General features: G+C 64.6%; 206 protein-coding genes and 11 pseudogenes (1 of these 217 cut by a window edge). 118 read left to right on the plus strand and 99 right to left on the minus strand.

Annotated features, from left to right (window positions below):
* Positions 1 to 719: 3-hydroxybutyrate dehydrogenase (locus CFB41_RS17085; RefSeq protein WP_089457229.1), on the minus strand; the 719-nt coding region annotated here is incomplete at its 3' end.
* Positions 720 to 771: 52 nt separating this feature from the next.
* Positions 772 to 1512, minus strand: coding sequence for an acetoacetate decarboxylase (locus CFB41_RS17090; protein ID WP_089457230.1), 741 nt, complete (start codon positions 1510 to 1512; stop codon positions 772 to 774).
* Positions 1513 to 1955: 443 nt separating this feature from the next.
* Between CFB41_RS17090 and CFB41_RS17095 the strand changes: the two genes are divergently transcribed.
* A complete protein-coding gene (locus CFB41_RS17095) occupies positions 1956 to 2537 on the plus strand; it encodes an undecaprenyl-diphosphatase (RefSeq protein WP_089457231.1) in 582 nt (193 codons plus the stop codon).
* 33 nt (positions 2538 to 2570) lie between these two features.
* Here the strand turns inward: CFB41_RS17095 and CFB41_RS17100 are convergent, their stop codons facing one another.
* The 3 genes from CFB41_RS17100 to CFB41_RS17110 all read right to left on the minus strand — a co-directional run bounded on the left by CFB41_RS17100 (position 2571) and on the right by CFB41_RS17110 (position 4548).
* Positions 2571 to 2795: a hypothetical protein gene (locus CFB41_RS17100; protein ID WP_089428705.1), complete on the minus strand. Its 225-nt coding sequence runs from the start codon at positions 2793 to 2795 to the stop codon at positions 2571 to 2573.
* Between the two features lie 173 nt (positions 2796 to 2968).
* On the minus strand, positions 2969 to 3790 hold the full coding sequence (locus CFB41_RS17105; protein WP_089457232.1) for a siderophore-interacting protein: 822 nt from the start codon (positions 3788 to 3790) through the stop codon (positions 2969 to 2971).
* Positions 3791 to 3828: 38 nt separating this feature from the next.
* On the minus strand, positions 3829 to 4548 hold the full coding sequence (locus CFB41_RS17110) for a PadR family transcriptional regulator (protein WP_089457233.1): 720 nt from the start codon (positions 4546 to 4548) through the stop codon (positions 3829 to 3831).
* 787 nt (positions 4549 to 5335) lie between these two features.
* On the opposite strand from CFB41_RS17110, the gene CFB41_RS17120 reads away from it, so the two are divergent.
* The 3 genes from CFB41_RS17120 to CFB41_RS17125 all read left to right on the plus strand — a co-directional run bounded on the left by CFB41_RS17120 (position 5336) and on the right by CFB41_RS17125 (position 7144).
* Positions 5336 to 6049 (plus strand): hypothetical protein, encoded by a 714-nt coding sequence (locus tag CFB41_RS17120; protein ID WP_089457234.1) that lies wholly within the window; start codon positions 5336 to 5338, stop codon positions 6047 to 6049.
* 43 nt (positions 6050 to 6092) lie between these two features.
* On the plus strand, positions 6093 to 6365 hold the full coding sequence (locus CFB41_RS37540) for a hypothetical protein (RefSeq protein ID WP_144029942.1): 273 nt from the start codon (positions 6093 to 6095) through the stop codon (positions 6363 to 6365).
* Between the two features lie 299 nt (positions 6366 to 6664).
* Complete coding sequence (locus CFB41_RS17125) at positions 6665 to 7144, plus strand: hypothetical protein (protein ID WP_089457235.1); 480 nt, start codon at positions 6665 to 6667, stop codon at positions 7142 to 7144.
* 16 nt (positions 7145 to 7160) lie between these two features.
* On the opposite strand, the gene CFB41_RS38635 is transcribed toward CFB41_RS17125, so the two are convergent.
* The 3 genes from CFB41_RS38635 to CFB41_RS37545 form a co-directional block, all read right to left on the minus strand.
* Positions 7161 to 7907 (minus strand): HNH endonuclease signature motif containing protein, encoded by a 747-nt coding sequence (locus CFB41_RS38635; protein WP_089457236.1) that lies wholly within the window; start codon positions 7905 to 7907, stop codon positions 7161 to 7163.
* A 184-nt stretch (positions 7908 to 8091) separates the two neighbouring features.
* Positions 8092 to 9141, minus strand: a complete 1050-nt coding sequence (locus CFB41_RS17135; protein WP_089457237.1) for an XRE family transcriptional regulator — start codon at positions 9139 to 9141, stop codon at positions 8092 to 8094.
* A gap of 13 nt (positions 9142 to 9154) precedes the next feature.
* The gene (locus CFB41_RS37545; RefSeq protein ID WP_144029943.1) at positions 9155 to 9874 is read right to left on the minus strand and encodes a hypothetical protein; all 720 of its coding nucleotides are present in this window, start codon (positions 9872 to 9874) and stop codon (positions 9155 to 9157) included.
* Positions 9875 to 11120: 1246 nt separating this feature from the next.
* Between CFB41_RS37545 and CFB41_RS17145 the strand changes: the two genes are divergently transcribed.
* The 4 genes and pseudogenes from CFB41_RS17145 to CFB41_RS17160 all read left to right on the plus strand — a co-directional run bounded on the left by CFB41_RS17145 (position 11121) and on the right by CFB41_RS17160 (position 18260).
* On the plus strand, positions 11121 to 12122 hold the full coding sequence (locus CFB41_RS17145; RefSeq protein ID WP_089457239.1) for an FHA domain-containing protein: 1002 nt from the start codon (positions 11121 to 11123) through the stop codon (positions 12120 to 12122).
* 20 nt (positions 12123 to 12142) lie between these two features.
* A pseudogene (locus tag CFB41_RS17150) lies at positions 12143 to 14980 on the plus strand (TOMM system kinase/cyclase fusion protein); the annotation flags it as partial.
* 131 nt (positions 14981 to 15111) lie between these two features.
* Entirely contained in the window at positions 15112 to 16566 is a 1455-nt protein-coding gene (locus CFB41_RS17155) for an aldehyde dehydrogenase (protein ID WP_089457240.1), read from the plus strand.
* A gap of 80 nt (positions 16567 to 16646) precedes the next feature.
* Positions 16647 to 18260: a GMC family oxidoreductase gene (locus tag CFB41_RS17160; RefSeq protein WP_089457241.1), complete on the plus strand. Its 1614-nt coding sequence runs from the start codon at positions 16647 to 16649 to the stop codon at positions 18258 to 18260.
* Between the two features lie 67 nt (positions 18261 to 18327).
* On the opposite strand, the gene CFB41_RS17165 is transcribed toward CFB41_RS17160, so the two are convergent.
* On the minus strand, positions 18328 to 19215 hold the full coding sequence (locus tag CFB41_RS17165) for a transporter (protein ID WP_089457242.1): 888 nt from the start codon (positions 19213 to 19215) through the stop codon (positions 18328 to 18330).
* Positions 19216 to 19575: 360 nt separating this feature from the next.
* On the opposite strand from CFB41_RS17165, the gene CFB41_RS17170 reads away from it, so the two are divergent.
* On the plus strand, positions 19576 to 20550 hold the full coding sequence (locus CFB41_RS17170; protein WP_089457243.1) for a helix-turn-helix domain-containing protein: 975 nt from the start codon (positions 19576 to 19578) through the stop codon (positions 20548 to 20550).
* 153 nt (positions 20551 to 20703) lie between these two features.
* On the opposite strand, the gene CFB41_RS17175 is transcribed toward CFB41_RS17170, so the two are convergent.
* The 5 genes from CFB41_RS17175 to CFB41_RS17195 all read right to left on the minus strand — a co-directional run bounded on the left by CFB41_RS17175 (position 20704) and on the right by CFB41_RS17195 (position 25650).
* Positions 20704 to 21795, minus strand: coding sequence for a porin (locus CFB41_RS17175; protein ID WP_089457244.1), 1092 nt, complete (start codon positions 21793 to 21795; stop codon positions 20704 to 20706).
* A 175-nt stretch (positions 21796 to 21970) separates the two neighbouring features.
* A complete protein-coding gene (locus CFB41_RS17180) occupies positions 21971 to 22693 on the minus strand; it encodes an SDR family NAD(P)-dependent oxidoreductase (protein WP_089457245.1) in 723 nt (240 codons plus the stop codon).
* Positions 22671 to 23792, minus strand: a complete 1122-nt coding sequence (locus CFB41_RS17185) for a 2,3-butanediol dehydrogenase (RefSeq protein WP_089457246.1) — start codon at positions 23790 to 23792, stop codon at positions 22671 to 22673. The genes CFB41_RS17180 and CFB41_RS17185 overlap by 23 nt, the downstream gene beginning before the upstream one ends.
* A gap of 1 nt (position 23793) precedes the next feature.
* The gene (locus CFB41_RS17190) at positions 23794 to 25098 is read right to left on the minus strand and encodes an MFS transporter (RefSeq protein ID WP_089457247.1); all 1305 of its coding nucleotides are present in this window, start codon (positions 25096 to 25098) and stop codon (positions 23794 to 23796) included.
* Positions 25099 to 25116: 18 nt separating this feature from the next.
* Positions 25117 to 25650, minus strand: coding sequence for a 2,4'-dihydroxyacetophenone dioxygenase family protein (locus CFB41_RS17195; RefSeq protein WP_089443698.1), 534 nt, complete (start codon positions 25648 to 25650; stop codon positions 25117 to 25119).
* Between the two features lie 178 nt (positions 25651 to 25828).
* On the opposite strand from CFB41_RS17195, the gene CFB41_RS17200 reads away from it, so the two are divergent.
* On the plus strand, positions 25829 to 26809 hold the full coding sequence (locus tag CFB41_RS17200; protein ID WP_089457248.1) for a helix-turn-helix domain-containing protein: 981 nt from the start codon (positions 25829 to 25831) through the stop codon (positions 26807 to 26809).
* 91 nt (positions 26810 to 26900) lie between these two features.
* On the opposite strand, the pseudogene CFB41_RS17205 reads toward CFB41_RS17200, so the two are convergent.
* From CFB41_RS17205 to CFB41_RS17215, 3 genes and pseudogenes are all read right to left on the minus strand, one after another.
* Positions 26901 to 27041, minus strand: a pseudogene (locus CFB41_RS17205) (GMC oxidoreductase); the annotation flags it as partial.
* A 120-nt stretch (positions 27042 to 27161) separates the two neighbouring features.
* A complete protein-coding gene (locus tag CFB41_RS17210; RefSeq protein WP_089457249.1) occupies positions 27162 to 28109 on the minus strand; it encodes an aldo/keto reductase in 948 nt (315 codons plus the stop codon).
* Positions 28110 to 28494: 385 nt separating this feature from the next.
* Positions 28495 to 29115, minus strand: a complete 621-nt coding sequence (locus CFB41_RS17215; protein ID WP_089443687.1) for a LysE/ArgO family amino acid transporter — start codon at positions 29113 to 29115, stop codon at positions 28495 to 28497.
* A gap of 110 nt (positions 29116 to 29225) precedes the next feature.
* Here CFB41_RS17215 and CFB41_RS17220 point away from each other — a divergent pair, with 110 nt between their 5' ends.
* Positions 29226 to 30119, plus strand: coding sequence for a LysR family transcriptional regulator ArgP (locus CFB41_RS17220; RefSeq protein WP_089443686.1), 894 nt, complete (start codon positions 29226 to 29228; stop codon positions 30117 to 30119).
* Between the two features lie 51 nt (positions 30120 to 30170).
* Here the strand turns inward: CFB41_RS17220 and fnr are convergent, their stop codons facing one another.
* The 3 genes from fnr to CFB41_RS17235 all read right to left on the minus strand — a co-directional run bounded on the left by fnr (position 30171) and on the right by CFB41_RS17235 (position 32476).
* Complete coding sequence (fnr, locus tag CFB41_RS17225; RefSeq protein ID WP_059523493.1) at positions 30171 to 30917, minus strand: fumarate/nitrate reduction transcriptional regulator Fnr; 747 nt, start codon at positions 30915 to 30917, stop codon at positions 30171 to 30173.
* Between the two features lie 103 nt (positions 30918 to 31020).
* Positions 31021 to 31488, minus strand: coding sequence for a universal stress protein (locus CFB41_RS17230; protein WP_089457250.1), 468 nt, complete (start codon positions 31486 to 31488; stop codon positions 31021 to 31023).
* A 577-nt stretch (positions 31489 to 32065) separates the two neighbouring features.
* A complete protein-coding gene (locus tag CFB41_RS17235) occupies positions 32066 to 32476 on the minus strand; it encodes a DUF3005 domain-containing protein (RefSeq protein ID WP_089457251.1) in 411 nt (136 codons plus the stop codon).
* 277 nt (positions 32477 to 32753) lie between these two features.
* On the opposite strand from CFB41_RS17235, the gene CFB41_RS17240 reads away from it, so the two are divergent.
* Together CFB41_RS17240 and epsC are read left to right on the plus strand one after the other, a co-directional pair.
* A complete protein-coding gene (locus CFB41_RS17240) occupies positions 32754 to 32987 on the plus strand; it encodes a hypothetical protein (protein ID WP_011356723.1) in 234 nt (77 codons plus the stop codon).
* A gap of 137 nt (positions 32988 to 33124) precedes the next feature.
* Entirely contained in the window at positions 33125 to 34045 is a 921-nt protein-coding gene (epsC, locus tag CFB41_RS17245; protein WP_089457252.1) for a serine O-acetyltransferase EpsC, read from the plus strand.
* Positions 34046 to 34090: 45 nt separating this feature from the next.
* Here epsC and CFB41_RS17250 read toward each other — a convergent pair whose 3' ends face one another.
* From CFB41_RS17250 to CFB41_RS17260, 3 genes are all read right to left on the minus strand, one after another.
* Positions 34091 to 34894: an SDR family oxidoreductase gene (locus tag CFB41_RS17250; protein WP_089457253.1), complete on the minus strand. Its 804-nt coding sequence runs from the start codon at positions 34892 to 34894 to the stop codon at positions 34091 to 34093.
* Positions 34894 to 35526, minus strand: coding sequence for a GTP cyclohydrolase I FolE (folE, locus tag CFB41_RS17255; protein WP_021157584.1), 633 nt, complete (start codon positions 35524 to 35526; stop codon positions 34894 to 34896). The genes CFB41_RS17250 and folE overlap by 1 nt, the downstream gene beginning before the upstream one ends.
* Before the next feature lie 96 nt (positions 35527 to 35622).
* The gene (locus tag CFB41_RS17260) at positions 35623 to 36549 is read right to left on the minus strand and encodes a LysR family transcriptional regulator (protein WP_069250399.1); all 927 of its coding nucleotides are present in this window, start codon (positions 36547 to 36549) and stop codon (positions 35623 to 35625) included.
* 116 nt (positions 36550 to 36665) lie between these two features.
* Here CFB41_RS17260 and pobA point away from each other — a divergent pair, with 116 nt between their 5' ends.
* The 7 genes from pobA to CFB41_RS17295 all read left to right on the plus strand — a co-directional run bounded on the left by pobA (position 36666) and on the right by CFB41_RS17295 (position 43612).
* Complete coding sequence (gene pobA / locus CFB41_RS17265) at positions 36666 to 37898, plus strand: 4-hydroxybenzoate 3-monooxygenase (protein WP_089457254.1); 1233 nt, start codon at positions 36666 to 36668, stop codon at positions 37896 to 37898.
* A 142-nt stretch (positions 37899 to 38040) separates the two neighbouring features.
* Positions 38041 to 38757: a 3-oxoacid CoA-transferase subunit A gene (locus CFB41_RS17270; RefSeq protein WP_039344485.1), complete on the plus strand. Its 717-nt coding sequence runs from the start codon at positions 38041 to 38043 to the stop codon at positions 38755 to 38757.
* 11 nt (positions 38758 to 38768) lie between these two features.
* Positions 38769 to 39425: a CoA transferase subunit B gene (locus tag CFB41_RS17275; protein WP_089457255.1), complete on the plus strand. Its 657-nt coding sequence runs from the start codon at positions 38769 to 38771 to the stop codon at positions 39423 to 39425.
* Positions 39426 to 39513: 88 nt separating this feature from the next.
* Positions 39514 to 40887, plus strand: coding sequence for a 3-carboxy-cis,cis-muconate cycloisomerase (locus tag CFB41_RS17280; protein ID WP_089457256.1), 1374 nt, complete (start codon positions 39514 to 39516; stop codon positions 40885 to 40887).
* A complete protein-coding gene (pcaD, locus tag CFB41_RS17285) occupies positions 40887 to 41672 on the plus strand; it encodes a 3-oxoadipate enol-lactonase (protein ID WP_039344475.1) in 786 nt (261 codons plus the stop codon). The genes CFB41_RS17280 and pcaD overlap by 1 nt, the downstream gene beginning before the upstream one ends.
* A gap of 10 nt (positions 41673 to 41682) precedes the next feature.
* The gene (gene pcaC, locus CFB41_RS17290; RefSeq protein ID WP_046548861.1) at positions 41683 to 42069 is read left to right on the plus strand and encodes a 4-carboxymuconolactone decarboxylase; all 387 of its coding nucleotides are present in this window, start codon (positions 41683 to 41685) and stop codon (positions 42067 to 42069) included.
* Positions 42070 to 42253: 184 nt separating this feature from the next.
* The gene (locus tag CFB41_RS17295; RefSeq protein WP_089443675.1) at positions 42254 to 43612 is read left to right on the plus strand and encodes an MFS transporter; all 1359 of its coding nucleotides are present in this window, start codon (positions 42254 to 42256) and stop codon (positions 43610 to 43612) included.
* Between the two features lie 60 nt (positions 43613 to 43672).
* Here CFB41_RS17295 and CFB41_RS17300 read toward each other — a convergent pair whose 3' ends face one another.
* The 3 genes from CFB41_RS17300 to CFB41_RS38640 all read right to left on the minus strand — a co-directional run bounded on the left by CFB41_RS17300 (position 43673) and on the right by CFB41_RS38640 (position 46031).
* Positions 43673 to 43921, minus strand: coding sequence for a hypothetical protein (locus CFB41_RS17300; RefSeq protein WP_089457257.1), 249 nt, complete (start codon positions 43919 to 43921; stop codon positions 43673 to 43675).
* Between the two features lie 110 nt (positions 43922 to 44031).
* Positions 44032 to 44646, minus strand: a complete 615-nt coding sequence (locus tag CFB41_RS17305) for a LysE family translocator (protein ID WP_089457258.1) — start codon at positions 44644 to 44646, stop codon at positions 44032 to 44034.
* 827 nt (positions 44647 to 45473) lie between these two features.
* Positions 45474 to 46031: a hypothetical protein gene (locus tag CFB41_RS38640; RefSeq protein WP_256941072.1), complete on the minus strand. Its 558-nt coding sequence runs from the start codon at positions 46029 to 46031 to the stop codon at positions 45474 to 45476.
* 172 nt (positions 46032 to 46203) lie between these two features.
* On the opposite strand from CFB41_RS38640, the gene CFB41_RS38645 reads away from it, so the two are divergent.
* The 22 genes and pseudogenes from CFB41_RS38645 to CFB41_RS17420 all read left to right on the plus strand — a co-directional run bounded on the left by CFB41_RS38645 (position 46204) and on the right by CFB41_RS17420 (position 71131).
* The gene (locus tag CFB41_RS38645; RefSeq protein WP_256941073.1) at positions 46204 to 46779 is read left to right on the plus strand and encodes a hypothetical protein; all 576 of its coding nucleotides are present in this window, start codon (positions 46204 to 46206) and stop codon (positions 46777 to 46779) included.
* Between the two features lie 95 nt (positions 46780 to 46874).
* Positions 46875 to 47315: a hypothetical protein gene (locus CFB41_RS17320; protein ID WP_179250078.1), complete on the plus strand. Its 441-nt coding sequence runs from the start codon at positions 46875 to 46877 to the stop codon at positions 47313 to 47315.
* Between the two features lie 26 nt (positions 47316 to 47341).
* Positions 47342 to 47791 (plus strand): hypothetical protein, encoded by a 450-nt coding sequence (locus CFB41_RS17325; RefSeq protein WP_256941074.1) that lies wholly within the window; start codon positions 47342 to 47344, stop codon positions 47789 to 47791.
* A 91-nt stretch (positions 47792 to 47882) separates the two neighbouring features.
* A pseudogene (gene istA / locus CFB41_RS17330) lies at positions 47883 to 48494 on the plus strand (IS21 family transposase); the annotation flags it as partial.
* Between the two features lie 461 nt (positions 48495 to 48955).
* Positions 48956 to 50431, plus strand: a complete 1476-nt coding sequence (locus CFB41_RS17335) for an FAD-dependent oxidoreductase (protein ID WP_069250408.1) — start codon at positions 48956 to 48958, stop codon at positions 50429 to 50431.
* A gap of 10 nt (positions 50432 to 50441) precedes the next feature.
* Entirely contained in the window at positions 50442 to 51101 is a 660-nt protein-coding gene (locus CFB41_RS17340; RefSeq protein ID WP_089457259.1) for a cytochrome c, read from the plus strand.
* A 35-nt stretch (positions 51102 to 51136) separates the two neighbouring features.
* A complete protein-coding gene (locus CFB41_RS17345; protein ID WP_069250410.1) occupies positions 51137 to 51811 on the plus strand; it encodes a hypothetical protein in 675 nt (224 codons plus the stop codon).
* Between the two features lie 73 nt (positions 51812 to 51884).
* Complete coding sequence (locus tag CFB41_RS17350; protein ID WP_069250411.1) at positions 51885 to 52508, plus strand: TetR/AcrR family transcriptional regulator; 624 nt, start codon at positions 51885 to 51887, stop codon at positions 52506 to 52508.
* Positions 52509 to 52752: 244 nt separating this feature from the next.
* Positions 52753 to 53586, plus strand: coding sequence for a phytanoyl-CoA dioxygenase family protein (locus CFB41_RS17355; RefSeq protein WP_069250412.1), 834 nt, complete (start codon positions 52753 to 52755; stop codon positions 53584 to 53586).
* Between the two features lie 17 nt (positions 53587 to 53603).
* Complete coding sequence (locus tag CFB41_RS17360) at positions 53604 to 54017, plus strand: RidA family protein (protein ID WP_069250413.1); 414 nt, start codon at positions 53604 to 53606, stop codon at positions 54015 to 54017.
* 215 nt (positions 54018 to 54232) lie between these two features.
* Positions 54233 to 55600, plus strand: a complete 1368-nt coding sequence (locus tag CFB41_RS17365) for a DUF1329 domain-containing protein (protein ID WP_089457260.1) — start codon at positions 54233 to 54235, stop codon at positions 55598 to 55600.
* A gap of 78 nt (positions 55601 to 55678) precedes the next feature.
* Complete coding sequence (locus tag CFB41_RS17370; RefSeq protein ID WP_089457261.1) at positions 55679 to 57523, plus strand: DUF1302 domain-containing protein; 1845 nt, start codon at positions 55679 to 55681, stop codon at positions 57521 to 57523.
* A gap of 62 nt (positions 57524 to 57585) precedes the next feature.
* Positions 57586 to 59946 carry an RND family transporter gene (locus tag CFB41_RS17375; protein WP_089457262.1) on the plus strand — a complete coding sequence of 787 codons (2361 nt, stop codon included), beginning with the start codon at positions 57586 to 57588 and terminating at the stop codon, positions 59944 to 59946.
* A 32-nt stretch (positions 59947 to 59978) separates the two neighbouring features.
* A complete protein-coding gene (locus CFB41_RS17380; protein WP_089457263.1) occupies positions 59979 to 60947 on the plus strand; it encodes a YCF48-related protein in 969 nt (322 codons plus the stop codon).
* 42 nt (positions 60948 to 60989) lie between these two features.
* Positions 60990 to 62468, plus strand: a complete 1479-nt coding sequence (locus CFB41_RS17385; protein ID WP_089457264.1) for an FAD-dependent oxidoreductase — start codon at positions 60990 to 60992, stop codon at positions 62466 to 62468.
* Positions 62469 to 63158 (plus strand): c-type cytochrome, encoded by a 690-nt coding sequence (locus CFB41_RS17390; RefSeq protein ID WP_089457265.1) that lies wholly within the window; start codon positions 62469 to 62471, stop codon positions 63156 to 63158.
* 172 nt (positions 63159 to 63330) lie between these two features.
* Positions 63331 to 64461 carry a trans-acting enoyl reductase family protein gene (locus tag CFB41_RS17395; protein WP_069250420.1) on the plus strand — a complete coding sequence of 377 codons (1131 nt, stop codon included), beginning with the start codon at positions 63331 to 63333 and terminating at the stop codon, positions 64459 to 64461.
* A gap of 42 nt (positions 64462 to 64503) precedes the next feature.
* Positions 64504 to 66057 carry an AMP-binding protein gene (locus CFB41_RS17400; RefSeq protein ID WP_069250421.1) on the plus strand — a complete coding sequence of 518 codons (1554 nt, stop codon included), beginning with the start codon at positions 64504 to 64506 and terminating at the stop codon, positions 66055 to 66057.
* A 25-nt stretch (positions 66058 to 66082) separates the two neighbouring features.
* Positions 66083 to 67324 carry a thiolase family protein gene (locus CFB41_RS17405; protein ID WP_089457266.1) on the plus strand — a complete coding sequence of 414 codons (1242 nt, stop codon included), beginning with the start codon at positions 66083 to 66085 and terminating at the stop codon, positions 67322 to 67324.
* An 11-nt stretch (positions 67325 to 67335) separates the two neighbouring features.
* Complete coding sequence (locus tag CFB41_RS17410) at positions 67336 to 68832, plus strand: FAD-binding oxidoreductase (protein WP_089448358.1); 1497 nt, start codon at positions 67336 to 67338, stop codon at positions 68830 to 68832.
* A 154-nt stretch (positions 68833 to 68986) separates the two neighbouring features.
* Positions 68987 to 69661 carry a TetR/AcrR family transcriptional regulator gene (locus CFB41_RS17415; RefSeq protein ID WP_179250080.1) on the plus strand — a complete coding sequence of 225 codons (675 nt, stop codon included), beginning with the start codon at positions 68987 to 68989 and terminating at the stop codon, positions 69659 to 69661.
* A 180-nt stretch (positions 69662 to 69841) separates the two neighbouring features.
* The gene (locus CFB41_RS17420) at positions 69842 to 71131 is read left to right on the plus strand and encodes an acyl-CoA dehydrogenase family protein (RefSeq protein ID WP_089457268.1); all 1290 of its coding nucleotides are present in this window, start codon (positions 69842 to 69844) and stop codon (positions 71129 to 71131) included.
* A 72-nt stretch (positions 71132 to 71203) separates the two neighbouring features.
* On the opposite strand, the gene hchA is transcribed toward CFB41_RS17420, so the two are convergent.
* Positions 71204 to 72085: a glyoxalase III HchA gene (gene hchA / locus CFB41_RS17425; protein WP_069250425.1), complete on the minus strand. Its 882-nt coding sequence runs from the start codon at positions 72083 to 72085 to the stop codon at positions 71204 to 71206.
* A 357-nt stretch (positions 72086 to 72442) separates the two neighbouring features.
* On the opposite strand from hchA, the pseudogene CFB41_RS17430 reads away from it, so the two are divergent.
* The 3 genes and pseudogenes from CFB41_RS17430 to CFB41_RS17440 form a co-directional block, all read left to right on the plus strand.
* Positions 72443 to 73462: pseudogene (locus CFB41_RS17430) on the plus strand (AMP-binding protein); the annotation flags it as partial.
* Positions 73463 to 73638: 176 nt separating this feature from the next.
* Entirely contained in the window at positions 73639 to 73956 is a 318-nt protein-coding gene (locus CFB41_RS17435) for a hypothetical protein (RefSeq protein ID WP_089457269.1), read from the plus strand.
* A 162-nt stretch (positions 73957 to 74118) separates the two neighbouring features.
* The gene (locus CFB41_RS17440) at positions 74119 to 74379 is read left to right on the plus strand and encodes a transcriptional regulator (protein ID WP_089446798.1); all 261 of its coding nucleotides are present in this window, start codon (positions 74119 to 74121) and stop codon (positions 74377 to 74379) included.
* Positions 74380 to 74650: 271 nt separating this feature from the next.
* On the opposite strand, the gene CFB41_RS17450 is transcribed toward CFB41_RS17440, so the two are convergent.
* Both CFB41_RS17450 and CFB41_RS17455 read right to left on the minus strand, forming a co-directional pair.
* Positions 74651 to 74890 (minus strand): hypothetical protein, encoded by a 240-nt coding sequence (locus tag CFB41_RS17450; RefSeq protein ID WP_089446799.1) that lies wholly within the window; start codon positions 74888 to 74890, stop codon positions 74651 to 74653.
* 68 nt (positions 74891 to 74958) lie between these two features.
* Positions 74959 to 75198 (minus strand): hypothetical protein, encoded by a 240-nt coding sequence (locus CFB41_RS17455; protein ID WP_089457270.1) that lies wholly within the window; start codon positions 75196 to 75198, stop codon positions 74959 to 74961.
* 422 nt (positions 75199 to 75620) lie between these two features.
* Here CFB41_RS17455 and CFB41_RS38650 point away from each other — a divergent pair.
* Positions 75621 to 75860 (plus strand): annotated as a pseudogene (locus tag CFB41_RS38650) (hypothetical protein); the annotation flags it as partial.
* A gap of 258 nt (positions 75861 to 76118) precedes the next feature.
* Here the strand turns inward: CFB41_RS38650 and CFB41_RS17465 are convergent.
* From CFB41_RS17465 to CFB41_RS17475, 3 genes are all read right to left on the minus strand, one after another.
* Positions 76119 to 76367 (minus strand): hypothetical protein, encoded by a 249-nt coding sequence (locus CFB41_RS17465; RefSeq protein WP_231937873.1) that lies wholly within the window; start codon positions 76365 to 76367, stop codon positions 76119 to 76121.
* 128 nt (positions 76368 to 76495) lie between these two features.
* The gene (locus CFB41_RS17470) at positions 76496 to 76678 is read right to left on the minus strand and encodes a hypothetical protein (protein ID WP_069250428.1); all 183 of its coding nucleotides are present in this window, start codon (positions 76676 to 76678) and stop codon (positions 76496 to 76498) included.
* Positions 76679 to 77525: 847 nt separating this feature from the next.
* Positions 77526 to 77876, minus strand: a complete 351-nt coding sequence (locus CFB41_RS17475; protein WP_069250429.1) for a DUF2384 domain-containing protein — start codon at positions 77874 to 77876, stop codon at positions 77526 to 77528.
* A gap of 641 nt (positions 77877 to 78517) precedes the next feature.
* On the opposite strand from CFB41_RS17475, the gene CFB41_RS38180 reads away from it, so the two are divergent.
* The 10 genes from CFB41_RS38180 (at position 78518) to CFB41_RS37555 (ending at position 90049) form a co-directional block, all read left to right on the plus strand.
* Entirely contained in the window at positions 78518 to 78694 is a 177-nt protein-coding gene (locus tag CFB41_RS38180; protein WP_179250082.1) for a hypothetical protein, read from the plus strand.
* A gap of 1160 nt (positions 78695 to 79854) precedes the next feature.
* Positions 79855 to 81393 carry a phenylacetate--CoA ligase family protein gene (locus tag CFB41_RS17480; RefSeq protein WP_144029944.1) on the plus strand — a complete coding sequence of 513 codons (1539 nt, stop codon included), beginning with the start codon at positions 79855 to 79857 and terminating at the stop codon, positions 81391 to 81393.
* Positions 81390 to 82376, plus strand: a complete 987-nt coding sequence (locus CFB41_RS17485; RefSeq protein WP_179250084.1) for an NAD(P)-dependent oxidoreductase — start codon at positions 81390 to 81392, stop codon at positions 82374 to 82376. Before CFB41_RS17480 ends, CFB41_RS17485 begins: the two co-directional genes overlap by 4 nt.
* A 110-nt stretch (positions 82377 to 82486) precedes the next feature.
* On the plus strand, positions 82487 to 83764 hold the full coding sequence (gene speD / locus CFB41_RS17490) for an adenosylmethionine decarboxylase (RefSeq protein WP_089457273.1): 1278 nt from the start codon (positions 82487 to 82489) through the stop codon (positions 83762 to 83764).
* Positions 83765 to 83773: 9 nt separating this feature from the next.
* The gene (locus CFB41_RS17495) at positions 83774 to 84880 is read left to right on the plus strand and encodes an amidinotransferase (protein WP_218828693.1); all 1107 of its coding nucleotides are present in this window, start codon (positions 83774 to 83776) and stop codon (positions 84878 to 84880) included.
* A gap of 39 nt (positions 84881 to 84919) precedes the next feature.
* Complete coding sequence (locus CFB41_RS17500) at positions 84920 to 85828, plus strand: ATP-binding cassette domain-containing protein (protein WP_089457275.1); 909 nt, start codon at positions 84920 to 84922, stop codon at positions 85826 to 85828.
* A complete protein-coding gene (locus CFB41_RS17505; protein ID WP_089458903.1) occupies positions 85821 to 86627 on the plus strand; it encodes an ABC-2 family transporter protein in 807 nt (268 codons plus the stop codon). The genes CFB41_RS17500 and CFB41_RS17505 overlap by 8 nt, the downstream gene beginning before the upstream one ends.
* Position 86628: 1 nt before the next feature.
* Positions 86629 to 87387, plus strand: coding sequence for an ABC-2 family transporter protein (locus tag CFB41_RS17510; protein ID WP_089457276.1), 759 nt, complete (start codon positions 86629 to 86631; stop codon positions 87385 to 87387).
* Between the two features lie 31 nt (positions 87388 to 87418).
* Positions 87419 to 88765 carry a hypothetical protein gene (locus CFB41_RS17515; protein WP_089457277.1) on the plus strand — a complete coding sequence of 449 codons (1347 nt, stop codon included), beginning with the start codon at positions 87419 to 87421 and terminating at the stop codon, positions 88763 to 88765.
* Positions 88766 to 88822: 57 nt separating this feature from the next.
* A complete protein-coding gene (locus tag CFB41_RS37555) occupies positions 88823 to 90049 on the plus strand; it encodes an aminotransferase class I/II-fold pyridoxal phosphate-dependent enzyme (protein WP_144029945.1) in 1227 nt (408 codons plus the stop codon).
* A 102-nt stretch (positions 90050 to 90151) separates the two neighbouring features.
* Here the strand turns inward: CFB41_RS37555 and CFB41_RS17525 are convergent.
* Positions 90152 to 90411 (minus strand): annotated as a pseudogene (locus CFB41_RS17525) (transposase); the annotation flags it as partial.
* Between CFB41_RS17525 and CFB41_RS17530 the strand changes: the two are divergent.
* Positions 90401 to 90814 (plus strand): annotated as a pseudogene (locus CFB41_RS17530) (transposase); the annotation flags it as partial. The pseudogenes CFB41_RS17525 and CFB41_RS17530 sit on opposite strands and share 11 nt — an antisense overlap.
* A gap of 184 nt (positions 90815 to 90998) precedes the next feature.
* Here CFB41_RS17530 and CFB41_RS37560 read toward each other — a convergent pair.
* A complete protein-coding gene (locus CFB41_RS37560; RefSeq protein WP_144029946.1) occupies positions 90999 to 91226 on the minus strand; it encodes a hypothetical protein in 228 nt (75 codons plus the stop codon).
* A gap of 11 nt (positions 91227 to 91237) precedes the next feature.
* Between CFB41_RS37560 and CFB41_RS17535 the strand changes: the two are divergent.
* A pseudogene (locus CFB41_RS17535) lies at positions 91238 to 91684 on the plus strand (IS481 family transposase); the annotation flags it as partial.
* A 38-nt stretch (positions 91685 to 91722) separates the two neighbouring features.
* Here the strand turns inward: CFB41_RS17535 and CFB41_RS17540 are convergent.
* The 7 genes and pseudogenes from CFB41_RS17540 to CFB41_RS38655 all read right to left on the minus strand — a co-directional run.
* A complete protein-coding gene (locus tag CFB41_RS17540; RefSeq protein WP_089458904.1) occupies positions 91723 to 92229 on the minus strand; it encodes a GNAT family N-acetyltransferase in 507 nt (168 codons plus the stop codon).
* 36 nt (positions 92230 to 92265) lie between these two features.
* Positions 92266 to 93741 carry an MFS transporter gene (locus CFB41_RS17545; protein ID WP_089457279.1) on the minus strand — a complete coding sequence of 492 codons (1476 nt, stop codon included), beginning with the start codon at positions 93739 to 93741 and terminating at the stop codon, positions 92266 to 92268.
* 68 nt (positions 93742 to 93809) lie between these two features.
* Positions 93810 to 95081 carry an acetyl-CoA carboxylase biotin carboxylase subunit family protein gene (locus tag CFB41_RS17550; protein ID WP_089457280.1) on the minus strand — a complete coding sequence of 424 codons (1272 nt, stop codon included), beginning with the start codon at positions 95079 to 95081 and terminating at the stop codon, positions 93810 to 93812.
* A gap of 9 nt (positions 95082 to 95090) precedes the next feature.
* Positions 95091 to 96098, minus strand: a complete 1008-nt coding sequence (locus CFB41_RS17555) for an isopenicillin N synthase family oxygenase (RefSeq protein WP_089457281.1) — start codon at positions 96096 to 96098, stop codon at positions 95091 to 95093.
* The gene (locus tag CFB41_RS17560; protein WP_089457282.1) at positions 96095 to 96712 is read right to left on the minus strand and encodes a TIGR00730 family Rossman fold protein; all 618 of its coding nucleotides are present in this window, start codon (positions 96710 to 96712) and stop codon (positions 96095 to 96097) included. Before CFB41_RS17560 ends, CFB41_RS17555 begins: the two co-directional genes overlap by 4 nt.
* Complete coding sequence (gene thyX / locus CFB41_RS17565; protein WP_089457283.1) at positions 96709 to 97455, minus strand: FAD-dependent thymidylate synthase; 747 nt, start codon at positions 97453 to 97455, stop codon at positions 96709 to 96711. The genes CFB41_RS17560 and thyX overlap by 4 nt, the downstream gene beginning before the upstream one ends.
* A 489-nt stretch (positions 97456 to 97944) precedes the next feature.
* A pseudogene (locus tag CFB41_RS38655) lies at positions 97945 to 98169 on the minus strand (hypothetical protein); the annotation flags it as partial.
* Between the two features lie 18 nt (positions 98170 to 98187).
* Between CFB41_RS38655 and CFB41_RS17575 the strand changes: the two are divergent.
* A pseudogene (locus tag CFB41_RS17575) lies at positions 98188 to 98524 on the plus strand (transposase); the annotation flags it as partial.
* A 155-nt stretch (positions 98525 to 98679) separates the two neighbouring features.
* The gene (locus CFB41_RS17580) at positions 98680 to 100128 is read left to right on the plus strand and encodes a hypothetical protein (RefSeq protein WP_089457285.1); all 1449 of its coding nucleotides are present in this window, start codon (positions 98680 to 98682) and stop codon (positions 100126 to 100128) included.
* 617 nt (positions 100129 to 100745) lie between these two features.
* Here CFB41_RS17580 and CFB41_RS17585 read toward each other — a convergent pair.
* Positions 100746 to 101150 (minus strand): DUF2384 domain-containing protein, encoded by a 405-nt coding sequence (locus CFB41_RS17585; RefSeq protein WP_089457286.1) that lies wholly within the window; start codon positions 101148 to 101150, stop codon positions 100746 to 100748.
* 821 nt (positions 101151 to 101971) lie between these two features.
* Between CFB41_RS17585 and thrS the strand changes: the two genes are divergently transcribed.
* The 12 genes from thrS to CFB41_RS17650 all read left to right on the plus strand — a co-directional run bounded on the left by thrS (position 101972) and on the right by CFB41_RS17650 (position 118035).
* Positions 101972 to 103180 (plus strand): threonine--tRNA ligase, encoded by a 1209-nt coding sequence (gene thrS, locus CFB41_RS17590; protein ID WP_089458905.1) that lies wholly within the window; start codon positions 101972 to 101974, stop codon positions 103178 to 103180.
* 191 nt (positions 103181 to 103371) lie between these two features.
* On the plus strand, positions 103372 to 103962 hold the full coding sequence (locus tag CFB41_RS17595; protein WP_179250086.1) for an autoinducer binding domain-containing protein: 591 nt from the start codon (positions 103372 to 103374) through the stop codon (positions 103960 to 103962).
* Positions 103963 to 105240: 1278 nt separating this feature from the next.
* On the plus strand, positions 105241 to 106563 hold the full coding sequence (locus CFB41_RS17605) for a 3-dehydroquinate synthase II (protein ID WP_089458906.1): 1323 nt from the start codon (positions 105241 to 105243) through the stop codon (positions 106561 to 106563).
* A 9-nt stretch (positions 106564 to 106572) separates the two neighbouring features.
* The gene (locus tag CFB41_RS17610) at positions 106573 to 107373 is read left to right on the plus strand and encodes a class I fructose-bisphosphate aldolase (protein ID WP_089457289.1); all 801 of its coding nucleotides are present in this window, start codon (positions 106573 to 106575) and stop codon (positions 107371 to 107373) included.
* 46 nt (positions 107374 to 107419) lie between these two features.
* Positions 107420 to 109825, plus strand: coding sequence for an AMP-binding protein (locus CFB41_RS17615; RefSeq protein WP_179250088.1), 2406 nt, complete (start codon positions 107420 to 107422; stop codon positions 109823 to 109825).
* Positions 109826 to 109841: 16 nt separating this feature from the next.
* Positions 109842 to 110561, plus strand: coding sequence for a methyltransferase (locus CFB41_RS17620; RefSeq protein WP_089443667.1), 720 nt, complete (start codon positions 109842 to 109844; stop codon positions 110559 to 110561).
* A 13-nt stretch (positions 110562 to 110574) separates the two neighbouring features.
* The gene (locus CFB41_RS17625; protein ID WP_218828694.1) at positions 110575 to 112368 is read left to right on the plus strand and encodes an FAD-dependent monooxygenase; all 1794 of its coding nucleotides are present in this window, start codon (positions 110575 to 110577) and stop codon (positions 112366 to 112368) included.
* Between the two features lie 31 nt (positions 112369 to 112399).
* Positions 112400 to 113158, plus strand: a complete 759-nt coding sequence (locus CFB41_RS17630; protein ID WP_144029947.1) for a cupin domain-containing protein — start codon at positions 112400 to 112402, stop codon at positions 113156 to 113158.
* Between the two features lie 66 nt (positions 113159 to 113224).
* Complete coding sequence (locus CFB41_RS17635; RefSeq protein ID WP_089443665.1) at positions 113225 to 113989, plus strand: SDR family oxidoreductase; 765 nt, start codon at positions 113225 to 113227, stop codon at positions 113987 to 113989.
* A gap of 81 nt (positions 113990 to 114070) precedes the next feature.
* Complete coding sequence (locus tag CFB41_RS17640; protein ID WP_089443664.1) at positions 114071 to 115789, plus strand: GMC family oxidoreductase; 1719 nt, start codon at positions 114071 to 114073, stop codon at positions 115787 to 115789.
* A gap of 195 nt (positions 115790 to 115984) precedes the next feature.
* A complete protein-coding gene (locus CFB41_RS17645; protein WP_089443663.1) occupies positions 115985 to 116734 on the plus strand; it encodes an SDR family NAD(P)-dependent oxidoreductase in 750 nt (249 codons plus the stop codon).
* A gap of 65 nt (positions 116735 to 116799) precedes the next feature.
* The gene (locus CFB41_RS17650) at positions 116800 to 118035 is read left to right on the plus strand and encodes an acyltransferase (protein ID WP_089457293.1); all 1236 of its coding nucleotides are present in this window, start codon (positions 116800 to 116802) and stop codon (positions 118033 to 118035) included.
* Between the two features lie 246 nt (positions 118036 to 118281).
* Here the strand turns inward: CFB41_RS17650 and CFB41_RS17655 are convergent, their stop codons facing one another.
* The 3 genes from CFB41_RS17655 to CFB41_RS17665 are packed head-to-tail and all read right to left on the minus strand — an operon-like array spanning position 118282 to position 120760.
* The gene (locus CFB41_RS17655; protein ID WP_089457294.1) at positions 118282 to 119025 is read right to left on the minus strand and encodes a polysaccharide deacetylase family protein; all 744 of its coding nucleotides are present in this window, start codon (positions 119023 to 119025) and stop codon (positions 118282 to 118284) included.
* A 23-nt stretch (positions 119026 to 119048) separates the two neighbouring features.
* Positions 119049 to 119615, minus strand: a complete 567-nt coding sequence (locus CFB41_RS17660) for a hypothetical protein (RefSeq protein WP_256941075.1) — start codon at positions 119613 to 119615, stop codon at positions 119049 to 119051.
* On the minus strand, positions 119615 to 120760 hold the full coding sequence (locus CFB41_RS17665; RefSeq protein ID WP_089457295.1) for a glycosyltransferase: 1146 nt from the start codon (positions 120758 to 120760) through the stop codon (positions 119615 to 119617). Before CFB41_RS17665 ends, CFB41_RS17660 begins: the two co-directional genes overlap by 1 nt.
* 602 nt (positions 120761 to 121362) lie before the next feature.
* Between CFB41_RS17665 and CFB41_RS17670 the strand changes: the two genes are divergently transcribed.
* The 3 genes from CFB41_RS17670 to CFB41_RS17680 all read left to right on the plus strand — a co-directional run bounded on the left by CFB41_RS17670 (position 121363) and on the right by CFB41_RS17680 (position 126346).
* Positions 121363 to 122667, plus strand: coding sequence for a dicarboxylate/amino acid:cation symporter (locus CFB41_RS17670; protein ID WP_089443659.1), 1305 nt, complete (start codon positions 121363 to 121365; stop codon positions 122665 to 122667).
* Positions 122668 to 123218: 551 nt separating this feature from the next.
* Positions 123219 to 125153 carry an SMP-30/gluconolactonase/LRE family protein gene (locus tag CFB41_RS17675; protein WP_089457296.1) on the plus strand — a complete coding sequence of 645 codons (1935 nt, stop codon included), beginning with the start codon at positions 123219 to 123221 and terminating at the stop codon, positions 125151 to 125153.
* Positions 125154 to 125506: 353 nt separating this feature from the next.
* A complete protein-coding gene (locus CFB41_RS17680; RefSeq protein WP_089457297.1) occupies positions 125507 to 126346 on the plus strand; it encodes a peptidyl-prolyl cis-trans isomerase in 840 nt (279 codons plus the stop codon).
* 33 nt (positions 126347 to 126379) lie between these two features.
* Here the strand turns inward: CFB41_RS17680 and CFB41_RS17685 are convergent, their stop codons facing one another.
* Both CFB41_RS17685 and CFB41_RS17690 read right to left on the minus strand, forming a co-directional pair.
* Positions 126380 to 126817: an N-acetyltransferase gene (locus CFB41_RS17685; protein ID WP_089457298.1), complete on the minus strand. Its 438-nt coding sequence runs from the start codon at positions 126815 to 126817 to the stop codon at positions 126380 to 126382.
* A gap of 109 nt (positions 126818 to 126926) precedes the next feature.
* The gene (locus CFB41_RS17690; protein ID WP_089457299.1) at positions 126927 to 127832 is read right to left on the minus strand and encodes a LysR substrate-binding domain-containing protein; all 906 of its coding nucleotides are present in this window, start codon (positions 127830 to 127832) and stop codon (positions 126927 to 126929) included.
* Positions 127833 to 127994: 162 nt separating this feature from the next.
* Between CFB41_RS17690 and CFB41_RS17695 the strand changes: the two genes are divergently transcribed.
* From CFB41_RS17695 to CFB41_RS17705, 3 genes are all read left to right on the plus strand, one after another.
* Positions 127995 to 128495 (plus strand): lipocalin-like domain-containing protein, encoded by a 501-nt coding sequence (locus CFB41_RS17695; RefSeq protein ID WP_089457300.1) that lies wholly within the window; start codon positions 127995 to 127997, stop codon positions 128493 to 128495.
* A gap of 349 nt (positions 128496 to 128844) precedes the next feature.
* Positions 128845 to 130140: an MASE1 domain-containing protein gene (locus CFB41_RS17700; RefSeq protein WP_089457301.1), complete on the plus strand. Its 1296-nt coding sequence runs from the start codon at positions 128845 to 128847 to the stop codon at positions 130138 to 130140.
* A gap of 13 nt (positions 130141 to 130153) precedes the next feature.
* A complete protein-coding gene (locus CFB41_RS17705) occupies positions 130154 to 130969 on the plus strand; it encodes a carboxylesterase (RefSeq protein ID WP_089457302.1) in 816 nt (271 codons plus the stop codon).
* A gap of 85 nt (positions 130970 to 131054) precedes the next feature.
* On the opposite strand, the gene CFB41_RS17710 is transcribed toward CFB41_RS17705, so the two are convergent.
* A complete protein-coding gene (locus CFB41_RS17710; RefSeq protein WP_089457303.1) occupies positions 131055 to 131669 on the minus strand; it encodes an FMN-dependent NADH-azoreductase in 615 nt (204 codons plus the stop codon).
* A complete protein-coding gene (locus tag CFB41_RS17715; protein ID WP_089457304.1) occupies positions 131669 to 132118 on the minus strand; it encodes a GNAT family N-acetyltransferase in 450 nt (149 codons plus the stop codon). Before CFB41_RS17715 ends, CFB41_RS17710 begins: the two co-directional genes overlap by 1 nt.
* An 84-nt stretch (positions 132119 to 132202) precedes the next feature.
* Here CFB41_RS17715 and CFB41_RS17720 point away from each other — a divergent pair, with 84 nt between their 5' ends.
* The gene (locus CFB41_RS17720; RefSeq protein ID WP_089457305.1) at positions 132203 to 133615 is read left to right on the plus strand and encodes a PLP-dependent aminotransferase family protein; all 1413 of its coding nucleotides are present in this window, start codon (positions 132203 to 132205) and stop codon (positions 133613 to 133615) included.
* Positions 133616 to 133939: 324 nt separating this feature from the next.
* Here CFB41_RS17720 and CFB41_RS37565 read toward each other — a convergent pair whose 3' ends face one another.
* The 10 genes from CFB41_RS37565 to CFB41_RS17770 all read right to left on the minus strand — a co-directional run bounded on the left by CFB41_RS37565 (position 133940) and on the right by CFB41_RS17770 (position 144190).
* On the minus strand, positions 133940 to 134476 hold the full coding sequence (locus tag CFB41_RS37565) for a hypothetical protein (RefSeq protein ID WP_143329544.1): 537 nt from the start codon (positions 134474 to 134476) through the stop codon (positions 133940 to 133942).
* A 116-nt stretch (positions 134477 to 134592) separates the two neighbouring features.
* Positions 134593 to 134982 (minus strand): hypothetical protein, encoded by a 390-nt coding sequence (locus CFB41_RS17725; RefSeq protein ID WP_089443648.1) that lies wholly within the window; start codon positions 134980 to 134982, stop codon positions 134593 to 134595.
* A 59-nt stretch (positions 134983 to 135041) separates the two neighbouring features.
* Complete coding sequence (locus tag CFB41_RS17730) at positions 135042 to 136067, minus strand: MerR family transcriptional regulator (protein ID WP_089457306.1); 1026 nt, start codon at positions 136065 to 136067, stop codon at positions 135042 to 135044.
* A gap of 119 nt (positions 136068 to 136186) precedes the next feature.
* Entirely contained in the window at positions 136187 to 137653 is a 1467-nt protein-coding gene (xylB, locus tag CFB41_RS17735) for a xylulokinase (protein WP_089457307.1), read from the minus strand.
* Positions 137650 to 138585, minus strand: a complete 936-nt coding sequence (locus CFB41_RS17740; protein ID WP_089457308.1) for an AraC family transcriptional regulator — start codon at positions 138583 to 138585, stop codon at positions 137650 to 137652. The genes xylB and CFB41_RS17740 overlap by 4 nt, the downstream gene beginning before the upstream one ends.
* Positions 138586 to 138615: 30 nt before the next feature.
* The gene (locus tag CFB41_RS17745; RefSeq protein WP_089457309.1) at positions 138616 to 139809 is read right to left on the minus strand and encodes an ABC transporter ATP-binding protein; all 1194 of its coding nucleotides are present in this window, start codon (positions 139807 to 139809) and stop codon (positions 138616 to 138618) included.
* A gap of 291 nt (positions 139810 to 140100) precedes the next feature.
* Complete coding sequence (locus CFB41_RS17755; RefSeq protein ID WP_089457311.1) at positions 140101 to 141135, minus strand: NAD(P)-dependent alcohol dehydrogenase; 1035 nt, start codon at positions 141133 to 141135, stop codon at positions 140101 to 140103.
* 10 nt (positions 141136 to 141145) lie between these two features.
* On the minus strand, positions 141146 to 141985 hold the full coding sequence (locus tag CFB41_RS17760) for a carbohydrate ABC transporter permease (protein ID WP_089457312.1): 840 nt from the start codon (positions 141983 to 141985) through the stop codon (positions 141146 to 141148).
* A complete protein-coding gene (locus tag CFB41_RS17765) occupies positions 141973 to 142941 on the minus strand; it encodes a carbohydrate ABC transporter permease (protein WP_256941077.1) in 969 nt (322 codons plus the stop codon). Before CFB41_RS17765 ends, CFB41_RS17760 begins: the two co-directional genes overlap by 13 nt.
* A complete protein-coding gene (locus tag CFB41_RS17770; protein ID WP_373558631.1) occupies positions 142925 to 144190 on the minus strand; it encodes a sugar ABC transporter substrate-binding protein in 1266 nt (421 codons plus the stop codon). Before CFB41_RS17770 ends, CFB41_RS17765 begins: the two co-directional genes overlap by 17 nt.
* Positions 144191 to 144350: 160 nt before the next feature.
* Here CFB41_RS17770 and CFB41_RS38960 point away from each other — a divergent pair.
* Together CFB41_RS38960 and CFB41_RS17775 are read left to right on the plus strand one after the other, a co-directional pair.
* Positions 144351 to 144440, plus strand: a pseudogene (locus CFB41_RS38960) (STM2901 family protein); the annotation flags it as partial.
* A 3-nt stretch (positions 144441 to 144443) separates the two neighbouring features.
* The gene (locus CFB41_RS17775) at positions 144444 to 144809 is read left to right on the plus strand and encodes a DUF1493 family protein (protein WP_089457314.1); all 366 of its coding nucleotides are present in this window, start codon (positions 144444 to 144446) and stop codon (positions 144807 to 144809) included.
* A gap of 129 nt (positions 144810 to 144938) precedes the next feature.
* On the opposite strand, the gene CFB41_RS17780 is transcribed toward CFB41_RS17775, so the two are convergent.
* From CFB41_RS17780 to CFB41_RS17805, 6 genes are all read right to left on the minus strand, one after another.
* The gene (locus tag CFB41_RS17780; protein ID WP_089457315.1) at positions 144939 to 145898 is read right to left on the minus strand and encodes an amidohydrolase; all 960 of its coding nucleotides are present in this window, start codon (positions 145896 to 145898) and stop codon (positions 144939 to 144941) included.
* 1 nt (position 145899) lies between these two features.
* Entirely contained in the window at positions 145900 to 146847 is a 948-nt protein-coding gene (locus CFB41_RS17785; RefSeq protein ID WP_089457316.1) for a YncE family protein, read from the minus strand.
* Between the two features lie 51 nt (positions 146848 to 146898).
* Positions 146899 to 148191, minus strand: a complete 1293-nt coding sequence (locus CFB41_RS17790) for an MFS transporter (RefSeq protein ID WP_039344369.1) — start codon at positions 148189 to 148191, stop codon at positions 146899 to 146901.
* A gap of 122 nt (positions 148192 to 148313) precedes the next feature.
* Positions 148314 to 149231 (minus strand): dihydrodipicolinate synthase family protein, encoded by a 918-nt coding sequence (locus tag CFB41_RS17795; RefSeq protein WP_089457317.1) that lies wholly within the window; start codon positions 149229 to 149231, stop codon positions 148314 to 148316.
* A gap of 8 nt (positions 149232 to 149239) precedes the next feature.
* The gene (locus CFB41_RS17800; RefSeq protein WP_089443636.1) at positions 149240 to 150412 is read right to left on the minus strand and encodes an L-rhamnonate dehydratase; all 1173 of its coding nucleotides are present in this window, start codon (positions 150410 to 150412) and stop codon (positions 149240 to 149242) included.
* 67 nt (positions 150413 to 150479) lie between these two features.
* Complete coding sequence (locus CFB41_RS17805; protein ID WP_089457318.1) at positions 150480 to 151535, minus strand: 4-hydroxythreonine-4-phosphate dehydrogenase PdxA; 1056 nt, start codon at positions 151533 to 151535, stop codon at positions 150480 to 150482.
* A 115-nt stretch (positions 151536 to 151650) separates the two neighbouring features.
* Between CFB41_RS17805 and CFB41_RS17810 the strand changes: the two genes are divergently transcribed.
* Positions 151651 to 152598: a LysR family transcriptional regulator gene (locus CFB41_RS17810; RefSeq protein WP_089457319.1), complete on the plus strand. Its 948-nt coding sequence runs from the start codon at positions 151651 to 151653 to the stop codon at positions 152596 to 152598.
* 381 nt (positions 152599 to 152979) lie between these two features.
* On the opposite strand, the gene CFB41_RS17815 is transcribed toward CFB41_RS17810, so the two are convergent.
* On the minus strand, positions 152980 to 154257 hold the full coding sequence (locus CFB41_RS17815; RefSeq protein ID WP_089457320.1) for an MFS transporter: 1278 nt from the start codon (positions 154255 to 154257) through the stop codon (positions 152980 to 152982).
* A 211-nt stretch (positions 154258 to 154468) separates the two neighbouring features.
* On the opposite strand from CFB41_RS17815, the gene CFB41_RS17820 reads away from it, so the two are divergent.
* Positions 154469 to 155155, plus strand: a complete 687-nt coding sequence (locus CFB41_RS17820) for a hypothetical protein (protein WP_089457321.1) — start codon at positions 154469 to 154471, stop codon at positions 155153 to 155155.
* Positions 155156 to 155194: 39 nt separating this feature from the next.
* On the opposite strand, the gene CFB41_RS17825 is transcribed toward CFB41_RS17820, so the two are convergent.
* From CFB41_RS17825 to CFB41_RS17835, 3 genes are all read right to left on the minus strand, one after another.
* Positions 155195 to 156280, minus strand: a complete 1086-nt coding sequence (locus CFB41_RS17825; RefSeq protein ID WP_089457322.1) for an ATP-binding protein — start codon at positions 156278 to 156280, stop codon at positions 155195 to 155197.
* A gap of 1 nt (position 156281) precedes the next feature.
* On the minus strand, positions 156282 to 157019 hold the full coding sequence (locus tag CFB41_RS17830) for a response regulator (protein WP_089443628.1): 738 nt from the start codon (positions 157017 to 157019) through the stop codon (positions 156282 to 156284).
* A 95-nt stretch (positions 157020 to 157114) separates the two neighbouring features.
* Entirely contained in the window at positions 157115 to 158008 is an 894-nt protein-coding gene (locus CFB41_RS17835) for a LysR family transcriptional regulator (protein ID WP_226207436.1), read from the minus strand.
* Between the two features lie 173 nt (positions 158009 to 158181).
* Between CFB41_RS17835 and CFB41_RS17840 the strand changes: the two genes are divergently transcribed.
* Positions 158182 to 159195, plus strand: coding sequence for an NAD(P)H-quinone oxidoreductase (locus tag CFB41_RS17840; RefSeq protein ID WP_089458909.1), 1014 nt, complete (start codon positions 158182 to 158184; stop codon positions 159193 to 159195).
* A 174-nt stretch (positions 159196 to 159369) separates the two neighbouring features.
* Here CFB41_RS17840 and CFB41_RS17845 read toward each other — a convergent pair whose 3' ends face one another.
* Positions 159370 to 159525: a DUF3309 family protein gene (locus CFB41_RS17845; RefSeq protein ID WP_089443626.1), complete on the minus strand. Its 156-nt coding sequence runs from the start codon at positions 159523 to 159525 to the stop codon at positions 159370 to 159372.
* Positions 159526 to 159731: 206 nt separating this feature from the next.
* Between CFB41_RS17845 and CFB41_RS17850 the strand changes: the two genes are divergently transcribed.
* From CFB41_RS17850 to CFB41_RS17875, 6 genes are all read left to right on the plus strand, one after another.
* The gene (locus CFB41_RS17850) at positions 159732 to 160406 is read left to right on the plus strand and encodes a histidine phosphatase family protein (RefSeq protein ID WP_089457323.1); all 675 of its coding nucleotides are present in this window, start codon (positions 159732 to 159734) and stop codon (positions 160404 to 160406) included.
* Positions 160407 to 160425: 19 nt separating this feature from the next.
* Entirely contained in the window at positions 160426 to 161457 is a 1032-nt protein-coding gene (locus CFB41_RS17855) for a phosphotransferase (protein ID WP_089457324.1), read from the plus strand.
* Positions 161458 to 161515: 58 nt separating this feature from the next.
* Positions 161516 to 162280: an SDR family oxidoreductase gene (locus CFB41_RS17860; RefSeq protein ID WP_043179052.1), complete on the plus strand. Its 765-nt coding sequence runs from the start codon at positions 161516 to 161518 to the stop codon at positions 162278 to 162280.
* A 7-nt stretch (positions 162281 to 162287) separates the two neighbouring features.
* Positions 162288 to 163046, plus strand: coding sequence for an SDR family NAD(P)-dependent oxidoreductase (locus CFB41_RS17865; RefSeq protein WP_089443622.1), 759 nt, complete (start codon positions 162288 to 162290; stop codon positions 163044 to 163046).
* Positions 163047 to 163079: 33 nt separating this feature from the next.
* The gene (locus CFB41_RS17870; RefSeq protein ID WP_089457325.1) at positions 163080 to 164324 is read left to right on the plus strand and encodes an acyl-CoA dehydrogenase family protein; all 1245 of its coding nucleotides are present in this window, start codon (positions 163080 to 163082) and stop codon (positions 164322 to 164324) included.
* A gap of 76 nt (positions 164325 to 164400) precedes the next feature.
* Entirely contained in the window at positions 164401 to 165306 is a 906-nt protein-coding gene (locus tag CFB41_RS17875; protein ID WP_089457326.1) for a LysR family transcriptional regulator, read from the plus strand.
* A gap of 78 nt (positions 165307 to 165384) precedes the next feature.
* Here CFB41_RS17875 and CFB41_RS17880 read toward each other — a convergent pair whose 3' ends face one another.
* The 5 genes from CFB41_RS17880 to CFB41_RS17900 form a co-directional block, all read right to left on the minus strand.
* On the minus strand, positions 165385 to 166407 hold the full coding sequence (locus tag CFB41_RS17880) for an AraC family transcriptional regulator (protein WP_089443619.1): 1023 nt from the start codon (positions 166405 to 166407) through the stop codon (positions 165385 to 165387).
* 100 nt (positions 166408 to 166507) lie between these two features.
* Positions 166508 to 167704: a porin gene (locus CFB41_RS17885; RefSeq protein WP_089457327.1), complete on the minus strand. Its 1197-nt coding sequence runs from the start codon at positions 167702 to 167704 to the stop codon at positions 166508 to 166510.
* Positions 167705 to 167841: 137 nt separating this feature from the next.
* Entirely contained in the window at positions 167842 to 169032 is a 1191-nt protein-coding gene (locus CFB41_RS17890) for an MFS transporter (protein ID WP_089457328.1), read from the minus strand.
* A complete protein-coding gene (locus tag CFB41_RS17895; RefSeq protein ID WP_089457329.1) occupies positions 169029 to 170447 on the minus strand; it encodes a D-arabinono-1,4-lactone oxidase in 1419 nt (472 codons plus the stop codon). Before CFB41_RS17895 ends, CFB41_RS17890 begins: the two co-directional genes overlap by 4 nt.
* A 74-nt stretch (positions 170448 to 170521) precedes the next feature.
* Entirely contained in the window at positions 170522 to 171748 is a 1227-nt protein-coding gene (locus tag CFB41_RS17900) for an amino acid deaminase/aldolase (RefSeq protein ID WP_089457330.1), read from the minus strand.
* A gap of 430 nt (positions 171749 to 172178) precedes the next feature.
* Here CFB41_RS17900 and plcR point away from each other — a divergent pair, with 430 nt between their 5' ends.
* Complete coding sequence (gene plcR, locus CFB41_RS17905) at positions 172179 to 172898, plus strand: phospholipase C accessory protein PlcR (protein ID WP_089457331.1); 720 nt, start codon at positions 172179 to 172181, stop codon at positions 172896 to 172898.
* Positions 172899 to 172964: 66 nt separating this feature from the next.
* Entirely contained in the window at positions 172965 to 174341 is a 1377-nt protein-coding gene (locus CFB41_RS17910) for a pectin acetylesterase-family hydrolase (RefSeq protein WP_089457332.1), read from the plus strand.
* A 106-nt stretch (positions 174342 to 174447) separates the two neighbouring features.
* Here the strand turns inward: CFB41_RS17910 and CFB41_RS17915 are convergent, their stop codons facing one another.
* The 4 genes from CFB41_RS17915 to CFB41_RS17930 form a co-directional block, all read right to left on the minus strand.
* A complete protein-coding gene (locus CFB41_RS17915; RefSeq protein WP_089443612.1) occupies positions 174448 to 174771 on the minus strand; it encodes a DUF4148 domain-containing protein in 324 nt (107 codons plus the stop codon).
* 275 nt (positions 174772 to 175046) lie between these two features.
* Positions 175047 to 176168: a J domain-containing protein gene (locus CFB41_RS17920; protein ID WP_089457333.1), complete on the minus strand. Its 1122-nt coding sequence runs from the start codon at positions 176166 to 176168 to the stop codon at positions 175047 to 175049.
* Positions 176169 to 176254: 86 nt separating this feature from the next.
* Complete coding sequence (locus CFB41_RS17925; protein ID WP_089457334.1) at positions 176255 to 178639, minus strand: DNA polymerase II; 2385 nt, start codon at positions 178637 to 178639, stop codon at positions 176255 to 176257.
* A gap of 96 nt (positions 178640 to 178735) precedes the next feature.
* On the minus strand, positions 178736 to 179494 hold the full coding sequence (locus CFB41_RS17930) for a hypothetical protein (RefSeq protein WP_089457335.1): 759 nt from the start codon (positions 179492 to 179494) through the stop codon (positions 178736 to 178738).
* 482 nt (positions 179495 to 179976) lie between these two features.
* Between CFB41_RS17930 and CFB41_RS17935 the strand changes: the two genes are divergently transcribed.
* The 12 genes from CFB41_RS17935 (at position 179977) to CFB41_RS17995 (ending at position 191139) form a co-directional block, all read left to right on the plus strand.
* Positions 179977 to 182823 (plus strand): type VI secretion system Vgr family protein, encoded by a 2847-nt coding sequence (locus CFB41_RS17935; protein ID WP_089457336.1) that lies wholly within the window; start codon positions 179977 to 179979, stop codon positions 182821 to 182823.
* A gap of 3 nt (positions 182824 to 182826) precedes the next feature.
* Positions 182827 to 184842 (plus strand): phosphatidylserine/phosphatidylglycerophosphate/cardiolipin synthase family protein, encoded by a 2016-nt coding sequence (locus CFB41_RS17940; RefSeq protein ID WP_089457337.1) that lies wholly within the window; start codon positions 182827 to 182829, stop codon positions 184840 to 184842.
* Between the two features lie 3 nt (positions 184843 to 184845).
* Complete coding sequence (locus tag CFB41_RS17945; RefSeq protein WP_179250091.1) at positions 184846 to 186156, plus strand: sel1 repeat family protein; 1311 nt, start codon at positions 184846 to 184848, stop codon at positions 186154 to 186156.
* A 75-nt stretch (positions 186157 to 186231) separates the two neighbouring features.
* Positions 186232 to 187269 (plus strand): sel1 repeat family protein, encoded by a 1038-nt coding sequence (locus CFB41_RS17950; RefSeq protein ID WP_089457339.1) that lies wholly within the window; start codon positions 186232 to 186234, stop codon positions 187267 to 187269.
* 25 nt (positions 187270 to 187294) lie between these two features.
* Positions 187295 to 188218 carry a hypothetical protein gene (locus CFB41_RS17955; RefSeq protein ID WP_089457340.1) on the plus strand — a complete coding sequence of 308 codons (924 nt, stop codon included), beginning with the start codon at positions 187295 to 187297 and terminating at the stop codon, positions 188216 to 188218.
* A 572-nt stretch (positions 188219 to 188790) separates the two neighbouring features.
* On the plus strand, positions 188791 to 188994 hold the full coding sequence (locus CFB41_RS17965; protein WP_089457341.1) for a cold-shock protein: 204 nt from the start codon (positions 188791 to 188793) through the stop codon (positions 188992 to 188994).
* A gap of 231 nt (positions 188995 to 189225) precedes the next feature.
* A complete protein-coding gene (locus CFB41_RS38185; protein WP_179250093.1) occupies positions 189226 to 189378 on the plus strand; it encodes a hypothetical protein in 153 nt (50 codons plus the stop codon).
* A gap of 405 nt (positions 189379 to 189783) precedes the next feature.
* A complete protein-coding gene (locus CFB41_RS17975; protein WP_089428589.1) occupies positions 189784 to 190062 on the plus strand; it encodes a hypothetical protein in 279 nt (92 codons plus the stop codon).
* Between the two features lie 47 nt (positions 190063 to 190109).
* Positions 190110 to 190319: a hypothetical protein gene (locus tag CFB41_RS17980; protein ID WP_089443608.1), complete on the plus strand. Its 210-nt coding sequence runs from the start codon at positions 190110 to 190112 to the stop codon at positions 190317 to 190319.
* 33 nt (positions 190320 to 190352) lie between these two features.
* Entirely contained in the window at positions 190353 to 190565 is a 213-nt protein-coding gene (gene rpsU / locus CFB41_RS17985; protein WP_006754722.1) for a 30S ribosomal protein S21, read from the plus strand.
* Between the two features lie 9 nt (positions 190566 to 190574).
* Positions 190575 to 190781, plus strand: coding sequence for a hypothetical protein (locus CFB41_RS17990; RefSeq protein WP_089457343.1), 207 nt, complete (start codon positions 190575 to 190577; stop codon positions 190779 to 190781).
* Positions 190782 to 190827: 46 nt separating this feature from the next.
* Positions 190828 to 191139: a hypothetical protein gene (locus CFB41_RS17995; protein WP_089457344.1), complete on the plus strand. Its 312-nt coding sequence runs from the start codon at positions 190828 to 190830 to the stop codon at positions 191137 to 191139.
* A gap of 89 nt (positions 191140 to 191228) precedes the next feature.
* Here CFB41_RS17995 and CFB41_RS18000 read toward each other — a convergent pair whose 3' ends face one another.
* The gene (locus tag CFB41_RS18000) at positions 191229 to 192803 is read right to left on the minus strand and encodes an EAL domain-containing protein (RefSeq protein WP_089457345.1); all 1575 of its coding nucleotides are present in this window, start codon (positions 192801 to 192803) and stop codon (positions 191229 to 191231) included.
* 488 nt (positions 192804 to 193291) lie between these two features.
* Here CFB41_RS18000 and CFB41_RS38665 point away from each other — a divergent pair, with 488 nt between their 5' ends.
* On the plus strand, positions 193292 to 193483 hold the full coding sequence (locus CFB41_RS38665) for a hypothetical protein (RefSeq protein ID WP_256941078.1): 192 nt from the start codon (positions 193292 to 193294) through the stop codon (positions 193481 to 193483).
* Between the two features lie 139 nt (positions 193484 to 193622).
* Here the strand turns inward: CFB41_RS38665 and CFB41_RS18010 are convergent, their stop codons facing one another.
* Together CFB41_RS18010 and CFB41_RS18015 are read right to left on the minus strand one after the other, a co-directional pair.
* Entirely contained in the window at positions 193623 to 193928 is a 306-nt protein-coding gene (locus CFB41_RS18010; RefSeq protein ID WP_089443776.1) for a hypothetical protein, read from the minus strand.
* Positions 193929 to 194002: 74 nt separating this feature from the next.
* The gene (locus CFB41_RS18015) at positions 194003 to 195049 is read right to left on the minus strand and encodes an AraC family transcriptional regulator (protein WP_089457346.1); all 1047 of its coding nucleotides are present in this window, start codon (positions 195047 to 195049) and stop codon (positions 194003 to 194005) included.
* 94 nt (positions 195050 to 195143) lie between these two features.
* Here CFB41_RS18015 and CFB41_RS18020 point away from each other — a divergent pair, with 94 nt between their 5' ends.
* Positions 195144 to 196163: a sterol desaturase family protein gene (locus CFB41_RS18020; RefSeq protein WP_089458910.1), complete on the plus strand. Its 1020-nt coding sequence runs from the start codon at positions 195144 to 195146 to the stop codon at positions 196161 to 196163.
* A gap of 91 nt (positions 196164 to 196254) precedes the next feature.
* On the opposite strand, the gene CFB41_RS18025 is transcribed toward CFB41_RS18020, so the two are convergent.
* The 3 genes from CFB41_RS18025 to CFB41_RS18035 form a co-directional block, all read right to left on the minus strand.
* A complete protein-coding gene (locus CFB41_RS18025) occupies positions 196255 to 197874 on the minus strand; it encodes a histidine-type phosphatase (RefSeq protein WP_089457347.1) in 1620 nt (539 codons plus the stop codon).
* Between the two features lie 179 nt (positions 197875 to 198053).
* Entirely contained in the window at positions 198054 to 198488 is a 435-nt protein-coding gene (locus CFB41_RS18030) for a phosphatase (RefSeq protein ID WP_089457348.1), read from the minus strand.
* Positions 198489 to 198813: 325 nt separating this feature from the next.
* Entirely contained in the window at positions 198814 to 200172 is a 1359-nt protein-coding gene (locus tag CFB41_RS18035) for an NAD(P)/FAD-dependent oxidoreductase (protein ID WP_089457349.1), read from the minus strand.
* Between the two features lie 101 nt (positions 200173 to 200273).
* Here CFB41_RS18035 and CFB41_RS18040 point away from each other — a divergent pair, with 101 nt between their 5' ends.
* On the plus strand, positions 200274 to 201227 hold the full coding sequence (locus CFB41_RS18040; RefSeq protein WP_089457350.1) for a LysR family transcriptional regulator: 954 nt from the start codon (positions 200274 to 200276) through the stop codon (positions 201225 to 201227).
* A gap of 21 nt (positions 201228 to 201248) precedes the next feature.
* On the opposite strand, the gene CFB41_RS18045 is transcribed toward CFB41_RS18040, so the two are convergent.
* Positions 201249 to 201452 (minus strand): hypothetical protein, encoded by a 204-nt coding sequence (locus CFB41_RS18045; RefSeq protein WP_089457351.1) that lies wholly within the window; start codon positions 201450 to 201452, stop codon positions 201249 to 201251.
* Positions 201453 to 201646: 194 nt separating this feature from the next.
* Between CFB41_RS18045 and CFB41_RS18050 the strand changes: the two genes are divergently transcribed.
* A complete protein-coding gene (locus tag CFB41_RS18050; protein WP_089457352.1) occupies positions 201647 to 202564 on the plus strand; it encodes an AraC family transcriptional regulator in 918 nt (305 codons plus the stop codon).
* Positions 202565 to 202827: 263 nt separating this feature from the next.
* Positions 202828 to 203715 carry an NAD(P)H-binding protein gene (locus tag CFB41_RS18055; protein WP_089457353.1) on the plus strand — a complete coding sequence of 296 codons (888 nt, stop codon included), beginning with the start codon at positions 202828 to 202830 and terminating at the stop codon, positions 203713 to 203715.
* 25 nt (positions 203716 to 203740) lie between these two features.
* On the opposite strand, the gene CFB41_RS18060 is transcribed toward CFB41_RS18055, so the two are convergent.
* Positions 203741 to 204943, minus strand: a complete 1203-nt coding sequence (locus CFB41_RS18060; RefSeq protein ID WP_089457354.1) for a benzoate/H(+) symporter BenE family transporter — start codon at positions 204941 to 204943, stop codon at positions 203741 to 203743.
* A 184-nt stretch (positions 204944 to 205127) separates the two neighbouring features.
* Positions 205128 to 206153, minus strand: a complete 1026-nt coding sequence (locus CFB41_RS18065; RefSeq protein WP_089457355.1) for a fatty acid desaturase — start codon at positions 206151 to 206153, stop codon at positions 205128 to 205130.
* Positions 206154 to 206453: 300 nt separating this feature from the next.
* Here CFB41_RS18065 and CFB41_RS18075 point away from each other — a divergent pair, with 300 nt between their 5' ends.
* Entirely contained in the window at positions 206454 to 207278 is an 825-nt protein-coding gene (locus CFB41_RS18075; RefSeq protein ID WP_089457356.1) for a phosphate/phosphite/phosphonate ABC transporter substrate-binding protein, read from the plus strand.
* Between the two features lie 160 nt (positions 207279 to 207438).
* Here CFB41_RS18075 and dbpA read toward each other — a convergent pair whose 3' ends face one another.
* The 5 genes from dbpA to CFB41_RS18100 form a co-directional block, all read right to left on the minus strand.
* Entirely contained in the window at positions 207439 to 208836 is a 1398-nt protein-coding gene (gene dbpA, locus CFB41_RS18080) for an ATP-dependent RNA helicase DbpA (RefSeq protein WP_089443594.1), read from the minus strand.
* Positions 208833 to 209030, minus strand: coding sequence for a hypothetical protein (locus tag CFB41_RS18085; protein ID WP_011356541.1), 198 nt, complete (start codon positions 209028 to 209030; stop codon positions 208833 to 208835). Before CFB41_RS18085 ends, dbpA begins: the two co-directional genes overlap by 4 nt.
* 277 nt (positions 209031 to 209307) lie before the next feature.
* On the minus strand, positions 209308 to 210951 hold the full coding sequence (mqo, locus tag CFB41_RS18090) for a malate dehydrogenase (quinone) (RefSeq protein ID WP_089457357.1): 1644 nt from the start codon (positions 210949 to 210951) through the stop codon (positions 209308 to 209310).
* Positions 210952 to 211461: 510 nt separating this feature from the next.
* Positions 211462 to 211767 (minus strand): hypothetical protein, encoded by a 306-nt coding sequence (locus CFB41_RS18095; RefSeq protein WP_089458911.1) that lies wholly within the window; start codon positions 211765 to 211767, stop codon positions 211462 to 211464.
* A 69-nt stretch (positions 211768 to 211836) separates the two neighbouring features.
* A complete protein-coding gene (locus CFB41_RS18100) occupies positions 211837 to 212325 on the minus strand; it encodes an Lrp/AsnC family transcriptional regulator (protein WP_039344260.1) in 489 nt (162 codons plus the stop codon).
* A gap of 115 nt (positions 212326 to 212440) precedes the next feature.
* Between CFB41_RS18100 and CFB41_RS18105 the strand changes: the two genes are divergently transcribed.
* Entirely contained in the window at positions 212441 to 213478 is a 1038-nt protein-coding gene (locus CFB41_RS18105) for a histone deacetylase family protein (RefSeq protein ID WP_089457358.1), read from the plus strand.
* A gap of 144 nt (positions 213479 to 213622) precedes the next feature.
* The gene (locus CFB41_RS18110) at positions 213623 to 214756 is read left to right on the plus strand and encodes a branched-chain amino acid ABC transporter substrate-binding protein (protein ID WP_089457359.1); all 1134 of its coding nucleotides are present in this window, start codon (positions 213623 to 213625) and stop codon (positions 214754 to 214756) included.
* Positions 214757 to 214824: 68 nt separating this feature from the next.
* On the opposite strand, the gene CFB41_RS18115 is transcribed toward CFB41_RS18110, so the two are convergent.
* Complete coding sequence (locus CFB41_RS18115) at positions 214825 to 215694, minus strand: mechanosensitive ion channel family protein (RefSeq protein ID WP_089457360.1); 870 nt, start codon at positions 215692 to 215694, stop codon at positions 214825 to 214827.
* 350 nt (positions 215695 to 216044) lie between these two features.
* On the opposite strand from CFB41_RS18115, the gene CFB41_RS18120 reads away from it, so the two are divergent.
* Entirely contained in the window at positions 216045 to 217409 is a 1365-nt protein-coding gene (locus CFB41_RS18120) for a M23 family metallopeptidase (RefSeq protein ID WP_089457361.1), read from the plus strand.
* A gap of 60 nt (positions 217410 to 217469) precedes the next feature.
* Here the strand turns inward: CFB41_RS18120 and CFB41_RS18125 are convergent, their stop codons facing one another.
* The 3 genes from CFB41_RS18125 to CFB41_RS18135 all read right to left on the minus strand — a co-directional run bounded on the left by CFB41_RS18125 (position 217470) and on the right by CFB41_RS18135 (position 219826).
* The gene (locus CFB41_RS18125) at positions 217470 to 218309 is read right to left on the minus strand and encodes an AraC family transcriptional regulator (protein WP_089457362.1); all 840 of its coding nucleotides are present in this window, start codon (positions 218307 to 218309) and stop codon (positions 217470 to 217472) included.
* 147 nt (positions 218310 to 218456) lie between these two features.
* Positions 218457 to 219302, minus strand: a complete 846-nt coding sequence (locus CFB41_RS18130; protein ID WP_089457363.1) for a fucose-binding lectin II — start codon at positions 219300 to 219302, stop codon at positions 218457 to 218459.
* Between the two features lie 134 nt (positions 219303 to 219436).
* Positions 219437 to 219826: a fucose-binding lectin II gene (locus CFB41_RS18135; protein ID WP_043178912.1), complete on the minus strand. Its 390-nt coding sequence runs from the start codon at positions 219824 to 219826 to the stop codon at positions 219437 to 219439.
* Between the two features lie 974 nt (positions 219827 to 220800).
* Between CFB41_RS18135 and leuA the strand changes: the two genes are divergently transcribed.
* Positions 220801 to 222510, plus strand: a complete 1710-nt coding sequence (leuA, locus tag CFB41_RS18140) for a 2-isopropylmalate synthase (protein ID WP_179250200.1) — start codon at positions 220801 to 220803, stop codon at positions 222508 to 222510.
* Here leuA and CFB41_RS18145 read toward each other — a convergent pair.
* Both CFB41_RS18145 and CFB41_RS18150 read right to left on the minus strand, forming a co-directional pair.
* On the minus strand, positions 222428 to 223483 hold the full coding sequence (locus CFB41_RS18145) for a LysR family transcriptional regulator (protein ID WP_089457365.1): 1056 nt from the start codon (positions 223481 to 223483) through the stop codon (positions 222428 to 222430). The two genes, leuA and CFB41_RS18145, sit on opposite strands and share 83 nt — an antisense overlap.
* A gap of 113 nt (positions 223484 to 223596) precedes the next feature.
* Complete coding sequence (locus CFB41_RS18150) at positions 223597 to 224370, minus strand: helix-turn-helix domain-containing protein (RefSeq protein WP_089457366.1); 774 nt, start codon at positions 224368 to 224370, stop codon at positions 223597 to 223599.
* Between the two features lie 134 nt (positions 224371 to 224504).
* Here CFB41_RS18150 and CFB41_RS18155 point away from each other — a divergent pair, with 134 nt between their 5' ends.
* The 4 genes from CFB41_RS18155 to CFB41_RS18170 all read left to right on the plus strand — a co-directional run.
* Positions 224505 to 225923, plus strand: coding sequence for an efflux transporter outer membrane subunit (locus tag CFB41_RS18155; RefSeq protein ID WP_256941079.1), 1419 nt, complete (start codon positions 224505 to 224507; stop codon positions 225921 to 225923).
* 58 nt (positions 225924 to 225981) lie between these two features.
* Positions 225982 to 227100 (plus strand): HlyD family secretion protein, encoded by a 1119-nt coding sequence (locus CFB41_RS18160; RefSeq protein ID WP_089457368.1) that lies wholly within the window; start codon positions 225982 to 225984, stop codon positions 227098 to 227100.
* The gene (locus CFB41_RS18165) at positions 227097 to 228689 is read left to right on the plus strand and encodes a DHA2 family efflux MFS transporter permease subunit (RefSeq protein WP_089457369.1); all 1593 of its coding nucleotides are present in this window, start codon (positions 227097 to 227099) and stop codon (positions 228687 to 228689) included. The genes CFB41_RS18160 and CFB41_RS18165 overlap by 4 nt, the downstream gene beginning before the upstream one ends.
* 275 nt (positions 228690 to 228964) lie before the next feature.
* Positions 228965 to 229219: the 5' portion of a peptide ABC transporter ATPase gene (locus CFB41_RS18170; protein WP_089457370.1), read on the plus strand. Its footprint extends 150 nt past the window's final position; 255 of the gene's 405 nt are visible here — the first part of the coding sequence; it begins with the start codon at positions 228965 to 228967; its stop codon lies beyond the right edge, outside the window.

Consider the following 229219-nt stretch of genomic DNA (forward strand, 5'->3'; position numbering starts at 1 on the left):
GACAGGAACAGCACCGTCTGCGCGACGTCCTGAACGGTCGTGAACACGCCGTCGACCGTATTGCCGAGCATCACCTTCTTCACCACTTCCTCTTCGCTGATCCCGAGCTCCTTCGCCTGCTCCGGAATCTGCTTGTCGACCAGCGGCGTGCGCACGAAGCCCGGACACACGACGTGCGAACGCACGTTGTGCTTCGCGCCTTCCTTCGCCAGCACGCGGGCCAGGCCGAGCAGGCCGTGCTTGGCCGTCACGTACGCCGACTTCAGCGGCGACGCTTCGTGCGAGTGCACCGAACCCATGTAGATCACGACACCGCCGCGATCGTCCTTGTACATGTGCTTCAGCGCGGCTTTGGTCGTCAGGAACGCGCCGTCGACGTGGATCGCCTGCATCTTCTTCCAGTCGGCGAACGAATAGTTCTCGATCGGGTTGACGATCTGGATGCCCGCGTTCGACACGAGGATGTCGACCGAGCCGAACGTTTCGGCCACCTTGTCGATCCCGCTGTTCACGGCTTCCTCGTTCGTCACGTCCATCGCGACGCCGATTGCCTTGCCGCCTGCCTTGACGATCTCGTCGGCGACCGCGTTCGCGCCGTCCTGGTTCAGGTCGGCGATCGCGACCGCCGCGCCCGCCTTCGCGAGCTCCAGCGCGATTTCCTTGCCGATGCCGCTTGCGGCGCCCGTGACGACTGCGGTCTTGCCATTCAGGTTGCTCATGTTCGAATTCCCGTGGTGAAAGGATTGACAGGGAGAAAGGACTGCGGACGTGTTACTGAGCCAGGTAATCGTAGACGACTTCGCCGAGGCCCAGTGTCAAATCCGCGACGATGTGGCGGGCTTCGACGATTTCGAGCACGGGCAGGTCGGCCACGGGCGCGAGCGCATGCGGCGCCAGCTCGAGCGATGCGGGGCCCGTCCATGCGCCTTTCATCTTGATGTCCTGCATGTAGTAGCGCACCAGTTCGCAGACGCGCGCGGTGCCGTCGACGTGCGGGATGATCTTCAGCAGGAAATTGGGGCCGGCGAGACGCCTGGTCTGCTCGTCGATGTCGAGTTCCTTGTGCTTGTAGCCCATCGTGCCGGTGGCGACGCGCACCTTGCCGTAGTCGAGCGAGCCGAGGAGGTGGTCGGTGTTCACGTGCAGCGTGGGCGACGCGAGCTTCTTCGGGAAGCCCCACAGTTCGCGGCCGCCGGCGATCGGCGGGTGATCGTCGAGATACATCGCGAGCGTATAGCCGCCCGGCTGGCCGTCGTATTCGACGGGAATCACCTGGCCGCTTTCGGTGTAGTCGCCGAAGCCGGTCGAATCGGCCATGCGGATGAATTCGTAATGCACGAGCGGCTCGGTGACCTGCAGCGGCTCGGGGACGATTTCGCGGAGACGGTCCGGATCGGTTCGATACGTGATGATCAGGAACTCACGATCGACGAAACGGTAAGGGCCCATCGGGAAGGCGGGGCTGGTCAACGGCATCGCAAACGCTTTCGATCGGACATCGCTGGGTTTCATGCGGACTCCTTGTTGTTGATCGCTTCGTGGATGAGTGCTCGTAAGCTCGTAATCCTATGCCTGTGCGTTCCCGTTGTGCGATGCCGCATTAGGAATTAATTGTTGCCGATTTCGCAGCATTCGCCGCGTAAATATTGAGATGAATGAGGTAAACGGCCTGGGTGGCATCCGGCGCCCCGATGGTTGCACACGTCGATGACGCCACGATGTGAAAAAGGTGAGTCTTTACGGGGTGCGGGGTGAGCCTTTCCGGGAGACGGTCCCGCAGGAATGTGACAAATGTGTGAACTTGTGTTGCAGTGCGGGCTCTAAGCGCGTTCGCGGCGGCGGGCTTCGTCGCGCGCGGCCGTCTTGTTAAGCATCGCTTAAGCGGGTGCGCCTTAGCATCGTTCGTATCAGGCCGGGCAACCGGCCAATTTTTTACGCCCCACGCAACCGGATTCATGCAGACCCTCAATCTCACCCTCTTTTCCGCCATCAACGCCGGGGTTGCGCCGCAGCCGGGCGTTGCCCGCCTCGCCATCTTCGCCGCCGACTGGCTCGTCTATGCGTTGCCCGCGATGCTGCTGCTGACCTGGATCTTCGGCACGCGCCCGACGCGGCGCCAGGCGATCGAAGCCGGCGTCGGCGTGTGCGTGGCGCTCGTGCTCGCGCAGGTCATCGGACATTTCTGGTTCTCGCCGCGCCCGTTCATGGCGGGCGTCGGCACGCAGCTGATCCCGCACGCGCCGGACAGCTCGTTTCCGAGCGATCACATGACGTTCGCGTGGAGCATGGCGGTCGGGTTGATGCTCGGCGGCACGACCCGGTTCACCGGGTTCGTGATGGCCGCGATGGCCGCGGCGATTGCATGGGGGCGTATCTATGCGGGCGTGCACTGGCCGTTCGACATGGCGGGCGGCGTGCTGGTCGGCACGGCCGGCGCGCTGGCCGCGCACCTGTACGGGCAACGCGTGATCGCGCTGCTCGAGCGGCTCGGCGATTCGGTGCATGCCGCCGTGATGGGCCGCCGGCACGCGCCGTAAGTCGTAAGTAGCAGGAGATCGGGCAGGACGCCGTCAGCCGGGTGTCTTGGCCGATTCGGCCGAGGCGGACGGGCCAGCGCCCGCATCGTGCAGTTCAGCGGTATCGGCCGGGTGTTGCGCGGCGTCGCGGTCGAGTGCGCTTTCCTTCAGGATCGCGCACATCGCGACGAACAGCGCGAGCACTACCGCGGCAAGGCCGCAATAGCCGACGATCTTCAGGTTGCGAAGGAACGGCGAAGCGTGGCTTTCTTTGGTCATGACCGGGCGCTCCTGGGCGGGCTGCGGCGGCTGTCGCCCGACAGCGGCGTCGCACCCACAGATATATACCAGTCGCGATCGCGGTGCCAAGCCCGCTGGTGCGCCGACGCCACGATTGTGTCGTCGGCCGGTCAATCTCAATCGGGTACCCGTTTGCCGGGCACCCGCATCCATCAGTCTTCCAGCGTTTCGTGCACGGCCGCCGCGCCGCGCTTCCAGTAGGCCGCCGCGCGGATGCGCGACTTGTCGACGCCGCGCTCGCCGGTCAGGTGCTGGCGGACCGCGCGCATCGACAGCGCTTCGCCCGCCGCCCACACATAGCCGTCGCCGGACGACGGCAGCGGCAGGTCGCGCACGGCATTCAGCAGCACGTCGCCGTCCGCCGCGTCGGCTTCGGCGCGGAAGCGCCAGATTTCATGCACGTCGGCGCGCGTGTCGAACGCGATCTGCGCGGTGCGATCCGCGACTTCCATCACGACGGCTACGCGCGCGCCGGCCGGCAATTCCTCGAGACGCCGCGCGACCGCCGGCAGCGCCGTATCGTCGCCGATCAGCAGGTGCCAGTCGAAACCGGTCGGGACGACGAACGAACCGCGCGGGCCGCCGATGCCGAGCCATTGGCCGACACGTGCCTGGGCGGCCCACTGCGACGCGGGGCCCGGGTGGTTCAGCACGAATTCCAGATCGAGTTCGCCGGCGGCGCGGTCGAAGCGGCGCGGCGTGAAGTCGCGCGCGACCGGCTTCGGTTCGCCTTCCGGAAATTCGGGACCGTTCGCGCCGAGCGTCGGCAGCACGGGCCGTTCGGCACCGGGCGGCGGGAAAAACACTTTCACGTGATCGTCGAACGACGCGGATTCGAAATCCGCGAGATCGGGGCCGCCGAGCGTGACGCGCAGCAGGTGCGGCGTGACGGTGTGCACGCGCAGGACCTGCAGCAAGCGGAACTTGAGGGTATGGCGCACGCGGGTCACGGTGCGGTCGGATGTGTTCTGCATCAGTCCGTTCTCCTTAGGGGTTGACGGGGTGGCGCGGATTACGCACCGGTGCCCCCTTCGATTTCAGCCGTCGCGCGGCGCATGATGGCGGCGATGCGGCGCTGTTCGTCGGCGTCGGCGGCGCTCTTGTGCAGCAGCGCGCGCTTGAGTGCGAGACGCGCCTCGACGAACTCCGGCAGCCAGCCGGCTTGCGCGTCGTCCGGCGTTTCGTTGCCCGCCGATTCCCCGGCGAACGCGCGGCGCATGAATTCCATCTTGCGTGCGAGGTGCGTGAGGCGCGCGAACAGCGTGTCGACGCGCTCGCGTTGCGCGTCGAGATGCGCGCGGCCGGCGTCGGTCAGCGCATAGCGCTTGCGGTTGCCTTCCGCCTGCGACGCGACGAAGCCGACTTCTTCGAGATACGTGAGCGCCGGATACACCATGCCGGGGCTCGGGCTGTAGAAACCGTTCGAACGCGTGTCGAGCGCCTTGATCAGTTCGTAGCCGTGGCTCGGTTGCTCGGCGACCAGCGCGAGCAACAGCAGCTGCAGATCGTCGGAGCTGAACTGGCGGCCGCGCGGCATGCCGTCGTCGCCGAAATCGCCAAAGCCGCCGCGCCCGCCACGGCCACCACGGCCGCCGAACGGGCCGCCGCCGAACGGATCGTGGCCGCGGCGATGGCGGCCGATTGCGTACCAGAGACCGGCGAACCCGTCAGGGCGGGCATGCGCACCATGACCGTCGCATCGGGCATGGCCGCGGGAGGGGTTGTGTCGCATGATCGTGTCCTATATGTCGTAAAACATATCTAAAGATATATATCGAAAGATAGGTCGTCAAGGGGATTTATTGGGGCTGGATGGCGGGGCGAGGGCGAGGCTGGCGGCTTGTGTAGGGTCTCAATGATTGTGAGCTTTTTCTCATATATTGATTGCCTGAATCGGTAGTTGTTTTCTATCGACCCTTCTTCAAGCGTTCAAGCACAAGGCACCTCGGAAGTCGTTAATGCAGCCGAGACTTTTTCAGTTGTCGCTCAGACACCGCACGGGTGGCCAAGCACGGCGTCCGGTGCGATTGGGGTAAGTGTTAGGAGTGGTTCACCTCGGGGGCCAACTTCCGAACCGAGGCCTGTACTGGCCAGATATCCGCGATTCTCAGCGCCGGACTCCGCCGATCACGGAGAAGCAGAAAGAGGTCCTCGAAGTCGAAGACAATCTCCTGGTGACCGGTGGCCCGCGGGCAGTCAAGACGACCATCTCAATCTTCAAGACGGCGACGGTCGCGGCTTCCTTGCGGCCCGGCGGTCTTGTTCCTCAGCTTCGCGCGTGCCACGATTAGCCGCGTCGTCGAGGCCATCGAATATGAACACGACCTCCCGAGAGCCATCAAGTCGCGTTATAACTCCTTCTTCTGCCGCGTCCTCCAGACCCATGGGTATCTGTTTGGCCTGCCGAGGCCACTGACGATTCCGACTCCTGCCAACGAGGCGATCGCGCTATCGATTAACGATTGAGCATTTCTAGCCGTTATTGATGTAGCGACCAACAACTATTTGTAGACCAAGTCATGTCGGAAAATTTGATCCGCTACAGTGCATATAGCTACCTCCAGCAGTGGTATCGCACCGATCGTGTGTTGATGAAAGCGCTCACATCTATGCTCGATGGGCGCGTTGCTACCCAGGATCTGAAGGAGCTTGCAGTTAAGTACATGGTAGCCAGAAACTTCAATAGCGCAACGCTATCGGAGTCCGAAATTGCCCATCGCTGGAACGTTGTCGCGAGGCATGTTGCAGCCGCAAAGCGTAATGCAAACTCTGCAATAGACGATCGCATTCATGACCTGGCCGACAAACTCGGGCAGGTGTTTCCTGCATCGGATGGCAAGGCACCACCGACGCTGCTGTCTGCCGCGTCCAAATTCTTGTGGTTCAGTGGTCTGTATGACGTTCGTATCTACGATAAACGTGCGGTGAATGCCTTGCAGCTGTTGCAGAAGGAGCGTGCGATGAAAGAGGGGCGGCGAAAGTGGCGAGTGGCTGGAAATTACACCGACTTTGCGCGGGCATGGAAAGAGGAGTACGACGCACGCGCAGAAGACATCCGCGCAGCCCTCGGAGCAATCGACGAAGTTCTCGATTGGTCGATTATCCCGAGAGGGACCGCTCGCGTAACAGCAAAGGGTGTTGTGAAGAAGCAATGGTTTAGGGATAGAGTGTTCGATAAGTATCTCTGGACGATTGGGGAGGATGAGAGCGGTGGTTTAGGTTCATTTAGTTGAAAACCCGTGATACTTCCGTCGGGGGCATTGTAGTAAAGCCTCGATGATTGTCGAAGCCACCGATGTACAGCTGGCAAGGGCGCTTTGCGATATCGAGTATGGGGACGTGTTTGATTCATTCGCGGTTCGTCTTATCGACCGCTACGTTTTCATGGTAAAGCGCCCTCAACTCATTCTGGATGCGTTGTTGATCAGCATCCTCCTCGGATTGGAATGGCATGATAGCGTAGCCGAAGATAATCAAAACCGTACTGGGAGTGTCACATCGAACTGCTGCGGTGAGATTATTCGTTCCTCCAAACACTGTGCATGGTGAACTAGTTATTTTTTTGTATTCAGCGTTCAATTGGGCCTGGCGGACTGCGTTTATGCGGCCATCTTTATTCGCTTTAGTCGAAAGCTATGAGTCACCGAGCGGTATCGGTATGTGATTTATGGACGGACGTCGGCTATCTGTGCCAGCAAAAGCCGCCCTTACCAAGCGTCGGCAGACAGAGCCTACGACAGCACGGCCGCGCGCCGATTGCGTACGGTGATGAATTTGCCGACGCTCTCGCGTGGTAGTAACGTGTGGCAGGAATGCGCACTCCTCTATCTGGAAACGACGAACTGACGATGGCAACAAAGAAACCGTACCAGGATCTCGATGATCTTGAAAAGCTGGAAAAGCAGTGGCGGAAACTGTCGGGATTGCATCATCGCAAGGAATGGTCCGCGGTCGTCATGCGGGCGGCCACCGCGGCCGAAATCGCCGCCAATCTGGCTATCCGTAACGAATTCGAAGCGCGCAGCAAATTCGATGTGGAGTTTGTAGGTTCCATGCTCGTGTGGGCCAATGGCCTTCAGGGGAAGGTGAGTCGTCTGTTGAAACCTCTATACAAGGGCAGTCCCAAGGCAAAGAGACTGGCTCCACTGGTTGCCGTGATGGAGCGGATCAACGTCAAGCGCAACGCCGTGGCGCATGCAGGCGAATTCTGCAACGTCGACGAGGCTGACGCCGTGATTGCGGATTGCAGAACCTTTGTTGAAGGACTCGTTGTGCTTTATCACCCCGAGTTCCAACTGAAGGAGCACAAATTCGAGCTTGAAAACTAGCCTGCGGGCCGGACGGCTATTCCTGCGTCGGGGCACCGTAGTGTGCTCGACGATGGCAGTTCGGGCAGACGGCGACGGCATTCTCAGTCGTGTCTTCGCCCCCATCTGCGAGCTGGACAACGTGGTGGACTTCCAGATAGGGTCTGCCATCTCGACGCATGAAGGGAGCATCACCATGACAGATCTCGCATTTGCCGTCTGCCCGATCCAGAACTTCCGCGACGACATCGGGGTTACGCACGAACACCTCAGTCGTTACGATAACTGTTGCTGGCTTCCTCGGCGCGAGGGCGAGCCGCCGGCGCCGCGCCTCCCCCGTGTCCGACAGGGCTGAAACGATCTCGCGCTCGAATCGCGCGCGAGTTTGAGTCAGTGTCATGCTCTCCCCGTGTCGTCGTAGCTGCTCTTCATGACGTGCTACCACTTCACGCAGGGCGCGAACCGTGGTCTCACGTGTTCGCTCGTAATAGGCGATGTGCGCCCAGACCGCCGTGACAGCAAGCGCGAGGGCATCGACGCCATCTTCTGTGAAAATCCGGTGGAGGAACACGTCGGCCGCGGGTGTGCTGAGCGTTCGCCGGTAGCATTCCCCTTTGCGCAGGTGCCTGTAGTCACGGATGAGCGCCGTTGCGCTGTTGATGTTGATGCCGTGCTCGCGGGCCAGCTGGGTTGCCCCGACCGACGCCGTCAGTCCGCCCTGATAGACCTGCCTCGCGACGTCGAACGCTGCGTTGATCTGTTCATTCGTGATTTTGGATGGCATGGCGTGGCTCAATTACCGGCGATGATCGGCACAGGGGATGGGGATCCATACGAGGACGCCGTGAAAGTTCGCGTACCTGTATGCCCAATAGGATCCCCTTTTTCTCCAACCCCATCAATATAAGAACGCTCACGTAGTCGATCTGCCGTGTGGACAATGCCTGCAGAGGTTGAAACGTTTGCGCTTACACAGAAGACACGCGGGATAGTGCGAGGCCGAAGGTCAGATTATCTATGTCTTCTCGCGAAACACTAAGGTCGCGCGCAAGCGCGGAGCGGCTGATGCCGTCCGTACGTAATGCATCGAATACTTTACGCAATACTTGCGAGACCTCACGGCGTATGGGGTTCGGCTCAGATGTCCTGTAGCCGTTCTTTGCCATCTCGATACAGAGATTGCGGTAAGTCCATTCGGATAACAGCCCCAACTGATTCATGCGGAAAGCTAAAGCCGCCAGCGATACCCCCCAGTTCTGCTTCAGCTGGATGAGTTTGTCTATCGTGACTATGCCCGATCTACGTGCATAGACGCTAGCCCTTGGCATGAGAAACGCAGAAGCAAACGCATTTGCCTCACGCTCCATATCCGGACTATGAGCCTCGCCGTGCAACATACTGTGGCGGTCACGAACAAGATGGCCGAGTTCGTGTGCCGCATCGAAGCGACTATGCTCGGCAGACTTGATAGTATTTAGGAAAACGAAGGGACGATCACGATGCCAAACGCTGAACGCGTCGACTTCACGCGCTTCTATCGCAAGTGAGTAAACACGGACCCCCTTGGACTCGAGCAAGTGAATCAGGTTACCGATTGGTGCTTCACCAAGGCCCCACATTCGACGAAGCGATGCAGCCGCGTCTTCCGGCGAAAGGTCACTCAAGTCGGGAACATCAGCTTCGGGAAGTCTGAAACGATCTTCAATCCAATCGTTCAGAAGGAATGCCGTCACCCCGGCGCCGAGTGCGACGTTTCTCAGCGTTGCCGACATCTTTGACATCGAACGAAAGCTCGCGGAATGGGGGGTTATAGTGGGTAGGTCGTCGCCCGCGAAGAATTCTTCCGGGAACCGGAGCACGTCACATATCAGTGTGAGTTTGTCCGGTTCCGGAGCATATTCGCCAGACTCGTAGCCTTGAATCGATCGCACCTGCAAACCAAGCTCTTTTGCCAGGCGTGCCTTCGTCCAACCACGACGCGTGCGGGCGAATTCTAGTCTCGACGGATTAAAAAACATCTTCTCTATTCAGTTACTGAGTGCCTGTACGGCGTTCGACAGGGACGTCGATCGGACCAGTGGGTTCAATCGGGCCAGTCGGCGAATCGTGATCCATGAACGGCTCGCTTTCCGGGCGCAGCGCTTCCAGAATGAGTCGCTCCGACCATTCCACAATCTGCTTGCGGTCGAAACGTCGCGGAGCAGATAGCTCTGCACGCAATTCAGGCTTCCCGTCTGCTCCGACTGCGACGTGATACAACAGAATCCACAGCTGCGTGGCGTCCTCGGAGTTTGCGAGGTCGGTGATGATAGCTGGATCGAATATCTCGAGCTGCCGATTCCGGTCAACCGCCTGACGAAGCACGGCGCCTTTCGAAGCCTGATTCGTCGGGTTTCCCATCTCCAGCCCCGTGTCCATGTCTCCCGTCATGACCGCAATAGCAACTTTGCGGTCTGGTGAAACGATGAACGGGCAATTTCGCTGATCCTGTTTAGTCCAGCCGAGAGCTGCCAACGCGAGACGAATTTGAAAGAGCGAAGCATGCCAGTGGAACGTACCGGCCGCCGTCGGCGCGTGCAACTCCGTTGCCTCGATTCGCGCTCGATAGCCATGCTCATTCGCTTCCCGGAGCAATTCTTCGCTGAGGGTCTCGTGAAGTTGCGCAAGGCGCATTGCAACTACATCGCGGTCTGTTACGACCGATGCGCTGGAGCGTTCAGGCTGCGCGTTGAGTTCAAACGGTTCCGACAAAGGCGCCTCCAATGGGCAGGTTAACTTCCGGAAATCCTACCACATGTTGAGGTTGGAAAATCGGAAGTTGCGCTGCCAAGCGATGTACCACCTTTCTACCGCCCAACAAGGTTCGTCACAGCTTGCCGCCGTTGCTCAATACAGAACGATACCTGTATAAATATACAGATTGATAATTTATTTGGATCGCTTTCGGCGTACGATAGTTGACTCGCTTGATGGAGAATCGCTGGATGCCGGGTCGGCATATGCGCCTGCTGGAAGGGAGAGCGTGCAGGCAAACAGAAAGTGAGGGGGCACTTCGGCGACATGCGAAGATGAGTTGGTGTCCGGGCGATGTAGCCCTATTAGCAGTGACAAGGCAACCGTACCCAGCACGGAGCTCTCCTAACCAGGGTACGTTCACATTCACGAGAAATTTGCAGGTAGCGATACCGAATCATGAGAGTTTTCGACAGAGAAAATTCTCATGAACGTGCCTAACTTGATGATTTGTATAAGGGCAGAAAGGCGGAATCGCTGAGACCCTACAAGCTTGCGGCGGAGAGACTGCCGTTGATGCGCTTCATGTGATTCGTAGGACGAGTCAGCCACGACGATCAGACAGTCGATGCATTGCCGGCTTCTGCAGCCTTCGCCAGCCGTTGATCGTGAGGCAGCCGCGTGCCGGCATGTATCCGCATGCCGATGACATCGCGAGAAAATGACCGTGACACGCTTGAACCTTGCGGCAATTCATGTAATGCAATCTAATAAAACACCGGAAATCATTATTTAATTAGTTTGAACTGTTTGATTTATTTTCTGTTGATCAAACAAAATTTCCGCGCCAGCAAAGGTATTTAAATGCACCCCGTCATTCAATGTGGTGTTTCTGCTCGATGTAAGCCTGTCATGGGTTGCGGGGCGATGAAGATTTTCGACCCTTTATATTTGAAGTGAAGATTCGTCGAAAATGTAAAGCATTGCAATATCAAAACGGGATTTGAGTATTTCGATTGCGATGCGGGATTTTGTTTGGCAGGATTTTAATCAAGTTGCTCGAATTTAAAACAACAAAACCACCGACCATTCAATTAGCCGAAATGACACGCGCCGGATGAGCAACGATCCGAAAGGAAGTTGGCGAAGAAACTGGTAACGAGGCGGCGAACGGTCCACATCGTTCGCGATCACTGAATCAATCGCTTTCCCGGGCGTCGACGCGTCACTCGAGCGATCCGGGCGAATTCGATACGGGGCGGCCATGGCGATACTCAAGAACGATTCTTCCGGGCAAGCGTGCCTGCTCCGCGCGTATCACGTGTTCGGCCGCGATGCCGCTCGCTGCGATACGGTCATCCGCGACGCGTCGGTGTCCCGGGTCCATGCCCATATCCGCTGGGTCGGCGGCCGATGGGAGCTCCATGATCACAGCAGCAACGGCACGTCGGTATCGGGCGTGCCATTGCGCGACGGCGAGCACGCGGTGCTGCAGCGAGGTGACGTGATCCGGTTCGGCAGGGCGGGTGTCGCGCCCTGGCGCGTCGCGTCGCTCGACGATCCGGCCGATACGCTGTGGCCGGTACGGGGCGCCGTGCACCCGATCGTGCTCACGCCGCGCCTGATCCTGGCCGCCCACGCCGCGCAGCCGGTCACGATCGTCCGGTCGCCGGCCGGCGATTGGCTGTGCGACGACACGTTGCCGCCGCGCGCGCTCCATGACGGCGATGAAGTGTCGACGGGCGACGTCACGTGGCGCGTGGCGCTCGTGCGCCACGGCTCGACGATGACGCTGCGCGCGCCGGCCGATCCGGCCGTGCCGGCCCGATTGCTCGAATTCTTCGTCAGCCGGGACGAAGAGCATGCGCGTGCGCTGCTGCATGTTCGCGGCGGAGTGGTCGATCTCGGCGAGCGCGCGCATCACTACAGCCTCGTCACGCTCGCCCGCGCACGTTCGGCCGACATGCAGGCCGGCTACGATGCTGCCACGCAAGGCTGGATCGAACTCGACCGGCTGGCGCGCATGCTCGGTATCGATACATCCCATCTCAACGTGCAGATTCATCGCGCCCGGAGCCAGTTCGCGGCGCTGCCGGGGCTGGACGCGAGTCAGCTGATCGAGCGGCGGCGCGGCAGCGTCCGCTTCGGCGATTTCCCGTTCCGCGTCATGCGCGGCGAGCGCCTTGAATGCCAGTCGGTGCCGGGCGTCGAGCCGCGTATCGGCATGCTTCGTCCGGCGCCGGATCCGGTCGTCCATTGCTCGTGAACGCGGAACGACAGCCCGGGTTGTCGACCGCGACACACGCACGCGTCGCGCTCCCCGCGCATGAATCGCAGCAACCTGCCGCGCCGTTCGCGGTGCTGGCCGGCAAGCGGCATTACCGGCTCGGTGCGCTGCTCGGCGAAGGCGGCAGCGGCGTGGTGTTTCGCGCGACGTGCGGCGAGACGGGGCAAGACGTCGCGATCAAGCTGATGCGGGACGAGGTCGCGTGGACCGAAGCCGAGCGCGCCCGCCAGCGCATGCGGTTCCGGCGCGAGACGAGCCTGTGCGACGCGCTGCGGCACCCGAACATCGTGGCGCTGCTGGACCAGGGGGAAGCACCCAATGGGCGGCCGTTCGCCGTATTCGAATACGTGCACGGCCAGACTCTGCGCGACCGGCTTGCGATGGCGGGGCCGCTGTCGGCCGTCGACACGGGAAGGCTGATGACGGAGGTGCTCGATGCGCTTGCAGCCGCGCATCGCCGCGGCATCGTCCACCGGGATCTGAAGCCGCAAAACATCGTGCTCGCAATGGCCGACGACGGACCGCACGCGAAGCTCCTCGATTTCGGGATCGGCGCGCTGTTGCCCGGCGCGACAGATAGCGCGCCCCAGGACGCGACTCTCGGGGCCGAGGTGCTCGGCTCGCCGTCATACTGCGCGCCCGAGCAACTGCGCAACGAACCGCCGACGCCCGGAAGCGACCTGTACGCGTGGGGCCTGGTCGTGATCGAATGCCTGACGGGCGAAGTCGTGATGCAGGGCGCCAGCGTGGCCGACATTCTTTATCAGCAGCTTAGTCCGGTTGATGTCGCGCTTCCTCCTGCGATCGCGTCGCATCCGCTCGGCTCGGTGCTGCGGCGTGCGTTGAGCAAGCATCCGGCGCAGCGTGCCGCCTCGGCCGACGAACTCGCCGAGCAGTTTCGCGTGCTCAATTTCGCCGCGCTGGTCGGTCCGTTCGATGCCGGCCGTGCAAGCCGGCCTATGCACCCGCCGCCGTTCATGCCGCGCAGTGAGGCGGTCACAACGGCTGGTGAATATCGGCAGGTCACCACGCTGTGCTGTTGCGTGACGATCGCCGGAGACGGCCGGCAACGTCATGCGGGCACCGATCACGGCGCCCTGCTCGATCGCTACGAGGCGCAATGGCTGACGAAGTGCGCGGATATCGCCGTCGGCTATGGCGCGCAGGTCGACGAGCGGCTCGGCGACACGCTGCTGTTCCATTTTGGCCTGCAAGGCGATATCGACCGGCCTGCCCGCCGCGCGGCGCGTGCGGCGCTGGACATGGTGCGGGTGGCCGGGCGCGCGCGGCTGCCGGCGCCGGCCGAAGCCGGCTGTACGGACAGCGGCGAAGGCTGGCGCGTCGAAGTGGCCGCCGCGATTCACGTCGGGCAGGTGCTCGCGTCTGCGTCGCAGAGGCCGGGCGGATCGACGCCGGCCGCCGCGTCGCGGTTGTTGCGGCTGGCCGGGCCCGGGCAGATCCTGATCAGCGACGATGCGCGGCTCGCGCTCGAACGGCATACGGATTTTCGGCCGACAGCGTTGCAGCTGGCCCGGGCGGGCCTCGCGCCACAGCCAGTGTATGAACTGCTCGGCGAGCGTCGGGCCGATACGCCGTTCGATTCGCTCGACGGCGGTATGCGGGCACCGATGATCGGCCGCACGCGCGAACTCGATGCACTGCTGCGTGCGTGGCAGGAGACGCTTGCACGTCATCGTCGCGCAATGCACGGTGTGCCGCCGCGGCTCGTCGTCGGCGACGCGGGAATCGGCAAGTCGCGCCTCGTGCACGCGCTGTGCGAGGCCGTGCGGACGCAGGGCCACACGTTCGCGCATTGCGGATGCCAGCCGGAGCGGGAGAATCATGCGCTGTTTCCGATCTTGCGTTTCATCGGCGCGCATTGGCAGCTCGACGCCGACAGTCCGGCCGACATCACGCGCGCGGCGATCGACGCGATGCTGGCGGCGCTCGAATGCGATCGGGCGGTGGCCCGTGTCGCGCTTGCGACCTGGCTGGGGCTGCCCTGCGATGCGAAAGCGGCGAGGCGGACGAGCGAGTGCGAACAGGACGCGCTGTTTGATGCGCTCGAGCAATTGATCGTGTCGCTCGGCAATGGCGCGCCGGTGTTGCTCGTCGTCGAGGATGTCCAGTGGATCGATCGCTCGACCGAGGATTTTCTGGCGTACCTGCAGCGCTCGCCGCGTGCGGCGGCGCTCTGCATCGTGCTCACGTCGCGTCCCGCCAGGCTCGCGCGCTGGCGCGGCACAGCCGAGCGCCTGGTATTGCGCCGCCTGCCGCGCGATGATGCGCGGCGCCTGATGTCGGCGTATCTGGGCCAGGGCGCGCTCGATCCGACCTGGATCGATCCGCTCGTCCGTCGTACGGCGGGCATTCCGCTGTTCATCGAGGCGATCGCGCGCGAGCTGACGATGAGCGGCGCGGACGGCTCGCTCGCGGCGCTGCGGACGATGGACCCGTGCCCGCTTCCGCTCAGTCTCGGCGGAATGCTCGGTCGCGCGTTCGACCGGATCGACGACGCGCGCGGCACCGCGCAGCTCGCCGCGACGATCGGGCTCGAGGTGGATGCACACCTGCTCGCCGCGGCCTCGCCGCACGATCGCGCGACGCTCGATGCGCACCTGCAGCTGCTGCTCGAAGAACGGATCATGTACGCGCGGCATCGGCGCGATCGCGTGTTCTATTCGTTCCGCCACGCGTTGCTTCGTGACGCGGCGTACGCGTCGATGCCGCCGGCCGTGCGGTGCGCCAACCATGCGCGAGTCAGCCGCGCGCTGGCCGCGCATGCCGATCGCGGTGCGGATGCGCCCGCGTTCGGCGCCGACGAACACGCCACGCGCATGTGCATCTGAATCCTGCATTCGATGCACGGATGTCCCAGCGGCGCCGCCACCCGCGTCCTACAGTGGGCCAGATAGGCCGATCGGGTTTTCAGCGCCGGATCGGCCTTCAACAATCTGGAGACACCCCCATGACAGCCGAGTACACCCTTCAACACCGGATCGCGGGCGACGCGTGCGACGCCGCGCGGGGCGAGTGGTTCGAGAAATTCGAACCGTGCACCGGACACCTGCTTGCGCGCGTGGCGGCCGGCACCGGCGCCGACGTCGACCGGGCCGTGCGCGCGGCCCGCGCGGAATTCGACGGCGGACCCTGGAGCCGGTTGCCCGGCGCGGCGCGGGCGAAGCTGCTGAACCGGCTGGCCGACCTGCTCGAGCAGGATGCGGAACGCTTCGTCGAACTGCTGGCGCGCGAACAGGGGCGCCCCGCCATGGAGGTGCGCATGATGGACCTGCCGATGTCGATCGACACACTGCGCTACTTCGCCGGATGGGCGGACAAGCTTGAAGGCCGCCAGATTCCGACCGGCGGCTTCATGGGGCGCCCGACTGTCAACTACACGGTGCGCGAAGCAGTCGGTGTCGCCGGCCTGATCGTGCCGTGGAATGCGCCGCTGATGATCGCGTGCTGGAAGCTGGCGCCCGCGCTCGCGGCTGGCTGCACGGTCGTGATCAAGCCGTCGGAGGACGCGCCGCTCGCGGTCGGGGCGCTGGCGGACCTGGCCGTGCAGGCGGGCTTTCCGTCGGGCGTCGTGAATCTCGTGCATGGCATCGGTGCGTCGGTCGGCGCCGCGCTGGTCAATCACCCGGGCGTCGACAAGATCAGTTTCACCGGCAGCACCGAGGTCGGCCGCACGATCGCGCGCCAAGCCGGCGCGCAGTTCAAGCGTCTGACGCTGGAACTCGGCGGCAAGGCGCCGCAAATCATCTTCGACGACGCGAATCTCGAGCAGACGATCGCCGGCGTCGCGATGGGGCTGTTCGTCAACCAGGGACAAACGTGCGCAGCCGGCACGCGCGTGCTGGTGCAGCGCCGCCACTACGACGACGTCGTCGGCGCGCTCGCGCATGCGGCGCGGTCGGTCAGGGTCGGCACGCCGTTCGACCCGGCGACGCAGATGGGCGCGCTGATCAGCGCCCGCCATGCCGACCGCGTGAAGACGCATATCGCCGTGGCGCTTCACGACGGCGCGACGATGGTCGCGGGCGACGAACCGGTGCCGTCGCAAGGCTTCTTCGTGCGGCCGACGGTGTTCGCGAATGTCGATCCGGCGATGCGCATCGCGCGCGACGAAGTGTTCGGGCCGGTCGGCACGATCATTCCATTCGATACGGAAGACGAGGCCGTCGCGCTGGCGAACGACACCGTCTACGCGCTGTCCGCGTCGCTGTGGACCCGCGATCTTGCGACCGCGCACCGCACCGCGGCCCGGCTGCGGGTCGGCGCGGTCGCGGTGAACGCGTGGAGCCCGCTCGACGCGCGGCTGCCGTGGGGCGGCTTCAAGGAGAGCGGCGTCGGGCGCGACCTGTCGCAAAGCGGGCTCGATGCGTACCTGGAGGAGAAGGTCGTCACGATCGCGATGTAGCCGCGCACGTTCCGGCACGGAGACACCACAACAACAAGATCGCGGGCATTGCTCGCCCGCCTATCCCATTCGACAGACACATGACTACTCAAGACCTGACCTTCGATTACGTCGTCATCGGCGCGGGTTCCGCCGGTTGCGTCGTGGCCGCGCGGTTGATCCAGCAGAACGCCGGTTCGGTGCTGCTGCTGGAAGCCGGCACGCGCGACGACAATCCGTTTCACCGGATTCCGGGCGGCGTGATGCAGGTGTTCCAGAAGAAATCGTGGCCGTACATGACCGAACCGCAGCCGAACGCGAACGGTCGCAGCATGATCATCGCGCAGGGCAAGGTGCTGGGCGGCGGCAGTTCGGTCAACGGGATGATCTACATCCGCGGGCAGCGCGACGACTACGACGACTGGGCGACGCAGTGGGGATGCACGGACTGGCGCTACGACGACGTGCTGCCGTATTTCATGAAGGCGGAAGCGAACGAAAGCCTGGGGCCTGCGTATCACGGCCAGACGGGTCCGCTGCCCGTCAGCGAGAACCGTTATCGCCATCCGTTGACGGCTGCGTTCATCCGGGCCGGGCAGGAGATGGGGCTGCGCTACGTCAACGATTTCAACGGCGAAGCGCAGCAGGGCATCGGCTATTACCAGACGACGACGCGCAACGGCGAACGCGCAAGCACCGCGCAGACCTATCTGGCGTCGGTGCGCAATGACGCGAAGCTGAAGGTGGTGACCGGCGCGCTCGTGCACCGGATCCGGACCGATGCGGGGCGTGCGGTCGCGGTCGAATTCAGCGAGGGCGGTCATGCGCCCGTGTCGGTGCGCGTGCGCAACGAGGTCGTCGTGAGCGCGGGGGCGATCGGGAGTCCGAAGGTGCTGATGCTGTCCGGCATCGGGCCGGCGGAGCATCTTGCCGCGCTCGGGATCGATACGGTTGCCGCATTGCCGGTCGGCCGGAATTTCCACGATCATCTGCACATGTCGGTGCAGGCGTCGATTCGCACACCGGCGAGCCTCTACGGCGAGAACACCGGGCTCCGGGCGATGCGCCATTTCCTGCAATGGAAGTGCTTCAGGAGCGGGCTGCTGACCAGCAACATCCTCGAAGGCGGCGCATTCATCGACACGCTGGGCACGGGGCGGCCGGACGTGCAGTTCCATTTCCTGCCGTTGCTCGACAATTTCGACAACACGCCGGGAGAGAAGCCGCCGGCGAGCGAGCACGGCATGTCGGTCAAGGTCGGCCATCTGCAACCGAAATCGCGCGGGCGGGTGGCGTTGCGCAGCAAGGATCCGGCGGACCTGCCGACGATCGACGCGAATTTCCTGAGCGACCCGGCCGACCTCGACGGCCAGATCCGGGCCGTTCAGGCCGGGCTCAGGATCCTGTCGGCGAAGGCGCTGCAGGCGCACGTGAAGGAAATCGTCGCGCCTGCCCGGATCGATCCGGACGACCTACCGGCAATCGAGCGATTCGTGCGGCAGGACATCAAGACCGTCTATCACCCGGCCGGCACCTGCAGGATGGGTACGGACCCGCGGACGTCGGTGGTCGACCAGAAGACGCTGCGCGTGCACGGCTTCTCCAATCTGCGCGTGATCGATTGCTCGATCTGCCCGCAGGTGCCGAGCGGCAACACCAACGCGCCGGCAATCATGATCGGCGAACGCGGCGCTGACCTGCTGCTCGGTCGGTGAAAGAGGCGGCGCAGGGCTGACCTGCGCTGACTTCGCGTCGGGCGATGCCGACGCGGTTTCGTTCGAATCAGAGCGGAAACACGGCCTTGAGCCAGAACGCCGCGCCTTCCGGGCGGTTTCGCACATCGGTTTCCATCTGGTATTTGGCGGTCACGAACCAGCCCTTCCCGCTGTCGTACTTGATCGACGGGCCCATCGCGAACGCACGGCCGCGATTGCCGGCGATGGTTTGCCCGGCCTGTGAGTCGTCCGTCATCTGCCGGTAGATATAGCCGCCCGCGCCGACCGTCAGCCCGTTGCCGAAACCCCAGCCCGCCAAATAGTCGACGATGAATTCCTGGCCGGACCGGTAGTCCGTCGCGTGGTTGCGCTGGTTGAAGGTCCACATCAGCTTTGCATCGAACACCGGCCCGGTACGGCCGCCATACGAGATCCCCGCGATCGGCTGGATCGCCCAGACGTGTCGGCCGATGTTGGCCAGGTCGCTTTTGTCGTAACGGCCAGTCGGCGCGAAGAAATCGACGGCGAGCAGCGTGTGGAGCGTCGGCGTGACGTGCCAGCCGAGCGCCGGCCCGAACGTCATGTCGCCGACACCGGTCCGCCGCTGCGATTGCCCGCCCGCGTGCACGTCGAGCGTGACGAGCGGAAGCAGCGCATGCATGGCCAGCGACGCGCCGGCAAACGTGTAGGGCGTGACCCACACGATCCGTGGCGTCACCGAATAGGCAGTGATGCTGAAGTCCGGCGGCGCGACGTTGCGGCCGTCGTTGTCGCGCAGTTCGCCGGCGTGGTAGCGCTCCGCGTAGATCAGTGCATAGAGCCCCGGCGGCGGCAGTGCGCAGCACAGGTAGCCTTCCGCCCCGGTCGGATAGACGGAGCCGCCGCCTTCGGTTGCGTGAGCGCCGTGCGCGACGACGAGCGCGGACAGCATCACGGAAAGGGATCGTCGTTTCATCGGTTGTCTCCTCCTGCGGCGCACGGCCGGAAGCCGTCTTTCCGCCCGTCAGCAGGGCGCCGCGCCAGTTTTTCGCTTGCATGTGTTTGCGTGCAGAGCCGTCAGGAGTGCGGTGCATCTAGGGGAAATCTTTACAGCGTCAGGTAGCGTTCCGGCCACCCATGGGAGTTGTGCGAATGGTCTTTCGCATCGATGCGCCGTACGCTACGAGCCGATCCCCTCTCATCGGTGCTAGCCGGGCGCGTGTCGTCGCACATGACCGGAAGTCGGGCGAGTTAATAGTCGCGCCCGCTGCATGCGCAGGCAGGCGGCCACGCAACGGATGTACTTGAAAGCCGGATTTTTCTGGAGGCGAACGTCATGATCGATTCGGAAGCGCATCCGCCGCTGCAGGCGGCCGGCGTGTCGTGCTGGTCGGAGCAGATCCGGCATCGGTTCTTTCCGCTGGAGCTGAACGCCGGCGCGTCCGGCGAATTCGATGCGAGCGTCGACGTGTTCGATCACGCGCGCTGCCGCGTGGCGCGCGTTGCGGCCAGTGCGCACAGCGTCTCCATCGGGCGCGACGCCTGCAAGACGCTGAAGCACCGCTATATCAAGGTGATCTGGCAACTGAGCGGCGTGGCGAGGCTCGAGCAGGGGGCGTGCGAAGTGATCGTGCCGCCCGGGCATTTCACGCTGTACGAGGCGAGCAGCCCATACTGGATTCAAAACGACGCACACGGCGAATTCGTCACGATGCTGTGCGAAGTGGCCGACCATGACGTGCTGCTGGCGTTGGCCCGGCAAGCGATCGGCCGCGCGATGCCGACGACGGGCGGCGCGGCCGTGGCGCTCGCGAGCCTGCAGGCGATGATCGCCGAGGGCCGGCGCATGAATCCGCGCAGCCGCTTCGGCGTGCTGGACCTGGTGGCGACGTTGCTCGCCGAGACCATCGATTTCGCGGACGGCACGGCGCCCGCTTCGCGGCGCAAGATCCGCGAGACGTTGCTGCGCGACGCGCAGCAATACATCCATCGGCATCTGGACGACGGCGAACTGTCGCCCGATCGTATTGCCGCCGCATTGAAGGTGTGCCGCCGCACGCTTTACCAGGCATTCGAATCGATCGGCGAGCGGCCGCAGGCGATGATCCAGCGCCTGCGGCTCGAGAAGTGCCACGAAGTGCTGTCGCAAACCGGCGCCGACGGTGCGAGCATTACGCGCCTCGCGCTGCAGTCGGGGTTTTCCGATCCGGCGTATTTCGCGCGCCTGTTTCGCCGGCGCTTCGGCGTCACGCCGTCGCAGTGTCGGGATGCGGCGATGCAGGACGGGGGCGGTGCGGGATCGTCGGGTTAGTCGCGGTGTGCATTCGTTGCGATTCGAACCGACTCGATCGGAGGATGGCCGGCAGCGTGTGACGACGAACGCGGCAGCGCGGGCCGACTCCGCGCCTGCGTCGTCAGGCGATCCAGACACAGGGTCGCTGCCAGAATCCGCCGAGAAGGCGGCCTAGAACCGCGTGCTGAACCCGACCCGCGCGATCGACTGCAGCGCGCCGCTCGACGCGCCGTTCGCATCCATCACGCCATTGATCTGCGCGTTGCTGCCGTGGTTCGCGCGCTGATGCACGCCCGCGACGTACACCATCGTGCGTTTCGACAGCCAGTACTGGACGGCGGCGAGCACCTGGTGCGCGTGCGCGTTGTCGAGCGTGTCGTTGCCCTTCATGTACGTGTAGCTCGTGCCGATCACCCACGCCGGCGATGGCCGCCACGCGGCGCCGGCTTCCGCCGACCACGCACCCGCGCCGTTCTGCGCGTTGCGTACGGTCGTGAAGAGCGCTTTCCCCGTGACCGCGCCGAGCGTGTAGTGCACACCCGCGCCCCAGTTGCGCACGCTGGTCGGCGGCCGCCCGTCCGTCGCGCCGTACTTCTGGTTCGTATAGGCCGCGCCCGCGCCGAACGGGCCGTTGTCGTAGCTCGCGCCGACGCTGACCGTGTTGTTCGCGCCGACCGACCCCGCGACGTTCCCGAAGCCGTACAGCGCGCCGACGGTGAGGCCCGACAACGACGGGCTCGTGTACTTGACCGAATTCGCGACACGATTGCTGCCCGCGACGCGATCCCAGTCGAAGGCGCCGGTCGGGTTGCTCGGCAACGCGAGCTTGTCGAACGGGCCGTTGCGAAAGCCGTACAGGCCGACGAGATCCTGCGCGATCTCGTTGCCGCTCGCGGCCAGCGAATCGACCATGAACTCGTACTGGTTGCCGAGCGTCAGCGTGCCGTACCGGTCGTTCTGCAGCCCGACATAGGCGGTGCGCGCGAACAGCCCGCCGCCGATGATCGAGCCTTTGCCGAGCGAATACTGGTTGACGAGCCGGAAGATCGCGCGCGTGCCCGCACCGAGATCCTCCTTGCCTTCGAAACCGAGCAGGTTCGGGAAGAAGATGTTGTCGTCGAACTTCGCGGCGCCGTGGCCGCCTTGATTGCTGACGTAGCTGATGCCGGCATCCATCAGCCCGAACATCGTCACGCTGCTCTGCGCGAACGACACGACGGGAATGGTGCATGCAGCAAGCGCCAGAAGGGTCTTTTTCGTCATCTCCAATGTGCTCCTCACATGTTTCCGATCGAGTCGGATATTTTTTATTGGACTACTGATTGATATGAAAAAAGCTGAACCGGACGAATCCCGGCTCAGTGACAACCGAAGGAAATCGATGTGTGACGGGCATCGGCAGCAATCGTGGGCGTGCCGATGCCCGCTCGGCAGCGTGCTAGACCGTCGAATACCCGCCATCGACCGGCACGACCGCGCCGGTCACGAACGACGCGCTGGGCGAGCACAGGAACAGGATCACGTCCGCGACTTCGTCGGCCGTGCCCCAGCGCCCGAGCGGCGTGCGTTCGAGGATGCGCCGCGACGCCTGCATGTCGGCCATCAGGCCGCTGCTGAGCGGCGTATCGATCCAGCCGGGTGCGACGGCATTCACGCGAATGCCGCGATCGGCCCACGCCTGCGCGAGCGAGCGCGTGAGTTGCGCGATGCCGCCCTTGCTTGCGCTGTACGCGGGCCGGTCCTTGCTGCCGAAGTACGTGTACATGGACGCGACGTTGACGATGCTGCCGCCGTGCGCCGACAGCGCCGGCCGCGCGGCGTCGGAGGCACGCATCACCGAGGTCAGGTTCACGTTCAGCACGAGCTCGAACTGGTCCATCCGGTATTCGTCCGCGTGCCGGCTGATGCCGACCCCGTTGACGAGCACGTCGAGCCGCGGCAGCGCCGCGATCGTGCGCGTCAGCGCATCGCTGTCGGTCACGTCGAGTTCCACGCAGCGAACAGCCGCATGCACGGGCGCGTGCGGGCCGGCTGCATCGAGCCCGAGCGCGACGACCGACGCGCCGGCTTCCGCGAACCGCATCGCCGTGCGCGCACCGATGCCCGACGTGCCGCCCGTCACGACGACGGACCGGCCTTCAAACGCCCACTGACGACTCATGCTCGACGCTCCCGATGGTCTGTGCGCGACGGGCCGGCCGTTGCGCGGGTGAAACGAGGATCTTGATTTGCGCGCGGTCGGCGAGCAGCGCGTCGAAGCCGTCGGCAACGGCGTCTTCGAGCGACACGGTGCGCGTGACGATCGACGTGAGGTCGAGCGCGCCCGTCGCGACGATGCGCAGCAGGTCTTCGTACGCATGCCGGTAACCGACGCTCGCCGTGAAGGTCAGCTCGTCGTTGACCGCGCGGAACGCGTCGAAGCCGGCATGCGGCATCAGGCCGACCATCACGACGCGGCCGCCCTTGCGCAGTGCCCCCATCGCCGATTCGAACGTGGCCGGCAGCCCGGCCGCTTCGAAACTCGCGTCTACGCCGAGCCCGCCCGTGGCCGCGCGGATCGCGTCCTGCAGCGCGGATGCACCGAGTGCGCGCGCGTCGAACGTATGCGTCGCGCCGACGCGCGCGGCCGCCGCGAGCCGTTCGGGCGAGACGTCGACAGCGACGATCGTGGTCGCCCCCTGCAGCTTCGCGAGCATGATCAGCAGCAGGCCGATCGGGCCGAGGCCGAACACCGCACAGGTTTCGCCGAGCCGCAGTTCGCCACGCCGCAACGCGTGCAGCGCGACGGCCGCCGGCTCCATCGCCGCGGCCTGTTCGAGACTCACGCCGTCAGGCAGGCGATGCAGCATGTACGCCGGCACGACCGCGAAGTCGGCCATGCCGCCGTCGCCCATTAACCCGGCGAAACCCATCGATACGCACAGGTTGTACGACCCCGTGCGGCAATACGCGCACTGGCTGCAGCGATACTCGGGCTCGACCGCGACGCGATCGCCCGCGCGCAGCGCCGTCACGCCGTCGCCGACTTCGACGACGGTCCCGCAGAACTCGTGGCCGAGCGTCAGCGGCGCGGTGCGGCGCGACAGCGGATGCGGCGTGTCGACCGGAATCGCGTGCGGGCCGTCCGCATATTCGTGCAGGTCGCTGCCGCAGATCCCGCAGTACGCGACCGCGATGCGCACGTCACCGGGGCCGACGCGTGGCGTGTCGATTTCCACGAGACGGACGTCGCGCGAGCCATGCCATTGAAGTGCCCGCATGTCAGTGGCCTCCGAAATTCTGTGCATCGAGATGGCTCGCAGCCGAGCCGGCGAGTGCGCGCTTGCGCAGCACGGCGGGCGCGGTCTCGACGAGGCCGAAGGACAGCACGCACGCGAGGATCGCGCCGGCAGCCGACGTCCACATCGCGAACTGCAGGCCGTACGTGTCCGCCGCGAAGCCGGCGACGGTCGGTGCAACGAAGCCGCCGATCAACTCACCGGCACCCATGATCAGGCCGAGCGCGCTGGCGATCGCGCGCGGCGGCACCGTTTCGGCCGGGATCGTCGCCATGAACAGCGTGAAGCAGCCGAGGCCCGTGTACGTGGCGAACACGAGCGCGCCGAGCGCCCACAGCGAGCCGGCATGGATCATCACGACCGGGCACGCGGCCGCGATCAGCGCGAACGCGATCATCGTCGGCTTGCGGCCGATCCGGTCGGAGATCGCCGGCACCGCGAAGCCCCAGAACACCCACGCGGCGCCGAGGCAGGTCATCACGACGCCCATGTCGGACGGCGACAGATGGCGGCTTTCCACGAGGAACACCGGCGCGAACGAGATGATCACCACGAACCACGTGAGAAAGAAGCAGCTGATCAGCACGCAGAGCAGGATGTTGCGCTCCTTCAGCAGCGCCCATCGATTGACTGCCGCGCCGCTCGCGGCCGGTGCGCCGGCGGGTGCGGCCTGCGCGTGCCGCACGCCGCCGGGCGGCGCTTCGCGCACCCAGCGCCAAATGCAGAACGCGATCAGGAAGCCGGGAATACACGACACGTAGAACGCTTCGCGCCAGCCGTACGTGGTCGCGATGCCGATGACCACCGGCGGGCCGATCATCGCGCCGAGCAGGCCGGCAGCGGAGCCTTGCAGCAGGCCCATGTTCAGCCCGCGGCGGCTCGGCGTCGAGCTTTCGACCATCAGCGATTGCGACAGCGGCAGCACGGGGCCTTCGGCGATGCCCATCAGCGCACGGAACGCGATCAGGCTCGCGAAGCCGCCGACGAGCCCCGACAGCGCCGAGCACGCGGAAAAGCCGAGTACGGCCGCGATCAGCAGCGGCTTGCGCGTGCCGCGCGCATCGGACCACGCGCCCGTCGCGGCGCCGGACAATGCCCACGTGAGCGCGAGTGCGGACGACACCATGCCGAGCTGCGTGTTCGTCAGGTGGAGCTCGGCCGACATGAACGGGAACAGGAACGACAGCGCGAGGCGGTCGAAGAACACGAAGCCGAACGTCATGAACAGGATCAGCAGCAACCTGTTCTCGTACGTCCACGCGGATCGGGAGGAGGTGGAGGATGTCATGATGAGCCTCGCCGCACGTCAGCGGAACAGCTTCTCGATTGCTTGCGCGCCGAGGCCGACCCGCTCGTAATGCGCCTTGCACATCGCGATGTACGAATGCACGTCGAAGTAGCCGTCGGGGTTGCCTGCTTCGTCGAGCCAGATCAGCGGCCCCTTGACGATGAAGAACGCGCGCATCGGCTCCGGGTGATCGAACGCGACGAGCGTGTGGCCTTCGCCCGGCGTCTCGTACACGAAATCGCCGCGTGTCGCGGTCCATTCGTGCTCCAGATAACCCCACTTGCCTGACAGCGTGTAAGCGAACACCTCGTGCGGGTGATAGTGCCGGTTCACGAGCCCGGCTTCCTTGGCCATCAGGATGTCGCACCATTTGTTCTGCGACGGGGAGATCCACAGCGGCCGCGACGAAACCGTTTCGGTGAACGGAACGTAATAGCGCTCGTCGTCGGTGGCTGCGTCCGCGATGTACGCTTCGGGCAGTGCATCGGGCTTGAACGGATTGGCAATCGGCGGGATGTTTTGCCAGAATTCGGCTACGGCTTTGTCGACCACGGTTTGTCTCCTTGGGTATCGGTTGTCGTGGGCTCGACTTTAGCCAGCCGGTGCGCGCCGCTCTTGACTGGGCTGGACGAATTGCTTGACCGCGCCGGACATTGCATCGCACCAAAATCCAGACGAACCATCCCCCAATCCGTGCCGCTGCGCACGACAGGCGCCCGCAGGAGGCGACGTGACGAATTCGACCGTTTTTTCCCGCACGCGAGGCTCGACGGCCGACGTGCCGGCGCGCGACAGGATGGCGTACTGGGATGCGTTCAATGCGGCGACGCTGGTCGGGCTGCGCTGTTCGTCGCTGTCGCCGGCCGGGCTCGAGGTCGAGAAGACCGACATCGCGTTGCCGGGCCTCGGCATCGCGGACATCAGCGGCCAGGATCACGTGATCGAGCGCAGCCCCGCGCTGGTGCGGCAGTTGCCGAAGGAGTCGCTGTTCGCGTGCCAGATCCTGAGCGGGCGCGCGTATTTCATCCAGCGGGACCGTTGCCTGCTCGCGGACGCCGGCGATGTCGTCGTCTACGACACGCGCGTGCCCTATCTGTTCGGATTCCTGACGCCGATGCGGCAGCTGCTGATCGATATCCCGATCACGACGTTCGACGACCGGCTCGATGCGGAACTGGCGGCGCTGCCGCTGCGGATCGCGCCGAAACCGGGCGCGGGCGCGATGCTCGGCGCGACGTTGCGCGCGAGCGTCGAGCGCTTCATGAAGGATCCGGTCGAGCGTGACGCCGCGCGGTTCGCCGAACACACGCGCACGCTGGTCGCGGAACTCATCGATGCGGAGGTGAATGGCGCGGGCGCGTCGCGTGCGTCGCTGTCGTATCTGCTGACCGCGAAGCAGTACATCGCGACGCATCTGGGCGACCCGGAACTCGGGCCGCAGGCCGTCGCCGATGCGGTCGGGCTGTCGCTGCGGCATCTGAGCCGGCTCTTCGCGGCCGAAGGCGAGTCGATCACGCAGCACATCTGGTCGGAGCGGCTGTCGCATGCGCATCGCGAGCTGACCGATGCGCGGCTGCGCAAGACGAGCGTCGGCGAAATCGCGTTTCGCTGGGGCTTTTCGAGCCAGGCTCATTTCAGCCGTGCGATTCGCGAGCGCTATGGCGCGTCGCCGATGGCGCTGCGCGAGGCGGTGCGGACGGACGGGGGGTGATTCCGGCAGGTGATGCGGATGGAGCGGCGGCACGTGTTTCACGCGCCGTTTTTTATTGTCGGGAAGGAAAACGCCCGCGCGCCGCGTTGCGTTACTCCGCGAGCATGAATTCGGCGCAGCGCTCCGCGATCATGATCGTCGGCGCGTTCGTGTTGCCGGACACGATGCGCGGCATCACCGACGCATCGCAGATTGTGCGGCGCGCCACCCGGACCCGAGCCGTTGTATCCACCCGCCGTTCACGAATGACCCGCCCCCGCGAAGGCTGTGATGCGAGCGCGCACACGATACCGGCCGATCGCGGAGCCGCGCAGAATGCACGATCCGATCGACCGGCTCGCTACCACTAACTTCAGACCGCGCTCGCCTCGTCGATCCGGCGAATGTCATCCTGATCGAGCTGAACCCGGATCGCTTCGCCGAGCGATGCCAGCTGCGCCAGCGACGTCGCGCTGGCGATCGGCGCGGTGATCGTCGGCCGCGCGATCTGCCATGCAAGCGCGATCGCGGCCGGCTGCGTGCCGTGCTTCTCGGCTACCGCATCGAGTGCCGCAAGAATACGCAGCCCGCGCTCATTGAGATACCCGGCGACGCGATCGCCGCGCACGCTCTTCTTCAGGTCGGCCTCGCTGCGGTACTTCCCCGACAGGAACCCGCTCGCGAGCGCGTAGTAGTTGACGACCCCAAGCTTCAGGTCGCGCACGACCGGTTCGAGATCGCGCTCGTAGTCGGCGCGGTTGAGCAGGTTGTATTCGGGCTGGATGACCTGGTACGCGGGCAGGCCGTCGCGCTTGCTGATGTCGGCCGCTTCACGCAGCCGTGCGCCGTTGTAGTTCGATGCGCCGATGATCCGCACCTTGCCCGCGTCAATCAGCGTTTGATAGGCGCCGAGCGTTTCTTCGAGCAGGGCCGTATCGGCGAGGTCGCGATGCGAGAAATACAGGTCGATGTAGTCGGTCTGCAGGCGGCGCAGCGAATCGTCGGCGGCTTTCAGGATGTTGTCGCGGGTCAGCCCCGCGCGCGCGGCGAGCAGCCCGACCTTGGTCGCGATCACGACTTGCTCACGCTTGCCGGACCGCTTGAGCCACTTGCCGATGATCGTTTCCGATTCGCCGCCGCTGTTGCCGGGAACCCAGGCCGAGTAGACGTCGGCCGTGTCGATGAAGTTGATGCCGGTGTCGGCGAGCGCGTCGAGCAGCGCAAACGACGTGTTCTCGTCGACGGTCCAGCCGAAGACGTTGCCGCCGAACGCGAGCGGCGAAACCTGGATGTTAGATGTGCCGAGGGTGCGTAGTGCCATGTTCTGCTCCGATATCTGCGGGTGACGGAATGGAACTGCGGGATGGGCCGAGACGATCACGGCGAGACGACGGGGTACGTGGTGCGGTCACGCCGTTGTCGCGGGACGCAGGACATTCTCGCCGATCGCTTCGAATCGTGCAGGCGGCGCATCGTCGCGATGGCGGACGGCATGACGCAGATGACGGACAACCTGTCCGCTGTGTGGGTGTTTCGCGTGGTTGCGTTCGATCGGGAACCGATTTTTTGTCGCGGCTGGCGCGAGGTGACGCGCAGCGGTGGATGGCGGGAGGCGGGCGGCGGGCGGGAGCGTGGATGCTCCGGCATTGCGCCGAAGCGGGCGGGACGACGGGCGGCAAGCGGCCGCCCGCGCATTGGCGAGCCGGTCAGCGCAACTGCACCGCCGCAAGAAACAGCACCATGCTGCCGATCGCGCCATCCAGCACACGCCACGCCGTCGCCTTGCGGAACCATGGCGCCAGCAGTCGCGCACCGTAGCCGAGCCCGAGGAACCACACGACGCTGACCGACATCGCGCCGATCGCGAACGCGAGCCGCGCGCCTTCCGGCTCGCGTGCGCCGGCCGTGCCGATCAGCAGGAACGTGTCGAGATACACGTGCGGGTTGAGCCACGTGAACGCGAGCGTCATCAGCACGATCGCGAGGCCGCTCTGCGGCGGCGGCGCGACCGCGTCGCCGCGCACGTCGAGCGTTTCGTGGCCGGGCTTGAACGCACGGCGCAGCGCATTGATGCCGAACCACGCGAGATACGCGAGGCCGACGTACAGCACCGCATGGACGAACGTCGGATAGCGTTCGACGAGCGCCGACGCGCCGCCGACGCCCGCGCCGATCAGGATCATGTCGGACAGTGCGCACAGCAGCACGATCTTGCCGACGTGCGAGCGCATGATGCCCTGCCGCAGCACGAATGCGTTCTGCGCGCCGATGGTGACGATGAGTGAGCCGCAGAGTGCGGCGCCGTGGGAAAAAGCGAGCCAGTTCATGATGGGTGACAGCAGTGGAAGCAGTAGACGAATGAATCGGGTAGCGCTAGTCTGCGGTCAGCCTGAAAATAAGAGAAGCTAAATCACCTAATGCCGATTAAGGAAATCTAATGCTCGACTACGCGTTGCTCGATGCCCTCGCGGCCGTGATCCGGCACGGCTCGTTCGAGCGGGCGGCCAAGGAGCTGAACGTCACGGCGTCGGCCGTGTCGCAGCGCGTGAAACTGCTGGAGGAGCGGGTCGGCAGCGTGCTCGTCAAGCGCGGGCAGCCATGCGTCGCGACGACGTCGGGTGCGCTGCTGTGCCGGCATACCGAGCGCGTGCAACTGCTCGAGGCCGAACTGGGCGGCCGGATGCCCGCATTACCGGGCCAGATCGCGAGCACGTGGCCGACGTTGCGCGTGGCGGTCAACGACGACAGCGTCGCGACGTGGTTCATCGACGCGGTCGGGCCGTTCTGCACGGAGCGCGAAACGTTGCTCGACCTCGTGATCGACGACCAGGATTACACCGCGTCGCGCATTCGCGACGGCAGCGTGCAGGGCGCCGTGACCGCGCAGGCGGAGCCGATCCAGGGGTGCCGGTCGGAGCGGCTCGGGCGCATCCGCTACCGTGCGGTGTGCTCGCCGGCGTTTTACGAACGCTACTTCGCCGCGGGCATCACGCGCGATGCGCTGCGCCGCGCGCCGTGCGTGATGTTCAATCCGAAGGACGGGCTGCAGGCGCGTTTCATCCGGCGCGTGACGCGCGCGGATCTCGATCCGCCGCAGCACTGGATACCGCACGTCGCGGGCTACCTGCGTGCGTGCGAAACGGGATTGGGATGGGGGATGTGTCCGGACCGGATGGTCGACCGCCAACTGGCGGCGGGTGAACTGGTCGACATGTCGCGCGGGCGAACGATCGACATCGACCTTTACTGGCAGAGCTGGCGTTTGTCGATCGGCTGGCTCGACGATTTCAGCGCGGCGCTGAAGGCGCGCGCCGCGCTGTTTCTCGATTGACCGATCGCGTGACGCAGGCGGCGCGCGAGGTGCGCGCCGTGCGGCGTCACATCAGACGTGATGCAAGCCGTCGAAATCGACGATCTGGACGTGGCGGCCCTGCATCTCGATCAGGCCGCGCTTCTGGAATTTCGACAGCGTGCGGCTGACCGTTTCGAGCGTCATGCCGAGGTAGCTGCCGATGTCTTCGCGCGTCATCCGCAGATTGAATTCCGACGGCGAGTACCCGCGCTTCAGGTAGCGCGACGAGACGTCGAGCAGGAACGCGGCGACACGCTCTTCGGCATTCAGCGAACCGAGCAGCATCGTTTGCGACGTTTCGCGCACGATCTGTTCGCTCATCAGCTTGTGCATGCGCAACTGCATCGAACCGGCTTCCGAGCACAGTGCCTTGAGCGCGCTGTACGGAATCACGCAGACCGAGCTGTCTTCCAGCGCGACCGCGGTGCGCGGATGCGTGTCGTCGCAGATGCCGTCGAGGCCGAGCGCTTCGCCGGCGAGATGCAGGCCGGTGACCTGCTCGCGGCCGTCGTGGCGCGTCGCGACGGTTTTCAGCGAGCCCGAGCGCACGGCGTACAGGTTGTCGAATGCGTCGCCTTCGCGGAACAGCGCTTCGCCGCGCTTGACCGGGCGCGCCGCGCAGATGACCGACTCGAGGCGGCTGAGCGCTTCGGGTGCCAGGCCCTGCGGCATGCACAGGTGCCGCATGGCGCACGTCGAGCAGTGCGCGGCCTGGCGAGGAGCCCAGCTGCCGGCATGAGGCGTGGCGGCGGGACGTGTGGCGACGGGCGTCAGCATGATCGTTTACTCCGGCGTTGAATCGACGGAATCATTGTCCCACCGCAACTTGCTGCTGTCGGGTGACAAAACGTCGCGACTGCCCGCGCATGCCGAACGCTGCTTACGCGGCCGTTTCGTCGACGTTGGCGGCCGCCGGAATCAGCAGCACGGGCAGCGTCGCGTGGCGCACGCACTGCTCGGCGATGCTGCCGAGCACGAGGCGGCGGAACCCGCGGCGGCCGTGCGTGCCGAGCACGATGAGATCGGCATCGAACGCTTGCGCGCCCTCGAGGATCAGCGACGATACGTCGTTGAGCGACGTTGCTTCGCCCAGCTTCGTCTCGCCCTTCACGCCCGCTGCCTGCATCAGCGCGGTGAAATCCTTCGCGAGTGCGTTGCCCTGCGCGACGAGCTGATCGCGCAGCACGGACGGATCGTAGCCGGGCACGTTGTAGTAGATCGCGGCGTTCTCGACGACGTAGAACGGTTGCAGCTCGGCGCCGTGCGATTTCGCGAGCGCCAGCGCGGCATCGAACGCGTGCCGGGACGTGTCGCTGCCGTCGACGGCAACCAGAATACGCTTGTACATAGTGTCTCCGAGTGGCGGGTTGAAACGAAGTCGGCCGGATGGCCGATCGGGCTGGGCAATGCGCAATGCTGCGAGGCAGAGTAAACCAACGGCCGGGACTTTGCAGTGAGGTGCCGGTCGTGCCGCGCGGCGGCGCCGCTGCGGTTTCCGCGGCGCACGGCAACGCACCTACGCATGCTGCGACACGCGACGCGTTGCGTGCGACGTGGTGGCCGCTGTTGTCTGCAGGGTCGGCGGGAAGGCATGTGCGCGCATCGGTGTCGCGTGTGGCGCACGCATACGCCGCGCCGCGCACGCCGATCGCATCGACACGACACGACGGTCACGCGGATGCATTGCCCGCATCGCCATTCAAGCGCAACCGCGCCGTTTCGACATGACCTCGATCAACGCATGTGCGTCAGTGCAATTCACGGCGTGCATGGTGCCGCCCGCGCTGCTGCGCGGAATCATTCGTTCGTGCATCGTGCGGTTGCCGGCACACGATCGGCGCACGGTCGCGTACGCCGATCCCCGGCCATCGGCTGTCGGCCGATACCGATCCGCAAACGAACGACCGATTCAAACGCCGCGCCGGCTATCTCGGCACGGCCGTCAGCTCGAAGACGCGCTCCGGCCGACGCTGGTGACCGGGCCAGTACGTGCTGCCGTACATCCGGTGGACGGGGCCGAACAGCGCGTCGCTCGTGGGCGGCGGCGCGTCGAAGCCCTTCTCGATCACCATGTAGCCGGCACGCAGCGCGAACGCCGGATGATTGCCGCCGGGGCGGCTGTCGAAACCGGCGAAGCCGTCGCCGGCTTCCGGCATCGCATTGACGAGCGACGCGTTGCTGCGCGTGATCTGGTCGGGCGAGATCGGGCCGCCGCCGGCGAGGCGCGACGCCTCGCGGTTCTTGCCATCGGTATCGACCGTGCTGTCGTGCGTGTCGTCGTTGTCGAGCTCGATGCTGCGCGGACGCGAACGACCGGTTTGACCGGATGATTCCATCGCGGCTCTCCTCGCGGCGAAGCGTTCCGGATCGAAGCAAATCCCGTTCCGGGCATGACGGGAAAAGGCGCGCGGGCGATCGCCGCGGTCGCCCGACGCGCACTGATTTGTCGTGATTTATTTCAGCTAGAAGACGCGTTTTCTACAGAGTATGATTCTTTTCCTGCGAAGCGGCGACAGGGGATTCAGTCGCGCCGCCTCTGCCCGCACCGGGGGGCCGAGCACCCTTAAAGACGGGTAGTGAACAACAAAGCAAGGGACTAGAGGTGGCGGATTCATGCAAGCGACTACTGCCTTCACGCACCGCGGTTATCTGTTGAACTGCGCGCCCGCGCGCGCCAGCGACGGTTCGTTCAAGCCCTACGTCGTGATCTCCCGATCGAGCGACGGGGAACTCGTTGCGAACCGATTTTTCCCGATCGAGCTCCAGTTCAACGACGAAGGCGACGCGATCGCGCACGCGCGCGACTGGGCCGTGCGATGGATCGACGCGAGCAGCATCACGATCTGACGTCGTCGCGATCCCGTGCCATCGTCCGTCCGGCCGAGCCCCGGCGTGCCGCTCCCGGACAAAAAACGCGGTAATCTTGCGGAACCCGTCACTTTATTAGCGGCCGTGCGACCGAGCGCGGCCGCCTGCATTGGCATATGTCGACATCACCCGCCCGTCAGTGGGGCCTTGAAGAAATCGTCGCCGGCTTGCGCGAGTCGCGCGAGGAACTCCATCGCACGCGCCATCCGCGCGGCATTCGCGAGCTGCCGTCGCGCGATGCGATCTGCAAGATTGTGACCGGCCTGCGCGCGTCGATGTTTCCGACGCACTACGGCGCAGCGGATCTGACCGACGAAAGCGTCGACTTCTACGTCGGCCACACGCTCGAAAGCACGCTGCGCATCCTGTCCGAACAGATCCGCCGTGCGTTGCCGTTCCTGCCCGAGCATGCCGATACGCCGTTCGCCGAGCTCGACGAACGCGCGTTCGAAATCGCGCGCGAATTCGGCCGGCAGTTGCCGGCGATCCGCGCGCTGCTCGTCAGCGATATCCAGGCCGCGTATGCGGGCGATCCGGCCGCGCAGCACATCACCGAGATCCTGCTGTGCTACCCCGGCGTGCTGGCGATGATGCATCACCGGCTCGCGCATGCGCTGCACCAGCTGGGTGTGCCGCTGCTGGCGCGGTTCATCAATGAAATCGCCCACTCGGCGACCGGCATCGACATCCACCCGGGCGCGCAGATCGGCCCGAGCTTCTTCATCGACCACGGCACGGGCGTCGTGATCGGCGAGACGGCGATCATCGGCGAGCGCGTGCGCGTGTACCAGGCCGTCACGCTCGGCGCGAAGAGCTTCCCCGCCGATGGCGAAGGGGCGCTGGTCAAGGGCAATGCGCGGCACCCGATCGTCGAGGACGACGTGGTGATCTACGCGGGCGCGACGATTCTCGGTCGCGTGACGATCGGGCGCGGCTCGGTGATCGGCGGCAACGTGTGGCTCACGCACAGCGTGCCGCCCGGCACGAGCGTCGCGCAGGGCAAGGTGCGAGAAGGCGGGAGCGCCGACAAGCCGTAACGCGGCGCGCGCCCGACGGCTGCCGGCCGTCGACGCGCGCACCGGTCAGTGCTTGCCGTCGGGCGCGCGGTGTTTGTACAGCACGTCCTGGTCGACGCGGATCAGGTTCTGCCCCGCATCGACGACGAAATCCACGCCGTTGTACGCGTTGCCCGTCAGCATCAGGATCGCGCTCGCCACATCGTCGGGGCCGGCGATGCGCGCGAGTGGCGTCGAGGCGCGGCTCGCGTGCTCGAAGTCCGCCTGCGTCTGGTCGTCGCTCGGCAGCATCAGCCCGGGGAATACCGCATTCACGCGCAGCACCGGCGCGGACGACAGCGCGAGCATCTGCGTGAGGTTGCCGAGCGCGGCCTTCGCGACCGTATAGCTGAAATGGTCGCGGTGAAAGTTTTCCTTGATCTTCTGGTCGACCACGTTCACGACGACACCCTGCGCGCCGGCCGCGCGAGCCCTTTCGTAGAACGCTCGCGTGAGCAGGATCGGCGCGCGGCAGTTGACGGCCCACGCCTGGTCGAACGCCGCGAGGTCGAAGCTCGGGAAATGGTCCTGCCAGAACACCGACGCGTTGTTGACGAGCACGTCGAGGCGCCCGAAGCGCGCATACACCTGGTCGATCAGCGCGGTGATCTGCGCGGCATCCGACAGGTCGGCCTGCAGCGCGACCGAATCGTGCCCGCGCTCGGCGATCGCACGGGCCGCCGCCTGCGCGGCATCGGCCGAACGGTCGTAATGCACCGCGGTGCGATAGCCGTGCGCGGCGAAATACTCGGCGAACGCGCGCCCGGCCCGGCGCGCGGCGCCGGTCACGAGCACGACCGGCGCGTGCGCCGCTTGCTTCGTCTGCTCCATTACGTATTCGTCAGATTCACGGAAGAAGGATTCGCGACGATCGACAGGAATTCGCGCCGCGTCGACGGATCGGTGCGGAACGTGCCGAGCATGCGCGACGTGACCATTTCCACGCCCGGCTTGTGCACGCCGCGTGTGGAAATGCACTGGTGCGCGGCCTCGAGGATCACGCCGACGCCCTTCGGCTGCAGCACGTCGAACAGCGTGTCCGCGATCTGCACGGTCATCTTTTCCTGGATCTGCAGGCGCTTCGCGAACGCGTCGACGAGGCGCGCGAGCTTCGAGATGCCGACCACGCGATGATTCGGCAGATACGCGACGTGCGCGCGGCCGATGATCGGCACCATGTGGTGCTCGCAGTAGCTCTCGAAGCGGATGTCCTTCAGCACGATCATTTCGTCGTAGCCGTCGACTTCGCTGAACGTGCGCGCGAGGATGTCGCGCGGCTCCAGCGCATAGCCGGCGAAGAACTGCTCATAGGCGCGCACGACCCGTGCGGGCGTGTCGATCAGGCCTTCGCGCGCGGGATCGTCGCCGGCCCAGCGCAACAGCACGCGAACCGCGTCTTCCGCTTCTTCGCGGCTCGGTCGGGATGCGGCCGGCTCGGGCCGTGCGGACTTCTTTTTAGCCATCTATCTGCTCCATCGAATGCCGCCGCCGGGGCGGCGCGGAATCCGGGCATTGTTTCATGCTTTCGCGGGGCGTGTGTGCGGTCTGGGGCCCGGCCCTCACTTCGGCCATTCGTCCTGCTCGTCGTTGAACAGCGACGCGACGACGCCGCGCAGCCACGCGGTGCGCGGATCGTTGTGATACTTGCGATGCCAGTGCTGCTTCAGGTCGAAGCGCGGCAGCGCAAGCGGCGGCTCGACGGGCACGATGAACGCGTGTTCGGCCGCGTACGCATAGCCGATCGCATGCGGCACCGTCGCGATCAGGTCGGTGCGGCTCAGGATGAACGGCAGGCTCATGAAGTGCGGTGTCTCGAGCACCGCGCGGCGCTGCATGCGCTGCTTCGCGAGATATTTCTCGAGCACTTCCTGGCTGCGGCCTTCGGCGCGCACCACCGCGTGCCCGCACGTGAGGAACTGCTCGACCGTGAACGGCGGCGCCTGCTCGAACGGATGGCCGCGCCGCATCAGGCACACGAACCGGTGCGTGAACAAACGCTGCTGGAAGAAGTTGTTGCCGTCGAGATCCGGGAAGTAGCCCACCGCGAGATCGATCGAACCCGCTTCGAGCCCACGCCCGACTTCGTCGTGCGCGAGCGAGACCGAGCGCAGGTTCGCGTGCGGCGCGCGCGTCGCGAACGCCTGCAGCAGCTTCGGCAGGAACACGATCTCGCCGACGTCCGACAGCGCGATCGAGAACGTATGCGTGCTCGCGGCCGGGTCGAAGTCGTGCGGCGCGACGAGGCCGCGCTCGATCTGCGCGAGCGCGTCGCGGGCGGCCGGCAGCAGCGCGAGCGCGCGCGGGGTCGGCTCCATCCCGCGCGACGTGCGCACGAACAGCGGATCGCCGAAGTACTCGCGCAGGCGGCCGAGCGCCGTGCTCACGCGCGGCTGGCTGACGCCGAGCAGGTCGCCCGCGCGGCTCACGTTGCGCGTGTCGTCGAGCGCGACGAGGTAGGGAATGAGGTTCAGATCGAGCGCATCCATCGCCAGGCCAGTATCGTCAAAACGTATACAACATATCTCCAGAATCGCGTTGCCGCATAGTCGGGAAAGCGCTCAAATGTGTTCAACGATTCGAATTAATGTTCAGGAGACGAACAATGCGCACCCAAGTCGCGATCATCGGCGCCGGCCCGTCCGGCCTTCTGCTTTCCCATCTGCTGCGCCTGCAAGGCGTCGATTCCATCCTCGTCGAAGCGCGTTCGCGCGAATACTGCGAGAACCGCATCCGTGCCGGCGTGCTGGAGCAGGGCACGGTCGACACGCTGAACGAAGCCGGCCTCGGCGACCGGATGCGCCGCGAAGGGCTCGAACACCACGGCATCGAACTGCTGTTCTCGGGCCAGCGCCACCGCATCGACCTGTCCGAGCTGACCGGCGGGCGGGCGATCACCGTCTACAGCCAGCACGAAGTGGTACGCGACCTGATCGCGGCCGGCGTCGAGCATGGCCACGCGATGCACTTCGAGGTGAGCGACGTCGCGCTGCACGACGTCGAGGGCGAGCACCCGTTCGTCACGTTCAAGCATGCCGACGGCCGCGACGACCGCATCGACTGCGACTACATCGCCGGCTGCGACGGCTTCCACGGCATCGCGCGCCAGACGATTCCGGCCGAACGGCTGAACACGTTCGAGCGCGTCTATCCGTTCGCGTGGCTCGGCATTCTCGCCGACGCGGCACCGTCGCTCGACGAACTCGTCTACGCGCATCACGACAACGGTTTCGCGCTGTTCTCGATGCGCTCGCCGACGGTCACGCGCCTGTACCTGCAGTGCAAGCCCGACGAAGACCTCGCCGAATGGTCCGACACGCGGATCTGGGACGAATTGCACACGCGTTTCTCGAACGACACGGGCTGGACGCCGACCGAGGGCCGGATCACGCAGAAGAGCGTGACGCCGATGCGCAGCTTCGTGTCCGAGACGATGCAGCACGGGCGCCTGTTCCTTGCCGGCGACGCCGCGCACATCGTGCCGCCGACCGGCGCGAAGGGGATGAACCTCGCGGTGGCCGACGTCCGTGCGCTGTCCCGCGCACTCGGTGCGCGCTACCGCAACGGCGACGCGACGCTGCTCGACACGTATTCCGCGACCTGCCTCGAGCGCGTGTGGCGCGCCGAGCACTTCTCGTACTTCATGACGAACATGCTGCATTCGTCGCCGGAAGATTCGCCGTTCGTCAATCGCCTGAAGTTTGCCGAGCTGAAATACGTGACGCGCTCGCGGGCCGCCGCGCAGTCGCTCGCCGAAAACTACGTCGGCTTGCCGTTCGACGACGCAGCGCCCCCCGAGGCAACCCGCCTTGACAACGCGCTGTGCGCGACTCTATGATCGGCCCATCGTTCGCTAATCGAATCTAGGTTCGAATAGCGAACAAAACCGGGATCGACATCGGCCCCGGCGCGGCACGCGGCACGCGCGTGTCCCCTCGACAGGCCGCGCATCGAGCCGCGGGTTCGTATCAGGAAGAGACATGGTCAACAAGATTTTCGAATCGCTTCAGTCGGCGGTGGCCGACATCCACGACGGCGCGACAATCATGATCGGCGGCTTCGGCACGGCAGGCATGCCGTCCGAGCTGATCGACGCGCTGATCGAACAGGGCGCGCGCGACCTGACGATCGTCAACAACAACGCGGGCAACGGCGAGACCGGCCTCGCGGCGCTGCTGAAGGCGAAGCAGGTGCGCAAGATCATCTGCTCGTTCCCGCGCCAGAGCGACTCGCAGATATTCGACGGGCTGTACCGCGCCGGCGAGATCGAGCTGGAACTCGTGCCGCAGGGCAACCTCGCGGAGCGCATCCGCGCGGCGGGCGCCGGCATCGGCGGCTTCTTCACGCCGACCGGCTACGGCACCAAGCTCGCGGAGGGCAAGGAAACGCGCGTGATCGACGGCAAGCCGTATGTGTTCGAGACGCCGATCCACGCCGATTTCGCGCTCGTGAAGGCGTACAAGGGCGACCGCTGGGGCAATCTCGTGTATCGCAAGACGGCACGCAACTTCGGGCCGATCATGGCCAGCGCCGCGAAGGTGGCGATCGTGCAGGTGTCGGAAGTCGTGCCGCTCGGCGCGCTGAACCCGGAACACATCGTGACGCCGGGCATTTTCGTCCAGCGCATCGTCGAGGTGCCGCAGGCCGCGCACGCGGCCGAGCTGGCCGCCGAACACGCCACGTCCCAAGCCGCCTGAGGAGACCCGACATGAAACGACTGACCCGCGATGAAATGGCCAAGCGCGTCGCCCAGGACATCCCCGAAGGCGCGTACGTGAACCTCGGCATCGGCGTGCCGACGCTGGTGGCGAACCACCTCGACCCGAGCAAGGAAATCTTCCTGCACAGCGAGAACGGGCTGCTCGGCATGGGCCCCGCGCCCGCGGCCGGCGAGGAAGACGACGAACTGATCAATGCCGGCAAGCAGCACGTGACGCTGCTCACCGGCGGCGCGTATTTCCACCACGCGGATTCGTTCGCGATGATGCGCGGCGGCCACCTCGACTACTGCGTGCTCGGCGCGTTCCAGGTATCGGCGAACGGCGACCTCGCGAACTGGCACACGGGCGCGCCCGACGCGATTCCGGCGGTCGGCGGCGCGATGGACCTCGCGATCGGCGCAAAGCAGGTGTTCGTGATGATGGAGCACCTGACGAAGCAGGGCGAAAGCAAGATCGTCGCGCAGTGCTCGTATCCGGTCACCGGCGTGCAGTGCGTGAGCCGCATCTATACGGATCTCGCCGTGCTCGACGTGACGGCAGACGGCCTCGCGGTGAGCGAGATCTTCACCGACCTGTCGTTCGACGAACTGCAGAAGCTGACCGGCGTGCCGCTGATCGACGCGACGCAAAAGGCCGCCGCCTGAACCCCGAGCGTGCCGGCGCGTGCGCTTGCGCGCAGGCCGGCACGCTTGGGTGGACAATAGGCGCACGCCGTTTCCCCTATCTGATGCCATGCTCGAAGACAGCGCCCGCCTGACCTCCCTCATCTGCGGCACCGAGCCGCTCAACCGGATCTGGTCGCCCCGCGCGACGATCCAGCGGATGCTCGACGTCGAGGCCGCGCTCGCGCGTGCGCTCGCCGCGCAGCAGGTGATTCCCGCATCGGCGGTCACGCCGATCGAACGCGCATGCGAGGCCAGCCGGCTCGACGCCGACGCGCTTGCGCACGGTGCGGCGCTTGGCGGCAATCTCGCGATTCCGCTCGTCAAGCAGCTCACCGCGCAGGTGAAGGCCGACGACCCCGAGGCCGCGAAGTTCGTGCACTGGGGCGCGACGAGCCAGGACATCATCGATACCGCCACCGTGCTGCAGTTGCGCGACACGCTCGACGTGCTCGAACCGATGCTCGACGACGCATGCGCATCGCTCGCGGCGCTCGCGCGCACGCATCGCGCGACGCCGATGATCGGCCGCACGTGGCTGCAGCAGGCGCTGCCGATCACGCTCGGCCTGAAATTCGCGCAATGGCTCGATGCGCTGCTGCGCCATCGCGCGCGCTTCGCCGAATTGCGCGAACGTGCGCTCGTGCTGCAGTTCGGCGGCGCGGCCGGCACGCTCGCGAGCCTGCGCGAGCACGCGGCCGGCGTCATGGCCGCGCTGGCGGCGGACCTGAAGCTCGCGGCGCCGGCGGTGCCGTGGCACACGCAGCGCGACCGCATCGCGGAAGCCGCGTCCTGCTTCGGGATGCTGACGGGCACGCTTGGCAAGATCGCGCGCGACGTGTCGCTGCAGATGCAGACCGAAGTCGGCGAGCTCGGCGAGCCGGCCGCCGCCGGCAAGGGCGGCTCGTCGACGATGCCGCACAAGCGCAACCCGGTCGGCTGCGCAGCCGTGCTGACGGCTGCCGTACGTGCGCCGAACCTCGTCGCGACGGTGTTCGCGGGCATGGTCCAGGAACACGAGCGCGCACTCGGCGGCTGGCAGGCCGAATGGGATGCGTTGCCCGATCTCGCGCGGCTGACCGGCGGCGCGCTGGCGCAGATCGCGCAGATCGTGGCGGGCCTCGACGTGAACACCGAACGCCTGGCCGCGAACCTCGACCTGACGCGCGGGCTGATTCTCGGCGAAGCGGTGATGCTCGCGCTCGGCGACAAGATCGGCCGGCTCGACGCGCATCACGTCGTCGAACACGCGTCGAAAGAGGCCGTGCGCACGGGCGCGACGCTGTTCGACGTGCTCGCCGCCGATGCGACCGTGTCGGCCCACCTGTCGCGCGACGCGCTCGCGCGGCTGCTCGATCCCGCTCATTACGTCGGCGAGGCGCAGGCCTACGTCGACGCCGTGCTCGCGCTGCATGCCGGCACGCAATCACCAGGAGAACATTGATGCCTTTCGCCACTGTCAACGGCGTGAAACTGCATTACCGGATCGACCGTGCCGCGCGCGACGACGCGCCGTGGCTCGTCTTCTCGAACTCGCTCGGCGCCGACCTGCAGATGTGGGCGCCGCAGATCCGCCCGCTCACGCAGCACTTCAACATCCTGCGCTACGACACGCGCGGCCACGGCCATTCCGATGCGCCGGCCGGTTCGTACACGATCGAGCAACTCGCCGGCGACGTGATCGGCCTGCTCGACCACGTCGGCATCGCCCGCGCGCATTTCTGCGGGATCTCGATGGGCGGGCTGACGGGTGCGGCGCTCGCCGCACGCTTCCCGTCGCGCATCGTTCGCGCGGTGCTGTCGAACACCGCCGCGAAGATCGGCTCGCCGGAGGTGTGGGCGCCGCGGGCGCAGAAGGCGCGTGCCGAAGGGATGGCCGCGCTCGCCGACGCCGTGCTGCCGCGCTGGTTCACCGACGCGTTCGTCGAACGCGAGCCGCGCCTGTTCGATGCGATCCGCGACACCTTCGTGCATACCGACAAGGACGGCTATGCGGCGAACTGCGACGCGCTGAACGCAGCCGACCTGCGCGAAGAGGTGAAAGGCATCGCGCTGCCGGTGCTCGTCGTGACCGGCGCCAAGGACATGTCGACGCCGCCCGACCAGGGCCGCGCGCTGGCCGCCGCGATTCCGGGTGCGCAGCACGTCGAATTCGACGCCGCGCATATTTCGAACATCGAGTGCACCGACGGCTTCAACCGCGCGCTGCTCGATTTCCTGACCGCGTGAGGCACCGGCGATGGATGACCAGGAACGTTACGAAGCAGGGATGAAGGTGCGTCGCGCGGTGCTCGGCGACGCGCACGTCGACCGTTCGCTCGAGAACCGCACCGAGGTGACCGACGAATTCCAGAACCTGATCACGCGCTATGCATGGGGCGAGATCTGGACGCGCGACGGCCTGCCGCGCCATACGCGCAGCCTGCTGACCATCGCGATGATGGTGGCGCTGAACCGCGGCGAGGAGCTGGCGCTGCACCTGCGTGCCGCGCGCAACAATGGCGTGACGCGTGACGAGATCAAGGAAGTGCTGCTGCAGACCGCGATCTATTGCGGGGTGCCGGCGGCGAATTCCGCGTTCCATCTCGCGGACAAGATCTTCAAGGAGCAGGATGGGGCCGCCTAGGTGCGGCCGGTTAAGTACCTGTAGTCCGATGTTGAGTCGAGGCCCGCGGATGGTTCGCGGGCCTCGGCGATGAATGAACGTGCCGGCAGAGCATCGGCGCGCGGCGCACCGGATGGCCGGTGCGCGAATAAAGGCAAGACGTGGTTCCGAGGCCGCGTCGCTTGTATATATCAGGAGACTCGCGATGAATCGCACACCCGTGGTCGATGTCCAGACCTTCATCAACGAGCAGCCGTTCGGCGGTTTTCAATGGCTCGTATTCCTCATGTGTTTCGTGATCGTGCTGCTCGACGGCTTCGATACGGCTGCGATCGGCTTCATCGCGCCGTCGCTGCTCGGCGAATGGAACCTCACCAAACCTGATCTCGCACCGGTGCTGAGCGCCGCGCTGTTCGGTCTCGCGTGCGGCGCGCTCGTGTCGGGCCCGCTGTCCGACAAGCTCGGGCGCCGCTCGCTGCTGCTCGGCTCGGTGTTCCTGTTCGGCGTCGCATGCCTGATGTCCGCCTTCTCGACGACGATCGGACACCTGACGATCCTGCGTTTCATCACCGGCGTCGGGCTCGGCGCGGCGATGCCGAACGCGGTCACGATGATGGGCGAGTTCTGCCCGGACAAGCGCCGCGCGACCGTGATCAACCTGATGTTCTGCGGCTTCCCGCTCGGCGCCGCGTTCGGCGGTTTCCTCGCTGCATGGATGATTCCGCATTTCGGCTGGCGCAGCGTGCTGATCCTCGGCGGCGTGACGCCGCTGCTGCTCGGCGTGCTGTTGCTGCTGAAGATGCCGGAATCGGTGCGCTTCATGGTCGCCAACCACCACGCCGTCGACAAGGTTCGCGCGACGCTCGCGCGTATCTCGCGCGATGCGCTGAACGCCGGCTCGTTCGCGCTGACCGAAGCCGCGCCGCAGACCGGCAGCAAGGGCCTCGGCGTCGTGCTGTCGCGCTCGTACATCGTCGGCTCGGTGATGCTGTGGCTCGCGTACTTCATGGGGCTCGTGATCTTCTACGCGTCGATCAACTGGATGCCGATCCTGCTGAAGGATGCCGGCCTGACGCCGAAGAGCGCGACGCTGATCTCCGCGCTGTTCCCGCTCGGCGGCGTCGGCGCGGTGCTGTGCGGCGTGCTGATGGACCGCTTCAACGCGAACCGCGTGATCGCGGTGTGCTACGCGCTGACGGCGGTGAGCGTCTATGCGATCGGGCAGGCGGCCGGCAACGTCGGGCTGCTCGTGCTGGTCGTGTTCGTGGCCGGTGTGCTGATGAATACCGCGCAATCGTCGATGCCGGCGCTCGCCGCCGCGTTCTATCCGACCGAGGGGCGCGGCACGGGTGTCGCGTGGATGCTCGGCGTCGGCCGCTTCGGCGGGATTGCGGGATCGTTCCTCGTCGCCGAGCTGACGCGCCGGCATTTCTCGTTCGCGGGCGTGTTCGCGACGATCGCCGTCGCGGGCTTGCTCGCGTGTGTCGCGCTGCTGATCAAGCAGATGGCGCGGCCGCATGGCGTGACGCAGCCGGCAGGCAAGATCGAATCGCTCGGGCATTGAGCGACGCGCGGGCCGGTGCGATGCGCCGGCCCGTCGAAACGGCGGCCGGCGGGTCGCCGGCTATTCTTCCGCGTCGTGTTGCTTCACGAAGTTGCGCAGATACGCGCGCAGCGCGGCCTCCCGGCTGCGATGATCGGCGAGGTTCGCGGCGCCCATGTCTTCCTCTTCGCCGAACATCGTTGGCGGCGCGCCGTAGATACCGATCTCGATGTCTTCGCGCAGCACGCGAATCTCGTGTGTGAGCGGGTGATACTCGGCGATCCAGTGCATCCCCTCGATGTGTTCGCCCGCCCTCAGCAATGGCTTCATCGGCACTCTCCCGGCAGCAGCGGCGCAACCGGCGAAACGGCTGCGCGCGCCCGTAACAAAAGGGTACGCCTGCATCGGGCGAATCTCAACGGGCACGCGGTGAGCGCTCACTACGCCAGCAGGTGCGCGACCAGCGGATACAGCGACAGGATCAGCAGCACGGCCATCGTCATGTTGAACATGCGCAGCGCGCGGGGGTTCGACAGGAAGCGGCGCAGGCCGAGGCCGAAAGCGGCCCACAGGCAGATGCACGGGAAGCCGATCAGGATGAACACGACGGCCATCCAGGCGGCGTTCATCCCGTAGTCGGCGGACAGGCGGACCGTCGTCGCGGCGGTCAGCACCATCATCCAGGCCTTCGGGTTGATCCACTGGAACGCGGCGGCTTCGATGAACGTCATCGGACGCGGCTTGCCGCCGTGGGCCTTCACTTCGCCCGACGTGCCGATGCGCCACGCAAGGTAGAGCAGGTACGTGACGCTCGCGACTTCGAGGATCGTGTACAGCAGCGGCAGGCGCTTGAACGCTTCGCCGAGGCCGAAGCCGACGCAGAGCATCAGGATCGCGACGCCGATGCTGATGCCGAACAGGTGCGGCATGGTGCGGCGGAAACCGAAATTGACGCCGGACGCGAGCAGCATCGTGTTGTTCGGGCCCGGCGTGATCGACGTGACGAGCGCGAACAGCATGCCGGCGGGCAACGCGCTGAGGGTGAGGAATTCCATCGCGGATTCTCCGTTCGGTTCTGGACTGGGATGGAGGTCAGTTTAGCGACGGTTTTCTGTACAGTACCGGTACAGTTGGTTTGACGAATGCCGGTACGGGGGAGGGGGTGGTTGGGTTGCGGGCTTGTTTGGTGTTGTCTCTCAGAAAAGATGTCCGCAGTCTCAATAAGTTGTCTTTGAATAATTGGCTGCCTTCCGTACATGACTGGTGAGACTTGCCTCGTCATGCGGGAAATGATCGTATAATATTTGCCAATATTAGTTTATGCACAACGTTTGATCGCGCTCGCCGTATTGTTGTTTTCGCATTGGAGGCGTTTACCCGCCCGTTTACGCTTGAAGTTCGTCCGCACGAACTTACGGAGAAATCGACGCCCCGCGCGGCACGTCGAACCCGGTGTAGCATGCCGTTGCCCCTTGAGTGCTTCGCTCGGCATCACGGGGGGCCTGATGACATCGGCTCCCGCAATCGTGTGAATCTTGTGGAGAAGCGAAGTGACTGCCCCCGAAGCGCTGGATCATGGAGATTCAGGACGCCCCTGATGGGAGCGGCGACGGTGTTCTGGAGCTTCCTGACGATCTCTGGAGCGAATTGTTTAGCCAGGGGTGGCAGCTGGAGACGTACTTGAGCTGGAGCTGACCTCTGGCCGGGATTCGAAATCCCTATGCGGAGTGCCGTTAGATTTCCGCGCCCGGAGAGTCATTCTCAAACGGTCCACAGAAGAGTAAGGGTAGCCGCCGACGATTTACCAGTAAGTCTCAGTTTAGCGTCCGTCGACGGCCTTGAGATGGACTTTATGCACTGGAGAGTGGGAGAGATCTGACCGCTAGCGAGATGCCTCCGCGATGGCGTTTATCCACGGCCTAATCCACTCACCATTGTTAAGTCGGTCATACAGTTGTATCTCGGATTTTTCAATTTCTCCCCATTTCTTGTTCGCTGCTCGGAGTAGTTTTAGGGCTAAATTCGGATCCGAACCAATGGCTTGCTCCATTTCCTGGAACCAGTAAAGATACTGTCTCCAGCCGATGGCAACCCATGGCGTACCTGATTTAGAATCTAGAATTTGCAAAATTTCGGCGGAATGTGGATTGTGTGAAGCCGCTTGCCGATCGATCAACTTCGCGTTTAAAAGAAGTTGTACATCTGGTTCCCGAAGCCAGGTGATCAAGCCATCATCGGTCCAGTAAGGTACAACTTTACCGCCGTCAGCAGCATCATCCCACCTTCCAGGAACGAAGCGTCGAAGATTGAAGAATTTCCCGGTTGCCAGATCCGTGGCACCCGCGTGCTTCCATAAAATTCCGTCCAACCCACTGAAGCCAACAATAACCTTTGTGCCTGCATTTTCGAGCAATCTGATAAGTTTTATTGCATTGGTCAACGATTCGTAATCAGTGCGTTGTTGCGTGGCTTGAGATCGTCCAGGAATATCAAATAGGCGCGAGACACCTTTGTTCGAGTCAAAACTGTAGCGATACGCTGAGGTGAATTTGCATCCGCCAATGTCTTAAGATCGACAATTGCAGTCAGGAGTATTTCTAGTTTAGCCTCACATGCAATTGGATGTAGCTGATTTGTTATATCGACGACTTGGCTATAGTATGCGTCATCAAAAACACGGGGCAGCATGGCGGGAGTCGGCGCATGAATGCGCGATTGCGCCGGTCGTTGAATATTTTCAGCTTTCGGCTTATCGAAGGTCAACTAACGGAACCGCAGAACTGTTTCCAACGCGGCCGCCGAACACAACCAAGGCGCTGCTGGGTCTTAAGGGCGCGCTAGAGGAAAGTCACGGAATATATGTCTTCTACGACTCACGGGGGCGTGCTCTGTATGTAGGCAAGGCGCAACGTCAAAGTCTGTGGAAGGAGATGAATCTGGCCTTCAACCGGGACCGCGACACGACCCAACGCGTGTACCGCGTTCAGCATCCGGAACGTGGTGAGTTCAGGACGTCTGATGAATATGCCCGTCAAGTAAGGCTGACGAGACGCCATTTGAGTCACCTTGCTACGTATTTTTCCGCTTACAAGGTGGACGATGCGCTGATTAACGAACTGGAGGCTTTACTCGTCCGGAGCTTCGCAAACGACCTTCTCAATGTGAAGATGGAGCGCTTCGGCAAATGAATGGAGCAGCCCGGTTGGTTTCCGCGGTGGCCGCGAAGGCTGTTGCTCGTCATGTCCGCCGGCCGAACACGCCCTAATCAAGACGAGGTGGACACGTGCCTACTCAAACCTACCATCGCATCGATCTCGCACTCGCACAACTCGATGCGGCGCTTAGGCTGTTTCTCGAGTGCCACGCCTTCGCCGCGGTGATCACCCTCGCCGGTGCAGCCGAGGAGATTTTGGGCAAAGAGGTGGGAAGGTGTGGCCTGCAGATCGCCCGCGATCGCCGCCTCAATGGTTACGCGCCACGGGATCGCAAAGCGGCCGCCGACGAGCTGAATCGTGTCCGAAATGCGCTCAAGCATTTTGGTGACGTAGACGAACCCGAATTCACTGCGGATCTCGAAGAGACGGCACGCTGGATGCTCGAACGAGCTTGCGAGAACGCTTATCAATTGGGGCTGGAGGTTCCGCGTTCAGCAGCATTTGGCGCGTGGTATCACGCGACACTGATCGAGCGCCACGCCGCATATCAAGAAGTACCACCAACCTAATAGTCAACGATCCAGTGGGGCTAGGCATGGAGACCAAAGTGACCGGTGTTGCCGACGCTAGGGCAAGGCATGCCGCATATTCTGTGTTGCGCGAGCGGATCGTTGAACATGTCTTCGTCGGCGAGGCTATGCGGCGCCTCTGGCAGCTCGGGGTCGTGAACGTCGAGATCCTGCGCGCGGAGTTCGACGCGAGCGGATACGACCTCGTCATGTGCTGCGACAGCGTGATGCGACACGTCCAGTTCAAGGTGTCGTTGGTCAACGGCACGCGTACGCAGGTGGCCATCAACCAACAATTGGCTCGCGCGCCAAGTGGTTGCGTGGTTTGGCTCGGCGTCACGGAAGATCTCGAAATCAGGGAGTATCGTTGGTTCGGCGCGGAAGCGGGTCGTCCCTTACCGGACATCACCAATCACGCGACTGCGCGTCATACACGTGCTAATGCACAAGGCATGTTGATGTCCGCGCAGAACTGACCCACTAGAGCTGGAAATTTTCATCGAATTTTGACCCACGTGATTGAATGCTCTGCTCAATCTTTGAGCAGGGGATACAAAGGTGATCACGGTGGGTATATTGGCCAAGATCAGGCGGATGTATTTCCGCGAGAAGGTCCCGTTGCGCGAGATTGCGCGGCGTACGGGCCTGTCCCGAAACACGGTGCGCCGCTGGCTGCGGCAGACTGATGCCGTCGTGCCGAAGTATCCGAAGCGCGTCAGCCCGAGCGTCATCGACGACTGGGCCGCACAGCTGACAGGTTGGCTGCGTGCCGACAGTCATCGCCCGAAGCGTGACCGGCGCACCGCCCGGTTCATGTTCGAGGCGATCCGCGCCGAGGGTTACGCCGGCAGCTACGGCCGGGTGAGCGCGTTCGTGAGGCGTTGGCACGAGGAGCAGGCTGAGGCGCCTCGCAGGCAGGCCTTCGTGCCGCTCGCCTTCGAACCCGGCGAAGCCTTCCAGTTTGACTGGAGCTGCGAATACGCTTTTATTGGCGGGCTGCGGCGACGCCTGGAGGTCGCCCACGTCAAACTTAACTCCAGCCGCGCGTTCTGGCTCGTCGCCTATCCCACACAGAGTCACGAGATGCTGTTCGATGCGCACGCCCGCGCGTTCGCCGCGTTCGGCGGCGTGCCGCGGCGCGGCATCTACGACAACATGAAGACCGCCGTGGACAAGGTTGCCGGCGCGCGGCGTTGCCCGATGCGCGGCATGCGGGACCGCGCACGCGATCGCCATGAACGCGATACCGCGCAGCAACCTTTCTGGAGCCTTGCGATCGTCATCGGGACAGGGGAATACCCTGTCTTTTTTTTCTGTTTCTGTTTTATGTATCATGACCTAACTTTTGCAACATGTACTAATTACAAAGATCGACGATTCCTTATCAGAAAAAGGACGATCGGCATGGAGACAGGCAGGACTGCGAATGGCGAACGTCGAGTGCCATGCGACCGATGGCTCGGCCGCATGCGGGCGCGGGTGTTCGCGAACCGGCTCGCGCATCGGGCTCGATGCCCGAGCCGGCGGCAGGGGAAGTTGCTTGAGGTTGTTCAGTCGTCAGATTCCGCGCGTGCGATATGCGCGTGCCGCCCAGGCGGCCGCCGCCCGCGTCATTTCAGGCTGTAACCCGGAAAGACATCATGTCCAGGAAGTCATCCCCCAACGGCGCGGCCAACCTGTCGCGCAGGCAGTGGCTCAAGGCCACGGGCGCCTCCGTCGCGATCGGCGGCCTTGCAATGAGCGCGTCGCGTGCGAGCGCCGATGCGGCGCCCGTACCGGGCGACGTGCTCGACGTCGCGATCGTCGGCGCCGGGCTGGCCGGCCTGACGGCCGCGCGCGACCTGCGCTACGCGGGCTGCGAATCCTTCGCGGTGCTCGAGGCGCGCGATCGCGTGGGCGGCCGCACGCTCAACTACGACGTGGGCGGCCGCTATGTGACGGAAGTTGGCGGCCAGTGGATCGGCCCGGGCCAGACGGCTGTCGCGGATCTCGCCCGCGAGCTGGAAGTCGGCACGTTCCCGAGCTATTACGCAGGCAAGACGGTCATTCTCGGCGGCGACGGGCGCGCCGAGATCGACCTGCAGGGCACGCTCGGCACCGACGAAGCCGTCGCGGCGAAGCTCGGCCGGCTGTCGCGCGACGTGCCGTCGGCCACGCCATGGACCTCGCAGAAGGCGGCCGAGCTCGACCGGCTGTCGGTCGGCGACTGGCTCGCGCAGCAGGGCATCCAACCCGAAGACCGGATGGGCTGGAACGCGTCGATCGCGCTGTCGGGCGGCGTCGCGCCGGCGAAGATGGGGCTGCTGCATTTCCTGTCGATGATCAATTCCGCCGATTGCGATTACGCGCAGCTCGACTCGATCAAGCACAGCGCGCAGGAAACCCGCTTCGTCGGCGGCTCGCAGGCCCTCAGCCTTCGGATGGCGCAGCAACTCGGCGACAAGGTGCGCCTGTCGGCACCGGTGCGCCGGATCGTCGGCTGGGATCGCGATGTCGTCACGCTGCAGACGGACCGCGGCACGGTGCGCGCGAGACAGGTCGTGATGGCGCTCCACCCGGCACTGTGTCACCGGATGCAGTTCGATCCGCCTCTGCCGGCGCCGCGCGCGGCACTGCAACGTGCGTGGCCCGCGCATTCCCCGGCGCGCAAGACGGCGATGGTCTATCGCCGGCCGTTCTGGCGCGACAAGGGGCTGAACGGCCACATCTTCCAGACCAATGGGCCGATCTTCTGGGCCTACGACAATTCGCCGCCCGGCGGCGAGATCGGCGTGATCAACGCGTTCGTCAAGAACGCGATGCTGCCGTCGGACCCGCAGGCGGCAAAGCAGATGCTCGCCGAGCTCTACGCGCAGGCGTGGGGTGCCGATGCGCTGCAGCCGGTGTCGTACCACGATCGTGACTGGGGGCTCGCCGACCCGTGGACGATCACGTGCGTTTCCGCGATTCCGCCCGGATTCTGGACCGCACACGGCGACGCGCTGCGCACGCCGTGCGGCAACCTGATCTGGTCGGGCACCGAGACCGCGAACATCTGGGCCGGCTACATGGACGGCGCCGTCCGCTCGGGTCACCAGGCCGCGCTTCAGGCGCTCAACAAACTGCGCCGCGCGTAGGAGACCGGAAATGAAGAAACGTATCGTGCTGCTCGCCGTGCTCGTGGTCGCCGGCGCGCTTCTGGCCGTCTACGGCCCGACGCTGCTCGGCTTCTATCGCCTGCAGCGCCATATCGACGAGACGGCACAGGCCGACGAGGCCGACGGCGGCCCGTGGCCGCGCACGACCGACGTGTGCATGGGCTGCCACGGCGTGAACGGCTCGTCGCTGAACGACGCGTATCCGAGCCTCGCCGGCCAGCCCGCGCAGTACGTGGCCGCGCAGCTTCACGCGTTCGCGAGCGGACAACGCGCGAACCCGACGATGGGGCCGCTCGCGATGACGATGAGCGAAGCCGAGATCGCGCGTGTGGCCGGCTACTACGCGAAGCAGGCGCCGCTCGCGAACCGCTATTTCAAACCGGATGCGCGACTGCGCGCGAAGGGCGAGCAGCTCGTGACGGGCGGCGCGTGCGTCGCTTGCCACGGCGCGCGACTGACGGGCCAGGCGCAGTTTCCGCGGCTCGCCGGGCAGGGGTACGACTACCTGCGCGTGCAACTCGACGCGTTCGCGAACGGCACGCGCAGCGAGGCGACCGGCACGATGCAGCGCGTCGCGCAGGCGATGTCGGCGGACGATCGGGCGGCGGTGGCCACCTATCTCGCGAGCGTCAGCCCGGTCACGCAGTGAATCAACGGTAGCAATCGACCTCCGGAGTTCGAACCATGGATCACAGATCACTTGTACTTTGTCTTTCCAGCGCGACGCTGGCGGCGACGACCGGCCTGTACGGCCTCAAGTTCGTCCGCAAGCGCAATTTCCTGCTCGGCTTCGAGTGGTGGATCGTGACGATCTCCGCATCCAATGCGGTGATCTTCTTCGCGACCGAATTACCGGTGTCGTACGCCATTTCGCACTTCCTCGACGCGTTCTCGCGCGGATTCGGGATGCCGGTGATCGCGGTCGCCGGTCTGATGGCCGTCACGCACGGCTACCGGCCGTCGATGCGGCAGGACGTGACGCTGTTCGTGCTCGCGACGCTCGGGACGATCGCGCTCGTGGCCGGCGTGTTGCAGAACGCGCTGCCGTACTTCTATGTGGCGATGTGGACGCTGATGTCGATCTATCTCGCCGGCTTCGTGCTGCGGCTCGCGCGTGCCGGCCACGTGTTCCATGCGCTGACGACGACGATCGCGCTCGTCGCTTCGCAGGCGATCGCGTGCATCTACGATTTCTACAAGATCCCGGGCGAGGAAACCAACGTGGTGTTCAATTTCTACGTGCTTGCGCTGCTGGCCTGGTCGTACCTGACCGTCACGCTCTATTACGCGTATGGCGCATTGGAGCGCGACGCCGGACGCGGCAAGGTGAACGCGAACGTATTGTCGTATCCGAAATGAATAGTCGTACTGAGGAAGAGGAGATGATCCGGACGAAGTGCGAACCCGGCCGCGGAGACCGCGGAGCGCGCGGATGGCTCCGGTCAGGCTGACCCGCGCGCAGCGACGCGATGCGACACGCGAACGCCTGCTCGGCGCCGCGCGCGCGATCTTCGCGGAGAAGGGCTATGCGGCCGCGAGCGTCGAGGATATCGCCGCGGCGGCCGGGCATACACGCGGCGCGTTCTATTCGAACTTTCGCAGCAAGACGGAGATGCTGTTCGAGCTGCTGCGGCGCGATCACGACGATGCCGCGACGGCGCTGCAACGGATCGCCGGCATGCCGGCGGGTTCGGCGGAGGACGCGCAGCGGACGTTGCTCGCCTGCTGGCGGCGGCGTGCCGCGCGGGATGCGTCGCGGCTGATATGGCTGGAAGCGCAACTGCAGGCGGCGCGCGATCCGCAGTTCCGTGCGCAGTTCGGTGCGTTGCTGCATGAGCGGCAAGCGCTCGCGACCGCATGCATCGATGCATTCGCGGCGCGTGCCGGCGTGTCGCTGCCATTGCCCGCGTGGCTACTGGCGCTCGGCCTGACCGCGCTGTGCGACGGCGTGCACGCGTGTTGTGCGGCCGACGCGCGCGGCACCGTGGACACGCTGGCCGATGCCGTGCTGGTCGGCTTCGTCACGCATACGGTGTTCGACCGCATGCGCGGATGACGTGTCGGCGACGCCGCGGCCGGCGTCGCCGCCCGACTGTATGAAAGCTGAAAGCAGGTTGTCATGGCGGGACGGCAAACCGCCACGACGCACGTTCGAACAAGCAGACGAAACAGGGAATACCCCCTCTTTTTCTTTCTCGTATTTTTGTCATGATGACCTAACATTGTCACCATGTTCTACTGAAGGTGCCGGCAATGACCGATCACGGCCGGCAGTGGTTGGACGAATCAGGAGATCTACGATGGATGCACTTACACGCAAGGCTTTCTTCGAGGACGGCGCGGTTCTCGTCGAAGGCGTACTCGACGCGGCGCAGCTTGAGCAGTGCCGCGCCGCGTTCGACTGGGGGATGGAGAACCCGGGCCCGATGGCGACGGCGCTGCTCGACGGCACCGAATACCGGTCGCACAACGACAACGCGAACCCGTACGCGAAGGCGCGGCTCGACGAACTGGTCGGCACGCTGCCGTTCGGCAAGCTGTTCGCCGACCTGTGGGGCTCGAAGCACGTGTGGTACTTCGCCGAGGAACTGTTCATGAAGGCCGGTGGCAAGAGCGCGCGCTCGCCGTGGCACCAGGACACGTCGTACCTGCCGTGGGAGGGCATGCACTTCGGCAATGCGTGGATCAGCTTCGAGCACGTGCCGAAGCGCAACGCGCTGGAGATCGTGCGCGGCTCGCATCGCGGCGTGCGCCACGACGGCACCACGTTCCAGAACGCGGAGGACCCGACCGATCCGCTGCACGGCGGCGACGTGTGGCCGCGGCTGCCGAACATCGAAGCGGAGCGCCGCGCGGCGCCCGACGCGTACGACATCATTTCGTGGGAAACGAAGCCTGGCGACGTGGTGCTGCTCCATCCGGGCGTGCTGCACGGCGGTGGCGCGGTGGATGCCGCGTTCCCCGACCGCCACACGCTCGTGCTGCGCTTCTTCGGCGACGACGCGACGTTCAGCCCGCTGCCCGAGCAAAGCCGTTCGGGTTTCACGCCGGCCGGCGTGCTGTTCGTCGACGAGCTCGCCGGGCTGAAGGCCGGCGATCCGTTCCGCGCACCGTGTTTCCGTCAACTCGTCTGAGCAAGGAGTCTTCAATCATGTCAGCTACCCCGAAGCGGCAATCGATCGTTCCGCCGCCGTTCCAGCCGTGGTACGACGCATACCACTTCTCGCCGGCCACGCGCGTCGGCGACACGATCTGGGTGTCGGGCCAGGTCGGACTCGACGCGCAGATGCAGCCGGCCGACGGCGTGGCGGCGCAGGCGCGGATCGCGTTCGAGAGCTTGAAGATGATCCTGGAAGCGGCGGGCGCGAGTCTCGCCGACGTCGTCGAACTGACGACCTTCCATACGAACCTTCAGCAGGAAACGCAGGATTTCGCGGCGATCAAGGACGCATATTTCCCGGACCGCTACCCGTCGTGGACGGCGGTCGGCGTGTCGCAACTGGCGCTGCCGGGGCTGTGCGTCGAAGTGCGTGCGGTCGCGGTGGCCGGGTCGGGCAGGGACTGAGACAGACGGCAGTGCGTCATTCCTTCCAGACGGGCGTTCGTAATGAATCGCAGTCCTGATGGAATGGCGAAAGCGTATCGAAACAGGCAGGCGGCCGTCCGTCATCGCGGACGACCGTCATCAGGGAGCGATGCGATCGCCGGTCGGTGATCGCGAGCGGATTGAATGCGTCGCACCCGGGACGGGCGAGCGAACGCGCAGTGGGAAGGAGAACCATGATGAGCAAGCATCAATTCTGGGCCGCGTCCGCACTCGCGGCCGCTGTATGTCTCGCGCTCGGCACGGCCGTCGCGGCGGACGACCTGACGCCGGCCGGCGCCGATCGCGCGGCGAGCAAGGACGGCTCGGTGCCGGCCTACACCGGCAAGCAGTCGCCCGACGCGGGCTGGGAATGGGGCAAGGTGCGCGCCGATTTCTGGAAGCATCGCAACGAGAAGCCGCTGTACTCGATCGATGCGGCGAACGTCGACAAGTACGCGGACAAGCTGTCGCCCGGACAGGTCGCGTTGATCAAGCAGAAGAAGGGCTACCGGATGGACGTCTATCCGTCCCACCGCGAATGCCAGCTGCCGGATGTCGTCGAGCAGAACTCGAAGGCCAACCTGAGCGCCGCGAAGCTCGGGCCGGCGGGCGACACGCTCGGGGCGGCCATGTTGCCGGGCGTGCCGTTCCCGCAGCCGAAGAGCGGCGTCGAGGCGATCCTCAACTACGAGATGCGCTATCGCGGCGAAGGTGTCGACTGGGGGCAGATGGCGACGACCGTGTCGCCACGTCCGGGCAGCAGCGAATGGATCGACGCGGTCGGCCCGCAGACGTTCTTCTTCCCGTCCGGCAAGCTCGGCAAGCATTCTCCGCAGGACGTCGATCAGCTCAGCACGGCCGTGTACTTCCAGATGAACTCGCCGGCTGCGCTGGCCGGCCAGGCGTTCGTGCAGCGCCAGTATTTCGACAAGCCGTCGGAGACGTACTACTACTTCCCCGGCCAGCGCCGCGTGCGGCGCATGCCGGCCTATACGCACGACGCGCCGCTGATCGGCTTCGAGAACCAGTACCTGATCGACGAAGCGAACATGATCAACGGCTCGCTCGACCGCTTCAACTGGAAGCTGGTCGGCAAGAAGGAAATGATCGTCCCGTACAACGCATTCGGCATGTACAAGTTCAAGAGCAAGCTGCACGACGTCGCGACGCCGGACGGTGTCGCGGCGACGAGCCGGCGCTACGAGACGCACCGCGTGTGGGTCGTCGAGGCGACGCTGAAGCCGAGCGCACGGCACGTCGCATCGAAGAAGGTGTTCTATCTCGACGAGGACAGCTGGCTCGCGCTGGTCGGCGAGGACTACGACGCGCAGGGCAAGCTGTGGAAGGTGCGCGAAAGCTATCCGATCCCGGTGTGGGAGCTCGGCGGCACGTGCGACAACGAACCGCTCGCGCAGTACGACATGAACAACGGCCGCTACGTGCTCGATGCGACGTCGATCGGGCAGGGCAAGGACGTTCGCTGGCTCGAACAGGCCGACGATCCGCGCTTCAAGCAGGATTTCTACACGGCGGAATCGCTGCGCTCGGTCAGCGAACGCTGACCGTCATCGGCTGAAGCCCAAGGGACCGGCGCGCGCAACGACCGCGCGCCGGCATCGCAAAGGGGTGGGAGACGGATCATGGAATCGGCAAGGTTGATCAGGAATACTACGGTATCGGTCGTGCTCGCGGGTGCCGCGGCGTCGAACGCATACGCTTACGACTTCACGACGGGCATCAACGATCTGCAAGGCTCGTGGGTGACCAACCTGACGGCCGGCGCCGGCATCCGTACCAAGAGCCCGAGCTGCTCGCTCACCGGCGATCCGAACGCATACGGCTGCGGCGCGGCGGCGAACACGAATCAATGGGGCTATGCGGACAACGGCGACCTGAACTACCGCAAGGGCCAGCCGTTCAGCACCTACGTCAGCGCGACCAGCGAGCTGCTGCTGAAGATGCCCAGCGAAGGGCTGAAGTTCATGGTGCGCGGCACCGGCATGTACGATTTCCTCGCCGGCAATACGGCGAGAACGCCGCTGTCGAGCACCGCTTCCGCGCAGGTGGTCTACAACGCACAACTGCTCGACCTGTGGGCGCAAAAGGACTTCAGGATCGGCGGACGAAACGCACACGTGCGGCTCGGCAACCAGGTGATCAACTGGGGTGAGAGCATGTTCGCGCAGAGCGGGATCAACGCGACCAACTCGCTCGACGTGCAGAAACTGCTGATTCCCGGCTCGCAACTCAAGCAGGCGCTGCTGCCCGCACCGATGGTGAGCGTTGCTGCAGACCTGTCGCACGGATTCAGCACCGAGGCCTACTATCAGTTCCAGTGGAACGGCAACCGTTATCCGCCGGTCGGCTCGTACTGGTCGGTGACGAACGGCTTCGGCCGCGGCGCGGAGCCGTTCACGCTCAACACGACCAACCTGAACGTGACCGGGCCGAGCGCCGGCTCGATCGCGAATGCGATCGGCGGCGGGGCCGCCGCGGGCAACCAGGGCACGTTGAACGCGATCAAGAACGGGCTCGTGAACGGCGACTATGCGGGGCCGCCGTTCAACGACATCGGGCTGCCGTCCGTCACGAACCTGCCGGCGAAATACCGGCCGCAGTTCGGCGTGAAGTTCAACTACTCGCCGCGCTCGTTCGACGCGAACTTCGCGTTCTATTACCTGAACTACACCGACAAGTCGCCGGTACTCGCGTCGCTCGCGAACGGCACCGAGCAGTGGTCGTATCTCGGCCGCCGCCAGCTGTTCGGCGTCAGCGCGAACTTCGGGCTCGGGCCCTGGGCGATCGGTACCGAGCTGTCGTACCGGCCGCGCGATGCGGTCGCGCTGTCGGCCTGCTATGGCGCGGGGGGCCCGCTCGACCTGAACACGAACGGCGTCGCCGGCATCGACTGCCCGCAATGGGTCGACAAGAAGAAGTTCCAGTACGACATCAACGGGCTGCTGGCGCTCACGCGCAGCGAGTATCCGTTCCTCAAATGGCTCGGCGCCGATTCAGCCGCGCTCACGTGGGAGCTCACGTGGATCTACTACCCGGGGCTGAGTCCGAGCGGCGTCACGCGCACGATCAACGGGCAGACCGTCACGCAGGCGCCGCAGACCGGCTACCTGCCGTGGCTGAACAACGGCTCGGCGCTCGGCTACCCGATCGGGAAGGGGCAGGGCACCGCGAGCTCGGTCGGCGCGACGATCGACTTCAACTGGACCTATGACGGCACGCTGATCCCGGGCTGGCAGGTCACGCCGGGCGTGACGTTCTCGGATGGACTGTACGGCTACACGCCGACCTTCACCGCGAACTACATGCAGGGCGCGAAGTCGCTGAACGTCTACGTGCTGTTCAACCAGAACCCGCCGAACTGGCAGGCCGGCATCAATTTCACCGCGTTCTTCGGCGGGCACAACACGGTCGGCCAGCCGTACGCGGACCGCAATTTCGTCGGGCTGTTCGTCACTCGCAATTTCTGACGGTGACGTGCTTACGGGCGGTCGGCGCCGTGCGCCTCCGCCAATCATCAAGGGGTCATGTCGTGCTCAATCGTCTGGTCAGCCGCCTCGAAAGGCTCTTCTTCGGTCATCGCGCGATCGTGCTCGCGGCGATCGCGTTGTTCACCGTCGCGATGGCCGTGTTCGCCGTGCAGCTGCGCATGGACGCCGGCTTCGAAAAGCAGATGCCGATCGGGCACGAGTACATCCGCACGTTCCAGCAGTATCGGAACGACCTGCTCGGCGCGAACCGGATCACGGTGGTGGTGCGCGCGAAGCACGGGTCGATCTGGTCGAAGGGAGGGCTGACCCGGCTGTACGACGTCACGCAGGCCGTCACGTATCTGCCGAACGTCGACCGCATCGGCGTGCGCTCGCTGTGGACGCCGAACGCGTTCGTCAACGAAGTGACCGACGAAGGTTTTCGCGCGGAGCCGATCATCCCGGGCACCATCACGCCCGACCAGCTGACGCCGGACATCGTCGCTCGCGTACGCCGCGCGACGACGCTCGGCGGCTACGTCGGCACGCTCGTGTCGCACGGCGAGGACAGCGCGATGATCACGGCCGAGCTGAACGAGCGCGACAGCGCGGGCAAGGTGCTCGACTACGTCGCGTTCAACCACCTGCTCGAACAGAAGGTGCGCAAGCCGTTCGAGGATGCCGGCTACGAGATCCAGATCATCGGCTTCGCGAAACAGATCGGCGACATCGCCGACGGCGCGACGGCCGTGCTCGGCTTCTGCGCGGTCGCGCTGCTGCTGACCGCGCTGGCGGCGTACTGGTACTGCCATTCGGTGCGCTTCACGGTGCTGCTGATCGCGTGTTCGCTGACGTCGCTCGTGTGGCAGTTCGGCACGCTGAAACTGCTCGGCTTCGGCCTCGATCCGCTTGCGGTGCTGGTGCCGTTCCTCGTGTTCGCGATCGGCGTGTCGCACGGCGTGCAGCAAGTGAACTTCATCGTCCGGGAGATCGCGCACGGGCAGAGCTCGTTCGATGCGGCGCGCCACAGCTTCAGCGGCTTGCTGATCCCGGGCGTGCTCGCGCTGATCACCGCGTTCGTGTCGTTCATCACGCTGCTGCTGATCCCGATCCCCATGGTGCGCGAGCTCGCGATCACCGCGTCGCTCGGGGTCGCTTACAAGATCGTCACGAACCTGATCCTGCTGCCGGTCGCCGCCTCCTGCTTCAACTTCACGAAAACATACGCAGACAACTCGCTGAAGCGTGCGCAGCAGCGCGCCAAGCCGCTGCGCGTGCTCGCGCGGGTGGCCGAACCGAAGTACGCGGGCCTGACCGTCGCGCTGACCGTCGCGATCTTCGCGCTCGCCGCGTGGCAAAGCCGCGACCGCGTGATCGGCACGCTGCAGCCCGGCGCGCCGGAGCTGCGGGCCGATGCGCGCTTCAACCGCGACGCGACGTCGATCGCCGGCAACTACGACATGGGCCTCGACTGGCTGACGGTCGCGATCGAATCGACCGCCAAGGCGTGCGACAACCCGGCGGTCGGCCTGTACGAGGACGACTTCTCGGCCGCGATGCGCACCGAGCCGGGCGTGGTGTCGGTGCAGTCGTACTCGGCGATGCTGCGGACCTACAACCAGGGCTACAACGAGGACTACCCGAAGATGAACGTCGTGCCGATCGATGCGGAGAACTACGGCGCGGTGTCGGTCGACGTGTCGCGCGTGAAGGGCTTCATGAACCGCGATTGCGGGATGACGGCCGTGCACCTGTTCCTGACCGACCACAAGGCGACGACGATCAACCGGATCCTCGACGACGTGAAGCAGTACCGCGCGTCGCATCCGTTCCCGGGCATCACCGTGCGGCTTGCAGCGGGTAACGCTGGCGTACTCGCGGCGACCAACGACGAGGTCGCGAAAAGCGAGCTGCCGATGATGCTCTACGTGTACGCGGCGATCCTGATCCTCGTGTTTCTCGCGTACCGCGACTGGCGCGCGATGCTCGCATGCTGCGTGCCGCTGTCGGTCGCGACCTTCATCGGCTACTGGTTCATGAAGGAGCTGCAGATCGGGCTGACGGTGGCGACGCTGCCGGTGATGGTGCTCGCCGTGGGGATCGGCGTGGACTACGCGTTCTACATCTACAACCGGCTGCAGGTGCATCTCGCGGGCGGGCAGGACATCGTGAAGGCGGTGCAGCACGCGATGCTCGAAGTGGGTGTGGCGACGATCTTCACCGCGATCACGCTGGCGATCGGCGTCGCGACGTGGAGCTTCTCGGCGCTCAAGTTCCAGGCCGACATGGGCAAGCTGCTCGCGTTCATGTTCATCGTGAACCTGGCGATGGCGATGACGGCGCTGCCCGCGCTGGCGTCGCTGCTGGAGCGCGGGTTCCCGCGCCGCAAGCCCGCCCGCGCGCCCGGCCTGTTCAGCCATTGACGGCTGCGGCCACCCTCACGGAGATCCTTGCCATGATCAAGACGCTCGTTGCCTCTATCGGATTTTGCGTTGCCGCCGCGGTTCTCGCGCAACCGCAGGAAGGAACCGTCGCGGCCTGGGCCGCGAAGCCCGCGCACGCGTGGGCCGCGCCGACGCGCATGATGCTGATGGACGCGACGCACGCCGGTTCGCGGATCGTCGCGGTCGGCGAGCACGGCATCGTGCTGTTGTCCGACGACGACGGAAAGACCTGGCGGCAGGCGCAGCGCGTGCCGGTGTCGGCGACGCTGTCGGCCGTGTCGTTCGCGGACGCGAAGCACGGCTGGGCAGTCGGCCAGTGGGGCGCGATTCTCGCGACCGACGACGGCGGCGACACGTGGGTTACGCAACGTGTCGATACGTCGGTCGACCAGCCGCTGTTCTCCGTGCTGTTCACGAGCGCGCAGGACGGCATTGCGGTCGGACTGTGGTCGCTGATGCTGCAGACCCATGACGGCGGCCGCACATGGACGCGCACGACGCTGCCGAAGCCGCCCGGCGGCGGCAAGGCCGACCGCAATCTCCATCACGTGTTCTCCGACCCCGCGCACGCGCTTTACGTCGTGTCGGAACAAGGGATGGTGCTCAAATCGGCCGACGGCGGCGCGAACTGGACCTATCTGCCAACGGGCGGCAAAGGCACGTTGTGGTCGGGCGTCGCGATGCCGGACGGCCGGATCGTGGTCGGCGGGCTGCTCGGCAGCCTGTTCGAAAGCCGCGACGGCGGAACGACGTGGGCCGCATTGAACACGGGCACGCGCAGCTCGATCACCGCTCTCGTTGCGACCGGCCGCGGGCTGGTCGGCGTCGGGCTCGACGGGATGACGCTGGCGCAGCGGGTCGCGGGCGGCCCGTTCGACGTCGCGCAGCGCGCCGATCGCGCGACGCTCACCGCGGCGTTGATCGATGCGCGCGGCAAGCCGCTTCTGTTTTCGCAGGACGGCGTGCTGGCCGCGCCGTGAGTTGAATCCACAAAAAAAGCCACGAAGGATGGAGTACGCAAGATGAATCGCAAGCACAAGCCGGACACGCAGGCCCGGCGGCAAATACTGCGCGTCGCGGCCGTGGGCGCCGCATCGCTCGCGGCCGGAGACATGTCGTTCGCGGAAAGCACGGCGCCGGCTTCGGCGGAGCGCGGCGTGTTCGATGTCGTCATCATCGGGGCCGGGCTCGCCGGGTTGACCGCCGCACGCGACCTGAAGCGCGCCGGTTGCGAATCGTTCGTCGTCGTCGAGGCGCGCGACCGCGTCGGCGGCCGAACTTTCAACCACGATCTCGGGCACGGTGTCGTGTCGGAAGCCGGCGGCCAGTGGATCGGCCCCGGCCAGACGGCGATCGCCGATCTCGCACGCGAACTCGGCGTCGATACGTTTCCGACGTTCTATGAAGGCAAGACGGTCGTGCTCGCCGGCGACACGCGCGTCGCGCAGGATTTCCACGGCGGCTCGGGCGGCGACGATGCGATCGGCGCGAAGCTCGGCGCGCTCGCGCGCGGCGTGCCGTCCCGCGAACCGTGGACGGCGCAGCACGCGGCCGAGCTCGACAAGCTGACCTACGGCGACTGGCTGCTGCGACAGGGCGTGACCTACGAAGACGGTTACTTCCTCGGCCTCGCGGCGAAGCTGTCGCTCGGCGGCGCGCCCGCGCAGCTCGGGCTGCTGCATTACCTGTCGATCATCAACAGCGCGGAGTGCGACTACGCGAAGCTCGAATCGATCAAGGGCGGCGCGCAGGAAACGCGCTTCGTCGGCGGTTCGCAGGTGTTGAGCCTGCGGATGGCGGGCGAGCTCGGCACGAAGGTGCGGCTGTCGTGCCCGGTGCGCAGGATCTCGGGCTGGGATCGCGACATCGTCGACGTGCAGACCGATCGCGGCGTGATCCGCGCGCGGCGCGTGATCGTCGCGCTGAATCCGGCGCTTTGCGAGCAGATCGCGTTCGATCCACCGCTGCCCGCCGGTCGCGCACAGCTGCAGCGCAACTGGCCCGCGAACGCGCCGATGCGCAAGACGGTGCACGTGTACGACCGCCCGTTCTGGCGCGACGATGGCTACAACGGCCAGATCTTCGAGGTCGGCGGCCCGGTCTTCATGGCGTACGACAACTCGCCGCCGGACGGCTCGGTCGGCGTGCTCGCCGCATTCGTCGCGCCGGGCGCGCTGCCGTCCGAGCCGAAGGCCGCCGAGCGAACGCTGTCGGCCGTGTTCGCGCGCGCGCTCGGCGACAAGGCGCTGCATCCGACTCAGTTCCACGACTACGACTGGGGCCGCGTCGATCCATGGACGCTGCAGTGCATCCATCCGCTGCCGCCCGGCTTCTGGACGAAATGGGGCAAGTTCCTGCGCCCGGAGGCCGGCCGACTGATCTGGTCGGGAACCGAAACGGCCGACCTGTGGGCCGGCGCGATGGACGGTGCGGTGCGCTCCGGGCACCGCGCGGCGCTGCAGGCGCTCGGCAAGCTGGCCGGCCGCGGCAAGGAGGCGTGAATGAAACGAACCTGGATGATCGGCACCGCACTCGTGATCGCGGGCGTCGCGACGGCCGGCACGCTGTACGGCCCCGACCTGGTCGACGGAATGCGTTACGAGAAGGCGATGGCCGCGATCGGCGGCGCGGACAACGCGAACGGCGGCGCGTGGCCGCAGCCGCAGGAGACGTGTGCGTTCTGCCACGGCACGCACGGACAGTCGCGCAACGCGTGGTATCCGTCGCTGTCGGGGCAGCCCGCGACCTACATCGCCGCGCAGCTGCGTGCGTTCGCGAGCGACGAGCGTCGCAATGCGTACATGGGGCCGCTTGCGCGTGAACTCGACGGCCCGAAGATCGACGCGCTCGCGACCTATTTCGCGCGGCAGGCGCCCGAGCGCAACGAAGCGGTACCGGCGGACGAGGCGCTCGCGCAGCGCGGGAGGGCACTGGTCACCGCACGAAGCTGCCAGGCGTGCCACGGCGCGGCATTGACGGGCAAGGATCACATGCCGCGCCTCGCGGGCCAGGGGCAGCAATACCTCGAGACGCAGCTGGCGGCATTCCGCTCGGGCCAGCGCCGCGATCCGACCGGCGCAATGAACGGCATGGCCGCGACGCTGTCCGGTGACGACACACGGGCCATTGCACACTACCTGGCCAGCCTGTCGCCGGACGGCGCGGGTGGTGCGGGGAGTACGGCCCGATGATGCGGACGGCGCGCCGGGGCCGGGAATACCCTGTCTTTTTCTTCGCTGTTTACTTTGTCATAGTGACCTAAGATCGGTAATGTGTTCTACAAAGAAGTACCCGAATGTGAAGCGGCAGTAGCGGCCGTTCGGCCGAACCGGTTTTCAACAACTCACGTTTCAGGAGACAACCATGGCTAAGCACCCCGTCGTCGTATATGGCGCAAGCGGTTACACCGGCATGTTGATCATGGACTGGCTGATCGATCAGAACATCCCGTTCACCGCGGTCGCGCGCAACGCGGGCCGCGCGAAGGAAATGATGGCGCAGCGTGTCGTGCGCCTCGAATCGGCGGAATACGAAATCATCGAGGCGGAGCACAACGTCGATGCGCTCGTGAAGGCGTTTCGCGGCGCGAAGGTGGTGTGCAATACAGTCGGGCCGTTCTCGAGCTTCGGGCTCGTCGGCGTCGAGGCCGCGCTGAAGGCCGGCTGCCACCATCTCGACACGACCGGCGAGCAGTCGTATATCCGCGAGGTGCGCGACCAGTTCGGCGAGCTGTATCGCCAGGCCGGCCTGCTGGTGTCGTCGTCGAACGCGTACATGTACACGTTTGCCGAGATCGCCGCCGAACTCGCGCTCGAAACGCCGGGCATCGATGCGCTGGAGACTGCCACGCTGACGCGCGGCCCGCGCAACGCGGCTGGCGTGAGCATCGGTTCGACCGCGACGATCTTCGACGGCGTGCGCCACGAGTCCTGTTACCTGTGGGAGAAGAAGCTCGTCCCGCATACGGCCGATGCGTCGTTCACCGTCGCGACGCCCGAGTTCATGCAGCCGGTGTTCTGCCTGCCGTGGGGCGGCACGTCGCTGCCCGTCTACTTCGAGCGCGATCCGCGCGTGCGCAGCTGCATCTCGTGCGTGGGCTTCTACGACAACAACGTGATGAAGCTGGTGCACCAGTTCGGGCAGAAGTGGGAAGCCGAATACAAGCACCTGCCGCGCGAGCATCAGGACGCGGTGCTGAAGCAGGTCGTCGATTCGACCACGCCGACGATGCCGCCGCGCGAGCGCACGACGATCCAGCGCAGCGTCGACGTCGCGATCGGCCGCGGCCAGCTCGCGTCGGTGCGCGCGACCGTGCACGGCATCACGCCGTACATCTCGACCGGCGCGATCCATGCGGCGGGCGCGCTCAAGCTGCTCGACGGCGAGTTCGCGCGCGCCGGCTTCGCGTCGGGCTCGAAGGCGTTCGGCCATCGCTACATGCTCGGCTTCCTCGAACAGCGCGGGCTCGCGCGCGCCACGGTCACGCAACTGTGACGGCCGCCGCGTTGCCGGTACAGATTCAACGGGACATGTGAAATGGCCATTATCGATTTCTACGACCGCGGGTGGCGCATCAATCCCGACGGCATCGCGTACATCCAGGACGAGCGCAGCTATACGTTCCAGGAGATCGGCGAGCTGTCGTGCCGCATCGCGAACGGGCTGCTCGCCGCAGGCTTCGCGAAGGAAGCGAAGGCGGCGGTGTGGGCGGACAACGACGTGACCGGCTGGAGCTGCGCGCTCGGCATGTGGCGCGCGGGGCTCGCGTACATCCCGGTCAACGGCCGCAATGCGCCGGCCGAGAACCAGTACGTGCTCGACGCGTTCGACTGCGAGGTGCTGTTCTTCCACCATGCGTTCGCGGATGCGATCGACGCGCTGCGGCCGAGCCTGCCGAAAGTGCGGCTGTGGGTGTGCATCGACGCCGACCTGCCGTGGGCGCCGTCGCTCGCGACGTGGAGCGAAGGGCAGCCGGCCACGCCGCCGGCCGTCGACTACGCGATGGACGACGTCGTCACGCTGTCGGCCACCGGCGGCACGACCGGCTTGCCGAAGGGCGTGATGAACACGCACCGCTCGTTCCAGACGTATTTCGCGAACTTCATGATCGCGATGTCGTACGGCGCGGAGCGGTCGGTGAACCTCGCCGCGGCGCCGATGACGCACACCGCCGGCATGATGTCGCTGCCGTGCACCGCGCGCGGCGGCACGGTCGTCGTGCTGCCGAAGCCCGATCCCGCGCTGCTGCTCGGCGCGATCGTCAAGCACCGCGTGACCGAGTTTTTCCTGCCGCCGACCGTGATCTACCGGCTCCTCGACATCCCCGGCATCGACAAGGTCGACTTCTCGTCGCTGCGCTACTTCCTGTACGGCGCCGCGCCGATGTCGGTCGAGAAGCTCAAGCGCGCGATCGACGTATTCGGCCCGGTGATGACGGGCGGCTACGGCCAGACCGAGGCGCCCGCGTCGATCTCGTACCTGACGCCGGCCGAACATTTCATCGACGGAAAGCTGGCGCCGGACGAACGGCTGGCGTCGGTCGGCCGCCCGAATCCGCTCGTGCGCGTCGAGATCGTCGGCGAACGCGGGGACGTGCTGAAGCAGGGCGAGACCGGCGAGATCTGCGTGCGCGGCGACCTCGTGATGAAGGGTTACTACCGCGCGCCGGACAAGACGGCCGAGACGATCGTCGACGGCTGGCTGCACACTGGCGACATCGGCCATCTCGACCGGGAGGGCTACCTGCACATCACCGACCGCAAGAAGGACATGATCATCAGCGGCGGCTTCAACGTGTATCCGAGCGAAGTCGAGCAGGTGATCTGGTCGCACCCGGCGGTGCAGGACTGCGCGGTGATCGGCGTGCCCGACGAAAAGTGGGGCGAAGCCGTGAAGGCCGTGGTCGAGCTCAATGCGGGCCAGCACGTGAGTGCCGACGAACTCATCGCGCTGTGCAAGGCGCAACTCGGCTCGGTGAAGGCGCCGAAGAGCGTGGACTTCATCGCCGCGCTGCCGCGCAGCACGGCCGGCAAGGTGCTGAAGAAGGACCTGCGCGAACAGTACTGGCAGGGCCAGCAACGCAGGATTTGATCCGCATCGACAGGGATTCCAGACGATGAGCAACATCTACATCGCCGGCATTGCGATGACCGTGTTCGGCAAGCACCCCGACCGCAGCGTCGACGACCTCGCGCGCGAGGCACTGCAGCGCGCGTTGCGCGACGCCGGCTGCCATGCGGATGCGATCCGCGCGGCGTTCTACTCCGGCATCACCAACGGCGCGTTGCAGAGGCAGCTGTCGATTCCCGGCCAGGTCGTGTTCGGCAAGATCGGCCTCGACGGCATTCCGATGTTCAACGTCGAGAACGCGTGCGCGTCCGGCAGCACGGCCGTGCACCTCGCGGTGCGCGAGCTGCAGGCCGGCGCTTGCGACGTGGCGCTCGCGCTCGGCGCGGAAAAGATGAACGTCGCGGACAAGGCGAAATCGTTCGCGCTGTTCGAGGCCGGCTGGGACGTCGCGCGCGTCGACGAGAACTTCGCGACGCTCGCGCGGCTCGGCGAAGGGATCGAGCCGCCGCCCGGCTCCGAATCCGAGCGGCCGTACAGCCGCTTCATGAAGATCTACGCGGCGCTGTGCCGGCATCACATGCACACGTACGGCACGACGCAGCGGCAGATCGCGGCCGTGTCCGCGAAGAACCACGCGCATTCGGTGCACAACCCGTACTCGCAGTTCCGTCAGTCGTTCACGATCGACGAGGTGCTCGCGGCGCCGCCGATCACGTATCCGATCACGCTGCCGATGTGCGCACCGCTGTCGGACGGCGCGGCCGCGGCGATTCTTTGTACCGAGGAAGGGCTCAAGCGCATCGGCGCCGATCGCAGCCGCTGCATCCGGATCGCAGCGAGCGTGATGCGCAGCTTCACGCGTCGCCGCCTCGACGAGCCGCACAAGCACATCGGCCGGCTCGCCGCGCTGCAGGCATACGAGCAGGCGGGCGTCGGCCCGGAGGACATGGACGTCGCCGAAGTGCACGACGCGTCGGCGATGGGCGAGATCATCCAGGCCGAGAACCTCGGCTTCGTGCCGTTCGGCGAAGGCGGCCCGGCCGCCGAGCGCGGCGAGTTCACGCTCGGCGGGCGGATTCCGATCAACACGTCGGGCGGGCTCGAATCGAAGGGTCATCCGCTCGGCGCGACCGGCATCGGCCAGCTTTACGAACTGGTCACCCAGTTGCGCGGGGAGGCCGGGGCGCGTCAGGTGCAAGGCGCGCGCCATGCGATCCAGGAGAACGGTGGCGGCCTGCAGGGCATCGAGGAGGCCGCGCTGGCGATTCACATACTCCGCAAGGACTGATGGAGACGGACATGAGCGGCGCATACGGTGCGGGGACGGCCGGGCAGACGGGACCGGTGGGGCCGGTGGAACGGCCGGCGGCAGCGCGTACGGCGGGCGGCGTCGGCGCGGCGGCGGCGATGCAGACGGCCGGGACGGACCCGGCGGGCCCGCTCGCGCGATGGGGTGAGGAAATCCGCGCGGAGGCCGCGCTGCAGAAGTATCGCGCGATCGGCGGCTGGATCGACGCGCCGGATCGCGCGCAGCCGCCGCTCGAAGGCGACGTGCACGCGGACGTGGTCGTGGTCGGCGCCGGCTTCGCCGGGCTGTCGACCGCGCTGGAGCTGGCGGCGCGCGGCGCGAGCGTCGTCGTGCTCGAACGCGAGTTCGCGGGCTTCGGCGCGAGCGGACGCAACGCCGGCTATCTCGCCGGTGGCCAGGGGCTCGAATACGACCTGTTCGTCAAGCGCGTCGGCCACGAGCAGGCCAGGCGGATCGTCGCTTTCTACGACGAAGGCGTCGCCTATGTCGAGCGCAAGCTCGCCGAATACGCGATCGATTGCGACTACCGCGCGTCGGGCATCCTCCGCGCGGGCGTGCATCCGTCGCAGGAGAAGCGCCTGCGCGAAAGCATGAAAACCGGCATCGAACTCGGCTCGCCCGCGCAGTTTCTCGACGGCGCGGCGATGCGCGCGCGCGGCATTCCGCCGGCCTTCCTGTTCGGCGCATACGTGCCGGGTGGCGGCACGCTCGATCCCGGCAAGTACGTGGCGGGGTTGCGGCGCGCGGCGTTGGCGGCCGGCGTGAAGCTCTACGAGAACACCGCGGTGCTCGGCTTCGACGAAGGCCCGACCGTGCGCGTGCGTACCGCGTGCGGCAGCGCGAGCGCGCCGGTGGCGGTGCTCGCGACCAACGCATACACGCCGCAACTCGGCCTGCTCGGCGACAAGGTGATGCCGCTGCGCGTATCGGCGCTCGAAACCGAGTCGCTGTCCGATGCACAGCTCGACGCGCTGGGCTGGCCGAACCGCGAAGGCATCGTGACGTCGCACCTGACGATGGAAAGCCATCGCCTCACCGCGCGCAACACGCTGTTGCTGACGACCAAGCGGCTGCACTACGTGTACGGCTCGCAGACGCCGAACGTGCGGGACGACGATGCGTATCGCGCACTCGCGAAGACGCTGCACGCACGCTTTCCGCAACTGGGCAACGTGCCGGTGCGCGCATGCTGGAGCGGCTACATCTCGTTCGCCGGCGACGCGTTGCCGGTGGTCGGCGCGGCCGGCGCGCACCGCAACGTGTTCTACACGGCCGGTTGTTCGGGACATGGTGTCGGCACGCAGTCGCTGATCGGGCGCGTGCTGGCCGAGCGCATTCACGACGGACAATCGACGTTGCTCGATGCGCTGACGCACAGGACGCCTACCGTGCCACCCGAGCCGCTGCGATGGTGTGCGATGACCGCGGCGCTCGGCGTCGCGAACCTGCTCGACGCACGCGTGAACCGCAAGGTGAAGCCGATGTAGCGATGCATGCGCGCGGCGCGGGAGCGCGGATCCAGCCGGACCGCCTGGCGGCTCGATGGAAAATGAGGCTCGCATCGGGTATAGTCGTTTGCGCTCCGTAAGGTACGGAGCGTCCATTCGACGAAGCCGAAACGCCATCTTCACGACGAACACGATGACAGTGTCCAACGAGCAGCGCAGCACGAGAAAGCGGCGCACTTCGACTGCCGCTGCAGCAGCGAGCAACCCCGACGGTCTGCGGGCGCAAGGCCTGCGCACGCGCAACACGATCATTCGCGTCGCGCGCAAGCTGCTGCTCGAAGGCGGCCCGCTGGAATTCTCGCAGCGCGCGGTCGCCGCCGCAGCAGGCATCAGCGTCAGCAATCTGCAGTACTACTTCCCGACGCGGATCGCCGTGCTGCGGGCCGTCATCGAGCCGGTCATCGTCACGTATCTCGAGGACATGAAGCGCGCGCTCGGCAGCGATGCGTCGCCGCGCGACGTGTTGGACGAGATGCTCCAGCGTTCGATCTCCGATGCGAAGGATGCGAAGTACAACGCACTGTTCCGGCATTTCCTGTCGTTCGCGGCCACCGATCCCGAGTGCTTCAAGCTTTACGACGAGTGGTACGCGACGCTTACGCGAGACCTCGCGCAACTGCTGCGTGCGGTCAATCCCGCATTCAGCGCGGCCGACAGCCGGCATGCTGCGACGATGCTGATCGCGCTCGCCGACGGTCTCGCGATGCAGTACGGCACCGGGCGCCAGACACAGGCGCTCGACGCGTATTTCGCCGCGACGTCACGCGCGATCGCATACGGCACGCTGGCGGCACCGGCCGGAAAATAGCGAATAGCGCCGCGCTGCGCACGGCAAACGGCGTGTGAACGGACAGGGGAATACCCTGTCTTTTTTTTGCTTCCTGTATTTGTCATGATGACCTATGTTTGGTATGTATTACTAGATATGGGCAGCCGGGCGTATCTGCTGCCCTGGTCGACATGACTGGAGTCCAGGAGGAGAACGGAAATGATTCGTCTGAACAAGTCCGCGGCGTTGCCGCTGGTCGGCTTGACCGGCTTCGAGACGCCGCTGAGCGAAGAGGAAGGCGCGATCCAGCACACGGTTCACCGCTTTGCGCGCGACGTGCTGCGACCGATCGGGCGCGAGCTCGACCGGATGACGCCGGAGGAGGTGATCGCGCCTGGTTCGCCGTACTGGGCCGCGATCGTCGAGAGCGCGAAGCTCGGTCTCGATCCGCAGTTGATCGCGCAGTTTCCGCCGGAAACCGCGGTGCGCATCGAGTCGCTGATCGGCGAGGAGCTGGGCTGGGGCGACGCGGGGCTGGCCGTGTCGATCGGCGCGGCGACGATGCCGCTGATGATGGCGCATTCGGTCGGCAATCCGGAGCTGGTCGAGATGTGCGCGGGCAAGGTCGGCTGCTGGATGAACACGCAGCCCGATCGCGGCTCCGATGCGGCGATCCTGTATCGGCAGGAACTCGGCGCGAACGGCCGGCAGCCGGTCGGCAACGTGACCGCGAAGGTCGGCGCCGACGAGATCGTGATCAACGGGCAAAGCTCCGCCTGGATCTCGAACGGGTCGGTCGCGCAGGTCGCGCTCGCGTACATGGCCGCCGACTACGGCGACGGGTTCTACGGCGAAGGTAAACGCAGCCAGTTCACCAACGGCATCGCGATGATCCTGCCGCTCGATCTGCCGGGCGTCTCGCGCGGCAAGCCGCTCGACAAGATCGGCCAGCGCTCGCTACCGCAGGGCGAGATCTATTTCGACAACGTGAAGGTGCCGAAGCGTTTCGCGATCGCGCTGAAGGACGACTATCTCGGCAATCTCGCGTCGACCTGGTCGTATGCGGGCACGCACATGTGCCAGGTGTTCGTCGGTGTCGCGCGCGCGGCGTTCGAACTCGCGCTCGCGTATTGCCACGAGCGCAAGCAGGGCGGCGCGCTGTTGATGGATCACCAGATGACGCACCTGCGCATCGGCGAGATGCTGCGCCGGCTGGAGATGGCGCGCGCGATCGCGCGGCGCAGCCTCGCGTTCTCGCGGATGTCGCCGCAGAGTCATCCGTACGCGACCGCGCAGGCCAAGGTCAGCGTGACCGAGGAAGCGATGAAGATCACGCACGAGGCGTTTCAGCTGTTCGGCGGCAACGGCACCACGCGCGAGTTTCCGATCGAGAAGCTGTTCCGCGACGTGCGTTCGGCGCTGATCGAGGATGGCGAGAACTACATCCTCGCGTCGCGTCTCGGCGTGCTGGCCGGCGAGCTTTATCAGAACGGGTGGACGCGCGAGTAAGCGGCGCGTGCCGTCATGCGGCAAGCCGCGCGCCCTGGCAGAACGTCGCCCCGGTGCGCGGCGCGCACGACGTCAGTTCCCCACTTCCTTCAGCAACGCGGCGGCGGCGAGCTTGCCGACACCGTTGGACGCGAGCGGACTGTCGCCCGTGATCAGTTTGCGGTCCTGATGGCAGCGCCCGGTCATGTCCTTGTTCAGCACCTTGGCGCCGAGTTTCTCCAGGCGGTCGGCGACGAGCCATGGCAGCGGGCCCGGCATGTAGCCGATGTCGAGGTTCGGACCGGTGTCGAGCGCGTCGGGAAACACGCAGATCTCGTAGTCCTTGAGCGGGTAGTCTTCCGGGGCCTCGTCGATCGCCGCCGACAACAGGCACGCGGGGCCGTGGCATAGCGTGACGATGTACCGATCGTTGTCGAGCGCCCACTTGAGCGTTCGTTTGACGTCTTTGCTGTGCGGAATGCCGGCGAGCGCGCCATGGCCGCCGGGAATGAACACAGCGATGTACGGCGAATCGGCGCCGAGGTGGTTCTCGAGCACGTCGGACAGCTTCAGCGGCGTCTTGAGCTTCTGTAGATATTTCCGGTACGTGCCTTGCACCGCTTCGTCGTCCTTCGGCATCGCCCACAGCTCGAGCTTCGCCGGATTGCCGGAGAGCGTCGCGACATCGATCTCGAAGCCGGCCTTGTCCATGTGATGCATCGGCAGCAGCATCTCGACCGGATGATTGCCGGTCGAGAACATCTTGCCGTTCGTCATCAGGACGTAGCGCTCGTCGGTCGCGATCATCAGGACCTTCCACTTGCCGCCGGTGTACGGATTCGGGTAGTCCGCGCCGTCGAAATCGGTCTTCGACGACGTGTATTGCGACAGCGAATACGGCGACGGAAAGAACGCGTTGTTCTCGGCGGGATCGGGGGCGGGCGTTCGGTCCGTCTGCGTCGTGTCAGAAGTCATGGCTGCTCCTTGTTCGGGGATGGGTTCGGGGGTGACGGCATGGGTTCGCCGGCGGCCGGTCTCGATGCGCATGGCGGAACCAGCCGCGCCGGCCTTCCGTTCATGCCTCGTCGTGTGGACGGGGACCCGACGACGAGGATCCGCGCCGCGATGAATCCTACAACGCCGCGTTGCGGCGAACGCCCCCCCGAACAGGTGGGTCGCGCGCCGCGGCCCCCGCGATGTTCGTACGAAAGGCCGAACGCCCGGCCGTTCCGCCGGCGTCCCTCCCCCTGAACAGGGGGGGCGCGAAACCCGACCCGTCCGGTATCGTGACCGCAATCGCGACGACCGGCCAGGTCGCTTATGGAGGCATTCATGAATTCGTCATACCCGCTTCCGGACGATGAGGCGGCTCCGGCCGCGCATGCGTATCCGCTGCTGATCAAGCAACTGCTACATGCGCCGCTCGCGACGCGGCCCGAGCAGGAGATCGTGAACGGCGACCGGGTCCGGCACGACTACTGGACGTTTCGCCATCGCATCGGTCAGCTCGCGAGCGGACTCACGGCGCTCGGTGTGGATACCGGCGACGTCGTGGCCATGATGGACTGGGACAGCCATCGCTACCTCGAGTGCTATCACGCGATTCCGATGATGGGCGCGGTGCTGATGACGGCCAACGTGCGGCTGTCTTCCGATCAGTTGCTGTACACGCTCAACCATTCGGGCGCGCGTGTTCTGTTCGTGCACCGCGATTTCCTGCCGCTGCTGGCGGGCATGCGCGACCGGTTGACCGCGGTGACGCACTTCGTGCTGATCGCCGACGGCGACGACGTCGACTTGCCCGATGGCTTCGCCGACGAATACGAGCGGCTCGTCGCGGCCGGCTCGCCCGATTTCTCGTTTCCCGATTTCGACGAGCAGACCCGCGTGACGACGTTCTATACGACGGGCACCACCGGGCTACCGAACGCGGTCGCGTTCACGCATCGCCAGCTGGTGCTGCACACGCTGGCCGGCATGGCCGCGTTGTCGAGCGCTCGCGATCGCGGGCGCGTGCATCGCGACGACGTCTACATGCCGATCACGCCGATGTTCCACGTGCATGCGTGGGGCATGCCGTATATCGCGACTGCGCTCGGCCTCAAGCAGGTCTATCGGGGGCGCTATTCGCCGGAAGGCTTGCTCGCGCTGATCGCGCGCGAAGCGGTGACGTATTCGCACTGCGTGCCGACGCTGCTCGCGATGATTCTCGACAGCCGGGCGTCGGCTGCGACGGACCTGTCGTCGTGGAAAGTGATCGTCGGCGGCTCGCCGTTGCCGGAAGGACTGGCACGGGCGGCGCTCGCGCGGCATCGAGGTCTGCACACCGGATACGGAATGTCGGAAACGTGCTGCGGAATCGGCCGATCGAATGTCATGGTGACGTAGGCAGCCAACGACTGCTGATGGCCAGCTGTTGCCTGCCGCAGCGACGCACGGCATTTGATTCGACGAATGAGCGCTTCGGTCACGACTCTCATGGTCGCAACGGGACTACACTGGGGACGCTATAGCAGGAGGAGACAGCGATGACAAACTCTGACTCCCAAAGTACCTTCCAGGGGCTGCCGTTAACCGCGGAGCAGGACGCGGAAGTGAAACACTACATAAAGGTCCGAACCAGGCGTGGCCTGCCATGGGACACGCCGGAGCTGAGCGCGATGCTCAAGGACACGCTGCTACCCCCGGGTGACGGCAACAGCGATGTCGACTCCCTGGAAGACGAAACTAAAGCGGCCGCCGGGCGCGCAACGGCGTCGGTTGACGAAGCGATGGACCCTGTCGAGGCGAGCGAGGAGCGGAATGCGGCCATGGAGTCGGAAAGCATGAAAGGACCCAGACGATAAAACCGCAGGCGATGACGCTTGCTTCCCGGTAGCGCCGTATGAGGGGGATCGTGAGGTATTCCGCGTGAGTTCGGTGTGCATGATTTCAACGCTCGAACGCGTGCCGTCGGCCCCGTGACATCGAGCCGCGCGACATCTCCGCTGAACACGAGGGGGCCGGATATGCGGCTGATCGAATCGGATGAACACAGGGACTTTCTGGCGACCTTGGAGCGCCGTGGCTTGGCAGAGGGCGATTTCGATCTTCAGGAAACGGATACGACCGACCCGAAGGGTGATGAGAACCTCGGTCTACAAGGCTATGTCACCATCACCAGGCTCTCGACGCAGATTACGAAGGAATACGTGATCGGCGACGAAAGCGACTGGCTACAGCATTTCAGGAAAGATCTTGAAGCGGGTGCCTTCGATCGACTGGATTGATATCCCGACGCGACGCGCCGCACTCGGGAGGAAGTTCGGCACACGAGAGTCGCGGACTTCGAGGATGCGGAACGCATGCGGCCCGCTCTGGCGATGATGAGCCCGTTAGAGGGCGTGCTTGCTGCCTTGGTCTGTGGCCCTCCAAGGATGGCCATCCTCTCGACCGACCTTCGACACCGCGTCAGCCTGCTTTGGCAGCAGCATGTATTGCCGTCGGCCTCGATCCCGGCGACGCCCTGATCGCTCGGGCGGCTGGCGTGCCACCCGAATTTCAATTCATCGACGCGGGGAGATCGTCGGCCAAATGCGCGTCGAGCCATTCGAGCGCCCAGTTTTTCGCAAAGGCAATCGCATCCTCGCGAACGTCGAAGCCAGCCAGATCTCCGCTCAGTTGAACGTCGCACTCACTGCCGTCTGCACGATCGATGCTGATCCGCACGTGTGCCATGTATTCCCCGTCGGCCCTGCGCGGTGTCGGGTCGACATGGAATCGGGTTGGGTCGACTTGCATTTTCCTTCCTCCTTCAGTTGCTGCGGGGCCCGTGGCCACCGCGAAGTGTATCGTCGCGACCAGAACAGTCAAAGCTTGAGGAGTGCCATGACCTGGCCTGCTTCCTGGTCCGATTCGCAGCTCGCCATTCCGCCTTTGCGCAACAGCGCGCGAATCGAGAAAAACATCAGGAAGGCATCCTCATCGATTTCATGACGACGATCGAGAATGACGCCGTCCATCTCGGCACGAGCGTCATACGGCAGGAACTGTTCGATGACACCAGAACCATCGCGTCGAATCCATTTCAACAAGTCTTTTCTGTTCATATCCAGCCTCCCGACGTTGCCGGTGCGCCATGCGCGAGGCGTGTATGAGTCTTTGGCGGCGCCGCGGACGCAGAAACAGGATGGACCGAGGAAGAGATCAGGACGCGTTATCCAACACGCTCGTGTCCTGTAGACATGCATCGATCAGGCGATTCGCATACGCAGCCGATATGCGGCGCGCTCGTCCGCATTGCGCGGTTTCGATGAGAGGCCCGATCACGTTCGGAGGGGGGGCGCCTTGAGTGGCGCGGGAATCGGTAGCGAGTCAGTCAACAAATCCATCCTACGCCCATTGGCGAACTTGTACAGCGAAAGTTCTGCGCGAACCGCCGCATGGCATGCCGCCCCGATTGGGCGCGGGACCGACCGGCTCAGCCGCGTGTGAACAATCGCCGATACGTGGGGAGATGGTGCCCTGACGGTACCCTCACTTTCAAGCAGGCGCTGTCCGCACGCACAACTACGAAGCTCGTTTCGACGCGCCGGTCAAGGTTTGCCTTCGCGGCACTGACACCACGCTGACCCGGAGCCAGACCTTCAAGCTTGTCGACGGTTCGCCGTTTGTCAGTGCCGGTGACGCACGTCGGGCTTCGCAACGTTATGCAGAAGACATCATCGACCAGAACCAAGGTGAACATTGGATGCTCGACGCAGTACGTTGATGCGGATCTCTGATGTGCAGCAATGCATGGGAACACGCGACAATCGGAGATGCGCGTCCCGAACTGAAATTGGGCAAGCCGACGCCATGCTGCCGGTCAACGGAAAACTCGCGACGAAAAACCAACATTCCTTTCTGTCCAGCGCTCTCAAAGCAGATCAGCGGGTGAGCGGCCGCATTATGCAACTGCCGCGCTACGCACTAATGGGCGTCGTGTTGCCAAGCGACGCTGCGTAACGACCAAGCCGCCGACGCAGGTTCAATCGGTTCCTTGCGTCTTTTCGTGCCCCTGGATTTGTTCTTCTAGCAAAGTGCGCGCGAGCGCTCGAGCGGCGTCGCGCGCTTCCACGTCTGTCGCAAAATCCTCTTCGGTATCGTGTTGCTCAGAGGAGCCTGGATCCTCTCCGATGTGGTGCAAGTGGACGATTCCGCGATAGCGCCCACACATCGTCTTCATCACGCGAAGGCGTGCCACGTGCGTGTGGGTTGTACACACTTCATCATCCATGATGCCTTCCTTGCCAAGCCCCCTGGCGAGACAACGACATAGCCGACTTCATCCGCTCGCCTGCATCGGCGCGTTTGGTCCCCGGCAAACTTCAGTGAGGCGGGGCTATCGCCGGCAGCGCGGAGAAGTCAATGTTTGCGGTGCATCCACCCCAAGTGATGGGAATCCAACCACTGAACGACTTCCATACTTGAATGCTCGCTCCGGTAACGGCGCGCCAACGCGACTGCAACCACCGCGACCACCGCAAAACCAACCACCCAACCAATCATCGACTGAGTCATGACAGCCTCCTTGTGGAATGCAGCCATGACTGAATTCTAGGCGTCTTGGGGGAAGGATTCACAAGTCCTGCGCCACGCCGCGTGGACGAACCGCCTCCACATGCACGATCCTGGGGAAAGTACGCTCGACCTCCGCCTGATCGCTTGCGCCCCATCTCCAAGGATCTGGGGCGCAAGCGATTAAGCAGGTCATACACCGGAAAATGGTCGCGTCGGAAAGCGAACTTCTGCTGTCTCGCCACCAGGATGTCGGCAAGCGCGCGCTCATGCGTCTTGCGAGAGGCTGCGGTTGATCAGCCGCCGGGCCAACAGGCGCCATCCGATAGCTTCGACGCCGCCGACATCCAGAACGGATCGCTGCTCTCAGGTCGCCCGGGCGATAGGGGCGCATGCTCAGTCGAATCCGAGATATCTGTCGCCATGCGTCAGGCGTCGAGGCGGAAATCCTGTTGACGTACGAGCCGCGGTGAGGCCTGACCGTCACGCGGCTCACACATCAAGTGACTATAGAACTGTACTCATTGCGTGAAGCGCTCGAAGCCAAGGCGGCGAGCCTGGCAGCGCAGCATGCGCATCTGCCCGATACAGACGCCGTTCGCGACGCCGTCACCCGATGTTGAGGTCCGCAAACTACCGTTCGTTGTGTGCGAGCCGGTGCGAAATACACACTTTCGCGCGGACATACGGACGAATGGGAGCGAAAAAGAAAATGCCCGCTCATCAAGCGGGCATTTGAGGAGGTGGGGCGAGAACATGCCGCGGAACCACGTCCAAGCCGGTAAGCCCCGCTCCCTGTTTTCTTTTACCGAACATAGGTTGGCCATGACGTGAAAGTAGCCGCTATTTTGCAGATCCGCAACGGATGTACCCGACCCTATCCGGCCGCGCCGGTCTCGAGCGATGTAACGTAACGCAGCAGGTCTTCAGTACGCCCTTCTGAAACGAGCTGCTCAGCAGTCTTGCAATCAAAGGTCGGCAACGGTTCATTGCGATACCAGAAGAGCGCCCTCTGAACGTCGCCGGAGATATCGGTAGCCGCTCGGATGATCCGAAGTGCGTCCCGAAGGAACTTCTGCACGCGTTCAGAGCCCGCCAGTCGGCTCACGGTATTGCGATGGACATGGGCCAGCCGTGAGAGCGTTTGCATATCGATATACAAGGCGGCCGCGAACCGGCGAGCTGAGACGATCGGCGCGCCGCTATCACGGTCCCTCAACAACTCCATGAACTGGTCGAAACCACCGGATGGCGTTGGGTCTTAGTCGACGTTTGGATCCATAGCAGATTGCTCAACGCACACTATATGCACATTTATGGCACATGCTGATCAGTCTGGTTGGATTCTGATGCGCACTTCTGCGCCGATGCTTGTTGCCAAGCGCCGCCGAGACACGTGGTCGGAAGCGGGCAACATCCCGAAGACGACTTTTCTGAGAATTCCCGTGCCCAAGGACACTTTTTCTGAGACGAGCGCCATGCAGTCGTCTCAGAAAAGATGTCCAAGTCCTTGATTCGTATAGGGTGCCAAAGACAACTTTTCTGAGAGCCCACAGCTCGTTGTTGTCTCTCAGAAAAGATGTCCGCAGTCTCAATAAGTTGTCTTTGAATAATTGGCTACCGCTCAGGTGTAAAGGATGCGACCCATATCGACAGGCTGAAAATGATCGGAGAATATTTGGCGATTGGGGAATACGACGCAATATTTGATCGACGTTGTCGCATCGGAGGCACTCATTCGCCATTCCACGTGCGATTGCGCCCACGCAAAAGTATCGATCATGACCGTCAAGCAGCCCCTCGCAGCGAACTGTCACCTGTTCGACCGGTTCATCACCAGCCAAGTTGTGCCGTACAATTCGGCCGCCGATGAAGGGCCTGAGCTACACCACAAAGCAGGGAAAGATGCCAGTGCGCGACGCGACCGAAGCGGGGCAACTGCTCGACAGTGTCGATGTGAGGATGCCGATTGGGCTACGTGACCGCGCGCTGATCGCGTTGATGGTGTTTATGTTCACGCAGATCTGCGCAGCGCTCACGACGTGAGTCGACGACATCTATGTGCAACAGCACTGGCTGTAGGTGCATCTGTACGAAAAATGCGACAAGGCGCCCCCCCGTCTCGTCGCTCCGTGTGTGCAGTGACGAGCAACTCGACGTGATTCCCGAGCAAGTGCGCGTCGTTCAACATCAGCATGTCAAATACGCGTACGTGTGCGGTGGGACCGCGGGCGGCTTGAAGTCACAGACATGAGCGCGCGATTGCGACCGCGATTTCGCTGGCACGGCCACGCAGCTGCCGCCGTGCGACGATTCGCCGACAGCCCGTCGATCACCGAGATAACGTGCCACGGCGACCCGCGCGTCCAGGCCCGTACCAGCTGCGCAGTGCAGCAAGTTCGGCTTCATTCGGGAAGTCGAGAGCCCTGCCGTCGGCGTGAAGGGTCCCGATAACTTCCAGAAGTGGTGCGAGAACCTCGGGGAAGCGTGGGTATGCGGTCCGTTCGAGGGTTGCCATTGCCAATCGGCCGGATCGCAGAGGGTCGCGCAGGTTGGCGTAAGAAAAATCGGGCGGTACTGCGTCAAATGGTAATTAATCCGGCATTTTTTATTACCAAAACATTGGAATGCGGATTTGCGCTTATCTTGTTCACGCCTCCGTATGGGTCTAAGCGAGGCACAACGTTTGTTGATTAAAGATACAAAAAAACACAAAAACCCTTTCTAATTGCTTACACGAATTTTCCGGTGTCATTTAGACTTGGATTCGTCTGATTTTTATTGCCATTGATTGATGAGTGACGGTGTCAACAGGTCCAAAAATGAAATTGTTGAGGTTATGTTGCGAAATTCATGATGTTTGTTGGCGAGACCAATCGTTTTTATCGGAGCGAGATTAAATCTATAAATATAAATTTTCTATCGATAACCTAGGGATCATTTATTGTAAATCGTCCGTATCGCTGCGCTCCTTAATTGTCAAGCGTCCTCGCCATGTGTTGCAAGGTAGAAAAACGGGCAAATGCCTGTCGGACTGATCCTGCTGCGGTCGCGTATAGTGTTTTCTGATTTCAGGTCCCTATTGAGAAGGCGGTGCTTTATTTTCCGGGGCTGGTCTTGCGGTAAAAATATGATGCCTATCATGGTCATTGTCTGTTGCATCCGAGTGCGCGAACGGTTGCCTTAAAAGTAGAGGCAGTCGGCACGTGCTGGATCATGATTTTTTGTTTCAAATCTCTAGAATTGGTTGTTTCGTTCGTTTGTCGTTTGGTGGTTCTGGAAATGATTGGTGCGTCATCGAAAATAAAGCAGTGATTCGGAGCGAGCTCATGGATGGTCTATCAGAAAAACGTATCGATTCGTTGATATATGACACCCAGTCCTATCATGGCGGTATCCCGCAGATTATGCAGCAAGCTGTTTTGAACGAGTACTCGCAGGCCGATACCGCGTTCATGCAGATGGCCGCTCTGTCGCACTGGCAGCAACATCGAGACGCTTTATTGGCGGCGCCCTATGCGCCGATCGAGCGGATCCGTGCACAGCAGCTAACTCAGCTTCGCACTCTCGTCGACTACGCCTTCGCGAACGTCGAGTTCTATCGCAACCTGTACGGTGCTTCCGGATACACGTCAGGGGCGCTCCAAAGCTGGAACGACTTTGCCTTCTTGCCGATCGTCAGCAAGAAGGAGATCATCGAGCAGAAGTTTGGCGCGACTCTGGTCGATGGCGCGGATCGCATCACTGGTTTCAATACAAGGAGTTCAGGATCTAGCGGAGTTCCCATGACGACCTGGCTAGACCAGAGCGATGTGATCCGCGATTTCGCCGAGCAGACGCGCTTTCTACACGAGGCGACGAGAGGCGTGCTGACGCCGCAAGACTGGATCTATACGCTTCACCATGGCGGCTTCTGGTACTCGTCGGTTCTCGGCAAATACCGAGTCTTTCGCTTGATGGACCTAGAACAGGTCGACGGACTGGTCGCTCACTGGAGAAAACTCAGGCCGCGTGTTCTGACGACGTTGCCCTCTTATCTACCGATGTTGGCCTCCATCGGATCGCTCCGCCGCTACGGCATTGAAGCGATAACGACGAATTCCGAAATGAGCAGTCGCGAGGAACGAAGTCGCTATAGCCAACTGTTCGACGTGCCGGTGCTCGACGAATACAGTTCGGAAGAGATCGGGTTCATGGCGACGGAATGCCTGGATGGGAGGCATCACGTCGTCGAGGACGGTGTTTACATGGAAATCGCCGATGCGGACAGTGAGGGCGTCGGTCGCGTCGTTGTGACCGATCTCGGAAACTACCTAATGCCCTTGATCCGATACGATCACGGCGATCTCGCGCGACTTTCGAACGGGTCCTGTCGTTGTGGGCGCAGCTTTCGCGGACTTGATGCTCTACATGGTCGGCGAGACGATGCACTCATCGCGGCCGATGGCCGTTACGTTCCGACCGCATCGGTGATGGCAGCTTGCGATGCGCTCCTCACTGACGAACGTTCCGGTATGAATGAATATCGCTTGATCCAGTGTTCTGCGAACCAGATCGAGCTCCATTACGTCAGGTCGCCGGGTAGTGGAACCGACTCGAGCTCTGCGCTTGCGGCTCTCGAAGACCGGCTGTCTCATCTCATTGGTCATCGTGTTGAGCTTCAGGCTCAGCGCTACGACGCACTACCGGCACTCCCGAGCTATAAACGCAGGATACTGCTCCGGACGTGGGATGGATGCCGATGAGCACGTCTTCATGCACGGCATTTGTGCCGCCACGCGTACTGATGGTAACGGGTGCGTGTTTGCCCGAAGCGGAACGCAGGTTGATCGACGGAAAGTTCGCCGACGTCATCGAGGTCGTATCGCCTCGAGATCCGGAAGACATCTTCTCGCGCGCGGGCAATGTTACCGACTACGTTCTCGGTGGACCGGAGTACATCGATGCTGGCTTCCTCGCCCGCATGCCTGCGCTTCGTCGCATTGCATTGCTTGGAACTGGCATCCCTTCCTTCATCGACGAAGCTGCAACCAGAAAGCGGAGTATCGCAGTCTTCAATACTCCGCACGTCAATGCCGACAGTGTTGCGGAGTTCGCACTAGGCATCATCATCGTCAATGCTGCGGATGTCGTCGCCAGTGCGGATGGCGTGCGGACCGGGAGCTGTTGGCTGCAGACGCCGTGGAGAAAGCTGCAAGACCGGCGAATCGGCATCGTCGGGCTCGGGCACATCGGACAGGCACTGATTGGCCGTCTAGTTGCATTGGGGGCAAGGGAGATTGTCTATGCTAGCCGGACACGTAAGCCTGCGCTGGAGCGGGAGTATGGTGTGCGATCCATTTCCGTGCGCGCGATGGTTGCTGAATGCGATGTCGTAAGTATCCATGTGGGCTATTCGCAGGAAACACATCATATGTTCGATGCAACGATGTTCGCGGCATGCCGTCCCGATTTGCGCCTGCACTGCTTTTCGAACCCCCGAACCATTGATCCGAAAGCGGCACGCTGCGCGTTGGAAAAGGGGCATGTGGGCCATATCTATATGGATGGGTACTATCGGGAATGGACGTACAACGTCGGAAAAGAACAGGATAGCGAAGGACTGTTGACGCTTCCCTATTCTAAATTTACTGCAACTTCTCATTTGGCGGCGCAATCGATTGACGCTATTAATCGGCAATTGACGATGGCGTTGCGTCAACTGATTGGCGATCTTCAAAACGAATAATCGTTTCTGATCCAGCTTCAAAAATTTGAAATTTTTCGTGTTTCTCAGGCGCGAGACGAGGGACACGTGCGTCCAATTTTTCCTTACAAATCAAGAAATCGGATGATCCAATGACTTTGCACTTTCTGGAAGACACGCCGCAACCTGCTCTCCCGACTGCCCATGACGATAGGTATTCACCGAGCGGTATTCATATGATGGTAGATGCGTGGGGTATTCCAAATCACATCCTCAACGACATCGACCTTCTCAAGTCACGTATGGAAAAGGCCGTACACAAAGTGGGCGCCACCTTACTGAACCTGAACGCGGTGCAGTTCTCGCCTAACGGTATCACCGTGGTGGCGGTGCTTGCGGAATCCCATGCCAGCATCCACACGTATCCGGAACAAGGTGTTCTGATGGCCGATGCTTTTACTTGTGGCTCCATCGACCCGGAACCGCTAATCGAAGCGCTGCTCGACGGCATCGAGGTGTCGCGCCGGATCGTTCGGCGTACCGCTCGCGGCGACAGCCACCCCACCCACGTCGAGGAGCAACTGTCGTCCGGGATCGCGCGTGTCTGGGAACTCAACGAGGTAATCGCAGCGGAACGCACTGCCTATCAGGACGTGCTCATTGCGCGCACGGCGCACGGTACGACGCTGTTCTGCAACCGTGAACGGCAGAGTTCCGAACTGACTCAACTCATCTACCACGAAGGGCAGTTCATTCCGGCGGCGCTGCTGGCCGGTCAGCGAAAACGAGTCTTGGTCATCGGATCGAGCGAGGGCGTCGTCGTTCAACTGGCGCTGTGGTGCGGAGCGGAACACGTCGTGCACGTAGACATTGACCGTCGTTGTGTCGATCTGTGCGCCGAACATCTCCCTTATGGCTACAGCAAGCGCGACGTGCAGCGCTACGAGAAGGGTACGGACACAGTCCAGCTGTTGTTCGAGGATGGTTCGGCGGTGGTCGATCGCATGAAAGCCGACAGCAGGCGCTTCGACATCATTGTGATGGATTTGCCGGATGAAGAGCCCAATTCGCCTCACCAGCACAATCGACTGTATCAACGAGAATTCCTCGAAGATCTGCGTGATCTGCTCGAACCGGACGGCGTCGTCATTTCACAAGCAGGCTGCGCCAGCTTTTGGCGGAACCAGACGCTAGGCAATACGTTCCGGCGCTTCTCCGACACATTCTCCACAGCGGTTTATTTCGAGCTGACGGAGCAAGATTGGGTTTGGGTAGTGGGCTGCAATGCAGTGGTGCCTGATCCAGTAGCCACCATGCAACACAAGTTGAAAACCCTGGCATACACACCGCGATTCATTGACGGCGATCTGATTACGGCTGCAACTGTGCTCCCGGTCGGACTTCGCCGACGTATCTCAACCTCTAATTAAAAGCGTTCAATGAAAAATTTTTTACTTCAAAAGGCTGAACTGTTCAATGTCGCTGGTTCGTCGGCTCCCGCCGATCATGGAACCAGCCCAGTGTCGATTCACAACGAATGGGACTCACTCAAGGAAGTAATTGTCGGCACCATCGAGACGGCAAAGTATCCGACCTGGCACGTGAGCGTCGAAGCCCCGTTGCCGCGCAAGTCCCATCAGGAGTTTATCCGCAAGCAGGGGCAGGTATTCGATCCTGATTTGCTTGACAAGGCACGCCGTGAAGTAGACGGGCTGGCCGAGTTTCTTGTTCGCCTTGGCATTACGGTTAAGCGCCCCGATTTCCAAGGGCTGGACGCACCATTCACCACGCCATTCTTTTCGAGCCGGGGCGGCCTGTATGCTGCCATGCCGCGCGATGGCCTCTTCGCGGCAGGCGATAGCATCATCGAAACGCCTATGGCCTGGCGTGACCGCTACTTCGAGGCCTTCGCATATCGCGATATTCTTAAGGACTACTTTAATCGAGGGGCGCGATGGCGCGCCGCGCCACGCCCGCAGCTTTCCGATTCGCTGTATCGCCAGGATTACGATAGTACGGTCGAACATTTCGAATCCGTTCTGACAGAAGATGAACCAGTGTTCGATGCCGCTGATTTCGTGCGTATTGGGCGCGACATCATCGGGCAGTACAGTCACGTCACCAATCGTTCTGGTGCCGCATGGTTGGCACGCGAACTCGGTGATGCGTATCGGCTTCACATGTATACCTTCGACGATGCCGGTCCAATGCATATCGATACGACGCTCCTGCCGATCGCGCCCGGCCGCGTGCTAGTCAATCGCGCGTGGGTATCGAAATTGCCGGATTACTTCGCTGACTGGGAGGTCCTGGTGCCGCCGCCGTCAGGCTTGTCCCAGAACCATCCGTTGTTTTTCACCAGCCGCTGGATCAGCGTGAACGTAATCATGCTCGATCCGCACCATGTTCTGGTCGAGGAAAGCGAGCACGACCTAATTCAGGCATTCAAGTCCTGGAAAATCGAGCCCATTCCGCTGCCATTCAAGCATTTCCAGACCTTCGGTGGATCGTTTCACTGCGCCACGCTAGATGTGCGTCGCGGCTAGCCCCCGAGCTAAGCCCGAGCTTATCGCTGGAGTTATTCAATGAATCAAGAAGCACTAGGCAGACCGGAGCGTGGCGGCGTCGCAGTTGACGTCGTTGACGTCAGCCGTGTCTATCGGACACGTCGTCACGAAGGACCATTGTGGCGGCAGTTACTCCGGCCGACCTTCGACACATATACGGCGCTCGACCGCGTGAATTTACAGATTCGTGCCGGCGAGTGCCTGGGACTGGTTGGCCCGAACGGGGCAGGCAAGTCAACCATGATCAAACTGCTGACTGGCCTCATAAAGCCTTCCTCGGGCCGAATTTCCGTGCTGGGTCACGAACCGGGCCGCATGTCGTCGCAATTTCTCACCCAGATCGCCGCGGTGTTCGGACACAAAACATCGCTCTGGTGGGATTTGCCGGTACGGCACTCGTTCGACGCAATCCGACGCATTTATCGCGTGCCGGTCGATGCGTTTCGCAAAGATGTCGCCCTCTTTGCCGGCATGCTTCATATCGACAAATTGATGGACCGGACAGTGCGCCAGCTAAGCCTCGGCGAGCGCATCAAATGTGAAGTGGTGCTGGCGTTGGCGCATCGCCCTCGTGTCTTGCTGCTGGACGAACCGACGATTGGTGTCGACATGGAGTCCAAACAACAGCTCAGGGAACTGATCAATCGTGTCGTCGAGGAGCGGCAGGTTGCCACGCTGCTGACGACGCACGACGTGACCGACTTGACGGCATGTTGCATGCATATCGCGTTTATCCAGGCTGGCAACGTGTTCCAGATCAAAGCAATGGATGACCTACTCCAGCAGTTCGGTGTATCCCGAGACAACGGTGGCCTACTGGAAGCCCGCCTCATCGAAACCTTCCGGGCGCGCGGCATGACCACCGATGAGGAGCGAACGTTCTGCAGTACCGTGCTGGTTGACAGTATGGGAGATGACGATGATTGATCGACTTCGCCCTTTTGCTGTCAATGGTCTGCGTGTCTTGCTAGTGGATCGCGGCGTCCTGTTCGTCGATTTTTTTATTGCGACGGGCGTTGCGTTTCTGATTCAGCTCTTCGTCTGGAACGCGGTCTATGGCGTGCACGAGGAAATACATGGGTTTACGCTGGAGACACTTCTTTATTACTGCGCCTTCACAATCTATCTGTCGCGTCTGAACAACTGCTACGACCTAGTACAGGAAATTTCAGAGGAAATTATCGAGGGACGATTGGAGACACAGCTGGCGAGACCTGTCAGTTATATCGGGCAAAAATTCGCAGCCTATCTGGGGGGGGGCGCGTTGTATGCGATGCCGGTGCTTATTCTGTGCGTTATCTATTGGTTGAACAATCCGGAAAGGTTGCCTCAATCGCCTGACGAACTGGTCAGTTATGGGGTGTTGATCATCGCCTTCCTGCTCGCGGGCGTGGTGCTTAGCTTTTGCATTGGTGTCTTTCTGGGGATTCTGACGTTCTGGTTGATGCAGGCCGATTTCGTGTTGGCCTGCCTGACTACGATCACTGCGTTCTTGGGCGGAGCGATCATTCCACCGAGCTACTGGCCGGAGTTCATTCGCCCGCTCATGGCGTTCAATCCGTTTCAGTTCTTTATTGCCGCACCAGCTTCGTTGATTATTAGCGGCGACGTGCGCGCTGGTGCCGCTGCGCTAGGCGGCGCAATACTTTACATCTTGTTGTTCACGCTCATCGTCAGGGCGATGTGGCGTCGAGCCATCAACACCTATACCGGGGGAGGAGGCTGATATGCTGGTACTTATTCAAAAAGCATTTGCAAAACAGACCCACTACCTGGGGAACTACGTTTCCTATATTGCCATCCAGGCCGTCGCGCAACTTCTGACCTTGTTCTATCTCCATACAGTGTTCACGTACACGGATACGCTTAACGGCTGGACCCGGGAGCAGGCGATCTTTGTGTTTTATCTGGCGACGATGGTTACGCTGACAGCTGAGTGTTTCATATGCTCTATCCACCAGTACTATCAGCGGCTGGTCCGCGGGCTTATGGATCCCGTGTTGATCATGCCGATTAGACGTCGCACGCTCCAGTTGCTGCGTTGGTCGGAACCGGGATTTCTCGTGCCAGTTGCTGCGTTGCTATGCTGCTGGCCGCTTATTGATCCGCAGCCCCATCGCTCGATCGACGCCTGGATTGGCGGTTTCGCAATTCTGTTGGTGGGCGTACTCTCCATCATCGTGGTATTTGCGGTGATCTCACTGACCGCGCTAGTGACGCAACGCCTGGCACCAGCGGATTTCATGGTGTCCGAGCTAAGCCGCATGGTATTCCTTCCGTCGAGTGTGATGCCACGTGGCGCATGGCAAATTGCGCTTGGCATCGGCTTACCCTTGCTGTTCAGCGCCAATGCGGCTGGCACGGTTCTAATCGAAGGCGACTACCGCGTAGCCCTGATCTTAACCGCAGGCACGTTGCTCCTAGCTGTTCTTCATCACGTCGTCGAGTCGCGCATGATGCGGTCGTTTAGTCTCCCCGGCGGCTGATGCCGAACAGCTCATTGGATTGCAAATCGATATGTCGAAGCATCAAGGACGCACGGCCGCCTCCCATTTTCATAGTGGAACCATTCCGCAGCCCTGGCTCGCTGGGATCGACCCGTGGATCACCTCATCGGCGATCGCGCAGTGGATGGTTCAGTTTGGCTCCCCCCTGCACGTGTACTCTGAGACGGCACTACTCGGGCTGGCCTCCGGGTTTCAGCGTTTTGTCGCGGCATGCCCGCGTTCCGCAACAGCGGCCTATGCCATGAAAGCCTGCCCGGCGCCGGCCGTTCTGTCGGTGATTCGGCGGCGGGGCTTTGATGTCGAAGTCAACAGCGTGACCGAATACCGTCAAGCTATCGCCGCGGGCTTTACCGCGAACCAGATTTACATCAATGGCGTGGCGAAGTCCGTGCAGTTTATCGATCTTGCGTTGGCGAACGGGAGTCGACGGATCAATGTCGACGCCATCGAAGAGATCGACTTGATCGCGGCGCGTGCTTCAGCATTGGGCCGGCTAGCGGATATTCACCTTCGCATCTGCCCCGATGTCGTCGCTGGCGCCGGCGCGGCATTGATGACGGGCGGGAAGCACAGCCAATTCGGCATCCTGAAAACGGATGTTCCCTATGCACTGACCAAACTTCGCGCGCTGCATCAGTCGGTTGCATTGAGGGGAATTCATGTTCATGTGGGCTCTGGCGGACGACTGGATACCATCTATTCGCACCTTATCGACGTCGTCATCGACGTAGTGTCTGCTATCGAGCACGCTGGCTTCGACACGCTGACGGAAGTGAATTTTGGTGGAGGGTTCGTTTCCGACGAAGTGGACTATTCCCGTGTTTCCGGTGCGGATGCGCTTTGTCGTGAAATCAGTCGACTTCCTAACCGGTTGTCCGTCGTATTCGAACCGGGACGATTTCTCGTCGAGCGCGCGTCTTCATTCTACTGCCAGATCGCTGCGTTCAAGCGAAAGGCGGAAACGACCTGGCTATTTCTCGATGCCGGGTACTGCCATCTTACGGATCGGGTAATCGTTGGAACGCGTTTTCCTATGCAATCGCTACGGGCAGGTGATTCAGAATCCAGGCTGGTCCGTGTGGCCGGCCCCTTGTGCGATTCGGCGGATGTGTACCAATCGTGGGTGGGTAAGGATCAAGCCGAAGGAGGGGGCGAACACTTTCTCTTTCCTCAGAGATCTCAGGTTGGCGATATTGTCGAGATAGGCAGTGCCGGAGCCTATGTCTATAACACCGGCAACCGCTTTGCCGGGTTTATGCAGCCTGCAGTTTTGCTAGTGGCCTCTGATGGCAATCCGCGCCTAGTCCGTCGCTCCGAACAGCCATTCGACTGCAGTGCGACAGAGTTTCCGGCGTAGTAACCACCAATTAGACCAATCAGCGCTCAATCGCGCTTCAGCCAGACGAGGAAGTTCATGAGGCATCAAGTTATTCCGTTGCACCGGAGGCGCAGTTCTGATCTCGCCGCTTGGCGACAACTTGCACAGCACACGCACTCGCAATCCCTGACCGAGCAGGAGGTGCATGGATTCCAGTGTTTCGCCGATTTATCCAGTGGCCATGCGTATCACGAGTTACCTGCTGCGCTCGTCACACTGCCGGACGAATTGGCCGTGCTGTGGAGGGAGGGCGCAGAACAGACACCTAAAGAATGGGAGCAGCGGTTTATTGCCGCATTTTGCGAGATGAGCGGCGTACAATCGATTGCGCGGTTGCCGTTCTGCCGTCCATGTCCGACCGCGTCCAATTCTATTGAACTAGTAGCCGCGATGCTGCGGCAGCGGAGACTTCGGACTGCGCTTGTAGAGCCCACATTCGATAATCTAGCTCTGCTTTTACACCGACGCGAAGTGGCATTGCACGCCATCGACGAATGCCTGATTTTCGACGAAGTGGCAATCGAACGATTGGAGCAACATCTTGTGTGCAGTGGAGCAGGAGCATTGTTCATCGTCTCGCCTTCCAATCCAACCGGACGTTGCCTAACCGAAATACATTTCTCTGCTATCGCCGAACTATGCGCGCGCTATGGAGTCGTGCTGGTGATCGACTCCAGTTTCCGGATGTACAACCGGGACCTCTACGATGACGTCGCACTTCTATTGCGATCAGGCGTGAGCTTTATTGCGTTCGAAGATACCGGAAAGTCGTTTCCGACGCTGGATACGAAGGCAAGCCTCATTTACTCATCGCCGGATCTGGCGAACGAGCTCGAAACTTTGTACAACGAGGTATATTTATGTGCCTCGGGTATATCGCTGCTGTTGCTATCGCGCGCATTTGAAAGGACCCGGCAATTGGGTATAGGAAGCGTGCTCTGGTCCATGGTTGATCAGCGGCGGATGTTGTTGCGAGCTGCGTTGGCCGGTTCCGGTCTCCATACATCTCCCGAAAGCCTTCACTCGGTTATTGGACTGGAATGGCTGTCTACTGGTTCCGACGCACTGAGCGACATCGAGGTATGCGGCCGCCTCGGCGCAATGGGCGTTGCCGCGCTAACGGGACGACAGTTCTTTTGGGCCTCCCAGGATCGACCCAGAAACCAGCGTCACATCCGGCTCAGCATGATGAAACCTAGTCGGCGGTTCAATGCCGCACTACGCATCCTGGAACAAGCTGCCTTCCATCGTAAAGTCAAGTGAGTTGCCGCACGGTGACTTGTCGGGATTCTTGTCCCTCGATCCCCGGCCTCGCAATCGAAATGTCGCATTAACATGAGGCTGGCCTAATTTCTGCCCCTAGTCTCAATTGGAAGATTGCGGCTCTTCGGGGCGGGCGGAATCGGCCCGATCGGTGCACTGGCGGGCGAATTCCGCCGGTGTCATCTACAGCAGCGCAGAGTCAGAATGCACCTCGTTTTAATACTCGCGCCAGACTTCCATTTGCGTCTTGCGTCCTCCAGCGACAAGAACCAATGTGCGCTGAGGCATTCATGCCGGAAGGGTCCATTGAAGCTTTCGACCTTGGCGTTGTCAGTTGGCGGGTCCGGTCGGCTGCAATCCAGCCGCTGGTTGTTGCTTCGCAACCGTCACAATCTGAAGCCGGAACAGGCCGTGCACCTGAAGGAGTTGCTGGCCGCCAATCAGTCGCTGCTATGCGTCTATGTGCTGCGTGACGAACTCAAACGGCTTTGGATCTATCGCAAGCCAGCCTGGGCGGAAAAGGCCTGGAAATAGTGGATCGAGCCGGCTCAGCAAAGCGGGATCGCTGCCCTGCGAAAGTTCGCCTGGCGTCTGCTTGGATATTGGCACGGTATCGTAGCTCGCTGTCGCCACCCGCTCAATACCAGCGTCGTCGAAGGCATCACCAACACCATCACGGTGATCAAGCGTCGGGCTTATCTGTACCGCGACGAGAAATACTTCTTCGTGAAGATCCGCGCCGCGTTCCCAGGTAATCCGCGATGAACCTTACTATTTTTGAATGACAATTGCGCATTGCGTGTGAACGGATGCGCAACCTAGGCGGAGCAGACTAGCAAGGTGCCCTCGATGCGCAGCGCGCTTCAATCGCGCCAGGGCCAATGCGAGCACGGGTTACGTTCTCCCGGGCTGACCTCCTCAGCGTAAAGCAAGGCAGCCCGGTCATCAGTCATACGTTTGACCGCGGCAAAGGCGACAGCAGGATCTGCCTCAAGTCGGCGGCGTCGCTCGACGGCAATAGCCAGCTTGCGCAGAGGCTATCTGAATAGCGCGCCAATGCTGAGGTGATGTCGCAATCGGATGCGTGACGGCCGGCCTGCTCGCGGCAGATCCGCACTCTAGCCAAATGCCCAGGATATTCTTCAGCAATCTCCGCACGCACTCTTTTGTCGAACATCTCCGTCTCCTTGTGTCCGCGTGGATCCGCAAGTCGAGGCCGCCGTTGTCGAACTGGCCCTCGAATTGCCTGCCTACGGTCAGGTGCGTATCGCCAACGAGGTCCTCAAACGGCATGCTCTGTCCGTCTCGCCCCAAGGCGTCCGTAGCATCTGGTTGCGCCACGATCTGGAGACCATGCCGAAGCGCCTGAAGGCCTTGGAAGCCAAGTCCGCCCAGGAGGGGTTGGTGCTGACCGAGGCGCAGCTCGTCGCGCTCGAACGAGCCAAGCACGAGAAGGAAGTGCACGGCGAATTCGAGTCCGAATGTCCGGGCTATTGCGGCGCGCAGGATACGTTCTATGTCGGCAGCCTCAAGGGCGTCGGCCGTGTCTACCAGCAAACTTTCGTCGATACCTACTCGAAGGTTGCGTTCGCCAAGCTCTACGATCGCAAGACACCCTTGCCGGCGGCGGACCTTCATCTGCGTGACAAAACGAATTGTCCGTAGTCGACTAGCTAGGCTCGCGGGCCGCCGAGGTGCTTACGGAAGCAATTTGAATAGTCAAGCTTTTCATAGGGCGGGAAAATCTCGACTCTTTCATAGCCTGAGCGATCATATAGTCGGACAGCTTCTGGCTGTCGATCGCCCGTCTGGAGGACGAGTCTGGCACCACCAGCGGACAGAACGGAAGCTTCCGCAGCTGAAAGCAATCGCTCCGCAACGCCTTTACCGCGCGCAGTTGGGACAACGTACATGTTTTTCAGCTCGAATTCCGACCCTAAGCGCCTGACCAGAACATGGCCGACAGGCTGCTCTCCCCGGAATGCGAGGGCGACAAAAACAACTGACTCTTTGCTCACAAACATTCCCTTGGGAAGATGATCCGGGTCAGCTTCACGATCCGCGTACCTCCCGCTGAGCTCCGTTGAGAGCTCCTTGCGCAGAGCGACACCTTTCGGATCGTCCCATTCGACGCGAACGATCCGGAGCTCTTCGTCTTGATCGACAGGCAATTTCGGCATATACATTTTCCTCACGAAATGCAACAGACGATTTGGCTAAGAAGCCTTGAATAGCGGATTCCTATCTCTTTTCACGAACAGCAATATTCCGAGTAGTACCGCGGTCGCGTTATAGAGCGTGGACACGCTGAACGCACGCGCGAAGGTGGCTTCGCGAACTGCCTCACTTTGGAACACCAGATGACCATCCAGCATCGAGAAGAAAATGGTACCAACAAGAGCCACTCCGATCGTCGCCCCAAGAATCTGCACGGTACTGAATGTTCCAGACGCCGTTCCGGCGTTATTTACATCTACGCTGCTCAAAATCGAGTTTAGAAGAATCGGGATGACAAGACCTTGCCCAAGTCCGTTAAATATCATAGCCACGAAAAGCAACGTATAGCATGAATGAAAGTACGCGCCAAAAAGCACGGACGCCAAAAGACCGATAAAAAATATCGTCAGCCCCAATACGACCGACCTGTCACGACCAATTTTGGAGATCTGGGTCGAACATAGGGACCCCACGAAGAACGATATGGCAGATGGTGTGAAAATGGCACCTGCGATAAGCGCCGACAATCGAAATCCGTCTTGCAACAGCATGGTTAGCGACAGCGAAAATGAGCTGATAGCTGAATAGAACAGAAAGCTTGCGATCACCCCATACCGGAAAGTCGGGCTTCTGAAGAGCGAAACGTCCAGTATCGGAGAAATTCCAGATTTCGAAATTCTGCCTTCATATCTGAAAAACCACGACGTGGCGGGGATCGAAAGAGCCAGCGTGAAAAGAGACCAGGATGGCCATCCAAGATCTCGACCCACCAGCAATGGAACAATAATCAACAGAAGCGTGGTCGTTGCGATCAGAGCGCCCCCAAAATCGAGGCGACGTAAATTTTTCTCGCGCGTTTCCGGTAGGAAAAAAATAGCACCTATGATTGCGAGCGCGCCGATTGGAATGTTTACAAAAAAGATGCTACGCCAACCGAGCCCAAACGCGCTGTAGACTATTAGCATTCCGCCAACCAACTGTGACGCTATCCCGGCTATACCCTGAACTGCCGCCATTACTCCAAAAGCCTTTTGTCGTCGCTCTCCCTCAAACAGAACTCGAAGCGATGCGTAGACCTGCGGCATCATTGCCGCAGCACCAATGCCTTGCGTGGCACGAAATATGATCAGGGCCAATGGACTCCATGCCAGACCGCAAAACAAGGACGCCGCAGTGAAAATGCTAGTACCAATGAGATACATACGTCGTCGACCAAATCGGTCACCCAACCGACCAAAATTCAACATCAACACCCCATACGGGATGTTGTAAGCAATTATCATTGCCTGTATTTCACCCGGCGTCGCAGAGAAAGTGGTGCGAATCGCTTGCAGTGAGACATTGACAATAAATAGATCCAGTATTGTCATGAAATTAGCAGAAACAAGGACAACCAGGCCGACCCACTGCATGATATAGGTTCCGCGAAATTTGCTTTGCGTCGTGCCACTTGAGGGTGAATAGGGTTCAACCATTTTGACGTGGGATCATGTGTGGGAGAGAGATTGGATGCCTTGCATTGACTTGAAAGGACGCGGCATTTCTAATCAGCGATAGAGATTTCAGATCCGGATTTCGTGCGCCTCACGAGTGACTGGATCTTTGCGGTGGTTTCCTCTGATAATCGGTATTGAGAATCGATGAAACTCAACAGTGAGTCTATTTTTCTTCGATTGAAAGAAAGTACTGCGTTAGGATAATAATTTCCTGCCACGCTGAAGGAATTGGATTTGACCACGTCGAAGCCGCTTTGTAGCACCCTATCTTTCTTCGTTTCAATGAAAGGAAACTGTATGGCGAATAAATCCGACGCCGACTGGCGTGCGGTAGCGCAGAATTTCTTCCAGGTTCCCACGGCAATATGTACCAGTGCCTCGTAGGTATTCAGACCAGAAGCAGCGATCGAAAGCGTAGTGGATCCGGAGACACGAGGATTAATCTCAATAACCTGGAACTCGCCTTCATGATAAATCATCTCGATCTCAAGTGAACCGTTAACGTTAAGATGATTGCACAGTGTCACCAGTTTTTTCTTCAGATGGTCCAGTTCTGTAGCCGCAGCGTCGTCTGCAATGGAATGTCTAACTTCGGAAAAGACGAAAGCTGCATGCGGGCCTGTGGCTCCTTTCCACAGAAGCGGCTGGAAAATGTATTCATGATTCTGGCCGATGATCTCAATAGAGCAGAGCCTTCCCTCAACGCACTTTTCCAGAACCACGTGTCCGTTATACGGCGATGCCAGAAACCGTTCAAGATCCGATAACTCCGGCAAAAACGTGATCCCGTTTCCGAGGCAGTCCCATAGTGGCTTGGTAAGCAGTGGGTAGCCAATGCTTCTCGCCGACCTGAGTATCAGATCATGATATGCCGGCACACTCACATTACGCTTGTTCAGCAGGTCGCCGTCGAGTAACATGCCTTGGGGGGTCTTGATACCGAATTGTTGAACTAGAAGCTTGGTTTCCCATTTGTTTGACAAGATCTGGCCAGCGATCACCGGATGTGCCACCGCTGGGATGTGTAGATCGGACAGAATTTCTCCGACAATCGCGTCGCGAAGAGCGTGCTCATCAGGGATCGAAAGAGATACTACCGAGTCGGGTCGCCAATCCAGCAATTTCTCCACGAGGTCATTCGGCGAAATATCCTCAGGCAATTTCTCCGTTTCTCCTGGAAAATCCTCAGCAGAGCACTCTCCATCCGTAAAGAAGAGTTTAGCGGAGATATTTTCATTCGCGAAAATTGACTTCAATCCTGCGAGGTATGGAAATGTTTGCTGAATCTCAACAGAGCGAATGAATGCCAGTTTGGTCATCGTTTGAACTCAGTATTTTCCGTAAGCCCTAGAGAATTTCTCGAGGATATAGTCGCCGGATTTGACCGGGTTGTGTTTTGCTCGCTCGGAGTCGATATTGCACCCGGGAATGCACTCTATTACGGTGTGGAAGTTAGGCTGGTAAAAAAATGGTAGTGAGTATCGAGATTGTTCACGCTTCCCGGCCGGAGGATTGACAACTCGGTGCACTGTGCTGGTCCAACGGTCATTCGTCCAGATCGACATTAAGTCCCCGATATTTATCACAAAGGCGTCGGCGATAGTGGGAACGTCAACCCAATTCCCGTCTTTCGTCAGAATCTGGAGCCCTTCCGTGCCGCCATCTTGATAAAGGATAGTCAAACAACCCCAATCGCTGTGCTGCCCCTTCCGCAGTTGTCCAGGAATCGGTTCAGAAAACAATGGCGGATAATAATTCGCTGTGAGGTTGGTCATGTGTTGATCGATTTTGCTGTCGAACCAGTCTTCCCGCAAATTCAAACTCAATGCGAACAGGCTCATCAGATCGCGCGCGAGACCTTCCATTTCATGATAGTAGTCCAGATATGCCGCTCGAAAGCCATCGATATCCGGCCACTTGTTCGGCTTTCGAACGTGCCAGTTCAGATGAGAGGGGATTCCGGGTACTTCAATCGGCTCACCAAGCCGATTGATTGTGTAGGTTTCAGATAGATCAGGCCGGGCCCTCTCGCTGGCCACCACTGCATCGGTATTTGACGCGGAGAGACTTCCCTGGCGCCCAAATCCGCGCATCAATGGGTCGTCGTGATCACTCCGAAGTGCCAGTTTGTCCGACAACGGGAGTTCGAAAAAGGCTTGTGTTGCGCGATATGCTTTCTCCACAATGCTTGCTTGAACTCCATGTCCTACGATGAGAAAAAATCCCGTTCCTTCGCACACCGTTCGCAGCTTTTGGGCCGTATCGAATTTGTCACCGCAAATGCCGCTGGCCGATCTCTGCAGATCAATAATTGGAATATATTCCGTGGATTTCATGTCGGTCGTATCCCGTCTTCAGACATTTCTCGTGCCCAACGCGCCGGCGGCGCCGTCCAATTGCTAGCGTGAGAAAGGAGTTGATCGAACCTAGTAATCGGAATCAGCGTTCCGCGTTCTACATCTCTGATAAATCCCGATTCGGCCATATGTTCGATCAGGCGCAACAGTGGTGACCAGTAGTTGCTTATGTTCAACAGGAAAACTGGCTTTCGCGACAGGCCCAGAATCAGTTCGGACCATGCCTCAAAAAGCTCTTCGACTGTGCCGATTCCCCCCGGAAAAGCGACAATATAATCAGACAGGTCCAATATCAGTCTCTTTCGGGCTGACATTGATTCGACTACGTGGAGCGCTGTAAGGCTCCTATGGGCCACCTCGGCGTTAGCAAGAGACTGGGGGATGACACCGACCACCTTACCGGCGTTGTTCAGAGCGGTGTCAGCAACTACTCCCATCAGGCCAACGCTACCCCCGCCATAGACCACTTCCAGCCCTGTGGAAACTGCATTGGCGATGAATTCTCGGACCTGTTCGGCATACCTGAGGTCATTTCCAACGGATGAGCCCGCAAACACACCGATCCGTCGCTTGAACAAAGGGGAACGGGTCATGGACTGACTCTACCGAATTTTTCGAACGCCGCCGCAGTCAGCGGCATCAATTGAGCCCACTGGGCTTCCATCTGATCGGCTACCTCTTCGATCTCGCGTTGCGGGGCGCTTGCGTAGGTCGCGTTGGCGCGACTGGTCCGTAACCCCAGAAAATGCATCAAGCCCCGAGCATTGCACGTCGCGTAGACCGTGGAGTAAGTCGCCACAGGCAGCACAATTCGTGCAAGTTCTTTGGCAATTCCCCGTTCAAGCAACTTTGAATAATTGTCGAACGCTGAAGCATATGCCGAGACAGCGATGTCCCGAAGATAACCATGGTCCCCATCGTTGCCTGGAACGTACTGGTAATGACCAGGTTTACCGACCTGCCGCAGATCTCGCTCATCGTCCGGTAGATAAAATATTGGCCGGATTTTACGGTAACGCGCACTTTCTTCGTTGAATGACCAAGTGCGATGACGCATCAGGTGCCGGACTGCGAAGATCGGTGCAGTTACCAGAAAAGTCATATAATTATGCTCGAATGGACTTCCGTGTCGCGACTTCATCAAATATTCAATTAATCCGCTGGCATAAGCATCGTCGAGGTTTTCTTCGTTTGCCAGTTCGCTCGCTGTCGATACTCGAGCGGCCCTGACGACGTCAAGATCGGTCGCTGAATGGCGAACTAACGTCGCAGTAATCGAGCTGCGAACGTCGATATCGGCTGAAAGAATGTCGTTAGTCGTTTCCAGTACGTCCATGCCATTGCCCTCGGATTTAGTTCGAGAAGGAGACCAGTTGTCTGGTTTGGTAGGTTTGTTGCCATCTCGTTTTAAATAACTCTAGATGCTTGGCGAGTGTCTTCAAATATTATTTTGTGATTTGGATTCTACGTTCGTTCTGGAATTTAATTTTTCTAGAACAGAATATGTCGCGTGAATTGTGCTGGAGCCTCCAATAGCTATTCGGATGCTTGTGCGCATATAGACGATGCACGAGCAGAAATTTTATGCCCAGAAAATATCTTACTTGCCGAGTCAAGTGATTGCCGCGCACTCCGGTTTTGCCGGAATGATGTCGCGGTCTTAGCCGTTCGCCGCGCTCGTCGGATCATTGGTATCGGTTTTCGCTTTGAAGCCGGTATTCTCTCGGCGTGAACGAAGTTTCACTACGGTGCTATCTTCCGTGTAGTCCTGCATCTGCCGGCGCTTCTCGTATGCCTCACACCGTTCAAAAAATTGATCAACATTTCACCAATAGTCCTGACAGATGGTTGGGTCGGATAGCGCACAGCAGCGACTATCGGACGCGTCTTCTCTGCCACCGTCTCCGCTCATGCCCGCGCCACTAGATACGCTGAGCCGATTGCGTGATAGCGCCAGTGGCGCTTGGTTGTGACGCTTGCCGTGCTGGATCTCGCGCGCGTAGTAAGCCCGCGAGATAGGATCCCGCAATGCTGCGAAGGCGGTTGGGAACTACGTTGTCGCTGTTTAATGGCCGATGAGCAGCTCGCCGAACTCACCATGCTGTGCGACTTCGATGACGATCTCGCCGACCAAGTCACCCAAACTAGCAACCGCATTCGCGGCTTGCTCACCCAGATCCATCCCGCTCTCGAGCGCGTTCTCGGACCGCGCCTCGACATCCAGCGGTGCTAGATCTGCTTGAGCGCTATCCGTCGCCAGCCGCGCTTGCCGCCGCAGCGAGAAGACACTCGCCAATTGCCTGGCCACGCTTGCTCCTCGCATGGGCGAAGGCTTGGCGGCCGAGATCGTTCAGGCGCTGCGCGAGCAGGTGACCGTGCCCGGCAAGCAAGCTGCCACCATCGTTAGCCGTGCACCGTGGCGCGGTTGACGCGGACATGCCTCATCACCGATAGTCATCCGCAGAACATTCTGCTCCCATGCACATCGCGAGAGAACCGGCTGACAGATCGCGCGGCTGCGCCCGGTGGCGGCCTACATACCACCCCATCAGGACAATTCATGAGCGGACACGACGCGGAGCATCTCAAGGCATTAAGAAAGGCATTGCTGGCCCGCTGGGCACACCCGAACTATGTGGATTTCCCGGCCATTGCGCCGGTTAACGGCGCGCTGAAGATTGCAGTGCCGGGGAAGATCGTGACGCGAAGCGCGGCATTGGCAAGCGCCTTCCTGGTGACAGATGCGACATTTCCGGATGACCTGGTCGAGAAAACCGGCTTTGTCACACCGGCGCACTGGGCGCTCTACTGGTGTATCACGAGCGCGTCGTCGTTCGTCTGCGGCAATATCGGCGACGCCGACGGCGAAAACGGGCGCACAGGCACCTTCCAGAAGCATCTCACCAGCAGGATGGAACATGTCGGCTTCGAGCTGGAAGACGCGGCGCAGATTGACATTGCGGTGAGTCCGATCTGGTCGATGAACAAACCGGCGGTGAAAGAGGCGGCCGTGGGGGCTGACCTGCTGCTGGTGCTCGACATGGGCTACGGGGAGCCAGCGAAAGAGTTAGCGGAAGGGCAAACACAGTCTTCGTGCTCGCCGTGTGTCCAGCTCTTCTGGATGCAGGCCAAACTCGTCGATACGAATGAGCGCAATGAGACAGCCATCTACACGCTAGATTACGGCCAGAAGAAGAAGGAGCCATCGAAGGAGGTGCCGGAGCAAGATGCGGCTGTGGCGAAGGCGGCGGCGAAAGACGCCGCTGAGGCAGGGCAGGAGCCGGAGTTTCAGTTCGATCGGCTGTACAGCGTGCACGATCCTGCTAGGGGTTCGTACGCCTTTTACGCCCAGTATGCCAACCAGATTCCGTTCGTACCGGTGGTCTCAGTGAGCGATCTTGTTGCGCCGACAAAGACAAAGCACAGTGCGAACCTGACGGAGAATGGCGCGCGCTTCGCGGAGTGGCTCGTTGAGCGCACGATTCCCCCGTCTACCGGGTCAGGTTCCGGCGTCGTCCCCGATGATGTGCTCGCGTTGGCGGTTGGCGAGGCGGCGATGGCGGGAGCAGCTGGAGAGGACTTGTCGAAAAAGCGGGAAGCGCGGGGCAGCTTTTCCTCATGCGACGAGATCGTGAAGTTTCTGGAAGACAAATCCGCAGAAGTACCGTTCGGTATGGTCACCCTGTGCGTGCGCGATGCCGTCGAGCATATGAAGGTGATTTCCAGGGAGCTCGAAGCCTATTTTGCAAAGCGCATCGCGCAGCTCGGCCAGGACCCGGCCGCCGGGAAGCCATCGGTCGCGAACACGGTGAAGCCGCGCGGCGGCACCGATTCGACGGACGTCACCGGGAAGATAGGTCAGATAAGGGATGCAGCCTTGGGGAAGGGGCCGAAGACGGGCAGCGTGCCGCACGCTGCGGATGAGGAGTCGTCTACGCCGTCGGGTGAGGCGGGCGGTGGGACAAGTGGACCCCGACCCAGGTTCGGCAAGCGGGGCCGACGTAGATGATCGTGCCACATCAAGCGTGATATGCACGGAGTCGACCCCGGTTGCCAAGTATTTTCCGGGGTTGGGCTGCCCACGCTGCTGGAACACGTCGCCTCCCATGAGGCGCGTGCCCACCAGCTCGATCCCGCGTCGTACCTGCAAGCTGCGCGAAAGCTCCCTGCGCACGCTGGCGCGCGGCCCGTGCACGCACGCGGTTGCTGACGCTTAAGCTACGTAGGAAGTAACTCGACTGGGCCTCCTCCAACTGCGTTCGTCTTAAGTGCCTTGCCTGCGATGACATGAGCCACATATTGGCCAAGCCATTGCCCATGCGAGGAGCGAGCTTAGTTAGGCGACTGGCGAGTGCCTTCTCGCTGATGCTGGCAAGCGCGGCGAGCAACGGATAGCCGCTGCGATTTCAGATAGCCGGCAACTGTGCGATTAGTGGGCAAATGGTTAAGTGGGTGCGAAAAAGAAAATGCCCGCTCATCAAGCGGGCATTTGAGGAGGTGGGGCGGGAACATACCGCGGAACCACGTCCAAGCCGGTAAGCCCCGCGCCCTGTTTTCTTTCGCCGAACGGCAATTGGCCACGTGAGAATAGCCGCGATTTTGCGGACCCGCAACGTGTGTCTCCGACTATCCAGCCGCACCGGCCTCGAGCGATGTGACATAACGCAGCAGGTCTTCAGTGCGTCCCTCCGATATCAGCTCTTCGGCAGTCTTGTAGCCAAAGGTCGGCAGTGGTTCATTGCGATACCAAAACAGCGTACTCCGTATATCCCCGGAGATATCGGTTGCAGCTCGGATGACCCGCAGCGCGTCTCGAAGATACTTTTGCACGCTTTCGGCGCCGGGAAGACGACTGATGGTATTGCGATGGACATGGGCCAGCCGTGCGAGTGTCTGCATATCGATATGCAGGGCGGCTGCGAAGCGTCGCGCCGAGACGATCGGCGCAGCGCTCTCCGAGTCCTTCAAAGACGCCAGGAAGTGATCGAAATCGAGGGGTGGCGTTGAATCTCGGGCCAGACCGGGGTTCATGGAAGCTTTCTCGGCGCACACTATATGCACATTTATAGCACAAGAAGTGCCGACATCGCTGGCCGCTGAAACGCTCCTCCATTGTGCTGTCGGTCGCCGAGTTCCGCCGAGGCGTCTAGGTAGGGCGTGACATTCCGAAGGACAACTTTTCTGAGAATTTCCGGGGCTGCGGACATCTTTTCTGAGACAAGAAGCATGCGGTGTTCTCAAAAAAGATGTCCAAGTCCTTGATCTGTCTAGGAGGCCAAAGACACCTTTTCTGAGAGCCCACAGGGATGCGTCGATCTGGTCGCGCGACGTCCCGCAGCATCTCCGCGGCAACGTCGCGCTCGGCTCGGCCATTTGCCCCGGCTTGGACATTGGCCACCAGAATGTGCAACGATTCGTTATAACCGTCCTCGCTTCGCATCGGCTTGCTTTTCCTTGATCTCGGGAACGGCCTGCTAGTGATCGCCTTTTATGATTGCCCGCAACTTCCATTCCATGAATAAAACCATTATTTAGTTACCTTAAAGAGAATTTCATTATGCTTTCTGTGAATTTCATTTATTTTCCGTTTGAGGATTTTTAACGGATCATAAAATTTTGGCGCTGAATTTTGACTCGAATGTTTGTTGACAGACGTTGGCAGGTTGACTAGATTAGTCCCATGAACGCACTTTACGTTACGACTACCGCGACCACTACCACGACCGCCAACGGCGGGCCGGGGGGAGGTTGCACGTCGTAACTCAGTGCCTCAAACCATCCCTAAGCCCCGCCGGAAACGGACGGGGTTTTTTTGTGCTCCGTCGACCGGTATCAAGTCAACGGAGAACATGATGGACGATTTCGATCACCGAGTGCTCGGCAACAAACTCGATCTGTTTCATCAGCAGGATGAAAGCCCGGGCGCTGTCTTCTGGCATCCGCGCGGCATGGTTCTTTATCGGGTTGTCGAGGAATATATCCGAGTCCGGATGCGTCAGGCTGGCTTTTCCGAAGTGCGGACGCCTCAGATCGTCTCGCGCGATCTTTGGGAACAGAGCGGTCATTGGGAGAAATTCGGGCGAAACATGTTTTCACTCGAGAGTGACAATAATCCGTACTGTCTCAAACCGATGAGTTGCCCGTGCCATGTGCAGGTTTTCAAAAAAGGCAGTCGGTCGTATCGCGATCTTCCAATCCGATATTCCGAATTTGGGGCGGTCCACCGGGCCGAACCGTCCGGGGCGTTGCATGGCCTTATGCGTGCCCGTGCGTTCACGCAGGACGACGCTCACGTGCTTTGCATGCAGGATCAGGTCGAGGTTGAAGTCGCACGATTCTGTGTGTTGCTGAAGACGATCTACGCAGACTTCGGATTTGGCGAATTCGATGTGGCTTTGTCGACGAGGCCGGCGGTCCGTGCGGGTGACGATGCGGTCTGGGATCGCTCGGAAGCGATGCTGGCATCCGCTGCGCGCGCGGCAGGTCTCGATTTCGCGATCCAGGCGGGAGAAGGGGCATTCTATGGTCCCAAGCTCGAATTTCATCTGCTCGACCGCCAAGGACGAAAGTGGCAGTGCGGAACGATCCAGCTCGATTTCGTATTGCCGGAACGGCTCGGTGCGTCATATGTCGCAGAGGACGGTGGGAAGGCAACGCCCGTCATGTTGCACCACGCGATCCTGGGAAGCCTTGAACGGTTCATCGGTATTCTTCTCGAACACTACGAGGGATGGTTGCCGACCTGGCTGGCACCGGACCAGATCGTCGTTGCGAACATTGGGAAAGATGACCGCGAATTTGCCGACAACGCGGCGTTCGCTTTCGAAGACATCGGCTGTCGGGTGCTGAGGGATTTCCGCGCCGAGCGCCTGCCGCGCAAGATCTTCGATGCAAGGGAACTGGCCGCGCCGATCGTCGCAATTGCAGGACGCAAGGAGGCCCTGGCCGGAGAGGTGTCGTTACGAATGAGGGACGGGGAGCAGCACGTTCTGACGATCAACGATGCGCTCGCGTACGTCAAGCAGCATGCGCGCGTCCCGTCAGCGACGCGGGTGTTCTGATTCGACGACGGGGCCGTTTCCTGCTATCGCAGGCGGATTGAGGGCGCCTTGAGAATTCATCGAATCGATTTTCAAACATAAATTGATCAGTAATTCTAAAAATTATGAGAGAAGCCAGAGAACGCGTCATTCTATGGGCCGAAGGATGTCGTGAGTCCGCATCGTGTCGGTGCGGTGAGCGGATGCTTGAGATGGTGTTCAAGATCGGCGGTTGCACTTGCATGGACGAACTGGGCCGGATGCTGGTCGACATCGGACGCCTGGCGGGATTTGACCATGTCTGTTACCAGGACTATCGAATGACGGGCGGGACACTGAAGAGCGGCCGCACACTGTCGAACTACCCGGAGGCGTGGTTGTCCCGTTATCGGGAGCGGGCTTACCTGATGATCGACCCGGTCGCGCAGCATGCGATGTCGTCGTTGACACCGCTGATCTGGTGCGACCGGATCTTCGCGACAACCGAACAGCGCGAACTTCGAGACGGAAGTCGCATGTACGGGTTAGGCGACGGAGTGTCGTTTCCGGCTCACAACAGGCATGGCGATGTGGCGTGCGTGAGCTTCGTTCGACAGGCGCGGGCGTCTGACAACGGCGATTTGCCCTTCGCCATTCCGTCGTGGGGCGCACTTGTCGCGAATCTGACGCTCGACACGTGCCGCAGGCTGGAGGCGCTGCAATCCGATGCACCGTGCCTCAGCGCGCGTGAACTCGAAATCCTGAAATGGGTCGCCGAAGGAAAGTCCAGTTGGGATATCACCTCACGGGTCCGCGTGCGATGACGATGCATGAAATTGCCGACGAACTTTCACAGTTGCTAGGTCGTCATGTTATTTACGCAGAGCGGACCCTCGAGCAGCAGCGAGAGGTTCTACTGGCGGAAGGGTTGCCCGCATACGTCGCCGATTTGCTTGTCGGTCTAGACCAGGTGTTCCGTGACTCCGCAATGAGTGAACGCTTCGCCGAGGCTGGCCTCGATCCCGAGGCTCAACACACTATCCCGCACATACCACTCAGGATGCCACTCCTCAGGCGCGGCCATGGCATGCCGCCGCCACGCGCACCGGCAGCGACCGCTTGACACCCCCGCTGTCTTCCCCTCCCGCTGCCACCGACGGCCAAGTCTCTGGCGCCCGATTTCGGCTGCGTACCCGATCCGGGAATCGATACTCCAAGAGATCAAGCGCGGGGAGGCGAGTCAATAGCATTCTTGCTCTCTCATTCGGATAAATTTTTTGCTCTGGTATTCAAAAGCGGCGCTATCTGCATTTACACTAGCGACGCGATGCCGACGATGTTGAAGGAATGTCAAAAATCCGTCGGATAGAATAATGATCAGGCGAAGCAATATGCGCTTGTGTTGAAATGATTCAATAGTCGATTGCATTAAATCGATTACGGAAACAGTGAAGTCGTCTCGCCCAGGGCAATGGACGAAATCATTGTTTCAAAGCAAGAAGCGATGCATCGCTTCGGCGCTTGTGTGAAGGACGATGGCCTGCCGGTGAGAGACGGCAGGGTGAGTTGAGAAAGGCATGCCGCCCGATTGGGCGCTGGCTCCGGGCCGGGCGGCGGGTGGCTCGAGAATTAATCACCATGGAATCGTCGATATTCAGTCTGTTTTATTAATTTAGTTTTACTTACCGTTAATTTGGCATGGGGTATGCGTAATTTCTGATGATTGCGCGGGCTGCTTGCGTTTTTCGGGTGAGTCAATGATGAACGAATCGGCTCAGATTTGCTGGGTGGTCGAATATTTTGATTCGTCGAATTTACCGAATAACGGGTATGTATTTTTCAGTTGCCGGAAAAGTTACATCTGTTATCCGAGGGAGCCGGTTGGCTTTACTCCGGATCGTATGGCTGCGGCAATCGCCGCATTGCGGCGCTGTCTGAAACAGGAGCCTCCGAGGGAAGTGCTGATTTCCGATAACAAGATGGGCCGTGTATCGCAGTTGGGGATGCCTTGCGAACTGCTTCGGGCTTGACCGCCGGCTGTTCCAGGCTAGGCGCATTTCAGATGCGCCGCGCCTTTGTTTATCCACCGGGAGATGATGCGTATGAGCAATGCGAGCGTGACAGCGAAGATCAAGGAAGCGCCGGCACCGAAGGAGGCAGCGGCGGCTGCCACGCCATTCGAGACACAGGAAACGGTCGCGAAGCGGACGTCGGTGAAGCTGACCAACGTGCTGGCGAACGGTCAGTCGAAGCGCGCGTCCCTGGACGGGCAACTCGTGTGGTACGACACGGCACAACTGGCTCGTCCACATCCGGACGACAGCATGTTCGTGCGGGTCGTCAACTCACTGTACAGCGGCGTCGTGGTCTACCCAGGTAACGTCGCCAACCTGCTGCCGGCCATTCCCAGCCGTATGAGGGTCGTGCTGCGCCTGGGCAATGCCGCCGACATCAAGGCGTTTCGCGAAGGCCCGTTGTTCGCCGAGTTCAAGGACGACGTCAATCGCCGGCGCATCGTGGCCTGCCCGGATCTCGACGCGCTGCGGCAACTGGGCGCGGACGGCATTGCGACCTGCTATACGAGCTACGTGGACGATCGCGACAGCCTGCTCGGCTCCATCAACGACGGGCTGGCGTTCGACTATCTATGGATCCGTTTCCGCGATCCGACCAACATCCCGCTGGAACTGGTGATCGCATCGCTGCAGTCGACGGGCACGATCCTGATGAAGGAAATCAACGAGCCGACCAATGTCGATGACGCGATCGTGTCGTACGGCGTGATGGAGTACGGCGCGGAAGGCGTGATCTTCTCGCCGCGCGATCATCAGGTGATGAGCGCGTTTCTCGAGCAGATGGCGGATGCGGAACACGAGAACCTGAGCATCCAGGCCGGTACCGTGATCGAGAGCCGCCCGGTCGGAATGGGCTACCGCGCGTGTATCGACACCTCGACGCTGTTCGCGCCGGACGAGGGGATGCTGGTGGGCAGCACGTCGCAGGGCGGCCTCCTTGCCTGCCCGGAAGTATTCTTCCTGCCCTACATGGAGTTGCGCCCGTTTCGCGTGAACGCCGGGGCCGTGCACTCCTATGTCTTCAACACCGGAAACCGCACCGATTACATGAGCGAACTCAAGGCGGGCTCGCCGGTGATGATCGTGAATTCGAAAGGCCGGGTGCGGCGCGCGACGGTCGGACGGATGAAGATCGAGCAGCGCCCGCTGCGCCTGATCGAGGTGGAGTTCCCGGGCAAGGAGCGCGTCAACATCCTGATGCAGGACGACTGGCACGTGCGCGTGTTCTCCGATGCCGCCAAGCCGCTCAATATCTCGGAACTGAAGCCTGGCGACAAGGTGCTGGGCTACGTGACCGAACCGGGGCGCCACGTTGGAATCAAGATCAACGAGACGATCATCGAAAAGTAGGGGGCGTCGATGGGCTACGTCGGTAGAAAACTGAGAGAGCGCCGGATCCTGTTCCCGGATTCGCAGCGCGGGTTGATCGTGCCGGTGGACCATGGGCTGACGATGGGGCCGATTGCAGGTATCCAGGCGACCGCGGCACTGGAAAGCTGGATCGGAAGCCCCGACATCAGCGCGATCCTGGGTCACAAGGGCCTGGTCGAGCGTCTGATCATGCGGCAATGCTTGCACCCGACAACGGGCGTGATCGTGCATCTGAACGGGATGGCTAGCCTCTCGCCCGATGCGGACACCAAGGTCATGGTGGCCGATATCGAGACGGCCTTGCGGCTGGGCGCGGACGCGGTGTCGATTCAGGTGAACTTCACGGCCGGTAATTTCGCGCACAACTTCGCGATGCTCGGCGCGGTGACGGATGCCGCGCATGCCGCCGGCTTGCCGTTGCTCACGATGCTGTACGACAAGGTGAAGGTGCCTACGTCCGAGGAACGTCTGACACGCTTGCATCACCTCGTGCGGGTGGTGACGGAGCTGGGCTCGGACGCCGTGAAGCTCGCGAATGCGTCGGTGGACGAAGTCGCGCAGCTTGCTTCCGTGCACGGGCGGGATATCCGGGTCTTCTTTGCCGGCGGCGACAAGGCGGACGAGGGGACGCTGGTCGCGATGACGCAGGCCGCGATCCGGAATGGCGCGACCGGCCTTTGCATCGGCCGGAACGTGTTCCAGCACGCGCGGCCGCGAATGCTGCTGCGACGACTGGCGGACAGCGTGAAAGACCGGTCGGGGCAAGTGGCCGAGTTCGATGTCGCGTGATTCCGTCTGCTGCGCCACCGAGGCGCAGCCATGGAGAACCAATTCGATGAACGCAATGATTGATCAATCACCGGTGGAGCAGAGCATGGCCAACGACATGCAGTTGCCGCAGCTTTGGACGGACATGTTTCCGGCCGGGCTGCTAGAGGAACTGAGCGCCAACCCGTTTCTCGCCGCTTGCCGCGATGGCACGGTCAGCGATGCGCAATTGCGTGGATTCCTTATCCAGCATCAATATTATTCGCAGTACTTCACACGTTACCTGTGCTCGCTGATGGGCGGCCTGACCGACGTGAACGAGTTCAAGGCGTTGTCGCACAACCTGGCGGAGGAACTGCTGGGCGACGGCACGGATCAGGTTTCGCATGCGGAGCTGTATCTTCAATCGATGGATGCGATGTCGGCGGTGCGGGGAAGCTTGCCGATGCTGCCGGCCACGCGTGCGCTGATCGACGCGATGTTCCACTATTGCCGCGGCGCCGATCCGCTGGATGGCCTGGCCGCGTTGTGCCTCGGTGCGGAGGCGATCGTGCCGATCGTCTACGGTCCGGTCCTGGCGGCGATGCGATATCGCAATGCGCCGCTTCAGGCCACGCGGTTCTTCCAGATTCATGTCGAGGAGGACGAGCAGCACGCGATCGTGATGCGCGAAATCATCGACCGGATGCTGGCCGAGAAGCCCTACCGGCGCGCACGCGTGATCGCGGTCGGCGAAGAAATGGTGCGGCGCCGGATGGCGATGTTGACCGACCTGCTGTCGTATCCGGGAGCCGACGCGACGGACGTGGATGCGCGCATGCCCGAGTCCGGGCTGGCCACGCTGCGTGCGGATGCATCGCTGGGTAGCGGCAATTTCATCGATCTGTGCCTCGCGCTGAATCCGTCGAAGGACATCGAATTCCTCCAGCTGGACAAGCCGGTGCACTACTCCGACGACGTGCCGGTGCAGGCCTTCAGCCTCGCGACGCTGCAGCAGTATCGCGCTGCGCTGGCGGCCTGGTACCTGGGCCTCGGCGTCGGCCGCGGGGACGTGGTCGCCGTCTGCGTCGAGGACGGCATGGCGCCGTTTCTCCACTATCTGGCGCTGACGAGCCTCGGCGCGGCGATTGCGCTGATCAATCCCGCGATGCCGGCCGACGCGGGCGTGGCGTACATGAGCGAAAACGGCTTCGACACGCTGGTGGCGGACACGCATACGCAGGCGACGAGCGCGTTCGTACAACGCTGGAGTGCGTCGAACGCGGGCCGGCTGGTGGACGTGTCGCGTGCGGTGCTGCGGCGCGACGCGCGTCTGCCCGACGGGTGGCCGGTGGAGCCAGAGGATTCGACGCTGGTGATGCTGAGCCATACGTCGGGTACGACCGGGGTACCGAAAGCGGTGCGCTTCGAGCATCGGCAATTCTTCATGGGCAAGCGGGCCCGCATCGGCCGCTTTGCCGAAGGCCCCGACGAGCGGCTGCTGACGGCGCTGCCGCAATCGCATTCGGCGGCGATCAGTCATCTCGAAACCGCAGTGCTGCACGGCATTCCGACCTACGTGATGGGGACGCAGGAGGGCGACGCAGTGCGCGCGGCCATCCAGGCGTTCCGTCCGACCACGGTCGTGGCGTTCCCGAAGAGCTACATGCAACTAGTCGAGGGCGGTGTCGGCGAGCGTGAATTCGATTCCGTCCGGCGCTGGTTCAGCATGGGCGACGCGGCGCACCAGAGCCATACGCGTCGCCTGCTGGTCGGCGCGCCGGAGTCCCGTTTCATCGATGCGTTCGGCAGCTCCGAACTGGGCATGGCGCTGTTCCGCTGCGAATCGACCGCGGCCGCGCTCGCGCCGCAACGCGCGATCGGCAGGCCGGTGGATATCGCGGTCGCGAAGATCCTCGATCCGGTGACGGGGCACGAAGTGGCGCCGGGGCAGCGCGGCTTGCTCGCGGTGCGTGCGCCGACGATCACGTCCGGGTACTGGCAACAGCCGGCGCGGACGGCCGGTGCATGGCGCGGCGGCTACTTTCTGACCGGCGACGTGGCGTATTGCAAGGACGGCATCTTCTATCAGATCGACCGCGAGGTCGACGTGATCGAAACGTCCGGCGGGCAGCTCTACACGTTGCAGCTGGAGGAGGTGGTCCAGCAAGTGGACGGCGTATGCGATGTCGCGATCGTCGGGGTGGGCGATGGCGCCGCCGACGATCCGGCGGTGCTGGCGCTGGTGCTGCCCGACCGGCATGCTGGCGATCCGGTGAGCGTGGCGGACGACGTGCTCGAGGTGCTGCTCGCCGAATGCGGCGGAAAGCTGTCGGAGCGCGGCGTAGCCGTGGCGATCGTGCGGAGCTTGGCGTTCCTGCCGATGGGGGCGACGGGCAAGGTGCTGAAGCGGCTGCTGCGCGACGCCTCCGACGACGTGGTCGCGGCGCGCGACGTCCTTTACGTGGCGCGCGGCTCGGTCGCACGTGTTTGATCGAAGGATAGGATCCATGAACCCTCAAGACTACGAATCCGATGCGTTCGCATCGGTGCGGCGCCGGCTGGCGGCCGCCGAAGCGGACGGCGTCGTTCAGTACGTGTGCGAAGGCCGCAATTTCGCCGTGCATGCGGGCGTCTTTCCGCCGACGCATTTTCAATCGACGGGCATCTTTACCCGGCACTTGCCGTATCGTCGCGGCGGCAGTTTCCTCGAGATCGGCTGCGGCGCCGGTGTGACGTCGGTGGTGGCCGCGCTCTCCGGTTGCGCACGCGTCGTGGCCGCGGACATCAGCGAGGCGGCCGTGCGCAATACGCAGGAAAACGTGCGGTCGCACGGCGTGGCGGACCGGGTATCGGCGCGGCACGGCGACCTGTTCGACGTATTGGAGCCCGGCGAACGATTCGACCAGATCTACTGGAATTCGAACTTCGTGTTCGTGCCGGAGGATTACGTGTTCGAGCAGCCGATCATGCAGGCGTTCTGCGACGCCGGGTACCTCGCGCATCGCCGGTTCCTGCGCGAGGCGTCGCGGCACCTGACGCCGGACGGGGAGTTGCTGATCGGCTTCAGCAGCCTCGGCGACGAACGGGCGTTGGCGGAGATGCTGGCCGAACACAACTACTCGTCGACGATCGTGGCGTCGGCCTATGGCGAGGGCGCCGGCGCACACCGGTACGACATCCTGCGACTGTGGCCCGGCCGGCAGGTGCCCGCGGCCGACGCGGCGTGACGCCGGAGCCTGCATGTCGAACGCCGAAACTGAAATGCGCTCGCTGTCGTGGCCGGCGTGCGAGCGTCCCGTGGCCATCGTGGGCGGCGGCCCGGTGGGGTTGTTGCTGGCATTGTTTCTCGATCGCCACGGCGTCGCGTCGGTCGTGTTCAACCGGGAGCCCGGCAGCCGCTGGCATCCGAAGGGCAGCACGCACAACGCCCGGACGATGGAGCATTACCGCCGCCTTGGCATTTCGGACGCCGTGCGCGCGCTGGGGCTGCCTCCCGGTCATCCGCGTGATATCGCGTATTTCACGCGGCTCGCCGATTGGGAGCTCACGCGACTTGCGATGGGTTCGGAGCGCGAGCGAATGGAGGCGGCGCGCGCCGCGGACGACGCCGACCAGGTACCCGAGCCGCTGCTGCGTACGAATCAGATGTACGTCGAGCAGTTCCTGCTCGCTCATGCACACACCCGGCCGAACATCGACCTGCGGTTCGGCTGGTGTGTGAGCCGGTTCGAGCAGGATGCGGCCGGCGTCAGGCTCGACGCGACCGCGACGCACGGCTCGATGCCGGACGAACAGTGGCGGGCCGCGTACCTGATCGGTTGCGACGGTGGGCAGAGTTTCGTGCGGCGCGCGCTCGGCATTCGCTATCTCGGGGCGAGCGGGGCGAGCGACGGGTTTCTCAGTGGTCGAATGCTGTCGAGCCATGTGCGGATTCCCGCGCTGCATCGCAAGCTGCTCAAAGGGCGCGAAGCCTGGATGTACAACGTGATGGCGCCCGGTTTGCGGATGCTGCTGATCAGTCTCGACGGCGCGGACGAATTCCTGCTGATGTCGAAAGCGGACGACGAAGGCGCGCTGCCGGACGACGCGACGGTGATTCGCCGGATTCGCGAAGGCGTCGGTCGGCCGGTCGAGGTGGAGGTGCTCGCTCACGCGCCGTGGCAGGGCGGGGTCGCCCTGGTGGCGGAGCGTTACGCGGACCGGCGCGTGTTCCTGTGCGGCGATGCCGTGCACCTGTTCTCTCCGACGGGCGGCTTCGGCATGAACACCGGCATCGACGACGCCGCGAACCTGGCGTGGAAGCTGGCGGGTGCGGTGCAGGGCTGGGGCGGCGCGGCGTTGCTCGCGAGCTATGAAGCGGAGCGCCGGCCGATCGCGCTACGCAACACGGCTGCGGCGCGCCGGCTGACGCAACGCGTCGTAGAGATACGCGCGCCGGCGGAAGTCGAGGAGACGGGCGCCCAGGGCGACGCGGCGCGCGCCCGGTTCGGCGAAGCGCTGCAGGCGTTTCGCGCACAGTTCGACGCAATCGGTGTGGAGCTCGGTGCGCGATACGACGGCTCGGCGATTGTCTGGCCCGACGGCGAGGCGCCGGACGACGACCCGCTGATCTACCGGCCGAGCAGTGTGCCCGGCGGCCGTCTGCCGCATCTGTGGCTGACCGGCGCGGACGGCGCGCGCCGTTCCATATTCGACCTGCTGGGGACGGGTTTCACGTTGTTGCGGGTGGGAACGAAGGCCGAACCGCCGACGCTCGACGACGATGCGGCGCGGCTCGTCGATGCCGCGTGCCTTCGGGCGATCCCGCTGTCGATCGTCGAGGTCGTGTCGGACGCAGCGCCCGCGTTGTACGAGCGGCGCCTCGTGTTGGTGCGACCCGACCAGCATGTCGCGTGGCGAGGCGATCGCGTGCCGCGCCACGCCGGCGAATTGCTGGATCGCGTGACGGGGCACGCCGTGCGTTCGCCCGTCATCGAGCATCAAGCACGTGTTCCGGGCGACACGGCCCGGCAACAGGTAAGCGCGGCACGATAGTTCAACACGGAAGTTCAACTGAGGAGCGACCATGAGTGCAATGCTTGAGGAAACGCAAACATCGACCGGTCGGGTCGATCACGCCGGCGCGCTGCCGCACCGGGTGGAGGACGACGCCGAGTCGGACTGGGCCGAAGACGCGCAGGACAACGCCGCCGCGTTCGCGCTGGTCGAGGACGATCCCGACCCGCTGGTCGTCAACGGCGAGCCGGAGGGCGCCTCGATCAAGTTCGTGCGTACCGGCGAGACCACGGGCCGCCGGTACTTGATGGCGAAGGTCGAGATTCCGCCGGGATCGGGGCCGCCGCTGCACCTGCATACGCTGACCGACGAGTGGTTCTATGCGCCGGAAGGCGGCATCGTGATGCTGATGGGCACGAAGAAGTACCGGGACCTGGACCAGCCGCCGAACGTTGCCGGACGCGACACCATCCGGATGATCCCGATGAAGAAGGGCAGCCTCGTATTCGGTCCGCGCAACCATATCCACGGTTTTCTCAACGTGACGGAAAAGACCGTCGTCGTGCAGCTGGTGTGGACGCCCGATGTGCCAGGCGAGTCGATGCTCGAATACTTCACGTCGATCGCGAAGCCCATTCTGCCGGGCGTCAAGGGCGCGCTGAACAACCCGATCGTGCAGTTGAAGGCCGTCAGCGAGGCGCGCGATTTCGGCATGATGTTCAGCACCGATTTCTGGAGCTATGCCGAGAAAGTCGAGGAAGGCGTCGCACCCTTCGGCAAGAACCTGCCGGGCCTGATCAAGCTGTTCAAATCGGCCGAGGGTTCGTAAGTGAGACCGCAGCCGGTGCGCCCGGATGCGATCTGTTAATACGCAATGCTAATCAAGGTAAAGAAAATGAATCTTCTCGCTGACAAAACCGCAATCGTGACGGGCGCCAGCTCGGGTATCGGCCGCGAGGCCGCGAAGCTGTTCGCGAAGGAGGGCGCGAGCGTGGTTGTGGTCGCGCGCCGTGCGGCGCAGCTCAACGCCCTGGTCGACGAAATTGGCGGGTTCGGCGGCAAGGCCGTCGCGCTGGTGGGCGACGTGACGGACGAGCGTTGCGCGAAGGAGGCCGTCGAACTGGCCGTCGGCCAGTTCGGCGGGCTCGATGTCGCGTTCAACAATGCCGGCACGATGGGGGCGCTCGGCAGTGTCACCGACATCACGCTGGACGGCTGGCGCGACACGCTCGAAGCCAACCTGACGAGCGCGTTCCTCGGGGCCAAGTATCAGATTCCCGCGTTGCTCGCGCGCCGGCGCGGCTCGTTGATCTTCACGTCGTCGTTCGTGGGGCACACGGTCGGCTTTCCGGGGATGGCGGCGTATGCCGCGAGCAAGGCGGGGCTGATCGGACTGACCAAGACGCTCGCGGCGGAGTATGGCCCGTCGGGCCTGCGCGTCAATGTGTTGCTGCCGGGAGGCACCGACACCGAGATGGGTCGCGAGGCCGCCAGCACGCCGGAGCAGAAGGCGTTCGTCGAGAGCATCCACGCGCTCAAGCGGATGGCGAATCCGGATGAGATCGCGAAATCGGCGCTGTATCTCGCGTCCGACCTGTCGGGCTTCGTGACGGGAACGGCCCTGCTCGTGGAAGGCGGCGTGTCGATCACGCGCACCTGACCGGCCGTCTGCCGGGCGGCGCTGCAGCGCCGCCCGTTGCTCCCCGTTCTTCCTCTTCCTTCTCCCACTGCCGAGACGTCCATGAGTCACGAAGGCGAGCATCTTTTTCCGCAACATCCGCAACCGAACGATCCGGACCGTCATGGCCCCGGGAGTCGGCGTGCATTTCTAGGGAAACTGGCGGCGTTGGGCGCGAGCGTGGCCGGGATCGGCGAGTTCGCGCCGTTCATCGACACGGCGCAAGCCGGTTCGACCGCGCCGCTGCGCGACAGCTACGACTACGTCATTGTCGGCGCCGGTTCGGCGGGGTGCCTGCTGGCAGACAGGTTGTCCGCGTCGGGCGCATCCGTCTTGCTGATCGAGGCGGGCAGCAACCAGCTCGGTCAGCCGAAGGTCGCACTCGTCGCGGACTGGCTGCGCAATCTTGGCAGCGATACCGACTGGGCACGCACGAGCGTGCCGCAAGGGCAGCTCGATGGCCGCCAGCAAGCGTCGCCGGCAGGGAGGACCTGGGGCGGCTCGGGCAGCATCAACGCGATGATCTGGCTGCGCGGTGATCCGCGCGATTATCGCGCCTGGCAGCAACGCGTCGGCCCGGAATGGAGCCCGGCCGAACTCGATCGCGCCTACCTGCAGGTCACGCAGGCGTCGCGCACGTGCGGCTCCGCCGCCGGCCACATTGCGGTTGGCCGCTATGCCGACCAGCATCCGATCACCGCGGCCTATCTCGCGGCGGGCATCTCGACGGGGCTCGGGCAAATCGAACTGAACGCGGGCCGGCGGCTCGACGGCATCGGCGTGACCGAAGTCAACGCCACCGCCGACGGGCGCCGTGTCGGGCCGGCGCAGGCATTCCTGGTGCCGGCGCTGACCCGGCCGAACGTCAAGATCCTGTCGAACGTCTTGGTCTCGAAGCTGGCCCTGCAAGGCACGACTTGCCGGGGCGTCGAAGTGCGGCTCGGATCGTCCACGCGCACGATCTATGCGACCCGCGAGACGATCGTGTCGGCCGGGACGGCCGCGTCGCCGCAGTTGCTCATGCTGTCCGGCCTGGGGCCGCTCGACCAGTTGGCTCCGCTCAATATCCAGGTGCGGCAGGACATGCCGGCCGTCGGCCGCAATTTCCACGACCACTTGCTGTTGAGCGTCACGTACAAGGCGCGCGCGGCGATCGCACCGCAGGTGTCGAACGGCGTGTCGACGATGGCGTATTACGGGGGAACGGCGGTCAGCGCGCCGACCATCCAGGTGGCCGGCATGCAGTATCCGTTCGGCGGCCCGCTCGCCCCGGGCGATGGCTACACGCTGATTCCGTTCCTCGCGAAGCCGCGCAGCCGGGGTGTGGCAAGGCTCGTCAGCGCGGACCCGCGGCAGCCGCTGGCGCTCGATCCGAACTACCTGGCCGAGGCGATCGACCGCGACACGATGATCGCGGCGCTCGATCGCACGCTCGACATCGGCGCGGCGCGCGCGCTTGCGCCGTACAACGGCGGGCTGCAGTCGAGTGCGCCGCTCAGGACGCACGCGGACAAGCTCGCGTTCATCCGGCAGAACGCCGCGCCGGGACTGCATTTCGTCGGCAGTTGCGCAGCGGGCCGCGACCCCGCCACGAGCGTCGTCGATGCGCGCTTCCGGGTGTGGGGGATCCAGAACCTGCGGGTCGTGGACGCCTCGGTGATCCCGGAAGTACCCGCGGTCAACATTCACCCGTCGGTACTGACCGTCGCGCAACTGGCTGCCAATCAGCTCGTTGCCGAGGCGCGTGCAGGCGGTGCGGTGGCTTCGGCCGCAGTCTGCTGAGCCGGGCGCGCCGAACGTTCCGCGTCGGGGCCGTCCCCGCGCGGAGCCGCATGCCGCCGCCGTGCGCGAGCGCCGCTCCCCTTACGGATGACAGGAGCGGATGAACGCCGCGGCGGCCTCGGGCTGCGCACTTCAGGTATCTGCACGGCGCGGCCTGTTTCCTATTCATCGATCACTTTGCCGGAGAAATCACGGATGAAGCCACATCTGGGTAACAAAACCGCACTGGTCACGGGGGCATCGCGGGGCATCGGGCGCGCCACGGCGCTCGCGCTCGCGCGCCAGGGCACGTACGTGCTTGTGCACTATTCGAACGCCGCGGCGCAAGCCGAAGCCGTGGTGGCCGACATCCGGGCAGCGGGCGGGCGCGCCGATGCGCTGTCGGCCGATCTGGCGACGGCGGACGGCCCGCACGCGCTGGTCGCGGCCGCGCGCGAGGCCCTCGACGGCCGCCTCGACATTCTGGTGGCGAACGCGGGGATCGCCATGAATGCGCCGCTGGACGAGATGGCGATCGACGATTTCGACCGGTTGTTCGCGGTCAACGTGCGCGCGCCGTACTTCCTGACCCAGCAGTTGCTGCCGTTGATGGGCGAGGGCGCCAGCATCGTGCTGCTGTCGTCGCTCGGGGCGCGTTCTCCGGTGGGTGAGATTTCCGCCTACGCGGCGACGAAAGGCGCCATCGACACGCTCGTCAAGCACTTCGCGCAGGCACTGGGCAGTCGCGGTATTCGCGTGAATGGCGTCGCGCCCGGCGTCGTCGACACGGACATGTCGGCGTTCGTGCGCAGCGAAGCGGGTCGCGAACAGGTCTTCAAGCTCCAGGCGCTGCAGCGGGTCGCGCAGCCGGAAGACATCGCCGATGTCGTCGCGTTCCTGGCGTCGGACGGCGCGCGCTGGATCACCGGCGACATCGTTCAGGTCGACGGCGGCACCAAGTTGTAATCACGCGGCTCGGCGCGCCGGCTCGCATCCGCTGCCCCGGCGCACCTTCCTGGACGGGGGAAATCATGAAGGCATTGCCGGACAATCCGGAACTCGCGCGCATCGTGAAGCGGGTGCCGCGCAACCTGGAACTGGACCGCCTGCGGGCGATCGCCGTGCTCCTGACCTGCTACGTGCACTGGCGCCAGGTGTTCTATCCGTGGACGTTTACGATGCACTTCGGCGGCCCGGCGACGCCGCTGGATCTCCTCGGCAACGCATGGGCCGGCGTCGACCTGTTCTTCGTGATTTCCGGCTACATCATTTCGCGCACGATCGTCGGCGAATTCGATGCGATGCGTGACGACCCGGGCTCGCTCGCGAGGCACGTCAAGGCGTTCTACGTGCGTCGCGCGTTCCGCATCCTGCCGGTTGCGTGGTGCGTGATCCTGATCGTGATTGCCTGCGGGGCATTCCTGAATGCCGGAGCGTATTTCGCCGGCACCGTCTACAACCTGCAGGCGGCGCTATCCATTTTCACGTACACGTTCAACTTCTGGCTGCCGGATCACAAGATCGCGCCAGGTGTGCCGCTCGCGCCGTACTGGAGCCTGTCGGTCGAGGAGCAGTTCTATCTCGTGTTCCCGATGTTCCTGATACTGACGCGCTCGACGCGGCAACGGGCGCTGCTGCTCGCGCTAGCGCTGGTCGTCATCTCGCTGGCGATTCGCCCGTATCTGTTTGCCGATCCGCTCAAGGTGTTTTTCTATACGCAGACACGGTGCGACGGCATGCTCTACGGCTGCCTGCTATATCTGGCGACCACGCGGCCCTGGTTCGCCGCGATACGCGTGAGGGCCCGTGGAAACGGCTATCTCGGCGGCGTCGTCGTGCTCGTACTCGCGTTGGTGCTCGGCTCGGTCACTGCGATCGGGTTCGACAACGTCATCGCGGTGCCGGTCGTCTCCATGCTGTCGGTCGCGCTCGTGTTCCTCGCCGCTTGCGAAGGCGGCATCGTGTCGTTTCCGCAACCGCTGCAATGGGCATTCGACTGCATCGGCCGGCGCTCCTACACGTTGTATCTTGTGCATCTTCCGATGTTCTTTCTGACGAACGAGCTGATGTTCCGGTACACGCGCGCGCATGGGATGGCCATCACCGCGCAGTTGTGGCCGCAGTACACGCTGTTGATGGTGGTGCTCGTCGCGGGCGTGACGGAATTGCTGTATCGCTGTGTCGAGCGACCGATGATCGCGACAGGCAGACGTGTTGCCGCAGGCGTGACCGGGGGCGCGCAGGCGGCTTTGCCGAAGATGGGGTGAAGGCGGCCCATCTGCCGGATCGGCCGTCGGGCAGCCGCCCGGCGTATCGCTGCGGCAGGTGCGGCCACGGGCGCGTGCATGCGCTTGGGGGCCGGCCGTCGGACACGTGTTTCCGGGCGTCGAGATCCACTCGATCGGGTCCATGCTGATGGGATCCGAATAGGAAATTTCCTTTGAATACTTGCGCCGCATCAGGGCAACCCATTCCCCAGGCATTGGCCGGCATAGCCCGCGCGACGGTCAATTTCACGCGAGCGACCCGCGCCGCCGAACCCGCGCCTTCGCACACTTGAACCACAGCCGCATCGCGCCGACCCCACCCGCGACCGTAATCCGCGGCAACAGGAACCGATCGTCGTTCACGTCGGCGCAGCCGCGCCGGGTCGTCGTCGCGTTGCGGTAACCCGCGGCGGCGACCTGATCGCGCACGCGCGGGTCCAGGTCGCCGTACGGGTAGCAGAACGATTCGACCGTCTGGCCGCTCAACGCCTCGAGCCGCTGCTTCGATTCGACGATCTGAACCTCCGACACGTGCGCCGGCACCTGCGACAGCGCGACATGATCGAGCGTATGCGAGCCGATTTCATGGCCGTGATCGCGCCATGCGAGCATGTCCGCGTGCGTCATCAGCGGCGAGCGTGCGGTATCGGCGGCCGCATCCCAGTCGTTCTCGCCGCCGAACCGGCCGGCGACGAAGTAGCAGGTCGCGGTGAACCCGAGCGCGTCGAGCGTGGGCATCGCATGCGTCAGCACGTTGAGAAAGCCGTCGTCGAACGTGATGCCGAAGACCTTCCCGCTGCGCTCGCCGCGCAGGTACGGCTGCAGTTCGCGCACGCTCAGGCCGCGGTAGCCGAGCCGCCTGAACAGCGTCATCTGGCGGCGGAACGCATCGGGCGCCACGCTCAGGCTGCGCAGCCGGTCGGTCGGCGGCGGCAGCGTGCGGATCTGGTGATACATCAGGATCGGGTAGCGCGTGGTGGGCAGCAGCATGAGCGGGTCGCGGGAACGGGGAATTACGCGGCCTTGCGGAAAATCCGCAGGGTCTTGAAGTCGCCGATTTCGACGAAATCGGCATTCGCCGCCCATTGCGCGATGATCGGCTCGGCCTTCCGGTATGCCGACGAGCCCTTGTAGAACAGCAGGTGGCCGTCGCGCGCGGTGTGTCGTGCGAACAGGTCGAGCACTTCGGCGTCGGTCTTCGCGCCGTAGCGGCTGTTGGACTCGTCGCGGAATTCGCATAGATGGAACAGCGTGACGACATCGAAGGCCGGCAGCAAGTCCGAATTGCTCGTATAGATGTCGCCGAAATAGGCCAGATAGGTCTTGCTCACCTCCGGTTGCCGCGTGACGAGATCGACATACGACTTGTATTCCTTCGGCGACGCCGTCACGCCGAAGACGGTGTTGTTCAGGTGCGGCCGCGCGCATTCCACGCCGACATGATGATGGCCGCCGGTGCCGAAATGATAGATGCGGATGCCGTTGAGGCGCGCGGTTTCCAGCCATTCGACGAAGTGCACGTCACACGGGCACTCCTGCGTGCGCAGATCCCAGTACTTCTTCCAGATATTCATTGCCATTAAACGGACCTCATGGATGTCACCCGACGATACGGGTTGTGGCGAATCGATTTCTGATAGACGGACAGCGTCGCGTCGATGAATCGTTCGAACGAGAATTCACGCTTGCCCTTCAGCCGTGCGCTGCGTCCCATCGCGCGCACGCACCCGGGCTCGCGCACGATCGCGCGCAGGATTTCCCCGATCGCTTCAGGCTCGCGCGGCGGGACGACCCAGCCGTCCACGCCCGGCTCGACGTTCTCGGGCAGCCCGCCCACGCGCGTCACGATCGCGGGGCAGCCGAGCGTCATCGCTTCGCGGCACGCATACGACAGGCTCTCGTGGTACGACAGCACGAACGACACGTCGATGATCGAGAACGGTGTCCGCACGTCGTCGAGCCGGCCGGTGAAAACGGTGCGCGCGGCCATGCGGTGCAGCGCGATCTGTTCGCGTTGCTCGGCGGTCGGCTCCGCGCCGACCAGCAGCACGCGAAACCGCTCGCGCTCGTGCTCGGGCAGGCGACCCAGCGCCGCGATCAGGTCCATCCAGCCTTTCTCCGGCGCGGTGCCGGCGCTGCTGCCCAGCACGATCGCGTCCGCGGCGGACGGCCCGAACAGCGCGATCTTGCGGCGCCGGATTTCGTCGCTAGCCAGTCGTTCGGCGGCCTGCCGGCGCACGCCGTGCTTGACGACGGTGACGTTCCCGTACGGCGACCGGAGCGCGAGCATGCCCGCGACGTAGTCGCTGACCGCGATGGTGTGGTCGGTGGCGAGGCGTGCGCGCAGCACGTTGCCGAAGCTGTCGGCGCGGTAGGTGTTGTGCTTGGTGAGCACGACGGCGGGCCGATACCGGCAGCCGAGCAGCGCGAGCATCACCTGCCGGTGATCGGCGGACCCGTTCACGTGGATGACGTCGAAGCGCTCGGCTGCGATCCGCTGGCGCAGCCTGAGGATTTCCTGGCACAGCCGGTTCCAGCGCGGTTTGAATTCCATGTCGAAGATGGCCACGTCGGGGCTGTCCTTCAACAGTCGCGACAGGCGGCTGCCCTCCGGTGACGCGACGGTCACGCGATGATGCCGGCTCATCGCGGCGGCGAGATCACGGACGTAGGTGTCCTGGCCGCCGCCGTAGTCGCCGTGGAAGTTGGTATACAGAATGTTCATCTCGATGCCGCCTTTCCCCGATCATTCATTCGGCAGGACTGCTGAGAAAATGAGCGCGTCCGCCTGTTGAAAGCAATGACTCGAACCTGGTCCCGCGTGGTCGATGCGGGATCGCGCATCGACGCCCGGGGGGCGTCACCGCGAACCGTTTCAAAATATTACAGAAGCATTACGTACCGTAGTGTCAAGGTCTGCGCATCTTTGTGAACATGTGTCGCGATCGTTCACGGTGCCGTCACGCGGTGCGATGCCGCCGGGGAGGAGGGGTGTCCGGCGATACGGTTCCTGTCGCCGGGGTGGGGAGCGTGGCGAGCACGATGCGACCGGTGATGCGGCCCGATTACCCCTGCAGGAGGGGCAGGAAGCGGGCTGGATCGCGACAAAACCCGCTTTTTCGACGGCATCCGGACGCAGATCAACGCGCTCGACTTTCAGATTCGAAAGCCGGGCGGCCATTTGCGTTAGAATGCCCCCCCTTGTCCGCCATGGCGACTGCCAAAGGCGGACTCGTCGCACCCAGAGAGACGTGGGTTTCGATTCGTAGCCGGGCGCGGAAGATGTGCCAGCCGTTAGCAACATACGCTTTGTGATTTGGATTACTAATGAAGAAGAAGCACAACATCACCAAGTACATCGTTGTCGCGATGATCCTTGGAATCGCAGTGGGTTACGCCTGTCATAGCGCATTTCCCGACCCGAACATGGCGAAGGAGGTCGCCGGCTACGTGTCGTTGCTGTCCGACGTATTCCTGCGCCTGATCAAGATGATCATCGCGCCGCTGGTATTCGCGACGCTGACCGTCGGCATTGCGCAGATGGGCGACGGCAGTGCCGTGGGCCGCGTCGGCGTCAAGGCGTTCGGCTGGTTTTTCATCGCGTCGTTCACGTCGTTGCTGCTCGGCCTGCTGACCGCCACGATCCTGCAACCGGGCAGCCATCTGAGCCTGCCGCTGCCGGCGTCCGATGCGTCCCTCGGGCTGAAGACGGGCGCCTTCACGCTGAAGGACTTCGTGGTGCACCTGGTGCCGAAGTCGATCGCGGAAGCGATGGCGAACAACGAAATCCTGCAGATCGTCGTGTTCTCGATCTTCTTCGGCACCGCGCTGTCGGCGCTCGGCGAGTCGGGCAAGCGCCTGACCGGCGTGATCGACGATCTCGCGCAGGTGATGCTGAAGGTGACGGGCGCGGTGATGTGGTTCGCGCCGGTCGCGGTGTTCGCGGCGCTGGCGTCGACGATCACCACCCAGGGGCTCGGCATCCTGCTCACGTTCGCGAAGTTCATGGCGAGCTTCTATCTGGCCCTGGCGCTGCTGTGGGGCGTGCTGACGCTCGCCGGCGTGACGTTCCTCGGCAAGCGTGCGTTCACGCTGATCCGGCTGATCCGCGAGCCGTTCCTGCTGTCGTTCGCGACGGCGAGCTCCGAAGCCGCGTATCCGAAGCTGCTGGACGCGCTGGACCGTTTCGGCGTGAACCGCAAGATCTCGAGCTTCGTGCTGCCGATCGGCTATTCGTTCAACCTCGACGGCTCGATGATGTACTGCACGTTCGCGGTGCTATTCATCGCGCAGGTGTACGGCATTCATCTGCCGCTGGGCACGCAGATCACGATGCTGCTGATGCTGATGGTCACGTCGAAGGGGATGGCGGGCGTGCCGCGCGCGTCGCTGGTCGTGATCGCGGCGACGCTCAACCAGTTCAACCTGCCCGAAGCCGGGCTGCTGCTGATCATGGGCGTCGACATGTTCCTCGACATGGGGCGCTCGGCCACCAACGCGGTCGGCAACTCGATCGCGGCGGCCGTGGTCGCGAAGTGGGAAGGTCAGCTCGACGACCCGCGCGACGACAACGATCCGGACAACGGCCGTTCGATGAAGGTGAAGGTGCCGGAGACCTCGGCATCGGCATGATGTGCGGCAGTGCGGCAGCGCAGCGATAGGGGTGCGCTGCCTGCTTTCCGGTAGTGGATAATCGCCGGCCTGGATTCGAAACGGATTCAGGCCGGCGATTTGTTTTGGGACGAATGATTTCGTCCTGAATGCGGTCGTTTTCCCCGATTCCCTGATTCCCCGATTGATACGTGGCGCTCGCCGTTTCAATCCGTCGTCGTTGAACACACGGCGATATTCCCGCAGACAGGCACGCGCCTGATTTTCTCGATCCCCGATTCGCCGTGTAAGTGATCATTCACTGTCGCGCTGTCGCGCTCGCCGTCAGCGCGCCTGGGTGCCAACGGCAATGCCGTCAAAGCCGATTCCCTGAAAACCGCAATGACGCGAGCGATTCGCAATTTTTTTCGATTTATATAACGCTATTCTCGCGCTGCGCATTATCGAACGCATGCTGCACGTAATACCGACTGCGCCGGATGATTCACGGGAAGTATTTACGCATTACGGTTTTCGAGCCATCCGGCCAGCCCTTCATATGAGTGTTCGCACCATTCAGGAGAGCATCCGTCATGGTCGCCCGACAACGGTTTCAGGCTGCGCTTCTCGCCGCAGCAATCGCCGCGATGACTCCCGCCGTTCACGCAGGCAACACCACCGACTGGCTGGCGAATACGTACGGCACGCTCGCGGCCCACGTCGGCAACGTCGCGCGCGCGATGTGGGTCGCGCCCGAAGGCGTGATCTACACGGCGTCGATGTGGGACGAGGACGAGGGCGGTGTCGCGATCTACCAGAACGGCAAGAGCATCGGCTCGATCGGCACGCACTCGGAGTTCCAGGGCAGCGCGATCACCGGTAACGCGACGTCGCTGTTCGTCGCGCTGCAGCCCGGCAAGACATACGGCAGCGGCGCGGTGGGACGCTACAACCGCGCGACGAAGTATCGCGACCTTGTCATCCAGGTCAGCGCGGCGACCAACCAGCCGCGCATCGACGTCGTCACCGGGCTCGCGACGGCCGGCTCGCTGCTCTATGCAAGCGATTTCTACGGCAATCGCGTGCGTGTATTCACCACCGACGGCGTGTGGCAGCGGGACTTCAACGTGTCGGCACCGGGCGCACTCGCGGTGGATGGCGCGGGCAACGTGTGGGTCGCGCAGAAGAGCGCGGGCACGATCGTCGGTTTCAGCCCGGCCGGTGCGCTGCTGAACACGATCCGGATGCCGGCCGGGTCGCAGCCGTCGGCGCTGGCTTTCGATGCGGCGGCCGGCCAGTTGCTGGTCGGCGACGAAGGCCCCGACCAGAACATCAATCGCTATACGGTGTCGGGACGGCCCGCGCTGGCCGGCACGTTCGGCGTGCGCGGCGGCTATCTCGACACGACGACGGGCATCAAGGGGCAGGTCGGCGCGCAGCGCTTCACGCGCATCGTCGGGCTCGGCAAGGACACCGGCGGCAATCTCTACGTGCTCAACAATCCATGGGGCGGCAGCTGGGATCTGGGCCGCAACGGCGCGACCGACATTCACGCGTACAGCAGCACCGGCGGCCTGCGGTGGACGCTGCAGTCGCTGAACTTCGAAGGGATCGCCGCGCCGGACCCGGTCACGGACGGCGCGCTGTTCTACGGCGGCACGCATGTGTACAGCGGCAGCGCGGGCGGCACGTTCGTCGCGAACACGGTCGACCCGTTCGCGTATCCGGCCGATCCGCGCATCAACATGAGCGACACGCAGCGCGACGAGCATTTCGGGCTGCTCACGTCGGTGGGCGCGAACCGGATTCTCGTCGCGGCGGGCCAGAACCCGCCGATCTTCTACTTCTTCCACTTCAACGCGGCGAACGGCTATATCGCGATCCCGGACGGCTCGATCCCGGGCCCCGCGTTCAACACGACGCGGCGCGTGACGAGCGGCTTCAGCATCGACAGCAAGGGCGGCGTGTGGGCCGGCCTCGACAAGACCGGCGCGATTACCCACTACCCGCTGACGGGTTTCGACGCGAGCGGCAAGCCGTCGTGGGGGCCGGGCGTCGCGACCCGCGTGCCCGACAGCATCCAGCCGCTCACGCGCATCGTTTATCTCGCGGACAGCGACACGATGGTGCTCGCGCAGGGCGCCATCGGGAGCAACGACTGGACGTCGATCGGCACGCGCATCGAGGTGTATCACGGCTGGAGCGCGGGCAACACGACGAAGCCCGACCCGGTGATCACGCTGCCGCACAGCGGCGCGAAATCGATCGACGCGGTGGGCAACCATCTGTTCGTCGGCTACTGGTTCAGCAGCAGCGGGCCGCTGTGGCCGAACGTCGACGCGTTCAACCTCACCACCGGCAAGCTCGATACCACGCTGGTTAACGCGAGCCCGGCGACCGTCGATACCAGCAGCGCGATCGATGCGATGTACAGCATCCGCGCATACCGCCGATCGAACGGCGAGTACGTGGTGATGAAGAACAACGTGAAAGGGAACAGCATCACCGTGTACCGGTGGACGCCCTGACTTTGACGATTCACGTTCGGCCGCCTCGGCTTCGGTCGGCGGCCGGGCTCGCGACGCCATGATGTGATTCATCGCTGTTTCGCGGGATTTCCATGCCGCTTCCACAGAATTTCCACATCCCGCGTTCGTAATGGCCGGCGTGCGCAACGCGCGCCTCACCGCCCGCCGGGCGGCTGTCCTGAACCTCCCGACACGGAAAACCCGATAAGGGCACAATGACAGCGGCGTCGGCGGCACTGCGCGTGCGCACGACGATGAACCGAATCGACTGACTGGTTGCACCGGCGCATTGCCGCGCCGGTGAATGTGCGCGGCAACCCCTGCCGCGTTTTTTGAGCCGAAGTGACGAAAAGATGAAGACGAAAACCACCCCGAACCGCCTGTTGCTGATCGCCGTGCTGGCCGGCGCGCTGAGCGGGACTGCCCACGCGGAGACGGCGCCGGCCGCGGCGACCGTTGCGACGGTCAACGGCACGCCGATCACCCAGGCCGACGTCGATACGCTGCTGCGCGCGTCCGGGCAACCCGACTCGCCGCAGATCCGCCAGGCGATCAAGAATCAGCTGATCACGCGCGTGCTGGTTCAGCAGGCCGCCGAGAAGGCGAACTATGCCGACAAGCCCGAGGTCAAGGCGGCGGTGCAGCAGGCGAAAACGAATGCCGAAGTGCAGCTTTACCTGCGCGACAACGTGAAGCCCGAGCCGGTGACCGAAGAACAGGTCAAGGCGCGCTACGACGAACTCGTGGCCACGCTCGGCAAGAACGAGTACAAGCCGCGCCTGATCATCGTCCAGGATCCGGTGACGGCCGCGACGGTGCTCAGCGAGCTGAAGGCGGGCAAGTCGTTCGAAGGGCTGGCGCGTCAGTACAGCATGGCGCCGAGCCGCGATGCCGGCGGCGAACTGCCGTGGGTGAGCTTCCACACGCCGGCGACGGAAGGCAAGACGTCCGGCTTGCCGCTGCCGGTCGCGCAGGCGCTCGAGAAACTGAAGGTCGGCGCCGTGACGAACGATTCGATTCCGGTCGACGGCGTGCGGGCGATCGTGAAGCTGGATGCGAAGCGGCCGACGCAGGTGCCGGGCTTCGCCGCCGCGAAGCCGGGGCTTCAGCAGCAACTGCAGGCGGCTGCGGTGGAGAAGGCGAGTGCGCAGATGATCGGCAACCTGCTGAAGGACGCGAAGATCACGCAGTAATGCCGTCACGCGGCGGCGTTGAAACGCCGGGCGTCACGCGCGCCAGATCATGCTCGCGCTCGTGTCGGTGTCCGACTCGCTGCGGAAGCCGAGCCGTTCGTAGAGCCGCCGCGCCGGGTTGCCGTGCAGCACGCTGAGCGATACCGGCACGTGCGCGCGCGCAGCGTCGTTCAGCAGTGCGTTCAGCACGGCTTCGCCGATGCCCCGGCCCTGATGCGCGGGGAGGATCTGGATCTGGTGTACGTGCCACTCGTCGGTGGCGCGTGTCACCTTCAGCAAGCCGATGGCTTCATCGCCTTCGCAGACGATCATCGCATCGTCGAATTGCGCGCGGATGCGCCGGTCGTGCGCGTCGTCGTCGGTCGGCATGCCGGCGCGTTGCAGATGCTCCGTCATCGTGAGCTTGCGAAGCGTCAGCAGGAACGGCAGGTCGGCGGCGGACGCCGGGCGCAGTCGGATTGCGTGTGTCATCGGGCGGACTCGTTCGTTCGGGAAGGTCGATCCCCGCAGCGCATCATTCCCGATGACGGGCAGCGGGTCAAAGGACGCAGCGCCGAATCCGGCACGCCTCCGGGGCCGATCATGCGGCACGCCGGCCGGACACCTTCTGCGCATCCGCGAGATTGGCGATCAGCGTGTCGACCACGACGCGTTTCAGGCTCGCGAGCGCGGAAGGCGCATCGCCTCCACCCGCATGGAGGCACACGTCGACTGACGGCAGCGGCGGCAGGCCGTCGCGCTCGCCAAGCTGCCGCAATGTCTGCGGCACACCCACCATCGTTCTCGCCGTAATCCCCAGCCCGCCCGCGACGCCGGCCCACAAACTTTGCAGGCTGCCGGTCGTGTAAGCGAGCCGCCACGGGATCCCGGCCTTGTCGAGCGCCTCGGTACCGGCCTTGCGGAACAGGCATGGCGGCTTGTACAGCGCAAGATCCAGCGGCATGCCGGCGCGCGGACGTACATCGACGCCCTGCGGCCCGATCCACGCCATCGGCAGCGTGACCAGGTGTTCGGCGTCGGCACGATGCCCACGGCCCATCGCGAGTACGACGTCGAGTTCGCCGCCGTCGAGGCGGTCGAGCAGCGCGCCGTTGCCGTCGACGACGATGTCGACGCGCACGCCCGGGTGCGTGCGCTTGAACTGGCCGAGCGCGACCGGCAGCCACGATTCGGCGAAGTCGCCCGGTAGCCCGAATCGCACGGCTCCCTCGATCGCCGCGCCGCGGATCGCGCCCACCGCCTCGTCGTTCAGCTCGAGAATGCGGCGCGCATAGGACAGCATCAGTTCGCCGGCCTCGGTCGGCACGAGGCCGCGCCCCTGGCGGCGAAACAGCGGCTGGCCGATCTGCGTTTCGAGCTTGCGCATCTGCTGGCTGACCGCCGACTGCGAGCGGCCGATCCGGTCGGCGGCGCGGTTGAGGCTGCCGAGCCGATCCGCGGCGATCAGCGTGCGCAGCGCATCCATGTCGAGATTCGGGAGCGTCATGATTCGGTTTTTCTTATAAGTCGATGTCGAATTACCGTATTTATTGCACATTCCCGTCGCTACCATCAAGTGAACCGGTCGTTCCGGTTCACGGGGATGCGCGCGATACGCCGCTGCGGATGCCCGTGAGGTTGCTTCCCTTCTTTCTCACGAGGACCGTGGATGAACATCCGCTCGATATTCCGCCAAGGCTTTCCCGGCATGCTGCTGGCCGCATCGATGATTCCCGGCGACGCATCGGCCGCGCCGTCGCTCGCGGGGACATGGACACTGGTCGCGGCGGACGTACAACATCCCGACGGCACGGTTGGCCGCGACTATGGCGCCGATCCGAAGGGGCTGCTGCTGATCGACGTGCACGGAAACTACTCGCTGCAGATCTTCAAGTCGGAGCGCCCGCGCTTCGCGTCGAACGACAAGGCGACCGGCACGCCGGACGAATTCCGTGACGTCGTGCTCGGGTCGAGCACCCACTACGGCACGCTGACCGTCGATCCCGCGAAACACAAGCTCGCGTTTCACATCGTCAATTCGTCGTACCCGAACTGGATCGGGCAAACGCAGACGCGAAGCTATCAATTGAAGGACGGCGAGTTGAGCTACCGCGTGCCGCCGCGTGCGAACGGCGACATACCGATCTCGGTGTGGCGGCGAGTGAATTGAGGCGGGCGGGCGTCAAAGCCCCGGCAGCTGAATCTGCAGGCCGGCCGGGCGATGTTCGAGGACATTCGTGACTTCGTATTCGGTTTTTGCGCCGTCCGAGGTTTGCCACTGCTGCATGCAGAATTTGACGATTTTGGCCGTCCGGCCAGGCCGGCGCTCTGACATGTCCCAGCCGAACCCGGCACACACCGAACTTTTTCGATAATTTCCCGGTCACAACCGCCAGCTCGCGGGCGCGCCGGCGCCCCGCACGCGGTTCCGGCCCCGGTATTCCCCGGCCCGCCCCGCCCGCATATCATTCGCACATCGCGCGCCTGCCGACCGCAGGCGCAGCACACAGGGATTCTCGATGGACACCAAACGATCGCGGCCGGGCCTCGTCGCCGCGCTGCTCTGGGCGGCGCTGTATCTCGCGACCGGCTACATCTCACACCAGTTCAACGGCCCCGTCCGGCTGACGGGCTATATCTGGCTGCCGGCCGGCGTGACCGTCGGCGCGTTCATGCTGCGGCCGATGCGCGAATGGCTGACGCTGGCCGGCGCGTTCCTGGTCGGGCAGCTCGCGCTGAGCGCCATCGAACAGGCCAGCCTGGTCAACGCGGTGCTGTTCACGGTCGACGAGGTCGGTGCAGCCGCGCTCGCGGTGTGGCTCGTCCAGCGCGTGCGCTTCTCGCTCGAAGGGCTGTATTTCCTGCGCTCGGTGATCCTCGCCGGCCTGATCGCGGGCGTGGTCGGCGCGATCGGCGGCGCGGCCTGGTACACGGTGGTCAAGGGCGCGCCGTTCTTCGACGTGTGGTCGGTGTGGGCCGCGTCCGATTTCGTCGGCGTGCTGCTGGTCACGCCGGTGCTCGCGTCATGGTCGCGCTTTCGCGCGCACCGCTCGGGCGATCACGAGCGCTTCGATCTCGTGCTCGGCATGGTCTCGTTCGTGCTGGTCGTGGGCGTCGCGCTCGTGATCTTCGACGGCGACACGTCACGGAAATTCGGCACCGGCGCGGGCTTCGCGCTGACGTATATCCCGTTGTTCCTCACCGTCGCGGTGACGCTGCTGCTCGGCGGCCGCGCGGGCTCGTCGTCGGTGCTGGTGCTCGCGCTGATCGTGATCGAGCAGACCGCGCAGGGCGACGGCCCGTTCGCGTCGTTTCACGAGCATTACGGCAGTGCGTTGCTCGAAGCGCAGCTTTATCTGGCGGTGGCGTCGCTGCTGGTGCTGACGGTGAGCACGCTGAAGACGACGCGCGAACGCGTGCACGAGCACGCGGCCGTCCTGCAGAACAACATGGAGCTCGCGCTCGCGAGCGCCGGCCAGATCGCGTACGTGCTCGACCCGGAATCGGGGCGGATCGAGTGGAGCGGCGACGTCGAGCGCGTGTTCGGCGTCGGCGTGGATGCATCGCAGATCGCGAGCGTGCCGCTCGTGCTCGAACGCGTGCAGCCGGGCGACCGCGATGCGCTGCGCGACTACTGGGATGCGGAGATCGCGGGCGAGGATCGCGCGTCGCTGTCGCTGCGCATCGTGCAGCGCGACGGCGGCACGCGGACGGTCACCGATCATGGCGCGCCGCTGCTCGATTCGAATGTCGACGTGACGGTGGTGGCGGGCGTCTGGCAACTCGAACGCGTGTGGCCGGCGGCGGACGAATGAGCGGCCGCACGTCATGACGGGCCGCACGGGCGTCCTGCTGATCCACGGGCTCGGCGGCACGCAATACGATCTCGGTTCGCTGCACAAGGCGATGCGGCGCGCGGGCGCCGACACGCACATGATCACGCTGCCGGGGCATGGCACGCGCCCCGAGGATCTGGTCGGCGTGCGCGCGGAAACGTGGCTCGACGCGGTGACCGAACAGTATCGTGCGCTGGAAAACGAGTACGACACGCTGCATGTCGCGGGCATGTGCATGGGTGCGCTGGTCGCGCTGCTGCTGTGCCACCGCGTGCAGCATGCGCGCGGCCGGCTCGCGCTACTGGCCACGCCGCTGTTCATCGACGGGTGGTCGACGCCGTGGTATCGCGCGCTGCGGCACGTGCTGTACCGCGTGCCGGGTATGGCGGAGCGGATGCGCGTGGAAGAAGGCGATCCGTTCGGCATCAAGAACGCGACGATCCGCGCGATCGTGAAGAAGAAGTTCGAGCGCGAGGACAGTTTCCACTATGCGTGGGTGCCGCTCGCGTGCGTGCGGCAGGTCGACCGGATGCGCGACTGGGCGCTCGAGGCCGCGGCCGGCACGCCGTGCCCGACGCTCGTGCTGCATGCGCGCGAGGACGAACTGACGAGCCTGCGCTCGGCCGATTTCCTGCTGGAAAAGATGCCCGACGCGCGGGGGATCGTGCTCGAGAACAGCTACCACATGATCTGCGCGGACAACGATCGCGACGACGTCGCGCGTCACGTGCTCGATTTCTTCGGGTTCGATCCGGTGCATGCGGTGAGCCCGGCGATGGCGCGCCGGATGGGCCGGCTGGAATCCTGACGGCGACGTGCGCGGCCCGGGATGCCCGATATCCGCTGCCCCCGCTACGCATCGAGTAACGCAGGCATACCGGGGCGTGGCGAATTCATGCCGTTTCCATCGCGCGTCGCGCCAGCAGGGTCGATGCGGCCAACTGGGCGCGTACCGCATCGACGGCGGCGTCGCTCGGCGCAATGCCTTCCAGGTAGATGAAATCGACCGTCGACAGGCCGATGACGGCCAGCACCTGCTTCAGGTACGGGGTCAGGAAATCGGGCTGCCGTGCCGCTGCGCCGGTGCAGACGCCGCCGGAGCGTACCAGCACGAGCACGGGGCGATCGGCGAGCAGGCCGAACTTGCCCTCCGGCGTGGCCGTGAACGTGCGGCCGATACGCAGCACGAAATCGATCCACAACTTCAGCGCGGCAGGCACCGTGAAGTTGTGCATCGGTGTACTGATCAAAAGGCCGTCGCTGTGTTCCACTTCCGCGATCAGTTGTTCGGAGTACGCCAGTGCGGGATCGGCATCCGGCTGCCTCGCAACCACCGCATGCGCATAGTCGGCCGATAGCGAAGGCAAGCCGGGTTGACCGAGGCTGCGCGACACGACCCGCGCGTCGGGGCGGGCCGCCCGCCATTGCGCGATGGCTTCGTGCGCAAGGCGTGCGCCCAGCGAATGACTGCCATGCGGACTGGCATCGACAAAAAGAAGGTTGTTCATCAGAGCGCCTGGAGAGATTGACTGAAATGCATGCCACGGGACAGCAGCCCCTGGCGGAAATAGAAACGCTGCGCGAGCGCGTTGGAGAGCCCGGTATCGAGTACCAGGTGCCGGCAGCCGTGTTGCCGCGCGTCGGCGCGTACCGCATCGAGCAGCCGTTCGCCCAGCCGCTGACTGCGCGCGTGTTCGGTCGCGACCAGATCGTCGACGTAGACGAAGCGGCCGTACAGCGTGTTTTCGAGGTGACGGTATCCCGCCAGCGCGACGACCGCACCGTCCGGGCTGCCGTGCCGTGCGGTCAGCAACACATAGCCTTGTTCGGCCTGGCGGCGCATCTGCAGCACGAACGCATCGGCATCGATCAGGTGCGGGCGCAGCTCGCGCATCACGTCGAACGTCGACCGGTAATCCGCGTCCGTCACAGCGCGCTTCAAATGGATCTCTGGCATCACGATTGCTCCACGGTAACGTCGCTACTGTACGAATCGGATGGCGTATCCTGAAGGTCCAAAAAGTGACTATTTGACTGGGACATGAAATTCGACGATCTGATGCCGGACCGTCATCTCGACATGCCGGTCTATCGGCAACTGGTCCGGCGCTTCCGCGAGGCGATCGAGACGGGCAAGCTGGCGCCGGGCAAGCGCGTGCCGTCGGTACGGAGCCTGGCCAGCGAACTCAATCTGGCACGGGGCACCGTCGAAGCGGCCTATCAGATCCTCATCGGCGAAGGGTACCTGGTCGCACACGGGCCGGCCGGCACCGTCGTGTCACCCCAGTTGCCGGACGGGCGGCAGCCGCGCGCCGTGGCGCCCCGGCCGGACGAACCGCCGCGCGGCGATTCGACGGCGATCGGGCCGAAGCCGTTCCAGATGGGCATTCCCGCGCTCGATGCGTTTCCGCGCATGCCGTGGATACGGCTCACCGGGCGTCATGTGCGGGCGATGGCGACCCCGTCGCTGGACTATGCGCCGCCGCAAGGTCACGACGGGCTCAGGCGCGCGCTGTCCGCCTATCTCGGCGTGTCGCGCGGCATCGACTGTTCGGCCGGGCAGATCTTCATCACCGCGGGGTATCGCGGCGCGCTGGACCTGATCTGCCGGACCTTGCTGCGTCCCGGCGACGCCGGCTGGTTCGAGGATCCCGGGTATATCCACGCACGCCGCGTGCTCGAGCACGCGGGGATGCGGCTCGTGTCCGTGCCGGTCGACGACGATGGCCTGTGCGTGGAAGCGGGGCAGCGCCGGGCGGCCGATGCACGTTTTGCCGTGGTGACGCCGACCCATCAAAGCCCGCTCGGTGTCGCGCTGTCGCTGCCGAGGCGCCTGGCCTTGCTCGACTGGGCTCGCCGGCAGCGGGCCTGGATCGTCGAGGACGATTACGACAGCGAGTTTCGTTACCACGGCCGTCCGCTGCCCGCGCTCAAGAGCCTGGATCGCCACCAGCGCGTGCTTTACACCGGGTCGTTCAGCAAGGTGCTGTATCCGGGCTTGCGGCTGGGCTATCTCGTCGTTCCGGAAGAGCAGGTCGCGGCCTTTCGCGACACCGCCGGCTGGCTCGGCGGTAGCGGCCAGATGCTGATGCAATCGGTCGTCGCTGATTTCATGGAGCAAGGGCATTTCGCGCGTCATTTGAAGAAAATGCGGGCGCTGTATGCCACTCGCCGCGCCTGGCTGGTCGATGCGTTGGGCAAGGTCTTCGGCGAGACGCTGGACATTCCGACTCGTGCGGGCGGCCTGCATGTGGTGGCCTACTGGCGCACGGCGGTCGACGATCGCGCCGTCGCACGCATGGCTGAGTTGCAGGGCTTTTCCATTCAGCCGCTGAACGACTGGAGCCCGGGCGGCCGGATGCCAGCCGGCATGTTGCTCGGCTTCACGAACCTGACGTCGGCGCAGCAGGCGTTGACGTTGGTGCGGCGCCTGTATCGGCTCGTTTGCGGGTGAACCGGGTGTGGTGGATTACGCGCCGGTAGGGTGCCGGCGTGCGTGCGACTGGCGCCACGGTTTTGCGATTGTGGGATTTAAGGTATTGCGACCGTTCTACGCATGGTCGATAGCACCCCGTGATGTCGCCGTTCGGATTCACGCCTCATGGGTCGCGTGTTCACTTAGGGGGCACGGCCGGTACCTCGATTTTTCGACTTTCGACCGTGTCGACGTAACCGGCCTGGCTCGCAGCGCCGAGGGCGGCTCCGCCCGGGCCAGTCGTTCGTCATTCGGACTTTGGTTGTCGACAATCGGCCAACAAATACCGTGTGGCCTATCGCGTCAATCGAGACGCTGAAGATGGCGATACCAGAGAGCCTTGTTTGATTTGGGGTCAACAAGGGAGAGAATTAGGTCGCCTTGCACAAAGTCGATATCGCCTTTCTGGAAGCTGCTCTGAACGATGTCGGCTTGCCATATCTCGTGATAACCATTCTTATCTGAGCGACTTATGACGATATAGCCTTCTCCACTCGCCTCGACTGTTTCGTACTTCCATGAAATTTCTGGCAGATTCGGTGGTGAGGCAAACGGCGGGGCGTCCATGTCGGTAGCCGTTAGTGGAGGACAAGGCGCAGCTGGTCGGCTCAAGCTCTTAAATACGCCATCTTTCCGGTAAGCGAACCACTGACACTCTGATGGCCATGGGTTCGCCCGAAGAATTTTCGCCTGGAGTGCATCGGGGAAACGCGCCAGTTGCCAGTCACCCTCTATTTCACGTTGGCTGGCAGGGCGTACCAATCGCGACGAATCAGTCTGGGAAAACGACGCGCACGGCAACGTGCACACGATAAAAAATGCGATGCTTTTCGCGAGCATGGATGATTTCCTGACGACACGGGAAAAATATATAAACGGCTGCTTTCGACAAATCTGAGGTCTGCTCGGGTCGGATTATGCGCATCGGACACGTGATGTTCACCAAACCTGAGAGGTCAAAAGCCCGGGGCTGGCCTCCATTGAACATTTTCCGGGAACGGCGTGCCTTTGAGAAAGGCTAGGAAGACTTCCAGAACCTGATCAGATAGGAACCATTCATCTGCACGCATCGGGATGCTTCCCGCTCGGAAGACAAGGAGCGTGCCATCTGGGCGCACAGGGGAAGGTCTATCGTGAAATGCTCTCCATCGTTGCGACGCGTTGACTTCGAAACGCTCGATCAGGCAACTAACGCCACCGCCGGCCACCTGAACATAGTTGCCTTCTGAATCGGTCAACGACGCGTAAGATGACTTCCCGAAGCTTCTCAAAGTCCGGATCCCCTTTGTGATTTGGGCTGGACTAGGAGTGGTGATCCCCGCCTTACCCTCAGCTTCGAATTTCATCGGTTCATTGCGAGGCATCTCGATCAAATTTCGCATCCTACCAGCCCGAGGCGATGCCCCTACCCCACCTCCGGTCGCCGTGCGATCCGCGCTCGGGTCGCAGGCGACGCAAGACAGGTAGCTACCGCTTCATAACCCGGTGCGCCGGGGTACGGCGCGACGCGGGCCGGCGGGCTATGGTTCGCGGGACACAGAATGATCGCTTCGTCGGGGCCGACGGCCGACAGGTCCAGCACGGCCGACGAGCGGGTCAGCATGAACAGCGGCCGCATGCCGTCGGCTCCGGCGCGGTGGCGAAGGCACGCAATCAGCGCCGCCTGCGTCGGCTGGTCGAGATCCTGTTCGATCATGTCCACGACCAAAGCACCCACGCCGTCTGCCTCGAGTCCGGCGAGCAGGATGGTCAGCGCCGGGGACGGCGTGGCGCCTTCGTCGGCGAGCCATGCCGACGTGCGTTCGACGCGCGCCTTCAGCGCCGGATCGGCCCGCAATGCAGCGAACGCCGCCGCGCCGCCGTCTTCCAGCCGGTCCAGCCCGATGAACACCGCGCCGGGCAATGCGTCGGCCAGCCGATGCGCTAGACGGGTCTTGCCGCTACCCAGCGAACCGATGATGTAGTTCAGCGGACGGATATCGCGAAACTCGAACCATTCACCGTCCCACGGCCAAGGGAGGTTGAACGCAACGCCCGCGGCCGCCGGAGCGAGCAGGCGCGTCAGTTCGCCGTCGTCGGGCATGCGGCCGCGGGCAAGATCGGCGCGGATCGCGCGAACCTTGTCGACCTTGCCGACCAGATCCTGAATGTCGCGCCCGAGCGCCGCTTCATGCGTCGCCAGGGCGTCGCTCAGGCTGCGGGCGTCGCCGCCCAGCACGTTCGCGACCTGCGCCAGGCTCAAGCCGAGCGCGCGAAGCGCCGCGACTTCGGCCGCACGCGCCAGATCGTCCGGGCCGTAGGCGCGGTATCCGGCCAGCGTTCGCCCGGGCGTGACCAGTCCTTGCCGCTCGTACAGCCGCAGTGCCTTGACCGATACGCCGAGCCGCATCGCGGCTTCCGATGCGCTCAGGCCGCGCGTGACATCGTTCATGGGTCACCTTCGGGTCGTCGATTCGTTGCGCCCAGCATAAAGGCGATCCCAAGGGCCGGGTCAAGCGCGTTCGCGTGTTGACGTGAATCGACGAAGACGCCGGCCGCGCCGCGCGTCAGTCAGTCGGCCGCCGCGAATTCGTCGCGCAGCGCGTGATACAGCCGCCGATACCGCGCCAGCCGCCCCGCCAGCAGATCGACCATGGCGGCATCGGGCGTGACCGTCTCCGTGACGGGCGGCGCGACACAGACTTCCGCGAGCGTGTCGTCCGTTGCGGCGAGGCGTGCAAGCCGCGCCGCGCCGAGTGCCGCACCGACCGCGCCGTCCGCATGACGCCGCATCGCGAGCCCGGTCGCATTCGCGCACAGCCGCGCCCAGAACGCGCTCTTCGAGCCGCCGCCGATGAACGACACCGCGTCGAGCGTCGTGCCGGCCGCGCGCAGCGCGTCGTAGCCGTCGGCCATCGCGAACGCGACGCCTTCCATCACCGCATACGCGAGATCGTCCGCATCGTGCTCGTTGGACAGCCCGAAGAACACGCCGCGCGCGTGCGCGTCGTTGTGCGGCGTGCGCTCGCCGCCGAGATACGGCAGAAACAGCGGCGCGCGTGCCGGCTCCGCGCGTTCGGCGCGTGCGGCCAGTTCGCCGGCAGTCGTGCCGTGCGCGCGCGCGAGCCAGTCTAGGCTCGCGGCGGCGGACAGGATCACGCTCATCTGGTGCCAGCGCCCTTCGACGCAGTGGCAGAACGCATGCACGGCCGCATCCGGGTTCGGCGCGAAGCGGTCGTTGCCGGCGAACAGCACGCCCGACGTGCCGAGCGACAGGAAGCCGCTGCCGGCGCCCGTGACGCCCATGCCGATCGCCGAAGCCGCGTTGTCGCCGGCGCCGCCGGCGATCGTCACGGGCCCCGCGATGCCCCATTCGCGCCGCAGCGCGTCGCGCAGCTGTGCGGCCGGTGCGTTGCCTTCGACGAGGCGCGGCATCTGCGTGCGCGTCAGCTCGGTCGCGGCGAGCATCCGGTCGGACCAGTCGCGGCGCGCGCAGTCGAGCCACAGCGTGCCCGACGCATCGGACATGTCGGACACGAATTCGCCGGACAGGCGCCAGATCAGGTAGTCCTTCGGCAGCAGCACCTTGTGCACCGCGCGGAACACGGCGGGCTCGTACTTCGCGAGCCACAGCAGCTTCGGCGCGGTGAAGCCGGGCATCGCCATGTTGCCGGTGATCGCGCGCGATTCGGGCACCAGCGCCTCGAGCTCGACGCACTCGGTGCCGGCGCGCGTGTCGTTCCACAGGATCGCGGGGCGCAGCACCTGGCCTGCGCGATCGATCAGCGTCGCGCCGTGCATCTGCCCCGAGAGCGCGATGCCGCGCAGCGCGGCGAAGCCGGCCGGGTGTGCGGCGCGCACTGCCGCGATCGCGTCGAGCGTCGCGTGCCACCATGCCTGCGGGCTTTGCTCCGACCAGTGCGGATGCGGGCGGCTGATCGACAGCGCGGCCGAGCCGGTCGCGAGCGGGACCGAACGGGAATCGGTGAGGAGTACCTTGACCTCGGACGTGCCGAGATCGATGCCGAGAAATGTCACGTGTGAAGCATCCTGTCTGGGGCGCGCGGCGGCGTGCGTCGCGGGGGCGGCGCGTCGTCGCGGCCGTGCGGTTCGTTGAGCCGGTGCAGCGCGCGGAACCTCGACGGCGGCACCTGCTTCATCGCGAGAAACTGACGGTTGAAATTCGACAGGTTGTTGAAGCCAACCCGGTAGCAGATGTCGGTCACCGTCAGGTCGGAAAACATCAGCAGCTCGCACGCTTCGTTGATGCGCAGCCGGTTCAGGTAGCGCACGAACGACGAGCCGGTATGGCGGCGGAAAAACCGCGTGAAGGTGCTGACGCTCATCCCGGCGAACGCGGCCACGTCGGTCTCGCGCAGCATGCCGGGCAGGTTCTGCTGCAGGTACGACAGCACCTGGTTGATGGTCGACGACATGTAGTGCTGCGCGTCGCTGCGGTAGCCGGGGCCGGCGAGCACGCGCCGCTCGCGGCACGACGACAGCCGGTCGAACAGCGACATCAGGATCTCGACGCGCCGGCAGCCGTGCGCGTTCGCGAGTTCGAGCATCAGCGGCGCGACGTCGCGGCCGATGCGGTCGGGAAACTGCACGCCGCGCGCCGCATCGTCGATCAGCTCGATCACCGGCTGCAGTTCGCTGAACGCGCCGACCATCTTCTCGATCGCGTCGCGCGAGAACTGCAGCACGACGTCGCGCGACGGCACGCGTTCGCCGTCGGCGAGTTCGCTGACCCAGTTGTGCGGCAGGTTCGGCCCGGTGACGATCAGGTTGCCCGGGCCGAAATCGCCGATGTGATCGCCGACGAACATCTTGCCGTGCGACGACTGGATCAGATGAATCTCGTACTCGGGATGGAAGTGCCACTTCGCGACCGAGTGCGGATAGTCGTGGATCCACGCGCGGAACGATTCGTCGCGGTGGGTGGGAACGATCTCGAGATCCGGGTTCATCGTGTGCTCCGTCGGGGGCGTGCCGGCGTGCTACGAACGGGACATCGACCAGCCCGTCGCGGCGGGCGGCGTGGTGCGCGATGCGGCCGCCGGCGGTGCCGCGTGCGCGATCGGGTTCGCGTCCGGCAGCGTGACGTTGCGCTCGGTGCCGGCGTCGAACAGATGCAGGGCTTCTTCGTCGAAGCGGAACGCTACCACGGCCCCCGGCGCCGGGGCCATCGGGGCCGGCACGAGGGCCGCACACGGCTGGCCGTGCCAGTCCAGCGTGACGAGCGCCTCGGCGCCGAGCAGCTCGACGAGCTCGACCGTGCCGGTCAGCGTGAGCGCGCCCGGGGTCGGATCCGGTTCGGTGACGAGCCGCAGGTGGTTCGGGCGGATCGCGGCCTTCACCTGCTGGCCGTCGTGCAGCCCGGCGAAGCGCGGCGACGCGAGCGGCCAGCGCGCGCCGTTGCAGTCGAGCAGCACGTTCGCGCCGCGGCGCTCGATCGTGCCCGCCGCGAAGTTCATCGCCGGGGTGCCGACGAAGCCGGCGGCGAACACCGTATGCGGCTGCCCGTACAGCTCGGCCGGCGTGCCGATCTGCTCGATGTGGCCGCCGCGCATCAGCACGACGCGGTCGGCCAGCGTCATCGCCTCCAGCTGGTCGTGCGTGACGTACAGCGTGGTCGTCTTCAGCCGCCGATGCAGCCGCTTGATGTCGCCGCGCAACTGCGTGCGCAGCTTCGCGTCGAGGTTCGACAACGGCTCGTCGAACAGGAACACGGCCGGCGTCTTGATCATCGCGCGCGCGATCGCCGCGCGCTGCTGCTGGCCGCCCGACATCGCACGCGGGCGGCGGTCGAGCAGTGCGTCGAGGCTCAGAATGCGGGCGACGTCGCGCACGCGGCGGTCGATCTCGTCGGCCGGCACCTTCAGGCGCCGCAGGCCGAACGCGATGTTGTCGTACACCGTCATGTGCGGGTACAGCGCATAGTTCTGGAACACCATCGCGACATTGCGCTCGCGCGATGGCAGGTCGTTGACGACCGCGTCGCCGATCACGAGCTCGCCGCCGGTGATCGCCTCGAGGCCCGCGATCATCCGCAGCATCGTCGACTTGCCGCAGCCGGACGGGCCGAGCAGCACGATGAATTCGCCGTCGGCGATCTCGAGGTCGAGCGGGTGCAGCACGGCGGGGCCGCCGTCGTAGTGCTTCGACAAAGCTTTGCAGGTGATCTGGGCCATGGTTTAGGGCGTGTTCACGCTAATAACGGGCTTGCGCTGGCCCCCAGAAGGGCCGAGCGCGAGGATTGCGACGAAGCGAATACTCGACGTATTCGCGAGGAGCATGACGCGGCGATCGGCCCTTCTGGGGGCCAGCCCCGCGCATGTATTTTTCAAACAGGGGAACGTGCCTTTCCGCCCACATTGCGGCGTCGTGCGTCGCTTGTTTGGCACGGCCAAACGGCGCTTCTTACTCCTTGCACTGCGGGCGGAAAGGCACGTTCGCAAGCCCGTTATTAGCGTGAACACGCCCTAATCCATTTCGATCTGAATCTTGACGTCGCGCGGGTGGCCGCTCGCCGCTTCCTCGAACGCGCGCACGCCTTCGGAAAACGGGAACGTGCGCGAGATGAACGGCTTCACGTCGATCGCGCCGGACGCGATCAGCGCGAGCGCGCGCGGAAAGATGTTCGCGTAGCGGAACACCGATTCGATGCGGCCTTCCTTCGCCTGCAGCGCGACCACGTCGAGCGGCACCGGGGCGACCGGCATCCCGATCAGCACCGCGCAGCCGCCCGGGCACATCAGGTCGACGAGGCCCGCATACGCGTTCGCGCTGCCGCTGGCCTCGAACACGACGTCCGCGCCCCAGCCGTCCGTTGCTTCGGATACCACGTCGGCGAGTGACTGCGTGCGCACGTCGACGGTCGTGACGGCGCGGTTGTCGGCGAACAGCGCGAGCTTGTCGGGCACGACGTCGGCGAGGATCACGCGCGCGGCGCCGCCGGCAAGCGCGGCAAGTGCCGTCATCGCGCCGATCGTGCCGGCGCCGATCACGACCGCGAGGTCGCCCGGCTTCATCGCCGCCTTCTTCGCGGCCTGCAGGCCGATCGACAGCGGCTCGACGATCGCGCCTTCGGCGAACGACACGGTGTCGGGCAGCCGGTACGTGAACGCGGCCGGATGAACGACGTACGGCGTCAGGCAGCCGTGGATGGGTGGCGTCGCCCAGAAGCGCACGTCGGGGTCGAGGTTGTAGAGCCCGCGCAGCGTCGCGGGCGAATCGAGGCGCGGCACGCCGGGCTCCATGCACACGCGATCGCCGACGCGCAGGTGCGTGACGCCGGCGCCGGTCTCGACGACGGTGCCGGACGCCTCGTGGCCGAGCACCATCGGCGCGTCGACGCGAAACGGGCCGATGCCGCCGTGAACGTAGTAATGCACGTCGCTGCCGCACACGCCGACCGTATGCACCTTGATCCGGACGTCGCCAGGGCCGAGCGCCTGCGGCAGGTCGATGTCGCGCAGCGCGAGTTCGCGCGTGCGTTCGAGTACGAGTGCTTTCAACACATCCTCCTTATTTTCCCTTGACCATCGAATTGAGCAGGCGGCTCAGCATGCCGACGAACACGAGCGGCGGCAGCGCGAGCAGTACCGTCGACGCGTTGATCACGCCCCACGGCACTTCCTGGCCGAGCGACGTGAACGCGGACGCAACCACCGGCAGCGTCGCGCTGCGCGACGACGTCAGCGCGAGCGCGATCATCAGTTCGTTCCAGACCAGCACGAAGCTGAACACGATGCCGCCGAGCAGCGTGCTCGCGCACACCGGCAGCGCGATGTGCCAGAACACCGCGTACGGGCCGTAGCCGTCGAGCGCGGCGGCTTCCTCGATCTCGCGCGGCAGCCGGCGGAACACGGGGATCGACAGCCACGTGATGGTCGACAGCGTGACGAGCAGGTACGTGACGATCATCGACAGCTTCGTGTCGTACAGCCCGAGATCGACCCAGATCGCGATCAGCGGCAGCGCGACCGCGACCGGCGGCAGGAAGCGCAGCGACAGCAGGAAGAACTGGATGTCGCGCTTGCCGCGTATCGGGTAGCGCGCGATCGCATACGCGGCCGGCACGCCGAGCACCGCGCCGATCAGCACGGCCGCGCCGACGATCGCGATGCTGTTGCCGAGGCCGATCAGCACCTCGGGGCTCGACAGCACCTGCTCGTAGTTCGCGAGCGTCGGCGTGAAGATGAAGCGCGGCACGGGCGTGACGATGTCGAGCAGGTGCTTGAGCGAATTGAGCACGGCCCAGAACAGCGGGAACGCGGCGACGAGCAGGATCGCGCCGGCGATCGCGACAGTCGTTGCGGTCGAAACGGTCACGGCGGTGCCGCGGCGGGCCATCAGTCGTCCCATTTGTTGACCCTCTTCCAGATGAGCGTGAAGACGAGCGTGGTCGCGACCATCATCAGCACGGCCATGCCCGACGCATAGGACACCTTGCCGGCGAGGCCGATGCCCTGCTGGTACGCGTACAGGTCGAGCGTTTCGGTCGCGATGCCGGGGCCGCCCTTGGTCATCACGTAGATCAGGTCGAACGAGCGCAGCGACTCGACCATCTTGATGAACACGAGGCTCACGAGCGGTGCCTTCAGCATCGGCAACGTGATGTACGCGTGCACCTGCCACGTCGTCGCGTAGTCGAGCCGCGCGGCTTCGAGCGGCTCGGGCGGCAGCGTCTCCAGCAGCTTCAGGATCACGACCGCGAAGAACAGCCCCCACTGCCACACGTCGACCAGCGCGACCGCGTACAGCGCGAGATGCGGATCGGCGAGGAACGCGGTGTTCTCGATCCCGATCGTGCCGAGCAGCCAGCTCAGGATGCCGGTGAGCGGCGCGTACATGAACTTCCAGATGAACGCGGCCGACACGCGCGGCAGCAGCACCGGCATGATCAGCACCAGCGACGCGAGGCGGCGCCAGCGGCCGTGCACGCGCTCGAACAGGAACACGGCCAGCGCGATCCCGACCAGCACCGCGCCGGCCACCGTGACGACTTCCCACAGCACCGACACCTCGATCGCGTTCAGGAAGCGCCGGTCGGACGCGAGCCGGATGAAGTTGCGCAGGCCGACGTATTCGCTGTCGGGATAGCGCAGCACGCGGTTGCGCAGCGCGAGGTTGATCGCGGCGACCGTCGGGACGAGGCTCAGGACGGCGAGCAGCGCGAGCGTCGGCGCGAGGAACACCCACGGCAGGCTCGTGCGGTCGCGGCGTGCGCGGCCGCGCCGGGCGGACGGTGCGGAAGGCGGGGCAGGGGCCGGACGGACGCCGAGCGCGCGTCCGCTGGCGCCGTCATTTGCGAGCGCCATGTTCGAGCGCTTCCTTCGCGTACTGGTCTGCGTCGTCGAGCGTGCCGCGCACGTCCGTCTGCGTGCCGGTGAACACCTGCTCGAGCGCGATGCCGAGGTTGTCGCCGATATCCGGCCACTGCGGCGTGCGCCAGATCGTCACCTGCGTGACCGGGTTGGTGTCGTTCAGCCCGGCCTGGATCTGCGGCGCGACGTGCTGCTTGAAGTACGGGCTCGCGATCGTGCTCGACCGGTTGTAGTCGCTGAACACGCCGTTGCGCAGCCGCGCCTGCTCCTGGTCCTTGCTGGTCGCCCACGCGACGAAGCGGCCGGCGGCCATCCGCGTGCAGTCGTCCTTCGCGCCGACCGCCGAGATCGCGAAGCCGTGGCCGTACGCGGCCGACGGCAGCGGTGCGGGCGGCCGCGTGTAGCCGACCTTGCCGGCCACGCTCGACTTGCTCGCATCCTCCATCCAGTCGGCGAACGGCGTCGATTCGATCATGAACGCGACCTTGCCCGAGCGGAACGCTTCGAGCGCGTTGCTCCAGTCGTAGGTCGCCGAGCCCGGCGGCGCGTACTTGAACAGGTCGCTGTAGAGCTGCGTGGCCTTCACGGCGGCCGGCGAGTTGAACGCGGGCTGGCCGCCCTTGTCGGTCCACGCGCCGCCCATCCCGAGCATGAACGGCGACCAGCGCCACACGTTCATCCCCGAGCCGCGCTGGCCGCGCGCGACCCAGCCGTACAGTTTCGGTGGCGCGTTGAGCTTCTTGATCGCGGCGACGAGCTGGTCGAGCGTCTTCGGCACCGGAATGTGCGCGGCGTCGAGCAGGTCGCGGCGGTAGAACAGGAAGTCGCCGCCGCCGATCAGCGGCGCGAAGTACGCAACGCCGTTGTAGCTCGCGACCGCGCGGCGGCCGGGCAGGAAGTCGTCGTAGTCGTATTCCTTCGGGTAGTACTTGAGGAGCGGCACGATCCAGTTGGCCGACGCGAATTCGGCGACGTTCGCCTCGTCGACGTAGTAGATCTGGTAGGAACCCGCGCCGGTCGACGCGTCGAGCCGCGATTTCGCGCGGCGGTCGTTCTCGCCGAAATAGCTGATCTCGACCTTGGTGCCGCTCTTCTTCTCGTAGTCGGCCAGCGACTTCTCCATCACCGACAGGCCGAGACTCTTCTGCGCGAGCACCCGAAGGGTCGGCACCTTGCAGACCTGCGCGGCCGCGACGCCCGGCAGACAGGCGCCGAGCAGCACGCCGGCTGCGACGATTCGCATCTTGTTCACCCGTGTCTCCTTGATTCTGCTTGTTCGAATGCCGTCGATGACGGCAGGAACAATGGTGTGACGGGGGCGATGCGGGCACCACATCAAAAGAAAACGCCAACCGATACTTTTTGCTCAAGGTTGGTCGTGCGATGCACAAAATGTGGTGGTAGTGTTCCTGGCTCGCGACGCCTATCTGATCATGCGCAACACCGTGTCGACCTACAACCGAGTCGTAAAGCCCGAGGACCGGGTGCTCTGAACCATGAAAGACGATACCTGGGAACGCCTGGAAGCCTTCACACGCGAAGAACTCGGTCGGCCACTGCTCGGCGGCAAGCTGAACCTGCAGCCGGAATCTCGGCTTGAGCAGGATCTCGGCGTCACGGGCCTCGATGGGGTGGAGTTCATCGACAGGTGGGCGGAGACATTCGGCGTCGACGCCCAGGGATTCCCGTACCGGCGCTATTTTGGCCCCGAAGGTCAGGAACTGCTGTCGTCAATTATCGGGCTGTTCGTCAAGCGCCGCCGGCACCCGGAACGGCGGCCGCTGACCTTGGGGATGCTGGCCGAGGCAACGCGACGTGGGAAGTGGGACACGGACGCGATCGAGGCTGCCGTGGGGCAGTGATCGTATATCGCAGGGCCGGTCGATGTACTGACCGGGCCTTTTCACTGGCGTAAACACGATTACGCTACGCTAAATCTTGCTGCCTACCGATTTATCGCGCTTGAGCCGGTGCATGTATCGCGCGCGGCTTCATCCGCGTGCCGGCCCGTGCTGCGTGTCGAGCGCAATCCGGTACACCCGTACTGCGTTGTCATGCCAGACCGCGCGGCGCTCGGTGTCATCAAGATGCGTCATCGCACGAGCAAACGTGCGCAGCAGCGCCCGATACGACACACGCAGCCCGGCCACCGGAAAGTTGCTGGCGAACAGGCAGCGCTGCGTGCCGAAGATCGCGATCGTGTCGCGGATGATTCGTGCGTTGTCGGTTTCGTTCCACACTGCATCGCGCAAGCCGAGTTCGGAAATCTTCACGGCCACGCGCGGCAACGTGGCTAGTGCCTCCATGCCGTGCCGCCAGCGCGCGAGCCCTGCATCCGAGCGATCCCATGGTAGCCCCGCATGTTCGAGCACGACGTCGACATCCGGTGCATCGGCGAGCATCGAAGCCGCTTCCTCGAGATGCCAGAACGGCACGCGCAGATCCCAGCAGAGCCCATGCGCGGCGAGGCGTTCCAGTGCGGCCAGCCAGCGCGGATCGCGCAGCGTGCCCGGCCCGTCGACCGACGCATCCGGCGCGGCCGCCGTACGAGGCTTGAAGCGCACGCCGCGCACGCGCGGCCATGCGGCCTGCTCGGCGAGCCGCTCATCCGCATCGTCGGCGAGCAGGTCGACCCACGCAACGACCGCCGACGGCAGCCCATGCGATTCCGCGACTTCATGCAGCCAGCGCGTTTCCGCCAGCGCCTCATCACGCGCACGTTCGGCCTCGACGTGCACGCTCGCGACGATCGGTGCGCCCCGCGCCGCGTGCCGGAGTTCGCTCACCCCGAAATCGCGGCACAGCGCCGTGTAATCACCGAACATGAAGCGCGCCGGATCGTAGCCCTCCTGTAGCCACGGATAGTGCGCGCCCGCATCGAGCCGCCACAGGTGGTGATGCGCATCGACGAGCGCATCCGGCATGCCGTCGAGCGGCGACGTGTCGTGCATGTCAGCGCGCCCCGGTGAGCACGTACGACGCATCGGGCTCGCGCAGCGTCGCCAATGCACCGACGAAACGCCACGTATCGAGATCGAGCTCGCGCACGTAGTCGTCCTGGAACGACACGTACGCGACGCGCCGCGACGGATGGAACGACAGCGCGGTCGGGTTCGCCGGCAGCGCGATGCGTTCGATCTCCTCGAGCTGCCGCGCATCGAACACGGAGATCGACCGCTCGCCCGAATTGGTCAGCAGCAGCAGGTCGCGTCCGTCGGGCGCGCTCGTGCGGTAGATGCGGTTCGGATCGCTGCGCGTCTTCACACGGCGGCCGCAGGTCATCGTGTCGGTGTCGATTTCGACCAGCGTGTCGTCGCCGCGATTCGCGACGAACAGCGTGCGTTCGTCGCTCGACAGCGCGTTGCCTTCGGGACGCGGGCCGGGCATCACCGCGCGCGGCGCGACCGTCGCGTCGCGCGGATGGAATTGCGTGACCGTATTCGACAGCAGGTGCACGCCGTACGCGCGGCTCGCATCGCGCGTGAGCGTAACGAGGTGCGTCTTCACGCCGCCGGACGGCACGGCCATGTTCGGCACGGGCTGCTTGGTCGGCTCGTCGAACACGAGCAGCATGTCGTGCGCCTCGCTCATCGCGTACAGCCGGCCGTCGCGGTCGCTCGCCATCCCGTGCGGCCGGTAGTACGGCCACAGGTCGAGCATGCGCGTGTGCGTGCGTTCGACGAGATCGATCTCCGCGATCCGGTGATCGCCTTCATGGCCGCGCGACCACGCGGTCTCGATCCCGAAGATGCCGACGTACGCGAAGCGCTCGTTCACGTCGACGGTGAACTCGTGCGGAAAGTTCGGCAGCACGACGTGCTTGAGCGCGGTTTTCGTGTCGAGGTCGTAGAAGCTGAAGGTGTAGGCGCATTTCTGCACCAGCAACAGGATGTCGTTCATGGTGGGTCTCCGTCAATTCGTCAGCAAGCCTGCGTATTCGTGTATCCGGTGTCAGTCCTCGCAGCGTTTCGGCAGCGTCAGCGCGAGCAGGCCGGCCACCGCGAGCGTGATCGCGAGGCTGTACACGCCGGCCGCCGCGCTCACGTGCTGGGTCAGCACGCCGACCGCATACGGGCCGCAGAAGCCGCCGAGATTGCCGAGCGCGTTGATCAGGCCGCGCGCGCTGCCGGCCGTCTCGACGCTGCAGAGCTTCGGCGGAATCGCCCAGAACACGCCGGCGGCCGCCTGCAGGAAGAAGCCGCAGCCGATCAGGAACGCGAACGATACGGCCATCGACGCATGCGTGAGCACCGACAGCGCCAGGCACGCGGCGAAGCCGACGAGCGGCAGCAGCACGAACAGTCGGCGCTTGCCGGTTCGGTCAGACAAATACGACGTGACGAACATCCCGATCACCATCGCGACGTACGGGAGCATCGCGAGCAGGCCGATCTTGCCCATCCCCGTGTGCGTGAGGTTTTTCAGCAGGGTGGGCAACCACATCGTATAGCCGTAGATGCCGACCTGATAGCAGAAGTTGATGGCGATCAGCAGCCAGATCGTCGGGTTGCGCAGCAGCTCGCCGAACGACGCGGCCGCCGGCGTGCCGGCCGCGCGCTTGCGCTCCTGCTCTTCGCGCAACGCGTCGAGGATGTAGGCCTTCTCGCGCGGCGACACCCAGCGTGCGGTCTCCGGGCCGTCGTCGGCGAACATCAGCCACACGACGAGGCACAGCAGCGACAGCGCACCCGCACTGAAGAACAGGTGATGCCAGTCGTACGCGGCGAGGATGAAGCCGGACAGCGGCGCGGTGATCATGCCGGCGAGCGGCACGAACATGATGACCATCGCATTCGCGCGGCCGCGTTCGCGGTCGGGAAACCAGTGGCTGACCATCGTCAGCACGACGGGCAGCATCCCGCCCTCGGCCACGCCGAGCAGGAAGCGCAGCGTCAGCAGTTGCCAGGTGTGCGTGACGAGCCCGGTCAACACCGACAGCACGGCCCAGCTCACGAGCGACCACGCGATGAAGGTCTTGCCGCTGCCGAGCGCCGCGCGGCGGCCGCCGGGAATCTGCAGGAACAGGTAGCCGAAGAAGAAGATGCCGCCGGCGAGGCCGGCCATCGTCGCGTCCATGCCGAGATCGGCGTTCATCCCGCCGGGCATCGCGAACGCGATGTTCACGCGGTCCATGTACGAAATGATGCAGGCGAGCAGCAGCGGCGGGATCACGCGCAGCCAGCGGCGGCGCGGAATGGCTTCGCCGGCTTCGTAGGCCGGGGTGGCCGGGTTCAACAGGGTCATGGTGTCTCCAATCTTGGTGAGGGCGGCGGCGGTCTTCTGATGGACCGCTGTCACGCCGTGACGCGCCGGTGCGCAACGCCCTGCGGCGTTGCACGGGTGAACCGATGCAGGGTGCCTCGCGCCTAGCGCCCCCAGCGCAACACGAGCGGATCGAGCCGCCGCGCCGCGTCGAGCATGCCGGCGCGCACCTGCGGATGCAGCGCGGGCCACGGTGAGCGCGGCGCGTCGCACGCGATCACGCCGCCTTCGCGCATCAGCGCCTTCGCGGTCAGGAATCCTGACTGACGGTTCTCGTAGTTGATCAGCGGCAGCCAGCGCGCGTACTGCGCGACGGCTTCGTCGCGGCGGCCGGCGAAATACGCGTCGGTGATCCGGCGAATCCCGTCCGGATAGCCGCCGCCCGTCATCGCGCCGGTCGCGCCGGCATCGAGATCGGCGAGCAGCGTGATGCCTTCCTCGCCGTCCCACGGCCCCTCGATCGCATCGCCGCCGAGCGCGATCAGCTCGCGCAGCTTCGACGCGGCGCCGGCCGTCTCGAGCTTGAAGTACGACACCGCGTCGATCTCGCGGGCGAGCGACGCGAGGAACGGCGCGGACAGCGCGACGCCGCTCGCGGGCGCGTCCTGGATCATCAGCGGAATGTCGAGGCCGTCGGTGACTTCGCGGAAGAACGCGCGCACCTGTGCCTCCGGCACGCGGAACGTCGCGCCGTGATACGGCGGCATCGCCATCACCATCGCCGCGCCGAGTGCCTGCGCGTGCCGGTTACGTTCCGCGCAGATCCGCGCGCTGAAGTGCGACGTCGTGACGATCACCGGCACACGGCCCGCGACGTGCTCGAGCGTGGCGCGCGTGATCAGGTCGCGTTCGTCGTCGCCGAGCGCGAATTGCTCGGAGTAGTTCGCGTGGATGCAAAGGCCGTGCGAGCCGGCATCGATCATGAACTCGATGCAGCGGCGCTGGCCGTCGAGATCGAGCGCGCCGGTCGCGTCGAAGATCGTCGGCACAACCGGAAAGACGCCCTGGTAGCGTGCGTGCATGGCGGGCCTCACTCGACGATGTCGAACTGGTCGAGGAATTCGGTCTTCAGCGTGAGGCCGAGGCCCGGCACGTCGTCGCGCAGTTGCACGAAGCCGTTCTCGGCCACCGGCTCGCCGTCGAAGATGTAATAGAACAGCTCGTTGCCGACCTCGACGTCGAACATCGGGAAGTACTCGCTCATCGGCGACGCGAGCGTGCTCATCGTCAGGTGATAGTTGTGCATCTGGCCCGCATGCGGGATCACCGGCACGCTGTACGCCTCGCACAGCGCGTTGATCTTGTGCGCCATCGTGATGCCGCCGACGCGGTTCGTGTCGTACTGGACGACCGACACGGCCTTGCGATCGAGCAACTGCTTGAAGCCGTACAGCGAGAACTCGTGCTCGCCGCCGGAGATCGGGATGCGCGTGAGCTGGTTCAGCTCCGCGTAGCCGTCGATGTCGTCGGCGATCACCGGTTCCTCCAGCCAGCGCGGCTGGTATTTCTCGAGCTTCGGCAGGATGCGCTTCGCGTATTCGAGGTTCCAGCCCATGTAGCACTCGAGCATCAGGTCGTTGTCGTAGCCGATCACCTCGCGGATCGCCGCGACCGACTTCAGGTTCTCGGTCACGCCCTGCTGCCCGTGCGCGGGCCCGTAGCCGAAGCGCATCTTGAACGCGCGGAAGCCTTCCTTCAGGTAGCGCTGCGCCTCGTCCTGCATCTCCTTCAGGTCGGTGCGGTAGAGCTTCGAGTAGTAGCAGGGGATCTTTTCCTTGGTGCGGCCGCCGAGCAGCTTGAACACGGGCTTGCCGACGCTCTTGCCGAGGATGTCCCAGATCGCGATGTCGACCGCCGAGATCGCCGCCATGCCGATGCCCTTGCGGCCCCACGCGTGGGTCGCGCGATACATCCGCTGGTTCAGGTATTCGTAGTCCCACGGGTCCTGGCCGATCACGAGCGGCGCGAGATACTGGTCGATGATCACCTTCGCGACATGCGGCGCGAGCGCGACGTTGCCGAGGCCGACGATGCCGTCGTCGGTCTCGACTTCGACGACCGTCCACGAGTGGAAGCGGAACGTGCTCATCGTTTCCTGCGGCGCGTACAGCAGGTCCATCGCGTTCGAGCAGAAGTTGCCCTGGGGCGGCACGGTCTTGCCTTTCCACTGGAATACGCGGGCGCGCACGGATCGGATCTTCATCGGGTGTCTCCGGAGTTCGGTGTGATGTTGTCGTGTTGAAAAGCGGTCGGCCGGCGGGGCCGTCGGGTCAGGCGGAAACGGGCTGTGCGCGGCGCGCGGCGCCCATCCGGCAGGCGATCTGCAGTGCCTGCCAGGTCGCGCCGACGTCGGCCGTGCCGCGGCCCGCGATGTCGTATGCGGTGCCGTGCGCGGGCGTCGTGATCGGCACGGGCAGCCCGCCCTGCACGGTCACGCCGCGCGAGAAGCCGAGCAGCTTGATCGCGATCTGCCCCTGGTCGTGGTACATCGTGACGATCGCCTGGTAGTCGCCGGCCTGCGCCTTCAGGAAGATCGTGTCGGCGGGGAACGGGCCGTGGAACGGCGCGTCGGTCGGCCAGTCGCGCGACTGCAGCTTGCGCACGGCCGGCTCGATGATGTCGACTTCCTCGCGGCCGCAGCTGCCGCCGTCGCCGCCGTGCGGGTTGAACGCGGCGATCGCCACCTTCGGCGCGGCGACGCCGTTCGCGAGCAGCGACCGGTAGATCAGTTCGGATGCCTGTTCGATCCGCTCGATGCTCAGGTAGCCCGGCGCATCCTTCAGCGGAATGTGCGACGAGATGCGCGCGGTCCACAGCTCGCCGAGCGTGTTGAATTCGCAGAAGTAGCCGGTCACGCCGAGCGCTTCGGCGAAGTGGTGCAGCTCGTCCTCGTGCTTCAGCCCGCCGAGCTTCATCGCGTACTTGTTCAGCGGCGCGAAGCAGATCGCGTCGATGTCGCCGGCGAGCGCGGCGTCAAGGCACAGGTCGAGCACGGTCAGCGTCGAGCGCCCGCCGGCCGCGCCGGGCTGCCCGACCGTGACGTCGGCCGGATCGATCGTGTCGACGGCGACGAACGCGGCGCGTTCGGTCGACGGCCGGCCGCGCGCGGCGGCGAGCGAGGCGACGGGTTCGACGTCGACCGTCACGCCCGCGACGCGCTGGCCGGCTTCCCACAGCCAGCGATCGCCGATCAGCACGAGGTTCGCGCGGGAAGTTGCGTCGGGGCGGGCGAGCAGTTTCGCGATCAGTTCGGCGCCGATGCCGGCGGGGTCGCCGAGCGTCAGCGCGACGACGGGCAGGGGCGTGGCGGGCGAGGGGGTGTTCATGCGGTGTCTCCGGTGGCGGCGCTGGGCCGTTTGTCTATGGGGTTCATGCTAGGTAGACGGAATGAGTCGGTAAATTGAAAACTCTTGATGAATCGATAACCTGGAGTAATCAGAGATGGGCTCGATCGACCGACGAGACTCGACGCCGCAGCTGCTGAACCGGCTGCGCATGCGGCAGATCGCGCTGCTGCTGGCCGTGGACGAATGCTCGACGCTGCGCGCGGCGGCCGACCAGATGGGCCTCACGCAGCCGGCCGCGACGAAGATGCTGGCCGAGCTGGAGAGCGCGCTCGGCCAGCGGCTGTTCGATCGCGTCGGGCGCGGGCTCGTGCTGAATCCGGCCGGCGAGCGCGTGCTCGGCTATTTCCGCGGGATCCGCGGCAGTGTGGAGGCGTTGAACCGCGAGCTCGGCGAACTGCAGCTCGGCAGCGCGGGGCGGCTGGCGATCGGCAGCATCATGGCGGCGTCGCCGGGGCGGCTCACCGAGGCGCTGGTGCAGTTGAAGTCGCGTTACCCGCTGCTGGCGATCGACATCGCGGTGGATACGAGCGACCGGTTGATGCCGCAGCTGCGCGAAGGCGTGCTCGAAGTGGTGATCGGGCGCCACGTCGGGACCGATTGCGATTTCCGCGTGGTGGATGACGAGGCGCTCGCGATCATCGCGGGCCGCGACCATCCGCTCGCGGGGGCGGGGCCCGTGGCGTTCGACGCGCTGCTCGATTACACGTGGATCTTGCAGCCGGCCGGCAGCCCGGCGCGCGAGGTCGTCGAGCGCGAGTTCAATGCGCGTCATCAGCCGATGCCGCGCGGGCTGGTCGAAACGGGGTCGATCCTGACCACGATGAACCTCGTCGACCGTTCGACGATGCTCGGCGTGATCCCGCTGACGGTGGCGCAGCGCAACGCGGAGCACGGGCTCGTCGCGATCGTCGATTACACGCTCGAACAGAAGCTGCCGTCGTACGGCAGCCTCGTGCGGCGCGACCGGCCGCTGAGCATTCCCGCGCAGCAGTTTCTTGCGCTGTTTCACCGCGAAGGGGGCGGAGATGATGGCGGCGCTTGATGGGGCGGTTTGCCAGCCGAGGCGGCCGAGCCAGCCGCGCCGGCCGAGGTGGCCGAATCAACCACGTTGGCCGAATCTGCCGAGTAGGCCGAATCAGCCGAGCCGGCCGAGTCAACCTGGCCAGCCGCGCTACCCCGGCCAGCCGAGTCAGCCGAGTCAGCCAAGCCAGCCAAGCCAGCCAAGCCAGCCAAGCCAGCCGAACCAGCCGAACCAGCCGAACCAGCCGAACCAGCCGAACCAGCCGAACCAGCCGAACCAGCCGAATTAGCCGAGCTAACCGAGCAAGCCGAGCCGGTCACGCACCACCATCGCGAAACGCAATGAAGCGCGATAGCGCCGTCAACGAGACGGATAAGGCAGACGACCCCGAAGCAAACCGCCTCAGCGAGCCGACGGCGCCGCAGGCGCGTCAACGAGCGCCGGCATCGATTCCGCCAACGAGCGATCCGGGCGAATCCGCAGCGCGGCGACGATGCCGATCAGCAGCATCGCGACCGAGCCGATGAACGGCACGGTCCAGCTCCCGGTGCGATCGACGAGGTAGCCGAACAGGATCGGCGACAGGATCCCCGAGATCGCGGAGCCCGCGTTCATCATCCCGCTCGCGATGCCGGCGTGGGTCGGCGCGATGTCGCTCGGCACGGCCCAGATCGGCCCGATCGTCAGTTCGAGGCACAGGAACGACCCCGACAGGCACAGCGCGACGCCGGCCGTCGAATGCACGACCGCGAGCGGCAGCAGGCACACGAGCGCGCCGACGAAGCTCGCGACGATCACGCTCTGGCGCGACAGCGCGAGGTTGCCGGTCTTCCGGTAGATCCGGTCGCACAGCCAGCCGCCGAGCGTGTCGCCGACCACGCCCGCGAAGAACACGCCGGATGCGAACAGCGCGGTCGACTTCAGGTTCAGGCCCTGGCCGTTCAGGAAGAACGTCGGCAGCCACGTGAAGAACAGCCACGCGGTCCAGCCGTAGCAGAAGTAGACGAAGATGGTCGGCGCCATCCGGCGGAACAGCGGCCCCCACGGCGTCGGGCCGGCGAGCGGCGCGGCACGGGCAGCGCGCGGGCGATCGTGGCCGGCTGCGTCGCCGACCGGATGTTCGCGGAAGCCGACGATCCACCACGCGAGCCACACCAGCGTGACCACGCCGATCACGAAGAACGCCGCGCGCCACGACAGCCAGGTCATCAGCGCGGCGACGATCGGCGGCGTGACCGCGTTGCCGAGCCGCGAGAACGAATGCGTGAAGCCCTGCACGACGCCGCGCCGCTCGCGCGGGAACCAGTGGGTGATCGCGCGGGCCTGGGCAGGCAGCGTCGCGCCTTCGCCGATGCCGAGCAGCAGCCGCGCGGCGAACAGCAGCCCGAGGCTGTGCACGAGCCCGGTGGTGAAGGTGGAGACGACCCAGATCAGCCCGCAGCCGATCAGCGTGATGCGGGCGCCGAACCGGTCGGCGATCCAGCCGCCGCCGATCTGGCAGATTGCATACGAATACGCGAACGCGGAGAATGCGACGCCAAGTTCGGTATTCGACAGGCCGAGTTCGGCCTTGATCGCGCCGGCCGCGGTCGCGAGGTTGACGCGGTCGACGTAGAGGATGAACGAAAGCGCGCACAGCAGCCACAGCGTGTGGCGCCGTTGACGGGGGTCGTTAGGCATGTGTCTCACTCCATTCTCGTGCGCGGCGTGACAATGACGCCGCGTTCACTGGCCGGGCCAGCATCGCGCGGCGGCGGAGACACTGTCTAATGAATCTTTGGGATCAATCGATAACCCCAGGTATTCATTCCCGTTTCAGCGGCATCAGCGGCATCAGCCGCATCATCCGCATCAGCCGTACCCGACGCAACGGAGCACCACAGGTGAAGAATTGACCGACGACGAAGAACTTTCACTCCGCCGCGAGAGCCGCTTCTGGGAGCTGCCGCCGGTGAAATGGTGGATCCGCGGGCATGGCCGCGACGGCTATTCGTTCCGTCTGCTGCTGTGGCCGCCGGTGATCGTGTTCGTGCTCGAATTCGTCTGCGTGCTGTTCGACGCGCTGTACACCGCCATCGGCATCAGCGCCGTCGCGACGCTGTTCCTCGGCTTCGCCGGATACCACGGCGCGCAGCGCGAATGGCTGGTGCCCGCCGCGACCACGCGCGCGCTCGTGAAGGCGCGCATGAAGAAGGCGGCCGAACGGTTCTCGTCGCTCGGCGTGGGCGCGACCGTGCTGGCGATCTTCGTCGCGGCAACCTCGCTGTCGCTCGTGATGTCGGGTCAGCCGGTGCTGGACACCGCGTCGAAGGACGCGGTGTCGATCTTCATCGCGCTGGTGTTCCTGCCGGTGTACGTGTCCGGCGCGGTGCGCAAGCTGGCGATCGCGCGGATCGAGGAACTGGAGGCGCTGCGCAACGCGACCCTCGGCACCCGCCTGCAATTCGACCGCGCCGGTGCCGTGCGCGCGGTCGTCGTGCAGGGCGCGGCCGGGAAAGGAACGGTGTCCGTGCGGGAGTACACGGTGCTCGGGTTCAGCCCGCCGCTCGAACAGGTCGGGCGCGAACCGGGCGCGTGACGGTTGAAGCGGAGGTAAAGGTGCAGTAAAGGCAGTGCCTCAAGCCGGAAAGCGCGCGTTTCCCGGCGCCGGCACGAGGTTGTCGGGCCACTGCACTTCGAACCGCGTGCCGCCCGCGCCGGTCGGCACGCAGAGGGCCTCGCCGTGATGCGCATGGGCGATCGCCGCGACGACGGCGAGCCCGAGGCCGCTGCCGCCGGGCTGCGATGCGTTAGCGCGCCGAAACGCCTTGAACACGTGCGGCGCGAAATCGGCCGGGATGCCGGGGCCGTCGTCCTCGACGCGCAGCCGGCACATCCCTGCTTCGATGCGCGTCTGGATCCGGATCGTGCCGGGCACCGCGTGGCGGCGTGCGTTTTCCAGCAGCGCGAGCAGCGCCTGACGAATCCGCACCGGGTCGCAGCGCATGCGCCGCGGGTCGAGATCGAGCACCGGATGCTGGCCGGCGGCCTGCAGCGCATGGGCGAACACGTCGACCACGGCGCGCACGTCGGCGGCAAGGTCGGCATCGCGGATCTCGATGCTCAAGTGGCCGCCATCCGCGAGGCTGACCACGCGCAGATCCTCGATCAGCCGCGTCAGCCCTTCGACCTGCGTGAGCAGGCTGCGGAACTGCGCTTCGTCGGGCTTGAACACGCCCTCGGCGAGCCCCTGCAGGCGCCCGCGCAGCACCGTGACGGGCGTACGCAGCTCGTGCGCGATCGCGGCGTTCCAGATCGCCTGCTCGTTGGTCACGCGTTGCAGCTCGTCGGCGAGCGCATTGAAGTGGTCGGCGAGCAGCGCGGCTTCGTGCAGCGAGCGGTCGCCTGCCACGGCGCGCGCACCGAGATCGCCGCGCGCGACGCGGCGGATGCTGTCAGTAACCGAATTGAGCGGCACGAGGATGCGGCGCGCGAGATTGACGGCGACCGCGACCGACAGCACGAGGCCGACCGACGTGGTCGCGATCAGCCACAGCCATTCCGGCGCGGTCGGCAGCCATTCCTTCGTGTTGAAATGCGCGGGCCAGTAGTTGAACGCGACGTAGTAGAAGACGGAGGCGGTGAGCACCATCAGCAGCGTCACGCCGAACACCATCCCGGCCATCGTCAGTGCGATCTGCCGGCTCAGGCCGTCGAGCTTCACGTCAACTCCAGAGCTTGTAGCCGACGCCGCGCACGCTGACGGGCACGCCCTGCACGCCGAGGTCGTCCAGCTTCTTGCGCAGCTTGCTGACGTGGCTGTCCACCGTGCGCTCGAGCGCGTCGCCTTCCGGCAGGCAGGTGGCCATCAGCTCGGCGCGGCTGAACACGCGCCGCGGCGCACGCGCGAGCTGCGCGAGCAGCTTGAACTCGGTGAGCGTCAGCACGAGCGTGTGCCGTTCGCTGCCCACTTCGAGCGTGGCTTCATGGCGCTCGAGATCGATCTCGAACGGCGCGACCCGCAGCACGCGCTGCTCTTCCTGTCGGGAGCCGGCCATCGAACGGCGCAGCACCGCCTGCGCACGTGCGACGACTTCGGCGGGATTGAACGGCTTCACCACGTAGTCGTCGGCGCCGATGCGCAGGCCGGTGAGCTTGTCGATGTCCTGGTCGAGCGCGGTCAGCATGATCACGGGCGTGTCGCCGCGATGACGGATCTCGGCGAGCACCTTCCAGCCGTCGACGTGCGGCATCTGCACGTCGAGCAGCACGAGGTCGGGCTTGAGCTGCAGGTGCAGTTCCAGCGCGCGGCGGCCGTCGGCCGCGTGCACGGTGCGCAGGCCGCCGCGCGCGAGATAGGCGGTCAGGATCTCGGCGATCTCGGGTTCGTCTTCGGCGATGAGGACGAGCGCCTGGGCGTCCTGGCCGGCGCTGGAAGGGGGCGGGAGATCAGGCTGGGCCATACGTGTGAGTCCATCGGGGTTTCCATCGAGTCGCCATACTACCGCATGGGAAATGCTGTCGAGCAGCGGTCGGGCGGTGGTACGCGGCGGCGCGCTTACCGATGCGCGTCGAACGCGGACACGATCTCGTCGATCGTCGCGCGGATGCGCGCGGTGTGGCGCAGGTCGCGGTGCGTGACGAGCCAGACCTCGTAAGGCGCTTCCCGCGTCTGCGCGGGCCAGATGCGGGCGAGGCCGTCGCGTTCGCCCATGTGCACCGGTACTTCGCCGATGCCGAGGCCCGAGCGCAGCGCGGCACGCATCATCAGGCTCGAATTCATCCGCCCGACGATGCGGCCTGCGTCGATCGGCTCGCCGGCGATCGCCGGCTTGCGGCTCGCGTCGACATACGGCTGGTAGACGACCAGGTCGTGCCCCGCGAACGCACTGCCGCGCACGGGCTCGCCATGCCGGTGCAGATAGTCGTGCGAAGCGAACAGGCCCATGTCCCAGCGGGCGAGGCGGCGCGCGACGAGATCGGGGTTGTCGGGCCGCACGGTGCGCACCGCGATGTCGGCCTCCCGTTTCGCCAGGTTCAGGATTTGCGTCGACGTGTTCAGCGACACGCATACGTCGGGATGCTTCGCATGCAGCCGCGCGATCGACGGCATCACGAATTCGATCGCGAGCGCATCGGTCGTCGTGATCTTCACCTCGCCGGCGAGCCGCCGGTCGACGCCCTGCGTCAGCCGGACGAGCTCGTGCGCATGCTGCTCCATCGCCTCGGCGGCGCGCAGCGCCAGCGCGCCGACCGGCGTGGTCAGGTAGCCCTTCGACGAGCGCAGGAACAGCGTGGCGCCGAGCATGTGCTCGAGTTGCGCGAGCCGGCGCCCGACCGTCGCCTGGTCGACCCCGAGCGTTTGCGCCGCGCGGCGCAACGTGCGTTCGCGATGAATCGCGAGGAACACGCGTGCGTCGTCCCAGTTCATCGATGGTGCTGACTGATGCATTTTTGCATTCCTCGTTCGGCAATTCACTGCGTGCCCGCGCGCGGCACCGTCCCTAGACTGTCTTCACACCCATTGCGATGCCGCGATTCGAGGAGGTTCCGCGAATCGGCCGCGCATCGACGAACGCTGAGGATCATATCGTGACTGATGACGTGAAAACCCTGCCCGCCCGCATGACGGCGATCGAAATCGTGCGTCCCGGCGGCCCCGACGTGCTCGTGCCGACCACGCGTCCCGTGCCGTCGCCGGGCCCCGACGAAGTGCTGATCCGCATTCATGCGGCCGGCGTGAACGGCCCAGATGTATTCCAGCGCAAGGGGCTGTACGACCCGCCGCCCGGCGCGTCCGACATTCCCGGTCTCGAGGTGGCCGGCGAAGTCGTCGCGGTCGGCCGCGACGTCACGCGCTTCGCGATCGGCGATGAAGTCTGCGCGCTGATTCCGGGCGGCGGCTACGCGGAATACGCGGTGGCGAACGAGAGCAATACGCTCGCGATTCCCGACGGCCTCGACATGACGGAAGCCGCGGCGCTGCCCGAAACCTTCATGACGGTCTGGCTGAACCTGTTCCAGCGCGGCGGGTTCGCGGCCGGCGACAGCGTGCTGATTCACGGCGGCGCGTCGGGCATCGGCACGACCGCGACGATGCTGGCGAAGGCGTTCGGCGCGTCGACCCTCATCACGACGGTGGGCTCGGACGCGCAGCGTGACGCGAGCCTGCGGCTCGGCGCGGATCTAGCGATCGAATACCGCAACGAGGATTTCGTCGATGCGGTCAAGCGCTTCACCGACGGCAAGGGCGTCGACGTGATCGTCGACATCATCGCCGGCGACTACGTCGCACGCAATTTCGCGGCGGCCGCGATGAACGGCCGCATCGTCCAGATCGGCGTGATCAATGGGCCCGCGAAGGAGCTCGACCTGTTCCCGATGCTCACCAAGCGTCTCACGCACATCGGCTCGACGCTGCGCTCGCGTACTTACGCGGAGAAGGCGCAGCTCATCCGCGAGCTGGAGGAAGCCGTGTGGCCGCTGATCCGGCAGGGCAAGGTGAAGCCGCAGGTCTACCAGACCTTCGATCTGCGCGACGCGAGCGCGGCGCACACGCTGATGGATTCCGGCCGCCACATCGGCAAGATCGTGCTGCGCACGCCGGCTTTTGCCGCAGCCGGCAAGCATTCCGCATGACCGGGCCGCGCTTCAGCCCGGCAGACGTCGGGGCTGACACGCATCGCATGCGATGCGCGTCATGCCCGTGAATCGCCTGCCGGCCATCCCGGTGCGGGTATGCGCACGTTCCGGTATGGCCGGCAGCGATTGTTTCAAACGGGCCTCTGCCTGCCCGGCTGGCGCGCTGCTGCGTCAGATCTGGCCCATCAGCACCAGTATCACGACAATGACGACGACCAGCCCGACGGAGCCCGAGGGCCAATAGCCCCAGCTTCGGCTGTGGGGCCATGCAGGAAATGCACCGATGAGTAGGAGAATCAGAATGATGATAAGGATAGTACCGAGCATCGCACCCCTCCTGGAACGGATTGGACTTCGCGGTTCTCCCGCCGAGGGCGATGAGCAATACGTGTGCCGCGACGGCGCGAGTCGAACAGCGGCAAGGCCCGGCGCGGGATGGATTCACAGAATGAATACCCCCGGATTCAGAAAATAAAGTTTAAAAATGCGTCCCTGCCCCCTATGCTGAATCCTTCTGATCTGGCGGGCATGCGATGGCTGAACTTTTTCTGGTACGGCACGGGCAGGCGTCGTTCGGCACGGACGACTACGACCGGTTGTCCGCGGCGGGCGAGCAGCAGGGCGTCTGGCTCGGCGAATACTTCGCGCAGCAAGCGCTCACATTCGACCGCGTGATCTGCGGCACGCTGAACCGCCACGCGCAGACGGTTGACGCGATCCTGCGCGGGATGGGCCGCGAAGGCACGCCGGTCGACCGCCACCCGGGCCTGAACGAATACGACTTCCACGGCCTGTTCGCGGCCGCCGCGCACGACTACCCCGACATCGCCCGCCTCGCGGCCGGCTCGATGAAGGAGCATTTCCGCGCGTTCCGGCAGGTGCTGCAGCTCTGGTCGGAAGACAAGCTCGGCGATTCGGCCCCCGAGACCTGGGCGCATTTCCAGCAGCGCGTGGCCGAGGCCCGCGCGGCGATCCGCCACGGCGGCGGCCAGCGCGTGCTGGCGGTGAGCTCCGGCGGCCCGATCGCGGTCACCGTGCAGCAGGTGCTGGCCGCCCCGCCGTCGAGCGCGATCGCGCTGAACCTGCAGATCCGCAACAGCAGTCTTTCGCAGTTTTTCTTCAACGCCGAGGCGTTCCACCTCGCGTCGTTCAACGGCGTCCCGCATCTGGAGGATCCCGAACGACACGCGCTGCGAACCTACGGCTGACCCACGAACGATCGCGACGATGACGAACCCTACCCAGCAACTCGACGTAGCCCGCCTCACGCGCTATCTGGAAGCGCACGTGCCGGGCTTCGAAGGCCCGGTCGACACGGAGAAGTTTGCCGGCGGCCAGTCGAATCCGACTTTCCTGCTGCATGCGAAGAGCGGCCGCTACGTGCTGCGCCGCCAGCCGCCGGGCGAACTGCTGAAGTCCGCGCACGCGGTCGACCGCGAATTCCGCGTGCTCACCGCGCTGTCGGGCACCGCGGTGCCGGTCGCGCATCCGTATCACCTTTGCGAAGACCGCGACGTGATCGGCAGCCTGTTCTACGTGATGAGCTACGAGGACGGCCGGATCTTCTGGGATCCCGCGCTGCCGGAACTGCCGAAGGCCGATCGCGCGGCCTGCTACGACGCGTTGCTGCAGACGATGGCCGCGTTGCACGACGTCGATGTCGAGGCAGTGGGCCTCGCCGACTACGGCCGCCCCGGCAATTACTTCGAGCGCCAGATCGGCGTGTGGACGAAGCAGTACCGCGCGGCGGAAACCGAACGCCTCGACGCGATGGAAACGCTGATCGACTGGCTGCCGAAGGCGTGCCCGGAGGACACGGGCCGGCCGACGCTGGTGCATGGCGATTTCCGGATCGACAACCTGATGTTCGCGCGCGACAGCTACCGCGTGCAGGCCGTGCTCGACTGGGAACTGTCGACGCTCGGCAATCCGCTCGCCGATCTCGCGTATCTCTGCATGTGCCTGCGGCTGCCGTCGGGCGGGCAGGTGCGCGGGCTCGCGGGCCAGGATCGCGCCGAACTCGGCGTGCCGGACGAAGCGGCGATCGTCGCGCGCTATTGCGAACTGCGCGGCATCGAGCCGATCCGCGACTGGCACTTCTACCTCGCGTTCAGTTTCTTCCGGCTCGCGTCGATCGCGCAGGGCGTGAAGGCGCGCGCGCTGCAGGGCAATGCGTCGAGCGAGCAGGCGCTGCGCGTCGGCGCGATGGCCGGGCGGCTCGCCGAACTGGCCGTCGGCGTGATCGACGCGCATCGCTGAAGCGGCCGGTTTCACCGGGCAGCGGCAGGACACCATATCAATGGAGGAGCACAGCAACATGGCAACGAATCTGTTCGACCTGACGGGCAAGATCGCGCTGGTGACGGGCGCGAGCCGCGGCATCGGCGAGGAAATCGCGAAACTGCTCGCGGAGCAGGGCGCGCACGTGATCGTGTCGAGCCGCAAGCTCGACGACTGCCAGGCCGTGGCCGACGAGATCGTCGCGGCAGGCGGCCGCGCCGAGGCGCTGGCCTGTCACGTCGGGCGGCTCGAAGATATCGCCGCGACGTTCGAGCATATCCGCGGCAAGCACGGCCGTCTCGACATCCTCGTGAACAACGCGGCCGCGAACCCGTATTTCGGGCACATCCTCGATACCGACCTCGCCGCGTACGAGAAAACGGTCGACGTGAACATCCGCGGCTACTTCTTCATGTCGGTCGAGGCCGGCAAGCTGATGAAGACGCACGGCGGCGGCGCGATCGTCAACACGGCGTCGGTGAACGCGCTGCAGCCGGGCGACCGGCAGGGCATCTACTCGATCACGAAGGCCGCGGTCGTCAACATGACGAAGGCGTTCGCGAAGGAATGCGGGCCGCTCGGCATCCGCGTGAACGCGTTGCTGCCGGGCCTCACGAAGACGAAGTTCGCGGGCGCGCTGTTCGCCGACAAGGACATCTACGAGACCTGGATGGGGAAGATCCCGCTGCGCCGCCATGCGGAGCCGCGCGAAATGGCCGGCACGGTGCTGTATCTCGTGTCGGACGCGGCGAGCTACACGAACGGCGAATGCATCGTCGTCGACGGCGGCCTGACGATCTGAGCGCGCGATGAAGATCGACAGCTATGCCGGGCAAGCCGTGATGATCACCGGCGCCGCGAGCGGCTTCGGCGCGTTGCTCGCGAGCGAGCTGGCCGCGATGGGCGCGCGCGTCGCGCTCGGCGACCTGAACGCCGACGCGCTCGAACGCGTGGCCGCGCCGCTGCGCGCGGCCGGCGCCGACGTGATCGCGCAACGCTGCGACGTGCGCGTCGAGGCGGAGGTCGCATCGTTGGTACAGGCGGCGGCCGAGCGTTTCGGCCGGCTCGACGTCGGCATCAACAACGCGGGCATCGCACCGCCGATGAAGGCGCTGATCGACACCGACGAAGCCGATCTCGACCTGAGCTTCGCGGTGAACGCGAAGGGCGTGTTCTTCGGGATGAAGCACCAGATCCGCCAGATGCTCGCGCAGCGCGCCGGCGTGATCCTGAACGTCGCGTCGATGGCCGGGCTCGGCGGCGCGCCGAAGCTGGCGGCCTACGCGGCGTCCAAGCATGCGGTGGTCGGGCTCACGAAGACGGCGGCCATCGAATACGCGCGCCACGGCATTCGCGTGAATGCGGTGTGCCCGTTCTACAGCACGACGCCGATGGTCACCGACAGCGATCTCGGCGACCGCCAGGACTTTCTCGCGCAGGGCTCGCCGATGAAGCGGCTCGGCCGGCCCGAGGAAATCGTCGCGACGATGCTGACGCTGTGCGCGAAGGAAAACACTTATCTGACCGGGCAGGCCGTCGCCGTCGACGGCGGTGTCTCGGCCTTCTGACCGAACCGGACGAACGGAATCGAGGAGTCGATCATGGATTTTGGCTACACCCCGAAAGTGGAAGAACTGCGCAGCCGCGTGCGCGCGTTCATGGACGCGCACATCGTGCCGCGCATTCGCCAGTGGAACGAGGAAGTGCACGCGGGCCAGTATCCCGTGTCGTTCATGGAGGAGCTGAAGGCGCGCGCGAAGGCGGAAGGGCTGTGGAACCTGTTCCTGCCGCACCTGAAGGACGACGAGCCCGGCATGGGCCTGACGAACCTCGAATACGCGCCGCTCGCCGAGATCATGGGGCGGGTGGCCTGGGCGTCGGAAGTGTTCAACTGCAGCGCGCCGGACACCGGCAACATGGAGCTGCTGCACATGTTCGCGACGCCCGAGCAGCGCGAACAGTGGCTGAAACCGCTCTTGCGCGGCGAGATCCGCTCGGCGTTCGCGATGACGGAGCCCGACGTGGCGTCGTCGGATGCGACGAACATCACGACGCGCATCGAGCGCGTGGGCGACGAGTACGTGATCAACGGCCGCAAGTGGTTCATCACGAACGCCGCGCATCCGAACTGCAAGATCCTCATCGTGATGGGCAAGACCGATCCCGAGGCCGCGTCGCACCAGCAGCAGAGCATGATCCTCGTGCCGCGCGACACGCTGGGCGTGACGATCGTGCGCAACATCACGGTGGTCAATCACTACGCGCCGGAAGGGCACTGCGAGATCACGTTCGACAACGTGCGCGTGCCGGCGCGCAACCTGCTCGGCGAGGAAGGCAGCGGCTTCGCGCTCGCGCAGGCCCGCCTCGGGCCGGGCCGCATCCACCACTGCATGCGTTCGATCGGCGCGGCCGAGCTTGCGCTGGAGCTGATGGTCGACCGCGCGCAGTCGCGCGTCGCGTTCGGCAAGCCGTTGAACAAGCACGGCACGGTCGGCGAATGGATCGCGCGATCGCGCATCGAGATCGAGCAGGCGCGTTTGCTCGTGCTGAAGGCCGCATGGATGATCGACAAGGTCGGCGCGAAGGCTGCCCGCAAGGAAATCTCGATGATCAAGGCGCTGGTGCCGACCGTCTATACGGACGTGTGCGACCGCGCGATGCAGGTGTTCGGCGCGGCGGGGTTGAGCCCCGATACGCCGCTCGCCGACCACTGGACCTGGGGCCGCGCGCTGCGCTTCGCCGACGGCCCGGACGAGGTGCATCTGCAGGCGATCGCGCGGATGGAAATCAAGGACGGCGAGCCGGGTTCGACGGCCGCGTACCTGACGCCGCCGCTGCGCGGCTGAGCGTCGCGCCACGATGCGCAGGGCCGTGGACGAACGGGAGGTGCCCGCCGTAATATGCCGGCAAGGAGATCCGGCGATGCGCCTTTCGAAGATTGACCTGAACCTGTTCGTCGTATTCGACGCGATCTACACCAAGCGCAACCTGACGCGCGCGGCCGAGGTGCTGAACATCACGCAGCCGGCCGTCAGCAACGCGCTGGCGCGGCTGCGCAAGACCCTGAACGATCCGCTGTTCGTCAGCACGCCGGCCGGGATGATGCCCACGCCGCTGGCCGAGAACATCGTCGGCCGCGTGCGCGAGGCGATGCAATTGCTCGATTCGAGCGCGCACGAAGGCGACGTGTTCGATCCGGCGTCGTCGACGCGCGTGTTCCGGATGAGCATGAGCGACCTGACCGAGGCGCTGCTGCTGCCCGCGCTCGGCGAACTGCTGCAGACGCATGCGCCGGGCATGCACGTGCGCAGCTACACGATGGACCGCCGCGAAGTCGCGACCGCGCTCGCGAACGGCTCCGTCGACCTCGCGATCGACGCGCCGCTGATCGGCGATCCGCACCTGCACCAGGCGCTGCTCGTGCGCGACCGCTATGCGTGCATGATCCGCGACGATCACCCGTTCAAGGGCGACACGCTCACCATGGACGACTACCTTGCAATGGGGCACATCCACGTGTCGAGCCGCCGCAAGGGCAGCGGGCACGTCGACGCGGAGCTGACGCGGCTCGGGCTGCGCCGCACGATCCAGATGCGCGTGCAGCACTACATGGTCGCGCCGCTGATCGCGATGCGCGGCGATCTCGCGTTGACCGCGCCGCTGCGGCTGCTGCAGCGCTATCCGGCGCGGATTCTTGAACTGCCGTTCGAGATGCCGGGCCTCGAATACTTCTGCTACTGGCATCGCAGCGCCGATCAGGACCAGGGCAGCCGGTGGCTGCGCGAGCAACTGATGATGCTGATGGGCGGGATCGGCGACGCGCAGTGATGCGCGTGCGGGCCACGTCAACAGGTAGATGCGGCAGCGGTGCGGCGCCACCGCCCGCCACGGTCGAAACCTTGCCCGTCACGGCGCCGTGCGCTGTCCCTCTCTCGGCCCGTGTCCCGTCCACCGCTTGAACGCGCGCCGGAAGTTGTGCGCGTCGCTGAACCCGACTTCGTGCGCGACGTCCTCGATCGACAGCCGCGGGTTGCTCAGCAGCGTGAATGCGCGCTTGCGGCGGATCGTGTCGATCACCGTCTGGTACGACACGCCCTGATCGGCGAGCCGCCGCCGGAGGGTGCGCTCGCTCATGCACAGCTGCGCGGCGATCTCGGCAAGCGACGGCGCGTGCCGCAGGTCGCGCCGCATGATCCGTTCGATCGATTCGAGAAACTCGGTGCCTTCGGGTTCGGGCGGCAGCGCGTCCTGCAGGAATTCGAGCGCCTGGCGGTGCGCGAGCGGATCGTGGGTCGCGATCGGGCGGTTGCCGAGCGCCGCGTCGCACGAGAACAGGTTCTGCTCCTGCTCGAACCGCACCGGGCACGGGAACACGCGCGCATATTGCTCCGCGTAGGCCGGCGGCGGGTAGCTGAGATCGACGCCCTTCGGCTGGAACGCGGGGCCGACGAGCGAGCGCCCGATCTTCATGAAGCTGCCGAACGCTTCCTCGACGAGGAACGCCTCGATGTCGGGTTCGAGGAAGACGTTGGTCGCGCGGATCGACAGCGTGCGTGCATCCGACGTCACGTCGAAGCGCAACAGCGGCCCCGTGTGGCGCTGCAGTTCCATACCGACCGCGATCGCGTCCTTCAACGTCGGGCTCGTCAGCATCGCATAGCCGACCAGCCCGATCGACGCGATCGTCTCGCTCGTGCCGAGTTCGAGGCCGAGCGCCCGCCCCGGCGCCATCTCGAGCGCGCGGCGGATCATCGTGCTCGCCTGGCGCAAGGAAATCCTGCATGACGGATTCGACAGGTCCGCGACGTCGAAGCCGAGCCCGAGGCACAGCCGCGTGGGGTCGATGCCCAGTTCCTTGCTTGTCTCCGCGAGGCACCGCAACAGATGGACCGGCAGATTCGCCGTCGTATAACGGTCGGGTTCGTCCATGGATGCTCCGTATTTTTTTCCATGGATTGTACTCGTCCCGCCCGGCCGGAAACCCGGTGCCGCCCCGGCCGCGATAGCCCACATCCTGCGCGGCCCCGCGTCAGAAGTAGTGGCGCAGGCCGACCGTCGCGCCGAGCTGCGTGGTGCTCGTGCTCGGCGCCTGTCCGTTGATGCCGACCAGCTGCGCGCCGACCAGGCCGCCGCGATAGATCGCGTAGTCGACTTCCGCATAGAGCATGCTGCGCTTCGACAGGCTGTAGCCGGCGATCACCTGGAACTGGCGCGCGCGGCCGTCGAAGTCCGGCGTGTAGCCCGACTGCGTGGTCCACCACGCATTGACGGCGGCCGTGAACGCCGGCGTGAACCGGTAGGTCAGCCCCGCGAGCGCCATCTTGCGGCGCCGGAACCCGCCGGGCGTCGACGGGTCGACCACCTGCGCGGGCGAGATGATGCCGAGCGCGGCGAGATCGGTCGGGCTGAACGGGCCGTTCCCGAACGACGTGAAGTCGTTGTCGCGCGCGTTCTCGATATAGCCGGCGTTGACGGTCGCGTTGCCGAGCGTCACCGAGCCGCCGCCGCCGTAGATGTCGAATTTCGCGTGTGTGACGTCGTCCCAGCTGCGCATGAACGACGCGCCGACTGTGAACGGCCCCTTGTCCGGCGCGTACGCGACCGCCGCGCCGGCCTGGCTGCCCAGCACGCCGCCGCCCGCATGGCCGCCCGGCGCGTACTGCGCGAGCAGGTACAGGCTGCCGAGCTGCGCGCCGTACTGGATCATGTTGCTGGTGCGCGAGCCCGCGAGCATCGTCTGCTCGGGCTTGAACAGGTTGAAGTACGGGTCCTGCGGGCCGGCCCACAGGTTCGAGCCGTAGGTCAGCGACACCATCTCGAACGGCACGTTGTACTGGCGGCCGAGCGCGAGCTGGCCGAGCGACGTCGACGTCAGCCCCACGTACGCGACCTCGAAGAAGTTCGGCGAGCCGGCCGGCACGATCGCGCCGCTGTTCGGGCCGAAGTGGCTTTCCACGTTGAACTGCGCGGACAGCCCGCCGCCGAGATCCTCCTGCCCCTTGAGGCCCCAGTAGCTCTCCGTCAGGCCGCCGCCGTCCGCCATCGAGATCTTGCGGCCCGTCGACACCGGCGCGCCGTCGGCGCCGTAGGACACGCCGTGGGTTTCGTAGCGGATGCCCGCATCGATCACGCCATACAGCGTCACGTTGCTTTGCGCGTGCGCGCCGGTAACGGCCAGGACCCACATCGCGCAGCACGCGGCGCGAACGCTATCGTGACGATTCATTGTTCTGGACTCCGCATCGAGCAGGGGGGCGGCGGCGCGTACCGCCGGAAACGACTGTAGAAAGCCAAATTTGCGCGGGCCAAGGCCGCGGCGGCCATTCTCGTGGTGCGTCGCGGCCACGGCATGACGCACTGCGGTCACGGCGACGGCGACGCGCGCGCCACCGCGCCGGGCGCCGCGCGGCGCAGCGCAAGCCGCACGAATGGGGCGGCGGCCAGCACCACCACGCACAGCACGTGGGCGACGCGTGCGCCGCCGAAGCGGCCGAGCAGCGCGCCCGACAGCGCGGTGCCGATGCCGGCCGCGAAGAACGTGACGACGAGCGTGCGTGCGACCAGCGAGCCGTCCGGGTCGACGTCGGACAGCATCCCGGTGAGGAACGGCACGATCACGAAGAACGCGCTGTTCAGCACGAACTGGCTCAGGAAGTACGCGCTGCCGCCGCGCGCGCGGAAGAACCATTCGATCGACGCGATCATCGCGAGCTGCGCGGCCCAGATCAGCGCGAGGCGGTGCTTGTGGCTGGCCGGATGCGACGGAATCGCCGCGCCGACGAAGCCGAGCAGCGACGACACCGACAGCAGCACGCCGATCGTCGTCGGCGACAGCCCGGCACGTTCGCCGACGAAGCCGGCGATCGCCCATTGCGACGCCTGCACGCCATAGACGAGCGCGGTCACGATCCAGATCGCGATCACCGGCCGCCACGGCAGCGTGCCGGCGCGCACGTGGGTCTGCGCGGGGGCGCTCGCGAATGCGTCGATGCCGCGGATCGCGGGCGCCAGCACGGCGACGACGGCCGCCAGCAGCGCGAACACCCCGCGCTCGAGCCAGCCGGCCGGCAACGCGGAGATCAGCACGAGGATGCCGCCGTTGATGACGCCCGCGAGCAGGTTGATTTGCCCCCACAGGCGGTCGGTCGACGCGCGCTGCGACACGCCGGACGCGACGACGACGAACAGCATCCCTTCGAACAGCCCCGTCATCCCGCGCGCGAGCGCCGCGGACACGATGCCGGGCGCGACCGCGCTGAGCGCCTGCCCGCCGAGCGTGCCGATGAGGCCGGCCAGCGTGAACGGCCGCGCGGCGCGCGCGATCCGGTGCGACAGCAGCGCGCAACTGATCGCGATGCCGAGGATCTCCGCGCTGACGAGCGCGGTCGCGGTGCCTTCGTCGAGCCGGAAGCGCGTCATCACGGCCGCGACGAGGAACGGCGACAGGATCAGGCCGTTGGTGGCCGCGGCGAACGCGAACGCGAGACGAACGACGGCGCCGGTCGACGGATCGGGGCGCGACTGCGCGGCGGCATGCAGGGTGGCGGTGCTCACGAGACCTCCTGGTTGGATCGCGGCCGATCATGTGCGATGCCGGCCGTTTCGTGCATCGGGTGTGTCCCTCGGCGGGCCGGCATGGCGCGGGCGGCTGAGGCTGCGCGTGTACTTGCACTCGCGCGTGGCGGCAGGCCGAACAGTGTGCGCAGGTACGGCGTCAGGAAGCGGCCGTGCGGGTCCATCCGTTCGCGCAATGCGAGGAAATCGTCCCAGTGCGGATAGCACGACGCCAGCTCGGCGGCCTTCATCGCATGCACCTTGCCCCAGTGCGGCCGCCCGCCGTGATTGCGGCAGATCGCCTGCACGCCCGAGAAGTACGCGTCGAACGGCATTCCGCGGTACTGGTGCACCGAGATGCGTACGCTGTCGCGGCCGTAGTCGGGGCTCAGCCAGATGTCGTCGCCGCGCACCCAGCGGTATTCGAGCGGGAACATCAGCGGGAAGCTGCGGCGCGCGATGAACGCGCGGATCTCGCGCAGCGCATCGGCGCCGCGCTCGGCCGGCACCGACCATTCCATTTCGTTGAAGCGCACGCGGCGCACCGTCGACAGCATCGCGTAGCTCGCATCCACATGGCGGCCGGCGGACACCGTCGATGCGCACAGCCGGCTCAGCGCCGGGCACAGCGACGGCACGCGCCGGCCGAGCCCGCACAGCGCGCCGAACACCGTGTTCTCGAGGAACGACTCGGATGCACGGCTCGCCCAGTGCACCGCGTCGGCCGGCTCGTCGGTCATGTCCCACGCCTTGGTCAGCACGGTGTCCGTATGCGGGAACCAGTAGAACTCGAACGAGCGATGCTTCGCGATCAGCGCATCCGTTTGCGCGAGGCAGTCGTCGAGATTCATCCCGCCGCGCTCGAGGCGCAGCTTGAACGCGGGCACGAGGCGCAGGCCGATCTCCGTCAGCACGCCGAGCGCGCCGAGCCCGATCCGGCCGCCGGCGAACAGGTCGGGATGCGTGTCGGCGCTCGCGCGGATCTCGCTGCCGTCCGCGCACATGAAGGTCAGGCTGTCGATCTGCGTCGACAGGTTGCCGAGCGTGATGCCGGTGCCGTGCGTGCCGGTGCTGGTCGCGCCGGCGATCGACTGCACGTTGATGTCGCCGAGGTTCTCCATCGCGAGGCCGTGCGCGGCGAGCGCCGGGCCCAGCGCCCACAGCCGCGTGCCGGCATGCACGCGCGCGACGCGCCGGTCGCGGTCGACGTCGATCACGCCCTGCATCGCGTCGAGCGACAGGATCACGTCGTCGGTCTGCACGAGCGGCGAGAACGAATGACCGGCGCCGGCCGCGCGCACGGTGGCGCCGGCCGCCGCCGCGTCGCGCAGCACGGCCGCGAGCCCGGCGGGCGACGCAGGCGTCGACACGGTTGCATCAGGACTGCAGACATATCCCGACCAGTTGCGCCACATGGCATTGTCTCCGTGGTTGTCGTTTGAATGGATCGAACGGGTTGACCGGCGTTGAACGAGGGCCGTGCGGCCCGCTAGAAAAAGCTCTTGCCTTCGCCGCGATAGGTGGGCGCCTCGCCGACCACGCGCCCGCCGCGGATCAGCAGCAGCGTGTTGAAGCGTTCGCACAGTTCGCCGGCCTTCGCGTGGCGGAACAGGATCGGGTCGCCGATCGCCGGTGCGACGCCGCGCGGCACGCGCACGGGCGTCTGCACCTCGCCCGCGCCTTCGTTGTCGATCAGCGTGCAGCCGGCCGGCAGCCACGGCCGCGGCAGGCGGCTCTTGCCGGCCGGGCCCGATGCGACATAGCCGCCGCCCGAGCAGGTCACGATGCCCGGCTGTGGGATCCGCACGACCGGCAGCGCGAAGCCGGCGGCCGGCTGCGCACGAAACGCCGCGTAGTGATCGAACAGCGCCGGCGCGTAGAGGCCGGAGCCGGCTGCAAGCTCGGTGACCGACGCGTCGCCGAGCGTGCTCTCGATGCTGCCGGTGCCGCCGCCGTTCACGAAGCGCAGCGCGTGGCCGGCCGCCGCGAGCGCCTGCACGGCCGCGTGGCGGCGCGCGTTGATCTCGCGCGCCGAGCGGCGCTTCAGGTGCCGCACCAGCACGTTGCGTGCGCCGCTGCCCGGCTCCGTGTCGGCCACGCCGGCGATCTGTCCTTCGTAGCCCATCAGTCCGTCGAGCCGCACGTGCTGTCGCTCGCCGATGTGGTTCGCGAGCGCGAGTGCGCCGGCCGCGTCGCGCACCGGCGAGCGGTACATGCCGAAGTACAGGCCCGGATACGCGGACGACATGTCGAGATCGATCGCGAGCGGGATCGTCACGCGTTCGTCGTGGGCGATGCGGTCGATCACGTCGACCTGCGCGGTGTCGTCGACCATCAGCGTGATCGAACGGCCGCGCCTCAGCTGGGCGGCCACCGCGCGCAGGTCGTCGGGCTCGACGGTCGGATACGCGACGACGATGTCCTCGAAGCCGCCGTCCGCGAGCCACGCGGCTTCCGCGGCCGAGTAGCACAGCAGCCCCTGCATGAACGGGCCGGCGGCGAGCACCGCGCCGATCAGTTCGCGCGAGCGCACCGACTTCGTCGCGAGCCGGATCGGCAGGCCGCGTGCGCGGCGCTTCAGGTCGGCAAGGTTCGCGTCGAGGCAGTCGAGGTCGACGAATGCGGCAGGTAGCCGGCGGCCCGCGAGCGCGTCGCGATAGGTCGGATAGTCGTGGACGGCGGCGGGTGCGCGATGCGGAAGGTCTGCACGGCTCATGGAACGGGCTCGGCTGGGTGGGGTGGGCGTCGCGTCGACCGTTCGGCGCGTGTCGGAAACCAGCATAGGGCTGGCCAAAATCACGACCAAGCGCTCAGCGGGTCGTTCGACGGGTCTTATCCGGCCATCCGTATTGGCCATGCCGATGCATGGCCCGCGTGCTGCGCGCGGCTGGATCACTGCTTGCTTGGTGTCGCGGCGCACATGGCGAGTGTTGGCACGAACTGCCGCCGGACGGGCGTGACGCGCGACATGGCGCGCTTGGCCGAACGATCACGAAACGCGTTTCAAACGGCTTGCGGGACGCGGCCGCAGCGAGCAGGTTTAGTGCCGGCGTTCTAGTGCCGCTTTTGACTGCCTGCCGGATTCGACCTAGAACCTACTCGCGGATGCACCGGCGAAGAACGGCATGACGTGACGAGGAGGCGACGTGAAGAAGAACAGGGCACGCTGGCGGCGCACGGGCGCGATCGCGGCGATCGGCGTGGTCGTCGTTGCAGTCTGGCGATATGAAGCGGCGACGCCGGCGCAAGCCGCATCGTCCGGCGCAACGACCACGACGGCGAGCGCGCAGCCAGGCACAGCCGATACGTTCGGTACCGGCACCGGTGCCGCGACGCCCGGCCCCGAGGAGCGGCGGCTCGACGTCGACGCGCTGCGCCGCAGCCTCGCGGGGCGCCCCGATGCGGATGCCGAAGTGAAGCGCATCGTCGCGTTCGCGCGCTTTCGCGACGAGGTTGCCGCGTATGGGGATCGCCGCAACAGCATGCCGCCAGCCGAGCGCGCCGCGCTCGCGCACCGGATTCTCGACGCACTCCCCGATCATGTCGCGCGCAACGAGATCGTGCCGGTGCAGGCCGAGGCGCTGAGCGCGGCGCTGCTCACCGATACCGAAGCCGATCCCGCGACGCGCGGCGCTGCGATCCGGTCGATGCGCGCGCAATGGGACGCCTATGCGCAGCAGACGGTCGGCCCGTCGCCGGCGCAGGACCCGCGCTATCGCTCATACGAACAGCAGAGCCGTGACGTCGTCCGGCAGGTTCAGGCGAGCATTCCCGATCCCGATCAGCAACAAGCCGTCATCGCGCAGCGCCTGCAGGCGTTGCGGGTCCAGCTGTTCGACGGTGCTTCATCGTCCGGCGCGCACTGAGCGCCGAATCAGCGATGCCGAGGTGAAGCCCGGCGGCCGCGTCATGTCCATCGACAAGGAGGGGAGATGTCCACCGCACGAAGCCTGCTGCGCGCGGCCGTTGCCACGCTGCTCGGTTGCGCGGCACTGAACGGTCACGCCGCCGATACGACGATGCCGGATCCGTCGATTCCATATTATTCGTGGTACGAAGTGACGTTGCCGGAGAGCACCGGTGCATCGTGCGGCAACGGCACGCCGATGCGGTTCTACATCAATCGTGCGCAGTCGGACAACCTGCTGTACATGATGGAGCCGGGCGGCGCGTGCTGGGACTACGGCACCTGCACGCAGACGTTGGCCGGCGCAGAGGCCGGCCTCGGCGGCTTCAACCCGGACGGCATTCCCCACAACTACATGAACGGCACCGCGAACCAGAGCCTGTTGTCGTCGTTCCTGTCGCCGCTGCTTACGCGGATGGATCTCGCGCATATTCTCGTCGGCGAACCAAAGGTCGAGACGCAGCAGTGGACACAGGTTTTCGTGCCCTATTGCACCGGAGATATCCACATGGGCAGCGCGGTGCGCAACTACACGTCGCCGAGCGGCGACTGGCGATTGCAGCACTATAGCGGGCTGAAGAACATCCAGGCCGTCGCGCAGTGGCTGACGTCGCACGGCTTCGGCAAGCCGAACCGGCTGCTGGTGTACGGGATGAGCGCGGGCGGCTACGGCACGCTCGCGAACTACGCGACGCTGCGCAACACACTGCAGCCGCAGGCGCATAGTTCGCTGCTCGACGACGCCGGTACGGTCTTCAACACGCCGTTCGATGCGGACGCGGCCACGCATCCGTCGGTCGGCCTGTACGACCGCGTGCGCACCGAGTGGGGGATGACGGGCCCCGACGGGATGATCACCGTGAACAGCCGGCTGACCCGCCGTTTCGATTCGGGCAACATGGGGAGCGCGTATGCGGCGCTGTCGGCGACATTCCCGCACGACCGCTTCGGCTTCTCGAGCTACCAGCGCGACAAGATCATCGCCGCGTATCACTATCGCGCGTTCGTGCCGGCCGTGATCGCGGCGCCCGACGACGCGACGAAGGATACGCTGTCGCTCGCGATGTTCGCCCAGGAACTGGACGGGTTGAAGCAGACGCTGAACCCGTTGCCGAACTTCGGCTACTTCATGCCGTGGGCGCGCAACGACTTCATCGACAACCACCAGGTGACGGCGGTCAGCTTCACCGGGTCGGGGATCCACGAGCGCGGCATCGACGCGGATATCGGCACCTTCGTCGACAACCTGCTGAACCAGCAGGACCCGGCCGATACGCCGGTGATGAAGGCGTTCCGCACGCAGCAGGGGTCGGATTTCACGTTCTCGACGTTTCTGGCGTGGATCGACAGCATCTTCAACCTGACCGGCGAAGCGGGGCCGATCTCGGGGCACCGGGCGTGAAGCGAAGCGGCGGTTCGCCCGAGCGGGCGAGCGCGGCGCAGTGCGGCGGCCGGCTGTCGTGGCCGCTCGCCTGCGTCGATGCGTGGCCGCGCGGAACGGCGCTACGTTACGGCTTCACCACCGCAACCGCCGGCGCGCCCGAATCCGTGCCGGGCGCGCCGTTCGACCCGTAGGCCGCTTCGGCGCTCTTGCGCTCGGCGAGCCGCTTGGCGGCCAGACGCTCCTGCGCGGCGACGATGTCACCCGGATAGTTGTCGCCATCAGCGGCGATCGGCTCGTAGCCGACCGATTCGAGGTCGAACAATTCCTGGCGCACCTGCGCACGCGTGAGCGTCGAGTGCGACGATTGTGCGTACGACACGGCCGGTGCGGCGAGAAGGGTGGTGGCGGTAGCGGCGACGGTGGCGATGGTGACGATGATGGATTTCACGGTTTCCTCAGACGGTTTCGTTGCGGTTCGGCGCGATGGCGGCTGGCCGAACTGACGAGACAAGTTTAGGAACCCGGATCGGCCGGATAAATGCCGATTCCGGTCCAACTGTGTTTCCGAATCCGTGAGAGTGAGTGACGGACGGCGTCCTTGTTACCCGATTTTGGGTGGGTTGATTCGCGTGGAATGCCGATCGATGCGGGGTACGCAACCGTTCCGTCAGACCGGCTATGCACGCGATGCCTGCCGGGCAGACGCATGCCTGCCCGGCACGGCTAGTCGTCGAAACGCGGGAATGCCCGCTGGCGCTTCATGTCCTTCAGCCATTCCTTGACGTTCGCCGGATCGTCGAACTCGCGCAGCGTCAGGTTCAGGTCGTGGATGCTGCGCTGCGTGCCGGCGATGTCGCGCGCGAGCATGCGCATGATGGTATCGGGCGCGACCTTGACCGACGGCGCGATCCCGTACGTCCGCCGGAATCCGGTCTCGACGTCCTGGATCTCCTGGTCCAGCTCGCGCAGCTGATCTTCCAGGATGCCGTTGTAGCGCGCGAGCCGGTCTTCGCCCAGGCCGTTGATCGCGTGCCGGTCGATCTGCTCGATCTCCAGTTGCAGCTCCAGCAGTTGCAGGAGCTTGCCGTTCGCGTAAGCGTGGTTGACCCGCTGCATCAGCACGGTCTTGCGTTCCTGTTCCTGGGGATCGGTCTCGCGATCGGGGTGCAGCGCGCTCGCCAGCTTCCGGTAGACCTCGCGGATCGACCGGCTCGCTTCCGCCTGCTCGGCTTCGCGCTTCGCCAGCGCAGCCGATTGGCGGGGCGCTTTCTTGCGCTTGGCGCGCTGTGCCTCGCGGGCCGCGTGCTGGGCCATGTCCCGTTCGAACTGCGCATCCAGTTCGGCCTGCATGCGCGCCATGAGCTCCTCGGGCGACAGTGCGTCGAGATCGTCTTCCTTCGTCACGCCAGGCGTCGATTCCGACTTCGGTTCCGGCTCCGGCTCCGGCTCGGTTGCTGCGTTGCTGCCGTGATCGGCGGCGCTGTGCCGGGCGTGGATGGCCTTCAACTGCGCGTCGTCGCTGAAGTCGAGCAAGTCGCGCGCCATGCTGGCGATCATCCCGGACAGGGTGTGCTGCTCGGCCTTGCTCAAGCCCTTCTGCAGATACGCGTCGTCGAGCTGATTGAGCAACCGGATCCGCAGCGCGGTGGAGGTCTGTTCGAGCGGCAACAGCTCGTCGACGAATTTCTTCTGGAAGGCCGGCATCGCGGCTTCCCACGCGCCGAGCCGCTCGCGCCGCTTCTCGATCTGCTGGACGAGCGTATTGAATGCTTTCTGGGCGTTCGACAGGCTGGCTGCCTCGTGGCCGGGCGCGATGGCGACCGCTGTTCCGCGACGTGCGGTCATGATGAATCTCCTTCGGCTGCGCAGGACGCGCAGCAGCGCGGTATTTTAACCGGCCCGCCGTGTCTTCCTTGCCCGACCTGGCGCGGCTACTCCAGAAACAACTGCCCCTGCCCGGAGATCACGCGCTCGAAGTCGTCGCGCAGGAACGGCAGGATCGCGTCGGCCACCGGCTGCAACTGGCGGCTCAGGTAGAACGCATAGTCGATCGGCGAGCGCATCGTTTCGAGCGGCTCGGGGCCGGCCGTCGTCATCACGTAGCTGATCCAGCCGCCGCGCTGATACTGCAGCGGCCGGCCCTGTTCCTGGTTGAACGCGTCGGCGATCCGCGCCGCGCGCACGTGCGGCGGCACGTTGCGCTCATACTCGCGCAACGGCCGGCGCACGCGCTTGCGGTAGACGAGCTGGTCGTCGAATTCGCCGGCCAGCGTGCGCCGCACGGTGTCGCGGATGAAATCCTGGTACGGCTCGCGGCTGAACACGCGCCGGTACAACTCGCGCTGGAACTGCTGCGCGAGCGGCGTCCAGTCGGTGCGCACCGTTTCGAGCCCCTTGAAGACGAGGTCCTCGCCGCCGTCGGCCGCTGCCGCGAGCCCCGCGTAGCGCTTCTTGCTGCCTTCTTCCGCGCCGCGCACGGTCGGCATCAGGAAGCGGCGGTAGTGCCGCTCGTATTGCAGCTCCAGCGCGCTCTCGAGCCCGAAGGTTTCGCGCAGGTGCGTTTGCCACCAGCGGTTCACGTGCTCGACGAGTGCACGGCCCTTGGTGCCGGCTTCGTCGTCGTCGTGCGCGCGGCCGAGCCACACGAACGTCGAATCGGTGTCTCCATAGATCACTTCGTACCCCTGCGCTTCGATCAGCTCGCGCGTGCGGTGCATGATCTCGTGGCCGCGCATCGTGATCGACGACGCGAGGCGCGGGTCGAAGAAGCGGCAGCCCGTCGAGCCGAGCACGCCGTAGAACGAATTCATGATGATCTTGAGCGCCTGCGACAGCGGCGCGTTGCGCTGCCGCTTCGCATCGTCGCGGCCTTCCCACACACGGCGCACGATATCGGGCAGGCAGTGCGCGGTACGCGAGAAACGTGCGCCGAGAAAGCCGGGCACCGATGCGTCGTCGCCGGGATGCGCGAGCCCTTCGATCAGCCCGACCGGATCGATCAGGAACGTGCGGATGATCGACGGATAGAGGCTCTTGTAGTCGAACACGAGCACCGAATCGTACAGCCCGGGGCGCGAATCCATCACGAAGCCGCCGGGGCTGTTCTGCCCCGTCACGTCGCCGAGGTTCGGCGCGACATAGCCGAGCCGGTGCATGCGCGGCAGGTACAGATGCGTGAAGGCCGCCACCGACCCGCCGGTGCGATCGGCCGCGAGGCCCGTCACGCTCGCGCGTTCGAGCGCGAAGGACAGCAGGTCGGCCTTGTCGAAGATGCGCGTGACGAGTTCGCAGTCCTTCAGGTTGTAGCGCGCGAGCGCCGGCTTGTCGTGATCGAAGCGGCGCTGGATCTCGTCCATCCGCTGGTACGGGTTGTCGATCGACTTGCCTTCGCCGAGCAGCGCCTGCGACACGTATTCGAGGCTGAACGACGGGAACGTCCACGTCGCGGATTTCAGCATGTCGATGCCGTCGAGGATCAGCCGGCCGGCCGCGCCCGCGAAGAAGTGATCGGGCTGCTGGCCGTGCGCGCGCCAGTCGAGCACGCTGCCGCCGCGGCCGAGCTTCAGCGGGATCCCGTATTGCTCCGAATGGGCATGCAGGATGCGCAGGTCGAACTGCACGAGGTTCCAGCCGATCACCGCATCGGGATCGTGTTCGTCGAACCATTCGTTGAGCCGCGCGAGCATCGCGGGCCGGTTGTCGCAGTAGTCGAGGCGGAAGTCGATGGCGTTTGCTGCGTCACCGTCGCCGCCGTTCGGCGGGCCGAGCATGTAGACCTGGCGTTGCCCGCAGCCTTCGAGCGCGATCGAGTACAACTCGCCGTGCACGCTGGTTTCGATGTCGAGCGACACGCAGCGCAGCGCCGGGCGATACCCGGTCGCGGCTTTCAGCTCGGCGCCGGTCAGCGTGCCGTCGGGGCCCGGTTGCCCGCGAAACTGCACGCACGCCGTGATGAAGCGCTCCATCGCATAGCGGTCGGGCGGCTGCACGTCGGCTTCGTAGACGTCGACGCCGGCTGCCGCGAGGCGCTTCTGCAGCCCGGACAGATGGCGATAGCGCTTGCAATAGAGGCCGACGACCGGGCGCTGCCGGAAGTCGCGCAGCGCGAGCGGGCGCAACTCGGCCTCGCGCTCGCCGGCCAGCGAGCGTTCGGCGAGCGCCTGCTGTTCGGCCGGAATGAACGCGACGGCTTCCTGCGGGCGCAACCGTACGCGGCGCGGACCGTGTTCGGTTGCCAGCCAGAACTCGATCTCGATGCCGGATGCGGTGTCCCGCCAGTGGCGGGTGAGGATGAAACCCTGCTCGAACGCCGTCAAAACGCTTGCTCGTGGTGGATGCCCAGGCGGCGGATTTTAGCGCTTGGGCGGGGGAACCGCAGGCGCCGGCCGCGAGAGCGTCACGACGTCACCGCATCACGACGGCCGCATCAGTACCCGCATGCCCGGCGCGATGGACCGCGTCACGTCGCCGAACCCGACGAGGTCGACGCGCGCGGACGCTTGCCGGTCGGCCGGGGACAACTGGCTGCGGGGCTGGACGACGATCTCGCGCATCTTGTCCGGGATGCCGTCGAAGACATCCTTGGTCGTCTTTTCCCAGTTCTTCGCCATCTGCAGCCACGAATGCAGGTACCGGATCCGCGCGACCCCTTTCAGCAAATTGCCGATCTCCGGATGGTTCGGGTCGTAAGACGATCGGAAGAACTGCCCGAGTTCGGTCGCGATCCTGTCGAACCGCAGCGATTCGGCCACGCAGAACACGACAAGCGATTGCGCGAGGAAGCGGTCGTCGGGCCTGAGCATGCGCTTGTCGCCGCCCTGTATGCGCAGCAGGCCGCGAATCGCGCTGTCGAGCGAGAAGCCGCGCTCCGCATCCTCGCCGCTGGTGGCGGTTGCTTCGAACGGCATCCTGTCGAGGTTGTGCGAGTAATTCTCGAACGGATGGCCGCCAATCAGCTCGACGTACAGGTCCCGCGTGCGCATGTTCAACACGAGCGGCGGGCTGACGGTGCTGGGGAGCACGCTGACCGTGAAGGAGGGCGGCAACGCGTTCGAGCAGATCCGGTAGAACGTGTTGTCGTAGCGGATCAGGTTGGTGTCTTCCGTGACTGCGTTGCGAATGGCGGCGATCTGGGTATCCCAGGTACGCCCGACGCGCAGGATGAAATTCATGGCGATGTCTCCTGATGGCGGACCGAAAGCCCGCACGGCCGGATCGGAAATAGGTGGCGGGTACGTGTGGCGTCCCGTCGTCTCTCTCGGTTGCTCTTCTTGGGGTGCTGCCTGTGCTCACATCGATGGGGAAGTTGTTCGGTCACCTTTTCTGCGAGGAGCCGGCAACGGACGTGAGGCGAACGATCATAACAGGGCGTATGGGGCAGGGATCGCAGTTGGCGGGCGTCGTGCGGATAGGAACGTCAAGCGGAAAGATGCGGCGTCGCATTGCGCGGAAGTCGTCGCCAGGCGTCACTGGGCTGCCGGGATACCGGTGCGGATGGGTTGTGCGGAGCAGCAGGGTGAAATTACTAAAGCCATTCATAGGGATGAATGAACAATTACAGTTTTCAATTATTTGAATTCCACCCGATTGACGTCACAGAATCGTCATTCGTAAAATCGTCAGTCAAGAACAACATAATTCTGAGAGAGGCGCTATGGATGCGCACGGCGTGATCGGGGCGATTACGGGAGGGCTGGCCCAGCAGGAGCGGCTTCTCAAACTTGATACTCCGCTTGGCAACAATGTTCTGATCCCCCATCGGGTATATGGGCAGTCCCGTATCGGTCGAGATTACCTGTTCATGATCGACTGCGTGTCGACGTCGAACGATGTCCAGCTCAAGACACTGATTTCGCAGCCGATCACGCTGTGGATCCAGCAGACCGACAAGACCTATTTTCCGCACCACGGCTACGTTCATACCGCGAGAAAACTCGGCGTAGACGGTGGCCTCGCGTGCTACCAGCTCAGTTTCTCGTCGTGGCTGCATTTTCTGAAGTTCCGCCGCGACCAGCGTCACTGGCAAGACAAAAGCGTCGACGCGATCATTACCGATGTATTCAACGATCATCCGCAGGCACGCGGGATGTATCGCTTTGAATTGTCGCAACCGCTGCCTTCGCGCTCGTACTGCCGTCAGGACGAAACCGACTGGAATTTCATTCACCGGCTGCTCGAATCCGAGGGCCTGTACGGCATCTGGAAACAGGCGCAGGACGGCAAATCCCATACGCTGGTGATTACCGATCGTCTTCAGACGCTCGAGCCGCTTGCGCCGGCAACGGTCGAATTTTCCCGCGCGGGCGTTCATGGCGAAGTGGACGCGTTGACGCAGTGGGCCGGAACGCGGACGCTGCAGTCTGTCCTGTTGTCGACGCGAACGTTCGACTACAAGAATCCGGCCACGCCAGCCAATCCGAAAGCGACGTCGGTTCCAACAATGGCCAATCAGGGCGATCTCCCTTCGCAGGCCGAAGTGTATGAATATACGGGCGGCTATACGTACCCCGAGCAGGAGCGTGGCGACCATCTCAGCAAGATCCGCATGGAGGAATGGGAGTCGCAGGCCAAGCGCTACGACGGTGTCGGCGGGGTGCGCCGCATCGATGCGGGGCGGCGATTTACGCTGACCGGACATCCCGAGCATGATCAGGACGCGGCGGACCATCGGGAATTCGCGGTGATCGAGGTCGAGTGGATCATCGCGAACAACGTGCCTCTTTCGGGACACGAAGCAAATTACCCGCATAGCCTCTATCAGGCAGTGAAGCAGGCCGAAGCGGACGACACGGACAAGCTGTTCGCCGTGTCGCATGCCGATGGCTCGACGGGTTTCTATCGCGTTGCCATCGAAGCGCAGCGCACGTCGGTTCCGTATCACAGCCCCCTCGAACACAAAAAGCCCGAAGCGAAACTCGAATCGGCCATCGTTGCCGGTCCGAAGGGGGCGCAGGCGTATACCGACGACCTGAACCGGATCAAGGTGCTGTTCATCTGGGACCGGCACAACCAAGGCGACGAGCGTGCTTCATGCTGGGTGCGTGTCGCGCAATCCGATACCGGCGACGGGTACGGCGGCGTTCACATGCCGCGCGCGGGAGAGGAATTGCTGATTGGTCATATCGGGAACGACATCGATCGTCCGATTGCGCTACACCGGGTGTACAACGGGAGCGCGAAGCCACGATGGCATTCGAATGCCCTGCTGTCGGGTTACCGGTCTCAGGAGTTCTCGGGGAGCGGTTACAACCAGATGGTGATGGACGATTCGACGGGCCAGAATCGCGTGCACCTGTACAGCAGCAGTACGAACGCAGCGTTGCACCTGGGCTACCTGATCGACCAGACCGACAACACGCGTGGCGGTTACCTGGGCAAAGGCTTCGATCTGAGTTCGGACGCCTACGGTGCGCTGCGGGCAGGGCGAGGGCTGTTCGTGACGACGCACCCGGTCGCCAGTCAGCCGCTCGACACGACGTTGGCGACGCGTCAATTGACCGGCTCGGCGAATATCCTCGATGGCCTGTCGCAGGCAAGCGAAACGTCGAAGGCGGAAAGCCTGAAGGAGGGCCATGACACCTTCAAGGCCTTTGCGGATGCGGCGCAGCACAGCGAGTCGGGTGCGACGGGCGGTGGCGGTGTGACGGCCGGTGGAGGGACGGGCGATGCCGGCGCGTTCAAGCAGCCCGTGATCCTGGTTGCCGCGCCTGCGGGTATCGGTCTGTCGACGCAGAAGTCGACGCACGTTGCAGCCGATCAGCACGTCAATATCGTTAGCGGGCAAAGCACGCACGTTGCGACCGGCAAGTCGCTCGTCGCCAGCATTACGGAGAAACTGAGCCTGTTCGTGCAGAACGCCGGGATGAAGCTGTTCGCGGCGAAGGGGAAGATCGAGGTTCAGACCCACGCAGACAATGTCGAAGTGACGGCGCAGAAGTCGCTGCTGCTGGCGTCGGTGACCGAGAAGGTCCAGGCATCGGCACAGCAGGAAATCCTGCTGACGTCGGGCGGTGCGTACATTCGGCTGAAAGGCGGCGACATCGAGATTCATGCGCCCGGCAAGATTGACGTCAAGGGGGCGCAGCATGCGTTCAGCGGTCCGACGAGCATGGACGTGACCAATCCCGCGTTCAAGGATCTGCCGACGCGACGGCTGATGCTGAATACGATGGCGTCGCCGTCCGCGACCAGTGTCGTTCCGGTGGGCATGCCGTACAAGCTTTACGCAGACGGGGCGCTGATCAAGCAGGGCGTGTTCGACAAGACGGGGCAGTTGCCGATCGATCACCAGGTCACCACGCAGAAGTACACGCTGGAGATGGCGAATGGCGTGAAGCACGAGATTCCGGTGCCGGGGGAGTATCGGGATGCGGCGAATGGGAAACTCGCCAATCAGGGGTTTCAGTTCCTCGAGAGTTCGCCTGACGACGAAGTCGCTCCTGATCGGGCCGTCCACCGACAACAGTACAACGATCTGCTCAACCCTTCTTCGGACGCATAGCTCATGGCAATGCAGAACAATACCTTCACTACGCCGCTGGCTCTGAATCACACGTCGAACGCGACGGCGACGCTGCCATGGTTTCTGCAATTTACCGAATACGCGGCGAAGCAAGCGACATTCAGGCCCTTGGTAAACGGTAAAGAAGCATTTCAGACGCTCTATGATGTGCTCATGAAAGCACAGCACACCATCGACATCATTTGCTGGGGGTTTCAGCCGTCCATGTATTTCAAGCGCGACGGTAGCTCACTTCGGATCGGAGAGTTGCTTGAGCAGAAGGGGCAGAAAGGCGTCAAGATCCGATTGCTGTGTTGGCGGGACCCGTTGTACCTCACCGAATTGGGTGAGAACAACATGCCGGGCTACGACGTGGTGACCGGGCTGAAGCAACATATATCTGACGACACCTATCGTCGGAGCACGATGTTGTCCCGTGACTATCAAACTGATGAAGAAAGAAAATTCGACGCGGAATGGTATTGGCGGGCTGACTTGAATAACGTAACAAGCGTTTCACTGGTGTCGCCCGTGACGCCCCTGAAGCCCATGGCGAAACTGGCCTACGAAAAAGCGCGTGCACTGTACTACAAAGACCACGCGCTAAAGAATGTCGACTTCGCCACTCGGGGTTTCAGTCCCGCCAATCGGGCGGAGATTGCATGGCGTACTTTCTGGCATGGGAAAGACAAGGACCGTGACCTCGAAACCAAGGCGATGAACAGCGTTGGCATGGGTGCCGGAATTCCGACACACCACCAAAAGATGGTGCTTGTTGACTATGAGGACCCGGAGAACGCCGTCGGCTTTGTGATGGGGCATAACATGCTCGATCAGTACTGGGATACGGATGATCACAGTTACAAGCCAAAGACGCCTTCGACCGGGCGAAATGGTCCAAGTCCGTGGCAAGACATCTCCAGCTATGTGACTGGTCCGGTATTGCAGTATCTGAATGCGAACTTCTGCCAGGCATGGGACGATGCCACCGGCCAGGGCCTTGGCAAGGCACGGGAGGGTCTTAAGGATCGCCTCAAGGTTCGATACGCTCCGGGCGGTGATACGCCGATGATGGCCCAGATCGCGCGCACGCAGTCCCAGAAGGGGCGACGCGACATCGAGAAGCTTTATCTGCAAGCGGTGAACAACGCAACGCAGCACATCTTTATCCAGAATCAATATTTTCGATGGCCGCCGCTTGCGGATGCAATCAAGGCGGTCGCTGCCAAGCACGTCCATTGGGGGCGCAACGTCACCAAGGATGGCCCACTGTATCTGTTTGCCATCACGAATTCGGGTGAAGAGGCAGTCGGAACCGGGACCGTCAATACTTACCGCATGCTGAACGCGTTGGGGAAGGCGCAGAGCATTCCGGGTGTCGCGGCGTTGGAGCAAGAGGACGCTCGCCAGTCCGATTTGAAGAATCAGATGGCGTCGGTTGTGGATCAGCAGTCGCAGGCAAACCAGGCGTTGCTTGGGGCGTTCGAAGTGCAAGGCATCGTCGACTCGCCGGACTCGGCAAAGCGGGTTGCCGATGCAAAGGCGAGAGTCGAACAATTGAAACAGCAACGGGAATCGATTGCATCGCAAATGAAGAGTGCGCCGCAACCTGTTCTCAACCAGGAATACGAGGGCCTCAAGGTTCATGTCTGTACGCTCGTGGCTCCGGATTCCCCGCCGGGCAACTGGGTGCCCGTCTATGTTCATGCAAAATTGATGACGATCGACGACGTGTTTACGACTCTTGGTTCGGCGAACATCAACACACGTAGCATGGAAGCGGATAGCGAACTCAATATCTGTCACGAGAATGGTGACGTGACCAAGAGACTACGCAAGCAGTTGTGGAGCCTGCACACAAACAAGGAGGGAATGCAGGATGCTCCGGCTGAGGCTTTTACCACATGGACTGATATTCTTAAGAAGAATGCGGATCGCCAGAATGGTGGCGTTAAATCTCCATACGCTTCAATCGTTCGTTTCATGCGCATGTCAAACGAACGCTCCTACAAAGATTGAAAAATGAGAAAGTCGCTCTCAATTTATGCGGTTGTGTTGCTGGCGTGTGCCTGCACCCCAAAGGAAGACTCAGTGGAATCGAATCTACCCGATATGTCGGCCGTACGGGCCAATCTTTCATTCACGTGCGTCCATGAGGCCGAACACCTTGCACCGCTTGATCCGAAGGCAGATCAGTTGTTTCAGTATGGACGGTATTTGCAGAAACTTGATGGTCCAAAGGATTTCAATGCGATCGTTCGATACTATCGAATTGCTGCAGCGTATGGCCACTATAAGGCTAATTCCAATGCGCAGAAATTGATTTCTCAAGGGATGGCCAATTCCCCGGATGGAGCAAAGGAAACTGTTGAGCTTGCAAAAAAATTAGTCAATGATGGTGTTCCTGGTGGCTATTACGACATCGGGCACTACCTTGAAATAGGCTATGGGTTAAAGCAAGACACCGAGATGGCCTTGCGGTATTTCAGGAAGGCGGCCGACTTGGGAAATCCTGAGGCCCAAACCTACGTCGCTGAGCAACTTGCGCCACACGATCGGGCTCCCGATATTGCTAGGCAGATGCGACAGTGCGCTACTGATCAAGGCTATGGCGAGGCTGCCGGGGTGCTCGGAATTAATCTTCAGGAGCAAGCAAATTATCAAATGGCGGTGAAAATATTTCAGTCAGGAGTTCGGGCCGGGGATGTAACCTCTGCCTCGTATTTAAAAAATGGATTTGTTTCTTCGTCGCCCAAAGACGAACTCTATTACTTGGGCCTCTCGGTGGACACCGAGCGATCAAAGCGCTACGAAGCTATCTGGAAATTCCTGACCGATCATGAAACCAGGAACCCCAAGGTTCTCGATATCGACAAGATCGTTCCATTGCCACCCGCGAAGCTGCCACCTTGGGACGGCACATTCCAATGGCAAAAGGAGCAAGACGCAGCTACGCCGCCTCAGAAGCCTTCGGATGAGTTCATCAACGAGATGGCGAAAGCCAAGCATCTCGATCCTGCGACCGGGTTGCCGCTTCCGGGATCGGTAGACAAGACGTCACAGGTCGAGCAACCGGAAAATGTCGCATCCCGCCTGCCGTTGGGTGCAGTGGCGCGCACCGGCCAACCTTGCCCGGAAGACGGCGTGTGGTGCGCGAAACTCGGTAGCGGTCAGGTCGGAGATACGGAACGTCGATTTCTGAAGGGAGACGCATTGCCGTCCGTCGTCGTGCATGAACCGAGAAAGCTGGCGATACTCGACAGCATGATGGGTACGCGCCAGCGCGTGGAGCAGGTTTCGTGGGAACTTGTGGCTTACCTTGATCAGGTTTGATCGACTCATCCCACAATGCTGCGTGGCCGCAATTGCTAGCTCGATTGCGGCCACGCGAAACAGGCTCGATCAACCATGCGCAGAACGCGTATCGTCCTCCTGATTTCGTGTCTGCTGGAAGCTTGCTCGAAGAGCGAAAATGCCGCGAGTCCGTTACCTGATGTGAGCGCGGTACGTCTGAATCTGGCCTTCGTCTGCGTCCACGAGGTCGATCATCTGCCCCCTCTCGATCCGGAGGCGGATAAATTATTTCAATACGCCCGGTATCTTGAGAAAGAACAAGCGCAGAAAGATCTCAACGACGTCGCTCGCTACTACCGGATTGCAGCAGCGCTCGGGCATCACAAGGCCAATCACAATCTACAAATTCTGATTTCGTCTGGGGCGGCGTCGTTACCTGACGCCGAGAAGGAGAGTGTCGAGCTTGCCGAGCAGTTGGTCACGGCGGGTATCGCTAGCGGCTATTACGATATTGGCCACTACCTGTTGAACGGCTATGGCCTCCAGCGCGATGAAACTGCCGCGCGCCGGTATATTCGTAAAGCGGCTGATCTGGGTAACGCCGATGCGCAATATTACGTTGCGAACTTGCTTGATCCAGCCGACGCTGCGCCCGACATCGCTCTTCAGATGTTTCAATGTGCAGCGGAGCAGGGTCACGCCGAGGCGGCGAACTACCTTGGCGTGAGTCTTCAGACTGACAAGAAATTCAGTGATGCTGCCAAAGCATTTCAAATGAGTGTTGCGGCAGGCAGCAGTCAATCGGCGCTCTTGCTCGAGAGCGCGTTTGATGTAAGTGGCGGGAACGACCCGGTAAGCAATCTTGACCTTCACGTTGATCCTGAGCGTGTTCACCGATACAACGTCATCGGGAAATTTCTTCGAGCCAATGACGGCCGTAACCCCAAGGTCCCCGACTTGGACAAGATCGTTCCGTTGCCGCCTGCAAAGCTCCCGGCGTGGGACGGCACATTCCAGTGGCAAAAGGATCAAGACGTCGCCACACCGCCCCCGAAACCCTCGGACGAACTCATCAACGAATTGGCAAAAGCCAAGCATCGCGACCCCGCGACGGGACTACCGCTTCCCGGCAGCCCGACATCGCACGGCTGATTACCTCATCGACCCCGGAGTCCAAATGAATTCCCTCTACCGGCCCGTCTCATTACCCAGCGCCGCCGCACTCGTCGTAGCGCTCATCATCACGGTGCTGTTTCTGTCCGGCCTGTACGTCCAGTTGACGAGGCTCTCGCTAGACACGCAGATGCTGGCTTTGCAACTGGCCAGTTTCATCCAGAACCTGGTGTTCCGAACCGGCCTGGTTTATCTGATTGTCCGATGGCACGGGGAGCATCGCGATCAGCCTGCGTTCCGTCGCCCCGCGAGATTGCTCGCGAGCTATGCGTTGTGCCTGCTGGTCTGGCAGATCGCACAGATATTCATCGTCCAGGTGGTGCTGCTGAGTCTGGCCAGAAATGGCACCCATCTGACGGCCATCGTGAATCTCATCGCGCCTGTGAGCGCCGCCCTTTTTGCATTCGTGGCCTGGTTCGCATGGCGGCTCGTCACGCGCATGTTTCGCAACGATGCGATACCCGAGGCGCCACGAGGTCACGCAGCGCGGCCCGTTGCCGGCCTCGCGGCGTGGCTGTTCGCCTGCGTATGTCTGCTCTTGATGACGACGACGGTGCCGATGTTGCTCGACTATTTTGACGACGACCTCGCGCGCATGATGTTTGGCTACGTTGGCGCGGTTGCCGTTCCCGCGGCATTGGTTTTTGCGGGGGCGCGACTCGGCTTGCCTCGCGACCTCGTGCGACTGCACGGCTGGCGTCTGCTGGGCGCGTCGCTCGCGGCGATGGCATCCACCTCGGTGGTTTTCTATCTGGCGGTGCAGTTGCTTGGCGGCATGCTTGGGGCGGGCGTGTTGTCCGGAATGATGGCGATCGTTGTTCTTGGCTGTGCCTTTGTGGCTTATTGGGTGTGGTTCCGCGTGTTCTACGCGCCCGTGCGTCGCGACACGGTAGAAACGCCGCGGGGGATGCCGTCGAAGGCGCCCTGAGTCGTTTGAGGGGCCGGATGGAATCGGAACAGTGACAAACTGAATCGCACGGGTTCCTTCCTGCCGGCTGGCCCCCCTATGTATTGAATGCGGACCGCTTGGTGCTCCGCCGCGAAGCGAGCCCGATGTTGCGCGCGTTCGCGCGCGCGGAGGGTTCGCGCATGTCGATGACGTCGCGTGGCACGTCTTCTCCGCCGCCGAGGGCCTTTCGGTGGTCGAGCGTCGGGAGACCGGGTTCTTTGCGCTGATCAATGGAACCGAGACAGAGCATCAACTGTGTTAGGTGGCCACCCTCTGATGTCGCCGCCGGGATGGCCGTGGTCGACGAATGCGCCTCCCGTCGAAGCGTCGATCAGTGACGCCCGGACGGCGGCGGCGCATTCCGCCCGTCCGCCGAAAGCGCTTGACACGCTCTGTGATGACACGTACTGTCGGTCGGTGAAGTATTCAAGAAGCGCGATTGCTGCTCATCATCGACCGTAGCCTGCGGTATTCGTTGTCCTCCCCCTCCTTGATTCTTTTCCCGAACCCGTCAGGGTGTGCTACGCACGTTCATCTTCAGGAGATCTAACATGGATACCGGTACCGTCAAGTGGTTCAACGATGGCAAGGGCTTCGGCTTCATCACGCCCGACAAGGGCGGCGACGATCTGTTCGCGCACTTTTCCGAGATTCGCGGCGACGGCTTCAAGACCCTCGCCGAAGGCCAGAAAGTCAGCTACGAAACGAAGAACGGCCCCAAAGGCCTGCAGGCATCGAACATCACCCCGCTGTAATCGCCCGGAGCCGTCCGCCTCGTTCACGGAGCGGCGCGCAATCGCCGCTTCTTGCGCTATGTGCCGCCGTCTCGGGCGCCACGTGTGCCGATGCAGGCCCGGCAGGGCCAGCCGCTGCGCATCGGGATGTCGAACCCGCGTGCACATGTGCGCCAACCGCTTTCGCAGCGTGTACACGATCGGACGAGCAGTGCTCATCGGATCGTGCACACCGCGCAGCAGGAGAATCGCATGACCCGAAGTCAGTCACGCAGCAACAAGGCGCCGCCGCGCGTCAAGCCGGCCGTGGTGCTGCCCAAGCTCGGCACGGCGCTGAACTGGGTGCCGCCGAAGCCGGCCCTGGATACGCAATCGCGTCCGAAGAAGCGCACGTCGGCTCCGTAATAGCGATCCGGATCATTCCGCCAGTCAAGAGGCGGCCACCGGCTGCTTCGCCAGGAGAGCGATTCCGGCGAGGCCGGCCCGATCGTGACCGGCTTCGTCGGTACAAGGCAACGCGGTCCGCGCGACACCCCGCAACCCGACACCGTGCACCTGCGGCGCGTCCGTGCGTCGTTGTGCGTCATCCAGAATAAGTTGGGCGCTCGGCAAACGATGCGCGTATGATGGGTTCATCCGATCGACCCTGGTAAGCCGGTCGCTCGCTCCTCCCTCTACCCGTTTGCTGCATCGCCCCACCTCCGCGCTGCAACGTTGTCCCTTTCACCTCACTGGCCCGCCCCGCAACGGGGATACTGGCCGGCCCTGTTCGCCCGTGCGATGCGTCGCGGCCGGACGCAGGAGCTTGTCATGAGCATGCATATTTACCGTGGATTCGAGATCTATCCACTGATTTACCCTCACGCGCCGGCGCTGGATGGCAGCCCGCACAACTACGATGCCGGTTTCGATGCGGCAGTCAAGATTTGCCTGCGCGGCGATACGCTGACGCACAGCCAGACCTTCAGGTTGCGGGACAACGCCCCGTTCGGCAGTGCCGGCGATGCACGTCGTGCTTCGCTGCGCTACGCGGAAAACATCATCGACGACAATCGCGACAAGCAAGGCTTCTTTTCCGGCACGCCTTGAGGCAAACCGCCAAGGCAACGCGATGTGTTGTCAATTCGGAGGACGAAATGATCATCGATGAACTGCTCGGCCTGATCAGGCGGCATGAGGTCATCAGGACCGACGCCATCCTGCCCACCGGAATCGGCGATTCAGCGCGGTGCCATCAGCAGGAACTGCAAATGTTCGTGGCGGTACGCGCGTTGTCGATCGGAGCCGGATATTCGGAGTTCGAGTCCGACGAGATCGCGAGTGCCGTCATGACACGACTCGGCTAGTGCGCCGTTCAACCATTCGAAAACAGGAACACCATGACGACCGTTACGCTGAAGGTCAACGAACCGATCGATGTCGCGCTGCGACGATTTCGGCGCGATATCGAGAAAACCGGGCTGATTAGGGAGTTGCGCAGTCGCACGGGCTATGAAAAGCCCACGACGGAACGCAAGCGGAAAAAGGCGAGCGCCGTGGCCAGGCAGCGCTTGCGCGCGAAGCGCATGTTGCCGCCGCGCAAAATGTACTAGGAGGGCATCATGTACACCATGCCGGCCGAGGCGCCCCCGTTTTTCCCGCTGACCAAATGCAAAGTCGATCTCGATCGGCAGAAGGACATGGTGACGCTGCTGCCGAGCTTCTATGCGTTCGGATGCGAGTACACCAGCCGCGGTTTTCTGATCGGACGCGACGATGCGTTCAAGTTGATTGCCGCGCTCGAGAAGGCGCTCAGCGTCCAGGGATGAGCTGACGACGACACGCTCGCGAGCATCGACAACCCAAGGGCGAACCATGCGTGTCACGACGAAGTACGTCGATCTGCTCTATTTCCTCGTTGTATTGCAACTCGTGACGCAACGGAAGACGCACGAGTGGCTGTCGTCGTTTCAACTCGTCGAATCGCTGCAAGGCTGGCTGGTTATCCATCGTGCCAAATGCGATTGGCGCGATCGGGTCTGGATAGGCCATGCTTCGCTTCAGATCGCGAAGGCGGCCCGCCCGGTCGACGCTGAGTCGCCGGAGACCGGCGCGCCACGGGATGCGCTGGCAGACCGGTCGAGTTTGCGGATGAAGTGCATCCGCTACCTTCGGGAGCATGTCTGAGCGTGGTCGCGCTCGCACGAGCGGCACGCGGGTGCCGGTCGGCGTCGAGCCGGCGTCAGTCATGCGGGATCGTGCAGGCGGCCACGCCGCTACACCGGCGCCCACGCAAACTCCTGCTTCAAATGTTCCACCCGCTGCGGCCGCTGATACAGATACCCCTGCGCATACTGAATCCCGACCGTATGCAGCGCGCGATGCTGCGCTTCCGTTTCCACGCCTTCCGCGATGATCTTCAGGTCGTAGTGATGCGCCACGGACGCGATCCCCTCGATCAACCCCGCGCTGCCGCCGTTCAGTTGCGAGACGAACTGGCGGTCGATCTTCACATAGTCGAACGGAAAACGTGACAGCAAGTCGAGATTGCTGTGGTGCGTGCCGAAATCGTCGATCGCGAACTTCGCGCCTTTCGCTCGCAGCGCATGGAACATCGCGGTGGTCCGCGCATTCTTCTCGAGCAGAATGCGCTCGGTGACTTCGAGCACGAGCGTAAAGCCGGGCGGCAGCGCGCGGATCGCCTCCTCGACGACGGACACGAACCGCGTGCGCTCGAGATCCTTCGGCGCGATGTTGACGGCGATTCGCAGCGGCGCGCAAGGCGTCAACGCGGACAGTTCCGCCACGGCTGTCCGCAGCACGAATTCGGTCACTTTCGGCAACACCGCGCTCGATTCGACCTGCGGGATGAACACGGCCGGGCTGATGGCCCCCCACTTGGGGTGCTGCCAGCGCAACAGCGCCTCGACGCCGACGGTCCTGCGCGTCTCGACATCGACGATCGGCTGGTACACGACGTGGAGCTCGTCGCGCCTGAGCGCGTTGCGCACGGCCTTCAGCAACAGCCGGCGCGGCGCCATCGCGAGCAGGTAGGCCGCCATCACGAGGCCGTCCGCCAGCAGCACGATCGTGATGCCGATCAGCCGATAGTGCTGCCGGACCTGCGATGCATACTGCGCGGATGCGGCAACCCGCACCGTGAACGGCCAGCGGGGCGACACGATCGTGCTGCCAATCACGGGTTCCGTGGCCGATTCCGGCGTGAATTTCCCGTGTTGGTCGAGATGGCCCGATCCCGCAATCGACAGCGTCGCGGTCTCCGTCCCGTAGCGGGCGCCGTGCGCGAGCGCGTCGGCTACGTAGTCGCCTTCGATCAGGTAGAGCACACCCGCGCCGGGTGCGGTCGCGTAAAACACGGGCAGCACCGGGATGCCTTGCTGGAACGGCGTCTGGCGCAGCAACGTGACGAGCGTCGAGCCCGGTTCCGGCTCGTGGGTATACGCGCCGAGCGGCAGGTCGATCGCCCCCAGCGCCGACGAGCACATGACGCGGCCCTCGTGCACCAGCGCGACGGCGCGCAGATAGCGCAGGCGCGTGCCTATCTCGGCGAGCGTCCGGAACACCGCCGGGCATGGCCGCCCGACGAGCGCGGTCAGTTCGTCCACATGCCGCAGGCGCGCGCCGTCCAGGATGCGGTCCACCGAGGCCACGATGTCGTTCGCGATGACGCGCTCATGCTCGGTGACGGCGTCGCGCGCGTAGCGGTCGGCAAGCGCGATCGCGAATGCCGGCACGAGCACGCAAACGATTACGGCGGCGAAAAAGGCGACCCGCGGCCATGCGCCGCTGCGCTGGAAAACGGCCTTCGAGCCTGGCGTGAACGCTGACATTCCCGCGGTCGCCTTGGGTGTTGTGTGTATGGAGAGGCGAGTCGAACCGGTCGATACACCCCCGGCGCATGCGTCATGCCGGGTTCGGGCCATGCGCGGTGCGTGCCGGTATCGCAATGCGATCGATGCGACGGTCGCGACGGGCATCTGCGGCAGACCCGGCGCAATCGGCCAATCATTCCGGTGACTTGCCTTGAGAAAACATGTGCCTGCAGCACATGTAGATAGACGTAGCACACCGAAAAAAACCCGACCGCATGGTCTTGCGGCCGGGACGAAAAAGCACCGTCTCTTTGGCACGAGGATGGTGCGCGGCAAGTATAAGATGTGATGAGAGATTACGAAATATTGTTATTCAACTATTGGTGTAGTTTTGTCATTGCGTCTGGAAAGGAAACATTCTTTCGGGATGCTGTCTTCGTCGACCTGCCGACGGCCTGCGATCGGTCGCCGCGCGATACGGTCGTACGTCTCGCCGGAGCTTCGGGATGCAAGAAAATACCGCGCGCACGGTCATCGTGACCGATGGCGCAGCCGCTGCCGACGGCGGTTCGCTGTGGATCCGGATTGCCGTGAACGGGAACGCCAGCACCTACTCGCTCAACCGCTCGCTCGCTGCGCTCGGCACGCCGCGCTACAACACCATCAGCGGTGAACATGGCCCGCTTTCGAAAGGTTAACGAAAGGAATTGCTCGCGCTGCTGCGCAGCATTGCCGACCCCGCGATGTGGGCCGGCATGGTCGGTACGTTCGTGCAGGTGCTGCAGGCGTCCGCAGAGGAGTGAACGATACGGTGCCGGCGCGTCGCGCGGGCCGTGTTCAGAAATCGTTGCGCATCTTGCGCAGCAGGTCACCGCCCGACTGGTGCGTATCCACTGCGGTGAGCACATCGGTCAGGAACCACGGCAGGTTCAGTTGCGTGTTGGCATCGCTGACGCAAACGCGGATCGGCGGTGCCTTTGACGACGCGCGCGCGTCGGGCGTGGCGTCGCGGGACGGTACGCAGTTTTTTGCGTGCACTTGAACGGGAGCAGGCTCGGCGCTACCGGCCGGCCCACCGGCGGCGGCCGGCAAGCTGACGGCGGCCAGCAGGGTCAGAAGAGCAACAGGGGCAGCGCGTTTCATGGGATTCTCCGGCGATGCTCGTTCGACCGCGCGGGCGGACGCGAGTTCGTCGGTGGCACGCTTGCGCGCCGCGCTCAGCCTCGCGCGACGTTCGCGGCCCGTGCCGGTTGCCGGCTGCGCCACTGCTGCGGCGATTCGCCGGTCCAGCGCCGGAAGGCGCGCGTAAAGGCGCTGTGTTCCGAATAGCCGAGCAACCAGGCGACTTCCGCGAGCGTCAGCCGCGGATCGTTCAGGTGGTCGATCGCGAGCCGCCGCCGCGTGTCCTCGCGCAGTATCCGGAAGTTGAGCCCGAGTTCGGCAAGCCGTCGATGCAGCGTGCGCGACGACACATGCAGGTCCGCGGCGATCTGTTCGAGGCTCGCTTCGCCCTGCGTCAGCAGGCGCGCGACGGCTTCGCGCACCGACTGCTCGAGATCGTCCGTCTGCCGCAGCTCGGCAAGCAGCGCGCTCGCCTGGCGTTCCATCATCTGCAGCAGCGCATCGTCCGGCTGGCGCAGCGGCTGCATGAGCAGGTGCAGCGGGAACGCGAGGCGGTTCACCGGCTGGCCGAATCGCACCGGGCAGCCGAAATAGTCGATGTACGGTTGTTCGTCGCCGGGCGACGGATGCACGAAGCAGACTTCGTCAGGCCTGTGATGCGTGCCGGTGATGTTGCGTGCGAACTGGACGATGGCCGTCAGCGCCACTTCGTCGACCAGCGGGCCGAGCGTCTCGGGCGCGTCGTGCCATTCGATCGCGACCGATGTCGCCTCGACCCGCACCTCCATGCGCGCGACGTTCGCGATCAGGTGTTCGTACTGCTGCCAGCGCGCGAGCGCGGCGCCGGCATCGCGGCACGCATGCAGCGCATAGCCGAGCGCACCGAGATGGGCGGGCGTGATTCGCTGGCCGACGTGCAGGCCGAGCAGCGGATCGTCGAGCGCGCGCACCGCGCATTCGAGCAGGCGCCGCCAGTGAGCGCTCGCATACAGCGTGAGTCCGCGATCGTCCTCGGGCGGCCGCGCCTCGCCGAGCACGCGCGCGGCATCCTTGCCTTGCTCGGACAGATAGTCGAACAGCAGCCGCACGTAGGTGCTCGAGTAGTAGACGCGCTGCGTCGATAGCGGGGAGGCGGCGGGCATGGCGGAAAGTGTCAAGTAATCGTCGGCAAGTGTCAACGCGGGACGACCCGCGCGCGACCATACTGCCGGTCAGTTCTTGATCGAGGCCGCGAACATGCCGACCGAGTTGATGACGTGGCTCCATGCGTTCCTGGGTAGCGGCGTGGACTGGAAGCAGGTGCTGCTGATCGGCATGACGCCGGTCTTCCTGATCGCGTTCGCGATCGAATACGCGGTGATGACCGGGCGCGGCCGCCGCGAGCCGTTTCGCTGGAAGGAGATCGTCGCGAACCTGTCGCTCGGCGCCGGCTATCAGGTGGCCGAGACCGTGATGGGGCTCCTGTTCACGGGCGCGATCTTCGCGTGGGTCTATCGGCACCGGCTGTTCGACGTGCCGGTGAACGGCTTCACGATCGTGCCGATCTTCGTCGTCGTGGAGTTCTGCTACTACTGGTTTCATCGCACGTCGCATCGCGTGCGCTGGTTCTGGGCCGCGCACGTGCCGCATCACAGCGGCGAAGTGATGAACTTCACGACCGCGATGCGGCAGTCGCTGCTGAACGCGTTCGTCGGCGTGTTCGTGTTCTACCTGCCACCGGTGTGGCTCGGCATCCCGCCGGCCGTCGTGCTGTTCCTGCTCGCGGTCGATCTCGCGTACCAGTACTTCGTGCATACCGAAGCGATCGGGCGACTGCCGCGCTGGTTCGAGTACGTGTTCGATACGCCGTCGAACCATCGTGCGCATCATGGCCGTAATCCGCGTTATATCGACCGGAACTACGGCGGCGTGCTGATCATTTTCGATCGCCTGTTCGGTACGTATGTCGAGGAGACGGAGCCGGTCGACTACGGGATCACGCAGCAGATTCGTTCGTACAACTTCCTGGTGCTCAACCTGCACGAATTCGTCGACATGTGGCGCGACGTGCTCGCACCCGGGCCCGTCCAGCAGCGGCTGAAACACCTGTGGATGCCGCCCGAATGGGAGCGGCCGGGGCATCGGCCGATCCATACGTGGAGTGTCGAGCGCAAGGGCGAGGAGGAGACGGCGACAACCTCGGGTGCGATGCCCGATGAGGATGCGTCGGCGCCTGGGCGCAAGATCGTACAAGCCACCGGTACGCGATCCGGCTAACCTGCGTGCTTTCCTCGGCGAAAGGCGCGGCGGGCAATGACGAAGAAAGTAGCGGAGCGAGCGGGTGGCGTCACACGCTGCCCGCGTCACCTCACTGATACCCGTAACACTGCTTCAACCCCGCGTAGTCATAGAAGTGGCTGCCCGGCGCGATCTTCGCGCCGTCGCACGCGGCCTGGAAATCCGTTTCGCGCTCGTTGTACAGCATCTTCACGATGAGGCGCGAGCCGTTGCGATAGACATCCCACTGCATGTTCGCGGCCATCGGCGACACCTGATCGCCGCGCCACGGATTGTTCGCGTACGTGTACGTCTGCGTCTGCGGCGTCGGCACGAACACGTTCTTCAGATTCATGATCGACGCGAACGGAATCACGATTTCCGCGTGCGTGAAGCGCAACTTAGCGGCACGGGTCAGGTCGCCGCGGGCGATTGCATCGACTTCGCCGAAGAAATCGTCCTGCAGCACCTTCGCCATCCGGTACGTGACGGGGTTCGCTTCCTGGATGCCGGGCCCCTTCTGGTAGTAGTCCTCGGCATCCTGCAGATACGCGAGATACTGCGCCTGCTCCGCGCCGATGTACTTCTCCATCGTGACGCCGCCGGTTTCCGCCGTCATCGCGGGCGCGACCTGCAGCAGGTTGTACAGCACGTTCACTGCATCGACGGGCGTCGCGATCTTCGTCTTGCCGTCGCCCTTCAGCGTGTTGGTGAACTTGCCGTCCGCCGACGTGAATGCATAGGTGCCCGTGTTCGCGAACGTGTAGACGTCGGTGCCGAGCTTCGCGATGAAGGCCTGCGACACGAGCGCGGACAGCACCGTGTGCGCGACGTCGGCCGCCTGCGGCGCGGCCTTGATCGCGTTGAGCTTCGCGGCCACCGTCGCGTCGTTCGCATAGGCCTGGTATGCCTGGCTCGCCTGGTAGGTCGCGTAGTACGGATTGCCCGTATCGGTCACGAGATCGGTGGCCGGCTTCAGCGCATGGAAATACAGCAGGAAGCGGTTGGTGCCGGCCGGCTGCGCGACCGGCGCGTTCGCGGGGTAGCCGGACGGCGCGGCGGGCAGCGTGATCGCGGTGGCCAACGCCGGCTGCGCGGTCACGAGCGACGCGGAGAAATACGTCGAACTGTCGACCGCGCGATCCTGGCCCGAGTTGACGACGACGACCTGCCGGTTGCCGGCCGCGAACAAGGCGGGCAACCGCTGCGCGAGCCGCGTGGCGAGTTGCTGGTGTTCGCGGATGCCGGTTTGCGTGAGATTGCCGTACCCGGGCGTCGAGATGCCTGCCACGCCATAGCCGAGCAGCGCGTTGGCCTTCATCATCGCGACCGTGTCGGCCTTCAGCTGCGCGCCGAGCGCGGTCAGTGCGCCGTCGGCCTCGGCCTTGACCAGCATCGCGTAGATCGCGCCGTCGTACTTGAAGCCCGACAATCCTCGCGAGCCGTGGCGCGCGACGAGTTCCGTATAGACGGGCGCGTAGCCGGCGGGCGGCGCTTCGTACGTCGCGGCGTCCTGCTGCGGACGGTACGGCGTCTTCGTCTGGTAGTAAGTCGCGGGTGTCGGCTTGGGCTGAGGCTGCGGTTGCGGTGCGGGCGTCGAACCGCTGTTGTCGGCAGCGGCCGCGGGTGGTGTCGAGTCATCTCCGCCGCAGGCAGCGAGCAGCAGGCAGGTAATCGCGAGGGCGGTGGCGGTGCGGATCGGGCGTGTCATCGTGGCGGGCAACGGGCGGGACGAGGCAGGTTTGCGTCGTCCCGTCTCCGGGAGTGATCGGTCAAGCCCGGAAGTGTTGCAAGCGACTTTGACAGCAGAATGTCAGGATTAAGTCGGGCAATCGTCGGATTTCCGCCGCGTGGTACATGGCCGGCCACCGCCGGCCGGTGTGGCGGCGTTCAGTGCAGCCCGGCCGATGCGATCGAGCGCACGGTGTCGGTGATGTTCACGCAGCGCGACAGGCCGAAATGCTCGGCTTCGCGGCGCTCCGGTTCGCTGCTCGCGATGGCCACCGCGCGTTCGGGCGGCACGCCGAGTGCCTGCAGCGCGACGTCGAACGGGTGCTGGCTTGATCTGGAGTCCTGCTGATTGGCGTCCGTGACGACGACCGAGAAGCGGTCGAGGTTCGCGCGGCCGAACTGGCCTTCGAACATGTCGCTGAGCCGTGCGGCCGGCAGCGTCGTGACGAGACCGAGTCGATATCCTTCTTCCGATGCCCGGTCGAGCCACTGGATGATCGCATCGCGTTGATGGCGCGATTCATGCGAATCCGGTGTTGCTTCGATTTGCGCGAATGCTGCGTCGAGACGGGTGACGATGGCTTCGATAACCACGGTGATTCCTCTTCAGAGACGTGATGATCCGTTCGCCGACGGGAATGCCACACACCTTAGCGTCGATCCGGAAATCGCGACCAATTAATATTTATAGCCGACCCATACGATTCGACTAATGAATGGGCCGCGCGCCAATGTGGGCGCGGGATGCGTGCCGCGCGGCCTGTTTCGCGCGAATCGCCTCTTATCGACGGTCTTCGATGTGATGCACCCGATTCGCGCACGCAATGAATGCACCGTGCAAGTGCAAATGAGAAAACGGCATATCGAGCGATGCACGCCCGATATGCCGTCTTGTGATGCTGCGTGTGAACCGACGTGATCAGTGCAGCTTGATCGACGGCTGGTTGCGGCTTTGCAGCCAGTGGCTCAACGACTGGAACAGCGCACGCTTCATGCCGACCACGCTGAACAGGTGCTTGCGATACAGGAACTTGTACAGCCCGATCGCGGCGAGCCCGTCGACGATCAGCGAGCGCGAGCGCACGCTGATGTCGGCCTGGTACACGGCGCCTGCATGCCCGAGTGACACCACGGTGCCCGCATCGCGGAACGTGAAGCCCGCCACCGGCTTGCCGACGACACGCCGCGCGAACGCGTTGACCAGGTACACGGCCTGCTGATAAGCGACCTGCGCGCGCGGCGGCAGGAAGCCGTTCGCGCCGGACGTCGGGCACGCGGCGCAGTCGCCGAACGCATACACGTGCGGGTCGTCCGGCGTCTGAAGCGTATCGGTCACGATCACCTGGTTCGAGCGATTGAGCGCGATGTCGCCGATCTGCCGCAGGAACGCGGGGCCCGCCACGCCGGCCGCCCAGATCGTGATGTCGCTCGCGAGCCGTTCGCCGGTCGAGGTCGTCACGGCATCCGCGCCGACTTCCGCCACGCGGGTATCGGTCAGCACGTCGACGTTCAGCGCGCGAAGCTGTGCGTGCATCTTGCCGGACAGCCGCGCGTCGAGCGCCGGCAGGATACGCGGGCCGCCTTCGATCAGCCGGATGTGCACGTCGCGTGCGGACACCAGCGCCTTGAAGCGGTACGTCGTCAGTTGCTGGATCGCATCGCGCAATGCCGCTGCCAGCTCGACGCCCGTCGCGCCCGCACCGATCACGTTGATGCAGATCGGCGCCGCACGCCGCGCAGGCTGCTGCTCGGCCAGGTGATTCGCCTTCGTGCAGGCCGCGAGGAACTTCCGGCGGAAATCCTCGGCCTGGTCGAGGTTCTCGAGCGGCAGCGCGTGGCGCTCAGCACCCGGCACGTTGAAGAAGTTCGTCACGCTGCCGACGGCGAGCACGAGATCGTCATAGCCGAGCTCGCGCTGCGGCAGGATTTCCGTGCCGTCCGCGTCCTGCACGGCCGCGATCGTCGCGGTGCGTGCCGCGCGGTCGACCTGTTGCAGCGCGCCCTGCACGAAGCGGAACCCGTGGCGCTTCGCTTGCGCCGCGTATTCGATCGTGTGCGAGGCCGGGTCGCGATGGCCCGATGCGGCTTCGTGCAGCAGCGGCTTCCAGAAATGCGTCGGATAGCGGTCGACGAGCACGACTTCGGCTTGCCCGCGGCGTCCGATCGTATCGCCGAGACGCGTGGCGAGGTGCAGGCCGCCGGCGCCGCCGCCGACGATCACGATGCGCGGCAGGCGCGGGGCGCGGTCCGTTGCAAGGTTGGGCGTGGTGTTGTCCATGTTGGGTTCCCGCTTGAATGACGATTCGGATGACATTGCTCAAGAACCGACGATATAGTTTCGAACCTACTCGAACAATTTAATGTTTATAAGCGACTCATATGTATTCACTTATAGGAAAGACCGCGACGTTCCGGCAGTTGAAGGCGCTGGACATGATTGCGCGGCTCGGCAGCGTGTCGCGGGCGGCCGAGGAACTGAACCTGACGCAGCCGGCCGTGTCGCTGCAGGTTCGCCTGCTCGAGGAGGCGGTGGGCGCCGCATTGCTGCAGCGGGTGGGGCGCGGCGTGCAGCTGACCGCGGCCGGCGAGATCGTGTCGCGCTATGCGCGCGAGATCCTGCATCTGTGGAGCGAGGCCGGCGACGAAGTGGCCGCGCTGACGGGCGATCTCGGCGGCACGCTGCGGATCGGCGCGATCACGACGGCCGAGTACCTGATTCCGCCGCTGCTCGTGAAATTCACCGCGACGCGTCCGCATGTGAAGACGTATTTCAAGGTGGGCAATCGCGACGACATCATCCGCATGCTCGCCACGCATGAAATCGATCTCGCGGTGATGGGCAGCGCGCCGAAGGAGCTGCGCACGCATGCGGTCGAGTTCGCGAAGCATCCGATGGTGTTCGTCGCGGCGCCCGGCCATCCGCTGATGCAGCGCAAGCGCGTCGCGCTGAAGGATCTCGAATCCGCGCACCTGCTCGTGCGCGAACGCGGCGCGGGTACGCGCTCGACGGTCGAGAGCCTGTTCAAGAACGCGGGTTACCGGTTCCATGTGGGCTCCGAACTGTCGAGCAACGAGGCGATCAAGCAGATGGCCGAAGCGGGGCTCGGCGTGGCGTTCCTGTCATTGCACGCGTGTGCACTCGAACTGCGCACCGGGCTGCTCGGGCAACTGCCGTTCCCCGGCAACCCGATCGAGCGCGAATGGTATGTGGTCACGCTCGCCGACCGGCGCATTTCGCAGGTTACGGGGCTGTTCCGCGATTTCCTGATCAAGCAGGGCGCGCCGGTGATCGACGGCGCGACGGTGGCGCTGCACGAGCGGCGGCGCAAGTAGGCGGATGCGTCGGCCGGCCGGTCAGACGAGCCCGAAGTCGTCGTTGCTGTCGGGGATCGATGCGAGCAGCCGTTCGAGCCGATACCAGCCGACGATGCGCAGGTACCAGGCGGTGACGGTGGCGAAGGCGGTACGGTCGTTGCGGGGGCCGGATGAAGGGCGATTGGCGGCGGAAGGTGAGCGCGAGGTGAACGCTGCGCGTTGCGCAAGGCACTGTTGGGGCATGACGGTCTCCGTAGGTGTCGGATGGGGCCATCGTAAGCGGTGCGGCGCCCGTCGGCGCACATGGAAGGATGGCCCTGAGCAGGAACGGATGATCTTTTTCTGCTCGACCCGGGCGGGCCGCCGGCAGGCCCGGCAGACCGCCCGAAAACGCGTCACAATGCGCGTTCGACATCCAGTTCCACTGGAGGAAGGCCATGAGCGATGCGATTCTCGCGGCGCCGACGGACAACGGCGTCCCGGTCAGCCTGCGCTCGAGCCGTGGGCTCGGCTGGCAGGGGTTCGGCGCGTCGCTGCTGGCCATCCGCGCGGGCACCTACCGGATTCCGGCGGCCGAGCATCACCGGATCGGCGTGCATATCGGGTCGCCCGTTCGCGCGGATTGCGTGTGCGACGGCGAGCGTGTGTCGCGCATCCAGGCGCATGGCGACGTCGACGTGATTCCGGCCGGCCTGCCCGGCCAGTGGACCGACAGCGCCGACTGCCAGATCCTCCATATCGCGCTTAGCGACACGTTCGTGCGGCGAACCGTCGAGCAGCTCGAACTGAAGCCGTCGCAGGGGCAGATTCGCCGCCGGCTGCAGGTGCGTGACCCGCGCCTGCAGCACATCGCATGGGCGATGGCCGCGGAACTCGAAGCGGAAGACGCGTCGGATCCGCTCTATGCGGAAAGCCTGTGCACGGCGCTCGTCGCGCGGCTGGTCGACGGCCAGCCGGCGTTCCGCGAGCGCCGCCGCACGCTCGCGCCGAAGGCGGCCGCGCGCGTGATCGACTACGTCGAAGCGAACCTGGAGCGGCGCATGACGCTGGCCGAACTCGCGGCGCTCGTGTCGATCAGCGTGCCGCATTTCAAGGTGCTGTTCCGCGAGACGCTCGGGATGCCGGTGCACCAGTACGTCGTGCGGCGCCGGGTCGAGCGTGCGAAGGCGTTGCTGCTCGAAGGCCGGCTCAGCATCAGCCAGATCGCGCTCGAAGCCGGGTTTGCGCATCAAAGCCACATGGCGAACTGGATGAATCGCGTGCTGGGGGCGACGCCGACCGAGATTGCGCGGTCGGGGGCAAGGGGCGGGCTGCGGCTCGCGTATGACGGCGAAGGTGGCGGGCGTGATGCGTAGCGGAGCGATGGCGCGGCGGTGCATATGAGGTGTCGCGGCGGCTCCCGGGGCGGTTCTCCAACAGGCTCCTGGACTGTTTTCGCCCGCGCCCTCGGCTAGAGGCAGACCGTACGATTCGCAGCCGAAGGCGAGGCAGCGGACGGCCCGCATGACAGCCACCAGTCAATCCGTCATCCTTTCCTGCTGGTTTCATCCCTCCGTGCGCGCCGTTCCCTCCGCGCAAACCGACAATCACCGCACCTTCATCCTCTCAGGAGCGAATCGTGTTCGTGATCTTCGGTGCATCCGGCAACGTCGGCCAGTCGACCGTGACAGCCCTGCGCAACGCCGGCCATCCCGTGCGCGCGGTATTGCGCGACGCACGCCATCGTGAACGTTTCGCGCAGCTTGGCTGCGACGTCGTGATAGCCGAGCTGACGGACGCGACCGCAGTCGCCTCGGCAATCGACAGCGCGCGGGCCGTGCAGATCCTGTGCCCGGTGCCCGTCGCGGACCCCGATCCGGCCGCGACGATGATACGGACGATCGACGTCGCGACCGCCGCGCTCGCCGCCAACCCACCGCCGGTGCTGCTCGCGCTGTCGGACTACGGCGCGGAGCGCGACGGCAATACGGGCATCACGCGGCTGTTTCATCACTTCGAGGAGCGGCTGCGGGCGATCCCGGCGCACGTGACACTGCTGCGTTCGGCCGAACATCTGCAGAACTGGGCGCGCATCCTGCCGGTCGCGCTCGGCACCGGCGTGCTGCCGAGCTTTCACCATCCGGTCGGCAAGGTGTTCCCGACGGTCTGGGCGCCCGATGTGGGCGTCGTTGCGGCGCGGTTGCTGCTCGATGCGCCCGAAGGTGGCAACGGGCCGCGTATCGTCAGTGTCGAAGGGCCGCGGCGGGTGAGTGTGACGGCGATCGCCGATACGCTCGGTGCGGCGGCTGGCCGGGCGATCGTCGCGCATGAGTTGCCGCGTGACACCTGGAATGCGACGCTGCTGCGCGCGGGCCTCAGCGAACGCCATGCGCAGTTGATCGTCGATCTCTACGATGTGCACAACGCGGGGCAGATCGACGTCGAGGAGGGCGTGTCGGAGCGGCTTTACGGGACGACGACGCTGGCCGATGCGCTCGCGCAACTGGTGCGCCAGCACGCGCGGTAACAGCGGTGGCGACCCGCATTGCGCATCACGCCGATCGCCGCACCTTGTTCAGTACCGCATACGAAATCGACCCGATCACGATCCCCCAGAACGCGGAACCGAGCCCGAGCCACGTCATGCCCGACGCAGTCGCGAGGAACGTGATCAACGACGCCTCGCGGTGGTTCTCGTCATCGAAGATCCCGTGCACATTCGCGCCGATCGCGCCGATCAGCGCGAGCCCCGCGAGGATCGCGACGAACGCCTTCGGCAGCGCGAAGAACACCGTGACGATCGTGCCCGCGAAGAGCCCGCCGATCAGGTAGATCGCCCCGTTCGCGAGCCCGGCGATGTAGCGCCGGTCCGGATCCTCGTGCGCGTCCTTGCCGGTGCAGAGCGCGGCCGTGATCGCCGCCACGACGATCGTGATCCCGCCGAAGCACGCAACCACGAGCGACATCACGCTGGTCGCGGTGATGATCGGCCGCGCGGGCGTGTGATAGCCGGACACGCGCAGGATCGTCATGCCCGGCAGGAACTGGCCGGTGAGGCTGACGACCACGAGCGGCAGCGCGAGGCTGAGCGTCGTGCCGAGCGTCCATTCGGGCGCGATGAAGATCGGGTGCGCGAGGCTCGCCGACACGTTGCCGAGATGCGTCATCCCGAGCAGCGTCGCGAGCGCGGCGCCCGTCAGCAGCACGAGCACGATGCTGTAACGCGGCAGCAGGCGCTTGAAGATCACGTAGGCGGCGATCATCCCGAACGCGAGCGCGGGCTGCTCCGACGCGGCGGCGAACGCATGCGTGCCGAACGGCAGCAGGATGCCGGCCATCATTCCGCGCGCGATGCCGCGCGGAATGTGGCGCACGAGCCGGTCGAAATAGCCGGTCACGCCGATCAGCAGGATGATCAGCGCGGCCGTGATGTACGCGCCGACGGCCTGGTTGAGCGTCAGTTGCGGAAACAGGCCGACGAGCAGCGCGGTGCCGGGCGCCGACCACGCGGTAATGATCGGCACCTTCAGCTTCCAGCTCGCGAACAGGCCCGAGACGCCGGCACCGATCGAGATCGCCCAGACCCACGACGACACCATCGCGTTCGACGCATGGGCGGCCTGCGCGGCCTGGAAGAAGATCGCGAGCGGGCCCGCGTAGGAAATCAGTACCGCGAGAAAACCCGCGGTAATCGCGGAAACGGACCAGTCGTTGCCGATCGCGCGGATTGCGCCGGGCGGGGTGTTCGGTTGCATCGTCGTGGGGGGCGTGCGGCGCGCGGCCGGGAGCAGAGCCGGGGCGAATGATTGTTGGAAGCCCCGGACGAGCCGTCATTCTGGGCATTGCCGATGCAATTGGCAATGTGTGGGGGGAGCGGCATTGTTGGTATTTCGTAAGAAATGCGTGGCGGGGCGGACGAATCGTCGGCTCCGCCGAACGTCACGTACTGATCTGCAACACCTTGTCGACCACCGCCACCTTCACCCCACTCCCCGTCGACAACGACGCCGTGCCTTGATCGAACGGATGCACGGGCGTATCGGTCGGCGTCCACGCATGGCGCGCGAGCAGTTCGCGATATCCGCCACGAATCACGAAGCCGCCGCATTTCCGCGCATACGCGTCGCGGCGCATCCGGTATGCGCGCGGCAGGTCGTACCACGGCAGCTTCGGCAGGTCGTGATGGACGAGGTGATAGTTGTTGTTCAGGTACAGCAGCCGCATCGCGAAGCCCGCTTCATTGATCGCGATGCGCGCCTTCGGATGCGGTGCGGCACGGTGCTCGTACAGCGAGCGGATCATCGCGATCGACAACGCGGGCCACGTGATCACGAGCAGGTAATACCACCACGGCACGCCGATCGCCCATTGCAGCCACGCGAGCAGCGCAGCCACGCAGGCGATATGCATCGCCCACATCGGCAGATAGCGGAAGTCGCCGCGACGAAACGCGGCGAATGCATCGATGCACATGGCAAAGATGCTCAACGGCGGCCCGGCGACAAATCGTCCGACGAAGGTCTTGCGTGCGACCGTCAGCACGCGGCGCCAGCGCGGCAGCTGCGCCCAGCGTTCGCGCGTGACGTAGTTCGTTTCGGGATCGACGCCCGGCACGGTCAGGTCTTCGTCGCGATGATGGTCGAGATGCGTGTCGCGATACAGCGTGTACGGATACCAGACCGTCAGCGGCGGATAACCGAGCAGCTTGTTCACGAGGGCGGAGCGCGTCGGATGGCCGTGCAGCAACTCGTGCTGCAGCGACAGATGCCACGCGCCGAGCAGGATCAGCGGCAGCGTCGCGGCCGCGAGCGACAGCGTGCCGTCGCGCACGAGCAGCAGCACGGCGAGCCAGCCGCCGTAGATCGCGACGACCAGCAGCCAGGTCGGCCACTCGGTGCGGGCGGTGAAGCGGGTATCGAGCGCGGCGATCGCACGCGCGTGGTCGACGTCGAAGTATTCGGCCATGGCGTTGAGGCGGATTGAACGGGCAGTGCGGGGAACGAGCGGTTGAACCGGTGCGCTCGGCCCGGGTGCGCAGGTGTCTCGCGGATCACGGTCGGCCTGTCCGTTATCACGTGCAATGGCGATGCTCGGGCAGGCATCAGGACGGTACCGGGATCGCGCCGCGCGGCCAACCAATCGATTCGCATTTGCTTATCGCCGCGCGGCCGATAAGCTTCAGGCGCGCGGCGCGTCGATCAGCCCCCGTTTTACAGAGATCGAACCGGGTTCCGCTGCGTGAGCGGCGATGCGTAGAATGCCCGCATGAACCCATGGATCGCAGTACTGCCGATGTACAACGTGACGCCGCGCCACGACGCGTTGTGGCGCGCCCTGCTGCGCGACGCGCTCGATGCGTTTGCGAACGCGGGTGGGCCTGCCGATGTCACGCTTCCCGACGAACCCTTCGACAACCTGCATGCGCTGTGGCGGCGCGACGACCTGCTGCTGTCGCAGACGTGCGGCTACCCGTACCGGATGCTGGGCCTGCGCGATGTCGTGCGACTGATTGCAACCCCCGTGTTCGATGCGCAGGGTTGCCACGGCGCGCACTACAGCAGTGTGCTGGTCGTGTCGGCTCGTGCGCATGCGGGCGGCGCGACGACGCTCGCCGCATGCCGCGGGCTGCGGGCCGCATTCAACGGTCGGGATTCGCACAGCGGGATGAACGCGCTCCGGCATGCGGTCGCGCCGCATGCACGCGACGGACGATTCTTCGGATCGGTTGCCGCGCTCGGCTCGCATCTGAACGTGCTGCGTGCGCTGGCTTCAGCGGAAGCCGATTGCGCGGCGATCGATTGCGTGACGTTCGCGTATGTGCGCGACGCGTTGCCCGAGCTGCTGCAGGATATCCGGATCATCGGGATGACGGCCGCTGCGCCGGGATTGCCGTTCATCGCATCGCGCGCACTCGAAGATACACAGGTCGCTGCTTTGCGAGATGCGCTCGACCGCGCGGTGGCGATCGATGCGGAGCGGGCGCGCGTGCTGCGGCTGAAAGGATTCGAACGGCTGTCGCCGGATGACTACGAGGCGATTGCGCGGTTGGAGCAGGAGGCTGCTGCGCACGGGTATCCGGCGCTCGCATAGCAAGCAGGCGATGCGGGCGGCTTGACGGGGCGGGGGCCGATTGCCGAAAGAGGGGCGACGACCGCAGGTTGCCCGGGGCGATGCAAGGTCAGGGGCAGATTCAGGTTCGGCGTAGGCGCCACGGCGCGGCGATGCCGCCGCGACGCCTCCACGTTACCGCTTATTCCTCGTCCATCAACCGGACCTTGACCCGCTTGCCCTTGATCTTCCCGGCATTGAGCTTGCGCAGCGCGTCGCGCGCCACGCCGCGCTCGAGCGCGACATAGGTCGAGAATTCGGTCACGTTGATCTTGCCGATCTGCTTGCCGTCGAACCCGGCGTCGCCGGTCAGCGCGCCGAGCACGTCGCCCGGGCGGATCTTGTCCTTGCGCCCGCCGAGGATCTGCAGCGTTTCCATCGGCGGCGTCAGCACGCCGTCGCCGGCCGGCGTCAGTTCCGCGAGCGGATGCCATTCGACGTCGCGCTTCTGCGCCTGCTCGATCGCACCGACGCGGCCCATCTCGTCCATGCTCGCGAGGCTCAGCGCCCAGCCGTCCTGATCCGCGCGGCCCGTGCGGCCGATCCGGTGCACGTGCACTTCGGGGTCGGGCGTCACATCGACGTTGATTACCGCCTCGAGCTGCGCGATGTCGAGCCCGCGCGCGGCGACGTCGGTGGCCACCAGCACCGAGCAGCTGCGGTTCGCGAACTGGATCAGCACCTGGTCGCGCTCGCGCTGGTCGAGCTCGCCGTGCAGCGCGAGCGCGTGGAAGCCCTGCGCGTGCAGCACGTCGAGCAGGTCGCGGCACTGCTGCTTCGTGTTGCAGAACGCGATCGTGCTCACCGGCCGGTAGTGGTTCAGCAACTGGCCCACCGCATGCAGCCGCTCGTCCTCCGTCACTTCATAGAAGCGCTGGCGGATCTTGCTGTTGTCGTGGCGCTCTTCGAGCTTGATTTCCTTCGGGTTGCGCAGGAACTGCTGGCTCAGCTTCGCGATGCCGTCCGGGTAGGTCGCGGAGAACAGCAGCGTCTGGCGGGTGGTCGGGCACATCCGCGCGACCTTCGCGATGTCGTCGAAGAAGCCCATGTCGAGCATCCGGTCGGCTTCGTCGAGCACCAGCGTGTTCAGCGCGTCGAGCTTCAGGTTGCCGCGATCGAGGTGATCCATGATGCGGCCCGGCGTGCCGACGACGATATGCGCGCCGTGCTCGAGGCTCTGCGCCTGCGGGCGCATCGGCGTGCCGCCGCACAGCGTCAGCACCTTCACGTTCTCTTCGGCGCGCGCGAGGCGGCGCACTTCCTGCGCGACCTGGTCGGCGAGTTCACGCGTCGGGCACAGGATCATCGCCTGCACGTCGAAGCGGCGCGCATCGAGGCGCGCCAGCAGCGCGAGCGAGAACGCGGCGGTCTTGCCGCTGCCCGTCTTCGCCTGCGCGATCAGGTCCTGGCCGGCCAGCGCGACCGGCAGGCTCGCGGCCTGGATCGGCGTCATGTCGACGTAGCCGAGCTGCGCGAGGTTGGCGAGCGTGGCGGGCGTCAACGACAGCGCGCTGAACGGCGTGGCGGTCGGCTGGGTCATTCCAGGTCTCCGAGGTAAGGACGGCCTTCCATCTGCTCGTAGACGACTTTGCCTTCGTCGTCTTCGAAGCGTTCGAGGTAGTTGCGCGCGCCGCACAGCGGGCAGCGGAACAGCAGCCCCTGGCCTTCGTCCTTGATGACGACGTCGGACTGCTCCCACGGCGTGCCGCAGCTCTGGTTTCGGCAGGTAAACACGGTCTTTCTCCAGCTGAATTCGGTTGATGGCGCGCCCGGGCGGGCGCGGCAACGGTGGGCGGCGCTCGCGCGGCTCGGGCGCGGGCCGCACCGTGCGTCGCCTGGATTGCGTCGATGCGGATGATGGATCGGGCGGCGACAGGGTCGCGCGTGCCGCAATTCTAGCGGAAGCGGGCGGCCCGCCGGGCGGTTTCGCCCGCGATCCGCCAAGAAAAACGGCCGCCCCGGAGGGCGGCCGTGTCGTGCGGCGCGACGGTGTCGCGCGGCGCTCGGTGCGTTACAGCGCCATGTCGGCCGCCGCCTTCGCCGGGCGGGCCGGCGCGGTGCCGGTGGCCTGCGACGGCGTGCTGACGTCGATCTTCGGCGGCGGCGACAGCTGCAGCACGTCGCTGGTGGTCGTCCATTCCTCGACGACCTTCGCCGGGCTGTCGTTCAGCTTCGTGCCGTAGCTCGGCACGATCTGGCGGATCTTCTGCTGCCACTCGGGCGATGCGACCTTGTCCTTGAACACCTTCTTCATCAGGTTCAGCATGATCGGCGCGGCCGTCGACGCGCCCGGCGATGCGCCGAGCAGGCCCGCGATGCTGCCGTCCTGCGAGCTGACGATCTCGGTGCCGAGCTTCAGCACGCCGCCCTTGACCGGGTCGCGCTTGATGATCTGCACGCGCTGGCCGGCTTGCCACAGGCGCCAGTCTTCCTTCTTCGCGTTCGGGAAGTATTCCTTCAGCGCGTTGAAGCGGTCGTCGTCGGACAGCATCAGCTGGCCGGCGAGGTACTGGACCAGCGGGAATTCGTCCACACCCACGCGCATCATCGGCGCGACGTTGTGCGTGTTGGTGCTCTTGAGCAGGTCGAAGTACGAACCGTTCTTCAGGAACTTGGTCGAGAACGTCGCGAACGGCCCGAACAGGATGATCTTCTTGCCGTCGATGATGCGCGTGTCGAGGTGCGGCACCGACATCGGCGGCGAGCCGACCGACGCCTTGCCGTAGGCCTTCGCCAAGTGCTGCTTCACGACGTCGGGGTTGTCCGTCACGAGGAACGAGCCGCCGACCGGGAACGCGCCGTAGTCCTTCGCCTCGGGGATGCCCGATGCCTGCAGCAGGTGCAGCGCACCGCCGCCCGCGCCGATGAACACGAACTTCGCGTCGACCGACTGCGCCGGTTCATCCGAGTGCAGCTTGACCCACGTGACGTGCCACGTGCCGTCGGCATTGCGCGAGATCTCGCGCACTTCGCTCGACAGCGACAGCGTGAAGTTCGGCTGCGTCTTCAGGTAGCCGACGAACTGGCGCGTGATCTCGCCGAAGTTCACGTCGGTGCCGATCGGCGTCCACGTCGCCGCGACCTTCTGGTTGCGGTCGCGGCCTTCCATCATCAGCGGCACCCATTGCTTGATCTGGTCGTAGTCTTCCGAATACTGCATGCCGCGGAACAGCGGGCTCGCCTGCAGTGCTTCGTAGCGCTTCTTCAGGAAGCGGACGTTGTCGTCGCCCCACACGAAGCTCATGTGCGGCGTCGAGTTGATGAACGAGTGCGGGTTCTTCAGCACGCCCTGCTTGACCTGCCACGCCCAGAACTGGCGCGAGATCTGGAACGACTCGTTGATCTCGATCGCTTTCGAGATGTCGATCTTGCCGTCCGCCTTCTCCGGCGTGTAGTTCAGCTCGGCAAGCGCCGAGTGGCCGGTGCCGGCATTGTTCCAGCCGTTCGAGCTTTCCAGCGCGACGCCGTCGAGGCGCTCGACCATCGTCATCGACCAGTCAGGTTGAAGCTCGTGCAGCCAGACGCCGAGCGTCGAGCTCATGATGCCGCCGCCCACCAGCAGGACGTCGACCTTCTTCGTATCGGCGGCATGCGCGGACGATGTCGCGACGCACAGCGCGAGCGCCGACAGTATTACCCGTAACGTTTTGATCACAGCAGATCCCTTTTTCAACTTGGATGCATCGGTTTGCCAAGCCGCCCGGCGCGTGCGTCGATCGCGGTGAAACGCGGATCCGGAGATCCGGACACGCGAATCCGGAATTCCGGATCGACGCCGTACGCCGTTGCATTTGCGCACGCGAAGCCGTCGGGAAGGACACCTTCGGATCGGCTGCCTGCGGGCAGGCAAGCGCCTGCGTCACAGTGGCGCACAACGCGCCCGGGCCCTTGCGGCAAGCCTGAGCGGAAGACGCTTCAGGCTGCGTGGCAAGCGGCCGCGCGCGACGCGTTTTGCGGAGGCGGGGTGGCAAGGGGCGCGTAATGTAACCGAACTCGTTTGCTGTGTCACAAACGAAAAAAGCCATTGTTTTTGTGGGGTTTTTTGTGTGTCCGGGTTTCCGGAATGAAGGTCGCGGAAAGCGGGAAAGCTGGGGATAACTGCGCGGGATCGGGGGGGGCGGGCGCGGCGTTGCACCGCGTCCCGATCACGTCATGCCCTGTTGCGTCACTTCGCGAAGTTGTTCCGGCAGAACTGCTCGTCCGCCAGCGCCGAATTCGCGAAGCCCTTCTGCTTCGCGAGTTCCCACGGGCGCTCGCATTGCTGCGTTTGTTCGCACCACGAATAGCCGGCCGACGGGATGCAGCCGTGCGGATCGCGATCGCTGCCGGGCATCGGCGGCGCGGGCGGTGCGGCGGCCTCGGCCGGTGCCGACGCGGCGGCCGGCACGGTGGATTGCGCCGCACAGGCGCTCAACGCGAGCGCGCAGGCCATCGCGGCGGCCAGCGAAGCAGACGGAAGAAGACGTTTCATCAGGTAGCGCTCCATGGGATGACGATCGACAACGGATGCCCGGGCACGGGCGCGGAACGGCATGAACGGTCAGTCGCCCGGCACCGGCACGCGCGACGAGAACTTCACTTCGCGCAATGCGAGGCTCGACTGGATCGACGATACGCCGGCCTGTTTGCGCAGCACGCGCTCGACGAATTCCGCGTACGCGTCGAGATCGGCCGCGACGACCTGCAGGATGTAGTCGGCCGCGCCGGTGATCTTGTGGCAGGACGTCACTTCGTCGTGACGCCGCATCACGTCCTCGAAATGATCCGAATCCTGGCCGGAATGCATGTTGAACGTCACCTGCACGAACGCGAACACGTTCATGCCGAGCGCGCGCCGGTCGAGGTTCGCCTGGTAGCCGGTGATCACGCCTTCGTCCTCGAGCCGCTTGCGGCGGCGCCAGCAGGGCGTAACGCTCAGCGACAGCTTCTCGCCGAGCGTCGCGTTCGACAGCGCGCCGTCGTCCTGCAGCAGGCGCAGCATGGCGCGGTCGACGCCATCCAGTTCGACCGAAGCGCGATTTTTGCTCATTTCCGGGCATCCGTAGGCGGTTTTCTCAAAATTGTACGAAAGGCGCGGGTCGAAAGCAAAGCTATTGCCGGTTGCCGTCAATAAACTGTTGCCACCCTCACTGCAACGGTCAACCATGCTCACGGTCTACAGCAGCGATCACCACCTGCATCGCGGCGTCGAACTGAAGGACGGCGCGATCACCGATTCGTTCGAAAACCCCCTTCGCGCCGAAACCGTGCTTGCGCAGGTGCGTGCCGCCGGCCTCGGCGACGTGATCGCGCCGAAGCCGTTCGATCGCGCCCACTACGCGGCCGCGCACAGTGCCCGCTACGTCGATTTCCTCGCCGGCGCGTGGGACGAGTGGGCCGCCACGGGCCGCACCTGCCAGGCGCTGCCGCTCGTGTGGCCGGTGCGCGCGATGCCGGCGGCCGCGACGCCGCCCGCGTTCATCGACGGCAAGCTCGGCTTCTACGCGATGGATGCGGGCGCGCCGATCAACGCCGGCACGTGGGATGCCGTGAGCGCGAGCGCGAACTCGGCGCTCACCGGCGCCGACCTGCTGTCGAGCGGCGCGGCGCGCGCGGCGTTCGCGCTGTGCCGCCCGCCCGGCCACCACGCGGGCCGCGAGTACATGGGCGGCTATTGCTACCTGAACAACGCGGCGATCGCCGCGCAGCACTGTGTCGCGCAGGGCGCCGCGCGCGTCGCGGTGCTCGACGTCGATTTCCATCACGGCAACGGCACGCAGGACATCTTCTACGACCGTGCGGACGTGCTGTTCGCGTCGATTCACGGCGAGCCGCCGGTGTCGTATCCGTACTTCTCCGGCTATGCGGACGAGCGCGGCATCGGCGCGGGCGAAGGGTTCAACCTGAACCTGCCGCTGCCGAAGGGCACGCTGTGGGACACCTATTCGGCGGCGCTCGACCACGCGGCCGCCGCGATCGCCGCGCATGCGCCCGACGCGCTCGTCGTGTCGCTCGGCGTCGATACCTTCGAGCACGACCCGATCAGCCATTTCCGGCTGCGTTCGCCCGACTACCTGCGCATCGGCGCGGCGCTCGCGCGCCTGAACGTGCCGACGCTGTTCGTGATGGAAGGCGGCTACATGGTCGACGAGATCGGCATCAATGCGGTCAACGTGCTGCTGGGATTCGAAGGGCGCGCGTAACGCGCGGCGCCGCGGCCGTGCCACCGACGGGGATGTGACCGGCATGGCAGGACACGCTGCATCACTGACCGAAACCGATTCGTCATCCGAACCACAACACGTCCCGCGTTGAACGGGGCCCACAAGACTGACCAGGAGACAGACATGCTTCGACATTCCATGACGGCATTCGCGGCAGCGGCGGCGCTCACGTGCGCGCTGTCCGCACACGCGGACGAGATCGTGCGCATCGGCCACGTCGCACCGCTGACCGGCGCGATCGCGCACCTCGGCAAGGACAGCGAGAACGGCGCGCGCCTCGCGGTCGAGGAAATCAATGCGAAGGGCCTGACGATCGGCGGCAAGCAGGTCACGCTGCAGCTCGACGCGCAGGACGACGCGGGCGATCCGCGCACCGCGACGCAGGTCGCGCAGCGGCTCGTCGACGACAAGGTCATCGGCGTCGTCGGCCATCACAACTCGGGCACGTCGATTCCGGCGTCGCGCGTCTATCGCGACGGCGGCGTCGTGCAGATCTCGCAGGCCGCGACCAACCCGACCTACACGCAGCAGGGCTTCAAGACGACCTATCGCGTGGTGGCCACCGACGCGCAGCAGGGGCCGGCGCTCGCGATGTATGCGGCGAAGAACCTGGGCATCAAGACGGTGGCGGTGGTCGACGATTCGACCGCGTACGGCCAGGGCCTCGCGACCGAGTTCGAGAAGGCCGCGAAGGCCGCCGGGATGAAGGTCGTGTCGCGCGACGCGACCAACGACAAGGCGATCGACTTCCGCGCGATCCTCACGAAGATCAAGGGCGCGAACCCGGACGCGATCATGTACGGCGGCATGGACGCGACGGGCGGGCCGCTCGCGAAGCAGGCCCGCCAGCTCGGCATGCGCGCGAAGCTCCTCGCCGGCGACGGCGTGTGCTCGACCGACCTGCCGAAGCTCGCAGGCCCGGCGTCCGACAACGTCGTGTGCTCCGAGGCCGGCATCGCGCTCGAGAAGATGCCGGGCGGCGCGGCGTTCGCGAAACGCTACGAAGCGCGTTACCACCAGCCGATGCAGGTGTATGCGCCGTTCTCGTACGACGCCGTGTACATCATCGTCGACGCGATGAAACGCGCGAACTCGACCGATCCGGCGAAGGTGCTGGCTGCGATGCCGGCCACCGACTACCAGGGCGTGATCGGCGAGACGAGTTTCACGCCGCAAGGCGACCTGAAGCACGGCGCGATCTCGGTGTTCACGTACAGGAGCGGCAGGAAGGCGCTGCTCGATATCGTGAAGATGTGATGCGGCGGTGACGTTGCATTGACGTCGCGAAGGTCGCGAAGCAGGCGGTGCTTCGCGGCCTTCGCCGTTTACAGCGCGTGCGTTTGCGCGCGGTCGGCACGACGCGCCGCGTCATGCACGATGTGCAGCTCGCGCGTGCGGATCGGCAGCGCGCAGTTCGCGTCGGCGAGCGTCTTGCGCACCTGGCGCGCCAGACGCCAGCGCATGTCCCAGAACTTGTCGGTGTGCGTCCACACGCGAACGTTCGCGATCGCGGTGCTGTCGTCGAAGCGCATCACCATCACGTTCGGCTCCGGATCCTGGAGCACGTCGGGGTCGGCGAGCGCCAGCTTGCGCAGTGCGTCGAGCGCCCGATCGATATCGTCATGCACCGACACTTCCACTTCGAGATCGAGACGGCGCGTCGGGTTGCGCGTGTAGTTACGGATCGAGCTGCCCCACAGTGCGCTGTTCGGCACGTATTCGCATATGCCGTCCGGCTTCGTCAGCCGCGTCATGAAGAGCCCGACCTCGTCGACGGTGCCCGCGACGCCCGTGCCGCCGTCGATATAGTCGCCCACCTTGGACGGCCGCAGCAGCAGAAGCATGATGCCGGCCGCGATGTTCTGCATCGTGCCCTGCAGCGCGAGCCCGATCGCGAGGCCGGCTGCGCCGAGCACTGCCACGATGCTCGCGGTTTCGATGCCGAGCTGCGACAGCGCGCCGACGATCGCGACGATGCGGATGCCCCACACGGCGACGTCGCAGAGGATCGGCCGCAACGTGTCGTCGACGCGCTCCTTGTTCGAGAGCAGGCGGTTCAGCCAGTTGCCGATGCGTTTCGACAGCCACCAGCCGGCGACGAGCAGCGCCAGGCCGGCGCAGAGCTTTAGGGAGAGCGTGGACAGCGCGTTCCACAGGAACGTCCAGCGTTCCGGATGGAGTTGATCGAGAAACATTAACGGGATTCCGGGTTGAAGAAACGATGCGTGACGCGTGGCGCGCCGGCCGTCATCGGGCAGGCTCGCGCTCACGCGCCGGGCAGCGTTCGACCGTACACGGGGCACGATGGTTCGCGCGAATGAGTGGGGTCGAATGCCGCATGGCGGCGCGGCCAGGCCGTGAAATTGAGATTTCGGTTTTGTACTAACGGGCTTTTCCGTCAAATGAGACTAGTCCTATTCAGCCGATTCGATCGCGCCGATACACTCGTTTTCACGTTGCCGGGTCGCGACGATCGTTCCTCCGCGGTACCCGGTTCTTTCCCGATTTTTCACTGATTCATTGACAGACAGCGAGTGACGACGTCATGCGGTTAGACCTGCGTTTCCGTCTCGCACGCGAACAAGGTCAACCCGCACAGCGCGGCGTTCAAGGTTTCCCGATGCGCCGCGCGCTGCTGCGCGGTGTCATCGCGGCGGCCTGTGTGGCCAACGCACCGGGTGCGGTGGCAGATGCGTCGCACGACGCCGCGCCGTTCTCGCCCGTGATGGCCGACCTTGTCGACGTGCCTTTTTTCAATGCCGCGCGCACGACGTGGGGCGGCTTGCATGCATCGACGGCCGCGCCGCTCGACGTTGCCTACACGTCGCATGCGTCGACCGCGCCGACGGCCGGCGAACGCGACGACCCCGTGGCGCGCTTCGGTGCGTGCGTGGCTTACCGCGTGCTGTGCGACGCGGCGCGCGGCGCGGTCGAACGCGCGTACGCGTCGCGGTTCGATTACGGTCTTGCGTCGGCGTTGCCCGCGACGGGCGAGCCCGCCGCGTTCGAACGGCGCCCCGTCGATCTTGCCGCTGCCGAGCCGTTCGTGTTCGCGCAAGCCGAGCGCGGTGCGCGGGCCGGTGCGATCGTCGGCAGCCTGCAGGCGTCGCTGGCGCGCGCGGATCTACCGGCCGGCGTTGCCGCGCAGATCACCCGCCTGCTCGCCGGTCGCATCGACCTGAAACAGCACGGTGCACTCGGCGACACGTTCCGCGTCGCCTACGAACCGGACAGCGAGGCCAAACTGCCGGGCGGCGTGCGCGTGACGGCGCTCGAGCTTCGCTTGCACGGCCAGCACGTCGCGGCCGTGTGGTTTGGGCCCGATGCCGGCTCGCCGGGCGCCTATTACGACCTCGACGGCATGCCCGTCGCCGGCGCGCGGTTTGCGATGCCGGTCAGCGCAAACCGGATCAGCTCGCATTTCGGGACGCGCGTGCATCCGGTCACCGGCGCACGTCACGTGCATTCCGGCGTCGATCTCGCGGCGCCGGCCGGGCGCGCGGTTCACGCGTCGGAGCGCGGCGTCGTCTCGTTCATCGGCACCGAGCCGCGCGGCTACGGCAAGTACGTGGTGATTCGTCATGACGGCGGCTATGCGTCGTACTACGCACACCTGTCGGCATTCGAGCCGACGCTGCGAACCGGCATGCGGGTCGCGTGCGGCCAGCGCGTCGGCGCGGTCGGCAGCACGGGTACGGCCACGGGGCCGCATCTGCACTTCGAGGTCCGGCGGCATGCCCGTCTCGTCGACCCGGTTGCGCTGGTGCAGGCGGGCAAGGCAGCGAAGCTCAACGGCGAACGGCGCGTCGCGTTCAATCGCGTGGTACTCGATGCACGCACGCGACTGGCGTCGGCCGGGTGGCCGCAGCCGGTGGCGATGTCGGAGCTTGCCGGATCGCGGGCCGGTTGACGGTTGGCGAGATGCCGCCGGCCGTGGCGAGCCACGCCGCGGCCGATCAAGGCAAACCGCTTACGCAGCCGGTTCGACAGGCAACCAGATTTCCAGCACGCCGGCGCCCGTCACCGGATCGTAGTCCGCGCTGTAGCGCTCGAACTCGGGCGCGTCGACCGCCTTGAATCCTGACGTAGGCAGCCAGCCGTTCCAGATGCTGTAGAACGTCTGGTGCAGCGTGGAGATATGCCCGACGTGTTCGAAGACCGCATACCGCTGCGGTTCGAGTTCGATCCAGCGAAAGAGCGTGGGCAACCGGTCGCGGCTCGTCACTTCCACGCCCGCGATGTATTCGAAGCTGCCATCCGCATCGGGGTTGCAGCACACGCCGTAGGTCACGTCGTCGACCTGGCCGGGAAGGGTACCGATGTATGGGATGAACGCTTGCCACAGCGCCGGAATGCCTTCGTTGGTTTCGAAGGTGTAGCGGTCGCTCATGCCGGCGATCAGCCGCTTGCCGGTGGTTTCGAAGCGTGACGGTACGACGTCGATGATCTTCAGTTCTTTCATGCGAAGCGGCTCCACTAGAGACAACCCGTCAAGCGTGCGCCGTGCCCGCACGTCTTCGGGCGTGATGCCGAAGCAATCGCGGAAGGCGCGCGTGAACGCCTCATGGGAGCCATAACCGGCATCGAGCGCCACCTGCAGGATGTCCGGCGCGCCTTGCGCCAGCGTGCGTGCCGCACGCGTCAGCCGCCTCGCCCGCACATAGCGCATCACCGGCCAGCCGGTGTTCATCGAGAAAAGGCGCGAGAAGCCGAAGCGCGACATGTCGCAATTGGCGGAGATCCTGTCGAGCGTCAGTTCGCGATCCAGTTTGGTTTCGATAAACCAGAGTGCTTGTCCTACCGGATTCATGGCTTTCCAATGAGCGTGTCGGGCGGACTATATGGTATCGGCGGCGGGGGCGTTTGATCGTTCTTGCGGGGCGGGGGCAGGCAGGGGCGTCCACGCGGATCGCCACGCCGGGCGGCGTGGCGATGATGCGTTGCAGCGTGACACTGCTTAGCCGAGCGGCCAGTTCAGGAACACGATGCCGTCGTTGTAGTCGTCGTCGGCGCCGTCTTCCGAGCCGACGATCCCGAAGTACGACTTCTTGAAGAGGTCGACCTGCCGCGAGCCGAGCCGCGACGGCTTGTCGTTCGCCATCACGATCACGCGCACGCGCCCCTTGCCGGAGTCGAGCACCTTGGTGCCGAGGTTCTGGTCCTGCACGCCGGCGCCCTTGAACGTGGCGGCCGGTTTCGGGTTGTCGTCGATGTAGATGTCGATCGTCTGGTCGTTCGCCGCGTTGGTGAGCGCGGTGACGCCGAACTTGATGTTCGGCGGCAGGTTGAACGTGCCGTCGCGCTCGCCGCCGCCGCCGATCGTGCCGCTACCCGTGCTACCCGAGCCGCCCGCACTGCCCGGGTTGCCACCCGCGCCGGTCTCACCGCCGCCAGGCGACGACGATTGCGCGGCGGTATCGCCGATCGCGGACAGGCTCGCGTACGAATCGATGTGCATCGCGCTGCCGCGCACGCTTTTCCACTGGCCCTTCACGAACGTGACGCCGGTGCCGACGTCGATCGTCGCGACGAGTGTGAACGGCATGCGCCCGGTGGCTTCGGGCACTTTCGACGAATAGGTGAAGCAGCCGTCCGCGACAACGCCCTTGTTGGTCGCGATCGCGAAATAGATGCCGGGGAAGTTGTTGCCGGTCGCGTAAGGCGTCGGCACGTTGAGGATGACCTGCAGTTTCCCGTCTCGAATCTCTGCCTTGGCGATGTCGATGTACAGGCCCGGGATGTCGACGTAGGTTTCGGAGGTCGCCACGGGGGCGCTGACGATCGAAGCCGAAAGGAGGGGCATGGATGTCTCCGTTGGTTGGGTGGGTTTCGATGCAAAAAGGGGGCGGCGCCGCTGAAGGCGGCGCGCAACCGCCGGCCGGCCCGGAGGCGGCCGGCGGGGGTGAGGCCCCAGATGCGCGTCGGGTGCGCGTCAGCTCAGCCGATCGGCCACTGGAGCACGACGATGCCGTCGTTGTAGTCGCTGTCGTGGCCGTCTTCCGACACGACGATCCCGAAGTTGACCGTGTACGGCGAGCCGTCCGATTTCTTGCCGTTGATCGGCGCGAGGCGCGCGTCGGTGGCCGACGGCTTGCCGTTCACCGACACTTCGAAGCGGATCTTGCCGTTGCCGGAATTCAGCGTCGCTTCACGCGTGCCGTCGCGCGTCGTCAGCTTGTGATACGCGGCGGGTTCCTTGCTGTCGCCGATAAACAGCTTGATGTGCTGCTGCTCGGCGGCATTCGCGAAGAAAATCGCGCGGAAATCGGTATTCGGCGGAATCGAAAACTCGCCGGCGCGATTGGATGACGTTTGAGAATCGGCCATGCTTTCCTCCTGAGGAATGATGGGTAAGGCTTCGAGTCATGTCGCGCAAACGTTTGCCGTTTGAAATGCGACGTACTGAGCATGCCGAAAAATAAATAAGAAAATAATCGCCTGGGAATGGCCTATTGCTCAGTCAATCGAAAATGGCGGCTAATCGATTTAGTGAAATGTATTTAATGGAGGCTATTCCGATATATTCGAGAAATTATATCGGCAGGTGTATCGATTTTCTGAACGATGCGCGGTTGCGCGGGCGGGGCGGGATGGGGGGAGGCGGGGGCAATCGGGCTTCGGCGCGGACGCTCGGCGTTCGCATATGGCAGCGTTGGTTTCAACATCAGCATCTCGGTCGTGGCCGCGCCCACCGGCCACCACCGAACGCCCACACCGAAACCCGATTGTTTGCAACAGGAGGGGGTGCGGCAACCGGCGAAGTACGTAGACCAACTCACTCCGAACGTGAACAGGGCCCTCACCGGCGCCGCACCCATGAAGCATATCGACGCGGCGGCGCGCCGCCTATCGGACAGGACTGATTCTGAGCGACCAAATTTCACGCCATGTACGCCCAGCCCGTTGACAGCCCCCATCGCCCTGTGATTTGATTTCGGCCATGCAAGCCGCCCAGCCCCTCTTCTCGCTACGACTACTAGCCCGTTTCTCCGGGCTGGGTCTGCGGCTGCGCGCTTTCCATCTGCTTCTTTCCTGAAGCGCCAGATTTCCCCCGCATCACCGACCTGGCCCCGGTTGTCGACCGGCGCCTGAGTTCGTCCTTCTTCCGAATCGCTCCGCTCCGTCCCGGTCGCTCAACCGCCAAGGCTGTCGTTCGCCGTACCGCTTTGCCGTTGTGCCGTTTGCTTGCCGCTTTCACCCGCTTTCACCCGTTTCTACCGCTGCGCGTGCAGCCTGCCACCCCGACGGATGGCCAGCGCGCCGCGGGTTCCCGACCAATCGACCGAGGACCGACCATCATGATGCTGAAGAACCCCGCGACGAAGTACCGACCGTTCACGCCCGTCAACCTGCCGAACCGCATATGGCCGACGCGCACGATCACGCAGGCGCCGATCTGGATGAGCACCGACCTGCGCGACGGCAATCAGTCGCTGTTCGAGCCGATGGACGCCGCGCGCAAGATGCGGATGTTCAAGATGCTGGTCGCGATCGGCTTCAAGGAGATCGAGGTCGCGTTCCCGTCGGCGTCCGAGACCGATTTCAACTTCGTGCGCGAGCTGATCGAAGGCGGCCACATTCCCGACGACGTGACGATCGAGGTGCTCACGCAGGCGCGCGACGACCTGATCGAGCGCACCTTCGACTCGCTGCGCGGCGCGAAGCGCGCGATCGTGCACCTGTACAACGCGACCGCGCCGGAATTCCGCAAGATCGTGTTCGGCCTCGACCGCGACGGCGTGAAGACGCTCGCGGTGAACGCCGCGCGCACGATCAAGCGCTTCGCCGACGCCGCGACCGACACGCATTTCACGCTGCAATACAGCCCGGAAACCTTCACGGCGACCGAGCTCGATTTCGCGAAGGAAGTGTGCGACGCCGTGTTCGACGTGTGGCAGCCGACGCCGGAGCACAAGGCGATCGTGAACCTGCCGGCCACGGTGGAAATCGGCACGCCGAATTACTATGCGGACCAGATCGAATGGATGCACCGCAATCTCGCGCGCCGCGATTCGCTGATCCTGTCCGTGCATCCGCACAACGACCGCGGCACCGCGGTCGCGGCGGCCGAGCTCGCGGTGATGGCCGGTGCCGACCGGATCGAGGGCTGCCTGTTCGGCAACGGTGAGCGCACGGGCAACGTCGATCTCGTGACGCTCGCGCTGAACCTGTACACGCAGGGCGTCGACCCGGGCCTCGACTTCTCGCAGATCAACGAAGTCGCGCGCACGGCCGAGGAATGCACGCAGTTGCCGGTCCACCCGCGCCATCCGTATGTCGGCGACCTCGTGTTCACCGCGTTCTCCGGCTCGCACCAGGATGCGATCAAGAAGGGCTTCGCGGTACAGCGTGCCGACGCCGTATGGGAAGTCCCGTATCTGCCGATCGATCCGAACGACCTCGGCCGCACGTACGATTCGATCATTCGCGTGAACAGCCAGTCGGGCAAGGGCGGTATCGCGTATCTGCTCGAACAGGGCTACGGCGTCGCGCTGCCGCGCCGCATGCAGGTCGATTTCAGCGCGGCCGTGCAGCGCCTGACCGACGAGAGCGGGCACGAGGTGACGAGCGCGCAGATCTGGTCGCTGTTCCAGCAGGAATATGTCGAAAGCGATGCGCCGCTGCGTTATGTCGGCCATGAGCTGACCGAGCGCGACGGCCGCGAGACGATCGTGCTGACCGCCGACGTGCACGGCGAGCGCCGCGTGCTGCGCGGTGAAGGCAACGGCCCGCTCGATGCGCTGATGCATGCGTTGCGTACGCCGCTGCGGATCCAGCACTACGAGGAGCGTGCGTTGTCGCAGGGTGCCGATGCGAAGGCGATCGCGATTGCGGAACTGGCCGGCACCGGCGTGCGCGGCAGCGCGTTCGGCGTCGGCATCGACGCGAACCTGACGACCGCGTCGATCCGCGCGGTGATCAGCGGCATCAACCGCGCGTATGCGCGCGCGGACGAAGCGGTGCAGGCGACGTTTTTTGGCGTGCAACCGGCGGTGAAGGCTGTCGCGTAAGCGGGGGCCCTTTGGCCGCGCCGGGGGTGTCCGGCGCGGCTGCATCATCATCCGCGCGGCGGCTGCCGCCCGGCCCGGCGAGCCTGGCGCGCAATTCCGCCTTCATGAAATCCACCCACGCGCGGGTCTTAGCGTCGAGATGCTTGCGCGACGGATACACCAGAAACACGCCCACGTCTTCAGCCCGATAGTCGGGCAGCACGCGCACCAGCGCGCCTGACCGCAGCCCGTCGTCCGCGACGAACGCCGGCAGCAGACCGATTCCCGCCCCTTCCCGTACCGCGATTTCGAGCGATGCTGCGACGTCGGCCGTCATCGATGGCTCGAACGCGATCGTTTCAGAATCCGCCCCGCGCGTCAGCGCCCATCCGCGCGGCGGGTACGCGGGCGCGACCAGTTGCAGGCAGCGATGCCGCGCAAGCGCGCGCGGCGTGTCCGGCATTCCGTGCTGCGCGACATAGGCGGGCGCAGCGCACAGCACGCTGCCGATCCGCCCGACGTCGATCGCGACCTGATCGGAACTCGGCAGGCTCGGCATCGCGATCACCGCGACGTCGTAGCTGTCGCGGATCAGGTCCGGCACCTGCGGCGCGAGCGTCAGGTCGACGCTGACGTCCGGATAGCGCGCCTGGAAGCGCGTGATGAGTGGAATCACGAAACGGTTCGCGATACTGGCGCTGCAGTGTGCGCGTAGCCGGCCGTGCGGATGCAGCCGTGCACCGCGCGCTTCGCGTTCGCTCGCATCGACGGCAAGCGTGATGTCGCGTGCCCGCGCGAGATAGCGTTCGCCGGCTTCGGTCAGGCACATCGAGCGCGTCGTGCGGTTCAGCAGCCGGATGCCGAGATGCGCTTCGAGCGACGCGATCGTGCGGCTGACATGCGCGGTCGTGAGGTTGAGCCGCTTGCCGGTTTCGGTGAAAGTCCCCGCGTCGGCGAGCGTGACGAAAACCTGCATGCTTTGAATCAGATCCATCGGCGGGGCGGGCGCGTGGCGCCAGTGTCGTGCGATGCCGCTACTGTAGCGAGCGGGCTGTCGCACCGCGCGCGCACGTCAGCGCTCGATCGTCGCGAAACGGACAGACCGGTTCAGCGCCGCGGGAAGTATTCGCTCGGCGGCACGCCGAGTGCCTTGCGGAACATCGCCGCGAACGCGCTGGGGCTGTCGTAGTCGTGCTCGAGCGCGAGTTCGAGGATCGGCGTGCCGGCGGCGAGGCGCGGCAAGCTCAGCAGCAGCCGCGCATGACGGCACCACGCACCATGCGTCATGCCCGTTTCACGCTTTAAGGTGCGTGCGAGCGTGCGCTCGTTCATGTGCGCGTCACGTGCCCACGACTGCAGCGTGACGACCGAAGACGGTTCGTTGATGAGCCGCGTGCACAGCGCGGCGAGCGCCGGATGCCGCGGCATCGGCACATGCAGCGACAGCGGCGGCGCGATCTCGATTTCGTCGAGGATCAGCGCGAGCACGCGGCCCGCGCGATGCGCGAGGTCGTAATCGGCCGGCAGTTCGCTCGCGGTCACGATCAGCTCGCGCAGCAACGTGCCGACCTCGATCACGTGGCATTCGCGCGGCAGGCTCGGCCGCACTTCGTGCGCGACGAACACCGTGCGCATCTGCACGTCGCCGGCCATCCGGATCTCGTGCCGGGTGCCGCCCGGCACCCAGACCGCGCGCCCCGTCGGCACGACCCAACTGCCGGCATCCGCATGCACGATCATCACGCCGGAAATCGCGTGAATCAACTGGCCATGTCGATGCGAATGCGGTGGATACGCGCTGCCGGCCGCCGCGTCGGACGCGACGACGGCGATCTGCTTGTGCTTGTCCTTGCGCTCGAGCGCACTGAAAAATTGATCCACGTGTCCTTTTCTCGACGACGAATGCGCTTTGCGCGCGAGATCGACCGAATGGGTCGAAATTACCATAAGCCCATCGTTTGTTCGACAGCCCTTGCACGATGCGCGCCTCGTCATTTCCTCCGGTTTCCTTCCGTTTGTCCGTTGCCATTGCGCTGCTGAGCGCCGCGACGCTTGCCGCCTGTTCGGTCGGCGATCCGTATCGTCCGCCCGCGGCCGATGCGGCGCGCACGGCGCCGTTCGACGCGGCGGGCGATGCCCCCGTCGTGTCCGGCGGCGCGTTGCCCGATCGCTGGTGGCAGCTGTTCGACGATCCGGCGCTCGACGCACTCGTGCGCGAAGCGCTCGCGCAGAACCGCGATCTCGCGGTGGCCGCGGCACGTGTCGCGCGGGCGCGGGCCGTGCTCGACGAAGCGGGCGCCGCGCGGTTGCCCGATACGACGGCCGGCTTCGGCGTCGACTACGGCAAGCACGCGCCCGACCAGATCGTCGCGAGCGCGAAGGGCACCGATGCGCGGACGCGCTGGGGTTACTCGCCGTCGTTCGCGGTGTCGTGGGAAGTCGATCTGTGGGGGCGTGTCGGCCATCTCGTCGATGCCGCGCGTGCCGATTCGGAGGCCGTGCAGGCGGCGTCGGATGCGATGCGCGTCGCGGTGGCCGCCGAGACGACGGCCGCCTATGCGCAGGCATGTGCGTATGGCGAGCGGATCGACGTGGCCGAGCGTTCGGTCGCGATTGCCGACCGCCTCGCCGCGCTGACTGCACGGCAACGTGCGCACGGTCTCGTGTCCGATCTCGAAGTCGCGCGCTCGCGTGCATTTGCCGACGATACGCGCGCCGAACTGCCGGCGCTGGCAGGCGCACGCCGCGCCGCGTTGTATGAACTCGCCGTGCTGACCGGGCACGCACCCGGTGCGATTCCCGACGCGGCCGCGCGCTGCCACGCGACGCCGGCGCTCGCGCGACCGTTTCCGGTCGGCGACGGCGCCGCGCTGCTCCGGCGCCGGCCCGACCTGCGCGAAAGCGAGCGCCGGCTCGCTGCGTCGAACGCGCGGATCGGTGTCGCGACGGCCGAGCTGTACCCGTCGATCGTGCTCGGCGGGTCGGTGAACTGGCTGTCGACGACCGGCGATCCGTCGTCGCTCGGCGACAAGTACGCGATCGCGTGGGGCGTCGGGCCGCTGATTACGTGGCGCTTTCCGAATCTCGCGGCGAGCCGCGCCCAGCTCGCGCAGGCCCGCGCGGACGATGCCGCCGCGCGCGCGTCGTTCGATGCGCAGGTGCTGCGCGCGCTGAAGGAAACCGAGCAGGCGCTCTCCCGCTATGGCGCGGAGTGGCGCCACAAGGCCGCGCTCGACATCGCGCGAGCCGAGCACGCACGCGCTTACCGGCTCGCCGAACTGAACTACGACGCGGGCGCGCTGGATTTTCTCGGCGTGCTCGACGCGCAGCGCAGCCTCGTCGCGATCGATGCCGCGCTGGCCGCGTCGACGCAGCAGGTCGCGCTCGATCAGGTGGCCGTCTTCAAGGCACTGGGGGGCGGCTGGCAGCCTTAGCCGGCCGTTCGTGAATCCGCACGTCATCCGCACGCACACAACCATTCCGATTCCGATCATGAGCACCACAGCCGTACCCGAGAAATCCGCCCGTTTCGCGCGGCGTCACTGGATTGCCGCCGGCGCCTTCATCACCGTCATCGTGCTGGCCGGGTTCGGCTGGCGCTGGTGGACGGTCGGCCGCTTCATCGAGCACACCGACGATGCGTACGTGCGCGCCGATATCGTGACCGTCAGCCCGCGCGTGGCCGGCTATGTCGCACGCGTGGCGGTCGACGACAACCAGCCCGTGAAGCGTGGCGACGTGCTCGTCACGCTCGACGATCGCGACTATCGCGCGAAGCTCGACGATGCGCAGGCGGCCGTCGCCGCGGCCGATGCGACGCTGCAGGCCGAGGAAGCCGCCGCCGCGACGCTCGACGCGCAGGTCGGCCAGCAGCGCAGCGTGATCGAGCAGGCGCAGGCCGATGCGGCGGCCGCGCATGCCGAAGCCGCGCGGCGCGATGCCGATGCGGTGCGCTACCGGCAACTGCTTGCCGAATCGGCTGCCAGCGGGCAGCGCTGGGAACAGGCGCACGCCGATGCGCTGAAGGCGCGCGCGGAACTGGCCCGCGCGAGTGCGGCCGTGCGCGCGCAGGACGACCAGCAGACGGTGCTGCGCCGCCGCCGCGCGCAAAGCACGGCCGCGATCGAGCAGGCGCGTGCACGGCTCGCGGCGTCCCGCGCGAAGCTCGCGCTCGCGCAGCTGGATCTCGAGCATACGGTGATCCGCGCGACCCGCGACGGCACGATCGGCCAGCGTGCGGTGCGCGCAGGCCAGTACGTCGAGGTCGGGATGCCGCTGCTCGCGGTCGTGCCGCTGCGCGACGTGTACGTCGTCGCGAACTTCAAGGAGACGCAGCTCGGCGCGATGCATGACGGGCAGCCGGTCGAGATCGACGTCGATACCTACTCGGGCCGCACGCTGCACGGCCGCGTGCTCGGGCTCGCACCGGGCTCGGGTGCCGAATTCGCGCTGCTGCCGCCCGACAACGCGACCGGCAACTTCACGAAGATCGTGCAGCGCGTGCCGGTGAAGATCCGCCTCGATGCGCCGCCGTCGGGCCTCGTGCTGCGGCCCGGTATGTCGGTGATCGCGCGTGTCGATACGCGCGGCGCGCCGGGAGCCGGATCGTGACCGCCGCAACCGGGCAGGCTGCGCAGGCCGCGCGCGACGAAGCCGTCTCGCTGCGCGCGTGGGTCGCGGTGCTCGGCGGCGTGTTCGGCTGCTTCATGGCGGGGATGAACGTGCACGTGACGAACGCGTCGCTGCCCGACATCCGCGGTTCGCTCGGCGCGAGCTTCGAGGAAGGCTCGTGGATCTCGACCGCGTACCTCGTAGCCGAGATCGTCGTGATTCCGCTCACGGGCTGGCTCGTGCAGGTGTTCTCCGCGCGCCGCGTGCTGCTCGTCGGCGCAACGGGGTTTCTGGCGTTTTCGATTGCGTGCTCGGTCGCACCGACCATCTCGTCGATGATCGTCGCGCGCGCGCTGCAGGGCGCGTTCGGCGGCGTGCTGATTCCACTGTCGTTCCAGTTGATCGTCACCGAGCTGCCGCCGTCGAAGCATCCGCTCGGCATGGCGCTGTTCGCGATTGCGAACAATGTCGCGCAGGCGGCCGGGCCGTCGCTCGGCGGCTGGCTCACCGACATGTATTCGTGGCGCTGGATCTTCTACCTGCAGATTCCGCCCGCGATCGCGCTGATCGCGGCGATTGCATGGGCGATCCGCCCGGTACCCGTGCAGTTGTCGAAGCTGCGCCAGGCCGACTGGTTCGGGATCGCGACGATGGCGCTCGGCCTGAGCGCGCTGCAGATCGTGCTGGAGGAGGGCGGGCGCAAGGACTGGTTCGCGTCCGACCTGATCGTCGAGCTGTCGATCGTCGCGGCGGCGGGGCTCGTCGCGTTCGTCGCGATCGAGCTGCGGCGCAAGGAGCCGTTCATCAACCTGCGGCTGCTCGGCCGCTACAACTTCGGGATCGCGAGCCTGATGCAGTTCCTGTTCGGCGCGGTGGTGTTCGGCGTCGTGTTTCTCGTGCCGAACTACTTCGCCGAGCTGCACGGCTACAGCGCGCGCGACATCGGCCTCGCGATGATCCCGTACGGGCTCGTGCAGTTCGTGATGTCGTTCCTGACGCCGCCGCTGATGCGCCGCACGAGCCCGCGAGCGACGATCGTGCTCGGCTTCGCGCTCGTCGCGGCCGGCTGCCTGATGAACATTCACCTGACCGCCGACGCGGCGTCGAACGTGATCGTGCCGTCGCTCGTCGTGCGCGGGATCGGGCAGTCGCTCGTCGTGATCGCGCTGTCGGTGATGGCCGTCGACGGGATCGAGAAGGCGCAGCTCGGTTCGGCGTCCGGCGTGTTCAACATGGTGCGCAACGTCGGCGGCGCGATCGGCATCGCGGTGGCGAGCCAGATCGTCGTCGAGCGGCAGAAGCTGCACGCGATGCGGATTGGCGAGGCCGTTTCGCCGTTCTCGGCAGCCTTTCAGGAACGCATGGCGATGCTGGCACGGCTGTTGTCGCGCGTGCACGTGCCGCGTGCCGATGCGTTGCCGGGTTCGTCGACCGGCGGCGTGCACGAGCTGGCGCTCGCGCTCGTGAACCAGCGCGTGATGCGCGAGGCGCTGCTGATGGCGTACAGCGATACGTTCCTGATCGCGGGTGTCGCGATGGTGGGGTGTACGGCGGCGGCGTTCGTGTTGAAGGGGAAGAAGAAAGCGTGATGGGGACGGATGCTCGATATTGAGGCCTGACATACCTGACAGGCGTCGAATTCCTGCAATGCGCGTATCGTTCAACCGGCTCGGGCGGGGCACCCGCCCGGCATCGATCGAGGTGCGGACCGATCCGCACAGTCAGGCCGGCGCGTGTTGCCGGCCTGTCGTTCGTGGCGGCCCTGGCGTCAGGATCGAACCCACCCGTGTTTCAGACCGACCACGCTCCGTGGTCCCTGTCCATTCAACCGGCCCGTTGCCGGGCCCATCGCGAGGAAAGCGTCATGACGAAACCCGATTCCCTGAAAGGTGACATCAAGGGCCAGGCCCAAGCTGCGGATCGCCACAACCTGGAGCGGCCGGACGGTGACAGCGCACTGTGGGCGCGCAGCCTGACGACGCAGCGCGTGGCCGACCTGTTCAGGACCCTGCAGGGCCTGCCGGGCCACTGGATGCAGTTGCAGATGCAGGTCAACGCCGGGAATCGCCATTTCTGCAGCGGCCAGAATAGCCATCAAACCACCGAAGAGGGCAAGGTG

The sequence above is a fragment of the Burkholderia sp. AU33803 genome (assembly GCF_002223095.1).
GTDB lineage: Bacteria > Pseudomonadota > Gammaproteobacteria > Burkholderiales > Burkholderiaceae > Burkholderia.

Excerpts from the sequence above, each read along its gene's own strand:
- CFB41_RS17090 (WP_089457230.1), bottom strand. The coding sequence starts at position 1,512 with ATGAAACCCAGCGATGTCCGATCGAAAGCGTTTGCGATGCCGTTGACC.
- CFB41_RS17095 (WP_089457231.1), top strand. The coding sequence starts at position 1,956 with ATGCAGACCCTCAATCTCACCCTCTTTTCCGCCATCAACGCCGGGGTT.
- CFB41_RS17100 (WP_089428705.1), bottom strand. The coding sequence starts at position 2,795 with ATGACCAAAGAAAGCCACGCTTCGCCGTTCCTTCGCAACCTGAAGATC.
- CFB41_RS17105 (WP_089457232.1), bottom strand. The coding sequence starts at position 3,790 with ATGCAGAACACATCCGACCGCACCGTGACCCGCGTGCGCCATACCCTC.
- CFB41_RS17110 (WP_089457233.1), bottom strand. The coding sequence starts at position 4,548 with ATGCGACACAACCCCTCCCGCGGCCATGCCCGATGCGACGGTCATGGT.
- CFB41_RS17120 (WP_089457234.1), top strand. The coding sequence starts at position 5,336 with ATGTCGGAAAATTTGATCCGCTACAGTGCATATAGCTACCTCCAGCAG.
- CFB41_RS37540 (WP_144029942.1), top strand. The coding sequence starts at position 6,093 with ATGATTGTCGAAGCCACCGATGTACAGCTGGCAAGGGCGCTTTGCGAT.
- CFB41_RS17125 (WP_089457235.1), top strand. The coding sequence starts at position 6,665 with ATGGCAACAAAGAAACCGTACCAGGATCTCGATGATCTTGAAAAGCTG.
- CFB41_RS38635 (WP_089457236.1), bottom strand. The coding sequence starts at position 7,907 with ATGCCATCCAAAATCACGAATGAACAGATCAACGCAGCGTTCGACGTC.
- CFB41_RS17135 (WP_089457237.1), bottom strand. The coding sequence starts at position 9,141 with ATGTTTTTTAATCCGTCGAGACTAGAATTCGCCCGCACGCGTCGTGGT.
- CFB41_RS17145 (WP_089457239.1), top strand. The coding sequence starts at position 11,121 with ATGGCGATACTCAAGAACGATTCTTCCGGGCAAGCGTGCCTGCTCCGC.
- CFB41_RS17155 (WP_089457240.1), top strand. The coding sequence starts at position 15,112 with ATGACAGCCGAGTACACCCTTCAACACCGGATCGCGGGCGACGCGTGC.
- CFB41_RS17160 (WP_089457241.1), top strand. The coding sequence starts at position 16,647 with ATGACTACTCAAGACCTGACCTTCGATTACGTCGTCATCGGCGCGGGT.
- CFB41_RS17165 (WP_089457242.1), bottom strand. The coding sequence starts at position 19,215 with ATGAAACGACGATCCCTTTCCGTGATGCTGTCCGCGCTCGTCGTCGCG.
- CFB41_RS17170 (WP_089457243.1), top strand. The coding sequence starts at position 19,576 with ATGATCGATTCGGAAGCGCATCCGCCGCTGCAGGCGGCCGGCGTGTCG.
- CFB41_RS17175 (WP_089457244.1), bottom strand. The coding sequence starts at position 21,795 with ATGACGAAAAAGACCCTTCTGGCGCTTGCTGCATGCACCATTCCCGTC.
- CFB41_RS17180 (WP_089457245.1), bottom strand. The coding sequence starts at position 22,693 with ATGAGTCGTCAGTGGGCGTTTGAAGGCCGGTCCGTCGTCGTGACGGGC.
- CFB41_RS17185 (WP_089457246.1), bottom strand. The coding sequence starts at position 23,792 with ATGCGGGCACTTCAATGGCATGGCTCGCGCGACGTCCGTCTCGTGGAA.
- CFB41_RS17190 (WP_089457247.1), bottom strand. The coding sequence starts at position 25,098 with ATGACATCCTCCACCTCCTCCCGATCCGCGTGGACGTACGAGAACAGG.
- CFB41_RS17210 (WP_089457249.1), bottom strand. The coding sequence starts at position 28,109 with ATGGCACTACGCACCCTCGGCACATCTAACATCCAGGTTTCGCCGCTC.
- CFB41_RS17215 (WP_089443687.1), bottom strand. The coding sequence starts at position 29,115 with ATGAACTGGCTCGCTTTTTCCCACGGCGCCGCACTCTGCGGCTCACTC.
- CFB41_RS17220 (WP_089443686.1), top strand. The coding sequence starts at position 29,226 with ATGCTCGACTACGCGTTGCTCGATGCCCTCGCGGCCGTGATCCGGCAC.
- fnr (WP_059523493.1), bottom strand. The coding sequence starts at position 30,917 with ATGCTGACGCCCGTCGCCACACGTCCCGCCGCCACGCCTCATGCCGGC.
- CFB41_RS17230 (WP_089457250.1), bottom strand. The coding sequence starts at position 31,488 with ATGTACAAGCGTATTCTGGTTGCCGTCGACGGCAGCGACACGTCCCGG.
- CFB41_RS17235 (WP_089457251.1), bottom strand. The coding sequence starts at position 32,476 with ATGGAATCATCCGGTCAAACCGGTCGTTCGCGTCCGCGCAGCATCGAG.
- CFB41_RS17240 (WP_011356723.1), top strand. The coding sequence starts at position 32,754 with ATGCAAGCGACTACTGCCTTCACGCACCGCGGTTATCTGTTGAACTGC.
- epsC (WP_089457252.1), top strand. The coding sequence starts at position 33,125 with ATGTCGACATCACCCGCCCGTCAGTGGGGCCTTGAAGAAATCGTCGCC.
- CFB41_RS17250 (WP_089457253.1), bottom strand. The coding sequence starts at position 34,894 with ATGGAGCAGACGAAGCAAGCGGCGCACGCGCCGGTCGTGCTCGTGACC.
- folE (WP_021157584.1), bottom strand. The coding sequence starts at position 35,526 with ATGGCTAAAAAGAAGTCCGCACGGCCCGAGCCGGCCGCATCCCGACCG.
- CFB41_RS17260 (WP_069250399.1), bottom strand. The coding sequence starts at position 36,549 with ATGGATGCGCTCGATCTGAACCTCATTCCCTACCTCGTCGCGCTCGAC.
- pobA (WP_089457254.1), top strand. The coding sequence starts at position 36,666 with ATGCGCACCCAAGTCGCGATCATCGGCGCCGGCCCGTCCGGCCTTCTG.
- CFB41_RS17270 (WP_039344485.1), top strand. The coding sequence starts at position 38,041 with ATGGTCAACAAGATTTTCGAATCGCTTCAGTCGGCGGTGGCCGACATC.
- CFB41_RS17275 (WP_089457255.1), top strand. The coding sequence starts at position 38,769 with ATGAAACGACTGACCCGCGATGAAATGGCCAAGCGCGTCGCCCAGGAC.
- CFB41_RS17280 (WP_089457256.1), top strand. The coding sequence starts at position 39,514 with ATGCTCGAAGACAGCGCCCGCCTGACCTCCCTCATCTGCGGCACCGAG.
- pcaD (WP_039344475.1), top strand. The coding sequence starts at position 40,887 with ATGCCTTTCGCCACTGTCAACGGCGTGAAACTGCATTACCGGATCGAC.
- pcaC (WP_046548861.1), top strand. The coding sequence starts at position 41,683 with ATGGATGACCAGGAACGTTACGAAGCAGGGATGAAGGTGCGTCGCGCG.
- CFB41_RS17295 (WP_089443675.1), top strand. The coding sequence starts at position 42,254 with ATGAATCGCACACCCGTGGTCGATGTCCAGACCTTCATCAACGAGCAG.
- CFB41_RS17300 (WP_089457257.1), bottom strand. The coding sequence starts at position 43,921 with ATGAAGCCATTGCTGAGGGCGGGCGAACACATCGAGGGGATGCACTGG.
- CFB41_RS17305 (WP_089457258.1), bottom strand. The coding sequence starts at position 44,646 with ATGGAATTCCTCACCCTCAGCGCGTTGCCCGCCGGCATGCTGTTCGCG.
- CFB41_RS38645 (WP_256941073.1), top strand. The coding sequence starts at position 46,204 with ATGCAATTGGATGTAGCTGATTTGTTATATCGACGACTTGGCTATAGT.
- CFB41_RS17325 (WP_256941074.1), top strand. The coding sequence starts at position 47,342 with ATGGAGACCAAAGTGACCGGTGTTGCCGACGCTAGGGCAAGGCATGCC.
- CFB41_RS17335 (WP_069250408.1), top strand. The coding sequence starts at position 48,956 with ATGTCCAGGAAGTCATCCCCCAACGGCGCGGCCAACCTGTCGCGCAGG.
- CFB41_RS17340 (WP_089457259.1), top strand. The coding sequence starts at position 50,442 with ATGAAGAAACGTATCGTGCTGCTCGCCGTGCTCGTGGTCGCCGGCGCG.
- CFB41_RS17345 (WP_069250410.1), top strand. The coding sequence starts at position 51,137 with ATGGATCACAGATCACTTGTACTTTGTCTTTCCAGCGCGACGCTGGCG.
- CFB41_RS17350 (WP_069250411.1), top strand. The coding sequence starts at position 51,885 with ATGGCTCCGGTCAGGCTGACCCGCGCGCAGCGACGCGATGCGACACGC.
- CFB41_RS17355 (WP_069250412.1), top strand. The coding sequence starts at position 52,753 with ATGGATGCACTTACACGCAAGGCTTTCTTCGAGGACGGCGCGGTTCTC.
- CFB41_RS17360 (WP_069250413.1), top strand. The coding sequence starts at position 53,604 with ATGTCAGCTACCCCGAAGCGGCAATCGATCGTTCCGCCGCCGTTCCAG.
- CFB41_RS17365 (WP_089457260.1), top strand. The coding sequence starts at position 54,233 with ATGATGAGCAAGCATCAATTCTGGGCCGCGTCCGCACTCGCGGCCGCT.
- CFB41_RS17370 (WP_089457261.1), top strand. The coding sequence starts at position 55,679 with ATGGAATCGGCAAGGTTGATCAGGAATACTACGGTATCGGTCGTGCTC.
- CFB41_RS17380 (WP_089457263.1), top strand. The coding sequence starts at position 59,979 with ATGATCAAGACGCTCGTTGCCTCTATCGGATTTTGCGTTGCCGCCGCG.
- CFB41_RS17385 (WP_089457264.1), top strand. The coding sequence starts at position 60,990 with ATGAATCGCAAGCACAAGCCGGACACGCAGGCCCGGCGGCAAATACTG.
- CFB41_RS17390 (WP_089457265.1), top strand. The coding sequence starts at position 62,469 with ATGAAACGAACCTGGATGATCGGCACCGCACTCGTGATCGCGGGCGTC.
- CFB41_RS17395 (WP_069250420.1), top strand. The coding sequence starts at position 63,331 with ATGGCTAAGCACCCCGTCGTCGTATATGGCGCAAGCGGTTACACCGGC.
- CFB41_RS17400 (WP_069250421.1), top strand. The coding sequence starts at position 64,504 with ATGGCCATTATCGATTTCTACGACCGCGGGTGGCGCATCAATCCCGAC.
- CFB41_RS17405 (WP_089457266.1), top strand. The coding sequence starts at position 66,083 with ATGAGCAACATCTACATCGCCGGCATTGCGATGACCGTGTTCGGCAAG.
- CFB41_RS17410 (WP_089448358.1), top strand. The coding sequence starts at position 67,336 with ATGAGCGGCGCATACGGTGCGGGGACGGCCGGGCAGACGGGACCGGTG.
- CFB41_RS17415 (WP_179250080.1), top strand. The coding sequence starts at position 68,987 with ATGACAGTGTCCAACGAGCAGCGCAGCACGAGAAAGCGGCGCACTTCG.
- CFB41_RS17420 (WP_089457268.1), top strand. The coding sequence starts at position 69,842 with ATGATTCGTCTGAACAAGTCCGCGGCGTTGCCGCTGGTCGGCTTGACC.
- hchA (WP_069250425.1), bottom strand. The coding sequence starts at position 72,085 with ATGACTTCTGACACGACGCAGACGGACCGAACGCCCGCCCCCGATCCC.
- CFB41_RS17435 (WP_089457269.1), top strand. The coding sequence starts at position 73,639 with ATGACAAACTCTGACTCCCAAAGTACCTTCCAGGGGCTGCCGTTAACC.
- CFB41_RS17440 (WP_089446798.1), top strand. The coding sequence starts at position 74,119 with ATGCGGCTGATCGAATCGGATGAACACAGGGACTTTCTGGCGACCTTG.
- CFB41_RS17450 (WP_089446799.1), bottom strand. The coding sequence starts at position 74,890 with ATGCAAGTCGACCCAACCCGATTCCATGTCGACCCGACACCGCGCAGG.
- CFB41_RS17455 (WP_089457270.1), bottom strand. The coding sequence starts at position 75,198 with ATGAACAGAAAAGACTTGTTGAAATGGATTCGACGCGATGGTTCTGGT.
- CFB41_RS17465 (WP_231937873.1), bottom strand. The coding sequence starts at position 76,367 with ATGGATGATGAAGTGTGTACAACCCACACGCACGTGGCACGCCTTCGC.
- CFB41_RS17470 (WP_069250428.1), bottom strand. The coding sequence starts at position 76,678 with ATGGCTGCATTCCACAAGGAGGCTGTCATGACTCAGTCGATGATTGGT.
- CFB41_RS17475 (WP_069250429.1), bottom strand. The coding sequence starts at position 77,876 with ATGGAGTTGTTGAGGGACCGTGATAGCGGCGCGCCGATCGTCTCAGCT.
- CFB41_RS38180 (WP_179250082.1), top strand. The coding sequence starts at position 78,518 with ATGAAGGGCCTGAGCTACACCACAAAGCAGGGAAAGATGCCAGTGCGC.
- CFB41_RS17485 (WP_179250084.1), top strand. The coding sequence starts at position 81,390 with ATGAGCACGTCTTCATGCACGGCATTTGTGCCGCCACGCGTACTGATG.
- speD (WP_089457273.1), top strand. The coding sequence starts at position 82,487 with ATGACTTTGCACTTTCTGGAAGACACGCCGCAACCTGCTCTCCCGACT.
- CFB41_RS17495 (WP_218828693.1), top strand. The coding sequence starts at position 83,774 with ATGAAAAATTTTTTACTTCAAAAGGCTGAACTGTTCAATGTCGCTGGT.
- CFB41_RS17500 (WP_089457275.1), top strand. The coding sequence starts at position 84,920 with ATGAATCAAGAAGCACTAGGCAGACCGGAGCGTGGCGGCGTCGCAGTT.
- CFB41_RS17505 (WP_089458903.1), top strand. The coding sequence starts at position 85,821 with ATGATTGATCGACTTCGCCCTTTTGCTGTCAATGGTCTGCGTGTCTTG.
- CFB41_RS17510 (WP_089457276.1), top strand. The coding sequence starts at position 86,629 with ATGCTGGTACTTATTCAAAAAGCATTTGCAAAACAGACCCACTACCTG.
- CFB41_RS17515 (WP_089457277.1), top strand. The coding sequence starts at position 87,419 with ATGTCGAAGCATCAAGGACGCACGGCCGCCTCCCATTTTCATAGTGGA.
- CFB41_RS37555 (WP_144029945.1), top strand. The coding sequence starts at position 88,823 with ATGAGGCATCAAGTTATTCCGTTGCACCGGAGGCGCAGTTCTGATCTC.
- CFB41_RS37560 (WP_144029946.1), bottom strand. The coding sequence starts at position 91,226 with ATGTTCGACAAAAGAGTGCGTGCGGAGATTGCTGAAGAATATCCTGGG.
- CFB41_RS17540 (WP_089458904.1), bottom strand. The coding sequence starts at position 92,229 with ATGCCGAAATTGCCTGTCGATCAAGACGAAGAGCTCCGGATCGTTCGC.
- CFB41_RS17545 (WP_089457279.1), bottom strand. The coding sequence starts at position 93,741 with ATGGTTGAACCCTATTCACCCTCAAGTGGCACGACGCAAAGCAAATTT.
- CFB41_RS17550 (WP_089457280.1), bottom strand. The coding sequence starts at position 95,081 with ATGACCAAACTGGCATTCATTCGCTCTGTTGAGATTCAGCAAACATTT.
- CFB41_RS17555 (WP_089457281.1), bottom strand. The coding sequence starts at position 96,098 with ATGAAATCCACGGAATATATTCCAATTATTGATCTGCAGAGATCGGCC.
- CFB41_RS17560 (WP_089457282.1), bottom strand. The coding sequence starts at position 96,712 with ATGACCCGTTCCCCTTTGTTCAAGCGACGGATCGGTGTGTTTGCGGGC.
- thyX (WP_089457283.1), bottom strand. The coding sequence starts at position 97,455 with ATGGACGTACTGGAAACGACTAACGACATTCTTTCAGCCGATATCGAC.
- CFB41_RS17580 (WP_089457285.1), top strand. The coding sequence starts at position 98,680 with ATGAGCGGACACGACGCGGAGCATCTCAAGGCATTAAGAAAGGCATTG.
- CFB41_RS17585 (WP_089457286.1), bottom strand. The coding sequence starts at position 101,150 with ATGAACCCCGGTCTGGCCCGAGATTCAACGCCACCCCTCGATTTCGAT.
- thrS (WP_089458905.1), top strand. The coding sequence starts at position 101,972 with ATGGACGATTTCGATCACCGAGTGCTCGGCAACAAACTCGATCTGTTT.
- CFB41_RS17595 (WP_179250086.1), top strand. The coding sequence starts at position 103,372 with ATGGTGTTCAAGATCGGCGGTTGCACTTGCATGGACGAACTGGGCCGG.
- CFB41_RS17605 (WP_089458906.1), top strand. The coding sequence starts at position 105,241 with ATGAGCAATGCGAGCGTGACAGCGAAGATCAAGGAAGCGCCGGCACCG.
- CFB41_RS17610 (WP_089457289.1), top strand. The coding sequence starts at position 106,573 with ATGGGCTACGTCGGTAGAAAACTGAGAGAGCGCCGGATCCTGTTCCCG.
- CFB41_RS17615 (WP_179250088.1), top strand. The coding sequence starts at position 107,420 with ATGAACGCAATGATTGATCAATCACCGGTGGAGCAGAGCATGGCCAAC.
- CFB41_RS17620 (WP_089443667.1), top strand. The coding sequence starts at position 109,842 with ATGAACCCTCAAGACTACGAATCCGATGCGTTCGCATCGGTGCGGCGC.
- CFB41_RS17625 (WP_218828694.1), top strand. The coding sequence starts at position 110,575 with ATGTCGAACGCCGAAACTGAAATGCGCTCGCTGTCGTGGCCGGCGTGC.
- CFB41_RS17630 (WP_144029947.1), top strand. The coding sequence starts at position 112,400 with ATGAGTGCAATGCTTGAGGAAACGCAAACATCGACCGGTCGGGTCGAT.
- CFB41_RS17635 (WP_089443665.1), top strand. The coding sequence starts at position 113,225 with ATGAATCTTCTCGCTGACAAAACCGCAATCGTGACGGGCGCCAGCTCG.
- CFB41_RS17640 (WP_089443664.1), top strand. The coding sequence starts at position 114,071 with ATGAGTCACGAAGGCGAGCATCTTTTTCCGCAACATCCGCAACCGAAC.
- CFB41_RS17645 (WP_089443663.1), top strand. The coding sequence starts at position 115,985 with ATGAAGCCACATCTGGGTAACAAAACCGCACTGGTCACGGGGGCATCG.
- CFB41_RS17650 (WP_089457293.1), top strand. The coding sequence starts at position 116,800 with ATGAAGGCATTGCCGGACAATCCGGAACTCGCGCGCATCGTGAAGCGG.
- CFB41_RS17655 (WP_089457294.1), bottom strand. The coding sequence starts at position 119,025 with ATGCTGCTGCCCACCACGCGCTACCCGATCCTGATGTATCACCAGATC.
- CFB41_RS17660 (WP_256941075.1), bottom strand. The coding sequence starts at position 119,615 with ATGGCAATGAATATCTGGAAGAAGTACTGGGATCTGCGCACGCAGGAG.
- CFB41_RS17665 (WP_089457295.1), bottom strand. The coding sequence starts at position 120,760 with ATGAACATTCTGTATACCAACTTCCACGGCGACTACGGCGGCGGCCAG.
- CFB41_RS17670 (WP_089443659.1), top strand. The coding sequence starts at position 121,363 with ATGAAGAAGAAGCACAACATCACCAAGTACATCGTTGTCGCGATGATC.
- CFB41_RS17675 (WP_089457296.1), top strand. The coding sequence starts at position 123,219 with ATGGTCGCCCGACAACGGTTTCAGGCTGCGCTTCTCGCCGCAGCAATC.
- CFB41_RS17680 (WP_089457297.1), top strand. The coding sequence starts at position 125,507 with ATGAAGACGAAAACCACCCCGAACCGCCTGTTGCTGATCGCCGTGCTG.
- CFB41_RS17685 (WP_089457298.1), bottom strand. The coding sequence starts at position 126,817 with ATGACACACGCAATCCGACTGCGCCCGGCGTCCGCCGCCGACCTGCCG.
- CFB41_RS17690 (WP_089457299.1), bottom strand. The coding sequence starts at position 127,832 with ATGACGCTCCCGAATCTCGACATGGATGCGCTGCGCACGCTGATCGCC.
- CFB41_RS17695 (WP_089457300.1), top strand. The coding sequence starts at position 127,995 with ATGAACATCCGCTCGATATTCCGCCAAGGCTTTCCCGGCATGCTGCTG.
- CFB41_RS17700 (WP_089457301.1), top strand. The coding sequence starts at position 128,845 with ATGGACACCAAACGATCGCGGCCGGGCCTCGTCGCCGCGCTGCTCTGG.
- CFB41_RS17705 (WP_089457302.1), top strand. The coding sequence starts at position 130,154 with ATGACGGGCCGCACGGGCGTCCTGCTGATCCACGGGCTCGGCGGCACG.
- CFB41_RS17710 (WP_089457303.1), bottom strand. The coding sequence starts at position 131,669 with ATGAACAACCTTCTTTTTGTCGATGCCAGTCCGCATGGCAGTCATTCG.
- CFB41_RS17715 (WP_089457304.1), bottom strand. The coding sequence starts at position 132,118 with ATGCCAGAGATCCATTTGAAGCGCGCTGTGACGGACGCGGATTACCGG.
- CFB41_RS17720 (WP_089457305.1), top strand. The coding sequence starts at position 132,203 with ATGAAATTCGACGATCTGATGCCGGACCGTCATCTCGACATGCCGGTC.
- CFB41_RS37565 (WP_143329544.1), bottom strand. The coding sequence starts at position 134,476 with ATGCTCGCGAAAAGCATCGCATTTTTTATCGTGTGCACGTTGCCGTGC.
- CFB41_RS17725 (WP_089443648.1), bottom strand. The coding sequence starts at position 134,982 with ATGAAATTCGAAGCTGAGGGTAAGGCGGGGATCACCACTCCTAGTCCA.
- CFB41_RS17730 (WP_089457306.1), bottom strand. The coding sequence starts at position 136,067 with ATGAACGATGTCACGCGCGGCCTGAGCGCATCGGAAGCCGCGATGCGG.
- CFB41_RS17740 (WP_089457308.1), bottom strand. The coding sequence starts at position 138,585 with ATGAACCCGGATCTCGAGATCGTTCCCACCCACCGCGACGAATCGTTC.
- CFB41_RS17745 (WP_089457309.1), bottom strand. The coding sequence starts at position 139,809 with ATGGCCCAGATCACCTGCAAAGCTTTGTCGAAGCACTACGACGGCGGC.
- CFB41_RS17760 (WP_089457312.1), bottom strand. The coding sequence starts at position 141,985 with ATGGGACGACTGATGGCCCGCCGCGGCACCGCCGTGACCGTTTCGACC.
- CFB41_RS17765 (WP_256941077.1), bottom strand. The coding sequence starts at position 142,941 with ATGGCGCTCGCAAATGACGGCGCCAGCGGACGCGCGCTCGGCGTCCGT.
- CFB41_RS17770 (WP_373558631.1), bottom strand. The coding sequence starts at position 144,190 with ATGCGAATCGTCGCAGCCGGCGTGCTGCTCGGCGCCTGTCTGCCGGGC.
- CFB41_RS17775 (WP_089457314.1), top strand. The coding sequence starts at position 144,444 with ATGAAAGACGATACCTGGGAACGCCTGGAAGCCTTCACACGCGAAGAA.
- CFB41_RS17780 (WP_089457315.1), bottom strand. The coding sequence starts at position 145,898 with ATGCACGACACGTCGCCGCTCGACGGCATGCCGGATGCGCTCGTCGAT.
- CFB41_RS17785 (WP_089457316.1), bottom strand. The coding sequence starts at position 146,847 with ATGAACGACATCCTGTTGCTGGTGCAGAAATGCGCCTACACCTTCAGC.
- CFB41_RS17790 (WP_039344369.1), bottom strand. The coding sequence starts at position 148,191 with ATGACCCTGTTGAACCCGGCCACCCCGGCCTACGAAGCCGGCGAAGCC.
- CFB41_RS17795 (WP_089457317.1), bottom strand. The coding sequence starts at position 149,231 with ATGCACGCACGCTACCAGGGCGTCTTTCCGGTTGTGCCGACGATCTTC.
- CFB41_RS17800 (WP_089443636.1), bottom strand. The coding sequence starts at position 150,412 with ATGAAGATCCGATCCGTGCGCGCCCGCGTATTCCAGTGGAAAGGCAAG.
- CFB41_RS17805 (WP_089457318.1), bottom strand. The coding sequence starts at position 151,535 with ATGAACACCCCCTCGCCCGCCACGCCCCTGCCCGTCGTCGCGCTGACG.
- CFB41_RS17810 (WP_089457319.1), top strand. The coding sequence starts at position 151,651 with ATGGGCTCGATCGACCGACGAGACTCGACGCCGCAGCTGCTGAACCGG.
- CFB41_RS17815 (WP_089457320.1), bottom strand. The coding sequence starts at position 154,257 with ATGCCTAACGACCCCCGTCAACGGCGCCACACGCTGTGGCTGCTGTGC.
- CFB41_RS17830 (WP_089443628.1), bottom strand. The coding sequence starts at position 157,019 with ATGGCCCAGCCTGATCTCCCGCCCCCTTCCAGCGCCGGCCAGGACGCC.
- CFB41_RS17835 (WP_226207436.1), bottom strand. The coding sequence starts at position 158,008 with ATGCATCAGTCAGCACCATCGATGAACTGGGACGACGCACGCGTGTTC.
- CFB41_RS17840 (WP_089458909.1), top strand. The coding sequence starts at position 158,182 with ATGACGGCGATCGAAATCGTGCGTCCCGGCGGCCCCGACGTGCTCGTG.
- CFB41_RS17845 (WP_089443626.1), bottom strand. The coding sequence starts at position 159,525 with ATGCTCGGTACTATCCTTATCATCATTCTGATTCTCCTACTCATCGGT.
- CFB41_RS17850 (WP_089457323.1), top strand. The coding sequence starts at position 159,732 with ATGGCTGAACTTTTTCTGGTACGGCACGGGCAGGCGTCGTTCGGCACG.
- CFB41_RS17855 (WP_089457324.1), top strand. The coding sequence starts at position 160,426 with ATGACGAACCCTACCCAGCAACTCGACGTAGCCCGCCTCACGCGCTAT.
- CFB41_RS17860 (WP_043179052.1), top strand. The coding sequence starts at position 161,516 with ATGGCAACGAATCTGTTCGACCTGACGGGCAAGATCGCGCTGGTGACG.
- CFB41_RS17865 (WP_089443622.1), top strand. The coding sequence starts at position 162,288 with ATGAAGATCGACAGCTATGCCGGGCAAGCCGTGATGATCACCGGCGCC.
- CFB41_RS17870 (WP_089457325.1), top strand. The coding sequence starts at position 163,080 with ATGGATTTTGGCTACACCCCGAAAGTGGAAGAACTGCGCAGCCGCGTG.
- CFB41_RS17875 (WP_089457326.1), top strand. The coding sequence starts at position 164,401 with ATGCGCCTTTCGAAGATTGACCTGAACCTGTTCGTCGTATTCGACGCG.
- CFB41_RS17880 (WP_089443619.1), bottom strand. The coding sequence starts at position 166,407 with ATGGACGAACCCGACCGTTATACGACGGCGAATCTGCCGGTCCATCTG.
- CFB41_RS17885 (WP_089457327.1), bottom strand. The coding sequence starts at position 167,704 with ATGAATCGTCACGATAGCGTTCGCGCCGCGTGCTGCGCGATGTGGGTC.
- CFB41_RS17895 (WP_089457329.1), bottom strand. The coding sequence starts at position 170,447 with ATGTGGCGCAACTGGTCGGGATATGTCTGCAGTCCTGATGCAACCGTG.
- CFB41_RS17900 (WP_089457330.1), bottom strand. The coding sequence starts at position 171,748 with ATGAGCCGTGCAGACCTTCCGCATCGCGCACCCGCCGCCGTCCACGAC.
- CFB41_RS17910 (WP_089457332.1), top strand. The coding sequence starts at position 172,965 with ATGTCCACCGCACGAAGCCTGCTGCGCGCGGCCGTTGCCACGCTGCTC.
- CFB41_RS17920 (WP_089457333.1), bottom strand. The coding sequence starts at position 176,168 with ATGACCGCACGTCGCGGAACAGCGGTCGCCATCGCGCCCGGCCACGAG.
- CFB41_RS17930 (WP_089457335.1), bottom strand. The coding sequence starts at position 179,494 with ATGAATTTCATCCTGCGCGTCGGGCGTACCTGGGATACCCAGATCGCC.
- CFB41_RS17935 (WP_089457336.1), top strand. The coding sequence starts at position 179,977 with ATGGATGCGCACGGCGTGATCGGGGCGATTACGGGAGGGCTGGCCCAG.
- CFB41_RS17940 (WP_089457337.1), top strand. The coding sequence starts at position 182,827 with ATGGCAATGCAGAACAATACCTTCACTACGCCGCTGGCTCTGAATCAC.
- CFB41_RS17945 (WP_179250091.1), top strand. The coding sequence starts at position 184,846 with ATGAGAAAGTCGCTCTCAATTTATGCGGTTGTGTTGCTGGCGTGTGCC.
- CFB41_RS17950 (WP_089457339.1), top strand. The coding sequence starts at position 186,232 with ATGCGCAGAACGCGTATCGTCCTCCTGATTTCGTGTCTGCTGGAAGCT.
- CFB41_RS17955 (WP_089457340.1), top strand. The coding sequence starts at position 187,295 with ATGAATTCCCTCTACCGGCCCGTCTCATTACCCAGCGCCGCCGCACTC.
- CFB41_RS17965 (WP_089457341.1), top strand. The coding sequence starts at position 188,791 with ATGGATACCGGTACCGTCAAGTGGTTCAACGATGGCAAGGGCTTCGGC.
- CFB41_RS38185 (WP_179250093.1), top strand. The coding sequence starts at position 189,226 with ATGACCCGAAGTCAGTCACGCAGCAACAAGGCGCCGCCGCGCGTCAAG.
- CFB41_RS17975 (WP_089428589.1), top strand. The coding sequence starts at position 189,784 with ATGAGCATGCATATTTACCGTGGATTCGAGATCTATCCACTGATTTAC.
- CFB41_RS17980 (WP_089443608.1), top strand. The coding sequence starts at position 190,110 with ATGATCATCGATGAACTGCTCGGCCTGATCAGGCGGCATGAGGTCATC.
- rpsU (WP_006754722.1), top strand. The coding sequence starts at position 190,353 with ATGACGACCGTTACGCTGAAGGTCAACGAACCGATCGATGTCGCGCTG.
- CFB41_RS17990 (WP_089457343.1), top strand. The coding sequence starts at position 190,575 with ATGTACACCATGCCGGCCGAGGCGCCCCCGTTTTTCCCGCTGACCAAA.
- CFB41_RS17995 (WP_089457344.1), top strand. The coding sequence starts at position 190,828 with ATGCGTGTCACGACGAAGTACGTCGATCTGCTCTATTTCCTCGTTGTA.
- CFB41_RS18000 (WP_089457345.1), bottom strand. The coding sequence starts at position 192,803 with ATGTCAGCGTTCACGCCAGGCTCGAAGGCCGTTTTCCAGCGCAGCGGC.
- CFB41_RS38665 (WP_256941078.1), top strand. The coding sequence starts at position 193,292 with ATGCAAGAAAATACCGCGCGCACGGTCATCGTGACCGATGGCGCAGCC.
- CFB41_RS18010 (WP_089443776.1), bottom strand. The coding sequence starts at position 193,928 with ATGAAACGCGCTGCCCCTGTTGCTCTTCTGACCCTGCTGGCCGCCGTC.
- CFB41_RS18015 (WP_089457346.1), bottom strand. The coding sequence starts at position 195,049 with ATGCCCGCCGCCTCCCCGCTATCGACGCAGCGCGTCTACTACTCGAGC.
- CFB41_RS18020 (WP_089458910.1), top strand. The coding sequence starts at position 195,144 with ATGCCGACCGAGTTGATGACGTGGCTCCATGCGTTCCTGGGTAGCGGC.
- CFB41_RS18025 (WP_089457347.1), bottom strand. The coding sequence starts at position 197,874 with ATGACACGCCCGATCCGCACCGCCACCGCCCTCGCGATTACCTGCCTG.
- CFB41_RS18035 (WP_089457349.1), bottom strand. The coding sequence starts at position 200,172 with ATGGACAACACCACGCCCAACCTTGCAACGGACCGCGCCCCGCGCCTG.
- CFB41_RS18040 (WP_089457350.1), top strand. The coding sequence starts at position 200,274 with ATGTATTCACTTATAGGAAAGACCGCGACGTTCCGGCAGTTGAAGGCG.
- CFB41_RS18045 (WP_089457351.1), bottom strand. The coding sequence starts at position 201,452 with ATGCCCCAACAGTGCCTTGCGCAACGCGCAGCGTTCACCTCGCGCTCA.
- CFB41_RS18050 (WP_089457352.1), top strand. The coding sequence starts at position 201,647 with ATGAGCGATGCGATTCTCGCGGCGCCGACGGACAACGGCGTCCCGGTC.
- CFB41_RS18060 (WP_089457354.1), bottom strand. The coding sequence starts at position 204,943 with ATGCAACCGAACACCCCGCCCGGCGCAATCCGCGCGATCGGCAACGAC.
- CFB41_RS18065 (WP_089457355.1), bottom strand. The coding sequence starts at position 206,153 with ATGGCCGAATACTTCGACGTCGACCACGCGCGTGCGATCGCCGCGCTC.
- CFB41_RS18075 (WP_089457356.1), top strand. The coding sequence starts at position 206,454 with ATGAACCCATGGATCGCAGTACTGCCGATGTACAACGTGACGCCGCGC.
- dbpA (WP_089443594.1), bottom strand. The coding sequence starts at position 208,836 with ATGACCCAGCCGACCGCCACGCCGTTCAGCGCGCTGTCGTTGACGCCC.
- CFB41_RS18095 (WP_089458911.1), bottom strand. The coding sequence starts at position 211,767 with ATGAAACGTCTTCTTCCGTCTGCTTCGCTGGCCGCCGCGATGGCCTGC.
- CFB41_RS18100 (WP_039344260.1), bottom strand. The coding sequence starts at position 212,325 with ATGAGCAAAAATCGCGCTTCGGTCGAACTGGATGGCGTCGACCGCGCC.
- CFB41_RS18105 (WP_089457358.1), top strand. The coding sequence starts at position 212,441 with ATGCTCACGGTCTACAGCAGCGATCACCACCTGCATCGCGGCGTCGAA.
- CFB41_RS18110 (WP_089457359.1), top strand. The coding sequence starts at position 213,623 with ATGCTTCGACATTCCATGACGGCATTCGCGGCAGCGGCGGCGCTCACG.
- CFB41_RS18115 (WP_089457360.1), bottom strand. The coding sequence starts at position 215,694 with ATGTTTCTCGATCAACTCCATCCGGAACGCTGGACGTTCCTGTGGAAC.
- CFB41_RS18120 (WP_089457361.1), top strand. The coding sequence starts at position 216,045 with ATGCGGTTAGACCTGCGTTTCCGTCTCGCACGCGAACAAGGTCAACCC.
- CFB41_RS18125 (WP_089457362.1), bottom strand. The coding sequence starts at position 218,309 with ATGAATCCGGTAGGACAAGCACTCTGGTTTATCGAAACCAAACTGGAT.
- CFB41_RS18130 (WP_089457363.1), bottom strand. The coding sequence starts at position 219,302 with ATGCCCCTCCTTTCGGCTTCGATCGTCAGCGCCCCCGTGGCGACCTCC.
- CFB41_RS18135 (WP_043178912.1), bottom strand. The coding sequence starts at position 219,826 with ATGGCCGATTCTCAAACGTCATCCAATCGCGCCGGCGAGTTTTCGATT.
- leuA (WP_179250200.1), top strand. The coding sequence starts at position 220,801 with ATGCTGAAGAACCCCGCGACGAAGTACCGACCGTTCACGCCCGTCAAC.
- CFB41_RS18145 (WP_089457365.1), bottom strand. The coding sequence starts at position 223,483 with ATGGATCTGATTCAAAGCATGCAGGTTTTCGTCACGCTCGCCGACGCG.
- CFB41_RS18160 (WP_089457368.1), top strand. The coding sequence starts at position 225,982 with ATGAGCACCACAGCCGTACCCGAGAAATCCGCCCGTTTCGCGCGGCGT.